Raw genomic sequence first — 230,686 nt, 5'->3', positions numbered from 1 at the left:
TTACGTACTGTACAGGAGCTATTAGGCCATGAGAATTTGTCGACGACACAAATTTATACGCATGTCTCTAAAGAAAGATTGCGTTCTGTTTACATGAAGCATCACCCGCGGGCATAAATTGCTTTAAAAGCTATAAAAACAAATAAAGGAGTTTTTTCTATGGGAAATTTCCACGCTACAACGATATTTGCAGTTCATCATAATGGAGAATGTGCAATGGCTGGAGATGGCCAAGTGACGATGGGAAATGCTGTTGTAATGAAACATACAGCTCGTAAAGTTCGTAAGCTTTTCCAAGGTAAAGTTTTAGCTGGTTTCGCAGGATCAGTTGCTGACGCATTTACTCTTTTTGAAATGTTTGAAGGGAAATTAGAAGAGTATAATGGCAACTTGCAACGTGCTGCTGTTGAAATGGCAAAACAATGGCGTGGCGATAAAATGTTACGTCAGCTAGAAGCGATGCTCATTGTCATGGATAAAACAACTATGCTCCTTGTTTCAGGTACAGGAGAAGTGATTGAACCGGATGATGGTATTTTAGCAATTGGATCTGGTGGGAATTATGCACTTTCTGCAGGTCGTGCTTTAAAGCAATATGCAAGTGAACACTTAACAGCGAAGCAAATTGCGAAAGCGAGTTTAGAGATTGCTGGCGATATTTGTGTTTATACGAATCACAACATAATTGTTGAAGAATTGTAGAATCGTAAGGGAGGCATTTTATATGCATTTACATTTTACTCCGCGCCAAATTGTGGAAAAATTAGATCAATACATCATCGGTCAAAAAGACGCAAAGAAAGCGGTTGCTGTAGCGTTGAGAAATCGATATCGTCGCAGTAAATTAGCTGAAAATTTACGTGACGAAATTGCACCTAAAAACATCTTAATGATTGGACCGACAGGTGTTGGGAAAACAGAGGTAGCACGACGAATGGCGAAACTCGTTGGAGCACCTTTTATTAAGGTTGAGGCTACAAAATTCACAGAAGTTGGATATGTGGGTAGAGATGTAGAGTCGATGGTACGTGACCTGGTGGAAACATCGGTTCGTATTGTAAAAGAAGAAATGGTAGTGAAAGTTCAAGATAAAGCAGAAGAGCAAGCGAATCAACGTCTTGTTGAAATTTTAGTGCCGAGTCCGGAGAAGCAATCTGGATTTAAAAATCCATTAGAGATGCTTTTTGGAGGCGCTCAAAATTCGAATCAAACGTCTGATACACAAGAAGATGTTGAAATCGAAAAGAAACGTCAAGATGTGGAGAGAAAGCTTGCTGCAGGGCTTCTTGAAGAAGAAATTGTATCGATTGAAGTGACTGAACAACAGTCTTCCATGTTTGATATGTTACAAGGAACTGGCATGGAACAAATGGGAATGAATTTCCAAGATGCGCTAGGAAGTTTTATGCCGAAAAAAACGAAAAAACGTAAACTTTCTGTAAAAGAAGCAAGAAAACTCTTGACAAATGAAGAGGCACAGCGCTTAATTGATATGGATGAAGTTACACAAGAGGCTGTTTATCGTGCTGAACAGCTCGGGATTATTTTTATTGATGAAATTGACAAAATTGCTGGTAAGCAGTCGAATAGCGTAGATGTATCACGTGAAGGTGTGCAACGTGACATTTTGCCAATTGTAGAAGGATCGAATGTTGCGACAAAATACGGATCAGTAAAAACGGATTATATTTTATTCGTTGCAGCTGGAGCGTTCCATATGTCTAAACCGTCGGATTTAATTCCGGAATTGCAAGGGAGATTTCCGATTCGAGTAGAATTAACAAAATTATCGACAGACGATTTTGTTAAAATATTAATCGAGCCTGACAATGCGTTAATTAAACAATATATGGCATTATTAGCGACTGAAGGTATAGAAATTGAATTTTCAGACGAAGCTATTCGTAAGATTGCTGAGATTGCTTATCAAGTTAATCAGGATACAGATAATATTGGAGCAAGAAGACTTCATACGATTATGGAGAAGCTCCTTGAAGATTTATCGTTTGAAGCATCTGAAATTACGTTAGAGAAAATAACGATAACACCTCAATACGTTGAGGAGAAATTAGCAACAATTGCTAAAAATAAAGATGTGAGCCAGTTTATTTTGTAATAGTGTCATCAGGTGACTCGCCCTAGTTTCCAAGTGATGAAAAAATATGTGAGTAACATGTAGGAGGAACTTTTGAAATGGAATTATTAGCAAAAACGAGAAAATTAAATGCGTTATTACAGAGCGCAGCAGGGAAGCCTGTAAACTTTAGAGAAATGTCTGACACAATGTGTGAAGTAATCGAAGCAAACGTATTCGTAGTTAGCCGTCGTGGTAAATTACTAGGTTATGCAATTCACCAACAAATCGAAAACGAACGCATGAAGCAAATGCTTGCAGAACGTCAATTCCCAGAAGAATATACACAAAGCTTATTCAACATTACAGAAACATCTTCAAACTTAGATGTGAACAGTGCTTACACAGCATTCCCAGTAGAAAACAGAGAATTATTTGGTCAAGGTTTAACTACAATCGTACCAATCGTTGGTGGCGGTGAGCGTCTAGGTACATTAGTATTAGCTCGTCTCGGTCAAGAGTTCTTAGATGATGATTTAATCCTTGCTGAGTACAGCTCAACTGTTGTAGGTATGGAAATCTTGCGTGAAAAAGCAGAAGAAATTGAAGAGGAAGCACGTAGTAAAGCTGTTGTTCAAATGGCGATCAGCTCATTATCTTACAGTGAGTTAGAAGCAATTGAGCACATCTTCGAAGAATTAAATGGAACAGAAGGTTTACTTGTTGCAAGTAAAATTGCTGATCGCGTAGGAATTACTCGTTCTGTAATCGTAAATGCACTACGTAAATTAGAAAGTGCTGGTGTTATTGAGTCTCGTTCTTTAGGTATGAAAGGAACATACATTAAAGTGCTAAACGACAAGTTTCTACAGGAACTTGCTAAATTAAAAACAAACTAATTTATAAAAAACTCTCCTCGATTGAGGAGAGTTTTTTTGTGCAATGTATAGATGGTGCTTGTGAAAAGTGTCATAAGCGTGTTTTCTGGGAAAACTATTAATTGTATTTACTTTTTTGCTTAAAAGAAATGAAGGTTGGTAATACTAGAATTCGAGTATGAACAAAGAAAGTTTTACATTGTTCGCATTTTCGACTTGATTGAAATATTTCAGTATGATATAGTAAGCAGTGGTGTCAGTACAAAGTACACACGTTTACTGATTTAAGTGTTGGTGCTACGTTTGTAGTTTCGCTTAGAGATGAAGTAAACGGAGGATATCAAAAACCATTTAGGAGGAACTATATTATGTCAGTAATTTCTATGAAGCAATTGCTTGAAGCTGGTGTTCATTTCGGACATCAAACTCGTCGTTGGAACCCAAAAATGAAGCGTTACATTTTCACAGAGCGTAACGGTATCTACATCATCGACTTACAAAAAACTGTGAAAAAAGTTGAGGAAGCTTACAGAACGATGCGCGACATCGCTGCTGAAGGCGGAGACATCTTATTCGTAGGTACTAAAAAACAAGCACAAGAAGCTATTAAAGAAGAAGCAACTCGTGCTGGTATGTACTTCGTTAACCAACGTTGGTTAGGCGGAACTTTAACAAACTTCCAAACAATCCAAAAGCGTATCAAGCGTCTTAAAGACATCGAAAGAATGCAAGAAGATGGTACTTTCGAAGTACTTCCTAAGAAAGAAGTTGTTCAACTTAAAAAAGAGTTAGAGCGTCTTGAGAAATTCTTAGGCGGTATTAAAGATATGAAAGGTCTTCCAAGTGCATTATTCGTAGTAGACCCTCGTAAAGAGCGTATTGCAGTTGCTGAAGCACGCAAATTACACATTCCAATCATCGGTATCGTTGATACAAACTGTGATCCAGACGAAATCGATCACGTTATCCCAGCAAACGATGATGCAATTCGTGCTGTAAAACTTCTTACATCTAAAATGGCAGACGCGATCCTTGAAGCAAAACAAGGTGAAGAAACTGTTACTGCGTAACAAAGTTGGAAAGGTGATAAGGGGTTCGGCCTTTTATCACCTTTTTTAAGGTATAAACACCTTTATAAAAGGTATAAATACATATTTTAGGAGGATGAAAAGTATGGCAATCACTGCTCAAATGGTAAAAGAATTACGTGAAAAAACTGGCGCAGGTATGATGGACTGCAAAAAAGCTTTAACAGAAACTAACGGCGACATGGAGAAGGCAATTGACTTCTTACGTGAAAAAGGTATTGCGAAAGCTGCTAAAAAAGCAGACCGCATTGCTGCTGAAGGTTTAACTTTCATCGAAACAAACGGTAATGACGCTTTAATCTTAGAATTAAACTCTGAAACTGATTTCGTTGCGAAAAACGAAGGTTTCCAAACACTAATTAAAGAATTAGCTGCTCACTTATTAACTAACAAACCAGCTAACGTTGAAGAAGCTATGGCTCAAACAATGGAAAACGGTAAAAAAGTTGAAGAGCACATCAACGAAGCAATCGCTAAAATTGGTGAAAAACTTACACTACGTCGTTTCGAAATCGTATCAAAAACTGATGCAGATGCATTCGGCGCTTACCTACACATGGGTGGACGTATTGGTGTATTAACAGTTCTTGAAGGTTCTACTGATGAAGCTGCTGCTAAAGATGTTGCAATGCACATCGCTGCAGTTAACCCTAAATACATCGACCGCGATGCTGTAACAGCTGAAGAAGTTGAGCATGAGCGTCAAGTATTAACACAACAAGCATTAAACGAAGGCAAGCCTGAGAAAATCGTTGCGAAAATGGTTGAAGGCCGTTTAGGCAAATTCTTCGAAGAGATTTGCTTACTTGACCAAGCATTCGTTAAAAACCCTGATATGAAAGTTCGTCAGTTCGTTGAGTCTAAAGGCGGAACATTAAAAGGATTCGTTCGCTACGCTGTTGGTGAAGGTATCGAAAAACGCGAAGACAACTTTGCTGAAGAAGTAATGAACCAAGTAAAAGGTAGTAACTAATACAGATTAGGGAACACATTGTGTTCCCTTTTTTAAAATAAAGATGTAAGCAATTGGAGGTTCATTATGAGTAAACCGAAATATAATCGTGTCGTTTTAAAGCTAAGTGGAGAAGCTTTAGCTGGAGAGCAAGGATTTGGAATTAACCCAACTGTTATTAAGTCAGTTGCGGAACAAGTAAAAGAAATTGCAGAACTTGATGTAGAGGTTGCTGTTGTTGTTGGTGGCGGTAACATTTGGCGTGGGAAAATTGGAAGTGAAATGGGCATGGATCGTGCAGGGGCAGATTACATGGGCATGTTAGCGACAGTTATGAATTCATTAGCTCTTCAAGATAGCTTGGAGAATATCGGAATTCAAACTCGTGTACAAACTTCAATTGAGATGCGTCAAGTTGCAGAACCTTACATTCGTCGTAAAGCAGTTCGTCACTTAGAGAAAAAACGTGTTGTTATCTTTGCAGCAGGTACAGGTAACCCATACTTCTCTACAGATACAACAGCAGCATTACGTGCGGCAGAAATTGAAGCAGATGTAATTTTAATGGCGAAAAACAATGTGGATGGTGTATATAATGCGGATCCATCTATTGATCCAACAGCTACGAAATACGAAACGCTTACTTACTTAGACGTATTAAAAGAAGGTTTAGGTGTAATGGATTCTACAGCTTCTTCTCTATGTATGGATAATGATATTCCATTAATTGTATTCTCAGTTATGGAAAAAGGTAATATTAAACGTGCCGTTTTAGGCGAAAATATCGGAACAGTGGTAAGGGGGAAATAAATATGGGACAACAAGTATTGAAGTCTTCAAATGAAAAAATGGAAAAAGCAGTTGCTGCTTATTCTCGTGAATTAGCAACAGTTCGTGCTGGCCGTGCAAACGCGTCTGTATTAGATAAGGTACAAGTTGATTACTATGGTGCACCAACACCAGTTGTGCAATTAGCGAACATTACAGTTCCAGAAGCGCGTTTACTAGTAATTCAACCTTATGATAAAACTTCTATCGGTGATATTGAAAAAGCAATTTTAAAAGCAGATTTAGGCTTAAACCCTTCTAATGATGGAACTGTAATTCGTATTGCATTCCCTGCATTAACAGAAGAGCGTCGTCGTGATCTTGTAAAAGTTGTGAAAAAATATGCTGAAGAAGCAAAAGTTGCTGTTCGTAACGTACGTCGTGACGGAAATGATGATCTTAAGAAGCTTGAAAAAGCTGGCGAGATTACAGAAGATGATTTAAGAGGATATACTGAAGATATCCAAAAAGAAACAGATAAATATATTGCAAAAGTTGACGAAATCGCAAAAAACAAAGAAAAAGAAATCATGGAAGTGTAATAGCGATAACTTCGCAAATATGACCCTCTTCTTAAGGGGGTCTTTTTACACTTTTAGGCATACGTCTGCTTGCTGGAGGGTATGAATGATGTTTAAAAACTTTCCTTTTTTTAAAGGTAAAAAGGACACATCGTTTGATCATCTCGTTGAAGAAGTGAAAAAAGGATATATCCCAGAACATATTGCCATCATTATGGATGGGAATGGAAGATGGGCAAAGAGGAGAGCAATGCCTCGTATTGCGGGACATCATGAAGGTATGCAAGTTGTAAAGAAAATTACAAAATTTGCAAGTAAACTTAATGTGAAAGTGTTAACTCTCTATGCTTTTTCAACTGAGAACTGGAAAAGACCGAAAAAGGAAGTTGATTATTTAATGAAGCTTCCAGAAGAATTTCTAGGTACATTTTTACCAGAATTGATTGAAGAAAACGTACAAGTCCGAGTAATAGGGCAAAAAGATCGTCTTCCTACGCATACACGCAGAGCGATGGAGAAAGCCATGGAAGATACGAAAGAGAATACGGGATTAATTCTTAATTTCGCGTTAAACTATGGGAGTCGAGATGAAATCGTTTCTGCTGTGCAACATATGATGAAAGATAATGAGGAAGGAAAAATTCGTTCTGAAGAGGTAAGTGAAGAAATGCTTTCCTCCTACTTAATGACGAGTTCTTTACCTGATCCAGAGTTGTTGATCCGAACAAGCGGAGAGCTACGTATTAGTAATTTCATGTTGTGGCAAATTGCATATTCGGAGTTTTGGTTTACAGACGTGTATTGGCCAGACTTCAAAGAAGAACATTTGCTAAATGCGATTACTGACTTTCAACATAGAGGGCGCAGATTCGGAGGCGTGTAGAAAGAGAGGGTTTGGTAGTGAAACAGAGAATTATTACTGGAGTGGTTGCTGCCGCGCTATTCATTCCCATCGTAATATACGGTGGCGTGCCTTTTACGGTTTTAGTGTATGCACTTGCTTCTATAGGTTTATATGAATTAATTCGTATGAATAAGCTTACGCTTATTTCAGTACCGACAGTTTTAGCTGCAGTATTATTGTGGATTCTTTTAATTCCAAGTAGTGCATCAGAACTGTTTACATGGATTGGATTAGGTAAATTGGAAATCACATTTGTGATTGTTTTATTACTTTTATCATATACAGTCCTTTCTAAGAATACATTTACTTTTGATAATGCTTCATTTTTACTGATGGCAACGACATATGTGGCAATGGGATTCTTATATTTAAATGAAACGAGAATATTAGGAATTAAATATGTATTTTGCGCATTATTTGTTATATGGGCTACTGATTCAGGCGCATATTTCGTAGGAAAAGCATTGGGCAAGAGAAAATTGTGGCCAGAAATTAGTCCAAATAAAACGATTGAAGGTTCATTAGGTGGCATCGTTTGTGGAATTATTGTGGCACTTGTTTACAATGTGTTCTTCCCAGTCGAATCGAATGTAGTAATTTTAATTGTGCTGACAATTATCATTTCTATTTTTGGACAAATTGGTGATTTGGTACAATCTGCATTTAAACGTCATTATGGCGTAAAAGATTCAGGTACAATTTTACCTGGGCATGGTGGTATATTAGACCGAACAGATAGTTGGTTATTCGTTTTACCAATTCTCTACTTCTTATTACAATACAATTAATAAATGAACGAGGGGTTGGAGTCATGAAAAACATTAGTTTATTAGGTGCAAGCGGATCAATTGGTACACAAACTTTAGATGTATTACGCTCGCACCCAGACCAATTCCGTCTCGTTGCTTTTTCTGTAGGGAAAAATATTGACTACGCAGTAAAGGTAATTCAAGAATTTTCTCCGCAAATCGTCTCTGTGCAAAGAGAGGAAGATGTTTTAAAATTACAATCTGTTTCTGGTAATACAAAAATTGTATATGGTAGTGAAGGACTTTTAGAAGTAGCATTACATCCAGATGCGGAGATTGTAGTAAATGCTGTTGTAGGTAGCGTAGGGTTGTTACCAACACTTCGTGCAATCGAGGCGAAAAAAACAATTGGAATTGCAAATAAAGAAACGTTAGTAACTGCAGGACATCTTGTAATGGAAGCAGCACGAAAACATAATGTTTCGTTACTTCCAGTAGATAGTGAACATTCGGCTATTTTTCAATGCTTGAATGGTGAAAATGAAAAAAGAATTTCTCGTCTTATTATAACGGCTTCTGGTGGAAGTTTCCGTGATAAAACGAGGGATGAATTGCATCATGTGACCGTAGAAGATGCGCTTCGACATCCAAACTGGTCAATGGGTTCGAAAATTACAATTGATTCTGCTACAATGATGAATAAGGGACTAGAAGTAATTGAAGCACATTGGCTTTTTGGTATCCCTTATGAGCAAATCGATGTTGTTTTACATAAAGAAAGTATTATCCATTCTATGGTTGAATTTGAAGATCGTAGTGTAATGGCGCAGCTTGGTTCACCTGATATGCGAGTACCAATTCAATACGCACTTACATATCCTGATAGATTGCCTCTTTCAGACACAAAACAGTTAAACTTATGGGAAATAGGGACGTTGCATTTTGAGAAAATGGACCAAGAACGATTCCGTTGTTTACGTTTTGCGTATGAAGCTGGAAAAGCAGGTGGAAGTATGCCAGCTGTAATGAACGCAGCGAATGAAGTAGCTGTTGAAGCCTTTTTACAAAAGAGAATTGGTTTCTTAACAGTGGAAGACCTCATTGAAAAAGCAATGAACCATCACAATGTCATTGCACGACCGAGCTTAGAGGAAATTTTGGAAATTGATGCGGCCACAAGACGGTTTGTGATGGAACAAATTTAGCAAAGGTGGTTATGGAATTGAATACAGCGATTGCCTTTATATTAATTTTCGGTGCACTCGTATTTTTCCATGAGCTAGGGCATCTATATTTCGCAAAAAGAGCAGGTATTTTATGCCGCGAGTTTGCGATTGGTTTTGGTCCGAAAATATTCTCATTTGAAAAGAATGAAACGGTGTATACGATTCGATTACTGCCCCTTGGTGGCTATGTAAGAATGGCTGGCGAGGATGCGGACACAGTTGAGTTAAAGCCTGGGAAAAAGGTTGGCCTTGTATTAAATGAAAAAGACGAAGTTGTGAAATTAGTTTTTGATGGATATGAAAAGTATCCAAATGTTCGTGTTATTGAAGTCGAACAAGCTGATTTGGAGCATAATTTAACAATTTCGGGCTATGAAGAGTACGAGGAAGAGCTTCAAACGTTCCGAGTGAATGAAAAGGCTCGTATTATTACTGCGGGGGAAGAAATTCAAATTGCTCCGTATAATAGACAATTTGGCTCGAAAAAACTAGGGCAACGCGCTTTAACAATCTTTGCGGGTCCTGCAATGAACTTCATTTTAGCATTTGTTATTTTTGTGATTCTTGGATTTGTACAAGGGGTTCCTATTGACAAACCAATGGTCGGAAAAGTGATGGATAACAGTGCAGCACAGCAAGCTGGATTGAAAGAGAATGATACAATTCAAGCTATTGATGGGAAAAACACAAGTACATGGAAAGATGTTGTTACTATTGTACGTGAAAACCCAAATAAAGAAATTACGTTACAAGTAAAGCGTGATAATGAACAGTTTAATGTGAAAGTAACGCCAACACTCGATAAAGAAGGAAAAGACGAAGTTGGTAGAATCGGTGTTTATTCTCCTGTAGAGAAAACAGTAATGGGTTCTATTAAATCAGGATTTGAACAAACGTACCAATGGACGAAACTAATTTTTGAATCTCTTGTTAAATTAGTAACTGGTCAATTTTCTATTAATGAGTTGTCAGGTCCAGTAGGAATTTATAATCTAACAGATCAAGTTGTAGATTATGGGTTTACGCGTGTACTAAGTTTAGCTGCAGTTCTAAGCATTAATCTTGGTTTATTTAATTTATTACCAGTTCCTGCTTTAGATGGTGGCCGTTTATTCTTCTTCTTAATTGAAGCGTTACGAGGGAAACCAATTGACCGCCAAAAAGAAGGAATGGTTCACTTTATTGGTTTTGCATTATTAATGTTACTTATGTTAGTTGTAACTTGGAATGACATTCGTAAGTTTTTCTTGTAAAATAAAGTGAAACTTATAATGAAATAGAGCTCGTAGAATAAAATCCCTCACCTAACTCGAGGTGAGGGGTTTTACTGCGTGTAAGAGTAAAATGAAGAGGTGCAAATAAATGAAACAAAGTATGGTATTCAGTCCTACATTACGTGAAGTTCCAGCTGATGCTGAAATTAAGAGTCATCAGCTATTACTTCGTGCAGGTTTTATGCGTCAAAATGCTTCAGGTATTTATAGCTTTCTACCATTTGGATTAAAAGTATTACACAAAGTAGAACGTATCGTTCGAGAAGAAATGGAGCGCGCAGGAGCTGTAGAATTATTAATGCCAGCTATGCAAGCTGCAGAATTATGGCAAGAATCAGGTCGCTGGTATTCTTACGGATCTGAATTAATGCGTATGAAAGATCGTAACGCTCGTGAATTCGCATTAGGAGCGACACATGAGGAAGTAATTACGGACCTTGTGCGTGATGAAGTGAAATCATATAAAAAATTACCGTTAACATTATACCAAATTCAAACAAAATTCCGTGATGAGCAAAGACCTCGTTTCGGCTTATTACGTGGAAGAGAGTTTCTAATGAAAGATGCATACTCTTTCCATGCTACACAAGAGAGCTTAGATGAAGTATACGATCGCTTATATAAAGCATACTCTAACATTTTTGCTCGCTGTGGCTTGAATTTCCGTGCAGTTATTGCCGATTCTGGAGCAATGGGCGGAAAAGATACACATGAATTTATGGTATTATCTGAAGTTGGTGAAGATACAATTGCATACTCTGACACATCTGATTATGCAGCAAACATCGAAATGGCTCCTGTTGTAGCTACGTATACGAAGAGTGACGAAGCCGAAAAAGCACTTAAAAAAGTAGCAACACCAGACCAAAAAGCAATTGAAGAAGTAGCTGCATTCTTAAACATTGCAGCTGACAAGTGCATTAAGTCTATGGTATTTAAAGTAGATGAGAAATTAGTAGTTGTACTTGTTCGTGGTGATCACGAAGTAAACGATGTGAAAGTGAAAAATGTATACGGCGCTTCAGTTGTTGAGCTTGCTTCTCATGAAGAAGTAAAAGCATTATTAAATTGTGAAGTTGGTTCATTAGGACCGATTAATGTAACAGGTGATATCGAAATTATTGCTGATCATGCTGTAGCATCAATTGTTAACGGATGTTCAGGAGCGAATGAAGAAGGATTCCATTATGTAAATGTAAATCCAGAACGTGACTTTAAAGTAAATCAATATACAGATTTACGCTTCATTCAAGAAGGAGACCAATCTCCAGATGGAAACGGAACAATTCTTTTCGCACGCGGAATTGAAGTTGGTCATGTATTCAAATTAGGAACTCGTTATAGTGAAGCAATGAACGCAACATTCCTAGATGAAAACGGAAAAACACAACCACTTATTATGGGTTGTTACGGTATCGGTGTATCTCGTACAGTTGCAGCAATTGCAGAGCAGTTTAACGATGAGAACGGCTTAGTTTGGCCAAAAGCTGTAGCACCGTTCCATGTGCATGTAATTCCAGTAAATATGAAATCTGATGCACAACGTGAAATGGGTGAAAATATCTACAACTCATTACAAGAACAAGGCTATGAAGTGTTATTAGACGATCGTGCAGAACGTGCAGGTGTTAAATTTGCAGATGCAGATTTATTCGGTCTTCCAGTTCGTGTTACAGTCGGTAAAAAAGCAGACGAAGGTATTGTAGAAGTGAAAGTACGTGCTACAGGTGAGTCTGAAGAAGTAAAAGTAGAAGAACTTCAAACATATATTGCAAATATTTTAAAATAAGAAGAGGTACCTCGTAATGGGGTACCTTCTCTTTCTTTGTAAACGTATTTTGTAAAAGAAGAAGTGAGAAATCTTTCTTTGTGGTACGTTTCAATTTATAATAGCAAATGGAAGGAGAGTGCTTATGTCTTTAACAAATGAACAACAAGAGCGATTTCAAATTTTGCTCCAGCAGTTGCAAATACCAGACGACCTTATAAATCAATATTTACAAGGCGGTGGTATTGAAAGGCTCGTTATTGATAAAGCGAATAAGAGTTGGCATTTTGATTTACAAGTGCCACGTATTTTGCCTACAGAATTATATGAATTGCTAGAAACAAAGCTTAAGCAATCATTTTCTCATATTGCAAGAACAACATTTGCATTAGAAACAGAGAATAAACAATTTACAGAAGAAGAAGTGAGGGCGTATTGGCCGCTTTGTACGGAACGAATTACATTTTCACCTATGTTCGCATACTTAAAGAAGCAGCTTCCACAGGTGAATGGAGTGAAGTTGCTAATAAATGTGAATAACGAGCTGGAGTCTACTGCTTTAAAGAAAAACGTTGCGAAACCAGTAGGGGATCAATACGAAGTTTTTGGATTCCCGCGTTTTCAGTTAGACACACATATACAGCAAAATACAGAAGAAATGCAAAAGTTTCGTGAACAAACGCAGCAAGAAGACCGCGAGCGTGTTATACAAGCTATGGAAGAAATGGCGAAGAAGCAAGCTGAAGAAAGCAGCGTTGTGTATGAAGGACCGATTACACTCGGGTATCTTATTAAGCCAGATGAAGAGATTACACCAATGCGAGAAATTCAAGATGAAGAAAGAAGAAAAACGGTTCAAGGATATGTCTTCCATGTAGAAACAAAAGAGCTTCGTAGTGGACGTACGTTATTAACTTTAAAAATAACGGATTATACGGATTCTATTATGATCAAAATGTTCTCGCGTGACAAAGAAGATATTCCAATGCTGCAATCCTTGAAAAAAGGAATGTGGGTGAAAGCGCGTGGTTCTGTTCAAAACGATACATTTGTTCGAGATTTAGTAATGATTGCAAATGATATTAATGAAATAACAGGACCGTCTCGTAAAGATAAAGCGCCAGAAGGCGAAAAACGAGTAGAGCTTCATCTCCATACTCCGATGAGTCAAATGGACGCTGTCACTCCAGTTTCTAAGCTTGTTGCTCAAGCTGGTAAATGGGGACATGAGGCTATTGCGGTGACAGACCATGCCGTGGCTCAGTCTTTCCCAGAGGCGTATTCTGCGGGGAAAAAGGCTGGAGTTAAAGTTATATATGGTGTAGAAGCAAATCTAGTTAATGATGGTGTACCGATAGCGTATAATGAAGCGCATCGTTTACTTGCAGAGGAAACGTATGTTGTTTTCGACGTTGAGACGACAGGTTTATCAGCTGTATACGATACAGTCATTGAGTTGGCTGCCGTAAAAGTAAAGGGTGGCGAAATTATTGATCGCTTTGAATCTTTCGCAAATCCACATCAACCATTATCAGCGACGATTATTGAATTGACAGGTATTACAGATGATATGTTAACTGATGCACCTGAAGTGGACGAAGTGTTTAAAAAGTTTGAGGAATGGATGGGCGATCATACACTTGTTGCCCATAACGCGAGCTTCGATATGGGCTTTATTAACGTAGGTTTTAAAAAGGCTGGGTTAGAAAAAACGAATAACCCCGTTATTGATACGTTAGAACTTGCACGATTCTTATTCCCAGAAATGAAAAATCATCGATTAAATACGATGTGTAAAAAACTTGATATTGAATTAACACAACATCACCGTGCGATTTATGATACAGAAGCGACGGGATATTTACTTGTGAAAATGTTGAAAGACGTAATTGAAAAGGGATTTGAATATCACGATCAATTAAATGATAGCATGGGACAAGGGGATGCGTATAAGCGTGGCCGTCCAAGTCATATGACGTTACTTGCCACATCAGATGTTGGATTGAAAAATTTATATAAACTTGTTTCATATTCTCACCTTAATTACTTTTACCGTGTACCACGTGTGCCGAGGTCACTATTAAAAAAATACCGTGAAGGAATTTTAGTAGGAACGGCTTGTGATAAAGGTGAAGTGTTCGAGGCAATGATGCAAAAGGCACCTGAAGAGGTAGAAGAAATTGCCCAGTTCTATGACTACATTGAAGTAATGCCTCCAGAGGTGTTACGTCATTTAGTAGAACGTGAGCTTGTTCGAGACGAAGGTCAATTAAAAACAATCATTTCTAACTTAGTAAAACTAGGTGAGACGTTAGATAAACCAGTTGTTGCTACAGGAAACGTGCATTATTTAGACCCTGAGGATGCAATGTATCGTAAAATTTTAGTCAGTTCGCAGGGCGGAGCCAATCCGTTAAATCGACATTCATTACCGCCAGTACATTTCCGTACAACTGATGAAATGTTAGAATGTTTTTCATTCTTAGGTGAAGACAAAGCGAAAGAAGTTGTTGTAACAAATACACAAAAGATTGCGTCATTAATTGGTGATGTGCATCCAGTAAAAGACGATCTATACACACCGAAAATTGAAGGTGCTGATGATGAAACGCGTGATATGAGTTATAAAATGGCGCGTAGCATTTATGGTGAAGAGCTACCGGAAATTGTAGAAGCACGTTTAGAAAAAGAATTAAAAAGTATTATTGGGCATGGATTCGCCGTAATTTATTTAATTTCACATAAGCTTGTGAAAAAATCGTTAGTAGACGGATATCTAGTAGGTTCGCGTGGATCGGTAGGGTCATCATTTGTTGCAACGATGATGGAAATTACAGAAGTAAACCCATTACCACCACACTATGTATGTCCGAAGTGTAAGCAATCAGAATTCTTTAATGATGGTTCTGTAGGTTCTGGTTTTGACTTACCAGATAAAGAATGTCCTGCTTGTAATATTCCGTATGTAAAAGATGGACATGACATTCCGTTCGAAACGTTCCTTGGATTTAAAGGAGATAAGGTACCCGATATCGATTTGAACTTCTCCGGGGAGTACCAACCACGTGCCCATAACTATACGAAAGTACTGTTCGGTGAAGACTATGTATATCGTGCAGGAACGATTGGTACAGTTGCGGAAAAAACTGCTTACGGATATGTAAAAGGTTATGCAAATGATCATAACTTAACGATTCGAAATGCAGAGATTGATCGCTTAGTAGCAGGATGTACCGGTGTAAAACGTACAACTGGACAGCATCCAGGCGGTATTATCGTTGTGCCAGATTACATGGATATCTTTGATTTCTCACCAATACAGTATCCAGCAGATTCAATTGGTGCTGAATGGAGAACAACGCATTTTGATTTCCACTCGATTCATGATAATTTATTGAAACTTGATATACTCGGACACGATGATCCGACCGTTATTCGTATGTTACAAGATTTAAGTGGTATTGATCCGAAAACAATCCCAACGGATGATCCAGAAGTAATGAAAATTTTCTCAGGTCCAGAATCGCTAGGCGTAACGGAAGAACAAATTAACTGTAAAACAGGTACACTTGGTATACCAGAATTCGGTACGAAATTCGTAAGACAGATGTTAGAAGAGACAAAACCAACGACATTCTCAGAGTTAGTCCAAATTTCTGGACTATCACATGGTACGGACGTATGGCTTGGTAATGCAAACGAGTTAATTTATAACGGTACATGTACGCTGAGCGAAGTTATCGGTTGTCGTGATGACATCATGGTATATTTAATCTATCAAGGTCTAGATCCATCATTAGCCTTCAAAATCATGGAGTCGGTACGTAAAGGTAAAGGTGTACCGGAAGAATGGGAAGACGACATGAAAAGTAATAATGTACCAGGTTGGTATATTGATTCATGTAAGAAAATCAAGTATATGTTCCCTAAAGCCCATGCGGCTGCTTACGTGCTTATGGCTGTACGTATCGCATACTTTAAAGTACATTTTGCACTGTTATTCTATGCGGCATATTTTACAGTTCGAGCAGATGACTTTGACGTAGAAGCAATGGCGAAAGGTTCAGCATCTATACGTGCAAGAATTGATGAAATTGCGCAAAAAGGTTTAGATGCAGCGCCGAAAGAGAAGAGTTTATTAACGGTATTAGAAATGACACTTGAAATGTGTGAGCGTGGATACTCATTCCAAAAGGTTGATTTGTATCGTTCGCATGCAACAGACTTTATTATTGATGGAGACTCATTAATCCCTCCATTTAATGCGGTACCTGGTCTTGGTACAAACGCAGCTTTAAGTATTGTAGAAGCACGCAAAAATGGAGACTTCTTATCAAAAGAGGACTTGCAGCAGCGTAGTAAGGTTTCGAAAACAATTATTGAGTATTTAGATAGTCAAGGTTGTTTAGGAGATTTACCGGATCAAAACCAGTTATCACTGTTCTAGTAGGTAGGAAAAGTCTTTGCAAATCAACATTTCCTATGATATACTATTAACCGAGATAACCATGTCATGTATATTGTGTAAAGAAAAGAGTGGGGAAACCCACTCTTTCGTGTTACTATCTATGTTTTCTCTACGTAGATAGGTAAAAGATTTCTGTCGTATATACATATTTTGTTACAAGTTTTACTTCTTAAATTTGGTAATACTAAGACAGATAATCCCTGCTGAACAGCAGGGGCTTTTGTTAGCTAACGAGAAAGAATAAGATAGACCGTTTTTAAAGTGGCGGGGTCTTCTTCTTTTAAATGGTACATGACGGCAGGAAGGAGGCTGTTTATGGATAAGAAAGTCACAGAAGTTGTAGAAGCATTTGCGCAGCCGATCGTTGAAGAGTTAAATCTTGAACTTGTAGATGTAGAGTATGTGAAAGAAGGACAAGACTGGTTCTTACGCGTATTTATCGATTCTGAAAAGGGAGTCGACATTGAAGAATGCGGTGCGGTAAGTGAACGTTTAAGCGAAGCTTTAGATAAAGAGGATCCAATTCCTCATCTTTACTTTTTGGATGTATCATCTCCTGGAGCGGAACGCCCATTAAAGAAAGAAAAAGACTTCCAGCAAGCGGTAGGAAAACAAGTGGCAATTAAAACATATGAGCCGATTGATGGTGAAAAGATGTTTGAAGGAAAACTGCTTTCTTACGATGGTACAACAATAACATTATTATTAACAATTAAAACACGTAAAAAAGAAATCCAAATTTCGATGGATAAAGTCGCAAATGCGCGACTTGCTGTTACGTTTTAGTTAGAAGGGGGATCTTCATGAGCACTGAGTTATTAGATGCTTTGCTCGTATTAGAATCTGAAAAAGGCATTAGCAAAGACATTATTATTGATGCGATTGAAGCAGCTTTAATCTCTGCTTATAAGCGCAATTTTAATCAAGCACAAAACGTTCGTGTGAGCTTTAACCCAGAAGTGGGAACAATTCAAGTTTTAGCACGTAAAGACGTAGTAGACAATGTGTTTGATCCACGTCTTGAAATTTCTGTAGAGGAAGCAAGACAAATTAATCCAAACTACCAAGATGGTGACGTACTAGAAATTGAAGTAACACCAAAAGACTTTGGTCGTATTGCAGCACAAACTGCAAAACAAGTTGTCACACAACGAGTGCGTGAAGCAGAGCGCGGTGTTATTTACTCTGAGTTTAGTGACCGTGAAGAAGATATTATGGTAGGTATTGTACAACGTCAAGATGCTCGTTTCATCTATGTAAGCTTAGGGAAAGTAGAAGCTTTATTACCTGTAAGTGAGCAAATGCCTAATGAGCAATACAAACCACATGATCGTATTCGCGTATTCATTACGAAAGTAGAAAAAACGACAAAAGGACCACAAATTTACGTATCACGTACACATCCTGGTCTTTTAAAACGTTTATTCGAAATGGAAGTTCCTGAAATCTATGATGGAACTGTAGAAATTCGTTCTGTAGCACGTGAAGCTGGCGATCGCTCTAAGATCTCTGTATATGCAGAGAACACTGATGTTGATCCAGTTGGTTCTTGTGTAGGACCAAAAGGGCAACGTGTACAACGCATTGTAGACGAATTAAAAGGTGAAAAAATTGACATCGTCCGCTGGTCAAATGATCCAGTTGAATATGTTGCAAATGCATTAAGCCCATCACAAGTTGTTAAAGTACTTGTAGATGAAGAAGAAAAAGCGACAACAGTAGTTGTTCCAGACCACCAATTATCATTAGCTATCGGTAAGCGTGGACAAAATGCACGTCTTGCAGCTAAATTAACAGGCTGGAAAATTGATATTAAGAGTGAGTCTGATGCGAAACAACTTGGTATTGTAACAGAAGAAGATAGCGTAATCGCATTTGGATTCGATTCAGTGGAAGACGAAATCGAATAGAGGTGATGAGTATGAGCAATCGAAAAGTTCCGTTACGAAAATGTGTTGCAACGCAAGAAATGAAATCAAAACGAGAGCTCGTTCGCATTGTTCGTTCCAAAGAGGGAGAAGTGTCCATTGATTTAACTGGGAAAAAATCAGGACGAGGTGCTTACTTGTCGAAGGACAAGGAGAGCATTCTTCAAGCTCAAAAGAAAAATGTTTTGGAACATCATCTAAAAGCGAAAATCGACGGTTCTTTATATGAAGAGCTTCTTGAGCTTGTTGAGAAGGAGTCGAAATAAGTGTCCGATTGGAAATCGTTTTTAGGACTAGCAAACCGGGCTCGGAAAATTATTTCGGGTGAAGAACTCGTTTTAAAAGAAGTACGAAGTGGCAAAGCAAAACTTGTATTGCTATCTGAAGATGCGTCAGTAAATACTACAAAACGCATCACAGATAAAACTACGTACTACAACGTACCAATGAGAAAGGTCGAAAATCGACAACAATTAGGGCATGCGATTGGGAGAGATGAGCGAGTCGTTGTAGCTGTGTTAGATGTAGGCTTTGCGAAAAAGCTGCGTAGCATGCTCGATACAAATTACCGGGGGTGAAGGTATGAGTAAAATTCGAGTGCATGAATATGCAAAAAAACATAATATCTCAAGTAAAGATCTTATGACAAAACTAAAAGAAATGAATATCGAGGTTTCGAATCATATGACAATGTTAGACGATGAAGTAGTAAATAAATTAGATAATGAATATCAAACTGAAAAACCTTCTGTTGCAGATGAGTTTGAAGTAGAAGAAAAAGTTGTTCGCAGTAAAAAGAACAGCAATAAGAAAAAGAAAAAAGGCAAAGGAAACGAAGACAAACGTCAAGAGAACTTTGCTGGTAGACAACAAACTCAAATTGTAGAAACACCAGATAAAATTACTTTCTCTGGAAGCCTTACAGTAGGAGATCTTGCTAAAAAATTAAGCAAAGAGCCATCTGAAATTATTAAGAAGCTCTTCATGCTTGGAATTATGGCAACAATTAACCAAGACTTGGATAAAGATACAATTGAGTTAATTGCTAACGACTACGGTATTGAAGTAGAAGAAGAAGTAATTGTAAGCGAGACTGAGTTTGAAACATTCATTGATGAGCAAGATGATGAAGAGAACTTAAAAGAACGTCCAGCTGTAGTTACAATCATGGGACACGTTGACCATGGTAAAACAACATTACTGGATTCTATTCGTAACTCAAAAGTAACTGCAGGCGAAGCGGGTGGAATTACTCAGCATATCGGTGCATATCAAGTTGAAGTAAACGATAAGAAGATTACATTCTTAGATACACCTGGTCACGCAGCATTTACAACGATGCGTGCTCGTGGGGCACAAGTAACGGATATTACAATCCTTGTTGTTGCAGCGGATGACGGTGTTATGCCACAAACGGTTGAAGCAATTAATCATGCGAAGGCAGCAGGAGTACCAATTATTGTTGCTGTGAATAAAATGGATAAACCAGCTGCAAACCCTGATCGCGTAATGCAAGAACTAACTGAATATGAATTAGTTCCAGAAGCTTGGGGCGGAGATACTATTTTCGTACCAATTTCTGCAATTCAAGGCGAAGGCATTGACAACTTACTAGAAATGATCCTTCTTGTAAGTGAAGTAGAAGAATATAAAGCAAATCCAAACCGCTATGCAACTGGTACAGTAATCGAAGCACAGCTTGATAAAGGTAAAGGAACTATCGCGACATTACTTGTTCAAAATGGTACGCTTCGAGTTGGAGATCCAATCGTTGTTGGAACTTCATTCGGACGTGTTCGTGCAATGGTAAGTGATATTGGTCGTCGTGTAAAAGTTGCTGGTCCATCAACTCCTGTTGAAATTACTGGTTTAAACGAAGTACCACAGGCTGGAGATCGTTTCATGGCATTTGCTGATGAGAAGAAAGCTCGTCAAATTGGTGAATCACGTGCACAAGAAGCGTTAGTTGCACAACGTGGTGAGAAATCTAAATTAAGCCTTGAAGATTTATTCCAACAAATCCAAGAGGGCGATGTAAAAGAAATTAACTTAATCGTAAAAGCAGACGTACAAGGTTCTGTTGAAGCGATGGCAGCATCACTTCGTAAAATTGATGTTGAAGGCGTAAAAGTTAAAATCATTCACACTGGTGTAGGTGCGATTACAGAATCTGATATCATTTTAGCTTCTGCATCTAATGCAATTGTAATTGGATTTAACGTACGTCCAGATGTGAACGCGAAGCGTACAGCTGAATTAGAGAACGTTGATATTCGTTTACACCGTATTATTTATAAAGTAATCGAAGAGATTGAAGCAGCTATGCAAGGTATGCTTGATCCAGAATTCGAAGAAAAAGTAATCGGTCAAGCAGAAGTTCGTCAAACGTTTAAAGTAACAAAAGTTGGAACAATCGCAGGTTGTTACGTAACAGACGGTAAAATTACGCGTGATAGTGGCGTACGTATTATCCGTGACGGCGTAGTAATTTTCGAAGGACAACTTGATACGTTAAAACGTTTCAAAGACGACGTAAAAGAAGTTGCACAAAACTATGAGTGTGGTATTACAATTGAGAGATATAATGATCTTAAAGAAGGGGACATCATTGAAGCGTACATTATGGAAGAAGTGAAGCGATGATTATCGCTTCACTCTCATTCGAGTGTATGATTTACGATGTGCATTCTTTAAAAGAGAAACGTGCAATTTTACAACGTGTGTTAACTCGTGTAAAACAGCGCTATAATGTAGCTGTTTCTGAAGTTGGGCACCAAGATGTATGGCAACGTACAGAAATTGCAATTGTTTCCGTATCCTCAAATCGTGTTATCTGTGAGAAAGAAATGAATCGTGTACTTGAGTACATCGATTCATTTCCTGAAATTGAACGTACAATAACACATTTGGAATGGTATTGAATGAGGTGAAGAGTTATGAAATTACGTGCGAACCGTGTGGGCGAGCAAATGAAAAAAGAATTAGGCGACATTATCAGTCGTAAAATTAAAGACCCACGTATTGGATTTGTTACAGTAACTGATGTACAAGTGAGTGGTGATTTACAAATTGCTAAAGTATATATTTCTGTTTTAGGTGATGAAGAACAGAAAGAAAATACTTTAAAAGGTTTAGCGAAGGCAAAAGGCTTTATTCGTTCAGAAATTGGCCAACGTATTCGTCTTCGTAAAACACCAGAAATTACCTTTGAGTTTGATGAGTCTATCGGATATGGTCATCGAATTGATACACTTTTACATGAAATTAATAAAGACGGTAAACGTGAAGAATAATGGATAGACATTTGTCTATCCATTTTTTCAATGCAAAATAAGTTTTGGATATTTACTACGAGAGAATTATGATGAGGTGAACATATATGGAAGGTGTAGTATTATTACATAAGCCAAAAGGCATGACATCACATGATTGTGTATTTAAATTAAGAAAGATATTGCGAGAAAAGAGAATTGGTCATACGGGAACATTAGACCCTGATGTAACAGGAGTATTACCAATTTGCGTTGGAAGAGCAACGAAAATTGCACAATTTTTAACAAGTGAAACGAAAACATATGAAGGTGAAGTAACATTAGGGTTTTCAACGACAACCGAAGATGCTTCTGGTGAGGTTGTTGAAACGAAAAATGTAGATCGTACTATTACTCGTAAGGAAGTAGAGAAAGTCCTTGCGGAATTAACAGGCACGATTGAACAAACGCCACCAATGTTCTCGGCTGTAAAAGTAAACGGGAAAAAATTATACGAATATGCAAGAGCAGGACAAGAGGTAGAACGTCCAGTTCGTACAATTACAATTCATGAATTCGTATTACTTGATGATCGTGAAGTTTTTGAAGGAGAAAATATTTCATTCCGTTTCCGTGTAACGTGTAGTAAAGGAACATATGTAAGAACGTTAGCTGTAATGATAGGGGAGAAACTTGGTTTCCCATCACATATGTCTCACCTTGTAAGAACGGCATCTGGTGAATTTTTATTAGAAGATTGCATATCATTTGAAGAAATTGAAGAAAACGTGCAAAATGGAACAGTAGAGTCTATCTTCATTTCAATTGATGAAGCATTAAGCAAGTTTCCAAAAATGGTTGTAGATGAAAAGCAAGCAGAGAAAATAAAGAATGGTATGTTCTTAAAGAATGAATTAGAAATAACAGCACCGTTTATTACAGTGTTTGATAAAAATGATCGTTGCTTAGCAATTTATGAACATCATCCGAAACATCCTGGCATGTTAAAGCCGATGAAAGTACTTGTGAATAATCAAGAACTAAAGCTATAATGAATTATTGGAAGGATTATTACAGAAAAAGGTGAATTCAAGCGTGAAACTTATTCATTTAACTCATCCACATGAACAAAATAAATTAGAATTACCACCTACTGTAATGGCATTAGGATTTTTTGATGGCATTCATTTAGGACATCAATGTGTAATTCGAACTGCGAAAAAAATAGCGGACGAACGAGGATATAAAAGTGCAGTTATGACATTTCATCCTCATCCATCTGTTGTTTTAGGGAAAAAGGATGCGCATGTGGAGTATATTACACCAATGCGCGATAAAGAAAAAATAGTCGAAAGCTTAGGAATCGATATATTATATGTGATTAAATTTGATGAATCATTTGCAGGGTTATTACCGCAACAATTTGTAGATGATTATATTATTGGTTTAAATGTAAAGCATGTAGTAGCAGGGTTTGATTATTCATATGGACGTTTAGGAAAAGGAAAGATGGAGACTTTACCATTTCATGCAAGAGGGGAGTTTACACAGACTGTGATTGAAAAAGTTGAATTTCAAGAAGAGAAAGTAAGTTCTACAGCATTACGAAAGTTAATTCGAAATGGCGAAATGGAGCAAATTCCATCTATTTTAGGTAGAGCCTATACTGTAGCGGGAACAGTTATACACGGCGACAAACGTGGGCGTCAAATTGGTTTCCCAACAGCTAATGTAGGTTTAAGTGATGAGTATTTATTGCCACCTGTAGGTGTTTATGCAGTGAGATTAAAAGTTCACGATGAATGGTACGATGGTGTATGTAATATTGGATATAAACCGACTTTTAAAGAAGATGAGCGTCAATTATCAATTGAAGTGCACTTATTTGAATTTAACAAAGATATATACGATCAAAATGTTACAGTAGAGTGGCATATGCGTATAAGAGCAGAAAAGAAATTCAACGGTATTGATGAGTTAGTTGAACAAATCGCAAAAGATAAGAAGACAGCACAAGAATATTTTATGAGCGAAAAGAATATACTTGCTTTTTCAAATGAAAAGTAGTATTCTATGTTATGTACTTTATGACAACCATTGCTTGGCATTGCGACTCACCGACGCTTGCTAGGTAATTGGGGGTTTAATTAATAGGAGGTGAAATAGGATGGCTTTAACACAAGAACGTAAAAATGAAATCATTGCACAATTTAGAACTCATGAGACTGATACTGGTTCTCCAGAGGTTCAAATTGCTGTCCTAACGGAGCAAATTAACACTCTAAACGAGCACTTACGTACTCACAAGAAAGATCATCATTCACGTCGTGGTCTATTAAAGATGGTTGGTAAACGTCGTAACTTACTAACTTACCTTCGTAATAGCGATATCACACGTTACCGTGAATTAATCACAAAGCTTGGCTTACGTCGATAGTCAAAGAAGCGGGAATATTCCCGCTTTTTTGTTAGGTAAAAATATATCTTCTACGCTTTATAGCTTACTTAATTTTAGGCAATACTAGAGGTAGAATATTGTGATATACTATCCATTTACATAGAAGAATTGAATACTTTAAATTGAGAGGGGTACTTAAATGAGTCAAGAAAAGCAAGTCTTCTCGATAGATTTAGCTGGTCGCCAGCTAACAGTTGAAACTGGTCAGCTTGCAAAACAAGCGAACGGAGCAGTATTAGTAAGATATGGCGATACAGCGGTTCTATCTACAGCAACTGCATCAAAAGAAGCAAAAAATGTAGATTTCTTCCCACTTACAGTAAACTATGAAGAGCGTTTATATGCAGTCGGAAAAATTCCTGGCGGTTTCATTAAACGTGAAGGTCGTCCAAGTGAAAAAGCAATTTTGGCAAGTCGTTTAATCGACCGTCCAATCCGTCCACTTTTCGCAGATGGTTTCCGTAACGAAGTACAAGTTGTCAGCATCGTAATGAGTGTTGATCAAGATTGTTCTTCTGAAATGGCAGCTATGCTTGGTTCTTCATTAGCGTTATCGATTTCAGATATTCCATTTGAAGGTCCAATCGCGGGTGCAACAGTTGGTCGTATTAACGGCGAATTCGTTATCAACCCAACAGTAGAACAGCAAGAACAAAGTGATATTCACCTTGTTGTAGCTGGTACGAAAGATGCAATTAACATGGTTGAAGCAGGAGCAGATCAAGTGCCTGAGGAAACAATGTTAGAAGCAATTATGTTTGGTCATGACGAAATTAAACGTCTAATTGCATTCCAAGAAGAGATTGTACAAGCTGTAGGTAAAGAGAAATCAGAAGTGAAACTTTATGAAGTTGACGCTGATCTTAACCAAGCTGTACGTGAAATGGCTGAAGAAGATATGCATTCAGCAATTCAAGTACATGAGAAACATGCACGTGAAGATGCAATTAACGAAGTGAAAAAGCGTGTTATTGAGCATTACGAAGCGCAGGAAGCTGACGCTGATACATTAGGACAAGTAAATGAGATTTTATATAAAATTGTAAAAGAAGAAGTACGTCGTCTTATTACAGTTGAAAAAATCCGCCCAGATGGCCGTAAAGGTGACGAAATCCGTCCATTAGCATCAGAGGTTGGCATTTTATCTCGTACACACGGTTCTGGTTTGTTCACTCGTGGACAAACACAAGCATTAAGTATTTGTACATTAGGTGCATTAGGCGATGTGCAAATTTTAGATGGTCTTGGTGTAGAAGAATCAAAACGCTTTATGCACCATTACAATTTCCCATCATTTAGTGTTGGTGAAACAAGACCAATGCGTGGACCAGGTCGTCGTGAAATCGGTCACGGTGCACTAGGAGAACGCGCACTTGAGCCTGTAATTCCATCTGAAAAAGATTTCCCATACACAGTACGTCTTGTATCTGAAGTTTTAGAATCAAATGGTTCTACTTCACAAGCAAGTATTTGTGGTAGTACTTTAGCAATGATGGATGCTGGTGTTCCACTTAAAGCTCCAGTTGCAGGTATTGCAATGGGTCTAGTTAAAACTGGTGAGCATTACACAATTTTATCTGATATTCAAGGTATGGAAGATCATTTAGGTGATATGGACTTTAAAGTAGCAGGTACAGCACAAGGTGTAACTGCACTACAAATGGACATTAAAATCGATGGTCTATCTCGTGAAATTTTAGAAGAGGCATTACAACAAGCGAAAGTTGGTCGTGTGCACATTCTAAATCATATGTTATCTGTTATTCCAGAGCCACGCACTGAATTATCAGCGTACGCTCCAAAGATTATTACAATGACAATTAATCCAGATAAAATCCGTGACGTTATCGGACCGAGCGGTAAACAAATCAATAAAATTATTGAAGAAACTGGCGTTAAAATTGACATCGAGCAAGATGGCACAGTATTCATTTCTTCAATAAACCAAGAAATGAACGACAAAGCTAAGAAAATTATCGAAGATATCGTTCGCGAAGTACAAGTAGGTGAAATCTACGAAGGAAAAGTGAAACGTGTTGAGAAATTCGGTGCTTTCGTTGAATTATTCAGCGGTAAAGATGGATTAGTTCACATTTCTGAACTTGCACTTGAGCGTGTAGGTAAAGTAGAAGACGTTGTAAAAATCGGTGACGTAATTACGGTTAAAGTTATCGAGATTGACAAGCAAGGTCGCGTAAATCTATCTAGAAAAGTATTGCTAAAAGAAGAGCAAGAAAAAGAAGCTGCTAAAGAAGAAAACAAACAAGAGCAGCAATAAGTAAAAGCCAGTTTAACTGGCTTTTTTTGTTATGTAAAAAACATGTTGTTCAATATATTTTTATGTCGGTATAGGTATAGTTTTCATTATAACGCTCAAATTAACAAAGATAAGAAGAAAATGTTTTTATATAGTTAATTTGGGAGGGTTTATATGAAAGTTCGTATATTGGCATACATATGTATATTTTCTTTATATGTCAGTTTAGGCTCTTATTCTGTTTTTGCACAGGATAACTTATATGAAGAAATTCAAAAGCATGCAAAACAGTATGAGATTGCACCTCAAAATGCGATGATTGATAAAATATGGAAGGCAACACCTGGATATAATGGAAGACAAGTGGATATTGAAGCATCGTATAATAATATGAAGAAGCTAAAGAAATTTGATCAAAAATATCTTGAATTCAAAGAAGTCTCACCAAGTGTTCATTTAGAAGATTTATCACCAGCTCCAATTTATAGAGGGCATCCAAATAAAAAGATGGTAGGATTAACAATAAATGTGGCATGGGGAAATGAGTATTTGCCTCGCATATTAGAGATATTGAAAAAGCATGATGTGAAGGCCACTTTCTTTTTAGAAGGACGTTGGGTGAAAGAAAATTTGCGGTTTGCAAAAATGATTGTCGATGCAAAACAAGAAGTTGGAAATCACTCGTACACACACCCTAATATGAAAGCGCTATTGTCTGATGAAATACGAGATCAGTTACAAAGAACAAATCGAATGATTGAAGCAGCTACGAATCAAAAGGTGAGATGGTTTGCACCGCCGAGTGGAAGTTTTCGAGATGAAGTCGTGAAAATTGCAGATGATTTCCAAATGGGAACGATCATGTGGACTGTTGATACAATCGATTGGAAGCGCCCTGAGCCAGATGTACTATTGCAGAGAGTAATGAGAAAAATACATCCTGGTGCTATCGTATTAATGCATCCTACTTCGTCAACAACAGAAGCATTAGATACAATGATTACAAAATTAAAGGAACAAGGATATAAAGTAGGGAATATAACAGAATTACTGGATGAAAAACGTGTGGATTAAATACATTTGCATGACATTCATCCTTAAACTTGTTATCATTAAATAATAGCACTTATTTAGAGAAACTGGCAGTAGGAGGAAAGTTTTTGATTAAAAAATATACTTGTAAAAATGGTGTAAGAATAGTTATGGAGAATATACCAACTGTAAGATCGGTTGCGATTGGTATTTGGATCCATGCAGGATCAAGAAATGAAAATGAAAAAAATAACGGGATTTCTCACTTTTTAGAGCATATGTTCTTTAAAGGGACGGAAACACGTAGTGCACGCGAAATTGCAGAATCATTTGATAGCATTGGTGGGCAAGTGAATGCTTTTACTTCAAAAGAATACACTTGTTACTATGCAAAAGTGCTAGATGAGCATGCTAAATATGCTTTAGATGTATTAGCAGACATGTTCTTTAATTCAACATTTGATGAAGAAGAACTGAAAAAAGAGAAGAATGTTGTATGTGAAGAAATTAAAATGTACGAAGATGCTCCAGATGATATTGTGCATGATATGTTAACGAAAGCAACATATGAAACGCATCCGCTTGGGTATCCTATTTTAGGAACAGAAGAAACGCTTAATACGTTTACAGGTGATACGTTACGCCAATATATTAAGGATCATTACACACCTGAAAATGTAGTTGTTTCAGTTGCAGGAAATATTGATGAAGCCTTCTTACAAACGGTAGAGCAATATTTCGGTAGTTATGAAGGAACAACAAACCGTGAACAAGTACATAGCCCAATTTTCCATTTTAATAAGGTAGCACGTAAAAAGGAAACAGAACAAGCTCATTTATGTTTAGGATATAAAGGCTTACAAATGGGACACGAAGATATTTATAACTTAATCGTATTAAATAACGTGTTAGGCGGTAGTATGAGTAGCCGTTTATTCCAAGAAGTACGTGAGCAACGTGGGTTAGCGTACTCAGTATTTTCTTACCATTCTTCTTATGAAGATACAGGTATGTTAACACTGTATGGTGGAACAGGTAGCCAACAATTAGATACACTGTATGAAACAATGCAAGAAACATTAGAAACATTGAAAAATACAGGTATTACAGAAAAAGAGCTTATTAATAGTAAAGAGCAACTAAAAGGAAACTTAATGTTAAGTTTAGAAAGTACGAATAGCCGTATGAGCCGTAACGGTAAAAATGAATTGCTTCTTCGTAAACATCGTTCACTTGATGAGATTATTGAAAGTGTAAACACTGTAACAAAAGAAAATGTGGACGGATTAATTCGCAATATGTTTACTGACGAGTTCTCTGCGGCACTTATTAGTCCAGACGGAAAACTTCCAAGAGGAATAAAACTATAATCAACTTTTACAATGTACCTGAAAATAACCTTCTCTCTTTTTAAAAGAGAGAAGGTTATTTTTTTTATACATATAGAATAGGTACTAATTATAGACAATGCAAATGAAAAATTCAGTAGGGGGAGTGGAGTGTGTATGCGATTAAGTGAATTAAGTGGTAAAGAGGTTGTAGATATAGAAAAAGCGGAAAAAATGGGAGTCTTAGGTTATATGGATTTAGAGATTAATGAGAAAGACGGGCAAATACAAACACTTATAATACCTGTAGGGAAGTGGGGAGGCTTTAAAAAGGAACCACAAGAAGTAAGGGTGGCATGGAGTCAAATAAAGAAAGTCGGACATGATATGCTTCTTTGTGATAGTATAGATCATTCAAATTCGGAGTGAAGGATGGCCATTTTGGTCATCTTTTTTTGTATCTACATAGAAACCTGATAAATCATATGTGCATTTGGATTTTCAATCACCATAAACTCGTACATTACATATGATGTGGAGGAAAAAGAAAAAGTAGGCACTTTTCTTATAAATGACAGAAAAAGAAGGTGAATTAGGGAATGTTGACTGAGATGCATATTGCTGTCATAGGAGGAGATGCAAGGCAGCTAGAAGTAATTCGTAAGCTAGTTGAATTGGATGCGAAACTTTCTTTGATAGGTTTTGATCAGTTAGATCATGGTTTCACAGGGGCAGCAAAAGAAAGTATACAAAATTTAGATTTCACTTCTGTAGACGCAATTATTTTGCCGGTTGCAGGTACAAATGCCAAAGGAGAAGTAGATACTATTTTTTCAAATGAAAAAGTTTCAATAACGAAAGAACAAATTGAAAATACACCAGAACACTTTACTATATATTCAGGTATTGGTACACCTTACTTGGAAAATCTCGTATCTACTACGAACCGAAAACTTGTTAAATTATTTGATCGTGATGATGTAGCAATATACAATTCTATTCCAACGGTAGAAGGTACATTAATGATGGTAATTCAACATACCGACTATACAATTCATGGGTCCAATGTAATGGTTCTAGGATTTGGTAGAACAGGAATGAGTGTTGCGAGAGCATTTCAATCATTAGGAGCCCATGTCAAAGTTGGAGCAAGACGATCTGAACATATTGCACGTATTACAGAAATGATGTTTTCTCCTTTTCATATGCAAGACATAGAGAAAGAAGTAGGAAATGTCGATATTGTAATTAATACGATTCCGCACCTCGTTGTAACAGCGAATGTTATTGCAAAAATGCCAGCTCATACGCTAGTGATTGATTTAGCTTCTAAACCAGGCGGTACCGACTTTAGATATGCGGAAAAAAGAGGAGTCAAAGCATTGCTAGCACCTGGATTACCAGGTATTGTTGCCCCAAAAACGGCTGGGCAAATTTTAGCAAATGTTCTTTCTCAGTTATTAGCAGCAGATGCAATCGCAAAGGAGGAGGAAAAGAAATGAGTTTGAAGGGGAAACGAATTGGTTTCGGATTTACAGGTTCACATTGTACGTACGAAGAAGTAATGCCTCATTTAGAAAAATTAATTGCTGAAGGAGCAGAAGTACGTCCTGTTGTTTCATACACTGTTCAATCAACAAATACTAGATTTGGAGAAGGAGCAGAGTGGATTAAGAAGATTGAAGAAATAACAGGTTTTAAAGCAATTAATTCAATTGTTGGAGCAGAGCCACTTGGACCTAAAATTCCATTAGACTGCATGGTAATCGCTCCTTTAACAGGAAATTCTATGAGTAAATTTGCAAATGCAATGACAGACTCTCCAGTACTAATGGCAGCAAAAGCGACGCTAAGAAATGGCAAGCCTGTCGTATTGGCAGTTTCGACGAATGATGCTTTAGGGCTTAATGGAGTAAATCTCATGCGCCTAATGGCAACAAAAAACATCTACTTCGTCCCATTCGGCCAAGATGCACCAGAGAAAAAACCGAACTCAATGGTAGCTCGCATGGAGCTGCTAGAAGATACAGTGTTAGAAGCGCTGCAAGGGAAGCAATTGCAACCGGTGGTCGTAGAAAAATTCAGATATATGAATTAAAAAACGAAAAAAAACGGACAATTTTTGATGAAACCATCATTCTTACTGTAGAATATGATAAAATTAACGTTATTAAGATTAGAAGGGGTATTGTATACTCCTTCTGATTCTAAGTTATAGAAGGATTGGTATCTAGAAAGGGGCATAGTGATGGAAAAGCAAAAAACTTTTCATGTCGCTGTAGTTGGAGCAACCGGCGCAGTTGGTGAACAAATGTTAAATACTTTAGAGAAACGAGAATTTCCAATCGGGAAATTAACGTTACTTTCATCTAAACGATCTGCAGGTAAGAAACTTGTATTTAAAGGCGAAGAATTTACGGTTCAAGAGGCAACTCCTGAAAGCTTTGAAGGAGTAGATATCGCACTATTTAGTGCTGGTGGATCTGTATCGAAACAATTAGCCCCAGAAGCAGCAAAACGCGGTGCGATTGTTGTTGATAATACAAGTGCATTCCGTATGACAGAAAACGTGCCACTTGTTGTACCTGAAGTAAATGAAAACGACTTAAAAGAACATAATGGTATTATTGCAAATCCAAACTGTTCTACAATTCAAATGGTAGTAGCTCTTGAGCCAGTTCGTCAGCAATATGGTTTAAAACGAGTAATCGTTTCCACATATCAAGCTGTATCAGGTGCTGGTGCGGCAGCTATTGAAGAACTGCATGAACAATCACAAGCAATCTTAAATGGCGAAGAAGTTAAGGCAAATGTTCTTCCTGTATCAGGTGATAAGAAGCATTTCCCAATTGCTTTTAATGCGATTCCACAGATTGATAAATTCCAAGATAATGGATTTACGTTTGAAGAAATGAAAATGATTAACGAAACGAAAAAAATTATGCATATGCCTGAATTAGAAGTAGCGGCAACATGTGTACGTTTACCAGTTGTATCAGGACACTCTGAGTCTGTTTACATCGAAGTAGAAAAAGAAGGCGTAACAGTAGCAGAATTAAAGAGCTTACTTGCAAATGCGGAAGGTATTGTTCTACAAGATAATCCAGAAGAGCAGCTATATCCAATGCCAGCTACTGCAGTAGGTAAAAACGAAGTATTCGTTGGAAGAATCCGTAAAGATTTAAATAACGATAAAGGATTCCATCTTTGGGTCGTATCTGATAACTTATTAAAAGGCGCTGCATGGAATTCTGTTCAAATTGCAGAGCGCTTAGTAAAATTACAATTAGTGTAAACGGCTAAGAGAAGGTGCAAAATATGAAAATAATTGTTCAAAAATTTGGTGGCACATCAGTACGTGATGACAATGGACGTAAGCATGCGCTTCATCATATAAAAAAATCATTAGCTGCTGGTTATAAAGTAGTTACTGTCGTATCTGCTATGGGCCGTAAAGGTGAACCATATGCAACGGATACGTTATTAAGTCTTGTAAATCAAGAGGAATCTACTATTTCTAAGCGTGAGCAAGATTTATTATTATCGTGTGGAGAGTTAATCTCTGCAATTGTTTTCTCTAATATGTTGAATGAGAACGGTATAAAAGCAGCAGCATTAAATGGTGCACAAGCTGGTTTTGTAACGAATGATGACTTTACGAATGCAAAGATTATTGAAATGAATTGCGATCGTATACATGAAGAGTTAGAAAATGTAGATGTAATCGTCGTTACAGGATTCCAGGGACAAACGAAAAAAGGTGATACGACAACACTTGGACGCGGAGGTAGCGATACTTCAGCTTCAGCATTAGGTGTTGCACTTCATGCTGAATACATCGATATATTCACTGATGTAGAAGGTGTTATGACTGCGGATCCTCGTATTGTAAAAGATGCACGTCATCTTCAAACTGTAACGTATAACGAAATTTGTAACATGGCTTATCAAGGTGCGAAAGTCGTTCATCCACGTGCAGTTGAAATTGCGATGCATGCAAAAGTGCCACTTCGTGTACGTTCTACGTATTCTGATAGTGAAGGTACGCTTATTTCAGCATATGACGGTGCTACAAGAGGTCGTGATGTAGAAGAACGTCCTGTTACAGGCATTGCCCACGTATCAAACGTAACGCAAATTAAAGTGCTTGCAAAAGAAACGGCATATGATTTGCAACAACATGTGTTTAAAGAGATGGCGAACGAAGGAATAAGTGTTGATTTAATTAATATTTCACCTACTGGCGTAGCATATACGGTGAGTGATAATGTATCAAGTCATGCAGTTAAATTATTACAGAACCTTGGATATGAGCCAATTGTGACAGAACATTGTGCGAAAGTATCTATCGTTGGGGCTGGAATGGCAGGATACCCAGGGGTTACTGCGAAAATCGTTACAGCTTTAGCGGAAAAAGGTATTCAAATCCTGCAATCGGCAGATAGTCATACAACAATTTGGGTTCTTGTAAAAGAAACTGATTTAGTGGAGGCTGTAAATGCATTACATAGTGCGTTTGAGCTTTCAAAAGAAAAGCAACTGGAACAATAAGGAGTGAGACCATGATAGATTTTGGGACAATTGCAACCGCGATGGTAACACCGTTTGATATAAACGGGAATATCGATTTTGCAAAGACAACGAAATTGGTAAATTATTTAATTGATAACGGTACAACAGCAATCGTGGTAGGAGGAACGACAGGAGAATCTCCTACATTAACTTCAGAAGAGAAAGTAGCGTTATATCGCCATGTCGTATCTGTTGTCGATAAAAGAGTGCCCGTAATCGCTGGAACAGGTAGCAATAATACGCATGCTTCTATTGACTTAACTAAAAAGGCAACAGAAGTTGGTGTGGATGCAGTAATGCTAGTAGCACCGTATTATAACAAACCGAGTCAAGAAGGAATGTATCAGCATTTTAAAGCAATTGCTGAAAGCACGCCGCTTCCGGTTATGCTATATAACGTTCCAGGACGATCTATTGTACAAATCTCCGTTGATACAGTTGTTCGTTTATCAGAAATAGAAAACATTGTTGCTATTAAAGATGCCGGCGGCGATGTGTTAACAATGACAGAAATCATTGAAAAAACAGCGGACGACTTTGCGGTATACAGCGGTGATGACGGTTTAACGTTACCAGCTATGGCAGTTGGAGCGAAAGGTATCGTTTCGGTAGCATCTCATGTTATCGGAAACGAAATGCAAGAAATGATTACAGCATTTCAAGCAGGAGAATTTAAGAAGGCACAAAAATTACATCAATTACTTGTAAGAGTAACTGATTCATTATTTATGGCGCCAAGTCCAACTCCAGTAAAAACAGCGTTACAAATGGTTGGATTAGATGTAGGTTCTGTACGTTTACCACTTCTTCCATTAACAGAAGAAGAAAGAGTAACGTTACAATCTGTAATGCAATCTATCCCTCGTTAATAAAAAATGACCTAGTGTAGAACTAGGTCATTTTTTATTATATGCAAATCTTTTCCTCTTTTTCTTACTTATATGTGTTCTTATAAGAATATTAATCGCTTCTTCATTATGTATATAAGAAAATAATCGTACTCCTTTAACCGAGTCAAAAAATGATAGATATTATGGAATAAACGTAATAAACTACGGTGTTTGTTTTTAGAGAAATCCCCTCAAATTTGACGTAATTCATAAAAAAACTCCATTTTGTAAGTGTTTTTGTTGGATTCTAGAAAAATAAATCTTGAAACTCCCTATTATGAAATGAATTTAGCGTATGTATGGCTAGTTCTTCAAAATAATATGGAGTATAAAATCGAAGTAAATATAAAGGAAATACCTTCGATACTTTTGTTGTCATTCCGTTCTTTTACTCTTTCTTTCGCACGATTTAACTTGTGTTCTATTTCTTGTATCAGGTATAATATGGCTAAGTAGCTTAGTACGGGTATGCTTAGCAAAATTGGGAAAAATTATAATTTAATTAAATTTTCATATCATATCGAATAAGATATTTGATTTATATAATGAAAGAGAGGTGAAACCTGGTTTAAAAAATAAACAAGGACATGATATCGCATAACGGTAAGGACATTCGTCTTGGACGGTGAAAATATGGTGGTTGTAGAGTTTCCCCTGGTGTCTCTGCAATTTTAGTGAAATCAGTGTTTGCAAGATTTTTAAACCAGGCAACAACATGAAGAGAAAAGAGAATGAGTCTGTTAAAGTATTTGCTCTTGGTGGAGTAGGTGAAATCGGGAAAAACATGTACTGTGTTGAAATTGATTCTGAAATCTTTATCGTAGATGCAGGGTTAATGTTCCCGGGAGATGAAATGTTTGGAATTGATATCGTTATTCCTGATATTACATATTTAGTGGAAAATCAAGAGCGAGTAAAAGGTTTATTTATTACTCACGGTCATGAAGATCATATTGGTGGAATTGTGTATGTACTTCGTAAATTATCTATTCCAGTCTATGCAACGAAATTAACAGTAGGACTTATACAAGAAAAACTTGGTGAAGCGGGCATGTTAGGCCGTGTAGACCTAAAAACAATCGATTCAAATTCAACAGTAGAATTTAACACTACAACGGTGTCATTCTTCGGAACGACACATAGTATTCCGGATTCTGTTGGCGTTTGTTTCCATACATCAAAAGGTGCAGTCGTATATACGGGAGACTTTAAATTCGATCAAACTCCAATTGGAAATAGTGGAGCAGACCTTGGGAAAATGGCGCAAATCGGAAATGAAGGCGTACTTTGCTTATTATCTGATAGTACAAACGCAGAGCGCCCAGGCTATACAGGTTCAGAAAAAGAAGTTGGTGTAGAAATCTCTAAAGTGTTCTACGGTGCAGAAGGTCGTATTATCGTTGCTTCATTTGCATCGAATGTACATCGTATTCAACAAGTATTTGATGCAGCTGCTGAAACAGGGCGAAAAGTAGCGGTAGTAGGACGTAGTATGGTGAAAGTAGTAGACATTGCAAGACGTCTTGGTTATTTAGATGTTCCAGAAGGTATGGTTATTTCATTACAAGAAGTAGACAACTTCCCAGAGAAAAAGGTAGCTATTTTAACGACAGGTAGTCAAGGTGAACCGATGGCTGCTCTATCTAGAATGGCAAAACAAGCACATAAGCAAATTTCAATTCGTAAAGGTGATACTGTTATCATTGCTGCTTCGCCAATTCCGGGTAATGAAATATCTGTATCAAAAATTATTGATTTGTTATTTAGAGCTGGAGCTGAAGTTGTTTATTACGGCGAACGAAAAGTTCACGTGTCAGGTCACGGTAGCCAAGAAGAATTAAAATTAATGTTAAATTTAATGAAACCAAAGTACTTTGTACCCGTACATGGTGAGTTCCGTATGCAAAAAGCACATGCATATTTAGCTGAAGATGTAGGTATTACAAGAGAAAATATCTTTATCGTAGAAAAAGGCGATGTAATTGCTTTTGGTGACGATGAAGCAAACTTAGTCGGTAAAGTACAAGCTGGTAATGTTTTAATTGATGGATTAGGTGTAGGTGACGTTGGTAATATCGTTCTTCGAGATAGAAAGATGTTATCTCAAGATGGAATACTAGTAGTTGTTGTAACGCTTGGTAAAGATGAAAAGAAAATTATCTCTGGTCCAGAAATCATTTCACGTGGTTTCGTATATGTTCGTGAATCAGAAGCGTTAATTGAACGATCTACAGAGATTGTACGTATGATTGTTGAGCAGTCAATTAAAGAATATTCAATTGAATGGTCAATGTTAAAACAAAATATTCGTGAATTATTAGGACAGTTCTTGTACGAAGAGACAAAGAGAAAACCTATGATTTTACCGATTATTATGGAAGTATAAAAAGATCACCCTTATGGGTGATCTTTTTTCTTTTTAACCCTATCGAATGAAATTTATAACTTAAGAAATAATAGTTATATACGAGTGAAAGGGGATGCGAAATGACAGAACGTGATCGATATACAAATGAAGAAAAAGAAGCTGAGCCAAAAGAAGCTGGAAAAGAGGCTTCAATAGTTGAAAAAATTCAACAGCTTGGACAGACAAATGTACCACAAATGAATGAATCACGTATTCATTGTTTAACGATTATCGGACAAGTGGAAGGTCATGTTCAATTACCACCGCAAAATAAAACAACAAAATATGAGCATATCATTCCGCAAATTGTTGCGATTGAACAAAATCCGAAAATTGAAGGTTTGCTTTTAATATTAAATACAGTTGGAGGTGACGTTGAAGCTGGGCTAGCAATTTCTGAAATGGTAGCTTCACTTTCAAAACCAACAGTGTCTCTAGTTTTAGGTGGGGGACATTCCATCGGTGTACCGATTGCTGTTTCTACTGACTATTCGTTTATTGCGGAAACTGCGACGATGACAATTCATCCAATTCGTTTAACAGGTCTTGTCATAGGTGTGCCACAAACATTTGAGTATTTGGATAAGATGCAAGAAAGAGTCATTCGTTTTGTGACGAAGCACTCGAAAGTAACAGAAGATCGTTTTAAAGAGCTTATGTTTGCGAAAGGGAATTTAACGCGAGATATTGGGACGAATGTAATTGGTGGGGATGCAGTAAAGTACGGTCTTATAGATGATGTAGGCGGTATTGGAAATGCTATTCGAAAATTAAACGAATTAATAGATGTTCGCGCTGAAGATAGTACAGAAGGGACAATGCTACAATGATTTTATATACAATTATGCCAGAGCAACTTGTGTATCCGGCCGATTATTCACAATGTGAAAGTCAAAAAGTCGTAAATATAAATGGTGTGGAATTAATGGTTTCTGAAGAGGAACATGGATTTTATTCTATTGTACGTGTGCTAAGTACGGACCCACTTCATTATTTAGAGTTTGAGCCCGGTCAGAAAATAACCTTTTAGCAAAAAGAAGGATTTTGTTTAGAAGCTATGGTATAATATAAAAAACAAGACGGTTGAGCAGCCATGAGTAGGCTGCTTTCTTCTGTTTATTTAGCATTTTACAAGAAGTGTAAAAATAGAAGATATAAAGACCTGAAAAATAGAGAAAACAGACATATAAATAGAGCATTTTGAGGGGAGCTTTACTTATATGTAGAACACGAGGTGAAGAAATGGCAAAACAAAAGCAAAGAGGGACGAAGTCAAAGGCAAGACGTACGATAAAGCCAACTTTGTATTATGAAATTGTCGGTTTAACTCTTTTTGCACTTTCAATCATTACGATTTTACAGCTAGGCGTTGTAGGGAAATCGTTTGTGTTATTTTTTCGCTTCTTCTTTGGTGAGTGGTACATAATTGGTGTGTTAGGTGTAATAGCTTTATCGGTTTCCTTTGTTATAAAACGCGGATGGCCGAACCTTTTAAATAAACGATTAATTGGATTTTATTTAATTGTATTGGCGATATTAATGTTTAGTCATATTACATTATTTAACCTTCTTACAAAAGATGGAGCAGTGCAAAATACTTCTGTTATTGTGAGTACGAAAGATAACTTCTTTCTTGAAATGAAAAAGGGGCCAGATAGTGTTCATTTAGGTGGTGGTATGTTTGGTGCGCTTATGTTCGCAACATGTTACTTCTTATTTGACGAAGTAGGAGCTTATATCATTGGTATTATTCTAGTTATTCTCGGTATACTTTGTATAACAAATAAGCATATTGGAGAAGTGTTAGCTCCAGTTGGTAGAATTCTTAGAAGTCAGTTTCAAGTGATGCAAGGGGATTATAAAGATTGGAGAGCTAAAAGAACGGCTGAACAAACAGAAAAGAAAAAAACAACAAGAAGCACAAGAAACACAAGAAGCAAACGTGCTGCAGAACAAGAAGAAATTATTGAGCCGATGGAAGAAATCTCAATTGATCCTCCGATTATTTCGAATTTCACTGAGAATTATCCTGTAAATGAAGAAGAGGATAAACGAATCGAAGTAGAGCAAGAAGATTTGATCACTTCACCGTTTATTGAAGAGACTCCGCCAATTGAAGAACCAAAGAAAAAGCGTGGAGAAAAAATTGTTGAATCGTTAGAGAGTGAAGCACAAGCACCTCCTATGCAATTTTCAAATGTAGAAAATAAAGATTACAAGCTTCCTTCACTTGATATATTAAAATTCCCAAAGAATAAGCAAGTTACAAATGAAAATGCGGAAATTTATGAGAATGCTCGTAAATTAGAGCGTACATTCCAAAGTTTCGGAGTGAAAGCGAAAGTAACAAAAGTACATAGAGGTCCGGCAGTTACAAAATATGAAGTGTATCCTGATATGGGGGTAAAGGTAAGCAAAATTGTCAGTTTAAGTGATGATTTAGCCCTTGCTTTAGCTGCAAAGGACATTCGTATTGAAGCGCCAATTCCCGGGAAATCAGCTGTAGGGATCGAAGTTCCGAACTCAGAAGTTTCGATGGTAACGCTGAGGGAAGTTCTTGATTCTAAGGCTAATAATCATCCGGAAGAGAAGTTGTTAATTGGTCTTGGCCGAGATATTACAGGTGAAGCTGTATTAGCCCGTCTAAATAAAATGCCTCATTTACTCGTAGCTGGTGCGACAGGTAGCGGGAAAAGTGTATGTATTAACGGTATTATTGTTAGTATTTTAATGCGTGCAAAACCGCATGAAGTAAAATTAATGATGATTGACCCGAAAATGGTAGAATTAAATGTATATAACGGTGTGCCTCATTTATTAACGCCAGTTGTAACTGATCCGAAAAAAGCATCGCAAGCATTGAAAAAAGTTGTGAGTGAAATGGAACGTCGTTATGAATTGTTTGCTCATAGTGGTACACGTAACATTGAAGGATACAACGATTATATAAAAGAGCATAATAGTCAATCAGAAGCGAAACAACCCGAATTACCTTATATTGTAGTAATTGTGGACGAGTTAGCAGATTTAATGATGGTTGCTTCGTCTGATGTAGAGGATGCGATTATGCGTCTAGCGCAAATGGCTCGTGCTGCTGGTATTCATTTAATTATTGCAACGCAACGTCCGTCAGTTGACGTTATTACGGGTGTTATTAAAGCAAATATTCCATCACGTATTGCATTCGCTGTATCTTCTCAAACAGATTCTCGTACAATTCTTGACGGTGGTGGTGCAGAGAAGCTACTAGGTCGTGGAGATATGCTGTTTATACCAATTGGTGCATCGAAACCTGTACGTGTACAAGGCGCATTTTTATCAGATGATGAAGTTGAGAGAGTTGTAGAATATGTTATTGGACAGCAAAAAGCACAATATCAAGAAGATATGATTCCGCAAGATGTTCCTGATACGAAGCAGGAAGTAGAAGATGAATTATATGATGAAGCGGTTCAACTTGTAGTGGAAATGCAAACAGCATCTGTTTCTATGTTACAACGTAGGTTTAGAGTAGGTTATACGCGAGCTGCTCGCCTAATTGATGCAATGGAAATGAATGGTGTAGTAGGTCCGTATGAAGGTAGTAAACCGAGAGAAGTGCTCATTAATGATGTACAAGAAAAAAGTTCTTAAAAAAAGCCTAATTGTTTTTACAATTAGGCTTTTTTATATAGTGTTTTTGTTATATACTATACTCAGCAATAAAGAAAGGGCTTACATTTAGAGGTGCTCTTTAGAATACGAATACTTTGAGTATGTTTTGTGTAAATGTTCGATATTTAATGCAGAAAAATGTTAGATTTTGTTGACACGTATGAGAGCAAGTGGTAAGATTACTTCGAAAAGAATCACTGCCTCATATAATCTTGGAGATAAGGTCCATAAGTTTCTACCTGGCAACCATGAATTGCTAGACTATGAGGGGAAAAGTGTGTAACAAAGGATGTAAAGGATCATTGTGCCGAACTTTTTCTCGAAATGAGGAATGTTTATGGTGCAAAGTTTTTTTTATGCAATAAAGAGTGAAAATTTTATTTAAAAAAATTATTATTATTTATTCGACAATTACGCTTATTTTGGTGTTTAGTCATTTGTACTATGTTGTAAGTTGAAAAAAGAGAAAAGAAGTCTTACATCAGAGGTCGAATAATTGAAATGCGGGGGAGTCTTATGTCAGTAAAATCCGATAGTCGTCACCTATATCTACGGGTGATTGATCACATCAAAGAAAAAATTAAAGATGGGGCTTATAAAGAACGACAAAAGTTACCATCAGAGTTTGATTTAGCGAAAGAACTTGGCGTAAGTAGAGCGACTTTAAGGGAAGCATTGCGTATTTTAGAAGAAGAAAATGTTGTCATTCGTAGACATGGTGTAGGGACATTTGTAAATGCAAAGCCATTATTTTCTTCTGGAATAGAACAACTTTCTAGTATTACAGATATGATTTCTAGTGTGGGGAAAACACCAGGAACAATCTTTTTATCATCATCTACTACAACTTTAACAGAAGAGGAAAAAGAGAAGTTTAATAGTGAAGATGGTTTTAATGCAGTGATGATTGAACGCGTGCGTACAGCAGATGGGGAACCTGTTGTGTATTGTATCGATAAACTTGCAAAAGAAATATTGCCAGATTTATCGGGTTACAATGAGGAATCATTATTAACGGTGATACATAATAACACGCATAAGCGCATAACATATGCGGTTGCTCACATTGAGCCAATTGGCTATCACCCTAAAATCTCACCGATTTTAGAATGTGAGCCTGAAACAGCGCTGCTTGTATTAAAACAAATGCACTACGATCAAAATGATGAGCCAATCTTATATTCTATCAATTACTTTAGAGCTGATAAATTTAGCTTCCACGTATTAAGAAAGCGTATGTAGGTAAATTCCTTTTTAGGGAGGTGACAGCAAGAAGTAAGGAACAGCAGCGTATAAAAAATAGACAAATCATTTCAGGAGGGGTTTCTAGTATGAAGAAAAAAACAGGTCTTTTATTATCATTAACATTAGCAGCAAGTACGGTGTTAGGTGCATGTGGTAACTCGGATAAGGCGAGCAGTGATAAGAAAGAAGATAAAGACTTCAAAGTTGGTATGGTAACGGATGTTGGGGGCGTTGATGATAAATCATTCAACCAATCTTCTTGGGAAGGTTTGAAAAAGTTTGGTAAAGATAATGGATTAAAGGAAAAGACAAATTATCGTTACCTACAGTCTGAAAAAGAAGCAGATTATATTCCAAACTTAAAGAAATTTTCAAAAGATAAGTATGATTTATCTTTCGGAATCGGTTATAAATTAGAAGGTGCAATTAAAGAAGTTGCAAAAGAATCTCCAAAACAACAATTCGCAATCGTTGATACTGTTGTAGATGCACCGAACGTAACAAGTATTACATTTAAAGATCATGAAGGATCATTCCTTGTAGGTGCGGTAGCAGCTATGTCAACAAAATCGAATAAAGTAGGATTTGTTGGTGGAATGAAAAGTGATTTAATTAGTAAATTCGAAAATGGATTTAAAGCTGGTGCAAAGGCAGTAAATCCAAACATTGAAATCGTATCTGAATATGCGGAAGCATTTGATAAACCTGAAAAAGGTACAGTTCTTGCATCAGCAATGTATGGTCAAGGTGTAGATGTAATTTATCATGCTGCTGGTGGTACAGGTAACGGTGTGTTCACTGAAGCGAAAAACCGTAAGAAAAAAGGTGAAAATGTTTGGGTAATCGGTGTTGACCGTGACCAACATCAAGAAGGTATGCCTGAAAATGTAACATTAACTTCAATGATTAAACGTGTGGATGTAGCTGTAGAAAAAGTAGCTAAAGAAGCAAAAGATGGAAAATTAAAAGGTGGAAAAATTGAAGCGTTTGGTTTAAAAGATGACGGTATTGGTATTTCAAAAACAACTGATAACGTGAAAAAGGTTAACCCTGAAATTTTAACAAAAGTAGAAGAGTTTGAAAAGAAAATTACAGATGGTGAAATTAAAGTACCGGCTACAGATAAAGAGTATAAAGAATATGAAGCTTCTCTAAAAAAATAAATAGAGAAATAGCAAAGGTTAGTTCATAGAACTAACCTTTGTATGTATAAAAATTCCAAATCGCTTAATAAGTTAATAGTGTAATAGGGAATGTTCCCTGTTAAAAGGAGGAACGAAATGGAATACGTAATTGAGATGAATAACATTACGAAAGTATTCCCAGGCATTGTAGCGAATGATGATATTACGCTGCAAGTAAAGCAAGGAGAAATACATGCTTTACTTGGAGAAAATGGTGCAGGGAAATCCACATTGATGAATGTACTATTTGGTTTGTACCAACCAGAGCAGGGTGAAATTAAAATTAAAGGTAAACCTGTAAAAATCACAAATCCGAATATAGCAAATGACCTTGGTATTGGAATGGTCCATCAACACTTTATGCTTGTTCATAATTTTACAGTTACAGAGAATATTATTCTCGGAAATGAACCGAAGAAAAAAGGGAAAATTGCTGTTGAGGAAGCTGCTAAAGAAATTCAAAAATTGTCTGAACAATACGGTTTAGCTGTAAATCCATATGCGAAAATACAGGATATTTCAGTGGGTATGCAACAGCGTGTTGAGATTTTGAAAACTCTTTACCGCGGTGCAGAAATTTTAATATTTGATGAACCGACAGCCGTGTTAACACCACAAGAAATTCATGAGCTAATTCAAATTATGAAAAAGCTTGTACAAGAAGGAAAATCTATTGTTCTTATTACACATAAGTTGAAAGAAATTATGGAAGTTTGCGATCGTTGTACGATTATTCGTAAAGGAAAAGGGATTGGAACGGTTGACGTTGCAAATACGGATGAAAATAAACTTGCAGAATTAATGGTCGGACGTCAAGTGAATTTTAAAACAGAAAAAATAGACGCGAAGCCAAAAGAAGAGGTACTTTCAATTGCAAACCTTGTTGTTCACGATGCACGTCAACTACCTGCTGTAAAAGGCCTTGACTTAACTGTTCGTGCGGGGGAAATTGTTGGGATTGCAGGGATTGATGGAAACGGACAAAGTGAATTAATAGAAGCAATTACTGGTTTACGAAAAGTTGAGTCAGGTTCTATTGCAATTAAAGGAAAAGAAATAACAAATTGGCCTGTTAGAAGAATAACAGAAGAAGGAATTGGTCATATTCCAGAAGATCGTCATAAACACGGACTCGTACTTGATTTTTCTGTTAGAGATAATATAGTTCTTCAAACGTACTATAAAAATCCATTTTCAAAGAAAGGGATTTTAAATTTCAGCAAAATTACAGAAAAAGCAAAGGCTCTTATTGAACAGTTTGATGTACGTACACCTAGTGAGCAAACGTTAGCACGCGCTCTATCTGGGGGGAATCAACAAAAAGCAATTATTGCACGTGAAGTAGACCGAGATCCAGATTTATTAATTGCGGCACAGCCAACACGTGGTTTAGATGTAGGAGCAATTGAATTTATTCATAAGAGATTAATAGAGCAAAGGGATAAAGGAAAAGGTGTATTACTTTTATCATTAGAGTTAGATGAAATCTTAAATGTTAGCGATCGAATTGCTGTTATTTATGAAGGGGAAATTGTAGCAATAGTTGATGCGAAAGAAACGAATGAACAACAGCTTGGATTGTTAATGGCTGGAGGAACAAAGAAGGAGCAGGTGGGTACAAATGGCTAAAAAGCTTTTAACAGAACGAACGATCAATATTTTAGTCCCAGTACTATCCGTTATTTTCGGCTTACTTGTAGGAGCGATTGTAATGCTAGTTAGTGGCTATGATCCAATTGTTGGTTATAGTGCACTTTGGACAGGAATGTTCGGCAGCGCAAGTGCGATTGGTGAAACTCTCCGTACAATGATACCGCTTATTCTTGCTGGCTTATCGGTGGCGTTTGCATTTCGTACAGGCTTATTTAATATCGGGGTAGAGGGTCAATTGTTAGTTGGTTGGCTTGCAGCAGTTTGGTTCGGTTATGCAGTTTCGCTACCAGCTGTTCTTCACATGCCGTTATCAATTTTATTTGCAGCATTAGTAGGTGGAATTTGGGGTTTCATCCCTGGATATTTAAAGGGGAAATTTCAAGTTAATGAAGTTATTGTAACAATTATGATGAACTATATTGCTTTATACGTAACATATGACATTATTAAGCGTTTCTTACACGAGGGTAATGATAAAACGTATGACATTAAAGAGAGTGCGTCACTATCTTCAGACTGGCTTGCTTCTATTACTGATGGTTCACGTCTACACTGGGGAATTATTGTAGCAATTTTAATCGCTATTTTAATGTGGTTCTTATTAGATCGAACAACTTTAGGTTACGAATTAAAGTCGGTAGGATTTAATCAGCATGCCTCTCAATATGCAGGTATGAAAGTTTCTCGTAATGTAGTATTCTCCATGACAATTGCTGGTGCATTTGCGGGGATTGGTGGAGCGATGGAAGGATTAGGGACATTCCAGAGTATGACAGCGATGTCTTCGTTTACAGGAGTAGGGTTTGATGGGATTGCCGTAGCATTACTTGGAGGGAACAATCCGTTTGGTATAATCCTTTCAGCTTTATTGTTTGGTGGTTTGAAAAGTGCTTCCCCTCAAATGAACTTTGAGGCAGATGTACCGTCAGAGCTTATTAATGTAATTATTGCATGTATCATCTTCTTTGTTGCATGTAGTTATGTGTTAAGATGGGCGCTTACACGCATGAGCAAGGAGGGGAAATAAATGAGCTTTTTAGATATATTAGCCATTCTTGTGACGGGTACGTTATATACATCGGCACCTATCATTTTCACAGCACTAGGTGGTGTATTTAGTGAACGATCAGGTGTTGTAAATATCGGATTAGAAGGACTAATGCTATTTGGTGCATTTATTGGAGTTGTTACAAACTTATTAATGGGTGATACTTGGGGCACGATGACTCCGTGGATTGCGTTATTATTTGCGGCAATTGGTAGTGGTTTGTTTGCATTACTTCATGCGGTAGCTTCTATTACATTCCGAGCAGATCAAGTTGTAAGTGGTGTAGCAATTAACTTCTTATCTCTTGGATTAACGGTATTTGCAATTAAGAAGATTTTTGATAAAGGACAGACTGACTTTATTCAGTACCGTATTGAAAAGATTGATATTCCAGGCCTTTCAGATATTCCGGTTTTAGGGAAAATATTCTTCTCTAACGTACCAATAACGTCGTATATTGCCATTATTTTAGCATTCGTTGTTTGGTATGTTATTTATAAAACACCGTTCGGTCTTCGTCTTCGTGCGGTTGGTGAGCATCCAATGGCAGCGGATACGATGGGGATTAACGTATATAAAATGCGCTATATTGGCGTTTGTATATCAGGGGTGTTTGCTGGAATTGGTGGAGCAATTTTTGCGATGTCAATTTCTAATAACTTCTCAGGGGCAACTATTACAGGACAAGGTTTCTTAGCATTAGCTGCTATGATTTTTGGAAAGTGGAATCCACTAGGTGCATTAGGTGCAGCGCTATTCTTTGGTTTTGCACAATCATTAAGTGTAACAGGTGGAACAATTCCTGTATTAGATCAAATTCCGAGTGTTTTATTAACAATATTACCGTATGTATTCACAATATTAGCACTCGTTGGTTTTGTAGGTCGTTCTGAAGCTCCGAAAGCATTAGGAACTCCTTATGAAAAAGGAAAACGATAAGTATAAAAAGCTCGCACATTAGTGCGGGCTTTTTTACATAGACTATATTTAATACGGAATTTTACTATGTTCCTTACATATTACAGTTTTTAGAAAGGGCCTTATGTAAGTATAGTGAGGAAGAAAAGTTGATTTTTCATTTCTAAAAACTGTATATTGAAGAGGAATATTCCTATATACGTAAAGGAGGGCTATAAATGAAACTAATGGAACAACAACTACATGAGTTAGGTGGTTTGCGCGTACATATTATTCCGACTGATAAATATAAAACGAATACCTTTGTATTTCGTTTTAAAGCGCCTTTAAATGAGGAGACGGTGACAGAGCGTGCCCTATTGCCATACGTATTGCAAAGTGCGACAGAAAAATTACCTTCTGTAATTCGTCTTCGTCAATATTTAGAAGAATTATACGGATCTTCTTTAGCGGTAGATGTAAGTAAAAAAGGGGAAGACCATATTATCTCCATTTATGTAGACATTGCAAATGAAGTTTATTTACATGATGCACCACCGTTATTTGAAAAAGCGCTTTCTATGTTGTCAGATATCGTGTTACATCCAGCAACGGAGGAGAAAGGTTTCCTATCTTCTATCGTAGAAAGTGAAAAAAGAGCACTGTTACAGAGAATTGAAGCTACTTATGATGATAAAATGCGTTATGCAAACGAGCGTTTAATTGAAGAAATGTGCAAAGTAGAACCGTATCGTTTAAGTGCAAATGGAAAAAAAGAGAGTGTTACGTCTATTACAAATGAAAGTCTGTATCAATATTATCAAAAGGTGCTAGCGGAAGATGAAATGGATTTATATATTATTGGTGATATTTCAGAAAACGCTGTTGATCTTGTAAGTAAGTATTTTTCTATTTCAGCTCGTCCAGTGAGAGAAAGAAATGTACTCCTTCATAGACGAAATAATGAAGAAAAAGAAGTTGTTGAAAAACAAGAATTAAAACAAAGTAAATTACACATCGGTTATCGTACATTTGTCACATATAAAGATGAAGATTATTTTGCATTGCAATTGTTCAATGGATTGTTTGGTGGCTTTTCTCATTCGAAGTTATTCGTAAATGTGCGTGAAAAAAATAGTTTAGCGTACTATGCAGCATCGCGCTTTGAAAGTCATAAAGGTTTATTATTTGTTATGTCAGGAATCGAAGCGAAAAATTATGAAAAAGCAGTTGAGATTATTAAAGAACAAATGCTTGCGATGCAAAATGGAGAGTTTTCTGAAGAAGAAATACATCAAACAAAAAGTGTCATCCAAAATCAAATATTAGAGGCAATTGATACACCACGTGGTTTTGTAGAAATGCTATATCATGGTATTATTTCAGATCGTACACGTCCAGTTGAAGAATGGCTTACCGGTATAGAAAGTGTGACAAAACAAGAAATTGTAAAAGTTGCTAAAAATATTGAACTAGATACAATTTACTTTTTACAAGGAACGGAGGGAGAGTAAATGGAGAAAATTGTTTATGAACAATTAAAAGAAACACTCTATTATGAAAAACTTCCTAATGGATTAGATGTATATGTTTTACCGAAACAAGGATTTAATAAAACATTTGCGACGTTTACGACGAAATATGGTTCTGTAGATAATACATTTATACCATTAGGGAAAGAAGAAATGATTCGTGTGCCTGATGGAATTGCACATTTTCTTGAGCATAAATTATTTGAAAAAGAAGATCACGATGCTTTCCAATTGTTTAGTAAACAAGGGGCATCCGCAAATGCTTTCACATCTTTCACAAGAACAGCTTACCTTTTCTCATGTACATCAAATGTAGAACAAAATTTAAATACATTGTTAAACTTTGTACAAGAGCCTTACTTCTCTGAAAAAACCGTTGAAAAAGAGAAGGGTATTATTGGGCAAGAAATTCAAATGTATCAAGATAATCCAGATTGGCGCTTATATTTTGGATTAATTGATAGCTTGTTTGTAAAGCACCCGATTAAAATTGATATTGCAGGGACGATTGAGTCTATTAGTAAAATTACAAAAGACCTACTATATGAATGTTATGAAACGTTTTATCATCCAAGCAATATGTTAATGTTTGTTGTAGGTGCAATTGATCCAGAAAAAACGATGGATTTGATACGTGAAAATCAAGCGAAGAAAGATTATAAAAACCAACCAGAAATAGTACGTTCATTCGAAGAAGAACCAGATGAGGTAAATGAAAAGAAGAAAATTATTTCAATGCCTGTACAAACTCCGAAATGTTTAGTTGGTATTAAAGCGACAAACTTAAAAGAAAAAGGGGAAGCTCTTTTAAAACAAGAAATTGCGCTTACGTTACTTTTAGATTATTTATTTGGGAAAAGCTCCGTTCATTACGAATCTTTATATAACGAAGGGCTCATTGATGATTCGTTCTCGTATGATTATACAGAAGAGAATAACTTCGGTTTTGCAATGGTTGGCGGCGATACGAAGCAACCTGATGAGCTGGAAGAGCGTTTGAAAGGTATTTTATTAAACACAAATTATGATCAATTAGATGAGGCGGCATTAGAACGAGTGAAGAAAAAGAAAATAGGTGGCTTTTTACGTTCCTTGAATTCACCGGAATATATTGCAAATCAATTTACACGATATGCGTTTAATGAATCGAGTCTGTTTGATGCATTGACTGTATTAGAAAGTCTAACGGTTCAAGATTTACAAGAAGTAGCTCAATTACTATTATCAGAAGAGAAAATGAGTGTTTGCCAAGTTTTACCTAAAAAATAAAAGGTTTCATAACAATACCCTCATCTTATCATTGATAAATTGTAAGATGAGGGTATTATTTATTTGTAGGGAAAAGATTTTTTTGAGATAAGAGAGGAATTGTATGAAAAAGTATGCATTAGTAACTGGAGGAAGCGGAGGGATTGGCTCTGCTATTTCGAAACAATTAATTCAAGATGGATATACAGTATATGTTCATTATAATAACAGTGAAGAGAAAGTGAATGAGTTGCAGAAAGAATGGGGTGAAGTAATTCCTGTTCAAGCGAATTTAGTTTCTACTGATGGGGCAGAGCAATTGTGGAAACAAATTGAACATCCTCTTGATGTTATCGTATATGCAGCTGGGAAGAGTATTTTTGGACTCGTAACAGATGTAACGAACGATGAATTGAATGATATGGTAGAACTTCAAGTGAAGAGTATCTATAAATTATTATCGATGGCATTGCCATCTATGATTCAACGGAGAGGCGGTAATATTGTACTTGTTTCGTCTATATGGGGACAAATTGGAGCGTCATGTGAAGTGCTTTACTCGATGGTAAAAGGTGCGCAAAATTCATATGTGAAAGCTTTAGCAAAAGAAGTTTCATTAAGTGGAATAAGAGTGAACGCGGTGGCGCCAGGTGCAATTGAAACGGAAATGTTAAATGTATTTTCAGAAGAGGATAAGAATGAAATTGCGGAAGAGATTCCGTTAGGACGATTAGGATTACCAGAAGAAGTAGCAAAAACTGTGTCATTTCTCGTATCATCAGGTGCATCTTATATAACAGGACAAATTATCGGAGTAAATGGCGGGTGGCATTGCTAAAAATTTCTTACATAAAAAATGAAAAACTGTACAAATTAAGCATGATTCTATTACTAAGTAGTGAGGTGCTTACACATGTCAGTTTTAGATAATTTTGATCAATGGAAGAGCTTTTTAGGAGAACGTTTAGAACAAGCGCAAGGAAAAGGTCTTGATGGTGGTGCTGTATCAGATATGGCATTTCGTGTTGGTGATTATTTAGCAAATGAAGTAGAAGCACGCAACGATCAAGAGAAATTATTAGCTGAACTTTGGAAAGTTGCTGACGAACAAGAGCAACATACAATCGCAAACTTAATGGTAAAGTTTGTACAACATAAGTGAAAAATAGAGAGGAGAATCTCCTCTCTATTTTTTTTGCATAATAATTGAAAGGGATAGATTATACATTTAGCTTCCCTATTAAGGTGAAATCATATAATATAGTACGTAGGTGTAAAGTAAGCAAGGGGAGTGATCTTGGATGATTGAATGGTATTTTGAATATGAAATACATAAAAACCGACCTGGCTTGCTTGGTGACGTTTCTTCGTTAATCGGTATGCTTGGCATTAATATTGTCACAATTAATGGTGTAGATAATGCACGACGTGGATTACTCCTTATGTGTGATAATCAAGAGCAAATCTCTAGACTTGAATCAATTTTAAATACGATGGATAACATAACGGTAACGAAATATCGTCCGCCAAAGCTAAGAGATAAGCTAGCGGTTAGACATGGTAGGTACATACAACGAGATGCAGATGATAAGAAGACATTTCGGTTTGTGCGTGATGAATTAGGGTTACTTGTAGACTTTATGGCTGAAATAATGAAAAAAGAAGGTCATAAACTAATTGGTATACGAGGAATGCCTCGTGTCGGAAAAACAGAATCCATTGTTGCTGCAAGTGTTTGTGCAAATAAAAGGTGGTTATTTGTATCATCTACTCTTATTAAGCAAACTGTTCGTAGTCAATTAATTGAAGATGAGTATAGCGATGACAATATTTTCATCCTAGATGGAATTGTGTCAACGAAGCGTGCTAACGAAAGACATTGGCAGCTCGTTCGTGAAATTATGAGATTGCCTGCAACGAAAGTTGTAGAACATCCTGATGTATTTGTGAGTCAGTCAGAATACACATTGGATGATTTTGATTATATTATCGAGTTGCGTAACGATTATGATGAAGAAATTCAATATAATTTAGTAGATGAAATTGAGCAAGGTACGCAAAATAATTTCTCTATGTTTGACTTTTAAAGAAATATTGAGGTGTTAGTAGTGACGGAATTGGGACAAAAGCTGAAAGAAGCAAGAGAAGCGAAAGGCTTGTCTATTGATCAGCTGCATGAGATTACAAAAATTCAAAAACGCCATTTAGTGGCAATTGAAGAAGGCAATTATGATGTATTGCCAGGAGCTTTTTATGCGCGTGCATTCATTAAACAATACGCAGATGCGGTTGGATTAAATGGAGAGGAACTGCTTGTAGAACATCAGAGTACGATACCACAATCTGAAAGGCGTGAAGTTCCACAAGTATCAACGGGACAAAAAACACAAGAAACAATGCAAAAATCTTCATCATGGCCAATTGCAGATCACATGCCGAAAATCTTAGTTGCGCTGTTAGTAATCGCAGTTGGAGTGGTAATCTGGTTTGTGTTTCAAGCGTTAACTGGAAAAGATGATGAAAAAGTTCCAAGCGCTCAAAGTGAGAAAATTGAAGTTCAAAAAGCGAAAGATTCTCCGTTAGATACGAAAAAAGATGAAGCGAAAGCGGAAGAGCCAAAAAAAGAGGAACCAAAAAAAGAAGAACCAAAGAAAGAAGAACCAAAGAAAGAGGAGCAACCAGCACAACCAACTGGACAGCAAGAAGTGAAAGTAGTTGGAACAACTGGAAAGGTATCTACTTTGGAAATTCATAATAATAAAACATTAGAACTGGAATTATCGGGTAAAGGTGCGAGTTATGTAGATGTTAAAGATGATGCTGGGAATGTGATTCTAAACGCTACAGTACAAGAGGGCCAAATAGAAAAACGTGATGTATCAACATTAAAAGAAGTGCGACTTAATATTGGAAATGCAACGAATGTTGAAGTTAAACTGAATGGCCAAGTGGTCGCTTATCCATTGGATCCAGAAAAAGAACTTCACCAAAGATTGGTGATAAAAAACCAAGGGATAGAGCAACCTGCACAATAACAGTCATCGCTTCGATGACTTTTTTTCGATGAACAAATGTTTTTGATATGATGGAGGAATAGCTGTGAATTTACCAAATAAAATTACAATATCTAGAATCTTCTTAATTCCAATTTTTATGGTAATTATGTTAGCACCCTTTGATTGGGGTTCATATAAAATTGGTGATGTTAATTTGCCAATTCAACATTTAGTGGGGGCGCTTATCTTTATCATTGCTTCAGCTACAGATTGGATTGATGGACATTATGCAAGAAAGTATAATCTTGTAACGAATTTAGGGAAGTTTCTTGACCCGTTAGCTGATAAATTACTTGTTTCGGCAGCACTTATTACATTGGTAGAGATGCAATATGTACCGGCTTGGATTGTTATTGTAATTATCAGTCGTGAGTTTGCAGTAACTGGTTTACGTCTTGTACTTGCTGGAACAGGGGAAGTAGTTGCAGCAAACCAGCTAGGGAAAATTAAGACATGGACACAAATTATTGCGATTGCAGCATATTTATTACACGATGTACCTTTAAATTTAATCCATATTCCAGTTGCGGATATCTTCATATGGATTGCATTAATCTTTACTGTTATTTCAGGATGGGATTATTTCTGGAAAAATAGAGCTGCTTTTGTAAACTCAAAATAGAAGTTTATGGGGGAATTGGGATGAATGCTGAGATTATTGCGGTTGGAACTGAATTATTACTTGGACAAATTGCAAATACAAACGCCCAGTTTTTATCTGAAAAGTTAGCTTCAATCGGAATTAACGTGTACTATCATACTGTTGTTGGTGATAATAATAAGCGACTGCAAAAGGCGATTGAAGCTGCGGAAGAACGTGCTGATATACTTATTTTTACAGGTGGATTAGGACCGACAAAAGATGATTTAACGAAAGAAACGATAGCTACTAGTTTAGATGAAGAGCTTGTGTATGATGAAAAGGCATTAGCCTTAATAAGTAATTACTTTAAGCGTACAGGCCGTGAATTTACGGAGAATAATAAAAAGCAAGCGCTCGTTTTAAATGGAGCAACAGTATTTGCAAATGACCACGGTATGGCGCCAGGTATGGGGGTAAATAAGAACGGAAAAGTTTATATTTTATTACCAGGGCCGCCAAAAGAAATGAAACCAATGTATGTAAGTTACGTAGAGCCTTTTTTACGTAATTTTACAACAGGAGAAAACATTTATTCTCGTGTGCTTCGTTTCTTTGGTATTGGGGAGTCCCAATTAGAGGTGAAAGTTCAAGATTTAATTGATGGACAAACAAACCCAACAATTGCCCCGTTAGCAAATGATGGAGAAGTGACATTACGTTTAACCGCTAAGCATCAAAATGTTAGCGAAGCGGAGAAACTAATTCAACATGTGGAAGATTTGATTTTAGAAAGAGTAGGAGAATTTTTCTACGGATATGACCAAGAATTTTTGCATTATAAGGCAATCGAGTTATTGAAGAGAAAAGGGTTAACTTTAGCGTGTGCAGAAAGTTTAACAGGTGGTTTTTTTGGAAATCAAGTAACTGAAAACGCTGGTGTTTCTTCTGTATTTAAAGGCGGTGTCATTTGTTATCATAATGATGTGAAGCAACATGTTTTACGTGTGCCTGAAGAAGTATTGCATACTGATGGTGCAGTTAGTAAAGAATGTGCTCGTTATCTTGCTGAAAATGTTAAGGATGTATTAAAAGCGGATATCGGAATTAGTTTCACTGGGGTAGCAGGGCCAGATGCTTCAGAACAGAAAGAACCAGGAACAGTATTTGTTGGGCTTTCGATTAAGGATGAACCAACTGTAGTCTTTCCTCTTAATTTAAGCGGAAGTCGTCAACAAATTAGAGAACGAACAGCAAAATATGGATTTTATCATTTATATAAAAAGCTAGAAGAGATATAAGTTTCTTCTAGCTTTTTTTACGTTTAAATTTAGATATTATTTGATAGAAAATAAAAAAATCGAATAAATGTTCGATTTTGTTGGCAAATTGAATTGAAAATAGGTATAATAAGATTAGCAATTCAGTTAAGGAGGAATTTTGAATGAGTGATCGTCAAGCAGCGTTAGATATGGCGTTAAAACAAATAGAGAAGCAATTCGGTAAAGGTTCAATTATGAAATTAGGAGAACAAGCAGAGCGTAGAGTTTCTACGGTTTCTAGTGGTTCTTTAGCACTTGATGTGGCACTAGGAGTAGGCGGATATCCACGTGGCCGTATTATCGAAATTTACGGACCTGAAAGTTCAGGTAAAACGACAGTTTCATTACATGCAATTGCAGAAGTACAACGTCAAGGTGGACAAGCAGCATTCATCGATGCGGAGCACGCAATGGATCCTGTATATGCACAAAAATTAGGCGTTAACATAGATGAATTACTATTATCACAGCCTGATACAGGGGAGCAAGGATTAGAAATCGCGGAAGCACTTGTACGAAGTGGTGCGGTTGACATTATCGTAATTGACTCTGTAGCAGCTCTTGTACCGAAAGCAGAGATTGAAGGCGACATGGGTGACTCACATGTAGGCTTACAAGCACGTTTAATGTCACAAGCACTGCGTAAGCTTTCAGGAGCAATCAACAAATCAAAAACAATTGCAATCTTTATTAACCAAATTCGTGAAAAAGTTGGGGTTATGTTCGGAAACCCAGAAACAACTCCAGGTGGTCGTGCGTTGAAATTCTATTCAACTGTACGTCTTGAAGTGCGTCGTGCGGAGCAATTAAAGCAAGGTAACGACATCGTTGGTAATAAAACAAAAGTAAAAGTAGTGAAAAATAAAGTAGCACCACCATTCCGTGTTGCGGAAGTTGATATTATGTACGGAGAAGGTATTTCAAGAGAAGGTGAAATCTTGGATATGGCTTCTGAGCTTGATATCGTTCAAAAGAGCGGTGCTTGGTATTCTTATAATGAAGAACGCCTAGGACAAGGTCGTGAAAATTCGAAGCAGTTCTTAAAAGAAAATACAGATTTAAGAGAAGAAATTGCCTTCTTTATTCGTGAGCATCACGGAATTAGTGAAGATTCTGGTGCTGAGGGCGCAGAAGATTCAACTCTTCTTGATTAAAAAATAAAAGACACGGCCTCGTGTCTTTTATTTTTTTATCTACTATTAAGGAGCATAATACTATTGATAAAAATATTTTTTTACTTCAAATGGGTTGTGTAAAGAGGGATATTTAAATATTTTAAGGAAAAGAATTGGGAATTACTAAGGTTTTCCAGTATAGTAGGCTCCTTACTTTTTAAATTTACATCACATTCAAGGCTGAAGGTAAAGAAAGTAAAAGTAGACAACGCTTGACAATGAAAATTACGATAGATACAATGAGAATGTATATTTTTTCTTATATACGATATACTCTTCTCAAGAAGAGAAGTAATATTCGGAGTAAGGTTTAAATCTTACCGAAATAATAATATGACATTTTAATTGTGAAATGAAGAAAGTCCCTTAAAAAAGCGGGACGACGGTCTTTGCTGTATGTTGTAATTTAATGTACATGCCGACAGTCTTTTTTCATTCATAGCAAGGGGAGGTGAAATCATGAGTAGTACAGTTTGGATACTCATCTCCATTTTGCTTGCAACAACAGTCGGTGCAGTTGTTGGCTTTTTTGTTCGAAAGTCTATTGCTGAAGCGAAGATTAATGGTGCGGCTAATGAAGCGAAACGTATTCTAGACGAAGCGAATCGTGAGGCTGAAGCACTTAAGAAAGAAGCGCTTTTAGAAGCAAAGGATGAAATTCATACACTTCGTACAGAAGCTGAATTAGAAATTCGTGACCGTAGAAGCGAATTACAAAAACAAGAAAATCGTTTAATGCAAAAAGAAGAGAACCTTGATCGTAAAGACGAAACGCTCGATAAACGCGAGCAGCAGTTAGAGAAGAAAGAGGATTCTCTTGTAGCGAGACAACAACAGATTGAAGAGTTGGAAAGCAAAGTGGGAGAGTTAGTTCAAAAGCAACAAACGGAATTAGAGCGCATTTCCAATCTGACACGCGAACAAGCGAAAGCAATTATTCTTGGTAAAGTAGAAAATGAAGTTTCTCATGAAATCGCTGTTATGGTAAAAGAAAGTGAAGTTCGCGCGAAAGAAGAAGCGGATAAGAAAGCAAAAGAGATTTTATCTCTTGCAATGCAAAGATGTGCAGCTGATCATGTTGCTGAAACAACCGTTTCGGTTGTAAATCTTCCAAATGACGAAATGAAGGGACGTATTATCGGGCGTGAAGGTCGTAATATTCGTACGTTAGAAACGTTAACGGGTATTGACTTAATTATCGATGATACACCAGAGGCGGTAATCCTTTCTGGATTCGACCCAATTCGTCGTGAAACAGCTCGTATCGCTCTTGATAAACTAGTACAGGACGGACGTATTCACCCAGCGCGTATTGAAGAGATGGTCGAAAAATCAAGACGTGAAGTGGACGAGTATATTCGCGAAGTCGGAGAGCAAACAACGTTTGAAGTGGGTGTTCACGGATTACATCCAGATTTAATTAAAATTTTAGGCCGTTTAAAATACCGTACAAGTTATGGTCAAAACGTCTTAAAACACTCTATGGAAGTTGCATATTTAACTGGACTTATGGCGGCAGAGCTTGGCGAGGATGAAAAACTAGCAAGACGTGCTGGTCTATTACATGATATCGGAAAAGCGATAGACCATGAAGTAGAAGGTAGCCACGTTGAAATTGGTGTTGAACTCGCAACGAAATACAAAGAGCATCCTGTAGTTATAAACAGTATCGCATCTCACCATGGTGACACAGAACCAACTTCTATCATTGCAGTTTTAGTTGCAGCAGCAGATGCTTTATCAGCTGCAAGACCGGGAGCTCGTAGTGAAACACTTGAAAACTATATTCGTCGTCTTGAAAAGTTAGAAGAGATTTCAGAGTCTTATGAAGGCGTTGAAAAATCATTTGCAATTCAAGCAGGACGTGAAGTTCGTATTTTGGTAAAACCAGATACAATCGATGACTTAGAAGCTCATCGTTTAGCTCGTGATATCCGAAAACGTATTGAAAATGAACTGGATTACCCAGGACATATTAAAGTAACTGTTATTCGTGAAACGCGTGCAGTGGAATACGCAAAATAAAGTGGTGAAACACCACTTTATTTTTTTGTGTTGGAATTGGATAAAATAAAGACAGTTAGTTATATAGCATAAAAGTGAAACAAACTTATAATAAAGATATTATAAGGAATTTACTTGATGCTATAGCAATAAAAAATGCAGTACATAGAAAGGGTAAGACATATGAGAATATTATTTGTTGGGGATGTAGTAGGATCTCCTGGTAGAGGTATGATTCAACAATACGTACCGGCATTAAAGAAAAAATATACACCTACAGTAACAATCATTAATGGAGAAAACGCAGCAGGTGGCCGTGGGATTACAGAAAAAATATATCGAAACTTTTTAGAGTGTGGGGCGCAGGCAGTTACACTTGGAAACCACGCTTGGGATAATCGTGAAGTATTTGAATTCATCGATGATGCAAAATATCTTGCAAGACCAGCAAACTTCCCAGAAGGAACTCCAGGAAAAGGACTTATCTTTGTGAACTGTAATGGAACAGAAGTTGCAGTTATTAACTTACAAGGACGTACTTTCCTTCCTCCAATTGATTGTCCATTCCGTAAAGTGGATGAATTAATTAATATTGCGAAAAAGCGTACGAATATTATATTTGTTGATTTCCATGCGGAGACTACAAGTGAAAAACAAGCGCTAGGTTGGTATGTAGATGGACGTGCTACAGCAGTAGTAGGTACGCATACGCATGTCCCTACAGCGGATAACCGTATTTTACCAAGCGGAACGGCATACATTACAGATGTTGGGATGACAGGGCCGTATGACGGAATATTAGGTATGGACAGAGAAGCAGTATTGAAGAAGTTTTTAACAAACTTACCAGTACGATTTGAAGTAACAAATGGTAGAACGCAATTAAGTGCAGTGTTAATTGATGTGGATCCAAATACAGGAAAAGCAAAGAAAATTGAACGTATTTTAATTAATGACGATCAACCATTTTTTGAGTAAATTTTCGTTAAATTTTAGATAAGTTATTATATTTTAATTTTTTAGAAAAATTACGAAAATTTAGCAGGAATACGCGCCATTCCTCGTGAATATAAGTTAAAGTGAAATAATTGCTAATACTTTTTAAAGAAACGAGGAGGAAACGCGGAATGGAAATATTAAAAGTTAAAGCAACGTCGGTCCCTAATTCTGTAGCTGGTGCACTTGCAGGTGTTATTCGCGAACGCGGAACAGCAGAAATTCAAGCTATTGGTGCAGGTGCATTGAACCAAGCTGTAAAGGCAGTAGCAATCGCAAGAGGATTTGTAGCGCCTAGTGGTTTGGACCTGATTTGTATCCCAGCGTTTACAGATATTATGATTGATGGCGAAGAGCGTACAGCAATAAAATTAATTGTAGAACCTCGTTAAGTTTAAACAACCTGTTTGCAGTATGCAAACAGGTTGTTTTTATAATGGAGGAATGAAAATGAAAATTTTTGATGCTCATTGTGACGTGCTTCTTCAGTTATGGAGTGCACAAGGGAAAAGGAATTTTAAAGATGATTCAAAATTACATATTACATTTGAACAGTTAAAGAGAAGAAAAGGAAGTATACAATGTTTTGCTATATATGTGCCAGAAACAGTGGCATATGAAAACCGATTTGAAGTAGCATTACAAATGGTGGATATTTTTTATAATGAAATTTTATCCCTACCAGGTGTAAAGTTTATTCAGACAAAAGATGATATTAACGGGTTAAAACAGGACGAGGTTGGAGCGATATTAACACTAGAAGGATGCGAAGCAATTGGAAAAGATGCAATGAAATTACGGTTGTTGTATCGCCTAGGAGTACGTTCTTTTGGACTGACATGGAACTATGCCAATTTCTTAGCTGATGGTGCGCTAGAGACGCGTGGGGCGGGTTTAACGACTTTTGGTAAACAAGTTGTACAAGAACTTAATACGTTACATGTATGGACTGATGTGTCTCATCTGAATGAAAGAAGCTTTTGGGATGTGATAGAAATTGTAAAAAATCCTATTGCCTCCCACTCAAATTGTATGAAACTTTGTGAGCACCCACGTAATTTGAATGATGAACAACTTAAAGCTCTTATAAAGAAAAATGGCATGATCGGTGTCACTTTTGTACCACAGTTCCTAACGAATGAAAATGAAGCAAATATAACAGATATAATAAAACATATCGAATATATTTGCTCGCTAGGTGGAGAAAACAATATAGGGTTTGGTTCAGATTTTGATGGGATTGTAGATACAGTTGTAAATGTATCAGCGTATCGAGATTATGAAAATGTAATGAACGAGCTTTGCAAACACTATGCTGCATCTACTGTAGAACGATTTTTATATGATAATTTTGTAGAACATATGAGTTTCTGAGTTTTGACTTAAAATTCAGAAAAATTAAAATTAATTCATTTGATTTTATTGCTTTTTTTAAGACCTAATACTAGAATGAAAAACAAAATAGCTTTATACTAAAGATTCAGGGAAATCAGAAGAGGCATAATTTGCGTCCGTTGTAGTTTATTTGCATAAAAAATGCTAAACTATTACTGTAAAAAAATACACTACAATGAATGCAGCCAAAAGGGGTGTAGGAGATGATTAGTCAACTTTCATGGAAAGTTGGAGGCCAACAAGGTGAAGGAATTGAAAGTACAGGAGAAATCTTCTGTATTGCATTAAACCGATTAGGATATTACCTATACGGTTACCGCCACTTCTCATCACGTATAAAAGGCGGCCATACAAATAATAAAATTCGTGTAAGTACAACAGAAGTACGAGCGATCTCAGATGATTTAGATATTTTAATTGCTTTTGACCAAGAAACAATTGATTTTAATTTCCACGAACTACGTCCAGGTGGAATTGTAGTTGCGGATGCGAAATTTAATCCAACAATACCTGACAATACAGATGTAAATCTATATGTGATACCGTTTACAGATATTGCTTCGGAATTAGGCACATCATTAATGAAAAACATGGTTGCTGTTGGAGCATCAAGTGCAGTATTAGGATTAGATGAAACAGCTTATTTAGATGTTGTTGAAGAAATCTTTGGTCGTAAAGGAGAGCAAGTCGTTCAAAAGAATATGGACGCAATTAAACGTGGCTCTCAATATATGAAAGAATTACTAGGTGAGAAAGTAAACATGATGCAGCTTGAAAAAGCTGATGGTAAAAAACGCATGTTTATGATTGGAAACGATGCAATTGCATTTGGTGCGGTAGCTGGTGGTGCTCGTTTTATGTCAGCATACCCAATCACACCTGCATCAGAAATTATGGAATATTTAATTAAAAAATTACCGAAAGTCGGCGGAACAGTAATCCAAACTGAGGATGAAATCGCAGCTTGTACAATGGCAATCGGTGCAAACTATGCTGGTGTTCGTACATTAACGGCATCTGCTGGTCCTGGTCTTTCATTAATGATGGAAGCAATCGGTTTAGCAGGTATTACAGAAACCCCATTAGTAATTGTTGATACACAACGTGGCGGCCCAAGTACAGGATTACCAACGAAGCAAGAACAGTCTGACTTAATGGCGATGATTTACGGTACGCATGGTGAAATTCCAAAAATCGTAATGGCGCCAAGTACAGTTGAAGAAGCTTTCTATGACATTGTAGAAGCATTTAACTTATCTGAAGAATATCAAGTTCCTGTTATTTTCTTAACAGATTTACAGCTTTCGTTAGGAAAACAAACAGTAGAACCACTTAAATTAGATAAAGTGGAAATTCGTCGTGGTAAGCTTGATTTAGAAGCAGAATTACCAGAACGTGAAAATAAAGCATACTTCAAGCGTTATGAAGTAACAGAAGACGGCGTTTCACCGCGTGTTTTACCTGGTATGAAAAATGGTGTTCACCATGTTACAGGTGTAGAACATGATGAAACTGGAAAACCATCGGAATCAGCAATAAACCGTAAAGATCAAATGGACAAACGTTTCCGTAAAATGGAGAACTTGAAGTTTAATACCCCTGTTTATAAAAATGTTAAGCATGAAGAAGCAGACGTATTGCTTGTTGGATTTAACTCAACTCGTGGTGCAATCGAAGAGGCAATGACGCGTTTAGAACAAGAGGGTATGAAAGTAAACCATGCTCATGTGCGTTTAATTCACCCGTTCCCAACAGCTGAAATCGATCCACTTGTGAAAAAGGCGAAGCGTGTTGTAGTAGTAGAAAACAATGCAACAGGTCAGCTTGCTAACATTATGAAAATGAATCTTGGTAATGGTGAGAAAATTTCTAGTCTTTTAAAATATGATGGAAACCCATTCTTGCCGAAAGAGATTTACAACGAATGCAAAAAAGGGGTTGTATTAAATGGCAACATTTAAGGACTTTCGTAACAGTGTAAAGCCAAACTGGTGCCCAGGTTGCGGAGACTTCTCAGTGCAAGCTGCAATTCAACGTGCAGCAGCTAACGTTGGCTTAAATCCAGATGAACTTGCTGTTATTTCTGGTATCGGCTGTTCAGGCCGTATTTCAGGTTATATTAATTCATATGGTGTGCATAGTATTCATGGTCGTGCCCTTCCGATTGCACAAGGTGTGAAAATGGCAAATCGTGATTTAACAGTTATCGCTTCAGGTGGTGACGGTGATGGATTTGCGATTGGTATGGGACATACAATCCATTCTATTCGTCGTAATATCGACATTACGTACATCGTAATGGATAACCAAATTTACGGATTAACAAAAGGGCAAACTTCACCACGTAGTGAAGCTGGATTTAAAACGAAAAGCACACCACAAGGTTCAATTGAACCATCACTAAATGTAATGGAAATGGCTTTAACAGCTGGTGCGACATTTGTGGCGCAAAGCTTTTCGAGTGATTTAAAAGAATTAACACAAATTATTGAAGCTGGTATTAACCATAAAGGATTCTCATTAATTAACGTATTTAGCCCATGTGTTACTTACAATAAAGTAAATACTTACGATTGGTTTAAAGAGAACTTAACGAAACTAAGCACGGTAGAGGGATATGATCCATCTAATCGTATGATGGCTATGCAAACGTTAATGGAAAATAACGGTTTAGTAACAGGTTTAATTTACCAAAATACTAAGCAACCATCATATCAAGAACTTGTTAAAGGCTATAGTGAAGAGCCTTTAGTGAAATCTGATTTAAATATGGATCAGAAAATGTTTGATGAGCTTGTTGCTGAATTTATGTAATGTAAGAAGAGGAGGTTGCCAATTTGGCAACCTTTTTTATGCGCAAAAATATAGGATAGTCTTGTTTACTTAGAAAATTCAGAATGGTAAAATAATATATAAATCGTTGTATGAAAATAGCAAGTTCATTGCTTATGAAATGTAAGATAATAAAGGACCTCTTTATTGTTAAAATTGGCGAAATACATCATACTATGGTAATGTTTATAGGGATAAAGCAATATGCTTTTGGGTAGGACAACAAGAAATGATAAAAAGGGAATGTCTATTTGCGTGGGGAAGACTTCATTCTTATGAATGATTAGATTGATTACTCAAGTTTCAAAGGACAAGTTATCTCTCAAGCTATCTAACCATTTTTGAGGTGAGTCTAGGCGCATTAAAATGGACTATAGAGTATGTATAGTTAAGGGTGAAAGGAGATTACCGATGAACGAGCAACAACGATTAGCAAGTCAACAAGCAAATTCCTCTACGAAAAAAGAAGAGAAAGATTATAGTAAATACTTTGAAAGTGTATATCAACCACCTTCCTTAAAGGATGCGAAAAAGCGGGGGAAAGAAGAAGTTAAAATTGAACGGGATTTTGGCTTACCTGAAGAGTTTCGCAATTTTGGTACAGGAAGAAAATTCTATATTCGTACATATGGTTGTCAAATGAATGAGCATGATACGGAAGTAATGGCAGGTATTTTCACAACGCTTGGATATGAACCAACTTTTTCAACTGAGGATGCAGATGTAGTTTTATTAAATACTTGTGCGATTCGTGAAAATGCTGAAAATAAAGTGTTTGGTGAACTAGGCCATTTAAAGTCACTCAAACGAAGAAATCCGGACCTTTTAATTGGTGTATGTGGTTGTATGTCTCAAGAAGAATCTGTTGTAAATAAAATTATGCAAAAAAATCAGCATGTAGATATGGTATTTGGAACGCATAATATTCATAGATTACCGTACATTCTAAAAGATGCGATGTTCTCGAAAGAGACGGTAGTTGAAGTATGGTCAAAAGAAGGTGACGTAATTGAAAACCTTCCGAAAGTACGTCGTGGTGACATTAAAGCTTGGGTAAATATTATGTATGGCTGTGATAAGTTCTGTACGTATTGTATTGTACCGTATACACGAGGAAAAGAGCGAAGCAGACGTCCAGAAGATATTATCCAAGAGATTCGTCATTTAGCTGCAAATGGTTATAAAGAAATTACGTTACTTGGACAAAACGTAAATGCATATGGTAAAGACTTTGAAGATATAGAATACGGTCTTGGCGATTTAATGGACGAGCTCCGTAAAGTTGATATTGCCCGTATTCGTTTTACAACGAGTCATCCACGTGATTTCGATGATCACTTAATTGAAGTGCTTGGCAAAGGTGGCAACCTAGTAGAACATATCCATTTACCAGTTCAATCTGGAAGTACAGATATGCTGAAAATTATGGCGCGTAAATATTCGCGTGAGCATTATTTAGAACTTGTAAGAAAAATTAAAGAAGCAATTCCAGATGCAGTATTAACAACAGATATTATCGTTGGTTTCCCAAATGAAACAGATGAGCAATTTGAAGAAACGATGTCGTTATATCGTGAAGTAGGATTTGATACTGCCTTTACATTTATTTATTCTCCTCGCGAAGGTACACCAGCTGCAAAAATGAAAGATAATGTACCGATGGAAGTGAAGAAAGAACGTCTTCAACGCTTAAATACACTAGTAAATACGTTGGCAATTGAAAAGAATAGTCGTTATAAAGGTCAAATTGTAGAAGTGTTAGTTGATGGGGAAAGTAAAAATAATCCGGAAGTACTTGCAGGTTATACTCGTACGAATAAACTTGTAAACTTCGTCGCTTCAAAATCTTTAATTGGTCAGCTTGTGAAAGTAAAAGTAACGGAAGCAAAAACTTGGTCTCTTAACGGGGAATTAGTTGAAGAGCCGATTGAGGTGAAATAATAGATGAAAGTATATTCGAAAGATGACATTGTTGAACAAGCGAAAGAATTAGCAAAAATGATTTCTGAAACAGAAGAAGTTGATTTTTTTAAGAAAGCAGAGGCGCAAATTCATAAAAATGAAAATGTAAAGCGCGCAATCGATGAAATTAAAGCACTGCAAAAACAAGCTGTAAACTTGCAACATTACGGGAAATGGGAAGCTTTAAAAAAGGTAGAAGCTGAAATTGATGCATTGCAAGATAAGTTAGACAGTATTCCAGTCGTACAACAATTTAAATCTTCACAAACATACGTAAATGACTTATTACAGTTAGTTGCTAGTACAATTTCTAACAACGTAACAGATGAAATATTAATTTCAACTGGTGGCGATGTACTAAAGGGTGAAACTGGCGCAGCGGTAGAAAGTAAAAAAGGAAATTGTGGTTGTTAAAGAGATGTCATATTGACATCTCTTTTTTTGTGGATTAAACGTAAGTTCTTCTCAAAAAAAGAATGACACATTCCGCTATTGTCACGCATATGATTAAGTGAATAGTGATTGAGGAGGGTTACGAATGTCCGAATTTAGAGAGATTATTACAAAAGCAGTGGTTGGAAAAGGACGTAAGTATACAAAGTCAACGCATACATGTGAATCGAATAATGAACCAACAAGTATTTTAGGGTGCTGGGTAATTAACCACTCGTACGAAGCAAGAAAGAATGGAAAGCATGTGGAAATTGAAGGTTTCTATGATGTGAACACTTGGTATTCATTTGATGGAAATACAAAGACTGAAGTTGTAACAGAACGTGTGAACTACACGGACGAAGTAAGTATTGGTTATCGTGATAAAAACTTTTCTGGTGACGATTTAGAAATTATTGCTCGTGTTATTCAGCCGCCAAATTGTTTAGAAGCACTTGTATCACCAAATGGTAATAAAATTGTTGTAACTGTAGAACGTGAATTTGTAACAGAAGTAGTTGGAGAAACGAAAATTTGTGTAAGTGTAAATCCTGAAGGCTGCGTAGAATCAGATGATGATTTCCAAATTGCTGATGATGAATTTGAAGAATTAGATCCAAACTTTATCGTTGATGCAGAAGAAGAGTAATAGAAAGCTAGGGAGAAGTTCTTCCTAGCTTTTTACTTTACATAAGTGGCGCTGAATGAACATGATTCTTTATGAAATATGTTATAATGAAGAAAGACTCCTGAAATAGGAGATAAGAGTGTCCGTGAAATGCGACATATATGAAAATAGATTATCATGTAAGAATTATGGAGGAAAAGTATGACTCAATATACGCCTATGATACAGCAATATTTAAAGGTTAAGGCAGATTATCAAGATGCCTTTTTATTTTTTCGCTTAGGCGATTTTTATGAAATGTTCTTTGAGGATGCTGTAAAAGCAGCTCATGAACTTGAAATTACATTAACGAGCCGAGATGGCGGTAGTAGTGAACGTATACCAATGTGCGGTGTACCGTATCATGCGGCTAAAAACTATATTGAACAACTTGTTGAAAAAGGATATAAAGTAGCTGTTTGTGAGCAAGTAGAAGATCCAAAAACAGCTAAAGGTGTAGTACGTCGTGAAGTAGTACAATTAATTACGCCAGGAACGATGATGGAAGGGCGTACAATTGATGAGAAAGAAAACAACTTCTTAGCTGCATTAACACATTTTGAAGATGGATCATATGCATTAGCTTGTAACGACTTAACGACTGGACAAAATACAGTAACGTTATTGACTGGTTCAGTAGAAGATATTTTATTAGAAGTGTATGCAACTGGTTCGAAAGAAATTGTTGTTGATTCTTCATTTTCTAAAGATGAACTAAACAAGTTAACTGAAACATTGAAAATGACGATTTCGTATGAAGATGCAACGGCAATTCCGGAAGGATTAGAACATCTTGTGAAAAATGTTTCACAAGCAAAATTAATTAAAGCAGTTGGACGTTTATTTAACTATGTAATAAGAACGCAAAAACGTTCTTTAGATCATTTGCAACCAGTAGAAATTTATTATACGAATCAATTTATGAAAATTGATGTACATTCAAAGCGAAATTTAGAACTGACAGAAACACTTCGAACGAAAGAAAAAACAGGATCACTATTATGGTTATTGGATAAGACGAAAACAGCTATGGGTGGTCGTATGTTAAAACAGTGGATGGAACGTCCACTTATACAGAAAGAAAGAATTGAAGAGCGTTTAGAAATGGTTGAAACGTTTGTAAATGATTACTTCTTACGTGAAGATTTAAAAGAAAAGTTAAAAGAAGTATATGATTTAGAACGTTTAGCAGGAAAAGTTGCATTTGGTAACGTAAATGCAAGAGACTTATTACAATTAAGACGTTCATTACTTCAAGTACCAGCTATTTTAGAAGCAATTAGTTTGTTAGATAACGCTTATGCATCGAGATTAATTCAAGGTGCAGATCCATGTGAAAGCTTAACAGAATTACTAGGAAGAAGTATTCAAGAAAACCCACCGCTTTCGATTAAAGATGGAGATATTATTAAAGATGGTTATAATGACAAGCTTGATCAATATCGTTACGTTAGTAAAAACGGGAAAACGTGGATTGCCGAGCTTGAAAAAAGAGAACGTGATATTACTGGAATTAAATCGTTAAAAATCGGATACAACCGTATTTTCGGTTACTACATTGAAGTAACGAAAGCGAATCTTGCAGCACTTCCAGAAGGCCGCTACGAACGAAAACAAACGCTTGCTAATGCTGAACGTTTCATTACAGATGAACTGAAAGAAAAAGAAACGTTAATTTTAGAAGCAGAAGAAAAAATTGTACAACTAGAATACGATTTATTTACAGCACTTCGTGAAGAAGTAAAAGTATTTATTCCGAAATTACAACATTTAGCAAAAGTAATTAGTGAATTAGACGTACTGCAAAGTTTCGCGACAGTTAGTGAAGAAGAACAGTTTGTAAAACCTGTACTAACAACGAAGCGTGAAATCTTTATTAAAGATGGTCGTCATCCTGTCGTTGAAAAAGTATTGAACGGAAAATTGTATGTACCGAATGATTGTATTATGCCAGAGAAGATGGATGTCTTTTTAATTACAGGACCGAACATGTCTGGTAAAAGTACGTATATGAGACAGTTAGCACTTGTAACGGTTATGTCACAAATTGGTTGTTTCGTACCAGCGACAGAAGCAGTATTACCTGTATTTGACCAAATCTTTACGAGAATTGGTGCAGCAGATGATTTGATTTCAGGTCAAAGTACATTTATGGTCGAAATGTTAGAAGCGAAAAATGCAATTGCAAACGCATCAGAAAGAAGTTTAATTTTATTTGATGAAATTGGACGAGGTACATCTACGTATGATGGCATGGCACTTGCACAGGCAATTATTGAACATATTCATGACCAAATTGGGGCAAAAACGTTATTTTCTACACATTATCATGAATTGACGGTGTTAGAAGAGAGTTTAGATCAACTGAAAAATGTACACGTTTCAGCAATTGAAGAGAATGGAAAAGTAGTATTCCTTCATAAAATTCAAGATGGAGCAGCTGATAAAAGTTACGGTATTCACGTTGCGCAACTTGCGGAGCTTCCAGATAGCTTAATCGCTCGTGCGAAAGAAGTGTTAGCACAGCTAGAAGGACAGGAAGAAATTATTATTCCAAAACGAGTAGAAGTGAAAGTACAAGAAGCTGCTCCAGAACCAGTAGTTGTAAAAGAGGAAATAGCAGAAATACAGGAAACGAAAGTAGAGACTGAAGAAGAATCGCAACTATCTTTCTTTGGAGGAGAACAGTCTTCGAAGAAACAAGAAAAGCCTCTGCTAGACCAAAAAGAAACAGCAGTACTGGCGCAAATTAAAAAAATCGATTTACTTGATATGACACCTTTAGAAGCGATGAACGAATTGTATCGCTTACAGAAAAAGTTAAAGAAAGGATGAGTAAGTAGATGGGGAAAATTCGCAAACTCGATGATCAACTCTCTAACCTAATTGCAGCAGGGGAAGTAGTAGAGCGCCCTGCTTCAGTCGTAAAAGAACTTGTGGAAAATTCTATCGATGCGAATAGTACATCTATTGAAATCCACTTAGAAGAAGCTGGGTTATCGAAAATTCGTATCATTGATAACGGTGATGGTATTGCAGAAGAAGACTGTATCGTCGCTTTTGAACGTCATGCAACGAGTAAAATTAAAGATGAAAACGATTTGTTCCGCATAAGAACACTCGGTTTCCGCGGTGAGGCATTGCCGAGTATTGCTTCAGTTAGTGAATTAGAATTAATTACTAGCACAGGTGATGCGCCTGGTACACACCTTATTATTAAAGGTGGAGACATTATAAAGCAAGAGAAGACTGCGAGCCGAAAAGGAACAGATATTACAGTACAAAACTTATTCTTTAATACTCCAGCACGTCTTAAATATATGAAAACCATTCATACAGAGCTCGGAAATATTACAGATATCGTGTATCGTATTGCAATGTCACATCCAGAAGTATCGTTAAAACTGTTTCATAATGAAAAGAAATTGCTTCATACGTCAGGTAACGGTGATGTAAGACAAGTACTTGCATCGATTTACAGTATTCAAGTTGCGAAGAAGCTTGTTCCAATTGAAGCCGAATCTTTAGACTTTACAATTAAAGGCTATGTAACATTACCAGAAGTAACGAGAGCATCTCGTAATTATATGTCAACGATTGTAAATGGTCGTTACGTTCGAAACTTTGTATTAATGAAAGCAATTCAGCAAGGGTACCATACATTACTGCCAGTTGGCCGGTATCCAATTGGCTTCTTATCGATTGAAATGGATCCAATGCTAGTTGATGTTAACGTACATCCAGCGAAATTAGAAGTTCGTTTTAGTAAAGAACAGGAATTACTAAAGCTGATCGAAGAAACATTGCAAGCTGCATTTAAAAAAATACAGCTTATTCCAGATGCAGGTGTAACAACAAAGAAAAAAGAAAAAGACGAAAGTGTGCAAGAACAGTTCCAGTTTGAGCATGCGAAGCCGAAAGAACCATCTATGCCGGACATCGTTTTACCGACTGGCATGGATGCAAAACAAGAAGAACCAGAGGCTGTAAAACAGCCAGCGCAGCTTTGGCAACCACCGAAGCAAGAATGGCAACCACCACAGTCACTCGTGAGAGAAGAACAAAGTTGGCAACCATCTACTAAACCGATAATGGAAGAACCGATTCGAGAAGAGAAATCGTGGGACAGTAACGAAGAGGATTTTGAATTAGAGGAATTAGAAGAAGAAGTTCGGGAAATAGAAGAGATTGAAATGAACGGGAATGACTTACCGCCACTTTATCCAATTGGACAAATGCATGGAACATATATTTTCGCTCAAAATGATAAAGGCTTATATATGATTGACCAACATGCCGCGCAGGAACGTATTAATTATGAATACTTCCGTGATAAAGTAGGAAGGGTAGCGCAAGAAGTACAAGAATTACTTGTACCGTACCGCATCGATTTATCTCTTACTGAATTTTTACGTGTCGAAGAGCAACTAGAAGAACTAAAAAAAGTTGGTCTATTCTTGGAGCAATTTGGCCATCAATCCTTTATCGTCCGCTCACATCCAACGTGGTTCCCGAAAGGACAAGAAACAGAAATTATCGATGAAATGATGGAGCAAGTTGTTAAACTAAAAAAAGTTGATATTAAGAAGTTACGTGAAGAAGCAGCTATCATGATGAGCTGTAAAGCATCCATTAAAGCGAATCAATATTTAACGAACGATCAAATATTTGCTTTACTGGAAGAACTACGTACAACAACAAACCCGTACACATGCCCGCACGGAAGACCAATTCTTGTGCATCATTCTACTTATGAGTTGGAGAAGATGTTTAAGAGGGTTATGTAGAGTGAATAAAATTATATATCAAAAGGGAGCAACATTTACTGTTGCTCCCTTTTGATATGTAGATTTAATTGTTAAACGAAAATATGGTGGAGTAATTTTACAGTTTATTTCTTGGTTGCGTTAGCTTAAATTTATCTATGTATAAAAAAGCGCTGTATACAGCACTTTTTAAAAGGTGCATGAATTGTCTAATAAAGATTTCTACATTACTAACCAAATAACTATGCATGGTTAAATGTTGCTTCTTATTTGGCTAATTGTTATAAGGGTCTATACAATTACTTATTTTTATTATTATTGATTTTTTCAGTGTATAGAACTTGCTCTTTATAATGCTTCTTAATTGGGAAAGTATGTGTACCAGAGCCGTTCTTGAATTTTTTATCAATGGGGTTCTTTAGAGGAACTGTTGTAGTTTCAGTAAATTCATATGGGTAGTTTATTTTAGATTTATCTTCAAACATGAAAATGCCTCCTTTTAGGATTTCCTAAATTCTTTACTATAACATGATATGCATATAGATTTTTTTTGGACTAGTTATTTATATAGGTTAATGGAATTTAATTACATAACTACTGAAACATTTTAAAGGAAAACAATTGGAGAAAGAAATGGTATGAATAGATGTTGGCTCCTATTGTTGTTTTTTTGTTTGACAGCACAGTGAATTATGCATATAAATTCGTTATAGATTGTTTTTATAATATTGTTTATATGGGGTTTTCCTGATAATATAATGTGGAATATTATAGTGTTATTAGGTTATTAGGAACATTTAATGCTGTTTCATAACTGAAAGGGAATTGAAAAAAAACTGAAATTTTTCTCATAAAAATTCAATCTAACTTGAAAAATGAAAGGAAAATGAAATTTTCCAAAAGATATTCTTTGTTAAGATAAAAAGCATACATACAAAAAGTACTGATATATCTTAAAAATGTATTTTCAAGATATAGTGGGGGAAAAGATGAGATTAGAAAAACAATTAATAAAAAAGATGTATTATGAGACATTCCTAATGGAGAATGAAACAAAGCCAACTCTTGACGTACTTGGACAAGCTTATGTAAACGAAGAAAAAAATGAGATTTCTGATGGGTCTTATATTCGTTTTGCGCAAGGTGAATTTTATTATCGTCATCAAGATTTTGAAGCAGCTATTTTTAAATGGGAGAAGGTTAGTAATGAATTAGCACCATGGGCACAAAAAAATATTGCGGATGCTTATTTTGAACTTAATCAGTTATCATTTGCTGAAAACATTTATACTTCTATTACTACTGATAATAAAATATTGATGACCGAAATTAGGCTACAATTACTTTCTCTTTACATTGAGCAAAATAATTTTGACTCAGCTTTCGGTGTTATTAAAGAAGCAGTTTCTTTAAATCCTGATTATCCGAACGTAACAAAAATTGCCCGTTCCTTTTATGAGGAACAACAAGATTTTGATAGTGCAGTAGAGCTTGCTGTGAATGAGTTAATTCGAATAGAATCGTATCCGTGGTTTGAGGTGTTAAAAGGATATATCGATAAAGGATTTACTAAACATATTTCACCAGATTATTTTTATGATGCATTAGTTACATTAAATAATGTAGATCAAGTACAATTTACGCAAATGGTTTCATCACTTTGGAACAGTTATAGAAATGAACAAAATTACTTATTATGGCTTAATACAATAAATGAATTTTTCTTACATATTGAAATACAATCGTCTGATATATGGAACAAAGTTTCTGCACTTTACGAAGAAACGTACTTTGCATTAATTCAAGGTCAATATACGCTTAGACAATTAAACGATATCATACCAAATCTGTTAGCAAACTGGTTAAAGGTAGTCAATCCATCTTATGCTGTATTTCCATCTGCAGCTGTATTGGCATGGGATGAGATTTTCCCTTCCAAAATAGATTCAGCAAATATAGAACATGCGGAAAACTTACTGTCACATTCTATTAATCATGTAAATGGCTTAGAGTACAGCTTACACCTTTTTGAATCTATTACACAGTGGGCACAAAAGCAGAATATAGAAATAGGTCACCGATTTAAATGGTTAGTTGACGAGCTCGCAGATTTAAGAACAAATCGTATTTTAGTAACAGGAACTTCAGGGAACGGAAAAACTACATTTATTAACTCTATATTAGGAGAAAATATATTAGAAAAATCAATTTCAAATGTAGTAGTTTTAAAAAATGATGCTCATACAGAAATTAATGCCATAACAGACTCTGCAATTACAACAACGGAAGATGTCTCTGATTACTATAATATGATGTCTCAACACCATCAAACATATAGAGATAGAGCATGTGTTGAATTTAAATTACCATGCCGATTTTTAAATGAAAATAAACTTACATTTGTAGTGACACCTGGCTTTAATAGGAATAACGACACTAGAGATGAAATATTCGAATATTTGAATTCTGTAGACGAATTACTATTCGTATTGAATGCGGATTCACCTTTTACTGACAAAGAACGTGACATTCTATTAAGCATTCAAGAACATACACCAAATTTACAAATTCATTTCTTATTAAATAAAATCGATAACATATACAGTGAAGCAGAAGTGAAAAGAGTATTATATGATACGCAAGCGAGAATAAACACATATTTCCCGCAAGCGAGAATTTTCCCTTACTCTTCGCTATATACAAGTAGTCAACAATTAAATGATTTAACTGAGTTTATTCATTTTAACTTTAATCATAAAAATATGGATGCAGAACGTACTGAAAAGCTATTGTTCTTCATTCGAAAAACAATTACATATCTTTTGGATAAACGCGTTGAGAAAGAAAATAATTTAGTGGATGCGATTAATTGGAATGAAGATATGCTAGTGAAACTAAACGGTAGCATTAATAACCTTACTACATTTGAGAGGGAAAAAATTCATTTCATTACACAATCATATCGTTCAATGAAGACTGAAATTACAAATGATCTTACCGAAAATATTCCGAAGATATTAAAGAGCTGTTCTAATTTAATTAGTGAAGAAAGTGATTTCGGACACATGGATACGGAACTAAATAAAGCAATGAATGAAAGAGTGCATAAATATTTAGAACAAACTGTATTACCTAATCTTGCTCTTTCTATGCAAAATTGGATTGCAACTTCTAATAATGAGCTTCTTCAAAGTCAAACGTATTTAGAAGAACTTAGTGAAGGGCTTAATTCACTATTTGGAGAAAATAAAATACAGTTAGAATGTGACTTTAAAGTGCTTGATGACTGGCGCAGAGATACTGACAGGATGACGACTAGAATACAAATGGATGAAGTAAATATTTTACGTCGATTTACGCCAGCACAATTTTTACTAAAAAGTGCCGGTAAATTATTTGGAGTTCTTCCTAAAAATAAATCTATGCTATATAACAAATATAAACAGTATGTAGAAAATGAAGATTATACTGAAGTAACGGCTTCTATTATGAAGAAATTTTTCTTGCAATTTGAGCTGTTTGAAAACACACAAGAGCGAGATATTAATATATTCTTTAGGAATCCATTTAACTCCTTAAAGCAAGCTGTAGAAAATACGCAATTAGAAATACAAGAAAAACAAGAGATGTTACATAAAATGAAATCAAATCCTGAAGTTTATCATGATTCTATCATGCTCTTTGAATTGAGATTGCGTCAATGTGAAGTAATTTTAAATATAGGTGATGATAATACCTATACAGATGTAGCTTTAGAAACAAGTGTAGAATAAAAGTAAAAGGGAGCAACTGTAATAAGTTGCTCTTTTTTCATATAGATTATTTTTCTGTTTCTTTAATTTTAGTTTGTACTTCGCCAGTTTTAATTTTATTGCTTTCTGAGAAACGTAATAAATCGCCTTCAATAATTTTGTCAGACATTCGTAATTCATTTTGTGCACGTTTAATGAGGGCTTGAGCTTCTTTTTTTGGTAAATCCACAATTTCACCCGTTATACGGTCGTAGAAAGTGTTGTTTTTGTATGCATACTTATCTGTAACGAAGCTACCATCACGTAAAACAACAAAGCCAGTATATTCATCTGAAAACATATCATGGCCAAAACGGATATCATTCGTAGAATCAACACCTAATAAATTTAGAATAGTAGGCTTCATATCGATTTGTCCCGTAGGCTTTGAAATAGTTTGACCTTCTGTTTGTCCAGGAATATGAATATATAAAGGTGTACGTTGTAAATTTAAAGTGTCAAATTCTGTTATTTGATCTTTTTCTAAAAACTGTGCCATTGCACGATTATGTTTTTCGGAAATGCCATAATGATCACCGTATAACACAATAATAGAATTATCGTAAAGCCCCTCGGCCTTTAGACGTTCAATAAATTTTTTAATGGATTCGTCTAAGTAACGTGCTGTTACGATGTAACGATCAAATACGCCATTACCAGAGTTGTATGGTTCAATGAATTTTGTATTTTCATCATACGTAAATGGATAATGGTTTGTTAAAGTAAGGAAACGAGCATAGAATGGTTGATTAACAGTTTTTAATATATCTACTGATTGATCAAAGTATTCGATATCTTTTAATCCCCAATTTAAATTTGTTTCTGGCGTGATTTTGTAATCAAGTTCATTATAGTAACGGTCATAACCAAGAGCGGAGTACATAATATTACGATTCCAAAATGTTGCGTTATTCGCATGAAATACAGAAGTGAAATAACCTTGCTGACGTAAAATTTCTGGAGTTGCAGTATAATCATTGTTACCGTGTGTAAAGAATACAGCTCCTCGATTTAATGGATACAACGACGTATCGATTAGAAATTCAGAATCAGATGTTTTCCCTTGACCAGTTTGATGGAAAAAGTTATCAAAGTAATAACTTTCATTTATGAATTCATTTAGGAATGGTGTAACTTCTTGCCCGTTCACTGATGCGCCTATTAAGAAGGTCTGCAAGGATTCAAGAGTGACGACAATAACGTTTTTTCCTTTCGCTGCACCAAACATATTAGGGTTTGGCTCGCTTTGGTTTGCTTTTACGTAGTTTTCAGTTTCTTGTAATTTACTACTATCAGCAAGTGCTTTTTGTGACCCAGCTTTTACTTGCAGTGTTAAGTCGTATACTTGGTGAGTATATAAGCCTAAATTTTTGACAAGCATGACTCGGTCGAATGATCTTGTTAATAATTCAGGGCGCTCTTTTTCTGCAAGATGTAGATTTGCAAAGAATACACCAATCGTTAAAAGAAAGTATAACAAGCGCGTAGAATGAGTTACACGTTCTGTTTTAAAGACCAATGATTTCTTTTTTAATAAAATAAAGAAGAAAACAATGTCTACGAATGCGAGTATAATTTTGTAGTTTAATATTTCTATAATACTGGCGCCTAATTGGCCAAAGTTTGAGGTTTGTCCAAGTACTGGTAATGTAACGAAATCACTATAAAAATCATAGAACATTACATTTCCAACAAGCACGATTGTTAATAAGAAATTAATACAGAGCGCTATATAATTTCGCTTTTCACCAGTTGCAAATAATGCTAATCCAATAAATGCTAATGATGCGGCTAGAGGGCTAATAAACAAAATGAGCTCTTGCGTTGAAGACTCGATTTTTAAATCAAAACTGAATCGCGTAATAAGATATGTTTTTAACCATACTGCTAAAGCCATTATTATAACAAAACTTATATTTTGCATTTGTAAATTTATTTTGTTATTCATTTTTACACCTTCTTTATATAATTTATTTAACTAAAGTTATATATTATGTTTTTATAACTATTAGAGTGTAATGAACCATTTAGACTTTGTTTTCTAAAGGGAATAATTTGAAGTATTCATATATATACAATGGGGATTTTTAAAGCGTAGTAGCATAAATATAACTCTTTTTGAGAAACGGGCAGAACAAGTCATAGTTGTAGTGAAATTGACTTATAGACATCCTACCATATTAAACACTATGATGATGTTACAAAATATCGAACAAATAAAGGTGAAAATGGATAGAGACTTTTAAAACTGTTGACATTCAATTTATTAGAATTGAATGCCAATCGTTTTAATTATACAGTTATATTACACATGTATTTTGTAAAATCCCGATTTTTTGTCGGTTAATCATTAGCTGGGAAGGATAGGGGGCTTATTAATATACTTTTACTATATGTAAGTAAAGTGTTTTGAAATTGAAAATATTTGACTGACATTTTAATGATAGAAATTAAATGTCAGATAAGTACTTTCCAACATACAGACCACTTGCAGCTGCTTGAGATAATGAATGCGTAACGCCTGAACAATCTCCAATTAAAAATAGCCCATGTATACTAGTTTCAAAATGATTATTAATTCTTATCGTAGGAGCATAGAACTTTCCATCAATTCCATATAGTAAAGTATGTTGATCGATAGGCTCTTGTATAAATTGTTCTAAACGGAATAAAAATTCTTTGAGCCCTTCAATATATAATTGAGGGATTTCTTGATTCAAATCTCCATAATCCCCCTGTAGTGTAGGCTGTATACGATTATGTTCCATGCTGTTTTCCACCGTAGGTTGTTTCTTTAGTAAGTCCTCTAAGCGCTGTATAACAATCCGATCTCGTCCTTGGTTAATGCCTTTAATAATTGAACTTGCGTATACATTTGCTTCTTTGAGAGTTGGAAAATAGCGAGGAATAAATAAAGTGAAATTTAGGTTAGAAGTGCCAGTTCCGTGTTCTCGAAAATTTTGACCGTCAGGCATAACTAAACCTTCTTCGTACTTTCGAATGATGCGTCCCTTTGGATTCATACAGTAAGTAGTTGCTGTGAAATGCTCACCTTGATAAGAAAGTTTTGTTTCAAAAGTATCTTTTAATATAGAACGTAATTGATGTTCTTTCATTTCTACTCTAATTCCTAAATCTACACGTGTTTGCTTCTGAGAAATATTTAGGGAACTGCACATTTCTTTTAACCAATCGGCCCCAGAGCGCCCAGTTGCAAATACTAGTTGCTTAGTTTGAACTGTTCCTTGATTTGTCTCTATTGTAAAATAATCTTCCTGTTTCAGAATATGTTGTACATCTATATGAAATTGGATCTTTATTTTCGTAAGTAAAAAGTCATAGAGCTGCTGAAAAATATTACTGGAAAGTGTAGTACCAAGATGTCTTACTTCTGTTGTTAGTATTTGTAAACCACACGCTTCAGCTCTCTTAGTGAGACTTGAATTTTCAGTAGAATATTTTGAAACCGAACTTCCACCAAACTGACATAGAATTTCATCTACTTCAGCCATGAGTTGTATAAAGCCCTCTTTACCGACTTTTTGCTCAAGTTCTCCGCCAAATCCGTTTGTATAATTAAATTTCCCTTCAGATTTTCCTAAACCACCAAACCCGAAATATTTATCACATGTAGTACAATTACACGCCTTTCCTTCGTCTAACGGACAATGGCGTTCTTCTAGCGTTTTACCTTTATCAAGAATTAAAACTTTTTTGTTACTTTTAGCTAGTGAATAAGCCATAAAAATGCTACTTACTCCAGCGCCGATAATCGTAACATCATACATATTCTTCCACCTGCTAACGAATAGTTTGTTTTTTATTTTTCTAGTGTATAACAATTTTATGAAGTTAAGAAATAGCTTTTATTAATAAAGTGAGAGTTTTTGAACTTGATGCTTTATTAATTTCTACGAGTGGTGGAGTAAATACAAAAATTTTTATTTGAAAGAAGAAACAGTTTAAAAAATAACTATGTCATATGATTAATAACATTTTACATAGAAAAAAACAGACCTTTTAAGTGAAGAGGTCTGTTAATGATTTTAAATCTTATTTAGCAAAAACATGGTTACCGATTACTGCTACTGTTTGACGTGTCGTAATCCACTTGTCTGTTGATGTTTTTGGATTGTAGAAATAAAGCCAGTCAGAATGTACTCCATTTGTGGAGATAGCCTCTTCTACAGCCATTTTTGCTTCTGCGCTTGCAGGCTGATTAATTCTTCCATCTGTAACAGGAGTAAATGCATATCCGTATTTAATAGGTTCATAAATAACGCCTGTTATTGTATTTGGAAAACCTTTTGCATTCACACGATTTAGTATAACTTTCGCTACTGCTACTTTTCCTTTATAGGATTCGCCACCTGCTTCAGCGGTAACTAAGCGTGCCATTAAGTCTTTTTCTTTTTGTGAAATGCTTGAGTTGATTTTTAAATGTTGTCCTGTATAAAGCTTATTTCCGACTGTATTGTTAATTTGTTTTATAGATTGGACAGTGACATTGTAACGCTTTGCTATCGATTCTAATGAATCTCCCGGTTGTACTTGATAAATAATTTGTCCAGAAATGTTCGCAGGCTTGGCGTTTTGAGGAACAGTGATTTCATTTGATTTCACGGACCCTGGAATATGTAACTGTTCGCCAATAAATGTTTGATCGTTTCCTTTATTATTAGCCTGTTTAATGGATTGTATTGAAACTCCGTATTGTTTGCTAATGCCCCAAAGTGTATCGTTCTTTTTTACTGTATGAATGGTAGAAGCTTCAGCTGTACTTTGACTACATACGAATGTAATTGCAGCCGCAGATAAAGGGATTATATGTTTGATTTTTAGTAATTTCATTGTAAATCCTCCTAAGAAAAAATTAAGGTGAAACTATTAAGTAATGTAGTTTGGAATGTATATATGCGTAATATATTAATGTAAGTATATTAGCACATATAAAATAAATAATCACTATAAGTTTCATATGCGTGTAGTGTAGAGTCCGAATATGAAATATTGCATATGAAAATACATTGAAGTTCATATTTCTGATTACTATAATCTATTTAGTAGAAAAGAAATACGTTACAGAAATAAAATCATTATATATTAATATAATGATTAATTATTATTAATAGGAGGATTAATGTAATGAAGATATTTCAAAAAGTGTGTGCGTCAACTGTAATCATTACAACACTTTTAGGAACAGGAGGTACTATCAATAGTGTACATGCTGATTCTATAGAACAGCAGATTAAATCAGGGATAGAACAAGAAACAGATAAGCAAATCATTGTGAAATTTAAAGCGGATTTGGATTTGCCATATGAAGATGGTATTGAAAAACAAATACAATCTCAAACGAATGATAAAGTAATAAAAGATCTTTTGACAGAATATCCAGATGTAACATTTACTCGTTTATTCACATCTGTAAGCCCGGAACAAATACAAAACCTTGAAGTGAAAGCACCTAATCATGTATCTACAAGTTTATTAAACTACTATATTCTTCAAAATCAAAATAGTGGGTATGAAGAAGAAATAGTAGATAAGTTAAAGGCATCTTCTTTAATAGAAGATGCGTATATGAAGAAACAAGAGAAAATAATGCCACCTGAAGTGCAATCATCAAGTGTAGCTCTTAATCCTAATAACAATCCTAGATTTAAAAAACAAGGTTATCTTGAAGCGGCCCCATACGGTATTAATGCGCCTTTCGCCTGGGGAATTCAAGGTGGTAATGGAAATGGTATCACTTTTGTTGATATGGAATACGGATGGTTATTAAATCATGAGGATTTATTACATCAAAAAATTGAATTAATGTCTGGAAGAAATATAGATCAGCATGTCGGTCATGGGACGTCTGTACTAGGAATTGTATCCTCTGAGGACAATGAAGTTGGGAATATTGGTATTGCGCCAAAAGCGAAAGCAAAGGTTATCTCTCAAATAAGAGATAACGGACAGTATAATACGGCTGATGGAATATTAAGCGCTGTAAATCAGTTAGAAGCTGGGGATGTTTTATTGTTAGAGGCGCAAGCATCTTTCGATGGATATGGTGATAAATATTTACCTGTTGAAGTACAGCCAGATATCTTTGATGCAATTCGTGCTGGTACAGATAAGGGAATTGTAATTATAGAGGCTGGAGCAAATGGGTGGAATGATTTAGACCAGTTCAAAGATAGAAAAGGTAAGCAAGTCTTAAATCGTAATAGTAAAGATTTTAAAGATTCGGGTGCAATTATGGTAGGAGCTGGCTCTTCATCTTTCCCTCATGAACGTATGTGGTTTTCGAATTATGGAAGCCGTATTGATGTGTACGGATGGGGAGAAAATGTAGATACAACTACAGCCGAGCAAAGTAGAAGTGCTGTAAATCTTTATACTTCAAGCTTTAGCGGAACATCTAGTGCTTCGCCAATTATTGCTGGGGCAGCGACTTTAGTACAAAGTATTGCTAAAGAAAATTTAGGACAACCATATAGACCTAGTGAACTAAGAGCAATATTAAGCAACCAGAGCACTGGAACAAAATCTAAAGATCCATATGCAGATAAAATTGGTGTTTTACCAGATTTGAAGTCTATACTAGTAAACTTAGGCTATGAACAAAGAAAACCAAACGGTGGGAATGAATTACAAGTAACAGAAAATGAACCAAATAATGAGCCTAGACAGGCAAATAAAGTTAACTTTCATACACCGGTGAAAGGAACGCTACATAATAGTGATAGAGTAGATGTTTTTACTTTCCAAATTGAATCGCCGGAAAATATTAATATTTCTCTACTAAATGAACAAAATATCGGAATGACATGGGTACTTCATCATGAATCAGATTTAAATAACTATGTAGCATATGGTGAAAATGAAGGAAATGTAGTTAAAGGAACTTATAATGCAAAGCCAGGTAAATATTATTTATACGTCTATAAATATGAGAATAAAGATGGTTCATACGTATTGAACATAAAATAAGTAAAAGGAACTTCAGATGAAGTTCCTTTAAATTTTTCTAATTTAGTATATGTGAATGATTTTTTAACTTTACTTCTATGCAATATTTCATATTGATGAAATGTTATTTATTTTTTATGAACTAGCTTATATTATATTCAATAAATTTGATATAAAAACAGAAAAAGAGAGGGATAATAATGAGCAATAAAAAGTTAATTTTGAAATTATTCATATGTAGTACAATATTTATCACATTTGTATTTGTTTTACATGATAAGAGAGTAGTTGCAGCTAGCTCTGTTAATGAGCTTGAAAATTGGTCAAAATGGATGCAACCTATACCTGATAATATCCCGTTATCACGAATTTCAATTCCAGGAACACACGATAGTGGAACGTTCAAGTTGCAAAATCCGATTAAGCAAGTATGGGGAATGACGCAAGAATATGATTTTCGCTATCAAATGGACCATGGAGCTCGCATTTTTGATATAAGAGGACGTTTAACAGATGATAATACGATAGTTCTTCATCATGGGCCATTATATCTTTATGTAACACTGCATGAATTCATAAACGAAGCGAAACAATTTTTAAAAGATAACCCGAGTGAAACGATTATTATGTCTTTAAAAAAAGAGTATGAGGATATGAAAGGGGCAGAAGGTCCATTTAGTAGTACGTTTGAAAAAAATTATTTTGTTGATCCTATCTTTTTAAAAACAGAAGGAAATATAAAACTTGGAGATGCTCGTGGGAAAATTGTACTACTAAAAAGATATAGTGGCAGTAATGAATCTGGAGGATATAATAATTTTTATTGGCCAGATAATGAGACGTTTACCACAACTGTAAACAAAAATGTAAATGTAACAGTACAAGATAAATATAAAGTGAGTTATGATGAGAAAGTAAAATCTATTAAAGATACAATCAATGAAACGATGAACAATAGCGAGGATTTAAATCATCTATATATTAATTTTACAAGCTTGTCTTCGGGTGGTACAGCATGGAACAGTCCATATTATTATGCGTCTTATATAAATCCCGAGATCGCGGCATATATTAAACAAGAGAATCCAAAAAGAGTTGGTTGGGTTATCCAAGATTATGTTAGTGATAAGTGGTCACCGATTCTCTATCAAGAAGTTATAAGAACTAATAAGTCGCTTTAATTTTTATCATAATTTCATAGAAACAATATAACTCTATTAAAAGTCTTGTGGGATTCCCATAAGACTTTTTAGTATTTGATAGTATGAGAATCAAGTTCTTCGAATATAATTATAAGATTAATAAAAAATGTCGATAAATGTCGATTGTTGTTGTAATATAAAACAAGTAAAATATAATATATAGATGGAGTGATTTTGTTGTCTTTTATTAAAAATAGTAAAATTGGAACGAAATTAAATGTGTTAGTCATTATATCGAGTTTAGCTTGTATTATGTTATCTTCACTCGGGTTTTTAGGGCTTCAAAAAGGTGAAAATGCATCTTCTAGTATGTATGAAGAAAGACTATTACCAATTGAATGGATAGGAATTGTAGAATCAAATTTTTACCATGTTAATATGAATTTTATGGAGATTATGATATCGAAAGATGAAAAAAGAATGAAAGAACTCATAATAGAAATGGATAAGACTAGAAAAGAAAATGATGAGCTGTTAAAACAATTTGAAACTAGAATTAGTTCTCATAAAGAAAAAGATTTGTATAATGCGTTTCAAAGTCAATTTAAAGATTTAAGAGTACAAATGAAAAAAGCACAGGATTTGGGACTGACTAATAATGAAGAAGCCTATAGCTATTATTTAAAAGAAATTGACCCTAATATGGAAAAAACAATTCAGTCTATTCGCGAACTTATTTTATATAATAATAATGCTGCTGAACAGCTACAAAAAGAGAATGTTAATAGTGTGAAAAATACAATCATAACATTTGTAATTATTTCATTTGTTGGAATCATAATAATCATTTTTATTGGTTTTATAACAAAAAATGCTATAAAAAAACCAATTGTATTATTACAAAAAGATATGGAACGAGTATCTGCTGGAGATTTAACAATTCGAACTTCTTATAAATCCGAGAACGAATTAGGCCATATTGTACAATCCTTTAATAGTATGTTAGATAACTTGCAACAATTAGTCGGTCAGGTGAAGGTTACGGCGAAAGAAGTGATTGTTTCAACTGAAAATATGCTACAAGAGACGAAAACGGCAGCACATATATCAAACGAGGTTGTTCGAACTACTTCTGAAATAAATAAAGAAATAGAGGGACAAGTGACTAGTATTCAAGAAAGTTCAACTTCAATGGAAGAAATTGCAACTGGTGTTCAAACAGTAGCTGAATCTTCAGCGATGGTTGCTGAAGTTGCTGTTGCAACAATAGACCAAGCAAATTCTGGTAGTGAAGTTATAAAACAATCTATTCATCAAATGAATAGCGTGAATGAAGTTGTCGAAGAAACTTCTAAGGTCATTGATAGACTTGTTACGCGTACACAACAAATTGAAGAAGCGTTAGATGTTATTACTAATATTGCGGAACAAACGAATTTACTTGCTTTAAATGCTGCAATTGAGGCAGCACGTGCTGGAGAAAATGGAAAAGGATTTGCAGTAGTTGCAGCTGAAGTAAGAGGTCTAGCTGAGAAATCTAAAACATCTGTAAATGATATAAATAATTTAATACGTTTTATACATCAAGATACAGAGGATACAGTTCATGTAATGAAAAAAGGTCAACAACAGGCTAGTGGTGGTAAAGAAGCAGCGCATAAGGCAGAACTCGCATTTTCATCTATTATGCAAGATATTAATAGAATAACGACCCAAATTCAAGAAGTGTCTGCTGCCACAGAAGAAATGTCTGCTGGGACAGAAGAAGTAAATGCCTCTTTGTCAATAGTTTCTGAAACTGCAACACAAGTCGCACAAGAAACGAATCGAACGGTACAATCAATTCAAGCACAAGCCACATTGATTCAAGAAATAACGACGAAATCTAATGAAATGAAAAAGAAAGTTGAAAATTTAGAAATGCTAATTTCACAATTCATTATTGAAGAATAAGTCTATTAACATTTATCCCGCTATTTGCCGGGCAGTAAGACCCCTACCTCAAAATTCAGAGGAAGCAAAGAAGTTAGGTAGGAGCCTGCTGCCCGTAAAAGCCCGATTGGTGAGGGCTGATTAAAGTTTCACTTTATCATTAGTATAAAATTTAAGATACTCAACATAGTGCTGTGTTGTACAATTCGAAAAAGGACCTTCATAGGTTCTTTTTTGTAAATGGTGTGAACGATACTTTTCATTATGAAAAAATCAAACTTTTAAATCGGATTAATTACAAGTGAAAAATGAATATAATTAACCTTGCGAAAAAGCAATTGGTCTTAAGTGATCAGTTGCTTTTTATTTTTAAAGTGGATGAGCAAAAAAACGCGAAAGTGGTTGGTCCGATTTTTACAAACATCTATTATGATAAGAGAAGAAAGGTAGTATGTTATCAACGTTTTAAAGAGGAAGGTTTTTATGTAAGTTCTTTAATTAAAATAGATGGGTCTTAGAGAGGTGAAAAGACAATGAGTTTTGCAATTTCACTAGTCGTTATTATTGTAATTGTATCGCTATTTGGGACTGTACTAGTTGCAAGAAACGTGGAGGATAATTATGGAAAGTCTACAAAGAGAAATGTGAAAAACTTATCTGCAATCTATATTCTTCTTCTTTTTGTTCTACTGGTTGGGGTAACATGGTATGTGGTAATGATTTGATAGTTTGTGAAAGAACTGAAATGAGAGTATGAAGTTGGAATTTCAGAAGCTATCGAGTAATCAGAAAGAGAACTATTTTGGATATATCCATTTACGGATAAGAAAATGTGACTAATTAATACTATTTTTACGGTGAATACTGTTAGTAAAAAATGAGGATAGTTCGTTTTGAAAGGAGGGAACTAGATGGAATGGAAACCAAATCGTGCAGATAAGACACCTGTATATAAACAAATTGCTGATTATATTGAAAGAGGCATTTCTTCAGGTGAATTTCCTTCTGATAGTAAGTTACCTTCTGAGCGTATGTTAGCAAAGGAATTACAGGTGAACCGGAGTACAATAGTAGCTGCGTATGAAGAATTAAAATCACTTGGAGTAGTAGAACGGCAAAAGGGAAGCGGAACACGGGTCAATACAGACATATGGGGTGTCTCACATAAACGAATACCGAACTGGGGTAGGTACGTGGAGGACGGATCATTCTTACCTAACGTACCACTCGTTCAACAAATTCGAACGGAAACACAAAAAGATGATTTAATTAATTTAGCAAGTGGTGAACTGTCACCAGAATTAATTCCAAGTGATAGATTTCGAACAATTTTGTCAGAGAAAACATTTATGGAAAACCTCGGTTATGACCATCCACTTGGAAATGAGATGTTGAGAAAAACAATTTCAGCACATGTTCAGCAATATAAACAAATTGAAGCAGATTCAAGCTCTATTCTTATTACGTCTGGAGCACAACAGGCGCTTAATCTTATCGTTCAATGTTTATTAAAACCTGGCGATGCGATCGCGATTGAAGATCCTTCGTATTGTTTTTCGCTTCCAATGTTTAAATCGGCCGGTTTAAACATATTTCATTTACCTGTTGATGAGCATGGAATGAATCCAGATGACTTAATCGATTTGCACAAAAAGCATCGCATTCGTATGGTGTTTTTGAATCCAGATTATCAAAATCCAACTGGAACTGTGCTTTCATTAGCGAGACGTAAAAAGATTTTAGAACTGTCTTCTGAATTTGGTATACCTATTGTAGAAGATGATCCGTATAGTTTAACTTCATTTAATGGAGAAGTGAATCCGACATTAAAATCAATGGATCAAAATGGGAATGTTCTTTATATAAGTTCATTATCAAAAATTGTTGCATCAGGATTACGTATTGGCTGGGTAATTGGTCCTACGCGCGTAATTGAGCGTTTAGCAGATGCAAAGCAACAAGTTGATTTTGGCCATAGTGTATTTACGCAGTGGGTAGCAAATCAGTTTTTAGAATCAAAGGATTTCCATACACACATTACGATACTTCGTGGACAATTGAAGCAAAGAAGAGATGAATTAATTGCAGAGCTTGAAGGAACATTGGGAGACCGAGTTGAATGTTTCGTGCCAGAGGGTGGAATACATGTATGGTGTAAAGTGAAAGGAAAGTTTGATGAATATAACTTATTAGGTAAATCTATACGGAATGGTGTCGCATTTGTTCCGGGCAGTGTTTTAGGTTCGAAAAATGAATATATACGATTTACGTTTGGTAGAGCGAATATAGAACAAATTCAAATTGGAATTAAACGGTTTGCCGACACGCTAAATGAGATTTCATAATATGGATATGTGATTGTAACTGGCATACTCATTAGTATACTAATACCGTATGGAACGAAATTTATTTTTTAAATGTAATGGAGATGATAACAATGACAACATGGTTTATAGTTACATTATTTGTTTTTGGAGCTATTAAAGTATTAGTTTCTAGCATGCCCACTTCTGTTGTAGAATCAATTATTAGTAAATTTGAATTGCATCAAAAGCTTGAGGCGGAAAATACTTCTATATCGATAGATGGAAAAAATATAGAGGGAGAAATGAAACTACAAGTTATTCATGAATTTAATGAGGCTTTGTTTTTAGATAAACATTATTTCCCACCGCACGGAGAAGGGATACCAATAGTCATTGATACGAAGAAAGGGAATAAAGAGATTAGATTTTCTCTATATAGCTATGAGGAACATGTTGATGTCATTAAGCAATATAAGAAGAAAGTCGTTGCCTATCGTTTACGCTCTAAAAGCCTTCAAACATTGGCACCATTAGCAATAACGGAAGAGTATGCTTAAGAAGGGACCTATAATGGTCTCTTTATTTTTTTATCCAATTATATACGTTCCAAATAAAAGAATGAAAAATCATATAACCAAATAAAGAATATGTATGGTTCCAATTCGCACTATGTACAAATAAACCTAAACTTTCAGCAATCTGCTCAAAAAGGCTAGCACAAATACCGATTGAAATAATAAATAAAATTCTAGAAACCTTAGATAATTTTTTTGAAATGTGTATAAAGATAACTGTTAAAATCGGCAGTACGAACAATGTAAAAGCTATATTAACCGAAAATGTGGATGAGAAGGGCCTAGCCGGAAAGGAATATATTTGTTTATTAACAAAAAAGGCATCTAAGCAAGTTCCAATAATAGAAGAGAGAAAGGTTGTAACTACTAATGCTAGAAACTCATTCTTCTTCTCGGAGGAGGACATTTTTCTTTGCGAGAATGGCGAGTTCAATTTTTTCGAGTGTTTTGCAGTAGTCTTCTGTAATTTGTCCATTTATATTTTCCTCCTTATCAACTAAGTAATTTACAACTTGCCAATCAGTAAACCAATCTTTATTGTCAACTTCTTCATGCTTCATATCTCGCCATGCATAGATGAGTGCAGGGCTGTATATGCGATAAGCATCATTTCGTAACTGGCATTTCTTTATTCGGCGCTTATAAAACTCACGGGAAAAAGATTCATTTACACTCGAAAATAAATGGGGCCAGTAATCTTTCCTAGATCCTGTATGCGGATGGTGTTGAGCCCAGCTTATTATTTGAGATAAAATATGTGTATCTCGAAATAATAATGAGTACAATCTTTTTCCAATTAATATCCGTTCATGTAAGGAAGTGAAATGTTTCATTGTATCACCAAATAGTAATACTTTTTGTTTCTTATCATTTTCGTAGAATGGGAAAAGGATATGATTAAACTGAAAGAAATCAAAGAGTTTAAATCCAATACTATTTAGTACAGTCTTTTTAAATTGTCCATTTTGAATCACTCTTTTTTCTAAGTAGTTTTGTTCATTAATAATAGTTGCAATCGCTAAAGTTTTTTTGTTACCTGTTTTCCAAAAATGGTTCCACATCGTTTCCATAAATGTAGAAACATTTAGGTGAGAAAGAAGGTGAAATAACTTTTGTGATCTCTTTACACTTTGTTCGTAAAGTAAAAATTGAGGATATACATCTTGGAAAATAAGCCAATTCCCTCTTTCTAAAAAAGAAAAAAATATGAATTGATCTTTTTCTGATAAAATTCTCGTATATAAATCGCCCTTTAAATCAGTCATATTCCAACCGCCGTTACGTGATACCATATGTCCAAGCAGTGCCCAATGTATTTCTGGATATTGAATGTAAAATTGGTAGTATGCGCGTGTTCTTGTAACATTATTTTTATTTAGTTGTTCTGTTTGTATTTTTATTTTGTTGATGATGAGTTGTTCTTCTTTCGTTAATTTATACATGGTGTCAGAAGGAATAAGCTTGCTTTTTTGTTTTAATTCATTTTTTACGTCGAATAGGGAGAGGGGCATTGCTTTGGAAGGTCCGTTATATGTATGATTTGAATTGCTTAGATCCATTCCGTTACCTCCCTTTTTCATAAATTTAAACATGATTATTGGCTATGAATCATTCTATTTATTTTATTACGAGTATAAGAAATAAATGAGCGGTGTTTTTTACAAGGAATTTATTTATCATGAAAACCGTATAAAAAATCTTACTGTTGTGAGATGAAATGAAAAACAGAAACTATGTTTAATAGTTTCTGTTTTTTTATTTTGTCAATTAAATGTAACAAACGACGATTATGATTTGAATCAATTGAAAATAATTCAATAAATATTATTTAAATTGAGATGTTTCGTAGGAGGAAAAAGAATGTTAAATAAAATAATTTTAATTACTGGTGGGACAGGTTCGTGGGGGCATGAACTTATAAAACAACTATTAGAAAAATCACCGAAAGAAATTAGAGTTTTTTCAAGAAATGAAACGGTTCAGTTTGAAATGCAGCAACAGTTTATAAATGATGATAGGTTAAAATTTATTATTGGAGATATTCGTGATAAAGATCAACTAGTCTATGCTTGCCAAGATGTACATTATGTGTTCCATCTTGCAGCTTTAAAACATGTTCCAGTATGTGAGTATTATCCTTATGAAGCTATAAAAACCAATATACATGGTACGCAAAATGTAATTGAAGCCTCTATACAGATGCAAGTTGAAAAAGTTATATATGTTTCAATGGATAAAGCAGCTGATCCATCAAATACGTATGGGATGACAAAAGCAATTGGTGAAAAATTAATGGTTCATGCGAATATACAAACGAAGAAAACAAAATTCATTTGTATTCGTGGTGGAAATGTTTTAGGAACGAGTGGAAGTGTAGTACCACTTTTTAAACAACAAATTAAAAAATCTTCACAAGTAGGGATTACCGATGCCAATATGACTAGATTTTTCTTAACAGTTGAAGATGCTGTTGGGTTGTTATTTAAAGCCGTATCTCAAGGTAGAGGCGGGGAAATCTTTGTTATGAAAATGCCGGCATGTAAAATAACAGATTTAGCAGAATTATTAATTGAAGATTCGGGAAAAGAAAACATTAAGGTAAAAGAGGTAGGGATAAGACCGGGTGAAAAATTAAGTGAAATGCTTCTATCTGAGGTAGAGAGTAAAACAAGTATAAGTTTTGATCAAAATTATTTTGTGGTACTACCGACTATTCCTATAGAAGGACTTCAAGAATATTATTCTAGCTATCCTCTAGTGGATGTGAAGAGTTTTAGTTCTCAACAAGAATTACTTGAAAAACATGAGGTGAAACAAATGCTATTAAAAGGAGGATTTTTGCGATGAAAAAAAATGCGAGCCTTTTGATAACTGGTGCAAATGGTTTCACAGGACGCCATGCTTGCCACTATTTTTTAGAGCAGGGCTTTCATGTAATTCCTATGTTTCAAAATCGTGCACATAGAGAAAAAATTAGAAATGGTATTACTTGTAATTTAACTAATAAGAGCGAAGTAATGAAGGTGATGAAACAAATAAAGCCAGACTACGTATTGCATTTAGCAGGAAGGAATTCGGTCATAGAATCTTGGACAGCTGCCCTTGAATATATAGAGATTAATGTAATAGGAACGTTATATTTATTAGAAGCAATTAAGCAAGAAGCCTCGCATTGTAGAACATTAGTTATAGGATCTGCTTTGCAAGCAAATAGTATGAACGAAATAAAAATTTCAAATCCATATAGTTTAAGTAAAACGATGCAAGTCATTATTGCAGAGGCTTGGGGAGGATTAATGGATTCAAATATTATCATTGCAAAGCCCTCAAATTTAATTGGTCCAGGAGTATCGAATGGTATTTGTTCGATTCTTGCAAAGAAAATGATAGAGATAGAATCAGGTACAAGTAAAGCTATTATCGAAGTAAACAGTTTGAAAGATAGTAGAGATTTTGTAGATGTACGTGATGCGGTCAAAGCGTATCATGTGTTATTACGAGATGGAATAAATGGAAAACAATATAATATCGGATCAGGAGTAAAACGGTCTTTATTAGATGTACTAGAACAATATAAAGAATTAACACAACTAAATTTTTTTATAGAGGAAACAGAGAAAAAAGGGAGCGACTCAAATGAGAGTTTAGCAATAGAGGAAATAAAAAAGTTAGGTTGGATCCCAGAAATTGAATTTCATCAATCATTAAAAGATGTACTTGAGTATGCGAAATGTAGTGACATCTACATGCAATGAAAAACAAAAAAGGATGTAAGAAATATATGAATGGTTATGAAGTAATAGATAATCAAAATACGCTATATCTTTCAATTGTTGATACGCAGGACTGGAGAGATGAAAAAGCGCATGTATTGCTTATTTATGAGGCAATACATAAATATCAAGCGTATGTAGAAGAAAAAAGGGTTAATCGAATAAAGTCAGCATTAGAGACGGAAACTAGGTATGTGATTCAAATCTTTGCTCAATACGAGTGTAGTGAGTATGGAAATGATTTTTATGAACTCATTAACGATCTTTTACAAGATATAGAGGTGGAGTTAAGGATTTATATAAAAAATAATAAGTTTATTTACATTTAAAAGGTAAAGAGAAAGCTAGATTTTTAATAATAAAGGTGGGTATAAGTTATGAGCAAAACGATTCTTTTTACTGGGGGCGGTACAGCCGGACACGTTATGATTAATATTGTATTAATTCCTAAATTTATAGAGAAAGGATGGAGAGTCGAGTATATTGGATCCAAAAATGGAATTGAAAAATCATTAGTGCAAAATGTTAAATACAATAGTGTTTCAACGGGCAAGCTTAGGAGATATTGGGATTGGGAGAATTTTAAAGATCCTTTTAAAATTATACGCGGTTGTTTACAAAGTTATAATTTAATTAAGAAAACAAAACCTGACGTTATCTTTTCAGCAGGAGGATTTGTTTCAGTTCCTGTAGCTATAGGAGCATGGTTAAATCGTGTGCCTATAATTATACGTGAACCAGATAGCACATTAGGGCTTGCCAACAAAATAGCATTACCTTTTGCTACAAAGCTATGCACAACATTTCCTCAGACAGGAGAAAATGTAAATAAGGAGAAGAAGGTTTATGTAGGACCAATTGTAAGGGAAGAAATTGAGAAGGGTAATGTATTACGAGGAAGAAGATATTGTGAATTTCAGCAAGATAAACCAGTATTATTAATTATGGGTGGGAGTCAAGGTGCTAAGTGGATAAATGATATGGTAAGGGAATGTTTAGATACAATACTATTAAACTTTAATATTATTCATATATGTGGTAAAGGGAAGATAGACCCATCTATTGGCACGGAGGGGTATATGCAATTTGAATATATAGGCGATGAGTTGCCGCATATACTAAATATGGCAAGTGTTGTAGTTTCAAGAGCGGGTTCTACTGCTATTTCTGAATTGTTATTTTTGAAGAAACCGATGTTGCTTATCCCGTTAACTAACAGTTCCAGTAGAGGAGATCAAGTTTTAAATGCTGAATATTTTTCACGGCAAGGATATGCGGAAGTTATACTCCAAGACAAAGTAAGTACGAATACATTTATACATGCAGTAAATAAGTTGTATACAAATAAGGATAAATATATTCAAAACATGAATGGATATAAGAAAACAAATGATGAGGGGATTCATCATTTAATAGATATAATAAATGAAGTGGTGAAGTAATAGAAATGTAAATAGGAAAACAAAAGGAAAGAAGGTATCTTCTTTCCTTTTTACTATATTTGTTCAAATTCATTATTATTTATTTCAATTGGCTATGTACTATGGGTGAATGCCGTTTTCTAATAGCTCAGTAAATGCATGAATATGAATAGGTTTACTGTAATAATAACCTTGAATAAACTGACATTTATTTTTTTGAAGGAAATTTACGTGCTCTTTCGTTTCTACACCTTCAGCAATGACAGACATTCCTAATGTATTTGCTAATGTGATGATTGTTTTAATAATTTCCATTCCATCATCACATGTTTCAGACATTGTAATAAATTCTCTCGGGATTTTTAACGTATCAATTGGATATAAAGGTAAGTAGGCTAGCGAAGAATAACCTGTACCAAAATCGTCAATTGAAATGTGAATCCCTAAACTTTTTAGTGTACGCAGTTTTATCAATGTTTCTCGCTCATCCATCATTGCAATTCGCTCTGTTAATTCAAGATCAAGAGAGCTTGCTGGTAAACCAGTATTTGTTAAAGTAGAAGAAATAGATTTTACAAAATCCTCTTGTTCAAATTCTTTAGCAGATAAATTTACACCTATTTTTAAATGTGAATATCCGAGTGCGTGCCAACGTTTCATTTGCTTACAAGCCTGCTCTAATGTCCATTTTCCTATTGAAATAATTTGTAGTGTTTCTTCTGCAATCGGAATAAATTCGTATGGAGAAATAATACCTAATTCAGGATGATTCCACCTAATTAAAGCTTCTGCACCGATAATTTTATTAGATTCACTATCAACTTGAGGTTGATACAAAAGGAACAATTCTTCATTTTGTAGAGCGTTTGGTAAATCTTTTTCTAATCGTAATCGTCTTTCAATTTTTTTAGCGATTACATCGTCATAAATAGAGACAGAGTTAAACTCTTTTGCTTTTGCATCATACATTGCAACATTAGCGTTTTTCAGAAGTGTAGCGGTATCGATTCCGGAATGTGGATAAATAGCGAGGCCGATACTCAGTGATAAAGTTAATTTATGCTCATGTATGATAAATGACTTTTTCATGCATTTAAATAATTGGTTACATAATTGGAATAAGTAATCTTCGTCAGTATAGTTTTCAATTATGATTGTAAATTCATCACCACCGATTCTTGAAAGATGAGCATGTGATGGAAGACATGATTCGAATCGCTTTGCTACTTCTTCTAATATGTAATCTCCTGACGAATGTCCAAGTGTATCGTTAATTGCTTTAAAGCGATCTAAATCTAAATATAATAATGCAAACTCGCTTTCTGTTATTTTAGCATTTTTTATAACTCTCTTTAATTTCTTATGGAAAAAGGCACGGTTCCCAATTTTCGTTACAGTGTCATGGAATGCTAAATATTTTATTTCTTCTTGCTGTTTTTTTAGTGCAGTAATATCTTTCATCATAATATAGCTTCCTGAAATTTGTCCGTCTATTATAATAGGAATGATTGTAACGTATAAAAAATAAGTAAAGCCATCTTTATATTGAGAACTAAGTTGTAAGAATGCCGATTCTTGTTGTTTCACTTTTTCTAATGCCAATGCTAGCTTATGCTTATCTTCATCTAAAATGATCGAAAAACAAGTTTCACCTAATAACTCATCCGTTGGTGCCCCAAGTAGTACACTCCCAGCCTTATTTACATTTAAGAATATTCCATTTAAATCAATGGTGAAGATAGGGTCAGGATGATATTCATATAATGATTTAAACTTTTGCTGTTTTTGAGAAAGAGCCTCTGATTTATGAACTAAATCAGACGTCCGTAAAGTAACTTTTTCTTCTAGTTGGGCATTAAATGCCTGCAAACGTTTTGTTAAGGAATTGTTTTGCATACGTACGATAGAATGACGAATGAGTACGAAAATAAAAGTAATACAATTTCCTGTAATGAGAGTTGAAGATGATGTTTGTTCTTTTAATGTAAACCCGATTAGTATTGCAACAGCAAGATAGGGAAATACAACTAAAGCTTTTTTTCCTATTATAGGGTTTACAAGGAAATAATTTTTATGGCTATTATGATCTTCTGAAATAGAGCCAGCTATTGCAATAAGTAATATAGGTATTCTATATAAAAGACGTAATAATATTATCGTTTCAGTTGATAAGTGGTTATTTAAGTAAAAATAAATATAGTTAAAAGTTGCAGAACTTATTAATACAAAAATAAAGATATAAATTTTCCGTTTGGAATTAAAAATTGTTGGACGGAAAAAGAGACTAACACCTAGCAGTAGAAATAATAAATCTGCAATTGGGTATAAAAATGAAAGGAAAACATCTCCTAGTGAAAGAGCGAATATATTTAAATTTGGTTGATTAAATAAATACCATTCTAATGTAAATATGGAAGTAAGCACTATGCATATATCACAAATAAAGAACGCTTTTTCCCATTTATTGCATTCCTTTAAGATTTTATAGCAGAAAGCGATAAGACAGAAAAGTAGAAAAAACATGTAAAATACATCAGAAACCGTAAAACGATGTATTGGAATTTCGAAGAAGCTATCTTGATATGTATATACTATTTTCCCTAATAAAAAACTACCAATTGCTATTGTAATACATATCCAAAACGGATTTGAACTGACTTTTTTAGAATATATAGAGTAAATCAGTGATACAAATGTAATGGCTTCAACGACAAGTGAAGCGAAGCGTACATCTGAATTTGAAAAATGAGTAGGGAACAGATAGAAAAACATAAAATAGATTGAATAGCATATTAATGTTCCGATTAATATACATAATTGTAAATTTTTATTTAATTTCAATGAAATCACCTTCTTTAATTATGCACTATGTTCGTTATATCTATACATAATAATATTATTTAAGAATTGTATCAGATTTCCTTATAAAAATCATGTTTATAAGGAAAGTGTTAAAGAGTGTAAGTATTCTTAAGGTTTAAAAAATATTGCGGTTGATAGTATAGACTGCATCAAGACTTTAAATAGAAATTGTATATTTAGTCATCCTTTGAATTGTAAAGTTTTTTTAGTGATTTGTAAGTGGAGATGCAAAATTGCATATAAAATGATGAGTATCTTTTTTTGGGGAGCTTTTTATTTTTAATCTGAAAATTAACATTTGTGAAAATGTTGAGAAAGGATATAAAATAAGAACGTGTATTCTTACAGAGTGGAATAGTATTACCACTAAATAGGGAGGTTTTTTATGATATATCGAATTAAAGATGCAGAAATATACTATGAAGTTGTGGGAGAGGGTAAACCGGTCATTATCATACATGGCTGCGCCCCTGACCATAGGTTAATGATGAAATGTATGGAATCAGTATTTCAGAAATATGAAGGTTATAAGCGAATATATATTGATTTACCTGGAATGGGAAAATCGAATGCTCCAAATTGGATAAATAGTTCAGATCGTATAATAGAAGTGCTTATCACATTTATTGAGGAAATCATTTCTACTGAAAAATTTTTATTGGTAGGAGAATCATATGGAGGCTATTTAGCCAAAGGTATACTTGCAAAGATGTTTGAGAGAGTTAGCGGATTACTATTAGTATGTCCTGTTGTTGTGGCGGAGCCAGAAAAAAGGATTCTTCCAGATAAACAGGTAATTGTACAAGATGAGGAATTTTTAAATACGCTCACTTCCACAGAAAGAGAGGAATTTTGTGAGTTAGCTGTAATAGCAAATGAATATACATATAAGCGATTTAAAGAAGAAATTAAGCCTGGGTTAGATGTTGCTAATGATGAATTTATTGAAAGGTTGCAAAAGAATTACTCTCTTACTATGGATTTTCAGCGTGAAAAATATGAAAATCCCGTTCTTTTACTGACTGGAAGACAAGATATATCAGTAGGTTATCAAAATATTATAGAAATTATTGAAGAATATCCAAGGGCAACATTAGCAGTGTTAGATATGGCAGGGCATAATTTGCAAATTGAGCAGCCTGAATTATTTGAGAGTTTAGTAGGAGAATGGATTAGACGAACAAATCAGCACAGTTTATAAAGTATTTTAGTATTACGCCTAAGTGTTGAAATGGGATAAATGAACGTGATTTATTAACTTATCTCGCTATTTTCCTGTAAAAGCCCGATTAGTGAGGGCTAATTAAAGTTTCACTTTATAAAAAATTTTAAGGAGAAATTATGAGCACATATATTTATATGGTTAGACATGGTGAGTCACCAAAACTAGAAGGAAATGAAAGAATGCGCGGGTTAACTGAGAGGGGACATATGGATGCCCGTAGAGTAACTGACATATTAAAAGCGGAGAGGATTGATACTTTTATTTCCAGTCCTTATAATCGGGCTATGTTAACGATAGAGGAGTCAGCTAATTTCCATGAAAAAGAAATAGTAGTATATGAAAATCTTAAAGAGTGTATGTTTTCAAGTGAGGATCAGGTTATATCAGACAAAGAGGTGTACCCACTTGTACAGAAGATGTTCTCTAATCCGGACTTTGCACGAATGGAAGGAGAGTCATATGCACATTGCCAGAGAAGAGTAGTGAAAGTATTAAAAGAAATCTTATTGGATTTTCAAGGACGCAAAATTGTAATTGGTACACATGGGCTTGTCATGACATTAATGATAAATTATTTTGATAAACAATATGGTTTTGAATTTTTAATGAATACGTCAAAACCAGATATATATAAGATGGAGTTTAAAGAAGAACAATTAATGAATGTGGAGAGATTATGGAAAGAGGAATAAAATTAGTTGCATGGATTTTGTTGTAAAAGTTACTTTATAGCAAAATCTTTTTTTGAATAGAAAGTATCTTTATCAACTATTTTTAGAATGTTAAATCAATAAGTAATTATTCAGTATTTGAATAAAGTATGAGGAAATTGATTTAGGGAAACAATTTTAAATGTGTCAAAACTCCAAACGTTGGATTTATATTCAATATGAGAAAAAGATGTAGAATTTTGTCTTACTGTCTCCGTTTACTTTTCATTTCATTACATATAGGCTTTGTGGTGTAAGGGGGACATCACCTTTACGCAAAATCTATAAGGAGGTCATTGTAATGAAACAGATTAAAAAGTTTGCGGGAGTTGCTTTAGCGGGGACGATTGGATTAAGTGGACTACTGTTTTTAGAACCAAGTGTAAGCGTTGCGGAAGCACAGCAAGTGAAAGAGGAGAATTTCAATGTAATTGATGTATCAATGAATCTAAATGAATTATATGTATTAAGTGGCAGAAGCATTGATGTTCTTTCTGGAGATAAAGAAGCAATTCAGCTAAATAAATACACAATTAGTTTTAGTAAACCCGGGAAGTACGTTATAAGGGTAAATGGCTGTATTTATGACGATGTATATACTTTTATTGTGAATGAGTAGTATATATTCTAAAATTATGAGATAAAAAAACACCTTATTTGCGGTGAGAATCGTAAATAGGGTGTTTGATTTGTATTAAGTTGTAATTTAAATATGTTTACTAACTTTATCTTTGTTTTGTAAAGTATGTAAAAGTGTTTGAAATACCTTAAATGATTGCTGAAAGATTGGACTTTGAATAAAAGTGTATAGAAAAGTTACGATAAAAACAGGGCCACCGAGCATAAATCCAATAACTAGTACAATACATTCTACTATGATTCTAGCACGGCTAATAGATAGTCCTGTTTTGTCGGAAATAGTAAGCATGAATCCATCACGAGGTCCAGCGCCAATTCCAGCAGCAACATACATACCTCCCCCAATACCCGTAATGGCGATACCAGAAAATAAAATGAGTAAGTTTAACCATAAATAATCACTAGCGTTTGGAAGAATATTTGATTGTAAGAAAAAGTCCATAATCGGACCGATAAGTAGTGCATTTAAAAATGTTCCCACATTTATATATTTTCGATCTACTAGTAAAGAAATGAGAACGAGACATAACCCACATATGACACTCCACGTACCAATCGTCCATCCAAACTTTTGGTAGAGAGCCATATTTAAAACTTCCCAAGGATGTAAACCGAGAAATTTTACTTTGACTGCAAGAGCATTTCCAAGGCCAAAGAAAATTAATCCTAAGAAAAAAAGAAAATAGCGAAAGAGAGTTAGCCTCATCTTTAAAACCTCCCATATTTTATAATTATGTATGTTACCTGTTACGGTTTTAATGTACAAATATTATGTCTTTTTATCATTCGTTTAAAAATGTTAACAATGTAAATTAAATATACATCTTCACAGTCAAAAAAGTTAAAATATTTCGTTTTAAGGATTATAATGGAGGGAGAAACATAAAAGGGAGTGAATGAACTTGAAACAAGAACTTATTGAAAGATTTACGAGATATGTAAAAATTGATACGCAATCAAATGAAGAAAGCCATACAGTACCAACAACACCAGGACAAATTGAGTTTGGTAAGTTATTAGTGGAAGAGCTAAAAGAAATTGGGTTAACAGAAGTAACGATGGACGATAACGGGTATGTAATGGCAACACTTCCGGCTAATACCGATAAGGATGTTCCTGTAATCGGCTTTTTAGCACATTTAGATACAGCAACAGATTTTACAGGGGAAAATGTAAAACCACAAATTCATGAAAACTTTGACGGAAACGCAATTACGTTAAATGAAGAGCTAAATGTTGTGTTAACACCAGAACAATTTCCAGAGTTACCATCTTATAAAGGCCATACAATTATTACAACTGATGGTACGACACTTCTTGGAGCAGATGATAAAGCTGGTCTTACAGAAATTATGGTTGCAATGAACCATTTAATACATAATCCGCAAATTAAGCACGGGAAAATAAGAGTAGCATTTACACCGGATGAAGAAATTGGTCGTGGGCCAGCGCATTTTGATGTAGAGGCGTTTGGTGCATCATTTGCTTATACGATGGATGGAGGCCCATTAGGTGGTTTAGAGTATGAAAGTTTTAATGCTGCAGGTGCTAAGTTAACGTTTAACGGAACGAATACACATCCTGGAACAGCGAAAAATAAAATGCGCAATGCTACTAAACTGGCTATGGAGTTTAACGGGTATTTACCAGTAGAAGAGGCGCCAGAATATACAGAAGGCTATGAAGGATTCTATCATTTACTTTCTTTAAGTGGTGATGTTGAGCAAAGTAAAGCGTATTATATTATTCGAGACTTTGATCGTGAAAATTTTGAGGCGCGTAAAAATAACGTTGAAAATATTGTGAAGACTATGCAAGAAAAGTATGGCGAAGATGCAGTCGTTTTAGAAATGAATGATCAATACTATAACATGCTTGAAAAAATTGAACCGGTAAGAGAAATTGTTGATATTGCATATGAAGCAATGAAAAGTTTAGACATTGAACCGAATATTCATCCGATTCGCGGAGGCACAGATGGATCACAATTATCATATATGGGATTACCGACGCCGAATATTTTCACTGGTGGTGAAAATTATCACGGTAAATTTGAGTATGTTTCGGTAGATACTATGGAAAAAGCCGTTCAAGTTATTGTGGAAATTGCAAGACGTTTTGAGGAGCAAGCTTAAAAAAGAACCAAGTAGTACGAATGTGCTACTTGGGTTCTTTTAATATAGTACTCGCCACAAATAAAAAGTCGCATAAGACTCCCAATTAGCCCAGTTTGCCGCGAAATCTTTTATTTCATTTTTAGTCGGTTTATTTTCGGAACCTGTTATAAATTTAATTGCATTATGCAGACCAACATCATCAATTGGAAAAGCTGAAGGAAATCTTAAACAACGCATTAAAACGTAGTTGGCAGTCCATGGGCCTATACCATGGATAGCAGTTAATTGTTTCTCAGCAACTTTTACATCTTGTGTTTGCAGTAAATCCTCTTTTGATAGTTTTCTCTCTGTAATAAGCTTCGCAATACCGATTAAATATTCACATTTTCTAGTCGTCAGTTTTAGTTGTTGAAGATCTTCTACATGTAGATTTGCAATTGTTTCAGGTGATGGGAATATCCAATGTTTTCTACCGTCCCATTCTACATAACTTCCAAATTGCTCAACTAATCTTCTTTTTAGCGTATAAGCATATGTTAGGTTAATTTGTTGACCGATAATTCCCCAGGAAAGTGCCTCAAATAAGTCTGGAATACCTAAAGTACGAAGGCCATAATATTGTTCAATTGGTCCTTGAAGGAGTAAATCATGTTTAGCTAATGTATAAAAGGGGGTTAAATCAGTAGTTAAATCAAACCATTCTTTTACATAGTTAGCTACAGCTTCACGTATCGATTTTTCAGATGTATATGATTCTTCTAAACAACGTATTTGAATATTTCCATCTGTATTCACACTAATTTCAACTAAAGGATTTACATCTTGAACAGGGATAACTTTATAAATTTTGTTATCTTCAATATGGAACATACATTCATTATTAGAACGTGATAGATAACGTAAATTTTCTTGGAAACAAAATTCTTTTGGAACTGCTATAGATAATGCGCTATTATATTCTGCTGTCATATGAATTCCACCTGAAACTTTTCTAATGTAAGCAATTTTTTCTTCATTTCTAATCCGCCCCTAAATCCGGTTAGTTTCCCATTCTTCCCAATAACGCGGTGACAAGGAATGGTAATAAGAAGAGGGTTAGCAGCAATAGCAGAAGCAACGGCGCGCACAGCTTTAGGTTTTTGAATTCTTTCAGCAATTTCTGTATAAGAATAGGTCTTTCCATAAGGAATTTCACGTACCGAATTCCAAACAGATAATTGAAAATTAGTTCCATAAGCATCGATAGGAAATGTAAAAGTTTCTCGCTTGTTTTCTAAATACTCGATAACTTCTTGTTTATATATTTGCAAGTAATCTGGAGTATGAATCAATATATGTTGGGGCATATTTTTTCTAGCCCATATATTTAATTCTTCAAAGTTTTCGTCTTGTGATCCAATGAAACATAGTCCATTTTCAGTTGCAGCAATATGAAATCGCCAATTTTTATGTGTAAGTAGCGTCCAATATATATAATTATTTTTGTAGGAATTCATTATCGTATCCCTCTTTCATTTCGTTCTTTTTTCGATATTCAGTAGGAGTAAATCCGGTTTTCTTTTTAAATAAAGTTGCGAAATACTCTGGGTTTTCTATCCCGACAGCAGTACTAATTTCTTTAATAGATTGATTTGTGTGTAAAAGGTATTCGGTTGCTTTAAGAACCCTGAATTGTTGTATATATTCTATAGGAGTTAGCCCTATTATTCTTTTGAAAGTACGCTGTAAATGAAAAGGGCTACCGTGACACATTTCCGCAAGCATGTCGAGAGTTAAGGATTCGTCATAATGCTTTTCGATATAGTCTTTAATTTGTTCTACCCACTCTTCATTAGGTAAAGTGATCCCATTTGGCTTACAACGTTTGCACGGGCGAAAGTTTTCACTTAATGCTTGCTCTGCATGATGAAAAATTCGTACATTGTTTCTATTCGGTATTCTTGATTTGCATGATGGTCTGCAAAAGATTCCAGTTGATTTCACAGCATAAAAGAATTTGCTATCATAGGAAGAATCATTATGAATAATTGCTTGCCAATACTCATTTGTTAATGTAACTCCTTCATTGTGCAAAGAACATCACCTCTGAAATTAGTATAACCTGAATAAAGTCCGTATGTATGTATTCATAAATGTAAGAGCAAGATTACAAAGATGAAAATATGATTGTTTTTCTATTTTGTGATAGCATGAAATTTGGAAATAAACATCAAGAGGAGGGCTAAAAGTGAAGTTAATTTCATGGAATGTAAATGGTTTGCGAGCAGTTATCGCAAAAGGTGGATTTTTGGAATATCTCGAGGAATCAAGTGCTGATATATTTTGTCTACAAGAGATTAAATTACAAGAAGGGCAAATTGATTTAAATCTAGAGGGATATTATACATACTGGAATTATGCTGTGAAAAAAGGATATTCAGGAACGGCTATTTTTTCGAAGAAAGAACCGCTTTCAGTTACATATGGTTTAGACATTGAAGAGCATGATCAAGAAGGGCGACTTATTACTTTAGAATTCGAAGATTTTTATATGATAACGTTATATACACCAAATTCAAAACGTGGATTAGAACGATTAGATTACAGAATGAAATGGGAAGATGATTTCAGGTCCTATATCAAACGATTAGATGAGAAAAAACCAGTTATTTTTTGTGGAGACTTAAATGTTGCTCATAAAGAAATCGATTTGAAAAATCCAAAAAGTAATCGTAAAAACCCTGGATTCTCTGATGAGGAACGAGAGAAATTTTCATGTATTTTAGAAGAAGGATTTATTGATACGTATCGTTACCTTTATCCTGATCAAGAAGATGCATACTCGTGGTGGTCGTATCGTATGGGCGCGAGAGCGAAAAATATAGGATGGCGTTTAGATTATTTTGTTGTTTCGGAAAGAATGAAAGACCAAATAACAGAAGCGAAAATTAATACTGAAGTAATGGGATCAGACCATTGTCCAGTTGAATTACATATCAATTTCTAAAAAAAGAAGTATCTCCCTAATATTAGGGGAATACTTCTTTTTTTAATTCAGTTTGTTAAAATTTTTCAAATCATTCTTGAAATAATTGCATATTAAATATATACTTAGTAACGATAATCATTATCAATGAAAAGCGTTATCAATGGATGAGGTATAAAAGAATTATAGCTTAGGGGAAGTGAACGAGAATGAGTTCTGGATAGAATTATTAATCTAATGAAATATATATGTAAGACAAGATTCATATAGTTGAATTTTATTGAGAATATAGTTTGAAAATTCGAGAGGAGACATATAAAGATGAACAAGAAATTATTTACTTTAGGGATGGTTACAGTTTTAAGTGTAGGTTTAGCGGCATGTAATAGTGCGGATAAAACTTCAGGTGAGCAAAAACAACAGACAAAAGCTACGGAAACGAAAAAAGATGAAAAACGAAAAATTACATATTTAGGTAAAGAGTATACAGTGCCAGCAAAAGTAGATAAAATTGCGACAGCTAGTTTAGAGTCAATGGAAGATGCGGCAGTACTTGGAATTAAACCAGTTGGTGCCATTACTGTAGGTGGTAAATTACCAAAATATCTTGAAAAAGAGTTAGAAGGTGCTAAATCTGTTGGTGAGAAAATGCAACCAAATTTCGAAACATTACTACAATTAAAACCAGATGTTATTACATCGAGTACGAAATTCCCAGCAGAAACAGCTGAAAAGTTTACAAAAGTAGCTCCTACATTCCCGGTATCACACGTTTCAACAAATTGGGAAGATAACTTAAAGTTAATGGGAGAATTAACTGGTAAAAAAGATAAAGCAGAAAAAATTATTAAGGATTACAATTCGGATGCTGAAAAAGCAAAAGCAAAACTAGGAGATAAGTTAAAAGATAAAAAAGTACTTGTCATAAGACTAAGAGCAAATGAATTATTCCTATATCCAGAAGGAGTATACTTCAACCCTGTAATTTATAAAGATCTTGGACTAACTGCTCCAGAACAATTGAAAACTGTAAAAGCACAAGAGAAAATTTCATTTGAAAAACTTGCTGAACTTAACCCGGATTATATTTTCTTACAATATGAGGCAAGTGAAAATAAAAACCCGAAAGTGTTAGAAGAAATTGAAAGCAATCCAATTTGGCAAAGTATGAATGCTGCGAAGGAAAAGAAAGTATTTGTAAATGTCGTAGATCCAATGGCACAAGGTGGTACTGCTTGGAGTAAAACAGCATTCTTAAAAGAAGCAGTGAAAAATTTATCTAAATAATACAATAAGTAAGGTGCGTTGAATGATATGCAGAAAACAAATGCAGTACCAGTAACTATATTATGTATAGCACCCATACTCATCATATTTACAGTTATACTTTCGATTTTGTATGGGGCGAAAAGTATTGATGCTGAAACAGTGTGGAACGCATTATTTCATTTTGATTCAAGTGATGTAAATCATAATATTATTATTACTTCACGTTTACCAAGGGTAGTTGCAGCTCTTTTAGTCGGAGCATTTCTAGCCATATCAGGAGCACTTATGCAGGGGATGACAAGAAACTATCTTGCATCCCCTTCTATTATGGGTGTGACGGATGGTGCTGCCTTTGTTATTACGCTTAGCATGATTTTTCTTCCGGGAATGTCATCAATTGGTATGGTTGTATGTTCAATGATTGGTTCTGCACTAGGAGCTGGTATCGTGTTTGGTTTTGGTTCGCTCCTTCAAAATGGCTTATCACCAGTTAGGTTAGCGATTATAGGAACAGTTATTGGAACATTTTTAAGCAGTGTATCGGCTGCCATGGCTTCGTATTTTCAAATTTCTCAAAATGTTAGTTTTTGGTTTAATGCAAAGTTAGATCAAGTAGATCCTAATATAATTAAAATCACGATACCGTTTGGGATAATTGGAATAATTTTAGCGTTGTTAATATCAAAATCTATTACCATTCTTTCATTAGGCGAAGAGGTTTCTATTAATTTAGGACAGCGTACAAAACTAGTTAAAGCGATGGCAATTTTATCAGTTATCTTTTTAACAGGAACAGCAGTTGCTTTAGTGGGGAAAGTTGGTTTTGTAGGTTTAATTATTCCGCACATTACCCGCTTTATAATTGGGGTAGATTATAAGTGGATTTTGCCATGTGCAGGCATTATTGGCGGCGTTTTCTTAGCTTTATGTGATGTTTTAAGTAGGTTTGTAAATTATCCATTTGAAACGCCAATTGGAGTCGTAACATCTTTAATTGGAATTCCTTTCTTCCTTTACTTAATTCGTACAAGAGGAGGAGAGAGACATGCTTAAAAGTTCAAGTCAACGTTTCGGGATGACGATGGGGATTATTGTATTTTTAATACTATGTGCCACTTACATTAGTTTAACGAATGGTACGTTTGATATTACGATTACAGATGTATTTAAAACACTTTTTAGAATTGAACCAGTACCAGAACATGATTTAGTTATTTTTGAGTTTCGTCTTCCGCGTATTGTAATTGCTGGATTAGTAGGATTAGGCCTTGGTGTTGCAGGTGCCGTTATTCAAGGGATTACGAGAAATGGATTGGCAGACCCAGGTATTTTAGGAGTAAATGCCGGAGCAGGAACAGCGATCGTCATTTTTATGTTTTTCTTTCAAGGGCAATTAAAAAGCACAGACTGGGTTTCTATTATGATGATGCCAATGTTTGGTTTAGTAGGCGGATTAGGTGCAGCTATCATCATTTATCTGTTTTCTTGGAAAAACGGTAAGTTGGATTCGCAGCGACTTTTATTAACAGGCATTGCAATTGGGACAGGATTTGGAGCCTTTTCTATGTACTTATCACTCAAAATGAAGTCAACTGATTTCGAGATGGCTGCAGTGTGGGTGTCTGGAAGCATATATAGTGCGAACTGGAAGTATATTGTAGCTATGTTACCGTGGCTTATTATCTTAATTCCACTGATACAAAAGAAAGCTTATTTATTAGATTTATTTCAATTGGAAGAAACGAGTATTACAAGTTTAGGTGTTTCAGTAGAACGAGAGAAATCAATTTTACTATTAAGTAGTATCGGACTTGTGAGTGCATGTGTTGCTGTTTCAGGGAGTATCGGTTTTATTGGTTTAATGGCACCGCATATAGCGAAAAGGCTTGTCGGTATTCAGCATAAGCATATCATTCCTACGTGCGGCGTAATCGGAATGTTTCTTGTAATTACTTCAGACTTTATTGCGAAAACAGTTTTCACACCTGTAGAGCTACCAGTTGGAATCGTTATTTCTATTGTCGGTGTACCGTATTTCTTATATTTACTTTATAAGGCGAAAGCGTAAGAGGAGGAATAAAATTGAGTATTTTAAGTGCAAAAAATTTAGAAACAAGTTATGAAAAGCTTACAGTGTTTCGCGATTTAAATGTGGAAATACAAGAAGGAAAAGTAACGACAATTATAGGTCCAAACGGTTGCGGTAAATCGACATTGTTAAAAACAATGGGAAGAATTTTAAAACAAAAAAGCGGAAAAGTATATTTGCAAGGACAAGATTTACATACAATTCCAACGAAAGAAATTGCGAAGCAGTTAGCTTTACTCCCGCAAACTCCAATTGCGCCAGGTGAACTTAAAGTGGAAGAATTAATTTCTTATGGACGCTATCCACATCGAAATAACGTAAATAAGTTAACGACAAAAGATAAAGAAATGATTGATTGGGCATTAAATATAACGAAAACTTCTGAATTTCGAACGAGACAAATTGCAAATTTATCAGGAGGCCAAAGACAAAAGGTATGGCTAGCGATGGCATTAGCACAAGAAACAGAAGTGTTGCTATTAGACGAGCCAACAACATACCTTGATATGTCTCATCAATTAGATGTATTACAAATTGTGGAGAGATTAAATAAAGAACATAATTGTACGGTCGTAATGGTACTACACGATATTAACCATGCAGCAAGGTTTTCAGATGAGATTATTGCAATGAAGGAAGGGGAAATCGTTACAACTGGTATCCCAGAAGAAATCATTACAAATGAAGTGTTAAAAGAAGTATTTCATATTGATGCGCGTGTCATGATTGATCCGTATAATGGGTCTCCTGTTTGTTTTGGGTACGATAGCGTTGGACTTAAAGAAGAGAAAGTTGAAATATATGTAACGAGTTAAAAAGGGGGGATATAAGATGAATACTACGATTGAAAAACAGCAGATTATAACATCTAATACGGAACAGTGGAAAATGTATTCGAAAATAGAAGGTAAGGAATATCAAATTCATATTTCAAAACCGAGGCAGCCAGCACCAGAGTCGGGCTATCCTGTTATATACGTATTAGATGGCAATGCCTTTTTTCAAACATTCCATGAAGCGGTTAAAATACAATCAGTTAGAGCAGAGAAAACAGGTGTTTCACCAGCCATTATAGTAGGTATTGGTTATCCGATTGAAGGGGCATTTTCAGGTGAAGAAAGATGCTATGATTTTACGCCTAGCGTAATTTCAAAAGATGCGCCTTTAAAACCAGACGGTAAACCGTGGCCAAAAACAGGAGGAGCACATAATTTCTTTACTTTTATCGAAGAAGAATTAAAGCCGCAGATTGAAAAGAATTACGAGATTGATAAAAGAAAACAAACGTTATTTGGGCATTCACTAGGTGGTTTATTTGCTTTACATATACTATTCACAAACGCAAATGCTTTTCAAAATTATTTTATTAGTAGTCCATCTATTTGGTGGAATAACCAATCTGTTCTTGAAAAAGAAGAGAATCTTATAAATGAATTAAACAGTGCCAAGTTTGAAACGGGAGTGTTCCTTACAGTTGGGTCACTAGAACGAGAGCATATGGTTGTAGGGGCAAACGAATTATCAGAGCGCCTTTTCCAAGTAAAACACGATCAGTTTAGATTTACGTTTTATGAAGCTGAAGGGGAGAATCACGCATCTGTTGTGCCGACTTCTTTAAGTAAAGGGTTAAGATTTATTAGTCACGTATAATTTGGAATGATTGTCTAATAAAATGCAAACGAAAGGCTATGGAGAAATTCTCCATAGCCTTTCGTTTGTTCAAGTAGAATTGTCCTTTTTGAAAGTTTTGTTTCAACTTTTCGTCTAAAGAGACAAAAAGTTGTCACAATTCGTTCACAATTAGCATAAACATAAAATAGACGAAATGAACTTATTTCCAAAAAGGCTTAGTTCATTCCATTTATGATTAGTGGAGCTAAAAGAACGGATTAAAAGTTCACTATATTCTCAAGGAGGTAGATCGTATGAAAACTATTCTTGCTATCGCTGGGCTTATTTGGGTTTTATCACATGGCATTCCAATTTATGAGGGAGAACAAATTCGCAGTGCTCTAAATAAAAATTTTAATGAATATCACGTTATTGATCGGCAAGGTAATGTTGTGACAGTTCGTGTAAATGACTGTTTTCATACGGTAACCGTTGAAGGAACTTCAATAGTGAATGATACAAAAGTATGTGATCAGCAATAATTATATATGGAAAGAAAAAATTTCTAGATTAAATAGCTGAAAATTAAGTTTTTAATATTATAGACGAAGGATAAGCGGGGGCGGGTAATCCCCGCTTATTCTTGTTTCATTTTATTGAATTTTGATGAGAGATATAATGATTTTTTTGACAAAAGGAAAGGGTATACTGAAAATTGAGATTAAGAAGCTAATGTGTTGTTAAGAATAATCATAAAGCGTAAATATACTCTTATGGGGTATCATGCGTAGATATTTAATGCTATAATTGGTATACTCATAAAAAACAATTGTTTTATTGGATGAAGAGAAACTTTAAGAAGGTGATAATATGGATCATAAAGAGCATGAAGCAGTAACATATAGATCAGAAAAAGAAAAAGAACAGATTATAAATAGATTAAAGAGAATTGAAGGACAGGTCCGCGGTATTCAAAACATGATTGAAAATGATCGTTATTGCGTAGATATTTTAGTGCAAATTTCAGCGATTAATGCAGCGATGAAAAAAGTAGGAATGGGCGTTCTCAAAAATCATACGAGTCATTGTGTTTCAGGAGCTATTAAAAATGGAAATGGTGACGAAGCAATTGAAGAATTAATGACAGTATTTGAACGTTTTTCAAAAGCGTAAAAACAAGCTAGGATTTAACTGGCTTGTTTTTTTCTTTATCCTTGTAGGGGTGTGAAAAAGTGTGTGTAAAATAAACTTTCAGAAAAAAATTGAAAAATCATGACAAAAAACCATTGATTACCTTAGGGGGGTATGGTAAGATGAGGTTGTGATTAACAAACAATGAATAAACAAGAGGAGGATTTTAAATGGAACAGTTAACATTACAAGTTGAAGGTATGTCTTGTGGACATTGTGTAAATGCTATCGAAAGCAGTGTGAAAGAGCTAAACGGTGTTGAACAAGTGAAAGTTCAACTAGCAGAAGGAACTGTTGAAGTTACTATCAACTCGTCTGCCGTAACATTAAAAGATATCGTTGCTGTAATCGAAGATCAAGGATACGATGTGCAATAATTATTTTTAGATATGGAAATAAATCGTACTTTAAATGAAGTACGATTTATTTTGCTAATAATTATACCTCATAAGGGTATATAGAGGTGAGAGACATGAATGAAAAAAAAGAGGCCAATCTTCAAATATCAGGAATGACATGTGCGGCATGTGCAAATAGAATTGAAAAAGGTCTAAAAAAAGTAGAAGGTGTCCATGAGGCAAATGTAAATTTTGCGCTTGAAAAAACAAAAATAATATACGATTCAACTAAAACAAATCCGCAACAGTTTAAAGAAAAAGTTGAATCGTTAGGATATGGAATTGTAAGTGATAAAGCCGAATTTACTGTTTCAGGAATGACATGTGCAGCATGTTCAAATAGAGTTGAAAAGCGTTTAAATAAGTTAGATGGTGTGAACAAAGCGACAGTAAATTTTGCTTTAGAATCAGCTACAGTAGACTTTAATCCTGATGAAGTTAATGTAAATGAAATGAAGAGCGCGATTACGAAGCTAGGATATAAATTAGAAGTGAAACCAGATGATCAAGATGCATCAACTGATCATCGATTACAAGAAATTGAAAGACAAAAGAAGAAGTTTATTATTTCGTTTATTTTATCTTTCCCGTTACTTTGGGCAATGGTTAGTCATTTCTCATTTACGTCGTTTATTTATTTACCAGATATGTTAATGAATCCTTGGGTGCAACTAGCACTTGCAACTCCTGTTCAATTTATCATTGGTGGACAGTTTTATGTTGGGGCTTATAAAGCGTTACGTAATAAAAGTGCGAATATGGATGTTCTCGTGGCGCTTGGAACGTCGGCCGCTTATTTTTATAGTGTATATGTAAGTATTCAATCTATTGGTTCTTCGGAACATATGACAGATTTATATTTTGAAACAAGTGCGGTACTTATTACATTAATTATTTTAGGTAAATTATTTGAAGCGAAAGCAAAAGGGCGCTCATCAGAAGCAATTAAAAAATTGATGGGTTTACAAGCGAAGACAGCTACAGTTGTGCGAGATGGAACAGAAATAAAAATTTTGATTGAAGAAGTAGTAGCTGGTGATATCGTCTATGTAAAGCCTGGTGAAAAAATACCAGTAGATGGTGAAATTGTAGAAGGAAAGTCAGCAATTGATGAATCGATGTTAACGGGTGAAAGTATTCCTGTTGATAAGTCAATTGGGGACGTAGTAATAGGTTCGACAATAAATAAAAATGGCTTTTTAAAAGTGAAAGCAACTAAGGTAGGAAGAGATACTGCATTAGCTCAAATTATTAAAGTAGTAGAAGAGGCACAAGGTTCAAAAGCTCCTATTCAAAGGGTAGCAGATCAAATTTCAGGTATTTTCGTACCGGTTGTAGTTGTGATTGCGATTATCACATTTGCAGTATGGATGATATTTGTTACACCTGGTGATTTTGGCGGAGCACTTGAGAAAATGATAGCAGTACTTGTTATCGCTTGTCCATGTGCATTAGGTCTTGCAACGCCTACATCTATTATGGCAGGATCAGGAAGATCAGCAGAGTATGGTATTTTATTTAAAGGTGGAGAGCATTTAGAAGCAACGCACCGATTAGATACGGTTATTTTAGATAAAACGGGTACAGTGACAAATGGGAAGCCGGTGTTAACAGATGTAATTGTAGCAGATGGATTCAATGAAAATGAATTGCTTAGATTAGTAGGGGCAGCAGAAAGAAATTCTGAACATCCACTTGCAGAAGCGATTGTAGAAGGAATTAAAGAAAAGAAAATTGATATCCCAAGTTCAGAAACGTTTGAAGCGATTCCGGGATTTGGTATCGAATCAGTTGTAGAAGGAAAACACTTATTAATTGGTACACGTCGATTAATGAAGAAATTCAATATTGATATTGAAGAAGTTTCTAAATCAATGGGAGCGCTAGAACGAGAAGGAAAAACAGCAATGCTTATTGCAATTGATAAAGAATATGTTGGTATAGTTGCGGTTGCGGATACGGTGAAAGATACTTCAAAAGCAGCTATCGCAAGACTGAAAAAAATGGGTCTAGACGTTGTGATGATTACAGGAGATAATACACAAACTGCTCAGGCAATTGCAAAGCAAGTTGGTATTGATTACGTAATTGCAGAAGTATTGCCAGAAGGAAAAGCAGAAGAAGTGAAAAAACTGCAAGCAAATGGTAAGAAAGTAGCGATGGTTGGAGACGGGATAAATGATGCTCCTGCTCTTGCTACAGCGAACATTGGTATGGCAATTGGAACGGGAACGGATGTAGCGATGGAAGCAGCGGATATAACGTTAATCCGCGGTGACTTAAATAGTATTGCTGATGCGATCTTTATGAGTAAAATGACGATAAGAAATATTAAACAAAATTTATTCTGGGCATTAGCTTATAACGCGTTAGGAATTCCAATTGCGGCATTAGGTTTCTTAGCCCCTTGGGTTGCTGGAGCAGCGATGGCATTTAGTTCTGTATCCGTTGTATTAAATGCGTTACGATTACAAAGAGTTAAATTAAAATCTTAAAAAGCTGCATTAAGTAATTGAATAGAATTAAAAAAACAATACTTTAAATAAGTATTGTTTTTTTGTTCGTATAGAAATTAAAACGATATAATAAAGAAGAAATATGGAATCGTATATAGTAGAAAAGTTAAGAGGTAGTTTGGTAAGGAGACTTATATATGTTAAAAGATATTATAATTAGGACATTTCAGAAAGAAGATTTAGATCAAGTATTACAAATGTTCTATGAGACAGTTCATACGGTTAATGCAAAAGATTATAATGATTTACAGCTACAGGTGTGGGCACCGGATCAACTAGATAGAGAAAGCTGGTTAAAGTCTTTAGAGAAGAATATTAGTTATGTAGCGGATCATAACGGTATAATATTGGGATTTGGGGATTACAACGATGAGCATTACGTAGATCGTTTATTTACACATAAAGATCATCAAGGGAAAAGAGTCGCTTCATACATACTACAGAAGTTAGAAAAAGAAGCTGTGAAATTGGGGCATAGGGAGATATATACAGAGGCGAGCATTACCGCAAAACCTTTTTTTGAAAGTAAAGGTTTTATTTGCATAAAAGAACAAAAGAAACAGCATAATGGTCAGATATTTATTAATTATGTTATGAAAAAAATATCCTTCTCATAAATGAGAAGGATATTTTTCATTATTTTACAGCTTCTTTTAGTTCTTTACCAGCTTTGAAAGCAGGTACTTTAGAAGCTGCGATTTGCATTTCTTCACCAGTTTGTGGGTTACGGCCTGTACGAGCAGCTCTTTCGCGAACTTCGAATGTACCGAATCCGATAAGTTGTACCTTTTCACCAGCAGCTAAAGTGTTAGTGATTGATTCTACTACAGTTTGTACAACTACAGTAGCTTCTTTTTGAGAAATCTCAGCATTTTGTGCTACGTTTTTAATTAATTCTGTTTTGTTCATGTTTTTCACCTCATATGTAAATAATGCTATTTAAGTTGTTATTATAACGTATAAAACATTCGAGAACAAGTGTACGTACATATATTCGCAAAAAAAATGAAATTTGTAATATTTTTTTAGGGCACTTTATTGACATTCCATTTAAGCGGACAGAGATTTGTTCTTCATTTCAGTCTTCTCTTGATAAGAAGGTAGTTCCTTATTATAAGATATGAAGTAAGGTAGTGCTACAAATAACATACCACCTACTAAATTTCCAAAGAAAACAAAAATAAAGTTTGGAAAATATTCAGCCCAAGTGAAATGACCGGCAAAAATCGCGGCTGGGATGACAAACATATTGGCTACAACGTGTTGAAATCCAATCGCAACAAAAGTCATAACCGGGAACCAAATGCCGATAATCTTTCCGATAAATTCTTTACTTCCCATACTGAGCCAAACAGCTAAACAAACGAGCCAGTTACATCCGATTGCAGAAATAAATGCTTGCAATGGTGTATCGTGTAGTTTCGCTTGAGCGATAGAAATAGTTTTCGCTAAAAAAGCTCCTTCAGTTAAGCCAACGATATGACCGAAAAAGTAGGCTACAAATACAGCCCCTATGAAATTGCTAAATGTAACAATAACTAAATTTCGTATGAAATAAAATAAAGTAATTTTCTTTTGAAGCCAGGCCATAGAAACTGTCATCATGTTACCAGTTACTAGTTCACCGCCTGCAAGAATAACGAGAATAAGACCAATAGGGAATACAGCAGCGCCTAGAAAACTAGAAAATGATCCCCAATATTTTGGCATTGTCCCAATAACATGAATATCGAGTAAATATCCTAATGCGATAAAAGCACCACCAAAAAAACCAAGAATTAGCATAGGGAGCAATGATAAATGAGCTTTTTTCCTTCCTGAATTCGCAGCAAGTTCCGTAATTTCTTCTGGTGTAAATACAGACATGAATAACCCCTCCGTAATAAAATGATGGAATGAATAGAGAAAATTTTAAAAATCTATGTATTATAAAAATATGTTATGATTTCTGTATAAAATTGTCAAAGTGAATAGGGAGGGAATTACATATTAAGAACATTATTCATGTTGTCACATTAATGTAACAATAAGGATTTAAAGTGTTTCTAGAGGTGAAAACATGAATACGAATCATGTAAAAAAAGAACGAAAAAAATCAATCATAAAGATATTTATTATTAGTTTTATAAGTATATTAATGATACCAGTAAGTTTGTATTATTATGCGACAGAAATAGAACGAAAACTAGTAACAGTTACATGGAATGAAATAGAAGATTCTGCAATTCCTAAAGAATTTAATAATAAAAAAATATTACAGTTTTCAGATGTACATTTAGGACCACAGTTTACACTGAAGCAACTTGAACATTTAGTGGAGAAGATGAATGAATTACATCCAGATATAGTAGTTTTTACCGGAGATTTAATAGATAAATTTGGGTCTTATAGTGCGGAAAAAGAAGAAGCGAAGGCTATTTTGCAGAAAATTTACGCTCCCTTAGGGAAATATGCTGTGTTTGGGAATCATGATAGGGGTGGGGGCGGTAGTTTATTTTACAAAGAATATATGGAGGAAGCTGGTTTTTCTGTATTAGTAAATGAAGTGCAGAAAATTAAAGTGGAAAACGGCAAATATATTACAATATCAGGTTTGGATGATTTTCTATTAGGGAAGCCGCAAATAGATTCAACTTTAAAAAACTTGAAACAAAATGATTTCAACATGTTATTAGTACATGAGCCGGATGTTGTAACCAAAATAAATCGTTACCCGGTTGATCTTCAACTGTCAGGACATAGTCACGGAGGACAAGTCCAAATTCCTTTTGTAGGTCCGTTAATTACTACCAAACTAGCTGAGAGCTATGTTGAAGGTATGTATGAAGTAGAGGGGAAGAGTAAGCCGTTATATTTATATGTAAATCGTGGCATTGGGACTACTAGGATGCCTGTTAGATTTTGGAGTGTACCTGAACTTTCAGTTTTTGTGTTGAAGCAAAATAGTGAATAGAATAGTAGGAGGACTTTTAGAGAAAGTTCTCTTTTTTTATTGATTAAACACTGAATATTATGTAAATTTTGTTTAAAGTGTTAAATAAAGAAAGGGGAATTTCTATGATAGAAACATGGCATAAAGAATTGGAAAGTTTATATAACCAAATAGTTTCATGGCGAAGAGATTTTCATCAATATCCAGAGCTATCGTTTCAAGAAATAGAAACGCCGAGAAAAATAGCTGAAACCTTAAAAAGTTTTCATATTGATGTGAAAACAAATATCGGGGGCAGAGGAGTAATCGGCGTAATTGAAGGTGGAAGACCTGGGAAGACGATAGCGCTACGTGCTGATTTCGATGCACTACCTATCCAAGATGAAAAGCAAGTTTCATATAAATCAAAGATTCCTGGTGTAATGCACGCTTGTGGGCATGATGGACATACAGCAACACTTTTAGGAGTTGCAAAAATATTAAGTGACCATAGAGATCAGCTTTCTGGAAAAATAGTTCTTATACATCAACATGCAGAAGAGAAAGAACCTGGTGGGGCAATTGCCATGATTGAGGATGGTTGTTTAGAGGGAGTAGATGTTGTATTTGGTACACATTTATCTTCTCAAATGCCATTAGGAATTGTTGGTGCAAGAGCTGGAGCAATGATGGCAGCAGCTGATTCTTTTGAAGTGAAGGTTCAAGGGCGAGGTGGTCATGGAGGTATGCCGCATCATACTGTAGATACTATTATCGTCGCAACGCAAGTTATTAATCAATTACAACTTTTAGTTAGTAGAAAAGTAGATCCGCTTCAATCTGCAGTATTAACAGTAGGCACATTTTATGCTGGTCAAGCAGATAATATTATTGCAGATACTGCTACATTTACAGGGACCATTCGAACGCTAGATCCTGAAGTGAGAGAATATATGGAGAAGGAATTTAAACGAGTTGTTGAAGGGATTTGTCAGTCTCTTCATGCTGAAGTTAATATTCAATATAAACGAGGCTATCCAATATTAATAAATCATGTAGATGAAACACGTCATTTTATGACGGTTGCGGAACGTGATCTTGGCAGAGAACGGGTCATGGAAGTACCACCTATTATGGGGGGAGAAGATTTTGCATACTACTTAGAACATGTTCCTGGAGCATTTTTCTTCACAGGTGCGGGGAATGAAGAAATAGGAGCGACATATCCACATCATCATCCTCAATTTGATTTTGATGAACAAGCGATGTTAATTGGTGGTAAATTACTTTTAAGTCTTGTGAATAGTTATGTAAGAGATGAAAAAGAATCTTTTCATCATGTAGAAGTGAAAAAGTAATTTACATAAATAAAAAACAACAACAATAGGCCCTATAACCTATTGTTGTTTTTTATTATTTATGCAAGGAAAGACCATCAAAATATGTTCTATAGTTACTAGAGAATTCAAAGTTGTTTTTTGCATCCCAATTAATAGACCAAGACATTAGGCCGCGGAATGCAGGATAGCCACTCTGGTTAGAAAGTTTATACTTTCCTCCGAACGGAACGCCTTTAATGATATAATTTAAAGCTTTTTTCATTTCAGTTGGCGAAATGTATCCACCACTTGGAGCTGCCGCCGGTGCTGCTGGAATCCCAATCATGACTTGATCTGAACGAAGAGCTGGGAAAATGTTATTTGGATTACCACCTACAGGAAAACCATGTAAGAGCATATCTGCCATAGCGACTTCGTAGTCTGCAGTACCTTGATTGTAGTTATTACCGTCCATTCCAATCCCGCTACCAGCATTGTAGTGTTGAACGTGAATGTATGTTAGTTTATCTTTCACTCCGTAAATAATCGGTAAATATGCACCCCAGATACTTCCGTATGCGCTATAACCGCCTTGAACATAAGCTGTTTCAGGAGCCATGCTTAATAGAAAATCTGGACCATAATGATCTGAGATTGTTCGAATAGCTGATATAAGATTTACGATTTGGGGAGTAGTTGGGTTTTTGAAATTAGTGTCATTTCCGTTTAAATAAATACCTGATTCAAGGTCAATATCTATTCCATCAAAACCGTATTTATCGATTAGAGATTGTATGGAATTAATAAAACGTTGCTTAGCGGCATTGTCAGGAAGTAAAACGACTCCATTTTGTCCACCTATTGAAAGAACTACTTTCTTTCCTTTACTTTTTAAATAAGAAATATCTGATTTGAAGTCTGCATCTGTACCATACACAGGAGAAAATTCAACAGTGGAACGATCACCACCAGTTTCACCAAAAGATACATTGATTACATCCCATTTTGGTGAAACGTCTTTTAATTTAATAATGCCAGTACCGTTATCAAAGTTATGCCAGTATCCAACGAGTAATTTTGAACCTAAATTGTTTGCTGCTTGTGCTTGGAAAGGGGATAGCGGTAGAAGTAAGAACATTACTAAAATACAACAAAAAAATTTGAACTTGTTTAACATATCAACACTCCTATACAAAAAGTTGTCTAGATGTATAATCTTGTTTATTTAATAATATCTGAAAGTTCTTTCTTTTGTAAGAGGACTATAATTTTCTCAACAATTGTGTATAGGAAAGTATTAAACCTAATGTAATAATTTTTGAAGGAGGTTGAATTGTAATTGTTAAATTCAGAATATTTTGATATATTTTAAAGTATAGGACAAAATCTTTCGCACAGTACTCTTACATAAATTTCAAAATTTAGTTTGGAAGGGGATGTACAAGATTTGGATAAAAATCTAAAGAAAGACCTCAAAATACGCCACATTACAATGATCTCAATTGGCGGCGTAATAGGGGCTGGTTTGTTTGTTGGAAGTGGTGCAGTTGTACATTCGGCAGGACCAGGTTCTATCGTTTCATATGCATTAGCAGGACTTCTAGTCATTTTCGTCATGAGAATGCTAGGAGAAATGGCAGCTGTTAATCCGACAAGTGGTTCATTTGCAACGTATGCAAGAGAAGCGATTGGTCCTTGGGCGGGTTATACAATAGGCTGGTTATACTGGTTTTTCTGGGTAATTGTTATTGCAATAGAAGCCACAGCAGGTGCTGGTATTATCCAATATTGGATTCCACAAATACCGCTTTGGTTATTAAGTTTAATATTAACAATTTTATTAACGCTGACGAACGTTTTTTCGGTAAAATCATTTGGAGAGTTTGAATATTGGTTTTCTTTTATTAAAGTAATAAGTATTGTTTTGTTCCTTTGTCTAGGTCTTGCTGTTATTTTAGGATTTGTTCCAGGAACAGAAGCACCCGGCACTTCGAATTTAATTGGACAAGGTGGATTTATGCCAAACGGTATAAGTTCGGTATTGCTTGGAATTACTGTCGTTATATTTTCATTTATGGGATCAGAGATTGTAGCAGTAGCAGCAGGTGAATCTGCAGAACCTGTAAAAGCAGTAAAAACAGCAACAAACAGTGTGATTTGGCGTATTCTTGTATTTTTTATTGGGTCTATAGCGGTAGTTGTTACACTACTGCCATGGAATTCAGCAAACATATTAAAAAGTCCATTTGTAGCTGTACTTGAACATATAGGAATACCAGCGGCAGCGCAAATTATGAATTTTATCGTTTTAACAGCTGTGCTTTCTTGCTTAAATTCAGGATTATATACAAATTCAAGAATGCTTTTTTCAATGGCAGAAAGAGGAGATGCTCCAAAGTCATTTTTAAAATTGAACAGTAGTGGTGTTCCAGTTCGGGCCGTTTTATTCGGAACGTTCTTCGCTTATATTGGAGTTGTGTTTAGTTACATTTCTCCAGATAAAGTCTTTTTGTTTTTAGTGAATGCATCTGGCGGGATTGCGCTACTAGTTTATCTCGTTATTGCAGTTTCGCATTTAAAGATGCGTAAAAAAATGGGGAAAGTAGAACAACAAAATTTGAAAGTGAAAATGTGGCTTTTTCCGTATGTAACGTATGTTACAATTGCTGCTATTATAGCAGTTTTAGTTGCGATGTTCGCAATTGATACTTTACGTTCACAAGCACTTTTAACAATGTTTGTTACAGTTCTTATAATACTTTCTTATTTTATTTTTAATAGAAATAAAAATAGCACAGTTTTGAATCCTAAAAGTAAGAATGAGGAATCTGTTCGATTCTAATTTTCTTATTTTCGAAGAGAGTTACACCCAATCATTGCTATAAAAGAATCATATATAATCATAGAAACAAGTAATTACTATTGTCATAGTGAATATAAACTTTTTTCTTGACTTTTTATACGAAGGCGAGCAAAATGGTAAAAAAGGAAGGGGGGGGATGATGATGGAAGAGTATGTATTAGAGCTGTATAACCTGTTATATACAACAGAATGGCAAGATATTGTTTCGTTTCTAGGAATCGTATTTTGCATGAAAATTGTAATTGTATATATGGAAGAGCAAGGTATGTTCTATTCCTTCTCATCTCCGTTCGATGTGCAGAGCGAGCCGTTGCTAAACTATGCCAATGTGAATTACGAACAATTTCCTTTTGTAGTTTTCTTTATGATTCGATTTATTACAGCAATTGTAAGGAAAAAGGAAAGTGACGATGAAGAGTGCCACTCAACTTGTAATATAGTGAATGTTTTTTAAGCTAAATACAAGGAGGAGATTTATATGTGGTTTCGATTTCTTATGATTGGTTTCTTTTCATTAACAGCAATTTCTTTAATGGGATATCAAGTGTCTGAAATTTTTCAAGCATATAGCGATACATTTTTTAACAAAAACTAATCGCATTGCTATTTGAATAATAAAGCGATAAAATCCTTCTTAAGAAGTTTTATTAAGAAGGATTTTTTTCTTTGTTTTGTCTTGCTGTGTCAAACTATTGTCACATTTACACTGTGAATAGTATGTTAAAATAGTGAGGTTACGTATACATATTTGAAGGAAGAGGGAGTGACCATTTTGGTGGATCAATCAACAAATCAGAAAAGCTATGCTCCTATTGTGATAACGCTTTCTGTAATTGTAAATGCGATTATATTATTTTTGTTCTTTGGACCTGTTGGCTATGAAGGAGAAGTACATTTTGATGTAACGATTTTACCAATGTTAAACGCGATTTTTAATAGCTTTACGTTCGTATTTTTATTAGCAGCGTTATTCTCTATTATTAAAAAGAATGTGAAAATGCATCGTGGTTTCATCCTTGCAGCATTTACAACAACTTTACTATTTTGTGTGTCGTATTTATCGTATCATTACTTAGCACCGGCAACACATTTTGGCGGAGAAGGATTCATTAAATATGTGTATTTCATCATTTTAATTACACATATTATCCTAGCAGCAATTATCGTACCACTTGCATTGTTTGCGCTTGTATTTGGTTTTACAAATCAATTAACACGTCACCGTAAAATTGTACGTTGGACGATGCCGATTTGGTTATATGTAAGTTTATCTGGTGTTATTGTTTACTTAATGATCTCACCTTATTACCAATAAAAAAATCTCAGCCTGTAGGCTGGGATTTTTTTATTAAGCAAATATTTTTGTGAAATGAAAAAAATATGGTATACAAAAGTATAGTTGCTTTTCATATAGAAGGGATGGTAAAGAAATATGCAAAACTTTGTATTTCGTAATCCAACGAAACTTATTTTCGGTAAAGGTCAATTAGAGCAGTTAAAAACTGAAATTCCACAGTTCGGTAAAAAAGTTCTTCTCGTATACGGGGGAGGCAGCATTAAAAGAAACGGTATTTATGATAATGTAATTTCTATTTTAAAGGATATAAATGCAGAAGTATTTGAATTGACAGGTGTTGAACCGAATCCACGTGTATCAACTGTAAAGAAAGGGATTCAAATTTGTAAAGAGAATGGTGTTGAATTTATTTTAGCAGTTGGTGGAGGAAGTGTGATCGACTGTACGAAGGCAATTGCAGCTGGTAGTAAGTACGATGGAGATGTATGGGATATTGTAACGAAAAAAACATTTGCTAATGAGGCATTACCATTTGGTACTGTACTTACTCTTGCAGCAACAGGATCTGAAATGAATGCAGGCTCGGTAATTACAAACTGGGAAACGAATGAAAAGTATGGATGGGGAAGCCCAGTTACATTCCCGCAGTTTTCAATTTTAGATCCAGTTCATACTGCATCTGTACCGAGAGATCAAACGATTTATGGTATGGTAGATATTATGTCACATGTATTAGAACAATATTTCCATCATGGAACGAATACAGAACTACAAGATTGTTATTGTGAATCTGTTTTAAGAACAGTCATTGAAACAGCACCTAAGCTTTTAAGTGATTTAGAAAATTATGAGCATAGGGAAACAATTTTATATTGCGGAACGATGGCGTTAAATGGCATTTTAGCGATGGGAGTAAGAGGTGACTGGGCAACTCATAATATTGAACATGCAGTTTCTGCTGTTCATGATATACCGCATGGAGGTGGCCTTGCGATTTTATTCCCGAACTGGATGAAACATGTTGTAGAGGAAAATGTAAGTCGTTTTAAACAGTTCGCTATTCGTGTATTTGATATAGAAACAGATGGCAAAACAGATAAAGAAGTGGCATTAGAAGGAATTGAGGCATTGCGTCAATTTTGGACTTCAATTGAGGCACCAGTAACATTGTCTGATTACGCTATTGGAGAAAGTGAAATTGATATAATGGCTAATAAAGCGATGGCGTATGGTGAATTTGGTAACTTTAAAAAATTAAATAAAGATGATGTTCTAAGTATATATAAAGCTTCTTTATAAGTGAATTTAGAAAAGAAACCTATTTGATTGTTTGATCGAATAGGTTTCTTTTTTGATGTTTATAAACGTTTGTGGATGTTTTTGATTATTTTTGATTGTTTATGGTTGATTTTTGTGACCGTTTTCATTATACTGTAATCAAAGAAGAGGTGAATAAAATGTTAACTCCTGAACGTCATCAAATGATATTACAACTTGTAAAAGAACAGAAAGTTGTAAAATTACAGCAATTAGTTGAAAGAACAGAAAGCTCTGAGTCGACAATTCGCCGTGATTTAGCACAATTGGAAAAGCAAAGGTTATTAAAAAGAGTTCATGGTGGTGCTGCTGTTTTAACAGGAAAAGGGAAAGAACCAACGATGGTTGAAAAATCATCCAAAAACATTCAAATAAAACAACAAATTGCTAATTATGCGGCTAGCGTTGTTGACCAAGGTGATTGTATTTATTTAGATGCAGGAAGTACAACATTTGAAATGATTCCATTTTTAATAAATAAAGATGTTACTGTCGTTACGAATGGACTTATGCATATTGAAGCTTTAGTTGAAAATAATATTCGTGCGTATTTACTAGGCGGAATGATGAAGAGTAGGACGAAAGCTTTAATCGGTGCTATGGCACAGGAAAGTATGCAGAAGTATCGTTTTGATAAATGTTTTTTAGGTGCAAATGGTGTACATGAACAGCTTGGCTTTACAACGCCAGATCCAGAAGAAGCGCTCTTAAAACAAATGGCATTAACATTAGCAAACGAAGGATATTTCTTAATTGATGAAAGTAAGTTTTCAGAAGTTGCATTTGCGAAAATTGCAAATGTTGAAGATGCAAATATTATTACAAACCATTTAGAAATTGATTTAGAAAAATATAAAAGACAAACCAATGTAATTGAGGCTGATAAAAAATGATCTATACAGTTACTTTAAACCCATCTATTGATTATGTAGTGCAAGTTTCTTCTTTTGATTTAGGAACAATAAATCGAGCGGAGAAAGATATGAAGTTTCCTGGAGGAAAAGGCATTAATGTTTCTCGTGTTCTTCAGCGTTTAGGTGTTAAAAATATAGCACTTGGATTTACTGGTGGATTTACTGGTCAATTTATTAAAGAGGTATTACAGACGGAAGGTGTAACAACAAACTTCGTCCAAGTAGATGAAGATACTCGCATTAATGTGAAAATAAAAGGGGAAGAAGAAACAGAATTAAATGGCCAAGGTCCTATTGTAACAAAAGAGCAGTTCGAACAGTTAATGAAAAAAATTGAGAGTATGCAACCTGGAGATTGTGTTGTACTTGCTGGGAGTGTACCAGTTTCTATTCCAAGTACCTTTTACGAATCAATTGCTGCGTTTGGAGCTGAAAAAGGTATTCGTGTAGTAGTAGATGCAAGTGGAAGTGCACTGCAACATGTAATTAAAAATAAGCCATTTTTAATTAAGCCAAACCACCATGAACTTGGTGAGTTGTTTGGAGTGGAGCTTTCAACAGTAGAGGACGTTTTACCTTATGGAAGAAAATTAATTAAACAAGGTGTAAAACACGTTATCGTATCGATGGCTGGAGAGGGAGCTTTATTATTTACGGCAGAAGGTATATATGAAGCGACTGTTCCAAAAGGTGTTGTAATTAATTCAGTTGGGGCCGGAGATTCTCTTGTTGCAGGGTTTGTAGGCAAATATGAACAGACAAAAGATATTGAAAAGGCATTTCAATACGGCGTTGCAACAGGGAGTGCAACAGCATTTTCAGCTGATTTATGTAAGAAGGAAAAAGTAGAAGAATTATTGTCGCAAGTAATTGTAGCTAAGCGATAGGGGGAAGCAGCATATGAAAATTACAGAGCTATTAAAAAGGGATACAGTCATTATGGATTTGACAGCTTCAAATAAAGAAGCTGTCATAGATGAATTAGTTGAGAAATTAAACGGGGCAAATCGTTTAAATAGTAAAATGGAATTTAAAGAAGCTATTTTAAAGCGGGAGTCCCAAAGTACGACGGGAATAGGGGAAGGTATTGCAATACCTCATGCGAAGACAAAGGCTGTTAAACAACCATCGATTTGTTTTGGCAGAAGTGTAAGCGGTATCAATTATGAGTCGCTTGACGGACAGCCAGCACACTTATTCTTTATGATTGCTGCAAGTGAAGGAGCGAATAATACTCATTTAGAAACGTTGTCTCGTTTATCGACATTATTAATGGATGAAGGGTTTCGCAAGCAACTATTAGAAGCGAAGGATGAAAGTGAGCTTCTTCAACTATTTGATGAAAAAGAGAATGAAAAAGAAGAAGAGATTGAAGTTGCAAAACCAGAAGGAAATGAACCGTACGTACTTGCTGTTACAGCTTGTCCAACTGGAATCGCTCACACATATATGGCAGCGGATAGCTTAAAAGCAAAAGCGACAGAGTTAGGAATAGCGATTAAAGTTGAAACAAATGGATCAACGGGTATTAAAAACGGTTTAACGAAAGAGGATATTGAACGTGCAACAGCTATTATTGTTGCGGCGGATAAACAAGTAGAAATGAATCGTTTTGCTGGTAAACATGTCATTCAAGTGCCAGTTGCTGATGGGATTCGAAAAACGGAAAATCTGCTTAAACGAGCTGTCAAACAAGATGCACCAATCTTTAAAGGTGTAAAAGAGGACGGGAAGTCAGAAAGTATTGAGGGAGAAAAGGGATTAGGAATTTATAAGCATTTAATGAGCGGTGTAAGTAATATGCTTCCATTCGTTGTTGGTGGCGGGATTTTAATAGCGCTAGCGTTTTCGTTTGGTGGTATAAAGGCGGAAGGTCCTTTAGCTGAATTGTTCATGTCAATTGGTGGAGGAAAAACAGGTGCGTTTTTATTCCTTGTACCAATTTTAGCTGGATTTATTGCAAGTTCTATTGCTGATCGTCCTGGTTTTATGCCTGGTGTTGTAGGTGGATTTTTAGCGGCGAATGCGAATGCGGGATTTTTAGGTGGATTAATTGCTGGTTTCTTAGCTGGATATGTTGTTTTAGGGTTGAAAAGATTATTTTCAGGACTACCAGTACAATTAGAAGGAATTAAACCTGTATTGTTATATCCAGTCTTTGGATTATTGATTACAGGAGTTGTAATGCAAAAAGTAGTAATTCCGCCTGTAGTAGCATTAAATGAAATGTTGACAGGGTGGTTAAATGGTTTAAACGGTACGAATGCTATATTACTAGGTCTTATTTTAGGTGGTATGATGGCAATTGATATGGGGGGTCCAATTAATAAAGCGGCATTTACGTTTGGTATTGCTGCAATAGAAGCGCAGAATTTTGGAGTGCACTCAGCAGTTATGGCTGGTGGTATGGTACCGCCACTTACGATTGCATTCGCAACTACATTCTTTAAATCAAAGTTTACAGAAGCGGAACGTAAGTCTGGTTTAACAAATTATATTATGGGAGCATCATTCATTACAGAAGGTGCGATTCCGTTTGCAGCTGCAGATCCGGTTCGAGTAATCGTAAGTTGTGTTGTTGGTTCAAGTATTGCAGGGGCGTTATCTATGTTATTCCAAATTACATTACCGGCACCGCATGGTGGATTATTTGTAATAGCGTTAGTAAATAAACCGTTACTATATATTTTCTCTATATTAATTGGAACAATTGTCTCGGCTATTATGCTAGGTGTTTGGAAAAAGAAAGTTCAATAACAAATGAAAATAGAGCAGTTTTTAGTAGCTGCTCTCTTTTTATTACAAAAAAATAGGTTAACAATTGAATATTGATGTTTTTTAGTAAAAGATGTAATGAATCGTGAATTTTTTGTAACAAAAAAGTAACACTGTAATTTTTTCTGGAAAAAGTTCTTGCGCTCGTATATGAAAAATATATGAACACCATTGGAAATTGTATTAGAAATACATTTTATTAATATGGGAATTTATGTTACAACTCGTTAATCGTATATTACGAATGCTTTGTAATTGTGTGATTTCCGAAAATTCTAAAAATCTGTTGCTATAATAAAAATACGAAAACAAAGCAAATGGAGGCTATTCATGAAAAAATTATTAGGTATAGCAACAGCAGCAGTTTTTGGTCTTGGGATTTTTGCGGGTTCTGCTAAAGCGGAAACAATTGTAACAACAGACGTATTAAATGTTAGAGAAAACCCAAATGTAGAGTCAAAGCTTGTAGGTAAAGTGTTAAGTGGGAATACACTAGATGTTATAAATACAGAAAATGGATGGACAAAAATTAAGTTGAACGGTAAGGAAGCGTTTGTAAGTGCTGAGTTTACAAAGAGCACATATTATGTAACGGCGGGTGTATTAAATGTTCGTGCTGGAGCGAATACTGATTCTGAAATTTTAGGTAAACTTAATAAAGATGATGTGATTGAAACGACGAATCATGTTCAAAATGAATGGTTACAATTCGACTACAATGGAAAAGTCGGATATGTTCACGTGCCATTTTTAACAGGAACGGCACCTGTAATTGAAAAGAAAGAGGTTGTAGCTCAAGAAGAAGCGCCAGCTAGAACAAATACGCCGGTTAAAAATAATACAGTAGTTAAGAATAAAGAGTCTATTAAGAAGGTAGAATCAAGTAAACCTGTGGTAAAAGAAAAACCGGCTGCAAAACCAGTTGTAAAATCTACTGAAACAAGTGCGCCTGCTGGTGGTCGTGAAATTACGGTAGAAGCGACGGCATATACAGCAGATCCGAGTGAGAATGGTTCGTATGGTGGTCGTGTATTAACTGCAATGGGGCATGATTTAACAGCAAATCCAAATATGAAAGTAATTGCTGTTGATCCGAAAGTAATTCCGCTTGGATCAAAAGTATGGGTAGAAGGGTATGGAGAAGCGATTGCTGGAGACACTGGTGGTGCGATTAAAGGAAATCGTATTGATGTATTGGTCGGTTCAGATGGTAGTGCTAATAGCTGGGGGCGCAAATCTGTAAAAGTGAAAGTTATACAATAGGTTATCGATATTAATATAAAAAGCGGTTGCTTGAATTTATGTAAGCAACCGCTTTTTATGGGTTATTGAAAAGGATAAATAGTTTTACCTGTAATAATTTTATATGCACTGCAAAATTGCGTTTGTATATATTCTGTATTTTCATTTTCTGGATGTAATGTTGTTTCATGGAGAGTAGAATGAAAAGCCCGTAGTAAACAATTTAGGGCGAAGTATAACTCCTCTTGTGAACAATTTTGTTCTTTTGTAGAAGTAGCTAAAATGAGGTCTTTTGTCAAAGATGAAAAATTGATGGTGGATTGTTTCATAGTTAACTCATCCTCTCGAAACTATTTTTATCATGTATATGCAGAATTGGACAAACTATGTTCTTTTTATATATAATTTCATGTACCAAAATGAAAGAACTTGCAATCATGCCGTTAAAATTGGTAAGATTGGGTATAATCAATAGATGGAGTATATTACATAAAGAGAGTTGAATGATATGGGAGAAGTGCAACGTGAAAAAGTTGCTGTCATCATTGGACCAACTGCTGTTGGAAAGACAAAGTTAAGTATCGATCTTGCTAAAGCGTTGAACGGTGAAATTATTAGTGGTGATTCCATGCAGATCTATCGAACGATGGATATTGGAACTGCAAAGGTAACAAAAGCAGAGATGGACGGAATTCCACATTATATGGTCGATATAAAAAATCCGGAAGATTCATTTTCTGTCGCGGAATTTCAAGAACGTGTTCGCAAGCATATTCGAGAAATTACAGAACGTGGTAAATTACCAATTATAGTTGGTGGGACCGGTCTTTATATACAATCTGTTTTATTCGATTATCAGTTTACAGATGATGCTGGTGATGTGATATACCGAGAGCAAATGGAAAAGTTAGCTTTAGAACGCGGTGTGGAATATGTACATAAAAAATTGCAAGAAGTAGATCCAGAAAGTGCGGAGCGTATTCATGCAAATAATGCACGACGTGTCATTCGGGCGTTAGAAATTTTCCACACGACGGGTGAAAAAATGAGTGACCAAATTGAGAAACAAGAAAAAGAGTTACTCTATGATGTTTCATTAATTGGCTTGACAATGGATCGAGAAATGCTATACGATCGCATTAACTTACGAGTGGATTTGATGATGGAACAAGGCCTATTAGAGGAAGTAGAAGGGCTGTATAATAGAGGGATACGAGATTGTCAATCTATTCAAGCGATTGGATATAAAGAAATCTATGATTATTTTGAGAATCGAGCCTCTTTAGAAGATGCGGTATCACAATTAAAGACGAATTCGCGTCGTTATGCAAAACGTCAATTAACGTGGTTCCGTAATAAAATGGACGTCACGTGGTTTGATGTTACAGACGGTGAAAAAACGTCAGAAATTTTACGATACATAGAAGGAAAGTTACAAGTAAAGTCGAATAATAGTAAGTAGAGAAAAAGAGGAGGATTCGACATGAAGCAATCAATCAATATTCAAGATCAGTTTTTAAATCAACTCCGTAAAGAAAATACGTTTGTTACGCTGTACTTATTAAATGGTTTCCAGCTTCGTGGACTAATTAAAGGATTTGATAATTTTACAGTCCTGCTGGAAACAGAAGGTAAGCAACAGCTTATTTATAAACATGCAATTTCTACATTTGTACCACAAAAAAATGTTTCAATTGAATTAGAATAGTAATGAATTATTGTACATAACAAAAAAGAGCGAGTTTTGAAGTGACCCCTAAAAGTTAGACACGGTTATTTCATTAGGCAGCTTGATAAAAATGAGTTCGGTATTGTACCGGACTCATTTTTAATTTTGCCTTAATCCGTTTCGTATTATAATAATCTATATATTTTTCTAATTCTATTTTAAAGTGCTCTACATTTTCAAATTCTTTTATGTAGAGGAACTCCGACTTCATAATCCCAAAGAAATTTTCTATTACTGCGTTGTCGTAACAGTTTCCTTTTCGAGACATACTCTGTACGATACCCCTTGATTCAAGTGTGCGGACGTATTGACTCATTTGATAATGCCATCCTTGATCCGAATGCATTAGTAGCTGGTGGTTTTCAGGTAAACGTTCTAATGCTTTCTCTAACATCTCTGAAACAAGTGAATACGTCGGTCTAGAACCAATTGTATAGGTAATAATTTCACCATTATACAAGTCTAATACAGGTGATACATACAGTTTCTCTCCAAACAATTTAAACTCTGTGATGTCCGTTACCCATTTTTGATTCGGGGCATCTGTATAAAAATTACGCTCTAAAATATTAGGTGCAATTTTACCGACTTTCCCTTTATAGGATTTCTATTTCTTCATACGCACAACACACTTTAATCCAAGCTCTTTCATAATGCGCTGAACCTTTTTGTGATTCACTTTCTGATCACGATTCGTTAACTCATCACGAATGCGACGGTAGCCATAACGACCTTCATTTTCCTCATAAATCGCTTTAATTTCAGCTTTCAAATCGGCATCTTGATCCGGACGATTCATTTTCTTTACTAAATCATAATACGTACTCCGTGGAATACCAGCTAGCTCCACGAGTGCCTTCACCGAATATTTATGCCTTAATTCATAGACTACTTGCGCCTTGTCTTGCTTCGTGATTTTTCCTTGTTTTGAACTAAGGCATTCAACTTTTTTAAGTACTCATTTTCCATTTCAAGCTGTTTAATACGTGCTTCAAGTGCTTCGACTGACCCGTCAGCTAAAGTTTGTTTTAATTGTTTATTTGAATCTTTTTTCATGGATGGACGCCCCTTTTTTTTAGATTGAAGGGCATCAATTCCTTGTGTTTCGAGCTGTTTTTTCCAAACAGAAATCGTTGAAGGGGCAGGAATGTTAAAGATAGCTGCCGTCTCAAATAAGGACATACCGTTTTCAATCATAAAGTTTAGTACGTCTAGTTTAAATTGTTGTGTGTAATTTGTACATCGTTTTAGAAAAGCTTCTATACCATTTTGTTTATATTGGTTTACCCAATTCAAAATAATTGTGTCACTTATACCAATCGATTTACCCATTTCTCGATAACTTTCATTTCCGTTCAAATAACGTAGAACGATTTGTATTTTTTCATCAGCTGTAAATTTAGCCATAGAAAAACTGCACCCCAATTGTTAGACTGTGTCTAACAATTGGGGTGCAGTTCACTTTTGGTTGCTCTTTTTTATATGAACATGGTTTATTCATATGTATTGATCGTGTAAAAAAAGCATATATATGAAAAATGAATATACAAAGTATATAACAATATCTGATGAATTGGTCATTTTGAGAAAATAAGGAGTGGGATGCGGATGGATAGCTCTTCTAATAGTACTTTATCAAATGGGAAAGAAGAAGTAGAGAAGATTGAATACATTAAAATGGATTTAAAAAAACGTATTTAATGTGATGATCAAGGGAAGATCGGCTAAAAAAGTTAAAGGAATTTCTCAACGACAGAACGCTTCTTTTTTAGTTTATTAAAAAGAAGGACGGATGTATGGATATTGAAGAACCTGTATAGGAGATTTGAAACAGTTGGAGGGGAATGGGGGAATGAAAATGGAACTAACAAAGCTTGAGAAAGCTATGGTTATTAGTACATTCATTACAGCGTTGGGCAGAGAGGAATTGGAGATGTGTATAGATGAATATTCACTAGAACAGCTGGAGGAGGAACTAGAAGAGATATTGTATGAATCAACCTTAAAACAAATGATGGTGGCTGGGAGAAGTGGAATTAACAAAATTATTCAAGAGTTATTAGGAGATAGTTGATAAATACCAATGAATTTATATAAAACGAAACAATAAAAGTATAAACTCTACGACAGTGGTGAGTAGAGGAGACTCCATGAGCAAGTAAAGAATTGTTCCAACTATGAGCGGCGGTGTAAGAAGATACAGCGCGTTGTCCATCATAGAATAAAACTAGAACATCATCCGGAATTTGCATTAAAAATAGAAAGTCTTAAAACAGTTTGTGTGGATTTTCATAATAAAGAATACGATTGAATATTCAAAAAGAAATTTAACAAATGGGAACATGATGAAAAATGGTGAAAAAGAATCGGCAATAACAATACCCTTCTTAAAATATTTTATCAAAAAATGATTTAAGAGGTACCAGAGGAGGCAGGCAACTGTCAGGTTATTTTCGAAATTACGCACGTAGGTGGCATTTAACCGTATATATGAATATTGTTGAGTTTTAAAAATGGTATTAACAACTGTTTAGTTTCTATCATAGGGTATTAAGGACCAAATTATAATTTGGTGTAAACAAGGATAAAAAACTGTAAAGAAAAAGGGAGGATAACCTATGTCACAGCCTAATATGCCAAACATTACCCCAAATATATCTTTAACACGAGATGACGTGGTGAATTTATTGCTGGCTTCTATTGCACTGGAAGAGATGGGGTTATCACATATTATTAATGCGGAAGGATAAAAAATTCAATTCGCTTTAGGAACTTTGCCAGGGCAGACGAGGCCTGGGGGGACTTTGCAAGATATTTTAGCGGTCAATCAGAGTGTACAAAGCATGATGGAGACGCTGTTTAAAAAAGAAATGATATTGATGCCCTAGTACAGGTAAATGCTTCTATTCCATTTGATAATGTTGATATTGTAGGATTAGATATTATGTATCCGGCAAATGATGGCATAATAATGTTAAGTGGAAACCAAAGTTATTTAGTATTATATGCTTTACAAACAGCTTTAACTACATAGCCAGTTGCAGGGGCGCTTTATCTTGATACAGTGGAAATACCAGATAGTAAAACTGTCATAAGTTCATCCACACTTGTAAATCAAACCATTATCCGTACAGGTCCTGGTACACACCAACTTGAACTAAGGATTACGCAAAGTACTAATAATCCAGCGAGTGTTGAAAAGGATATAACTAGTTTACAAGTAATAAGGCTTTCTTGATATTTCAACGAATAAACTTGCAAATTATCCAAAGAAAATAATATGTTTATTTATTATCAATTCGCAACTTGTTATACAATGATTAAATAACCTGAGAAAGAGTTGGAACTTACTTTACAATCAATGGTATTAGATGTTCCTTATCCGGCGTTTAGCTGTCGAATGTGGGAACATTTTTTTCGAAAGGGACATATAGAAACAGCTATTTTTTGGTATGAGCGGCTTAAACAAAAATATTATCTAATTGATATGCTTAGTCGGTGGTAAATCAGGCATACTACAAATGGGGTCCTTATCAAAAATTGACTATGCATTATTAATTTTTAGATAATAAGAAAAAAGCGTATTTTCATGAACAGCAGGTGCAATTTTACCAAAATAGAGTGGAAAAATAGAGCGAGCCCTTTTATTTTGATAGTGTTTTGTAAAATACTGGATTGATGGGAAGTTTGTTTAAATGAATAATAATACAATTCTGCCAATTTTACGAATAAGGCCGTATATTTCTTAATTAGAATTACATATAGACAAAGAAATGTTTAAACCCCTAAAAGTGCGGTGTTAATCTATTCTATATAGACTGTTGAATCTTATCTGTTTTTTGCATGGAAATAATATGTTTCTGGATCTTCATAATTGTGAACGTATTTCATAAGGATTCTCCTTTTATTTAAGTGCGTACCTTGGTAATGTAAATTCTTTTTTTATATGGATCGGGAGTTCAACTACTACTAATATTATAGATTTTGCACATTTTATATACTATATGCTGTTCCAATTAGCGATTGTTTAGTTTAGTAAGGTGTTTTTTTCACCCTTTATTGTGTTGTTTATCCAGTTAGAACCGTAATTTTTCTTCGGTTCTTCTATATCTTTTCTATATGGTTCAAAGTCTCTTGATTTTTGAATTTGTCTGGGGCTTGTATTATGTGAAAAGATACATTGAAATGTTAGTTCGTTTTCCTGTATTTCTTCATGTCCTTCAGGAGGAATGAAAATTCTATTAGCAATCATAAAATGATTCTATATAGTTTTAGGATGGAATGGCTATTCTAGAATAAATGAAGTAAGATTTTATCCCGCATTCAGGAGCAGTAAGATTCCTAATTCAGAATTCAGGGAAACAAAGAAATTAGATATGGGGGAAGAATCCCTCCAGGATTAAAGGTATACCTTATTATAGATAATTTAGGCATTGCAACCATTTTTGTTGTGTGTAAAACAAGTAGAAGCATAAATGTAAACAAAGACAAAACGGTACAAGTTAACCCGCTTTATCTTTGTTTTATATGGAGTTAAGTAATAATTAATGAAAACAATCCCGATATTAGTTATGTTTAGAAAATCAAGATAAAGATGAAAAGGATATTTGTGTGATGGAATTGTTATTCGTATTATATGTAAAATGAAGTGCTCGTATACAAAAAATGGTTATCAAAACCATTTTAAGTGTAAGTATGATAAAATGTAGGTGATATGTGTTGGTAAGTATTCTAATTTGGTTTTCTTGCCGAATTAAAATTTTTCTTTTAGTAGAAAAAAGATAAACCATAGCAAGGACTACTAATTAATTTAATTCTTGACTCCAGGAAAACAAGAGAGTGCTTGTATCCGTGTAATTCACCTTTATTTTGAATAGAAATATAATTCTATCTATAGTGCTTAAAACTTTCACAAATTCTGACATAAATAGTCCATTTGAAAAGGAGATAAAGGAAAGGTTAAATCAACAGGTGTTTTGCGAAAGATTAATCATTTAGGTCGAATTGTGATACCGAAAGAAGCAAGAATTCCATTTGGCCATTCACGAAAAAGGTTTATTAGAAATCTTTTTAGAAGGTGAAAAGATTATCCTAGAGAAATATAAAGGATACGATGCATGTCCTATTAGTGGAGAAGTGTCTATAAAAAACATTAAACTAGCGGATGGAAAGCTGACGTTGGGTCCAGAGGGAGTAAAATAAATCTTGGGAGAGTTAGAACAGTATTTGGAAAAACTCTGAGGGGGGAAAACAAATGTTAGATAGAAAAGTACAGACGATTAAAAAGGAAATGATCAGACATACCGTAGCGCTCCAGGAGCGATTGTTACAAGAAGCGATGCCAAAAAAGGGTGTCATTACGTTAATTTTAGTTAACGGCTTTCATATTAAAGGAACGTTAAAAGGATATGATAGGTATGCCGTGTGGATAGAAGCTGATAACAAAAGTCAACTGGTTTATAAACATGCAATTTCTACGATTCGATTCTAACAGAAAAAGAAGCATGAATACCTAGGGTTCCATGCTTCTTTTAATTGTTTTTCTGTTTTATAGGCAGGTACTTTCCCTGCAGGGATTGTTGAATGGGTTTTAATAGTGTATCAACAGTCAGACTTGTTTGTGGTCGTTTTAGTCCTGTTTCGATAGCTACTTTGTAGTATATTTACCTACAATTTCGTATTATTTAAATGTTAACCTTTTATAATTTGAATATCTTTGCTAAGTTTTGTTGGTTTCCTACCGATTTGATATTTGGCCAGAAACCCTATATATTACCTCTCTGAAAATCGATATAATTAAATATAAAAGCAGCTATAACGAAGGGGGCTAGGCTGTTATATGAAATAGGAAGCACTTTGATTGTTGATAGCTATTTTTTATAATTTTCTTTGCTATTAGGACTAGGTTTAGGAATTATCTTGAGTGTAATCATCATGTGGTTAAATGACCTGGTCAAGAAAAACTGGAACATGAAATAGATTATGCAATTGATTTTGAATACTGATACGGAGTCATTCCATTTAATGATGAGTGCGGACGAATGGAATGGTAATACATATAAATAAATTCAGCTACTAACTGAGTTACTTGAGCGAGAGAAATCAGTTTTTCTCCATGCAAACATTCACGTTTAAAGATGCTAAAAAATGATTCGATCACAGCGTTATCCCAACAGTTCCCCTTGCGGGACATACTTTGTTGAATCTTTTGTTGCTTACAAAAATCAGTAACTGTATAACTGGCAAACTGGGATCCTTGATCACTATGAAATAAAATCTTTTTGTGACTTCCATAAACATTTTTAACTTGCTGAATTGTGTCCTTTACTAATTGCGCATCTTGGTGAGTATCCAAAGAGTAACCAAGCACCCGCCGGGTGCTAATGTCTAATGCAGCACAAAAATACACTTTCAATCCATTTACTAAACGAAATTCTGTAATATCACATACAACTGTTGGAACGTCTTTCTTACCAGGTTTAAAGGAGCGCTCTAGTACATTTGGGAATGTATAATGGTCTTGCTTTCTTTTTTTATAATACGTGACAACTTTTGACTTTAATCCAGCTCGACATAAAGCTTGTCTTACTTGAGATAAGCTCACCATAACATCTCTATTTATAAGATAACGGTACAGTTTTCGATACCCCATTCTACCTTTTAAACGTTTAAATTGCATGACAATATAAGCCGCTGTCTTTTTACGTTGTTTCTGACCTTCAGTGGCTTTACGATGAAAATAGTCGTAAAAACCACTCGCAGACACTTGTAATCGATAGCAAAGCCAGCGCACTCCAAATATGTGGTGATATTGTTTGATAAACTGAAAACGTGTTAGTTTTGGTTTTTGGCAAAGAAGGTTGCCGCCTTTTTTAAAAATTCATTTTCCTTTTTTAATGCCTGGATTTCTCTTCGTAAAGAACGTAGTTCTGCCATATCAGTTCCCTTACTATCTAAAAGTGGAGAAGAATATTTTTTTATCCATGAATTAAGAGTCCCATGTCCTAGATCAAATTCTCTTTGAATACTGGAAATTGTACGCCCTTCTTTGATTACCAATTCAACACATTGTTTTTTAAATGTTTCATCATACTGTTTTTTCATCTGAAACACCTCTTATATAGAATAATTTATCTCTATACTGTGTTCCAGTTTTACTGTACCACCTCAAAATGAATAAAAGTAACGAACAGAAAAAGGGCGCTCATAAGAGCGTTTTTTCTGTTTGTAGAATTCTAAACATATTTTATTTTTCAATATACATAGAAAGTATAATTGTACATGTATATGGGTGTCCTGTTTTATTTATTCCTTTCACATCAATTATAAGATTGTATATATCCGATTGCTCTATATGCTGTAACGTAGCAGATAAAATATTTGTATCTACTTGTCGAAATCCATCAGATTATGAACTCAGTGTAGCTGTCCAATGAACAACGCGAATCATAATAGAGACCACCTCCGCTTCAACAGTTTTTTATCAAAAGATGGGATTTTTAATTTTGCTTTATTAGCGGGTATTTTCAAATGGAAAGGTGCTTATTGTTGATACCGTACCATCATTAAATAGGCATCTTTACCTTCCGTGTTCATACGTATCTGCCAGTCTCCCACTTTCATACTTTTTAGTTGAAACATATGAATGAAAACCCCTTTAAAAAGATATTATGACCCTTTGTTACTAATGTATCTTGTTTATTATAAACCTTCCCTGATGAGGAAATAAGTTGTATCTCTACCTGTTTACTCGTTATTAAAATTAATACGGTTCCTGTTTTTAACGTATCTACAGAAAACATTGTGCCATTTTCTTAATGGGGAATCAGTTCTACACCTAAAATCGTTTGGTTTTCTGTCGTTCCTAACTCTGTATAGGGCTCACTCATAGAAGGAAAGGAAGATGTTGACTGCACTTCCTTTCCGAATGGAATCATGGTCTAATGTAACATCAGAAAAAAGGTGGATAGCGTACGGCATAAGTAAAAAGCAAAAGCTTGATAGCCATTATTAATGTTTTTGAGGTTTTACCTAATATTGAAATCATTCAAGCCAATGGACACGATTCACAGTTTACACATAGTGATTATAATCCTATGAGTACTGTGTTTACGGGGATTCAAATCCATTGGAATTACATTAAAGGCTCAAACGAATCAATTGGAAAAAATGAGGTTTGTAGCAGTTGTTGATTCAGGTGTTCAGAGCACACATCCTAATTTAAAGATAAGATAAACCTCGGTTATGATTATGTACGAAATAATATGGTTGATGTTTAAATAATGTAATTCCTTTTACGTCGAAAAAGAGAAGTCTGGAATGTAAATTTCCCCTTTTTTGGCTCACATATACACATACTTTTACTTTTTGAACAATTTTGTCAGACTACGGAAAACATTGTAGTTTTTTATATAAAGAAAATAACAGGAATAAACAGAGTATTTCACGTATATCTTAAAATGGTGATAACAACCCAAAAAATTCCATTTACACAAAAAAATATGTTTATAATACCAATAAAACATATAAAGTTCTGAGTTTCTTCACCGTCTCGAAAAGAGAGTATGCTATATCAAATCCATTTTTATAGGGGGGTATTTTATGAATTCATTACAAGAACAATCCATTATTCCTTATAATGTACTGGTAAGCCCGCCAAGGGGCACTGCAGGGAGTCAATTTGGTGATTTTGAGGACCTTATTACTTCCCTAAAAGAAGCATGGGTGGAATTTCAAAAAACAGGTAGTGACAAATTATTAACAACGGTTCTACAGAACGGATTCTCAGCAGCGAGTGGGGGAAGCTTCAATTATCTAGCAGTTTTACAAGCTGGTATAGGAATATTAGGAACAGTTTTAGGCGCTGAAATTCCTGGCGTTGCTGTTGCAGCACCAATTCTCAGCATGGTGATTGGTTGGTTGTGGCCACACAGTAGTAAAGATGATACTCAACAATTGATTAATTTGATTGATGCAGAAATTCAAAAACAGTTGAATCAAGCCTTATCTAATCAGGATAAAAATAATTGGCAGGGGTATTTGAATGCTATTTTTACATTAGCGAGCGAGGCAGCGGACACCGTAGTCGATGCGCAGTTTACTGGCGTACAAGGAGATCAAAACAGACAACCAAGACAACCAAGCCCTTCAGATTATGTAAATGTTTATAATGAACTTGTTGCGGCTAATTCCGCTTTTATTATCGCCCTAAGTCAAATGGTCACTGGAAATTTTGACACGCTTGCGATACCTTTCTTTGTTATAGGAGCAACTGTACAATTATCAACGTATCAATCTTTTATCCAGTTTGCAAATAAATGGATTAATGTAGTGTACCCAGATCAAACACAAGGTGATGGGCTTACACAAAAACAAAATCTAGTTAGAATAAAAGGAATCATGCGGACAGCTATTCATGACAACACACAAAAAGTGTTTGATGCTTTTAAATCGGGGATGCCTTCATTAGGATCTGATAAAGCTTCGATCAATGCCTACAATGTATATATTCGAGGAATGTTGTTAAACGGCTTAGATATGGTTGCAACATGGCCTTCCATGTATCCTGATGATTATACTTCTCAAACAGAATTAGAACAAACACGTGTTATTTTTTCAGATCTAGTAGGGCAAGATCAATCTCGTAATGGAAATGTAACGATTCGAAATATTCTCGACAATACAACTAGCTATCAACATGGGACAATAGATTTTAACTCTATTTTTTATTTCCCTGATGAATTACAGAAGGTGCAAACCAGAGTCTATAGTTATAATCACGGTTCCTATTGTGGTGATTGTTACTGCTGGCCATATGGAGTTATTCTAAACTATCCAAGTAACACGTATAGATATGGTGATAATGATCCAGGTACCTCAGGTGATCATTGGCAAAACGCTCCTATAACAAACATTAATGCTGCAACTCAACATACGACATATGTTGATGGGGAGAACATGTGGGGAGATGTTAGTAGTTTTTCAGGTTGTAATCTACCTGGATACTGTTCTGGAGACTGCTCACCAGGAGGCAGTTGTCCGAGTAATAATGGCTATTTTCAAAGTTGTAATAGTCAGCTACCAAATCAAAAAATAAATGCGCTATACCCTTTTACACAAACAAATGTGTCGGGAGCATCTGGGAAATTAGGAGTAATGGCGAGTTTCGTTCCCTATGGTCTAAGTCCAAACAATGTTTTTGGTACAATCGATCCTGATACACTAAATATCGTTGGAAAAGGGTTTCCGGCAGAAAAGGGATTTCTTACGAATGGGAACCGTCCTGTAGTGGTAAGAGAATGGGTGAATGGTGCGAATGCTGTAAACCTTACTCCGGGAAATACTTTGTTGATAACAGCAACAAACTTAACAGCGGGAAAATATAAAGTTCGTGTACGTTATGCAAACGCTGGTACAACTACTGCATCTTTAACGCAAAGTGTAGTAGCAAATGGTGGCCAGATTCAAGGTGGTGGATGGGGATTTAAAAGTACTACAAATGCCAATATACAAGCAAACTTCCCAAATCAAGTATATGTATCGGGACAACAAGGAAATTATGTAGTCCAAGACATCTCATGGCCTGCAGGTGGCGGATCTGGTGATCCTCTTACTTTACCTTCAGGAAATGTGGTAGTAGCACTTACCTTACAGCCACAGGAAACAAACACACAAGTATTTATCGATCGCATTGAGTTGATTCCTATGCCTTATAATGCTGAAAACCTTAATTATACGATTACATCCCCAGTCCCTGGCGGCGCGAGTAATAATATGGACATTTACCCGACGATATGGACGGCACAATCAGGAGAACGTGGCGTTACTGCTACTATAACTATAGCTGGACTTAATGATGGTTGGCTGCGTGCGGCCCTTCTAGCTAAAACTGGTCAGGGATCTGACTCAGACCCAAATAATTGGGATTATATGTGTCCAGTCGGTTATCAAACAACTACGTCTCTAAGTAATGGCACATACAATTTTGACTTTCAACGTCCTTCTCAAGACTCTCAAGGGGTCTGTGCTGATAAGTCTTTTACAGCAATAAAATTGTCATCTTCCGGGTATGATACTAACCAAACTCTCAACACTGGAACATTTACTGGTACAGTTAATACAGAGAAAATTTAATGTTTTCTAAATTATAAGAAGAACCTCTTCTAATAAACAATTTAAAGGAGTGGTGATATGGCAGCAAATATGAATCAAGTAGCATCGGCCTTAACCACATCTAACGATATGGTTCTTTTGCAAAAATAGTGGGTTTATGAAAAATGAACAAAAGATTCCTAACGGAATTGAAATTTATGCTGTTAAACCAAAGATTTCATCGATAAGATACATTTGCTTTTGAACAGACTTCTCCCCTTGGAGCGTTTGTCCTTTTTTGATCAATATGCATAGCTTCCATTCCAGCGATCATTTTTGTAGCCGTTCGCAAGGATTTCAATCCAAGCATATTCCGAATCCGTTTTTTGATAAATCGATAATCTTGCTCAATGATATTGTTTAAATATTTTTTTACACGAAGTGGTATAACATGCGGTATACATTTCTCTTCCTTTAGTTCACGTATTGCAACAAGATAGGCCTTATCTCCATCAGTAATTATTGAACGAGGCTTTGTGGCATGACAAGAAGCCAGGGCTTTCTTTAGAAAACACTTGGCAGCCTTCGCATCTCGTTTCCGACTTAAATAAAAATCGATCGTATTTCCTTCGGAATCGATTGCGCGATATAAGTACATCTTGTCTCCTTTGATGTATGTTTCATCCACTCGCCAAGAATTATTGATTAATTTCAAATGTGCTCGAATCCACTCATTTAATTCTGGTCCATATTGATGAATTCAACGGATAATAATTGTATGGGATAAGGAGAATCCTCGTTCTTCCATCATTCCACTAAATCATGAAGGCTTAAGTTTTACCGTAGGTACCAACGTACTGTTAGCAAAATAATATCTGATTGGTAATGTTTCCATTTGAATATATTTTCTTGTTCCATACTGGTCACACACCTTTTTAAGTAGTAGTATAATCTAGTTTGAAAGAATACTTTCAAACCATTTCGATTTTTTGCACCAGAACCTAGAAAATATCTCCAAAGATGTATCGTGTATTCATTACTTGGGGCCATTTTTTAACTTCGCAGCAAAGTCAATTTATTCGCTAGCTTCCATCACTTCAAAAGGTGTTTGCTTATCATCTAATGGTAGCGTGAATCTGCCATTACCAGGATTAGATACATACTGAAAACTCCCCGATTTCATCCAAGCTTTTTTCTCATTACCTCCTTTATATTCCAAAAAATTATAAAACATCTTACCTGTATTTGGATCTAATCCAGTCATAAAACTTCCTAGACCTATAGAATTATCTTCTGATGATCCATAAATTATATGGTCTATCGTATTGTCATAATTTAAATAAATGGAATCAAACAATGCATCACGTGCCCAATATTGTACGCCAGGTTCATTCGCTTTAGTTGATTTTATTCTAATCTCATCATTAGATTCGATGAACCCATCTGCTCCATCTTTATTCTCAAAAATAATAGGAGTTCCATTATCCGTCGAAGACTCAGCAAAAAGAACAAAATCATCTAAGCCCCAATGTTCAAATGTGACGCCACCTTTATCAGGTAAATTCTTATCTTTTAAATAGTATGGTGTATTATATTTCAATCTTTCTCCATTTTTTGTTACAGGGGCAGAATTATCTGCAGCTAATGCTGTTACTGGCAATGAGGCTGCAGCAATTGTTAAAGCTAGTACACTGGTTATCTTTTTTTTCATTTTTCACACGTTCCTTCCTTTTTTGCTGCCATAGGTGCATATCCTAGTATGTATGGAGCACCTACTGAATTTTGATGGTTTTCAAATCCACAATTACGATTTTGGGTTCTGATGCTAATATAGGTTCCATTTGAAATCTGTTATTTTTTCACACTGAATCTCCATCCGTTGTACATAGGATGGAGATTCAGTGTGAACATAGTTGTATTGTATTTTTTGCACCAGAACCCTTGAAATGAATCACTAATATAAAGGTGGTTCTATGCCTGTAAGAAAAATCATCGTCTTTTTCCTCTCCTTAAAATAGCATACACTAAAACATTCGCAGTGAACTTCCCATATCCTTCCAGGGATTTTGTACGTTTAGGTACATTCCCATCATAATTCCCTATAAGAATAATAGTAAATTTAATATTATACGTATCTTATATATGGATGAAAGGTGAAATAGGGTTTCAAAACATTAGTCTAACGTTGTAAGTAAATTGAAAAACTTCTTAAAGAATACCATTTCCTCATCTGTAAACTGATACATAGATTGAATAGTAGCCAAATCATGTTTGAGACCAACGACTTTTGAATTAGAGGCATATTCCAGCTCATCTAAGGCACCACTATTAGATAGTTTAATCATAAAATCTAGCATAGGTTTACTGGGAGCACCTATATTTGTATCCAAACTATATTGATATTTTGGTAAATTTAGTTTTGGACCATCTAAGGTATCCGCAAAAGCTTGCTGGGAAACAAGTGTACCATTCAACAATACCATACCGCCTACCAGTAAATTGGGTATACTTTTTTTCATAAATCAATCTCCTCACTTGATTTAATTAATAGAACATTTACTACTATATCATCTTTTTATTGATGAAAAGATAACTCAAAAACTTTGTGAGGTCCTTAACAAGAGTAGTGCTATTTCTTATTAGTTTAAAGTTTGCAATAACTCTAATACTGTAGCAAGTTCAGGAAAATGTAGGACAAAATCACCTGATTTCATTATGTTACCTCTATTACTATTTGTTTTTTAATAACTCATTCCATTTAATATGTAAAAACAATGGCTTTTACACTCATTTCCCTCCTTTATTCAAATGTTTCCTATAATATGTAGTAGGAATCACATTATTTAATACAGAATTTATTTTACCTTATATAAGGATTTTCAGCTTTATAATGTTTGTCTTTTACCAAAAGACAATATATTTCGTGTGAATATTAGGCAAGCAGTTGATATTTATCGTTTTTTAACAGAATACTCCTCCCTCACGCGTGTGAAGGGCACTAGCCTAATGGTAGGTGGGAGATGAATGTCAGTAGGCGTAAGCCTACATTTTTAGTATAACTATAGGCCATTTACAGCAATTTAGATGTATGTCGCGTGATGATATTATGGATTTTCATTTTGGGTGTTTTTGCCCACCCCCCCGAAAAGGGGGAATAAGGACAGTCATACTTCATTTTTCCAAGGAGTCTTCTCGTGTTAAGCTGGTTAGAATATCGTCTTTATTGATACTCGCAAGAATTTCCTCTATATTTACTACCGTTGAGGATTTACTAAATTCATAACTACCATAAAAATTGATATGTTGCCATGCAATTGGTGAAATATGCTGTAATATTTTCATCACAATCCCTGTATCTTTGGATTTTATTAATAAATTAGATAATATACTCGCATTGTAATAAACAATACAGTTGCTGAGCAGTCTACTACATTCATTCCAAATGTGCGGATCTTGTTCAGTCTTGAAGCGGAGTTTCCCAAAGTTTGCACGTGATACGGATCGACGTAATTTATGATAACTTTCTCCACGATTTAGTGATTTTTGAACATTTTGACGTAATGATAATGAATCAATATATTCTAAAAAATATAGACTTTTAATGATGTTATCATACTCCCATAATGCTCGCTTGGTTTGATTTTTTCGTGCATAAGAACTTAATTTTCGTACAATAACGTTTTGAGTCGTCGTCTTTAAAGCAAGAGATACCATAATTCGTTTTATATTGTCCCATTCTTTTACAATGAGATCTGTATTAATTTTACGCACAGGTTTAATCAGTAATTCTTCATAATGACTTGGATGTTGAAAACCATATAAATTTCGAGATATAGTTGCTTGAATATCTTTATATCTAGGTGCAAATTGGTAACCAAACAAATCTAAAACAGCAAAATTAACTTCATTCGTTCCATGTGTATCCATAGAATGGATAGTAGGCTTTATGTTGGTTGTATTATTGTATAAAATATCAAATACATAATGGCTTTCATGCTCATTTGCACCAATAATTCTTGCTTGAATTGGAATGTGGTTAGCCACCATTGTATAAGAAGTGATTCCTTTATTCATTCCAAAATATTTAGAGGAATGACGGGATTGTAGTGTATGAATCTGTGTTTCGTATTTTTGACCATCACTACTTGAATGGATGAAATCATCAATGTTAAAATACGGGAAAATAGGAAGTTGACTTGTGGCATTACTGATACAATCATTTGCATCTTTTAATGTTTCTAATCGAATAAAATTAGCTGATGTAGTAGCTAATTTTGAAAAATTCATAGCAGAGACTTCTCCCATTCTATATAACACCATATTTGTTTCCCAAGCTATTAAAACATGGAATGAGAGTATAATCATTTGCTTTTTGATTGGCATAGCGTCCCAGAATATGGTCAAAGTTATCTAGAAAATTGCATTGCTGATTTACAAAATACAGGATACTTCTTATATCACCTTGTGGTAATACATCGAAAAAAGAATGATTAATAAGAGCTGAAGCTCGAGTATAGGGAAGTGTCCAAGAATGATGATTTTTATGTTTTTTCACTTGAACATGTTTGTTTTTTCCAGAAGTAATCCTTTTATTAATAGAGATGATACGAGCTTCCAATTTGTTTTCAAGTTCTTTTAAATGTTTTTCGATGGGCTGTTGTAGCTTAGTTAAATTGAAATCTTGAATCATACTCTCTTTATGTACCCACGTATCTTCATCGACTAAATCATCTTCAAAACTTCTATACTGTATGCTATCTCTACAAAAAATATCTCCTGATTGTAAGCGATGCCAAAAAGAATGATAAATTAAAAATTCAAATCGATCTATTAGTAAACGTTTTGAATGCGCATCATCTTTCGTGTAAAGGTAACGTTTGGCCCCTTTTTGTATAAAGGTTTTTGGAATATCTTCGATATCATATTTAAGTAAAGTTTTTCATTTCATCAAAACTTCTTTTAAAAAATGTATTGCATCCATAAGAGGATCTTCAATATCTGTTGTAACAAAATCAATCGTCATAAAAATAGGACGAATTTGTCTTTTGAATTGTAAAGCTAATATATCAATACGTTCCCAACGGAACGCTTTTTCATCTATCTTCGAAGTATTCAGGATTCGATTTGCTAGCTCAGTTAATTTAGGACGGTCTAGGATAGAAAATACACGTCTTTGTATGTCTTTAAATACTGTATAGTCGGAAATGTTTTCATCTATTATAACTTGTAAAACATTTCCGACTTTCTTGAAATCCTCTTGGTTTTCTGTGTAATAGTTATATACTTCGTCTTTTGCAAAGGATACGATATCATCATTGTATTTTCTCATTTTATAAATTAAACTATTAATCAAATTATCATTCATTCTTTGGTATCGATAAAAAATAAAGCAAAATAAATAAAGATTTATAAGGGATTCATTAAATCTTTTTAATTTATATACGGAATAATATTCTACTAAAGAAGCGTAATATTTAATACTTTTATTAGAAATTTTTAGTTGTGGCAAAATTGAATTGGTCAGTTGAAAAAGAGGATACATTTCTTTCCCATATTCAATTTCCCGTTTAATTTCATTCATACTAAAGTCTTTAGGTTCCTGTTTGATTCGAGTAATCTTATATAAACCAGCAGGATTATATAATAATTCTTTTAAATGCTGTTTATCCGTCTCGGATAGCTGTTTTTGTATAATCCTTATAAGGCGTTTTTGTTCATATGTAATAGCATTTCCTATAACCTCTTGTATAAAGCTATAACCAGGAATAATAATTCGTTTAGTAGTTAAATAATTTATAAGCTCGCGAAAAATAAAAATCGGTTTCTCACTTATAGCTGCAGCTCTACGAGCTTGTTCTTTTAAATCTAGTCGAGATTGTGAATCACAAAGACAATAGTTAAATCGCTTGAGAATAAGTTGTTGTTGATTTAGCCTAGTTTTCTTATCAATAAGATCCCAAATCTGAGAACTCAGCATTATTGAAATGGACTTTAAGAATATATTGAACATCCTCTTTCACTTCACATAGGTTAAATTGAAAAAATAAGTGCTTTGACTTAAAGTATCCAAGTTGAAGAATAAAATAAATTTTAGATTTTATTGAGCGTAAAGTATATAACAATTCAGTTTCCATTTGAGAAAGAGCAAAATATTGTACGCGCTCTTTAGTTGTAAAAAGAGGTCTACTATAAAGTTGATTTATTTCATCTGTAGTTAAAATAGTTAATCTTTTTTGAATATTCATGTTTAATCGTTTTCTACATCTTCTTATGGGTTAGAGTTATAATAGATTACACCGTGTCAAAAAGTATACTGTTTGACACGGTGCGTTTAAAGGGGGGTTAATATTTCATAATTATAACTTATAACCATCAAATTTTTTTTATTATAGATTGTACGCAGAATGTGAAATAGGGGAAGGAATACATAATGAGGAAATTTTTCTATATTAGGGTAAGTAGTAAAGATCAATCCATTGAGAGACAACTCGCAACCGCAGCAGAAATAAGTATTCCTGAAGAATACATCTTTATTGAAAGAGCAAGTGGAAAAGATTTTAAACGTCCTGAATATCAACTTATGAAACGTATGTTGAGAAACGGCGATGTTTTATATATTCAATCACTAGATCGTTTGGGAAGAAATAAACAAATGATTTTAGACGAATGACAAGAATTAATTAAAGAAAAAAAGATTGATATCGTTGTGTTAGATATGCCACTTCTTAATACCATGAATATAAAGATTTAAATGGAATTGAAACTCTTATTTCAGATTTAATTTTACAGTTATTAAGTTATATGGCTGAAGATGAAAGAAAAAGAATCCGCGAACGACAAAAAGAGGGAATTACAATTGCACTTCAAAAAGGAGTTAAATTTGGCCGCAAAAAAGTTGAAATAGATGATAATTTTAAAGAAACTTATCAAGAATAGAAAGATCATAAAATTACTGCTGTAGAAGCCATGCAAAGAGTAGGAATGAAGAGCAATACATTTTATAGAATAGTCAAAGAATACGAATATAGCTTAGAAAAAAGCAAGCTCTCTTAAAAGAAAGACTTGCTTTTTTCTTATTCCCCCTTTTCGAGGGGATGGGCAAAAACACCCAAATACGGATCAATTAAAAGAGGGCTGAACATATTCATCCCAACTAATACGTGAACAATACCCACAAGTGCTGGGACTAAGAATACAAAGAATAACTCTTTATAAATCGATTGTGTTAATAACTCTCGGCGAACACCGATTTTACGAAGCATTTGATAACGTGTACAATCTTTGGATGCACCAGACAAAACTTTAAACATCAGACAGCTTGCCATCATTGCTAAGAACGCAATTCCAACGAAGAATCCCATAAACATGAGTCCGCTAGAAAAGCTTTGATTCCCCTTATAGTTTTGATACTTACTACTCAGTTCTTCTGCTTTCACATTTTTATATTTAACTATCTGTAATTCATCAAGTTTTTTCCATTCTTTTACGTATGCACCAAAATTATTTGTTTTCCCAATAAACACGGTATTTTCTGTACCTTTGATATTATCATATATGTTTTGATTGACAATTTTCACTTCATGATTCGGATACATATACTCTGGTTGAATTGTTTGGAAAACATCGCTCCATTGTCTTGACAACGCAAACGCATTCATGGGGATTTCCTCTGAAACTTTCATTGTCTTCTCATTTTTTCTATCTTTGACTAAAGGACGATGATTCTCTAGCTCTTCTTTTGTATAATACACATACGTATCATCCACCTTGTAGTGATATTCAAGCTTCTCTTTGAATGGAATGCGGTCTAACAATTTCTTTTCTTCCACTGTTGGATTATGAACTATCGAATCATAAATCGTTCCTTTATCAGTCTGTTTTATGACATCGTTTTTAAATGCCATACCACACGCAATTCCACCAGCTCCAAGAGCTACTAAGATTGCTACCGTTGCCAGTAGGTTTGTTAGACTGTTCATACGGAAGTTTAATTGCGCAAAAGTAAAAGCATTCAGCCTTTTTTCCCTACGTTTTTTATTACTCTGTACCTTTTTCATCATAACGGGGAGAAGGGATCCAAATAGCGTGTACGTACCAATTGTAGCTGTGATTAATCCAATAGCCATGAATGTAGGAACGCTTAGTATATCTTTTCCTTGTAGCTGTGATATATAGATCAGTGATGTATAACCAATGCCTAGTAAAAGCAAACCAAGGAATGCAACTACAGCTGTCATTTTCCCTTTTACCGCGACACGCTCTGTTTGTGCATCTGCATGTACAAGTTGCAAAACAGAAATACGTGACAATTTCATACTATTCAGGATGGCTGATAGTACAAATAAGACAAAAAAGAAGAGGCAAGTAACAGTCATAGATGGAATATAAAATGCTTTATAACCTTCTCTAGAAAAATCCAACTGTTTCATTAATAACTGACCGATACCTTCTGCAAGTCCTACACCAACTGCAATTCCGATTGCAAGAGATGCGGTACCTACTATGATTGTTTCGATAAACATAAGTAAGGTAACTTTATGTTTTTTGCTCCTAACATCATGTACATGCCGAACTCTTTTTGGCGAAGAAATAATAAGAAAGAGTTTGCATATAAAATGTAGAAAAACGTTACAATCGCTAATAAAACGGAACCGATTTGGAATGCTATTGCAACTATCTCAGCATGTGGATTTGATTCAAGGAACGTTTTATTTAGTGATAACGTTTGAAACATATAGCAAGTTGAAATAGATACGATAAGACCAGCAAGTAAGACAATATAATCTTGTAATTTACTTTTTAGCCCGGACATGGAAAGTTTAAATAACATGCTTGCACCTTCTTTCTTATGCTTTTTGTGTGCCTAAGTCTGCAAGCACGTCTAAAATTTCTTTATAGAATTTGTCACGTGTACCACCGCGATGAATTTCTTTATATAGCTCTCCATCTTGAATGAATAAAATACGTTGACAGTAACTTGCACTATATGGATCATGCGTAACCATCATAATCGATACACCTTGTTCTGTATGTAAGCTTGTCATGGCATCCAGTAAACTCGTTGCGTTTTTAGAATCAAGAGCTCCTGTAGGCTCGTCCCCCAAAATAATGGCCGGTTCATGCACTAACGCACGTGCGGCTGCTGAACGTTGTTTCTGTCCACCAGATACTTCAGATGGATATTTTTGTAGAATTGCTGAAATTCCTAACATATCGGCTACCTTTTCTACCTTCGGTCCAATCCTATGTGATGAAACACCTTGAAGTGAAAGTGGAAGTGCGATGTTTTCATAAATAGATAAGTTTTCTAATAAATTAAAGTCTTGGAAGATGAATCCTAACTTTTGTGAACGGAAATCTGAAAGCTCACCTTGCTTCATTTTTGTAATATCTGTACCCGCAATTTCAACAACGCCGCCTGTTGCTTTATCAAGCGTTGAAATTACATTTAATAATGTCGTTTTACCAGAACCAGATGGTCCCATAATTCCAATAAACTCACCCTCTTGAATTGAGAATGATACACCTTTTAATGCGTGCGATTGATTCTCCCCTTTTTTACCGTACACTTTTTGAACGTTTTTCACGTCTACAACTGGTTTCGTCATATATATTCTCCTACAATTGTTATTCTCTTGCTTATTTTGCTCTTTTGGAAGATGAATCGCTATTGATTAATATAACAGTAACCTTACATTTTTGTAAGGGGATGTTTCTTCCACTTGAAAACAGCTACTTTAGTATGGGAAGAATACAAAAAATACCAACTGATGATTGGATTGTTACAATGAAGGGGGCATGGTTTAAATGACATCAAATATAGACTTTTACAAACGATATTACTTATTTAGTTTTAATATAAGGATTTTGTAATGTGAGGAGTATACAATATTCATTTGCTTATTCCCCCATTTCGAGGAGATGGGCAAAAACACCCAATACGCTTTTTGATAAACCGGTGGTCTTGTTCAATGATATTGTTTAAATATTTTTTCACACGAAGTGGTATACAGTGTGGTATACACTTTTCTTCTTTTAGTTCACGGATTGCAACAGGATAGGCTTTATCTCCATCGGCAGTTATCGAGCGAGGTTTTGTGGCATGACAAGAAGCCAAGGCTTTTTTTAGAAAACACTTGGCAGCCTTCGCATCTCGTTTACGACTTAAATAAAAATCAATTGTATTTCCTTCGGAATCGACCGCACGATATAAATACATTTTCTCCCCTTTAATCTTGATGTATGTTTCATCTACTCTCCAAGAATCGTTCGTGGCTTTCAAATGTTTTCGAATCCGTTCATTTAATTCTGGTCCATATTGATGAACCCAACGCATAATGGTTGTATGAGCCAAAGATAATCCTCGTTCCTCCATCATTTCTACCAAATCACGAAAACTTAAGTTGTACCGTAGGTACCAACGTACTGTTAATAAAATAATATCTGGTTGATAATGTTTCCACTTAAATAAGTTTTCTGGTCCCATACTGATCACACACCTTTTTTAAGTATTAGTACCAGTATGGCCAAGTTTGATAAGCCCTTTTCAAGCATTTTGGAATTTTTGCACCAGAACCAAATAACATCGTAGAGTAAGACCCTCAGTGTATTAAAAACATACAGGTTTTATGTTCGGAAATTTAGAAATTTTTATTTAGATTGAACCTTTTTTTCTATTAATTCATCAAGATATTTGTTTATATTCTCTTTTTGCTGTTCTTTTATATAAATAGAATAAGGTATAGTTACTGATGGTTTAGATTTGTCATCAGGTATAAATTCAAGCTTTGCATTTTCTTGAAATCCGGCTTGTCCATTGAAAGTCATTGTTTCTCCTGGTTCTTTAATAATTACACTTTTGGTAGCATCATCTAATTCCATATAGGAAGGAATTGGTTGGTTCGAATATTTAAAAGCATTATATAAAAAGTGATTTTCTTCTCCAGGCGAGGCTGTTAAAAAACCTGTTTCATAGTTATCTGCATTTTTCACCTGAACTTTTACATCTGTAGGTTCTATAACTCGAACAGGACCTGTGTATGTTCCAGAAAATGTTGCTTGTTTTACAGATTGTATAAATTTTGTTGTTCCATGAGGTACACATTTAACTGGTTGTGATTTAAATGTATACGTTGTTGTATTTGAAGACGTATTTGAAGATGTATGATTATAAGTAAACTCTGCACTTAAGGTCGTTGTTTCTTCCCCTTCTGCTACTAATGGAACTCCAGCTGTAGCCTTTATAGATTCAGTGATTCCTAGTTTAACTCCCTCTTGATTTGTATAGGTCATTGAATCCGTAGTACTATATTGTTTTTCAACCGTATTATATGTTTGCTCAGCATCTCCACCATTATGATAATTTAACAATTCTAGATTTGCTAAATTTGTAGTATCACCGTCCTGAGCGCCAGTAATATTAATATTACCATTAATACCATAAAATTCTAATTGTTTATTTTCCATTCCTAAAAGTGGATGCTCATGATTATAGAAATCGTTTACGAGATTTTTGTCAAATTGATTCTTAATTTGATCGATAGGTGTAGTAAAATGATAGACACCTGGTTCAAAATTATCTGATGTTATATATCCAAATACATGAGGATGATTTTTTATCGCAGATTGTAAAGCTGTCACAGTATCCCTTGAGAGTTGTGTATACACATCAGCGGATGCCATCTTTATCGGCATCTTATAAATTGATTTTTCAGATACATTGTTTTTGGGGATATCTGATCCTTCAGCATATGTTGGATTTCCTACACTCACTAAAAAACCTGTACTTAACATACAAATTGGTGCAACTTTAACGATTTTTTTCCAGTACTTCATTTTATTATTTTCATGCATTTTTCTCACTCCTTATTTAATGTGTAAATCACTGCTTGCTTATATTTTATATCCTATTTGTTATATAAAACAGTGTAAAAATGTCTTTGATTTTGAAAAAAATCTACATTGTATCTTGTTGTGTATTTTCAAAATTAATTGATAACCCTTGTACAATAACAGTTTTTACGTGAAAAAATCCGGTTCTGTTAACTAAACAAGTTTACTATATTTATTTAGTTCTTTAATAAATGGAACTAAAAAATAAGGATGTGTGTTTTTACAAATAACACACAAAATTAATCTATTTTAACCTTATTATTAAACGGGTAGAAAAATGAGAGAAAATATGGTTCTGATGCAAAAAATCAGGTTAATTGCAAGTAATCTTCTAATTTTGGACATACTGATACGATTACTCTACAAAAGGGATGGGATCAGTATGAAAAGACAATTTGTTTAAATGGAAGCATTACCCACCAGATTTAATTTTATTAACTGTACGCTGGTACCTATGGTACCAGCTAAGTTTTCGAGATTTGGTGGAAATGATGGAGGAAAGAGGCTTATCTTTAGCTCATACAACGATTATGGGTTCTGTTGCAAAGTTTTTGGAGCTGAGCTAGACTGTAGAAAAAATAAGATGAGGAGCATAACATAAGGGATATTTTAAAGGAAAACAATTCGAGAGAGACATTATCTTGGTAGCCGTCGGCTATTATTGTCGTTTTTCTTTAAGCTATCGTGATGTTTCTGAAATCTTGAAAGAACGTAGCATATCCGTTCACCCTACAACCATCATGCGTTGGGTTCATGAATATGGCAATTTGATTTATCAAATCTGGAAAAAGAAAAACAAAACGACACACCCTGTTTGGCATTTAGATGAGACTTACATCAAAGTTAAAGGAGAGTGGCACTATCTTTATCGTGCAATTGATGGAGATGGACATACTTTGGATATTCAACTTCGTACAACTCGTGATCATCAAGCGGCTTATATGTTTATGAAGCGACTCGTCAAAGCTTTTGGAGAACCATCGGTTCTTACGACAGACAAGGCCTCAGCTTTGGTTTGTGCATTCAAAAAATGGAAGAAAGACGATTATTATACACCTACCAAACACTGTACCATCAAATATCGTAATAATCTTATTGAACAAGATCATCGACATGTAAAACGACGCTTTGCCAAATCTTCTGGATTCCAAAGTATCCGTCATGCTTCTCGTACTATAAAAGGGATTGAAACGATTCAGGCTATATATAAACAGAGACGAAGTCTTAAATTAGACTCCGTGTTTTCGGCGTACAATGAACTCCAAAAATTAGTAGCGGTTGCTTAAACCCAAACGCCACTTTATAATCCGTTCTCTATTTTTTTAAACTTTGCAACAGAACCCCATTTCATCATATTTGGAGCTAATAGGAGCATTAATTTGTTGTGAAAAATCAGTTGCGAACGATTCCCGACAAATCATATGTAAACCAGGAGAATTTGGTGCAACGATAAGAAAATGAGCTAAAGAACTCTGTTCACTTTTTAACAAATTCCCCGAAAGAATTCTCCTTCCTCAAGCGTGTGAAGGGCGTAGCCCAAACGGTAGGTGGGAGATGAATTTCGGTTTGGCATAGCCAAAAACTTTTGATAAACTAGCTATATGAAGCTCTTTGATCACTTGATATATGAGGTTGCAGGAAGAAAATAGAGTGCGATAACCAAGCCATTCGGTTCCTGCGTAAAATATCAACCGTACCAAAAGAGCGTCCAAGCGTTGGACATCTAGGGATGGAACATCCCGAAGTAACGCTCAGGGAGACGAAAGGTTACTTTCGTCGTGGAACTGAGAAGCTCCAACTTCAAGCTTTGCTAAGTGGCGAGTAGTTCACTCTTGTTACAGGATAAATAAGTAAATCATTTGAGTATGGCGATGCGGTTCCAATCATTTTAGCACCACTTAAAAATATTCCATCCGCCGTTTTTTTGTCATTCTTAATAATCCTATTTCATCTATATCGACTGCATGTTGAATGGACCGATTTATTTGTGGGTCGCGTTGAATCACACTGATGAAACGGTGTTGATCTCTGACTTCTTCATAGTAACTCGCTATTTTATCAGGAAATTGAGGATCAAGTCCTCTATATGATTCACGAGCTGCATACCATCCTGTTAACCGGGATCGAGCATAATCGGACAAACGACTCATAACCCCATCTGTCATCTTGCTCCATGTCTCAAAGGCTGTTCGCCTTTTTAATATATCTTCGTAAGATTTTGGTACTAAAAATGCTGTATGAACCCATGTATTGGTTTGGGGACTTAGATAGCCAACTAATTGCTGATGTGTAGGATTTGTAAACAAGTCATATAGCTGAGTAATAGTAGCTAACGTACCTTGAAAACTTGCATTCTTTGTGACATCAATTTGTTTGCCTTTTAGCCAAACACTTCGCCCATCTTGCAGACTTTGTATGAAACGATCTTTAAATTGATCCATAATAACTCCTTTCGAAATAAACAAGTTAAAGGAAAAGAAGCAACTTCTATTACACTTTATTAAGAAGTATGGATTTTTACGTTTTTCAATGGTGGCGAATATACATGGAAGGTAATAGCTGGTAAGTTCGAGCTATTCTGCATCATATGAATGGTATTGTTATTAACAGTAAAGAGATGTCCTTGCGTAAATTGTTGCGTTTGATGATAGGTTGGTGTAGTCTCGGAGGATTCAAAAGTATATAGGATATTTTGTAAGCTACCTTGTACAATATAAATACAGCCTGTTGATGTACCGTGATTATGAATAGGCGTTTTCGCCAAGCTAGGAAAATAAAGTACCATGACTTCTAGGTTTTTTGTATGATAAATGATATTTCGTCCGTATTCCAAGTGTTTTGGAGCTTTGATATAAGGAATTACATTTTCAGGTGACAAATCTAATGTTTGGACAATCTGTATAAGCTCTTGTTGACTATATATTTGTAAAGAATTAAAGCTATGCTGTATAATTTCAAGAAATTTCATTATACGTACTCCTTTTTTATAAAAAATTACGTTCCTTCGATATGGAATAGTGAACAACCTCTTACAATATATATCTATTCAACTTTCTGAAATACTTTCATCGAAACATTGAGAAATAAGAAAAAATAAGGAAACAATATTTTCATTCAATTTAAAAGACAATTATTTGAATTTATGCATTCTTAACATTCTCTAATTCTCTATTGAAATCCGAATGTGGAAATTTAGCTGTAACAAAAACGTCCATTTTTGTGATAGTTGGGATTGTAAGTATTTTGTATAAAAAATAAGAATGAATCCCAAACATGTTCGGATTCATCCTTTAATAATACATAATTAAATTTATACGACACACCGGTTGGGATTGAATTGGGATATTTTGTATTATTCCCCTTTTTCGTGGGATGGGCAAAGAAAACCCAATTGCAATCGCATTCTTAACATTTATTGGGGGAATTGCTCCGTTAGTAGCGCAATTATTAAAAGCAGTGATGTAGTTCACCGGTTTATAAAGGTAGTAAAGGACTCGTAGGTTTTCAACACGTCCGAGATGAATCGTCCCATTCGATCTAATTGGTAACTTTTTCTATGATGGTGGTACATTCTGTATCATGAATACTTCATCAATTGTAAGTAAGATATAGGGAATTTGTTCATTTGAGGTTATTTCATTGTATTCATCAATATGACCCAATTCATACTCTTCCATCAATTTTCTTCTATACAGTACTTCTTTCCATAGCTTTTTCAACATTGCTGTTATTTCCATTTCTTCCATACAAACATCTTTTACATGTTTCACTCTTCGTAAAAAGAGGAAATCTGAATTCTTTAAATCCCCTAATATGATAACTCTAAAACCTAGCAGTACATCATGCAATCTTTTTAGGATATAAAATGATTTTTAGATAAATACTCTATAATGAAAAATCTTTAAAGGAATAGTTATATGTAAATCTAACAAGGGGAACAAGTGAGGGATTGTAAATGACAATAGAAGATTTACTAACATACAGCAAAGAGTCGGATGATTTTATTCAATTTTGTCATCCTCATGCAGGAGGCGAATTTTGGATTTCTTATTTTACATCGCTCGTTGATTCTAAATTTATATATGAACAAATTCTTCCATATATGAAACGTGGTACTTATCTCTCTTTAAAAGAATTACAAGCTGTGATTCCCATGGAGCTTATCGTACTTACAAATGATATAGAACAAATTCAATCCAACCTCATGCTAGGTCATATCATGATTCAATATCATCCAACGGATGAAACTTGTTTACTCATTTCAGCAAGTATGAATCAAGCTCGAGATGTAGCGATACCCGAAGAAGAATTTAGTGTAGTTGGTCCTAAAGAATCGTTTGTCGAATCCATACAAGCAAATTTAAATTTAATTCGTAAGCGCTTACCTTGTGTGCAACTACAAATCAAAGAATATGTAGTTGGTACCCTATCTAAAACAAAAATTGCCATTCTCTATATGAAGGATATTGCCAATGAAGAAGATGTACACACAGTCATGCAAAGGGTTCAAGAGATTGAGTATCATCAAATTTTAGACAGCTCCTATATCTCAGAAATGATTTCAGATAATAATTACTCGGTCTTTCCACAACTTATTGATACGGAAAGACCGGATCGAGTGGCTGACGTTTTAGGAGAAGGGAAAATTGTAATTTTGGTGGATGGATCACCCCATGCATTAATTGGACCTACTACGTTAATAGAATTTTTTTCGGCATCTGAGGATTATTTCATTCATTGGCAAATCGCTTCTTTTTTTAGAGTCATTCGCCTTGTGGGTGTCATGTTTTCTATTTTAGCTACGCCGCTTTATGTGGCAGTGCTCAATTATCATTATGTATTGATTCCGAAAGATTTGATAAGTACGATAGTTATTTCGAGAAGCCCGATACCGCTCCCACCCATTTTGGAAGCTGTCATTTTAGAATTAACAATTGAGTTACTTAGGGAGGCTGGAGCCAGGTTACCCACAAAGGTTGGACAAACAATAGGCATTGTAGGTGGTATTGTTATTGGAACAGCTTCTGTTGAGGCGGGGTTAACGAGTAATGTGTTATTAATTATTGTAGCCCTATCTGCTCTAGCCTCTTTTACCACACCTATTTATAAAATGGGAAATGCGATTCGGCTTATTCGCTTCCCCTTTTTGTTATTTGCCGAATTGTGGGGTGTAATAGGCGTTGCAATATCTGCTATGTTTATCCTGGTCCATTTATTAAAGTTAACTTCTCTGGGAAGACCGTATTTAGAACCTATCTATCCTTTTCGCCTTTCAGACTTTAAAGATTCTTTTATTCGTCTACCATTGTCTAAACAATCCAAACGCCCTATGGATACGCAGTCAAAGGATAAAATCCGATTTTCTAAAAAATCTATCCGACAAAACAAAGACATGGATGAATAATTATAAAGGGGAATCACATTGAAAACAGGTATAAAAACACAATTTCTTGTCTCTTCTTTCTTTACTTTCTTTTTGATAAATACAATGCAAACAGGGGTTGGAGCTTTCAGCTTTCAGCGCGAGATAGCTCAGCGTGCGGGGCATGATGCCTGGATAATCGTTATTTTAACAGGGTTAGTTGGACATATTTTAATTTGGATGATGTATACCCTATTAAATAAGGAAAAACAAAGTATCATCCCTATTCATCGTAAAGTATGGGGAATGTGGCTAGGCGGCATTTGCAGTTTTATCATATGCCTTTATATCTTCTCCTATAGCTTCGTATATCTTCAATCTACACTGGAAATTATTCGCGTTTGGATTTTTCCTAGTCTCAATAAATGGACTTTTGCTGCTGTCTATCTTATTCTTGTGTATTTTATTGTAGTTGGTGGTTTTCGAACTGTAGTAGGTGTTAGTGTATGTAGTATTTTACTTCCCCTATTTTTGTGGCTTACTTTTCTCAGTCCTTTAGAATTTGCAAATTATCGAAATCTGTTGCCTATTGGGGACCATTCTATCAAAGAGTTATTCATATCTATGAAGGCGATGTCTTTTAGTTTTTTTGGTCTCGAACTTTTATTCTTATACTATCCTTTCTTGCAAGACCCAGAAAAATCTCAAAAATGGGCTCATTTCGGTCATTTATATACGATATGTATTTATTTAGGCCTTACTTTGGTAACCACGGTTTATTTTAGTCCAGAACACTTGAGTCGTACCGTTTGGCCTACTTTAAGTATGTGGAAAATCGTTCGCCTTCCCTTTATAGAAAGATTTGAATTTATTGGAATTACAACGTGGATCATCATTCTTTTACCGAATATATGTCTTAGTTGCTGGGCTGCGAGTCGGGGATTAAAAGAATTATTTGGTGGTTTACGGCAAAAATCCATGATTCCTTGGCTTTTAAGTATCCTCTTTTTGGTGATATGTTTTATATCTGATCGGGATGCGATAGAGTCTTTAAGCCGAATTATTTCAAATATTGGTTTTTACATTGTTGTTGTTTATATACCCATATTGTTTGTTGTCTACCATATTCGAAATCGAATGGGGAAATGAGGATGAAAATAAAGTTTATTATCTTTCTATGCATTATGATGTTGTTAGTATTTATTTTCGGTCGTGTTCCCAAAGAAGTACTGGATGATATTCGGCTTGCAAAAGGAGTTGGTTATGATGCATCCAGTTCCAGAAATCAAATGCAAGTCTCAGGGGTGTATGCTGTCTACCAACCTGATAAAACAATTATCAATAAGGTTTTGACCACAACATCCTCATTGAGTAAAGAAAGCCTGGAAAAGCAGAATGAACAATCTGATGAACCGATTGCAAATGGGAAATTGGAAGTGGCTTTATTTGGACATGAGCTTTCTAAAAAAGAAATTTCTACAATCATTGATACATTTCATCGGGATGCCAATGTTAGTTCACGTTTATTACTAGCAATTGTAGATGGCAAAGCAAAAAATGTGCTAGAAAAGAAATATGGAAATAAGGATACAGGTAGCTTTCTAGCCAATTTATTAGAACATAACATGGCATATGGACTATTACCCAAGAATAACCTTCACATATTTTTAACTTCCTATTTTTCAAAAATGAAAGATCCTGTTTTACCTCTACTAAAATTAGAAGGAAAACATATACGCATTGAAGGGATTGCTCTATTCAAGAAAGATCGATATGTAAAAAAAATTCATCGAGACAATCTATTCATTTTCAAAGTGTTACGAGAAAGAGCAAAATTAGGGCATGTAAAAGTAAAAATAAGCAAGAATGTAGACGTTTCTGTACAAAGTGTGGTTACTCACCGAAAATTTCTTATACGAACTTCTACACCGGATCCACAAATCACCATTCGCTTAAAAGTAAAGGGAGTTGTACGTGAATTTCAAGGGAAAAGAATCTCACAAGATATTATACAGATAACAGAAAAAGCAATGAAACACTCGCTAGAAAAACAAGGAGATGCAATCATTAAGGAATGTCAAAAACTTCATATTGATCCTGTTGGGATTGGAGATGAAGCACGGAGTCGTATCAGACATTTTAATATAAAAAGATGGGAGAGGCAGTATCCCAAATTAAAAATAAAAGTAATAGTAGAGCCAAACATAACAGAATTTGGTGTTGTAAATGGTGACACGAGTAGGCCTGGTATCGGGCATGAATAGAAACATAGTTCTGCTGCAAAGTTTTTTCATGGAGCGAAACGGTAGGAACAATGTAATATTGATTAAATTTGTATAAAGCAACGAATCCATTTTTACAGGAATCTCGAATTTCTTTAGCATTAAAGTATATTTACTTCCAACGAGCAAAAAAACTTCGTGAATTGGAGTGATTTTCAGAAAAAAACTTCTTGAAATCTCATTTACTTTAGTTCATTATATTTTATGTAAGTAACTTATAAATACATAGGGAGAAAGAATAGCATCATATAAGAGATAATTACACGGCTATTCTGAAAGAAACGGTAGGTTTAGTTCTTAACTGTTATTGTAGAGAGTTTTATCACTAGTGAAGATACTGGTAAGAGTAAGAAGAATACCGAAAAAGCTGCTGATACTCATATGAAAAATATAAAAACATTACAGTCTGATTCTGTCGTGAATAATTATACAAATGAATTGGTACACATAGAAAGAGAAAGAAAATATAGATGCGAATGCTAATCAATAATAAGAGTAAAAGGCAATCCCATTTTGTCTTAAAATAAGGGGATAGTAAAATGAGTTTGGATACATTAGAGGTTAGAATCGTGTTCAAAACAGAAATAAAAAAAATATACAACGGAAAGATTAAAAGCATAATTCCATTAGATGTACAGTTAAAAGAGAGTTTCATTTCAATACAGATATACGGGATTTGGAAACATATTTCTACTGAAACAATTAGTGCCATGTGGATGGTAAAAAACTAAGGACAGCTAAATGTTGTTCTTTCTATTTTATATTTGGAAAAAGGTTCTGTTGCAAAGTTTAAAAAAATAGAGAACGGATTATAAAGTGGCGTTTGGGTTTAAGCAACCGCTACTAATTTTTGGAGTTCATTGTACGCCGAAAAGACGGAGTCTAATTTAAGACTTCGTCTCTGTTTATATATAGCCTGAATCGTTTCAATCCCTTTTATGGTACGAGAAGCATGACGGATACTTTGGAATCTAGAAGATTTGGCGAAGCGTCGTTTTACATGTCGATGATCTTGTTCAATAAGATTATTACGATATTTGATAGTACAGTATTTGGTATGGGTATAACAATCGTCTTTTTTCCATTTTTTGAATGCACAAAGCAAAGCCGGGGCCTTGTCTATCGTAAGAACCGATGGTTCTCCAAAAGCTCGGACGAGTCGCTTCATAAACATATACGCCACTTGATGATCACGTTTTTTACGAAGTTGAATATCCAAAGTATATTTTACGTTGTAATGAACTAACTCGTTCCTTACAACCTGATGATGAATTTAATACCATTGGAAAAATTAATAAAAAATAACACCTAAGTTTGCATGCATCATATGTTGCGAAGCCAAAACCTAAGCTTAGGTTTTGGCTTCGTTTGGCTAGAATACGGCTTATGTTCATCGTATTGAAACAAATTTACTTCCTTCCATACATACTAGGGTTCTGTTGCAAAGTTTCTTAAGAAATAAAAAGGTGAAATTGAGTATATCTGAATCTTATGCAATTGTGAGTAATTGTTGTAATTCATTGTACATTGAAAAACCGAAGTCTGAGCCAAGACTTCGGTTTCTTTTATATAAAGCATGAACGGTTTCAATGCCTTTCAAGGTACGTGAAGCATGTCGAAGGTTTTGAAATCCTGCGGATTTAACAAAACGTCTTTTAACATGCCTATGGTCCTGTTCTATAAGATTATTCAGATGTTTGATAGTGCAATGAGTTGTATGTTTATAAAAACCTTGTTCTTTTAATTTGTTAAATGCACATAGTAACGCTGGGGCTTTATCTGTTGTGAGAACCGTTGGTTCTCCAAAAGCCTTTACCAATCTTTTCATAAAGGCATATGCCGCCTGATGATCTCGTGTTTTTCGAAGCTGAATATCTAATGTGTATCCATCTTTATCAATCACACGATATAAATAAACCCATTTTCCTTTTATATAAGTCTCGTCTAATTTCCACGATGATCGTACCTGCTTGTTTTTCTTCTTCCAGATTTGATAAATCAAATTCCCATATTCATGGACCCAACGCATGATAGTTGTTGGATGAACCGATATTCCACGCTCTCTCAAAAGTTCAGATACATCGCGATAACTTAAAGAAAAACGGCTACTAAAATAATATCTTTTTTGAATTGCTTTCCTTTAAAATATCTCATGTTTCATTCTCCTCAGCACATTTTCCCTACAGTTTAGCTGCATTTAAAAAACTTTGCAACAGAACCATATAACATATAGCGATTAGATGTTGAATAGGTGTCGCATGGATAGAACATGTTTATAATATGTTTTCTGCCACTTCGATGCCAAGTAACGAGCGTACATGTTCTATATGATTGGCGATTGTAACTGAGGAGGAACCAGCAAATAGCAAGCCAATGGCAACGCCATCATTTGTCGTGATTAAAGAGCCAGAATCTCCTCCGGAAGAAAGGTTTGTTGTGACAATTTGATCTCGAAACCGTGCAACCCTACCACTTCCGTAATTTACATCGACGGTTGCGTTTACTGCAGTAATGACGCCATGTGTATGATTTGTTGTCCGTCCCGTTTTCATGACACGTGTACCGACGGTAACATTTTGTTGTCGTCGCCAGCCTTGCATAGAACCAATCCAATGAATCGAACGATCGATTTGATGAAATGGTGCTTCTGCAATCGCAGCATCAACGAGATTGCTTTGATTTTCAAGTGGTACTTGCGAAGAAAAGGTAATTGGGACAAACCTTGATAAAGTTGCAATCCGATCCGTTGGATCGCTTCCCCCATCAATTGGACCAGGTTGTAAAATAGGATCGCCTATGTTCGCATTATTACTATTCGCTAATACATGATTGTTACTTAGTATATAATATCGACTTGGGATACCATATCCATGTGCGGGCGGATTGGTAGAACCATTTGGTAATATATCATATACGCAAGTCGCAATCGTACCTGCCGTCACATTTCGATGAGCAACGCTATATCCTCCTTTGGCTGGACGAATTCGAGTGGAAAGTGCCTGTGTATCAACTTGTAATGTTTGTTGATTCCCAGCAAGTAGATACCCTGTTTGAATGACGTCAGTTTTGATGCCGTTTATTTCTTTTGGAATGACTTGATTGGTTTCTAATGTTTCCACAGGTAGTTTTTGGTCTACAAATACAAGCAAAGAGGGTGTGCCTGTCATAACCCCGTTTACCTGTTGAATACCAGCTCCAATACCTGTTACATTCCGAAACTGTAAGAAATCCTCCTCTACACTTTGCTGTACCTTTTGAATGTCTTGTTGTTCCTGAATCGTCAACACTTTTATATTTGAATGTGTTCCCATAACACTCGCCCCCTTACCCCGTGTAATGATTTGTAATGGTCCCCACTTCTATAATGTTCGTGGGGTATGCTTCTAATTGTGTAGGTATTTGTTCCACTGCTTTTAATTGAGAACGTGGTACTTTTTTTGAAACAAATACTTGAATCACTTCTTTTCCTTGTACACATCCCATTCCTACTCCTACAACATAAGGTAAACGTAATAAATCTGTTTCATATTTGCGCACAACTTGTTCTAATTCCATCGGACCGCTCCTTCTTCCTTTAGATGATACATTCGGTTTGTCTTCGATGGGTTTAAAAAATGGTGTATGACACCACTATAAGTATTTAACTGTGCTTCTGCATTTTCCTTCTTGAAGCATACAGAAGAAAGAAAAAAGAGGACCTTTTATAGAAATGTCCTCTAAAACATAGGTCTTTTGTGAACAAACGAACATACAGCAGATATACTTATCACGTTACTTCATGATTTACATGTTGATTTCCAAGGGAGAACGTTTCTTATCTGATTCTGCAGATTGTCCAGAAAGTGTTGTACATTCTTGAAACGCAAATTGTTTACAGCCTTTACATTTAGATATCTCCAATTCTTGTAGTGCAAAATGCAATGCTACTCCTGTACGTGTGAAAAAGTGTGGTTCGCCAATTCTTTCGTATAATCCTGTTTGATGGCATATTTCTTTCGGTTGATGCTGGATACCGGAAATCAAAAGGGTTCCTTGTTTTTCTAGCATTTTCTTTCGAATGTGTTCTACTGCTGACTCTGCCGAAGTATCCATAAAAGAAACGTTTCCCATACGTAGGAGAAGAATGTGTGCGTTAGACTGTAGGGATGACTCTATAGATGTTTCGAATTCTTTTATGGTGCCGAAGAATAAAGGACCTTCTACAGTAAAGATACTGATTTGCGGACAATTTTTCCCATTTGCGACGATGTCTGACTTGACATAGGAATCTACTGGATCTGGCAATACTTTTCGAACACGTAAAGATTTGCTCATTTTTCCAATAAACAGAAGAAACGCAAGGAGTAACCCCACACTGACTCCGGTTGTAAGATCTGCGAAAACGGTTAATAGGAACGTCAAAATCAATACCAGGGTATCTCCTGTTTTTGTTTTTAGGATATGAATAAACTCATGCTTTTCACTCATATTCCAAGCAACGACCATTAAAATCGGTGCCATACTAGCTAGTGGAATATGAAAGGCAAGCGGAGATAGAAATAATAAAACCAGTAATACTACCATTCCATGTACCATGCCTGATACTGGCGAAGTCGCTCCATTTTTAATATTTGTTGCGGTCCGAGCGATAGCACCGGTCGCAGGAATGCCGCCAAATAATGGTACCACCATATTAGCAATTCCTTGTCCCACCAGTTCTTTATTACTATTATGTTTGCTGTTTGCCATGTTATCTGCCACCATGGCAGACAACAATGATTCAATCCCACCTAATGCCGCAATGATACAGGCTGCTGGAAGTAACATAAGGACAGTATCCCATGTAAATTCAGGCATTTGGAAGTCCGGTATTTGATGCGGGATATCGCCGTATGTAGTCCCAATCGTTTCAATTTGATTCGGAAATAGCAGGGTTGCGATCAAACTGGAAACGACCAAACCCAATAATGCGCCTGGAATGCGAGGTAACCATTTTGTAGCTGCAACCACAATTCCTAAGCAAAGAAAAGCGGTAAGAATACTGTACGGATTCAATTCGGCGATATTTGTCCCAATTTCTTTCATATTATAAAAAAAGGTTTCTTGCTTTTCCAGGTGATGAAGCCCTAAAAAATTTGCAATTTGTCCGGAGAAGATGATGACCGCAATACCAGTCGTAAAACCAATCATGACAGGTCGCGGAATAAAGGTGATAAACCTTCCTAGTTTGCATACGCCCATGATAATAAGTAAAATTCCTGCCATAAAACCAGCAATTAATAAGTTTTCATAGCCATATTGCATCACAATCCCAAGTAAGATGGGTACAAATGCGCCTGTTGGTCCTGCAATCTGATATTTTGATCCACCAAATATGGATACGAGAATTCCTGCGATAATTGTCGTATAAATACCATATTCAGGTCGTACACCGCAAGCAATGGCAAATGCCATTGCAAGCGGAATCGCTACAATCCCTACAACCAATCCTGCCAGCATATCTTTTTGTAAGTTCGCAAGGTTATATCCTGCATATCTGCCTGAAAATCTCATCGTTTTTCCTCCTTTTCCTGCATGTATTTAAGGACTTGTTGTATGTGCGTAGGAATATCCCTCTACAACGACTTCTAAATTTCCTGTTTTGGGATGAATGACAAGTCCATGCACAGGTACATAAGATGGTAATAAGGGGTGTTGGCGTATGATTTCTACACTATGTTGGACACTTTCTTGTACATTGCGGAAACCGGTTAACCATGTAGATAGATCGATTCCTGCATGTTGTAAGGTACGAATGCAAGTGGAATCAATGCCTTGTTGTTTTACCTTTTCTAATAGCGGCTTTGCTTGCAAACCCGCCATGCCACAATCTTCATGACCAATTACACAAATTTCCTCCACTTGTAATTCATAAATGCCCAGTATGATACTCCGCATCATACTACCAAAAGGATGTGAAATCACAGCGCCTGCGTTCTTTATGACTTTGGCATCCCCATTTTGTAAGCCCAATGCTTGTGGTAATAATGTTAACAGTCTGGTATCCATACAGGTTACAATCAATAACTTTTTATTTGGAAATTTGGTCGTAGAAAAAGGTTCGTACTCTTGTTTTTGTACAAACGTTTCATTATGCGTCAATATATTTTCTAGCAATGTCAATTGATAACGCCTCCCTTATTAAGTACGATCACATGAACAGGCTGAAATAAAAAAAGCTTGCCAATTTTTAAGATTGGTAAGCTTTTGATGCGAATTCGGACGTGATCTTATGTTTAGTCTAGAGAGGATAAAATTTGGTGTCAATAACCTAAAACATGAGAAATATATTCTTATATTCTGTAGATTTCTTATAAAATATGAAATTCTTTTTTCTGATTCTTACCTGTATCTCATGTTAAGAACATATATAGGAAAAATAAGTATCATAAAATCACCATACATCTACGTTGTTTCGATTTTTCACTGTTCTACACAGGGAGACATTTTTTTCTGATTCGTAATATGCGTAGGTTGAGAAATACAGATAGTACCTTGTATGTTATATGAAATCCATTTACAATGTAACTAAAGTATCGTTAATGATTCATTTAAGTTTCGTTAACATGAGAATTACCTATATATAATTGATTCATGGTGAAATAGAAAAGAATGAAAGCTGAATCTATCATCATGATAGATGTTTTATGTAAAACTTGGAATTGTTACGAGGGAGACAAATTGAGAACAATGGATGTTTATTAGGAACAATCCATTTCATATATGAAGGAGGAAATAGAATGAACAAAACTGTAAAATATGCAATTCGATTTCTAGCTGTACCCTTTGTAATAGGTGCAGTTCTGTTTAATACAGCGGCAACGCAAAATGTAAAAGCAGCTAGTGAACCATCACTACAAATACAAAAAAATGAAGTGGGAACATTAGAAATTACATTGACAGCTATGGAATGGAAATATGATCATAGTGAGCCTGGGGGATTTAAGTATTATCCTGGAAATAATTTAGCAGATGTAGAATTTACAATCTATAATAAAAAAGACAATACAGAGTATGCAAAGAAACGAACAGATAAAAATGGAAAAGTTTCGTTTCAACTTCCTTTGAATCTTTATTTTTCCTGTAAACAAACATCCGCATATCCAGAAACAAATGGGGGAAGATATGTCCCTGAGACAAGAACGTTTTCTGGATCTTTTAAAACAAACGGAGAAATCTATCAGCATACGGTGTACAATATGTTCACATTATATTAAAAACAAAACCCTTTGAAAAACGATTTCAGTTTTTCAAAGGGTTTTAAGGTACTAACGATTATGTAAATATTTTAGTATGAATCCATTTATGAGCTCCAAATTTGCTGTACCCATTCAGGATGATCAATAAATGGGTTCCGATTCTGTTGGTACTTTGTATAAATAAGCTCATTACGCCTTCGTTCAAAATGATCCACGGGATCCTGTTTATGCCATTGTAATAAGACCGATATTCGTCCCATATAAGGAGAGGTATTGTTGTTTACTCTATCATTTAATTCCAGATCAATTTCTCCATTGTCCCCTTCATACCGAACAGCCATATAAAATAACATTCTAGCAATATCTCCTTTTACATTATCAAGAGGTTCCCAAGAATCACTATCATATTTACAATCTGTTGCTTCTAAATGAGGAGTGCCCCCATTATCAAAATCTAAATTACCACGTGAACTGTTTACAGATACATCGGTTGCTCTTATATGATGAAGATCCGTTCCAGGTCCTGGAGATGTCCCGAAATTACCATGTGATTTTGCCCACACGTGCTCTCGATTCCAGTCATCTACATGAGATCCATTCGTATTTTTCCCCTGTGAGCGCCCTGTATAGAACAGAATAACATTATTTCTATTATTTTGGTCTTCATCTGTATCACGTAGTGCTTCCCATAGCGCATTGTAGGATAGCTTTTTATGATTATCAATAATATTATGAAGTTCTTTCTTTAGCATTACACCGGTTTTTCCAAATGCATTCCGATAATAACTTTCTGTAATTTCCTTTTTATCATAAGTATAAAAAGAATATTCAAATAATTTAAGGCGTTCATGTGTTGTCCCTAGGTTTTCTGCAAATGACTTAGAGGGGACAAACAATATACAGGACAAGAAAATCAAAATAGCTATTTTTCGAATAATCATAGACAAACCTCTCATTTATATCTGTATTTTTTCAAACATTATCAATAGACTGTTTCTATTGATAATGGACTATCTTTTCTTGAAGTTGTTCTAAATAATCCTTTTGAAACATACACATTCGGATTGCGTTGTGGTACTGGCCATCTACAAAAAATTCACCCTGTAATTCCCCTTCTATAGAAAAACCCACCTTTTTATAAATATGAATCGCTTTTTCATTGGTTGTGTTTACAACTAAATACAGCTTGTGCAAATTGAGTACAGAAAAAGCATAATGCATAGCTAAACAGGTGGTCTCCCTTGCATAGCCATTGCCTTGATAGTGGGGATCAATCATAATTTGAAATTCTGCTCGTCTATGAATGTAATCAATCTCTACTAATTCAACCAATCCAATCATGACTGTATTTTTCTCCACAATAAAACGGCGTTCACTTTGATCATGAATATGTTTATCATACAAATCTTGTAATTCAACAAATGCTTCATACGGTTCTTCAAACCAATAAGACATAATATTCGCATTGTTCGTGAGGGTATGTACAAATTTTAAGTCTTCCCGTTCCAATGGTCGTAGCTTAAAACCATTTTTCATTTACAATACTCCTTCCTACTTTTCTCGATTTCAGGATTTTTTTGACCTACTTTTTATACAACAGATTTTCATAAGTGTAGCACATCCTCTCTAATAAAAGATAGACTAGGCAATGTTCAGATGATAACGAATTGTAGCGAATCCACATTGATTTCGTCTGAAGGACGCCGAATCAAACGTTTGTTTAAAAGTAAAGATAAGTAAAGAAGCCCGATATAGTTGCTATATAAATATCCCACTATCAAGGGAATCCCCTTGACGAGTATGGGGTACTCGCTACATTTTGCAATCTCATCCACGCGGATGTCGATGGACGGATAGAGAGTATGAAAAAAGATTGAGCGAATGCGCTCAATCTTCCAAATAACAGCTGACCACAGCCTATAAAATATAATAGTAAACATCCCTCTAGTTGACCTAAGAGGGACCGCTATTTTGCATCTTCAAATACACGCAATGCATCTTTGCGGAGTTGGTCTTTTTCAGCATCTGATTTTTTGAAGTCATATTGATATAAAGCGGATTCCCAATCCCCATACATCGGATTCGGGAATACAATAAACTTTTCTCCAAATGCTTCGTGCATCTCTTCGACAGCTTGATTTCTATCTTGTACAGATTTCTCATCAAATCCCGTAAAATCAGATAAATTATCTCCAAAGAATAGAACAATATCATGTTCTGTCGTCACTTTTTTTCTTCGCTCTTCTTTTCCTTTTTCCCCTTGTCCTTGCAATAAAACATGCTCCTTATCAGCTTGCGGAATATTCAATTTCTGTAAGTTTTGTAACGTAGCATCTCACTGATCTTGTTTGCGATTGGAAATGTAGTAAATCGCTACACCCTTTTCATTTGCATATTGTAAAAAGGAATCAGCGCCAGGGAGGGCATCTGCCTTTGCTTGTTGAATCCATTTCTCCCATTTATAAGGGAACCTTTTCTTCTCTTTTACTATCATGGCTTGATATGAACTATTATCCACGACTGTTTCATCTAAATCTAAAACGATGGCAGTTTTTTTCTCGGTACCTTTGGCAAGTGCCATGTCTAATTTCATCTTTCCTATATTATACCCTTGATGATAGAGCGCTTTGACTTCTCCAGCCGTTTGATACCAAGCGTTTGCCATAACTTGTTGTTCCATTAGTGAAGATGTTTGTTTTGATTGTGTTTCTAGCGACTAGCACCCCACGAGAGAAAGAGAGAACAGCGTTAGAGCTATACTTGTTTTCAAAATTGGTTTCATTATGTATCACACTCCTGGATGTAGGTTTTGTATAGTATAGGCTTACCATACAGAAGTTATCTTCAAAATACAATCCTCTTTTATTAGAAACAACTTTAATTTTATCCTTTTTAAAGGGGGAAAAGTGAGTTTTAAATTTTTATGATATAAAAATTATTTATAATCATTTTAAGAGTGAGTATAAGGGCACTGTTCCTATTAATTCATTAAGGCATTTTCATATTATATATAAATTCAAAGCGTTTGTAGATGAACCTGAATGGGTTGTTCAAGATAGAATCGGCTATATATGGTTTATTAAACCATTATTATGTCATCTATTGGTTTTACAGACACAACTAAAACTGTGATCCGCACAAATGTATAGTAAAAAATCTGTTATTACGTGTATGATAAAACGAAGATACAAGGAACAGAGAATTCAAATAAGGAGATAAATTAAGATAGAAGTTGCATTCATTGTATGATATAAAATTCATCAAACATTTTTATTCGTTTAAATTTATTTACCCATCGAATTTTTTATAAACGAGAAGCACCACAACTCCGTTTGCAGTATTTCGGAGAAAGTCATATAAAAATTTAAAAAAGAACAAACAAACCATGAAAAGTCGGTTTGTTCTTGTCTTTCACTTGATTTATGCGATATTACTATCTATCCAAGGATAGCAATAAATGCACTTCCTTCATATTCGCCACGACCTGGTCTGCCATGTCCGTCTCGATCACACTCTAATTCTACATAATAATCTCCTCTTTGAAATCTTTCATCAAATATTTTTGTTGCCTTCCTATCAACTGTATCCCGTTCAATTACCACGGCTCTATTAGGGCTTCTACCGTTGTTTTCCATTTTATATAATTTTTACACTAAATTACTGAACCTTGACTCATTCATGATTTTAAATTGCACATGATTTCTTCTTTCGTCCAAATTAAAAATAGGTGACTGACTAGAACTTTGGCCACGCTGTAATTTTACCATGTAATCAAAGCGGTCCGGACGTTACCAGTTTTGTGACATTTCCTCTTGAGTTGCCACCTCAGTTTGTACAGTAGTGGAAGCTTGTGCATCAATCGTAGGCACAAGTAATCCTCCCGTTACGAATACCGTTGAAATTATACCCATCAGGCGTTTCAAACTCATCACTCCTATAAATAGAATATGTACGAATACATTGTATAGTGGATTTCTCTTGATAATAAGCGCTTCATTTATTTCTCAATAGGAACTCTTTTGACTAATAAGTTGCTGAACCTAAATGTTTTATGCTGCAAATGAAGCGATCTAACTTTTTTCTTCTTAATTTGTAATCCCTCAGTCTAGTTCGAAAACATGAAAAAGAACAAATGTTAATAAGAGAGGACATTCTCTTATGAAGCAATGATATTCCAAAGACCTGTTCCGGTTGTTATGAAATAGTTCATGCCTTGTCATACAAATTGCTTTTGTTTACTCATCGCGCTACAGGGAACCGATACTTTCTGGCTAATCAAGTTTACCGTGTATTGGGAACAGCCAAACTCCTTCGTAAAGTGTTGTTTGGTCTATTTCAGTTTCCTTTCGTTACTTGCGGGCTTTATAAGAACACATCATTGAGAAATAAATGAAGGGCTTACTATGGGAATCTTTCCATTGTACAATGCGTTATAAGGAGTGATGAGTTTGAAACGTATTATGTGTGTAGTTTCTACCACTTTATTAACTGGAACAATGATATTTAGTGTATCTAATACATCGGCGGCAACCTTATCAGGTTGCAACACCAGGTGAAGGAAATGAAAAAGCTACAATATTGGGCTTCGATAATAAAATAGAGTTTAAATCTTATGTAAAGGAACATCCCATTGCACCTAATTTTTTGAAAGCATTACAACTCTGTTGACAAATTTATTCTACCTTTTATCATGACATCAATTTAATGTAAATACAGATAGAAATCCCAGTCACCTTAACCAATTTTAATGCGGTTAGTAATGATAAAGTGTCTTCCATACGTACACATAAGTTCGGTGATTATACAATAATTTATGAGCATAGGAATGCACAAGGTCGTGCATTGACAAGAGCGAAAAATAGGGATTTTCTGAACTTAATGGATTATAGCATGGGCGATGGTGCAAGAACATGGAATGATCAGGCCTCGTCTGCTATTGTAAATATCATTCAATTTCAGCTGTATGTTTCGTTGTTCCTTGTGCTTCATATTCTTTTACTAGGCCTAACCATACATGCCCATCAACTTAAGGGCTTTTACTACCCCCAAGTACAAAAAAACGTTATTCTTTCTTACATAATATAAATGAGAAAGGGTGACGTTTTTTTATGAATCTCTCGATTCAAGAGGAGTTACAACCATTTGCAGAAGAATTACAGCGCTATATCACACCTGAATTTTTGGAAGAACTAACAAGAGAGATGAGGTTTGTAAAGAGAAAACGCAAATTTTCGGGATCAGATTTAGCTACCATTTGTATTTGGATTAGTCAAAGGGTGGCCAGTGATCCTTTAGTACGATTATGTAGTAGACTTCACGCTGTTACAGGTACTGTACTTAGCCCGGAGGGCTTAAATAAACGATTTAATGAAAAATCAGTGTTATTTTTAAAACATATCTTTTCTTTGTTGTTACAACAAAAAATCTGTGAGCAAACTCGCCTTTCTAATCAACTTTTTCCCCATTTTCAACGCATTCGCATCATGGATGCTACCTTGTTTCAGGTACCTAACACTTTGGAACATATATATCCTGGTTCAAGTGGGACCTGGCAAAAACAATGATAAAACATTTGGAACAGAATGCTTAGATACGTTACGGCCAGGCGATTTATGTATTCGTGATTTAGGATATTTTTCATTAGAGGATTTAGATCAAATGGATCAACGGGGGACGTATTATATTTCGCGGTTAAAGTTAAATACAAACGTATATGTAAGAAACCCAGATCCGGAATATTTTAAAAATGGTTCCATTAAAAAACAATCAGAATACATAAAAATCAATTTCATACAGATTTTGAATCAACTTCAACCAGGGGAAACAATAGAATATCAGCAAGCTTATATTGGAAATAAAGAGCAGTTATTTTCACGTCTCGTTTTTCATCGTTTAACAGCGGCACAATTACAAAAACGCCTAGAGAAAATTGCAGAAAAAGAAAAGTCAAAACACAGAACCTATTCAGAGAAAAGTAAATTAGTAGCGGGATTAAATGTATATGCGACAAATGCACCTTGGGAGTGGGTTCCGATGGAACAAGTCCATGAGCTATACTCATTACGCTGGCAGATAGAAATTGCTTTTAAAACGTGGAAATCATTATTTGATATAGATCATTGTCGCACTGTTAAACAAGAAAGAATAGAGTGCCATTTATACGGAAAACTGATTGCTATTTTCTTATGTTCTTCTACCATGTTTAAAATGCGTCAACTTTTATTACAGAAGAAGCAAAAAGAATTAAGTGAATATAAGGAAATTGGAATGATTCAAGATCATCTATTTCTCCTCTATCAATCCATACAAAACACCCAAGAGATAACAAAGCTTCTAACCCGACTGTTCCACCTTCTAGAGAAAAACGGACGGAAATCTCATCGATATGAGAAGAAAACGGTCTTTGATATCATGGGTGTTCATTATGAGTATAGTATAGCTAGGGAACAAAAGAAAACTCGTTAGAGTTTATTTAGCATGCGAATTTTTAAGAATAATCCATCTGTTGAACAGTTTGTAACCCTTTGGAAAGGAATTTCATTCTATTTGTTCTCTTAAGTTGATGGGCATGTGTATCACGTAACAAATGTAGAATTTTAATACACATATACCACTTGAAATAAAGAAGTTTACTTTTAAAATTCGCTTAGCGAATACTAATTTAAAATCGCTTTAATAATCTCCTGTCATACTGTTTGATGGGAGGTTATTACTTTTCAGAGAATAAAATTAAATAAATCAATACTTGAATGAATACAATCATCAATGTTAAAATACGGGAAAATAGGAAGCTGACTTGTGGCATTACTGATGTAATCATTTTTATTTTTTAATGTTTCTAATTTTAAAAAATATATCGAGTGTTTTGTCAATAGGTTTAGCTTTATTTCCATTTTATCTTATAACGGAAAAATGTAACGTACCATAAAAAAATGAATCCTCGGTTTAAGGATTTATAACCGAAAGATACAGATATAAATGAATAAAAAGAATTAACTATATCAATACAACCGAAATAATAGGGGTCACCATATCCAAAAAAGAAAATTGTACGTTTAAACACAAAATTGCGGATAAGAAGAACGCTTTAATAATGAATAGAATAATAATTGGAATCAATGCTGTCACTTTGCTTAATCTAGCTGTAATATGTAATCCAAGCCAAATTAAGACTAAATTTCATACATAGAACACTTCAATGGTATTACCAATTCCATATGCAAATGTACCTTCCGTAAATAATAACCCTAAACTCGTATATTGAGTCATTCCAGTACCAAAGATTAGACTTAAAATTGTATTAATAAGTCCACTTATAATAAGAACAATATTTGTATAAACTACAATGTTCAATAGGGTTTTATAAGGGGTATCATTCCCCAAAACCATTATAAACATCTATACTAATCAAAGAATATGTCCTCTTTAAAACCTATTAAAGCAAGAATGATAGACCCTTCTTACGCATTTCATTAAAAAATTACTATTTCAATCGATCAATAATCCATAGGTGGCTCTATACCCGTAATAATAATCATCGTATCTCCCTTTCTTGTATGTAGTGGAATCGCTCGTTTTAAAAATAAGAAAAGCTCCAAAGTCTTCTCAGTAGGATTGTAGTAAGTATGTTTCCCACTTTAGAGAATACCAGACAGCACGACCTGGGGGCATTCATGTGTCCCTTTCCAACTTTTTATTGCTCGTAACAATCAGCACCATCCCAACACTCAGAAAAATCATAAAACGTATAAATCATATAAGCGCCTCCCTTGTGATAAGATTTAGATTTAAAAAACAACGCATATTGCCTCATTGAACGGGCATGTATAGCCATTACTTATATATACAAATCAATTATATTTGTATTATCTTGTGTATTGATAGGGTTTAAGATAGGGTCAAACATATGGGACACCTCCTATACGAGCTAGAATGCATAAATCTATCTTATCCTTTATTAAGATGTTTTTATAATATCAATTTGCCTTTTGTAAACAGACCAAAACAAGATGGTGGAGGTTTTGTTGTAAAGTTTTTTAAATGAAGCTAAACTGTAGAAAAAATATGCGTAGGAAAATGATACATGCGATATTTTAAAGGAAAACAGTTCAAGAAGGATATTATTATAGTAGACGTTGACTACTATTGTCGTTTTTTTTAGTTATCGTGATGTATCTGAAATCCTGAAAGAACGTGGCATTTCCGTTCATCCAACAACTCTCATGTGTTGGGTGCATGAATATAGAAATCTGATCTATCAAATGTGGAAGAAGAAAAAGAAATCAGTACCCCATACTTTGCATTTGGATGAGACGTATATCAAAGTCAACGGAGAATGGTGTTATTTATATCGCGCCATTGATAGTGATGGACATACACTGGATTTTCAACTTCGAAAAACACGTAATCATCAGGCCGCTTATGTCTTTATGAAAAGATTGGTAAAACATTTTTGAGAACCCTCGGTTCTTACGACAGACAAGGCCTCAGCTTTTCTCTGTGCATCTAAAAAATTACAAAAAGATGATTTATATACATATTAAATATTGTACCGTCAAACATGTCAATAATCTTATTGAACAAGATCATCGACATGTAAAACGACGTTTTGTCAAATCCGCAGGATTTCAAAATCTTCGTCACGTATCACAAACCTTAAAAGGTATTGAAACTGTTCATGCTTTATATAAAAAAAACCGAAATCTGGGTACTGATTTCGGTTTTTCGACGTGTAATGAATTGTAAAATTTATTAATAAGTTCATAAAATAAAAAACTTCTATCTGGATTTCTCTATTCTTTATTCAACTTTGCAATAGAACCGTTCAAATTCTATCCAAAATCAAATCTTTAGTTTCAACGTTTAAAGTCAGGTTCCAGTAGAAACTTTTTTCTATTCTTCATTTTCATATAAGTTCTGTAATTGCTCCACATATTCTTTAAGATCTTGCCATTCTTTTTTTGCAATCATAAGATCGGCTTTCATCAATTCAAGTACTTCAGGATCCATATCATCTATAGATTTCAATAAACTTGTACATTTCGTTTGAACAATATCCCATTGTTGTTTTATTTCTTGAAGAGCCTTTATGGCTAGGGTAATTACTTCTATTATATTATTCATATTGTTTTGGGTATCTATTAAAGTAGAAACATCAGATTGTATCCCAGACAAACTTGCTTTCAATCTTTGTATATCGGTTTCTGTGGTTGCAATCTTTTTCTTTACATCAGCAAGATTGTTTGTGTTGGCACGACCAGAAGATATTAAATCCCACAGAATGTCTTTATTTTTTTTGATAACCTCATAATTCGCATTAATTTGGTTTTGTAAACCTGAAATATATCCTATCTCATTATCTATAATCGGCATTAAAATATTCACATCTTTTTTAAAATTTCTTACATCTTCTTCTATGTTGAATTGAAATTCTTGGAGCATACCTGCCATTTGTTCAGATTTATTTTTATTTTGCGAAACAAGATCCAATAAATTTTTTATATTATATTGTAATTTCTCGGATTGTTTCTCTTGAAGAGCCATAAATAAATGTTGGTACTGTAATTGAATTTGAGTATTAAATTCAATAATACTTTGATTGGTTTTCAAAATATTATTTTTCACTTTCTCCCATTTGATAGCATTTTCTTTTGCTATTTTTTGATGGTATATAATATCTGAACGTAGGTCATCATCTATAATTTGAATATTTTCTAAAAATATTTCTGGTTGCTTTTGTATATTTTTAACGTACGATTGCATGATAATCATACTAGCATCGGTTTGTGCAAGTGCACTTTTAAACTCAGTAGGACACGAAAAATACATTTCTTGCTGTCCAATAATTGGGGTACTTTGTGCCGCTTCCAAAAGAGTTGGGAATACGTTAATACTTAGAGTCCCAATCGTTAGTATTGCAATCATTTTTTTTTTGTAAAATAATATATTCATATTTTCACCTACATAATTCAGTAGTTTTATATGTCATTTTATAAAAGAGAATCCACCTCTTACAACATTGGTGATTTTTCTTTTATATTTGTAGGTCTTAACTGTATAACATCTATTGAATACCTAACTTAAAATCTTCTGTAGAAATATTCCTTATCTAAAGTTGTCTACATGTGAATTACAATAATTTATTACATAGTGTAAAAGCAATATGTGGATGTCGAAAATATAAATTAAGATCTACCTTCCATCATACGGAATCCGAGCCGCGGATTGGCTTGTTGTTGGGATAGTAACCGCGGATATTTGTTTTTGAATCTCTTCTGCCCACTTTCTTAAATCCGCCCAACTATTTTTGCCAACCTCTAAATCGTCTTTAATAAATTCTAATTCTTCTGGGCTCATTTCATCTATATCTTTTAATAACGTATTATACTTTGCATATGTAATTCCCCATTGGGTAGATATATGGCCTAAAGTGTTACGCGCTTCGCGGATCGTTTTGTGCAAATTACCTACAGCAGATTGTGCTTCTGTTAAGGTTATAAGTGCGGATCGAGCCGTTGATAGCTGCTGTGTGGCATTTTCCAGTCCTTCTTTAGCATTGTTCATTGAATCATAGTTTGTATATGCTTCATATCCACCACCTGCTATAATTGCTAGAGCCCCTACTCCTAAAATAACAGGAATTAATATTCCTCCAGAGAAAGCAATTAGTCCAATCGCTAATCCACCTGCCCCAAGGCCAACGCCCATTGCTAATGCGCCTCCAACTAGATATTTTAAGTTTTGATCAATTGTAGTATTATAAATTAAGATTTGTTTTTCCAGCTCGTCTATAAGAGAATCTTCTCCAGCTAAAATTGATACTAATCGTCTTCCATCTTCTTCAAATGCTTGATTATCATTCATTAATTTATCGTCAAACTTCTCGAAGTTGTTAATTAGATCATTAACAGTCTCTTGTTGTTCTTTTGCATTTTTCATGAGCCTTTTTGTAATCATGGTTTTTATTGCCTCTTTATCTTCTTCGGCAATCGCTGTTTCCAGGCTTTTGCTATATTGCTGAAATTGATTATCATAACTAATAATTCCTTGATTAACACCAATTATTTTTTTCCTTAAATCACCATCCCAATATTTTGCATTTTCTCGTGCAGCTTCTTGGTGAGCAGACAATTCTTTTTTTAACGTGCTATTCTTAGAATCTAAATCTACGGATTCTAAATTAATATCAGCCTGCCCTGTGATCATTTGTGAGTAGACTTGCATTGCGACATAATAATTGTTCATGCTCATAAGTTGTTGCTGTAACTCTACTTTAGGTGGATTCAATTGTGATTTTTGATATTGTGTTCTTATAGCCTGATTTTGCGTAAGCGCTTGTATCGGTGGTATTAAATTTACATTCACCATTGTTAATACAGAAGCAATAGCCAAAATTTTATATGGATATTTTCGCATATTAACCTCTCCTCACCTATTTATTATTTCAACACATTATTAAAGCTTTTGATTTGATCTTCTAATTGTTTACATAATTTCCTTAATGTTTTCAAATCCGCAGTCGTTGGCTTTTGGGGTAAATCTGTTATAGCCTGTTCAATAATATTCCAGTCTTTCTGATGTTTTTTCAAAAGGAAAATTTCCGCATCAATTTGTTCAGCAAACATATCTACTTTGCTTTCAATAAAAAGAATGTGCATGGATTGAATTTCAGTTGCTTTTAGATTTTGAGTTAATGTAAATAGCTGATGGTTCCTTTCTGCTAAACTTAAAATAGCATCTCTCTGTTTTAAGAGAGCAGCGTTACCTGCAGCTTCCGCGTCTACAATTTTTTTTATTTGATCTATATCAATTTTATCCATAAAATCATATTTTTTCGCTTCAAGCGCTAATCCTTCTGGACTCTTAGCAAAATTATCTTCCACTTCTTTGATAATTCTTTCAGTTTCTATATTTTCTATCCCATCTTTTTTAGCCTTATCTATAGCAGTTTTTTTTGCGTCCTCTAATTTTTTATTTGCTGTCGCAAGATAACTTAAAGCTGATTGAGTCCCTCCCTTAGCCACTGGATAAAGTAATTTCCATACTGCACTACCTATAATCGTTCCAGAGTTAACTAATATCCCAGGTACAGAACTAATTGCCTCTAGATCACTTTGTAGACCAACATTGATTATTTGAATATCTTTTTTCAATTCAGCAATTCGTCCCGATCCCCCATTTAAAAAATTATCAGATTCTTGAACACGCCTTGTAAAACTATTTTGATGTTTATTTAATACATCTTTAAAATCTTCTAACTCATTAATAGTTTGTTGAAGAGCAACTTGTTGCTCTATTTTTCTACTGTTTAACTTTTTTTGAATTCCCTCTAGATTCCCCTGTTCTACATATGTGTTAAAAATATTAATAAAACTACGATTATTTTCATTTAAGTCTAATAAATGTCTATGGAAAATTCTTTGGCGCCATTCTTTCGTATCTGCTTGAATTAATTGTTGTATATCTTGTAGCGCAGGGACCCGTGGGAGATAGAGAGCAGGTTGATCTTCTATTATAAATGTATATGCTTGTAATAATGTGGCTTGTTCTCCTAATTTTCGTAAAGAACTAGAGAATGAACCGATATCCATATTTTCCATAGATAATATTTGCTCGGGATTAGTCATTGGCGCAGCTAATACATTTGCTGTTCCTAAACTGCTCGTAATAACTGTTGCAGTTAACAAGCTTGTATATATTTTTCTGGTCATATATCTGACTCCTATTCTTATCTATTGTTTGTACAAACTCTTATGATAAACTGTACCTATGTAAGGGCAAACAACAATTTTTTGATGAAATCACAAGATTAATAATGCCTTTGTTATGCGGATATTTATTTGTCATCCAATTATTAATCCGGCTAAATAGTCAGCCCTTCTTTGTATGAATATACGCAATATCTATCATCTATAAAAATGTATTGCACATTCATTATTTCATTATATTTTTATCTCTGTAGCAAAACAGTCTTATTCACTAACTTCAATCACTTCAAAAGGGGTTTGTAGATTATTCAAAGATAATATGAATCTATTTTCATTGGAATCATATGAATATGGATAATTTATTGACCCCATCCAAGCTTTTTCTACATTGTCTCCGTGATATTCATTAAAATCAAACAATTCTAATCCTATACTACTCTCATTTATTTCTTTTTGAATACTCCCAATACCTATAGAATTATCTTCAGATGATCCATAAATAATATGATCTGTCGTATTGTCATAACTTAAATAAATAGAATCAAGTAATGTATCACGTGCCCAATAGTGTAAACCCGATTTACTTGATTGAGTTGATTTTATTCTTATTTCATCGGTAGATTCAATGAATCCATCTGCTCCATCTTTATTCTCAAAAATAATAGGCGTTCCATTATCCGTTACTGTATTGGCAAAAAGAACAAAATCATCTAAGCCCCAATGTTCGAATGTGACGCCACCTTTATCAGGTAAATTTTTATCCTTTAGATAATACGATGTATTATATTTCAATCTTTCTCCATTTTTTGTGACAGGATCAGAATGATCTGCAGCTAACGCTGTTACTGGCAGAGAGGCTGCTGCAATTGTTACAGTAAGTATGCTAGTTAAAGTTTTTTTCATATTTCACACATTCTTTCTTTTTTAATACACCTAAGGTTAAAACCGTAAACTTATGCTCCTGGTTTCTAGAAAACGCTGGTTTAAAGTCTTTTCAAATACAAGAATCATTTATTTTACAATTAAAAGGGGGGATAGAAATTTTCCAACTAAGCAAATCTATTCCCCATTTAGCTTGTTCATCCCAACTTACATCCTGGTTTGAACAAACTAATTTGATATTGTTCCATTCTTTTGATAACTAAGTTCCATCAGTATTTAATCTATTATTTTTACTTACATTAAAAACCATAGAACCGAACGATAAGATCAAAAATGCACATGTTGAGGTTTTAAAAGTGATTTTTAAATTCATTAATTTTTCTCCTTTACTTAGTTTTTTACTACGTAATACAGGTAGCTTATTATTTTATCCATAATTTATTTTATCGCATATAGAGATTAAGTAACATTCAATATTTGTATGTTAACAAAAGACAATATGTTTTTCAGAGGAAGTTAATATGTATATTGAAAATATTTTAAAAGTATTAATCAATATTAAGTTACCCTTGTTTTAAATACAAAAGTAATGTAAATTTTACATACTATATTTGTTCTATAAAACAAAACTCTATAATAAGATCTATTTTACCATTCATTCCTTTTTCTCTAACTAAGTACGTTATACTTTCTTTATAAATTTCTCGGTTTTAATAAGTACCCCCAAATTTCAAATAAATTTATATTTTCATTTTTTCTTTATAATTAATCTTGACTAATAATTTTTTTAGATTTTTATCATGTGGGAATGTTTAAGGAATACGGCTGGAAGTTTCTTTGAGGTGGTACAGTAAAACTGGAACACAGTATAGAGATAAATTATTCTATATAAGAGGTGTTTCAGATGAAAAAACAGTATGATGAAACGTTTAAAAAACAATGTGTTGAATTGGTAATCAAAGAAGGGCGTACAATTTCCAGTATTCAAAGAGAATTTGATCTAGGACATGGGACTCTTAATTCATGGATAAAAAAATATTCTTCTCCACTTTTAGATAGTAAGGGAACTGATATGGCAGAACTACGTTCTTTACGAAGAGAAATCCAGGCATTAAAAAAGGAAAATGAATTTTTAAAAAAGGCGGCAACCTTCTTTGCCAAAAACCAAAACTAACACGTTTTCAGTTTATCAAACAATATCACCACATATTTGGAGTGCGCTGGCTTTGCTATCGATTACAAGTGTCTGCGAGTGGTTTTTACGACTATTTTCATCGTAAAGCCACTGAAGGTCAGAAAAAACGTAAAAAGACAGCGGCTTATATTGTCATGCAATTTAAACGTTTAAAAGGTAGAATGGGATATCGAAAACTGTACCGTTATCTTATAAATAGAGATGTTATGGTGAGCTTATCTCAAGTAAGACAAGCTTTATGTCGAGCTGGATTAAAGTCAAAAGTTGTCACGTATTATAAAAAAAGAAAGCAAGACCATTATACATTCCCAAATGTACTAGAGCGCTCCTTTAAACCTGGTAAGAAAGACGTTCCAACAGTTGTATGTGATATTACAGAATTTCGTTTAGTAAATGGATTGAAAGTGTATTTTTGTGCTGCATTAGACATTAGCACCCGGCGGGTGCTTGGTTACTCTTTGGATACTCACCAAGATGCGCAATTAGTAAAGGACACAATTCAGCAAGTTAAAAATGTTTATGGAAGTCACAAAAAGATTTTATTTCATAGTGATCAAGGATCCCAGTTTGCCAGTTATACAGTTACTGATTTTTGTAAGCAACAAAAGATTCAACAAAGTATGTCCCGCAAGGGGAACTGTTGGGATAACGCTGTGATCGAATCATTTTTTAGCATCTTTAAACGTGAATGTTTGCATGGAGAAAAACTGATTTCTCTCGCTCAAGTAACTCAGTTAGTAGCTGAATTTATTTATATGTATTACCATTCCATTCGTCCGCACTCATCATTAAATGGAATGACTCCGTATCAGTATTCAAAATCAATTGCATAATCTATTTCATGTTCCAGTTTTTCTTGACCAGGTCACTTTGATAATACTCGTTGTGCCTTTGTTAATCGTTCTAACATGTTACGATAGAAATTAGGATAATTGGCTTTCTCATCCTCAGAACTAACGTATAATCCATCCATCGTAAAGTCTAACCTCACAACTGTTTCTACTTCTTTTTGTATAATTTCTTTTTCATATTCAGTCAAGATAGACACATAGTATTTACCCGTAGGAGTCATAGAAATCGTACATGATTGGATTCTATAATCTTGTAGCATTTCTCTATGTTGTTTGATACGTACCATTTTCAGTTTTGGCAATTTGATATGACCATTCAGCAACATAATATTTCCGTTTACTGCATTCGTTGTATAAGACTTTCTGTCTTTTACTTTTGCATGTTAGGAAGTCATTTTGACCACTAAAGAAATTCTTATAGGCAGTTTGCAAGTTTAGTTGAGCATTTGCCAAAGCTAATGAATCCACTTCTTTTAATCACTCAAATTCTGCTTTATATTTCGCGGGAGTTGGAGGCTTTTGTTTCTTTAGTTGTTCCTTATCATCTTTATATTTTTCGTACGCTTCTTTTCGTTCAGCTAACATTCTATTATACACGAAACGTACACAACCGAAGGTTTTACGCATAAGATATGCTTGTTCTTCTGTTGGATACAAACGGAATGTATATGCTTTATTGTGCTTTGTCATATCATTTCACCTCACCTTTCACCTTGATTTTCAATATATTTCTTTACTACGTCTATTGGAGAAGCGCCAGTAGTTAATAAGCAAAAACTTCTTGACCAAAACATCTCTTTCCAAAGTTTCGTTTTCACTCGTGGAAAATCTCTCTTGATGAGTCGAGAACTTGCACTTTTATAAGCATTAATAAATTTTGTCATTTCTGTATTCGGATGAGCCTTGAACAAAATATGAACATGATCTACATCATGATGCCACTCTACCAATGTTATGTTGTAATTCTCAGATAATCTGACAAACATGTCTTTTGCATAGTCTGATATATCATCATTGAACACATTTCTTCTGAATTTTACAACCAATACAAGGTGATACTATAGCAAGAACACCGAATGATTATTATTATCTAATTTCATTGATATACTAATATTTATTCTTTATAAGACTGACTCTGTCAGAGGAAAAATAAAAAGCAAAGCCTTTTGGCTACGCCCTTCACACGCTTGAGGAAGAAGAATTCTTTCGGGGAATACGTTAAAATATTTTGGTATTAGTATATCAGCACATCTTCATTAATAGTTATGTCGTTTGTCAAACCCCTTTTTAATTATATAAGGATATTAAATTTCATGCCATAATAATCGTATCATTCAAATGTGCACGAATTTATTTGGATGATACATAAAAGAATAGATTATTTCAAAGTAGGGAGATGCTAAATGATTATTATCTTTAATGAACCACAAGGAAATTTTCCAACAGATTTTCAGTACTAAGAGTCGTTTTAATTTATTTTTGATGAAAGAAAGTTGGAATTGGGAAAGTCTCAACACGATAAAAAGGAAGAGACATTTAGGTTTTATCGAATTACCTATACATTCATCTGTAAATGTTAAAGCGATTATTTATACAGATTAATATAAAAGTATGTTTATTGAGGAAAGTGGAGAAGAGAAAATCTCGCAAACCATTTTTCAAGAGTAATATGTTTTTATGGATGTAATTTAAAGGAAATGAATGATTTTTAGGATGTCTCTGGGTGCTTGAATGACTATAAACAATAAAGTACCTTATGACCTACTTATACTGTGAGGTGAATTAATTATGATTATTCAAGATCTTGGTGAGTTACTAGATTTATTACATTAATGTTAGCAGAGTACGTAGAAAGGGGGTAGAAACAATGATTATTATTACAGGAATAGAACCACCTATGGATTATTGAGTCGTATTGACCTGGTCAAGAAAAACTGGAACATGAAATAGATTATGCAATTGATTTTGAATACTGATACGGAGTCATTCCATTTAATGATGAGTGCGGACGAATGGAATGGTAATACATATAAATAAATTCAGCTACTAACTGAGTTACTTGAGCGAGAGAAATCAGTTTTTCTCCATGCAAACATTCACGTTTAAAGATGCTAAAAAATGATTCGATCACAGCGTTATCCCAACAGTTCCCCTTGCGGGACATACTTTGTTGAATCTTTTGTTGCTTACAAAAATCAGTAACTGTATAACTGGCAAACTGGGATCCTTGATCACTATGAAATAAAATCTTTTTGTGACTTCCATAAACATTTTTAACTTGCTGAATTGTGTCCTTTACTAATTGCGCATCTTGGTGAGTATCCAAAGAGTAACCAAGCACCCGCCGGGTGCTAATGTCTAATGCAGCACAAAAATACACTTTCAATCCATTTACTAAACGAAATTCTGTAATATCACATACAACTGTTGGAACGTCTTTCTTACCAGGTTTAAAGGAGCGCTCTAGTACATTTGGGAATGTATAATGGTCTTGCTTTCTTTTTTTATAATACGTGACAACTTTTGACTTTAATCCAGCTCGACATAAAGCTTGTCTTACTTGAGATAAGCTCACCATAACATCTCTATTTATAAGATAACGGTACAGTTTTCGATATCCCATTCTACCTTTTAAACGTTTAAATTGCATGACAATATAAGCCGCTGTCTTTTTACGTTTTTTCTGACCTTCAGTGGCTTTACGATGAAAATAGTCGTAAAAACCACTCGCAGACACTTGTAATCGATAGCAAAGCCAGCGCACTCCAAATATGTGGTGATATTGTTTGATAAACTGAAAACGTGTTAGTTTTGGTTTTTGGCAAAGAAGGTTGCCGCCTTTTTTAAAAATTCATTTTCCTTTTTTAATGCCTGGATTTCTCTTCGTAAAGAACGTAGTTCTGCCATATCAGTTCCCTTACTATCTAAAAGTGGAGAAGAATATTTTTTTATCCATGAATTAAGAGTCCCATGTCCTAGATCAAATTCTCTTTGAATACTGGAAATTGTACGCCCTTCTTTGATTACCAATTCAACACATTGTTTTTTAAACGTTTCATCATACTGTTTTTTTATCTGAAACACCTCTTATATAGAATAATTTATCTCTATACTGTGTTCCAGTTTTACTGTACCACCTCATTTGGAATTATAGGTACTTGTAGTGTAGTGTTATTGTTCTTTGTCCCAAGTGGTATACTTAGTTCGACAACAAGTTTGTTCTTCTTAAGTTTGTTTGCTTGTACGATGCTTATTATTATGTTTTTAATGAAGCGAAGTAAACCAATCTTCTATTTTAGCATGATTGTTATGGCAATTATTGTTCTCCAAATTATTACCCTTGTAATATACCCCACAATTATAAAAGCTTTCCATTAATGATAAATCCTCTGCGTTTGTTGCTGGGGATTTTTATTTGTACAATTTTAATTTTTAGTAGAGATTTATTTGTATTGGAATGTAAAAATTAAATATTTTTATATTTCAAACAAATAGTTTTGGGATGTTGTGTTCTCATTACGCATTTGATATATTTACTTTGAACATAATTAAAATCAAGAAAAAGAGGCGGACGTATGGATAAAAAAGAAAATACGGTCGTATTGTTTCCACAACTATCAGAGCGCTATATTGATGAAGGTTTTTTAGCGCTGAAAGAGCGGAAATTCGAAGATGCATTGCGCTGCTTTGAAATATTACGTCAGTATAATGCGGAAACGGAACAAACGGAATTAGCTTCAGTTATTTGTTTACTCGAATTAAAACGTATGGAAGAAGCGAAAGACAAATGTGAACAGTTGCTTAAAACAGGAGTTGTCTTATTTGGTGATATTCTTGAAACGTACGTGACTATTTTAGTTCAAACAAATGATTATGAAGGTGTTATTGAAACTGTTGAAAAGGTTTTACAAACGAAAGATATAATGCCTGATCAAAAGGAAAAATTAGCGCAGCTTGCTTTATTTGCAGAAGGTATGCTAAATGAAGGAGACGCATCGCTAGTGGATTCGAATTTTGAATTGGATGAGTTTACTAATGAAATTTTTGGAGAAAACTTTGGACAGAAGCTAAGAGCGATTCAGCGACTTTCTTTAAAAGACTTAGATCTTGCATTACCTGTTTTAAAGAAATTTTTAATAGACGAAGAGCAACACCCCTATTTGAAAACTTCTATTTTGTATAAAATGATAGAAAGTCAGGTAGAAGAGGAAATAGAGGTAGAAAAGTTTGGGAATACGATTAAGGTAATTCCAGCATTTACAGGTCATAATGAGGAGCAATCCAATAACATTATACATAAATTATCAAGTCGATTAGAGCAAAATTATCCCGATATATTTGAAGCGATGGTTACATATTGGAAAGAATTGCAAATTAGCGTTTTCCCATTCGCTCTATTAATGGATAAAGAGGAGATTTGGTCAGCTGTTTTAGAGAGAATTGGAAGAAAGCGTTTCGGATTGGCTATTGATGAAGAAGAGCTTATGGCAGCATACAATATCGAATTGGAAGAGTTTCATATTGCCTATCAATGGTTATTACGTGTTGAAAGAGAAGGATATTTGCCCGTATAATTATGAAAAAGAATCGTTCAGTTCTTGAAACGAGCATATTCTATGTTATAATGTAAGGGTTGCAAAAGGCAGAAAACTGCCTGTTTGTAAGAGAAGAGAAGTGTAATTCTCTTACTTAATATGTTTCATATTATTCTCGAACAAAATATACCGTAGTTGTCTTCTGGGCAATTAGTAGATTGGAACATTATATCTGAAAGCTTTTGCTAGAGGATTATTTGTGTATTTGTTATTTCAAAAAAGAGATAATGAAGATCTTAATCTATAGAGGTATGTGCATACATTATTATAGTTGGAGGGAAAGAATAAATGTCTACAAAATGGGAAAAATTAGAAGGTAACGTTGGCGTTTTAACAATCGAAGTTGATGCTAAAGAAGTAAACAACTCTATCGACGCTGCGTTCAAAAAAGTAGTAAAAACAATTAACGTACCAGGTTTCCGTAAAGGAAAAATGCCTCGTCCATTATTCGAACAACGCTTTGGTATTGAATCTTTATACCAAGATGCTTTAGATATCATTTTACCAAAAGCATACGGTGAAGCGATTGAAGAAGCTGGTATCTTCCCAGTTGATCATCCTGAAATCGACATCGAGAAGTTCGAAAAAAATGCTAACCTTATCTTCACTGCAAAAGTTACAGTGAAACCTGAAGTTAAATTAGGTGAGTACAAAGGTTTAGCAGTAGAAAAAGTTGAAACAACTGTAACTGACGAAGATGTAGAGAACGAATTAAAATCTTTACAAGAGCGTCAAGCTGAGCTAGTTGTTAAAGAAGAAGGAACTGTTGAAAACGGTGATACAGCTGTAATCGACTTCGAAGGTTTCGTTGATGGCGAAGCATTTGAAGGCGGAAAAGGCGAAAACTACTCTCTAGCAATCGGTTCTGGTACATTCATCCCAGGTTTCGAAGAGCAAGTAATCGGTCTTAAATCTGGTGAGTCTAAAGACGTTGAAGTATCATTCCCAGAAGAGTACCATGCTGCTGAATTAGCTGGCAAACCAGCAACATTCAAAGTAACAATTCATGAAATCAAAACAAAAGAACTTCCTGAGTTAAACGACGAGTTCGCTAAAGAAGCAGACGAAGCGGTTGCAACTCTTGATGAATTAAAAGCAAAACTTCGCACAAACTTAGAAGAAGGCAAAAAGCACGAAGCTGAGCACAAAGTACGTGACGAAGTAGTAGAATTAGCTGCTGCTAACGCTGAAATCGAAATTCCAGAAGCTATGATCAACACTGAGTTAGATCGTATGGTTCGTGAATTCGAGCAACGTTTAAGCCAACAAGGTATGAACCTTGAGCTTTACTACCAATTCACAGGTACTGACGCTGACAAATTAAAAGAGCAAATGAAAGAAGATGCACAAAAACGTGTAAGAATCAATCTTGTTCTTGAAGCTATCATTGAAGCTGAAAACATCGAAGTTACTGAAGAAGAAGTAACTGCAGAAGTTGAAAAAATGGCTGAAATGTACGGTATGCCAGTAGACGCTATCAAGCAAGCTCTTGGAAGCGTAGACGCTTTAGCTGAAGATCTTAAAGTGCGTAAAGCTGTAGACTTCTTAGTAGAAAACGCTGCATAATAAAATAACAAGGCACGATTAAAATCGTGCCTTGTTTTATAAATATAGAAATATATTTATAAAACTTTTCGATGGAGAAGGAAAAGTTCCTTTACAAGTCGAATATACATATTTCAAAAGTTTTAAAAATTTTTTATTTGTACATAACTAGTCATATTATTTGTATTTCTCGCCACGTAGTGACATAATATGTATTTACATACGATACATTTATCGTGTACATACGAAGGCAAGAGGTTAGCACTTTGTAAGGGGTGTGAAAATATGTTTAAATTTAATGATGAAAAAGGGCAATTAAAATGTTCTTTCTGTGGTAAAACACAAACGCAAGTTCGAAAGTTAGTGGCAGGTCCAGGTGTTTACATTTGTGACGAGTGTATCGAACTTTGTACTGAAATTGTACAAGAGGAGCTTGCGAAGGACGAAGAAGTAGAATTCAAAGATGTACCGAAACCGGTAGAAATTCGTGAAATCTTAGATGAGTATGTCATCGGGCAAGATAGCGCGAAAAAAGCACTAGCAGTAGCGGTATATAACCATTACAAACGCATTAATTCTAACAGCAAAATTGATGATGTAGAATTAGCGAAGAGTAATATCGCACTTATCGGGCCAACAGGTAGTGGTAAAACATTACTTGCACAAACGTTAGCGCGTATTCTAAATGTTCCATTTGCAATCGCGGACGCAACATCTTTAACAGAAGCTGGATATGTTGGGGAAGATGTAGAAAATATCTTACTAAAATTAATTCAAGCAGCTGATTATGATGTAGAGAAAGCGGAAAAAGGAATCATTTATATTGATGAGATTGATAAAGTGGCACGTAAGTCCGAAAATCCATCAATTACACGTGATGTATCTGGTGAAGGTGTGCAGCAGGCACTTCTGAAAATTTTAGAAGGTACTGTAGCAAGCGTTCCACCTCAAGGTGGTCGTAAGCATCCGCACCAAGAGTTTATTCAAATTGATACAACGAACATCTTATTCATTTGTGGTGGAGCGTTTGATGGCATTGAGCCGATTATTAAACGTCGCCTTGGTGAAAAAGTAATTGGATTTGGTTCTGAGAAGAAAAATGCTGATGTAAATGAGAAGCATGTTTTATCTCACGTATTACCAGAGGATCTTTTAAGATTTGGTTTAATTCCAGAGTTTATCGGTCGTCTTCCAGTTATTGCGAACCTAGAGCCACTTGATGAAGATGCTCTTGTTGATATTTTAACGAAACCGAAAAATGCACTTGTTAAGCAATTCCAAAAACTATTGGAGCTTGACGATGTTGAGTTAGAGTTTGAAGAAGGTGCACTAATCGAAATTGCGAAAAAAGCAATTGAACGTAAAACGGGTGCTCGTGGACTTCGTTCTATTATTGAAGGCTTAATGCTTGATGTAATGTTCGAACTTCCATCTCGTAAAGATATCGAGAAGTGTATTCTTACAAAAGAAACAGTAGCTGATAATGAGCCGCCAAAATTGGTGTTACAAGACGGTACTGTACTTGATACAAAAACATCTGCATAATGCGAAAGGGAAACAGCAATTTTTATAATTGCTGTTTTTCTTTATGTTTAGCTACGTTCCTCCGCGGAAATACTAAGAGATAAAATATTGCGGGAGGAAATAAATAATGAGCTGGACAAATATATTTTTAGTTGTTCAACTTGTTTTTGGTGTAATTGTCGGATTGTATTTCTGGCATTTACTTCGAAATCAACGAACACAAAAAGTTTCAATTGATCGAGAATCGAAAAAAGAATTAGAACAGCTTCGTAAAATGCGTGAGATTTCTTTAACAGAGCCGCTAGCAGAAAAGGTGCGTCCTACAACCTTTTTAGATATTGTAGGGCAAGAGGACGGGATTAAGTCGTTAAAAGCGGCTCTTTGTGGTCCGAATCCGCAACATGTAATCATATATGGCCCGCCAGGTGTTGGGAAAACAGCGGCAGCACGTCTTGTATTAGAAGAAGCGAAACGAAATCCTAAATCTCCATTTCGTACGAATGCAACATTTATTGAACTTGATGCGACAACAGCTCGGTTTGATGAACGTGGTATCGCAGACCCTTTAATTGGTTCGGTGCATGATCCGATTTATCAAGGTGCTGGGGCGATGGGGCAAGCAGGTATTCCGCAACCGAAAAAAGGTGCTGTAACAGATGCACATGGTGGTATTTTGTTTATTGATGAGATTGGCGAGCTCCATCCGATTCAAATGAACAAAATGTTAAAGGTGTTAGAAGATCGAAAAGTATTTTTAGAAAGTGCGTACTATAGTGAAGAAAATACGATGATCCCAACATATATACATGATATTTTCCAAAAAGGCTTACCGGCAGATTTTCGTTTAGTTGGAGCAACGACACGTTCGCCAGAGGAAATTCCTCCTGCTATTCGGTCACGTTGCTTAGAAGTATTTTTCCGTGAATTAGATACGGAAGAAATTCAAAAAGTAGCGAAAAATGCCGCGGAAAAAGTGGAAATGCAAATAGGTGAAAATGGTATTGAAATGATTGGGATGTATGCAAGGAATGGACGAGAAGCGATTAATCTCGTACAAATCTCTGCTGGTATGGCGATAAATGAAGAACGTTCTTTCATTAAGGATGAAGATATAGAGTGGGTTGTTCACTCGAGTCAGCTTACACCGAAATATGAAAAGCGCATTTATCCGATTCCAAGGATTGGTCTTGTAAATGGTCTTGCTGTATACGGACCAAATACAGGTGCGTTATTAGAAATTGAAGTAACAGCAATTCCGGCGAAAGATAAAGGATCGGTAAATGTTACCGGAATTGTGGAAGAAGAAAGTATTGGTAGTCAAACGAAATCGATTCGTCGTAAAAGTATGGCGAAAGGCTCTGTTGATAATGTATTAACAGTACTTCGTTCTTTAGATGTGTTGCCAGAAGGATATGATATACATATTAATTTTCCAGGTGGTATCCCAATTGATGGACCTTCTGCAGGAATCGCTATGGCAACAGGTGTATATTCTGCGGTGCACCGCACGTATGTAAATAATGAAGTAGCGATGACAGGGGAAATAAGTATACACGGAGAGGTAAAGCCTATTGGTGGCGTGTACGCAAAAATAAAAGCTGCGAAAAAAGCGGGAGCTAAGAAAGTCATTATTCCTGCTGAAAATATGCAACCATTTTTGTATACGATCAAGGGAATTGAAATTATTCCTGTTCGTAAGTTAAAAGAAGTATTTGAGTTAACGTTTATGCAAGAAAATATGCATAGAGAGCTAGATGTACATACTCACGTAGACGAAACAGATGCACAATCTATGTAAAAATAAACAATAATAAAATTTGCCAGACTTCGTTTAAGTTTGTATGCTTAATCGGAGTCTTTTTTCTTTTCGTGAGGTAGAAAAACAAGCTATTTACAATTGCGCGGAATCTCAGCAATTGCATCTAGGTGTATTGTAATATAAAATAGTTGAACAGGAGTTTAATTTATTATGGAGGTGCTATGTCTAGTATGAATACGAACGAAAGAATCGTGCCCCTCCTACCATTAAGAGGCGTTCTCGTATATCCAACGATGGTTTTGCATCTTGATGTAGGACGTGATAAATCGATACAAGCACTAGAGCAGGCGGCAATGGATGAAAATATCATCTTTTTAGCAATGCAAAAAGAAATGAATATCGATGATCCGAAAGAAGATGACATATATAGTGTAGGTACGGTGGCGAAAGTGAAGCAAATGTTAAAATTGCCGAACGGTACGCTTCGTGTCCTTGTGGAAGGTTTACATAGAGCAGAAGTAATAGAGTTTATCGAAGAAGAAAATGTAGTACAAGTGTCTATTAAAACGGTAACTGAAGAAGTAGAAGATGATTTAGAAGAGAAAGCTTTTATGCGTACGTTACTGGAGCATTTCGAACAATATATTAAAGTTTCGAAAAAAGTTTCAAATGAAACATTTGCAACGGTAGCTGATGTGGAAGAACCAGGGAGATTAGCTGATCTAATTGCTTCTCACTTGCCAATTAAAACGAAGCAGAAACAAGAGATTCTAGAGATTGTATCTGTAAAAGAACGATTACAAACACTTATTTCAATTATTCAAGATGAACAAGAGTTACTTAGCCTAGAAAAGAAAATTGGGCAAAAAGTGAAACGTTCCATGGAGCGCACGCAAAAAGAATATTTCTTACGTGAGCAAATGAAGGCGATTCAAACTGAACTTGGCGACAAAGAAGGCAAGGGCGGAGAAGTAGAAGAACTTCGTGAGAAAATTGAACAGTCAGGAATGCCGGAAGAAACAATGAAGGCTGCGCTGAAAGAATTAGATCGTTATGAAAAGTTACCAGCAAGTTCTGCGGAGAGTGGTGTTATTCGCAATTATATTGATTGGTTATTAGCGCTTCCGTGGACAGAGGCAACAGAAGATATAATTGACCTTGCTCATTCGGAAGAGATTTTAAATAACGATCATTACGGTCTTGAAAAAGTGAAAGAGCGTGTACTTGAATATTTAGCTGTACAGAAGTTAACGAATTCATTAAAAGGACCTATCCTTTGTTTAGTAGGCCCTCCTGGGGTCGGCAAAACTTCGTTAGCGCGTTCAATTGCAACATCATTGAATCGTAACTTCGTCCGTGTATCTCTTGGTGGTGTGCGTGATGAATCTGAAATTCGTGGTCACCGCCGTACATATGTTGGAGCAATGCCAGGACGCATTATTCAAGGTATGAAAAAGGCGAAAACAGTTAATCCAGTCTTCTTATTAGATGAGATTGATAAAATGTCTAACGATTTCCGTGGAGATCCATCAGCGGCATTACTTGAAGTATTAGATCCAGAACAAAACCATAACTTCAGTGATCATTACATTGAAGAACCATATGATCTATCAAAAGTTATGTTTGTAGCAACTGCTAATACACTTTCAAGTATTCCAGGTCCATTACTTGACCGTATGGAAATCATTTCGATTGCTGGCTATACAGAACTTGAAAAAGTACACATTGCTCGTGAGCATTTATTGCCGAAACAATTAAAAGAACATGGCTTACGAAAAGGTAATTTACAAGTGCGTGATGAAGCGCTGCTTGAGATTATTCGTTATTATACACGTGAGGCTGGTGTTCGTACGCTAGAGCGCCAAATTGCAAAAGTTTGCCGTAAAGTAGCGAAGATTATCGTTACAGCAGAACGTAAACGTATCGTTGTGACAGAGAAAAAGATTGTTGATTTACTTGGTAAACACATATTCCGTTATGGGCAAGCTGAAAAAACAGACCAAGTTGGTATGGCAACAGGTCTAGCTTACACAGCAGCAGGCGGCGATACACTTGCCATTGAAGTTTCTGTAGCGCCAGGAAAAGGGAAACTAATTTTAACAGGGAAACTTGGGGATGTTATGAAAGAATCAGCACAAGCTGCGTTTAGTTATATACGTTCTCGTGCAGAAGAGCTTCAGATTGATCCGAATTTCCATGAGAAAAATGATATTCATATTCACGTTCCAGAAGGAGCAGTTCCAAAAGACGGACCGTCAGCAGGTATTACGATGGCAACGGCACTTATTTCTGCGCTAACAGGTATTCCTGTAAGTAAAGAAGTGGGTATGACAGGTGAAATTACACTTCGTGGTCGTGTATTACCAATTGGTGGTTTAAAAGAAAAAACATTAAGTGCTCACCGCGCAGGCTTAACAAAAATTATTTTGCCAGCAGAAAACGAGAAAGATTTAGATGATATTCCAGAGAGCGTAAAAGAAAACCTTACGTTTGTGCTTGCATCTCATTTAGATGAAGTATTGGAGCACGCATTAGTAGGAGTGAAACAATGAAAGTAACAAAAGCAGATATTGTAATTAGTGCTGTTAAACCAGAACAATATCCAGACAGTGATTTACCAGAAATTGCATTAGCAGGTCGTTCAAATGTGGGGAAGTCTTCCTTTATTAATAAAATTTTAAATCGTAAAAAGTTAGTGCGTATTTCTTCTAAACCAGGAAAAACGCAAACGCTGAACTTTTTCTTAATCAATGAGATGATGCACTTTGTTGATGTTCCAGGTTACGGATATGCAAAAGTATCTAAATCGGAGCGCGCTGCATGGGGGAAAATGATTGAAACGTACTTTACAACTCGTGAGCAATTAGACGCAGCTGTATTAGTAGTTGATTTACGTCACCAACCAACAAGTGATGACGTGATGATGTATGATTTCTTAAAGCATTATGAAATCCCAACAATTATTATTGCGACGAAAGCCGATAAAATTCCGAAAGGGAAATGGCAAAAGCATTTAAAAGTTGTAAAAGAAACGCTTGCTGTTGAAATTGGCGATGAAATTGTTCTATTCTCTTCTGAAACAGGACTTGGAAAAGAAGAAGCGTGGAAAGCAATTCATAAATTTACAAAAACAAAAAACGCGTGACGAATGTCGCGCGTTTTTGTTTTGCTAAATTTTTTAGCGTACGTTTAATGTAACTTCAATATTTCCTCGTGTTGCTTTCGAGTAAGGACATACACCGTGAGCCGCTTCTACAAGTTCTTGTGCTTCGCTATGTGAAACGCCAGCCACATGTACATCAAGTACAGCAGATAGACCGAAACCACCATCTGTATCTTTTCCGATAGAAACGTGAGCAGTTACTTCTGTACTTTCTACTTTTATACGTTTTGTACGAATGACAAGTTGTAATGCACTATCGAAACAAGCTGCATAACCAGCTGCAAATAGTTGTTCTGGATTTGTTGCTTCTCCGCCTGCACCACCTAGTGCTTTCGGCATTTTTACATCAAGATTTAATATGCCATCATCTGAAACTACTTTCCCATTTCTTCCACCTGTTGCTGTTACTGAAGCAGTATATAATTTATCCATATTTATTCCCCTTTTCCATCATTAATTGTTTTCATTGTGTCAATTAGTTTATTTAGTTGAATTAATAAAGAGAGATATTCTTGCTCTGTAATTCCTAAGTTTGTAGCCATCGTTGTCGGTAATGAACAAGCCTTTTCCTTTAAATCTTTGCCTTGTTCTGTTAATTCAATACAAACTTTTCGCTCGTCTTCTTTGGAACGAACACGTTTTACAAGTTTTAATGATTCCATTCGTTTTAACATAGGTGTTAACGTACCAGAATCTAAAAATAGACGTTCTCCAATTTCTTTTACTGTTAGTCCATCTTGCTCCCATAGTACGAGTAAAGTAATGTACTGGGGATACGTAATACCCATTTCTTCTAAATAAGGTCGATAAAAACGAGTAACCTCTCTAGAGCAGGCGTAAATAGAAAAACAAAGTTGGTTATCTAGATGCAAAGAGTTTTCTGTCATAAATAACTCCCTTCTAATTAAGTTGTGCACAATTTAATTTTGTAAAACTAATATAACGAAAAAGAAATACAATGTCAAATACATTGTATTGAGAAAGTCTTTGTTACATTTTGGAACAATCATACATATTTTCCTTCATGATGAAAGAAGATAGGGAAGATGATGTTATAATTTATATGGAATAGTTTCCATCACTTGATTATGAGGGCTTTTTTTGGTAACGTACAAATAGAGTTATTAATTTATAATCATTATAAAGTAGAGGTTTTTTTATTAGTGTTACTGAATCTCCTTTATTACATACGGAGAATAATTAAAAAATAATCGGTTGTTCACACGATTGTCAGATTCATAAGAGGAAAGTTGTATTATGATAGTAGATAAAGTGATAAAACGGGTGAAGGGGGACATGCTGCGTGCATATTCTTGTTGTTAGTGTAAATTATCGAACAGCCCCTGTAGAATTTCGTGAGAAACTCACATTTCAGGCAGCAGAACTAGAGCGAGCGATGACTACATTACAAAATCAAAAGAGCGTGTTAGAGAATGTCATTGTATCAACTTGTAATCGCACTGAGATTTATGCTGTTGTCGATCAATTACACACGGGACGGTATTATATTAAGAAGTTTTTAGCTGATTGGTTTCAGCTTGAAATAGAAGAAGTTGCGCCATATTTAACTATTTTTGAACAAGATGGTGCAATAGATCATTTATTCCGCGTAACGTGCGGTTTAGATTCAATGGTAGTCGGAGAAACGCAGATTTTAGGTCAAATAAAAGATAGCTTCTTAGAAGCGCAACAAGTTAAAGCAACAGGCACAATTTTTAATGAATTGTTTAAGCAAGTCATTACATTAGCAAAACGTGCCCACTCAGAAACAACAATCGGGGAAAGTGCGATGTCTGTTAGTTATGCTGCTGTTGAGCTTGGAAAGAAAATATTTGGCGAGTTAACAGATTGTCATGTGCTTATTCTTGGTGCTGGTAAAATGGGCGAACTTGCACTGCAAAACTTATATGGAAGTGGTGCTCGTAAAGTAACAGTTATGAATAGGACGCTTTCGAAAGCAGAAGTAATGGCTGAGAAATATATGGGACATGCAAAATCGTTAAGCGAATTACAATGTGCATTATTAGAAGCAGATATTTTAATTAGTTCAACTGGTGCATCTGAGTATGTCATTACGAAAGAGATGATGACAAAGGTGGAGAAAATGCGCTCTGGTCGCCCTTTATTTATGGTTGATATTGCAGTACCACGTGATATTGATCCAGCGATTGATGAGTTAGAAGGTTCTTTCTTGTATGACATTGATGATCTGCAAGGAGTAGTGGAGGCAAACCGTGCTGAGCGTTTAAAAGAAGCAGAGAAAATTCAATTTATGATTGAAGAGGAAATTGTTCTATTTAAAACGTGGTTAAGTACACTTGGTGTTGTTCCATTAATATCAGCTCTTCGTGATAAGGCACTTGCAATCCAAAGTGAAACGATGGTAAGCCTAGAGCGAAAAATACCAAACCTTAGTGATCGTGAGAAAAAAGTTATTAGTAAGCATACGAAAAGTATTATTAATCAATTATTAAAAGACCCAATTTTAGTAGCGAAAGAAATAGCTGCTGAAGAGGGAGCGAGCGAAAAATTAGCGTTATTTGCGAAGATTTTCGATTTAGAAACGGAAGAAGTAGAGAGTCGTGCGGAAGAAGTAGAACATAAAAGAGTGTGGACACCATCCGTTCCATCTTTATAATTTGGAAGGATGATCGGATGAGTTTTTTAAATAACAGTATTATTTATCATATTGCAATTATTTTATATGCTTGTAGCATTAGTTTATATTTTATAGATTATTTCCAAAGTAACCGAAAGGCGAACCGATTTGCTTTTTGGTTACTTTCGATTGTATGGGTATTGCAGTCTATTTTTATGTTGCTTAGGGCGACAGATTCAGAAACGAACCCCATTTTAACTTTATTATCAGGGATTTATTTTTATGTTTGGTTATTGATTACGATGTCATTAGTCATAAATCGATTTATGCGCGTTGACTTTTTAGTCTTCTTTACAAATGTTGTTGCATTTGGCGTAAGCGCTTTTTCTATTTTTACACCGCTCGGAAAGATGTCGCCAGTACTTGCAGAGCAATTAGTTTCAGAACTTGTATACGTGCATGTTGGAATGGCGATTATTTCTTATGCAACGTTTACGGTATCGTTTATTTTTTCTATTATGTATTTACTGCAATATCGCCTATTAAAAAAGAAAAAGTGGAATGCGAGATTAAGAAGGTTAGGGAATTTACCGAAGCTTGAATCTACGTCTTACGGATTAAATTTATTTTCTGTTCCATTTTTCTTACTAGCAATTTTATTAGGATGTATATGGGGATATACAAAATTAGATAATTTTCATTGGTATGATACGAAAGTAATTGGTTCGTTTGTCGTTCTATTTGTATACTGTGCGGGCTTGTATTTAAGAGCGGCAGATGTGTTGCAAGGGAAGAAAATTGTACTGTGGAATGTAGGGGCCTTTCTCGTAATGCTAGTTAACATTTTTTTATTAAGTAGTTTATCTAATTTCCACTTTTGGTATTTATAATGAGGAGAGAGAATTATGCGCAAAATTATTGTAGGGTCACGAAAGAGTAAGCTAGCATTAACACAAACAAACTGGTTTATTGATCAGTTAAAAGCACTTGGTTTACCATATGAATTTGAAGTGAAAGAAATTGTCACTAAAGGTGATGTGATTTTAGATGTTACTCTTTCAAAAGTAGGCGGAAAAGGTTTGTTCGTTAAAGAAATTGAGCATGCGTTACTTACGAAAGAAATCGATATGGCTGTACATAGTATGAAAGATATGCCAGCCGTACTTCCAGAAGGATTGATGATTGGCTGTACACCAAAGCGTGTTGACCCTCGTGATGCTTTTATCTCAAAAAATGGAGCATCGTTTAAAGAGTTAGCGGAAGGTGCTATTTTAGGTACGAGTAGTTTAAGACGTAGTGCACAGCTACTCGCTGCGAGACCAGATTTACAAGTGAAGTGGATTCGCGGAAATATCGATACACGTTTACGTAAATTAAAAGAAGAGGATTACGATGCGATTATTTTAGCGACAGCTGGATTACAAAGAATGGGCTGGGATGATGAAGTTATTACAGAACATTTAGATGAAACGTTATGTGTACCTGCTGTAGGACAAGGTGCATTAGCGATTGAATGTCGTGAGGACGATAAGGATTTATTGCAGCTGTTAGCGCATATTAATGATGCGATAACAGAAAGAACAGTGGCAGCGGAGCGAGTATTTCTTCATAAACTTGAAGGTGGATGCCAAGTTCCAATCGCTGGATATGCAACCCTTACAAAAAATGATGCAATCGAATTAACAGCTCTTGTCGGCTCTATGGATGGCTCTGTTTTATTAAAAGAGACAGTAGTGGGTACTAATCCTGAGGAAGTAGGATTAGAGGCCGCAGACCGTTTAATTAAGCGAGGCGCCAAAGAACTCATTCTTGCTGCAAATAAGGAGCAACAATAAATATGAACGCTCTCGCTGGAAAAACGGTATTGATTACACGTACCCAGCATCAAGCGAAACAAATGAGTGTAGCAGTGAAAGAAAAGAGCGGAATTCCATTGGAAATTCCGCTTTTGCGTATGGAAGGTATGTCTCATAGGCAAATTCAACATATCAAAGAGCAGCTACATTCATACGACTGGGTTATTTTTACGAGCAGAAATGGTGTAGCTTTTTTTCTAGATAGTTTAAAAAAGAAACTACCACTAACCATTAAAATCGCTGCAGTAGGTGTGAAAACAAAATTAGAGTTAGAAAAAAGGGGCTATCAAGTTCATTTTGTTCCGACTTCATTTGTTGCAGAAGCATTTGCAGAAGAGTTTCTAAAAGAATTAAGTGGAAACGAACGTATTTTATTTCCGAAAGGGAATTTAGCAAGAGAGGTAATTCCGGTTGAACTTCGGGAAATTGGTGTTTCTCTAGATGAGCTAATCGTATACGGTACGAAAGTGAATATAGAAAAAAAGCAAGAGCTTATAGCGGCATTGAAGTTAGGGAAAGTAGACATCATTACATTTACGAGTCCTTCAACTGTTACTAGTTTTGTTCGTTTACTTGAGGGTACAAACTGGAGAGAATGGACAAAAAAATGTACAATTGCTTGTATAGGACCTATTACGGAAAAAGAGGCAAGTCTTTATTTTCCGTCTGTTATTGTGCCGAAAGAGTATACTGTAGAAGCATTACTACAATATGTTTGTGAATCTATAAAATGAAAGAATGGGGATAGAAATCTATGAACTCTTTACAATTTAATCGTCATCGTCGTTTAAGACAAAGCGGGGGCATGCGTGCGCTTGTGCGTGAAACGTTTTTACATACGGAAGATTTTATTTACCCTATTTTTGTATTAGAAGGTGAAAATGTTCGTAATGAAGTTCCTTCTATGCCAGGCGTATATCAAATGTCTTTAGATTTATTGCAAGCTGAAATGCAAGAAGTTGTTGATTTAGGTATTCGTTCTGTTATTGTATTTGGTTTACCTGCTGAAAAGGATGAAGTTGGATCATCAGCATATTGTGATCATGGAATTGTACAACGTGCTATTCAGCAAATTAAAGGTGATTTCCCTGAGCTAGTAGTAGTTGCAGACACATGTTTATGTCAATTTACAAGCCATGGTCATTGCGGTGTAATTGAAGATGGTATTATTTTAAATGACGAGTCTCTTGCGGTTCTTGCGAAAACAGCTGTAAGTCAAGCGAAAGCAGGAGCGGACATTATTGCGCCATCAAACATGATGGACGGCTTCGTAACAGCAATTCGCCAAGCATTAGACGAAAATGGTTTTGAACACGTGCCAGTTATGTCGTACGCTGTGAAATATTCATCAGCATTTTATGGACCATTCCGTGATGCTGCGCATGGTGCACCACAATTTGGTGACCGTAAAACATATCAAATGGATCCGGCAAACCGTATGGAAGCATTCCGTGAAGCAGAATCAGATGTAATGGAAGGTGCAGATTTCTTAATCGTAAAACCAGCTCTTTCTTACTTAGATATCGTTCGTGATGTGAAAAATAACTTTAATTTACCAGTTGTCGCTTATAATGTAAGTGGTGAATATTCGATGATTAAAGCGGCAGCGCAAAATGGTTGGATTAATGAAAAAGAAGTTGTTCTTGAAAAATTAATTAGTATGAAACGTGCAGGGGCAGATTTAATTATTACGTATCATGCAAAAGATGCAGCAAGATGGTTACAAGAAGGAGGCACTAAATAATGAAAAAGTTTGATAAGTCAATTGCAGCGTTTGAAGAGGCGCAAGACTTAATGCCTGGTGGCGTAAATAGCCCGGTTCGTGCCTTTAAGTCTGTTGGGATGAATCCGTTGTTTATGGAGCGTGGAAAAGGTTCTAAAGTATATGATATCGATGGGAATGAATACATCGATTACGTATTATCATGGGGTCCTTTAATTCATGGTCATGCAAATGATCGTGTTGTAGAAGCGTTAAAATCTGTCGCTGAAAGAGGTACAAGCTTCGGTGCACCAACAGAAATTGAAAATAAATTAGCAAAACTTGTTATTGAGCGCGTGCCATCAATTGAGATTGTGCGTATGGTTAACTCTGGAACGGAAGCAACAATGAGTGCACTACGTTTAGCTCGTGGTTATACAGGTCGTAATAAAATCTTGAAATTTATTGGTTGTTACCACGGTCATGGTGATTCGTTATTAATTAAAGCTGGTTCTGGTGTGGCGACTTTAGGTTTACCAGATAGTCCTGGTGTACCAGAAGGTGTAGCGAAAAATACGATTACAGTAGCTTATAACGATTTAGAAAGCGTAAAATACGCGTTTGAACAATTCGGTGATGATATTGCTTGTGTAATTGTAGAACCAGTAGCAGGAAATATGGGGGTTGTTCCTCCGCAGCCTGGATTTTTAGAAGGGCTTCGTGAAGTAACAGAACAAAACGGTGCATTGCTTATTTTTGATGAAGTAATGACAGGGTTCCGAGTAGCTTATAATTGTGGTCAAGGTTATTATGGCGTAACACCTGATTTAACATGCTTAGGTAAAGTAATCGGTGGTGGTTTACCGGTAGGAGCATACGGTGGTAAAGCAGAAATTATGCGCCAAGTTGCGCCAAGCGGACCGATTTACCAAGCTGGTACTTTATCAGGTAACCCACTTGCAATGGCGGCAGGTTATGAAACGTTAATACAGTTAACGCCAGAATCATATGTAGAATTTGAGCGTAAAGCTGAAATGTTAGAAGATGGATTACGTAAAGCAGCTGAAAAACATGGCATTCCGCATCATATTAACCGTGCAGGCTCTATGATTGGTATTTTCTTTACAGATGAACCTGTTATTAATTACGATGCAGCAAAATCTTCAAATTTAGAATTCTTTGCGGCTTACTATCGTGAAATGGTAGAACAAGGTGTATTCTTACCACCATCTCAATTCGAAGGTTTATTCTTATCGACAGCACATAGTGATGCAGATATTGAAGCGACGATTGCAGCAGCTGAAATTGCAATGTCAAAATTAAAAGCGTAATGTATTAGAGAAAATCGCTCTCCATAAGGGGAGCGATTTTTTTTATTCATAAAGTAAGCTTTCTGCACATAAATCTGTAATGACATATAGTTTGGGAGGGGGAAAAGAAGTGGCTGCAGATCATTCATTACGATTTTCATTAAAAGAATCTGTGTGGTTCCAAAAAGGACAGGAAGTCGAAGAACTTTTGTCAATTTCGTTAGATCCAGACGTTGAGATAGAAGAGCTTGATCATGAAGTAATCGTGAGAGGACAATTAGATTTAACGGGAGAGTATGTTGCACGAAAAGATGATTCGGCGTATTCATTAAGAGAACTATCGCCAGCAAAGTCAATTGATTATGTAGAAACAAGAGAAGATGGGGTTAATGAACTTGTTCATTCCTTTCCACTTGAAATATCAATTCCGAGAAATCGAGTGAAAGTAATTGAAGAGCTATATGTATCAATCGAGGAATTTGATTATGAATTAAAGGAAAATGGTTGCTTACAATTATTAGCGGATATATCTATTACCGGTTTGTGTGATGAAGAGAGAGGCGAGGATGAAGTTGAAGAGGAAGAAACGGTGTATGCTGAGTTAGAAGAAGATTCAGCGCAAGAGGATGAAAATAGACCGGCGCCGCATGTAGAAGAACCAGCATATAAGGAGTCAGATAAGTGGGAAGATTACGCATTTGAACCGTTCCAATTAGAGGAAAGAAAAGAGCAGGAATTTGAAGAAGAGAAAATAGAAGAACATGAATTTGTGGAACGTGAAGAGGAGCAAGAAACAACGCCGCAATTTGAACTGTTCGGACGAAAAGATTTCAAGAAAGAAAAAGCGAAAAAGCAGGAAGAACAAGAAGAAGAGTACTCACAGCGAGATGAAAATGCGCTTTATTTAACAAAACTATTTACGAAAGAACCGGAAGAAGAATTTACAAAGTTAAGAATGTATTTCGTGCAAGAAGGAGATACAATTGAATCTATTGCAGACCGTTATGAAACGTCTGTACAAAATTTATACCGTGTTAATCAAACAGAAGATATATTTTTAAATATGGGGCAAATTATTTATATTCCCGTTTCAAGGGTAAAGACGAAATAAGGAAGTGAGTGTTTTCACTCACTTCCTTTCTTAGAGGCTATGTTTTGAATAGAAAGGGTTATTCGTATGGATATTGAGTTGCGAAATCACTATGAACCTATCGTGAGGCAATATAGATTGGATACGCAGCATATGGAAGAGCACGGAAATGTAATGAAAATTTATACGAATCAAGGTCCATATGCACTCAAGAAAATAGAAGGCAGAAAGTTAGAGCGGAATAACTTTCTGCATCATATTCAATATTTGAAGGAGAAAGGTTTTTCAAATTATGTACCTATATATCATGCGACGGATGGAAGTTATATTTTAAGTGACGGGACGTATAATTATTATTTAATGCCTTGGTTAGAACGTGCAGAAGGAAACGGTGAGGACAATGATCAATACCATAAAATGTTTCAGACACTTGGAACGTTGCATCAAAAAACTGTGAAGGAAGAAACGTATACGGAAGAAGATTTAGAAAAACATTATACAAGTATATCCGATCGTTGGGAAAATGATGGTGAGATGTTAGAAGAGTTTCTCGTAGAATCTGAATCAAAATGGTATATGTCCCCGTTTGAATTGCAATATTGTACGTACTATCATCATGTAATGAGAGCGCGTGAATTTGCAACGAAGCAATTAAATGAGTGGAACGATGCGATGAAAGAAAAAGAGAAAACGCGTATTACTTTTGTGCATGGTAATGTGTCACTTAATCATTTTTTATTTGACTATGAGCGGAATGGCTATTTTATTAGTTTAGAAAAATCGAAGTTTGCAACGCCTGTGCAAGATATAGTAGGTTTTTATTCACGGTCTTTAAACACATATCCAATCGCAAGAAGTGATCGATTTGAATGGTTTCAAATGTATCAAAAAAATTTCCCTTTTACGAAAGAAGAGCAACTACTTATGTTTGCGTATATGACGTATCCATCGCAATTTATTCGGCAAATCCAGTCCTATAAGAAAAGAAGAGATAATCGCAACGAGGAAAATGAACTGCGCGGAGTAAAGAGTTTGCAACAATCGCATTGGCTCGTTAGCAATATAGAATATTTCCTGTCACAATTACAAGCTGCCCAGCAAGGGAACGGATAAAGAAGATAAGTAGAGGGTACTACTTATCTTCTTTTTTTCATTCCAAAAGCTATAGTCTTAAATTTATCTTGACGAATAAGGTTTCGTTTTTTACACTATTGTATATAATAATTAACAATCATATAAATGCCTTGAAGGGGAAGAGTATAACATGAAACGTCTTCAGAGAGGAGAATCATTAGCTGGGAGATTCTCTAGATAGTTATGTTAGAAGGTAGCCCTGGAGCATCTTTTCTGAACGGAATAGTTCTTATTAGGAAAAGACGGATTTATCCGTTATCAAATTAAGAGTATAAGCAAATTCTGAATTTGTTTGTAAATAAAGGTGGTACCGCGATGTCCCTCGCCCTTTTTTGGATGAGGGGCATTTTTTATTTTAAGGAGGGAAAATAATGTCAAACACGGAAAAGAATTTACCAACTAAATATGATCATATGTCCGTTGAAGAAGGCCTTTATCAATGGTGGCTTGAAGGCAAATATTTTGAAGCAACAGGAGACGAGAAGAAACAACCGTATACAATTGTAATTCCACCTCCGAACGTAACTGGTAAGTTACACCTAGGTCATGCTTGGGATACAACTCTTCAAGATATTTTAACTCGTACGAAGCGTATGCAAGGATACGATGTACTATGGCTTCCAGGAATGGACCATGCTGGTATTGCAACACAAGCGAAAGTAGAAGGAAAACTTCGTGAAGAAGGTATTTCACGTTACGATCTTGGCCGTGAAAAATTCCTTGAAAAAGCTTGGGAGTGGAAAGAAGAGTATGCTTCTCACATTCGTCAACAATGGGGGAAAGTTGGTTTAGGACTAGACTATTCTCGTGAACGCTTCACATTAGACAAAGGTTTATCAGATGCGGTTAATAAAGTATTCGTTCAATTATACGAAAAAGGCTTAATTTACCGTGGTGAATATATCATCAACTGGGATCCAGCAACACGTACAGCTCTTTCTGATATTGAAGTAATTCATAAAGAAGTTCAAGGTGCATTCTACCATATGAACTATCCGTTAACAGATGGTTCTGGTCATATTCGTCTTGCGACAACTCGTCCAGAAACGATGCTTGGTGATACAGCAGTAGCAGTTCATCCCGAAGACGATCGTTACAAACATTTAATCGGAAAAACAGTTACACTTCCAATCGTAGGCCGTGAGATTCCGATTATTGCTGATGAGTACGTAGAAAAAGATTTCGGAACGGGCGTTGTAAAAATTACACCAGCTCATGACCCGAATGACTTTGAAGTAGGTAACCGTCATGACTTACCACGCATTTTAGTAATGAACGAAGATGGAACAATGAACGAAAAAGCTGGTAAGTATAACGGTATGGATCGTTTCGAATGCCGTAAAGAATTAGTGAAAGACTTACAAGAAGCTGGCGTATTAGTAGAAATCGAGCCACATATGCATTCAGTAGGTCATAGTGAGCGTAGCGGTGCAGTTGTTGAGCCTTACTTATCAACACAATGGTTCGTAAAAATGGCTCCACTTGCTGAAAAAGCAGTAGCGCTTCAACAAAAAGAAGAAGAAAAAGTAACGTTCGTACCAGAGCGTTTTGAAAACACATATTTACGATGGATGGAAAATATTCATGACTGGTGTATTTCTCGTCAATTATGGTGGGGACACCGTATTCCAGCTTGGTACCATAAAGAAACTGGTGAAGTATACGTAGGTACAGAAGCACCAGCAGATATTGAAAACTGGAATCAAGATAACGACGTACTTGATACATGGTTCAGTTCAGCATTATGGCCATTCTCAACACTTGGTTGGCCAAATGAAGATTCAGCAGACTTCAAACGTTACTATTCAACAGATGCACTAGTAACGGGTTATGACATCATCTTCTTCTGGGTATCTCGTATGATTTTCCAAGGTTTAGAGTTTACAGGCGAGCGTCCATTTAAAGATGTATTAATTCACGGTTTAGTTCGTGATGAGCAAGGTCGTAAGATGAGTAAATCTCTTGGTAACGGTATTGACCCAATGGATGTTATCGAGAAGTACGGTGCAGATGCAATGCGTTTCTTCTTATCAACAGGAAGTGCACCAGGTCAAGATTTACGTTTCAGCATGGAAAAAGTAGAATCTACTTGGAACTTCATTAATAAAATTTGGAACGCATCACGTTTCGTATTAATGAACATGGATGACATGAAGTATGAAGAAATCGATTTAACTGGTGAAAAATCAGTTGCAGATAAGTGGATCTTAACTCGCTTAAACGAAACAATCGAAAGTGTAACACGTAACATGGATAAATATGAGTTCGGTGAAGCTGGACGTTCATTATACAACTTCATTTGGGACGATTTCTGTGACTGGTACATTGAAATGGCGAAGCTTCCACTATACGGTGAAGATGAAGCAGCTAAGAAAACAACTCGTTCAATTTTAGCTTACGTATTAGATCAAACAATGCGTCTATTACACCCATTCATGCCATTCGTAACAGAGAAGATTTGGCAACATTTACCGCATGAAGGTGAATCTATTACAGTAGCTGCGTGGCCAACAGTTCGCGAAGATTTACAAGATACGGAAGCTGCGGCAGAAATGCACCTTCTAGTTGATATCATTCGCTCTGTTCGTAACATCCGTGCAGAAGTAAATACACCAATGAGCAAAAAAGTTCAAATGCAAATTAAAGCAAAAGATGAGGCTGTACTTGCTCAACTTACGAAAAATAGCTCTTACATTGAGCGTTTCTGTAACCCAAGCGAATTAACAATTCAAACGGACTTACAAGCGCCAGAAAAAGCAATGACTGCAATCGTAACAGGTGCAGAGTTATTCTTACCGTTAGCTGATCTTATCAATCTTGATGAAGAGAGAGCTCGTCTTGAGAAAGAACTTGAGAAGTTCGATAAAGAAGTAGAACGTGTACAGAAGAAACTTTCTAACCAAGGTTTCGTAGCGAAAGCTCCTGCAGCAGTTATTGACGGAGAGCGTGCGAAAGAGCAAGACTACCTAGAAAAACGCGAAGCAATTCGTCAACGTCTAGCTGCTCTTGAAAAATAAGGTTATAGTTTAAGCAGTTCTAAATAATTTCTGTAATTCATTGTACGTCGAAAAAGAGAAGTCTGGAATCTGACTTCTCTTTTGTTTGTATATAGCATGAATCGTCTCGATTCCTTTTAATGTACGTGAAGCATGGCGGAGATTTTGAAATCCTGCGGATGTAACAAAACGTCTCTTGATATGTCTATGATCTTGTTCGATGAGGTTATTGAGATGCTTAACGGTGCAATGTTTCGTATGCACATAAAAACCGTTCTTTTTCAGTTTTTTGAACGCACAAAGTAAGGCTGGAGCCTTGTCTGTTGTAAGAACTGTTGGTTCTCCAAAAGCTTTCACTAACCTTTTCATAAACATATAAGCGGCTTGATGATCCCTTGTTTTACGAAGTTGAATATCCAAGGTGTATCCTTCTCGATCAATCGCACGATAAAGATACCACCACTCTCCTTTGATTTTGATGTAGGTTTCATCTAAATGCCACGCTCTTATCGTACAAGTCGCTCAAACAAATCTGCGAAACTCATCCCGACATTATTCTTTCGTTTCATGTGCTTCTCAAGATAGATTTTCGTCGTTTGAACCTGTTCATGGCCAAGTGTCTGCATTAAATGGTATAAATCAGCGTTTCCTTGTTCCACAGCCATAATCGCAAACGCATGACGGAATGTATGCGCTGTTACAGGGTTTTCGCGATATTGTAGAAATTCTAAATTTGTCTTTTTTATCATATCTGTTACCTGGTTTGATAACGTTTTGGGATTATAAAAGTTTCCTCTTTGATTAATAAATACAGGACTTTCATCTCCCTGGTCCAATACAGTTTGCAATCCTCTTCTCCGTCTCATCTCACATATACATTGGAATAAATGTTCAGAAATGAAAAGTTCACGTACTTTATCCCCTTTTCCTGTGACTTTTAACCAATACTTTCCGTCATAATGTAAGTCTTTCACTCTCGCGGTGCACAATTCTTGCATTCTTGCACCGGTACTTGCTAGAGCTAGTAAAATGGTATAGTTTACTACATGCCCTTGTTCTTTATAAAACCCTAAAATTTTCATCACTTCATCATAGGATAGGTCTCGATTTGGCCGATCCTGTTCATTTACATTCGCGCGCTGCAGTTCTTCATGAAGAGGCTTTTCGATGTAAGAAAATACATGAAGATGTTTTAGAAAAGAACGAATGAGCACTGTTTTCTTTGCAAGTGTTGCAACCGCGTACGTATCCCCATTTCTACCGTTCTCTACCTGCTTCAACCAAGCATTATATTTACGAATATGCCAAGGTTGTAATGTTTTTAATAAAGAATCCTTTTTCTGTACCTCTTCCCCATTCAATTCGAATTCTTCTGCATGCTGCACCATGCACTGACAAAATGATAAGATTTCGGAAACATAACTCTTTTTCGTATCCTCTTTTCTATTCTTCTTCTCATCCATATCTTTTTGTAAATGTACGAAATGATAAATGACTTCCAGATCACTTAAATACGTATATTTACTCTTCCCCTCTTTTTCTGCAACCTCCATCTTCTCTTCTAATTTATCTACATAACGACTATCATGCAGAAATAGAACCATATCTCTTATATTTTCTACATATGTATCTATATCTTCACTTTGATTCATTGTTATAGTTAAGTTCTCTTTTTTATTTTGTTTATCCATACTTGGCATTCACCTTTCCTATTGATGATTATGAATATAACACTCTTTATTATCCTTATTTATCATTTTATTTTACTTCTATACATTATACAAATGATAATTCATATTCTTTCTGTAAGAATCCTACATTCTTCTTTATTTACTTATAATTATATTTTTTTATAATTTATTAACAAATAGATATTATTTAATAGTTAATTATTTAAAATTAATAGTGATTTTATAATAAAAATCACTATTAATTTTAATTTATATATAAATTAAATGAAAAAGGTTTTCAAACCATAATAATGAATACGATATTTAATAAAATCTATTTCTTATTTTAAATATAAATCAGATTCTGATATGATATATACATACCTAAAATATTAACAAACTATAGTTATGGAGGTGTCCTTTCATGACACAAGATTTATTGTTCATTACAAAACCTACTGTAAAGACAAAAGAAGCAGCCGACTTATTAGGAGTAACGGTACAAACAATTTTAAAAAAAGAAAAAGATGGATTAATAGAATGTGTATATAAAGATAACTGGAAGCAATTCGGTAGTAAGATTTTCTATTTAGAGGATATTGAACGTTTAAAAAATAAAAATGAGGTTAAAGGCCTTAGCACGAAAGAAGTAGCTGAAATTTTGAATGTTGCACCATCTACTATCTTTACATATATCAAATCTGGAAAATTACCTGCAACAATGGTAGAAAAAAGAGGAAAACAAGTATATCTTATCGATGAGGAAGAACTAGAGATTTTTATGCTTGATTATGAAAAAACCAAAACAAAAGAGCGAAAAACATTTATTACGAAGATTCAAGATGAAGATATATATTTATATCAATTATTAAAACATCTACACATTGGAAAAACCGCTAGGGTAATAGAGATTAATGGAGAAGACGGCAAGATTCTTACAGAGGACGAAGAAATTTTCCCTCTATCCACTTATAAGGAACATGATTACTCCTTTGAACCTTTCAATAAAAAAGCGGTAATTACTAAACGAGGGTATTTATCTTTTTCATTTAAAAAACCTCAATTATTTCATTCCATCACTTATAATCTCATAAACTTATTTTATAAAGAACTAGGTGTCACAAATATGCGATTAGATATTTCATCAGATACTATCAAATTAGAAATTAAGCCTTTCGTATTACAAGTAGATCCACTGCAATTTCAAGAAGAGGTTAAATACTTACATTCTCATATGAAATCCGGCACGATACTTCCTCATGTAGAAGGTATTTACTTTAAAAGTAATGTAGAGCCATTAACTTTTCATGCCGATCATGAATTCAAGCAAAGAGTCGTACAAATGGCAGCAGATGCGGGGCTAGGACAAGAGGAGTTTCTCTTGCAAGCTGTTCAATCTTATATAGAAGAGCGGGAACAGACGGACAATAGAACCCCATTTTCACCTATACAACAAAATAGTTTTATTCACTAGCTTCCATTACTTCAAACGGTGTTTGTTTATCATCCAACGGTAGCCTAAATCTACCATTACCGCGATCATATACATACCGATAATTTATTGACTCTATCCAAGCCTTTTCTTCATTTTTTCCTTTATATTCATCAAAAAAGCACTTCATCCAATTTAGATTACTTAGATCTAACACATTTCTAAACATTCCAATGCCTATGGAATTATCTTCAGAGGATCCATAGATGACATGATCTGCGCGGTTACTATAATTCAAATAAATAGAATTTAACAAAGGATCATAAGCCCAATAGTTCATACCAGGTTTAGTGGCATTAGTGAATTTTATTCTTATTTCATCGGTAGATTCGATGCACCCGTCTTTTCCATCTCTATGCTCAAAAATAATAGATGTTCCATTATCCATTACAGAATCCGCAAACAGAACGAAATCACCCAAGAAGCCCCAAGGTTCGAATGTGACACCACCTTTACCTGATAAATTTTTATCCTTTACATAATACGGTGTATTATATTTCAATCGTTCTCCATTTTTTGTGACAGGATCGGAATTATCTGCAGCTAACGCTGTTACTGGCAGGGAGGCTGCAGCGATTACTACAGCAAGTACACCCGTTAAACAGTTTTTCATTTTTTTACACGTTCCTTTCGTTTTTTACTCCTAAGCACTCTTACGGCTAAAATCGTAAGCTGACTAACTTTTTATTTACTACACATATATTTTTACGCAAGAATTACAGGAACATTTGGCGGATTATACATACTAGCAAACATCTGCAGAACTTTTTTTACTTTACTAAACATTCCCCTATACAGCAGAACACTTTTATTCATTAGCTTCCATTACTTCAAACGGTGTTTGTTTGTCATCTAAAGGTAGCTTAAAGTTCTCCTTATCTTGGTCATATACATGCCGAAAACTTGTAGACTCCATCCAAGATTTTTCCGCATGTTTCCCGTTGTATTCACTAAAATCAAACACTGCCGCAGCTCTCTCATTTATTACAGTCATTCCTTTTTTAAAGCTTCCTAGACCTATAGAATTATCTTCGGATGATCCATAAACAATATGGTCTGTCGTATTGTCATAATTTAAATAAACAGAGTCTAACAATTTATCACGAGCCCAATAGTGTACGCCGGGCTCATTCGATTTCGTTGATTTTATTCGTATCTTATCCATAGATTCGATGAACCCCTCTGATCCATCTCTATTCTCAAAAATAATTGGTGTTCCATTATCCGTTGCAGAATCAGCAAAAAGAACAAAATCATCTAGACCCCAACCTTCAAATGTGACACCACCTTTATCTGATAAATTTTTATCTTTTACATAATACGGTGTATTATATTTCAATCGTTCTCCATTTTTTGTGACAGGATCAGAATGATCTGCAGCTAACGCTGTTACTGGCAGAGAGGCTGCTGCAATTGTTACAATAAGTATGCTAGTTAAAGTTTTTTTCATATTTCCACACATTCTTTCTTATATATCTAAGCATAAAATAATAAACTTATACCTCTTGTTAAAAAAACTCTAGTGTAAAGTCCTCTCAAATACAAGAATCATTTATTTCACAATTAAAAGAGGGAGAAGAAATTTTGCCACTAAGCAAATCAATTCCCCTTTTAGCTTGTTCATCCCAACTTACATCAGAAACCATGAAACCGAACGATAAGGTTAAAAATGCACATATTGAAACTGTAGTAGTGACTTTTAAACGCATTAATTTGTCTCCTTTATTCTTTTTTACTACGTAACACAGGTAATTTATTATTTTATCCATAATTTATTTTATCGCATATAAAGATTAACTGTTGCGCAATATTTGTATGTTGACAAAAGACAATATACATTTTGAAATTATAAATAACCGTTGAGTTACCCTCGTTCTAATGTAAATAAAGGATATACTCTAAAAGACAATGAGGATTCCTAGCGGCATCGTTTTTTCTTTCTTTGAATTTGTGATAGCAATTGGATAAGACGGATTTTTATCAACTGTAATTACAAGAGACTTTGAAACATGAAAAGACTGCAAAGCCTTCTTGAAGAATTGCTCTTATCCCTGTCAAGCGAACAGATTCCGAGCCATATTTAGCACGTCTGCAAGAACAAATTAATAAATTTGGCTTTCAAGTAGAAGCGGTTGTTTTAGATGTAGGGGATTTTACCAATTACATTTGTAAAAAGCTAACGGAACAACGGATTTTTATGGTGATGGGCTATCGACGTTTCAGAAAATCCAAACAAGAAGTACCTAGAAGTTTTTTTCAATATGTCAAACAAATCGATAAATTTGTTTGACCAATGGGGTGTATCCTCACATATTGTACAACGGATTGTAAAGGGCAAAGGTAATACAAATCAAATCCAGCAGTCTGTTCAATTCGTTCAGGTTGTTTTTCAGCAAATCAAACATGTCGAAGAATCAATCGATATGTTTGGGAAGAATACAAAGAAATCGCTCTTGTGAATAAACGAACGAGTGCTGGAACACGTTTATATAAATTACGCAGTTCAACCATTGAACGAAGCTTTGCGGATGCTACAGAACTACATGGTTACCGGTATGCTCATTTTCGAGGGCGGGAGTCTGTCCAAATGCAGGCGTATCTTTACAGCAGCTTGCTAAAATAGGAAAAAATTGCTCTTCACCTAGCTAAAAAGAACTGGGTAAAGAGCGATTTTTTTGATATTAAATTCATACATGTAATATTTTGTCATGCATCCTATAAAAAATCATGTGTTCAGGTTTTTTTCAATACTCTGTGTACCTTAGGTACCAACGTACTGTTAGTAAAATGATATCTGGCTGGTAATGCTTCCATTTGAACATATTTTTTTATACTGATCAAGCACCTTTTATAAAGTAATCATATCAATATGTCCGAAATTTTAAGATTCATTGCACAAGTTTTATAGTTTTTGCATCAGAACCAATCTACTCAAATTAACTGTTATAGTTTTGTTAATTGTCTTCTCATATCTTTTATCACCAATTTTTTCATCGTATCTAAAATAGGAAGACTTAAGATCTATTTTCGCAAACTTAGCAATAACATTTCGAATATGCGCTTCATATCGTGAGCTATTTTCTCTTTTAAACTAATAGGTCTTTTAATTGACTGTTTATATTTTTCAACACTAACTCAATATATTGTCTGTAATTAGTATAAGGGAATAGTGGTTTCACATGATCTTCCCAACCTAAGTAAGCTAAATAGATATTTTCTCCATGCAATAATTCTTTGTGAAATATACGATTGTACATATAAACTTCCTTTTTTATGAAGCTAACCAATTGTAAAATGGGACTTTCCCTGTATATTCATGTTCGGAAAGTGTACGAGTAATTATATTTCGATCTAGCTTGTCTTTTTGTAACTGTTTTTTTGCATTCTCTTTTATTCTACGAAGCTCTAAATCTTCGATTTTATTAACTAATGCCGTAATCAAATAATCCCTAAAATTAGAGATTTTTCTTTGGTTGTATTTATCCATTACTTTTTTTAATACAGATTTAAAGCTACGATCTGTTAACTCGTCTTTTGTTGCGTCCCGAAGAGTATTTACAATTATATTTAATTGTTCTTCATTTAGGGAAAGAGAAGAGAAGCTTCGCTTATCATCATCAATTTTCGCTATATTATTTATATATATTTTGGTATTTTCTTTTTTGATATTTTTTCTTTGGTTATTTATATTGTACTGAATTTCCGAATCTTCGGAAACCATTTCCTGATTTTTAGAAATTGGTTTACCGAATTCGACCCGAACTAAATATCCTTCTGAAATTTGCTCCTGAATTGTTTCCTCTAACATCGCGGCAACATCTTCTTTAACTTGTCCGTAAATGTAAATCTGTTGTATGAACTTACCTTTTTCCAATACTTTTATACGCGCTGCATATTTGTTATATATTAATTCTTTAAGTGCGTTATAGTGTGCGTCACGTCCGTTTTTAGAACGTTGAATAATATCAGGCATGTTAACCTTCCAGGCTCCGTCACGATGTGAACAGAACTGAATTAAAAGATATTTCGCCATCCCTGTAAGATTACAATCATCAAGTAGAGTGTTCTCTACAACACTATGCCCACGTTTCCGAGCATGTTTAAAAACATCGTTAGCCATAATAAAAAATCCTCCATTTATTGCCCCGACAAAATTTAGGTACAGCGAATAGAGGATTTGTAGTTTACGTTTTTTAAAAATTATGATACTATTTAGGTATCAACTTAATTGACGTATATACAAAACCTCTGTTTCGGGTTTTTAAATGGTGTCTTGGCGACCAACCTTTCGACCATCTAAAAACTTCTGTCTGTCGGGGGTTTTTTATTTTATATAAAAGTTAGTTATTTAACAATCTATGTATCTACTCTCCATCTTAGCAGAATATTGAAGAAAATAGAAGAGTAATCGGGAATCTTAACGATTCTCGTCATAATTTAATGGTTCACAAGTGCAAAATCACATATAGCCCACTTACGGAAATAGGTAGACTATCAAAAAGACACCATAAGATGTCTTCCTCCGGCTTGAACTACTTTAATTTTAATAATATATATTAGACTCCCATCCAAATATTATTTTATCTTGTTAAATAATGTTGGTCATTAGGAAGACAACAGCTTAATAGATTGTGGAACAATGCACAATAGTGTGGTGGAGGCTATGTTAATGCGCGATGTTCCTTTATTTAACAACGGGATAGTAAAATTTCACGTATCTTATGTAACAGTAAATAGACAAATTTAGAAATAGGGAAATTCCTTCATGGCTCGATAGTTATCTTTATTATCAGCTATCGATAGGGAGACAGAAAAACAAGTTCAGAAAGAAGTAGTGAAAATACGGTTCTGTTGCAAAGTTAAAAAATCATTCGAATTTATGAATGAATCGTACAATTTTGTGTAAATCACTGAGCATGTATTCTGAATGAGTGCATGTTAATTCGTATTTTTTAAGAAATTAAAACTTTGCAACAGAACCTATTTTGTATATGGTAGCTACCTATGTATGATCTCTATCATACACAATTTGTACAATAAATAAGGACAAATTATCACTATCTAAATATAACGATAAAAGTTAAAATAGCTTTACAGATCATCTACAGGAGATAACGTACACATTTTTCTTTTGTGGTGCAGTTAAATTTCAGATTAATCTATCTAGTAGATATGCTAGTGATTTTGAGATCGTATGATAGGGAGGTGAATGACCATGAAAACAGGTGATTTTGTCCGGCATTTTCCAGAACTTGCTGAAGTCATTATTATATTACAGCAAGGGTGCTGAGTACATATGGCTAGGCGGTTCTGTAATTTTAGTATAGGCTGTACCAACCCGAAAGGAATGATTTGGAATTTTCCTCTTTCGCTCATCCATCCATATATAATCCGCTCTTTTTTTACAACGTATTCTTGTTTATGCAATACAGGCTACCCTTGTTTTTATACAGTTTGAAGGAGTCTTCTTGTTAGGAAAAAGATGCGTGTAGACGTAAGAGCCAGCAGTCACCGGTTGTAGCCATGAGAATGTCCAAAATAAAGAAAGGACAATATAAAATATGAAAAAATCTTTAGCAAGCATACTTAGTTTAGCAATTGCTGCAGATCATTCCAATCCTGTTACAAAAAATGGAGAACGATTGAAATATAATACGCCATACTATATAAAAGATAAAAATTTGCCTGATAAAGGTGGCGTCACATTCGAACGTTGGGGCTTAGATGATTTCTTACTTTTTGCGAATGCTGCAACGGATAATGGAACGCCTATTATTTTTGAACATAAATATGGAATAGATGGGTTCATCGAATCTACTAATGAAGTAAGAATAAAATCAGCTAAAGCCAATAAACCAGGTTTATACTATTGGGCTTATGATCCTTTATTCAATTCTATTTATTTGAATTATAGCAACAGCGCAGATCATGTCATTTATGGATCATCCGAAGATAATTCTATAGGTCTAGGAAGCGCTGTGAAAGGAGTCCATGAGAGTGCTACGGGGTGGTCTGATTTTAATGGATATTACGGAAACAATGTGGAAAAAGCTTGGATGGAGTCAACAAATTATCCGCATTCATACGACCCTGGTAAGGACAGATTCGCGTTACGTTTGAGTGAGTTACAAACACCTTTTGAAGTGATAGAAGCTAGCGAACAAAACGCTTCTGCCGAAAAGTTGCTGAATAAAAATCTAGTAAACAAAATGGAGTCTGTGAGGAGAACATTGGTACGATGAACAAATTTAAATATCTATTCTTAGTATTTCCTTTGGTAGGTGGGTTCAGTATGGGTACAATCTCAGCTACCACATCGTTTGCTGATTCTTACCAATCAAAAAAGAGGGTATCATCAGAGAATCCGTTTCAAGGATACCTTGTAAAAAATGGGGGCAAAACGCTTCTTCCCGAGGAACAAAATAACGTAGCCATGAACCAGGAGCAAATTCCCGTTCCTCAGCTTTCCGCTAATCCCTATGACCCTATTCCTAAGCAGGGAACGACAGTCAATGAATTTGGAAATATAGGTGATGTGCTGTATTTTAATGATGGTACCTATATGGAAAAAAGTGAGCATGGTCTCATTATCATCGGAAAATATTCTCAGACAAACACCTATAGAATGTTAGATTTAGGGAAAACTATTTCTTTCACGGCGAAATGCAATCAGGATCCAGAATTTGCGAAGCAAGTGCAATCCTTTTGGACAGAAACAAAAGTAAAACGGGCGACAAAATTTAAGCGTGTGGTATACAGTACGCAACCTGTTACAACTCTATATACTTTTAACCAAGCAGTTCAATCTGGATTATCCATAGAGAATGCCTTACATTTTGCGTTCACAATGGGGTGGAAAACTGACATGAAAGCGCTTCTCGACGGAGCGATAGCTACGTTGAGTGAATTATTGACTGCAACGTATCATCATCCCATTACTGTAACAGAAGAGGTTAGCCATACACAAAACATCCCGATAGGAGTAGATAATTCATCCTATGGGTATACAGAATATACAGCCGCAGTCTATCAAATACATTCTGTGTATACAGTAGAACCAGGTGCGGCACTTCAAAAATATTTACAAGATAATCATCTAGCTTTACAACAAACACAGTTCGAATATTTGAATTCATCTATTTTGATTATCCAGACACCAGGAAGCTATAAAACGGATTCTTGAGTTTGTAGTAGTATCGCAGTGCCGTATGTACAGAGAAAGACATTGAAATGATTCCAGTTTTTACATAAACAAAAGAGAAGTCATATTCCAGACTTCTCCTTTTCGCGTACAAGGAATGAACAATGATTCAAGGTTCCTTACGCGCCAACTATATGTTGAAAACAAAGTTGTGTATTTTAAACTTTGCAATCTACTCCATTCAAGCACTTTTAACGCATTTCCCGAAAGAATTCTCCTTCCTCAAGGGTGTGAAGGGCGTAGCCAAACGGTTTTCCTGTTTATTTTGCCTCTGATATAATCAGTCTTATAAATTATAAAGTCTGATATATAAATGAAATATGTTTGGTCGACTATCTAAAAATTATAACATCACATGAGTTGACCATATTCATATTTTGTTCAAGGCACACCCTAATACAGAAATGAAAACATTCATCAATGCTTATAAAAGTGCAAGTTCTCGACTGATTAAAGAGACTTTCCACAAGTGAAAAAGAAACTTTGGAAAGAGATGTTTTGGTCCAGAAGTTTTTGCTTGCTAACTACTGGTGGTTCGCCAATAGACGTAGTAAAAACATATATTGAAAATCAAGGTGAAATGATATGGCAAAGCAGAATAAAGCATATACATTCCGTTTGTATCCAACAGAAGACCAAGCACATCTTATGCGTAAAACCTTCGGTTTTGTACGTTTCGTGGGTTCTGTTGCAAAGTTTTTTAAATGCAGCTAAACTGTAGGGAAAATGTGCTAAGGAGAATGAAACATGAGATATTTTAAAGAAAAGCAATTCAAAAAAGATATTATTTTAGTAGCCGTTTTTCTTTAAGTTATCGCGATGTATCTGAACTTTTGAGAGAGCATGGAATATTGGTTCATCCAACAACTATCATGCGTTGGGTCCATGAATATGGGAATTTGATTTATCAAATCTGGAAGAAGAAAAACAAGCAGGTACGATCATCGTGGAAATTAGACGAGACTTATATAAAAGGAAAAGGAAAATGGGTTTATTTATATCGTGCGATTGATAAAGATGGATACACATTAGATATTCAGCTTCGAAAAACACGAGATCATCAGGCGGCATATGCCTTTATGGAAAGATTGGTAAAGCCCCAGCGTTACTATGTGCATTTAACAAATTAAAAGAACAAGGTTTTTATAAACATACAACTCATTGCACTATCAAACATCTGAATAATCTTATAGAACAGGACCGTAGGCATGTTAAAAGACGTTTTGTTAAATCCGCAGGATTTCAAAACCTTCGACATGCTTCTCGTACCTTGAAAGGCATTGAAACCGTTCATGCTTTATATAAAAGAAACCGAAGTCTTGGCTCAGACTTCGGTTTTTCAATGTACAATGAATTACAACAATTACTCACAATTGCATAAGATTCAGATATACTCAATTTCACCTTTTTATTTCTTAAGAAACTTTGCAACAGAACCTTTCACCTAATATTGGAATCATTCAAGCCAATGGACACGATTCACAGTTTACACATAGTGATTATAATCCTATGAGTACTGTGTTTACGGGGATTCAAATCCATTGGAATTACATTAAAGGCTCAAACGAATCAATTGGAAAAAATGAGGTTTGTAGCAGTTGTTGATTCAGGTGTTCAGAGCACACATCCTAATTTAAAGATAAGATAAACCTCGGTTATGATTATGTACGAAATAATATGGTTGATGTTTAAATAATGTAATTCCTTTTACGTCGAAAAAGAGAAGTCTGGAATGTAAATTTCCCCTTTTTTGGCTCACATATACACATACTTTTACTTTTTGAACAATTTTGTCAGACTACGGAAAACATTGTAGTTTTTTATATAAAGAAAATAACAGGAATAAACAGAGTATTTCACGTATATCTTAAAATGGTGATAACAACCCAAAAAATTCCATTTACACAAAAAAATATGTTTATAATACCAATAAAACATATAAAGTTCTGAGTTTCTTCACCGTCTCGAAAAGAGAGTATGCTATATCAAATCCATTTTTATAGGGGGGTATTTTATGAATTCATTACAAGAACAATCCATTATTCCTTATAATGTACTGGTAAGCCCGCCAAGGGGCACTGCAGGGAGTCAATTTGGTGATTTTGAGGACCTTATTACTTCCCTAAAAGAAGCATGGGTGGAATTTCAAAAAACAGGTAGTGACAAATTATTAACAACGGTTCTACAGAACGGATTCTCAGCAGCGAGTGGGGGAAGCTTCAATTATCTAGCAGTTTTACAAGCTGGTATAGGAATATTAGGAACAGTTTTAGGCGCTGAAATTCCTGGCGTTGCTGTTGCAGCACCAATTCTCAGCATGGTGATTGGTTGGTTGTGGCCACACAGTAGTAAAGATGATACTCAACAATTGATTAATTTGATTGATGCAGAAATTCAAAAACAGTTGAATCAAGCCTTATCTAATCAGGATAAAAATAATTGGCAGGGGTATTTGAATGCTATTTTTACATTAGCGAGCGAGGCAGCGGACACCGTAGTCGATGCGCAGTTTACTGGCGTACAAGGAGATCAAAACAGACAACCAAGACAACCAAGCCCTTCAGATTATGTAAATGTTTATAATGAACTTGTTGCGGCTAATTCCGCTTTTATTATCGCCCTAAGTCAAATGGTCACTGGAAATTTTGACACGCTTGCGATACCTTTCTTTGTTATAGGAGCAACTGTACAATTATCAACGTATCAATCTTTTATCCAGTTTGCAAATAAATGGATTAATGTAGTGTACCCAGATCAAACACAAGGTGATGGGCTTACACAAAAACAAAATCTAGTTAGAATAAAAGGAATCATGCGGACAGCTATTCATGACAACACACAAAAAGTGTTTGATGCTTTTAAATCGGGGATGCCTTCATTAGGATCTGATAAAGCTTCGATCAATGCCTACAATGTATATATTCGAGGAATGTTGTTAAACGGCTTAGATATGGTTGCAACATGGCCTTCCATGTATCCTGATGATTATACTTCTCAAACAGAATTAGAACAAACACGTGTTATTTTTTCAGATATGGTTGGACAGGATCAAATCAATAATGGGACTACGACTATTCATAATATTTTTGATAGCAATGGTTATCAACATCAACCCATCAACCTGAATGATATCTCGTATTTTCCAGGAGAATTACAGTACATTCGAACGAAAACATACAACCCTAATAATGCTTGTTACCCCTATGGACTTTATTTAGATTATACAAATAATAAGACGTACCGCTACGGGGATAATGATCCGGGAAATAACACCAGCTGGGATCATCGTGCGATTGCCCCTGTCCAGACAATTAATGCGATTACTCAAAATACTCGTTATGTAGATGCGGAAAGCTTATCGACAGAAAATGCTGACTTAGCAGGTTGTGCTACACCTGGTTATTGTAATGCTGCGACGTGTACACCGGGAAGCTATTGTGTAAATGGAAGTTCTGGATATGCAGCGAGTTGTAATACTCCGTTACCGAATCAAAAAATAAATGCACTATACCCTTTTACACAAACAAATGTGTCGGGAGCATCTGGGAAATTAGGAGTAATGGCGAGTTTCGTTCCCTATGGTCTAAGTCCAAACAATGTTTTTGGTACAATCGATCCTGATACACTAAATATCGTTGGAAAAGGGTTTCCGGCAGAAAAGGGATTTCTTACGAATGGGAACCGTCCTGTAGTGGTAAGAGAATGGGTGAATGGTGCGAATGCTGTAAACCTTACTCCGGGAAATACTTTGTTGATAACAGCAACAAACTTAACAGCGGGAAAATATAAAGTTCGTGTACGTTATGCAAACGCTGGTACAACTACTGCATCTTTAACGCAAAGTGTAGTAGCAAATGGTGGCCAGATTCAAGGTGGTGGATGGGGATTTAAAAGTACTACAGATGCCAATATACAAGCAAACTTCCCAAATCAAGTATATGTATCGGGACAACAAGGAAATTATGTAGTCCAAGACATCTCATGGCCTACAGGTGGCGGATCTGGTGATCCTCTTACTTTACCTTCAGGAAATGTGGTAGTAGCACTTACCTTACAGCCACAGGAAACAAACACACAAGTATTTATCGATCGCATTGAGTTGATTCCATTTTTGGATCCGGATGCATTTACTCTTAGTCCTTTACAAACTAAAACTATTTGGAGCGGAGAGTTACAGTATAAATCATATGTAGCCGGTAGTTCTTCTACGGATCAGATACCTCCTGAAATACAGCCACTACAAGTGTGGTATGTAAGACAAGGGCAATGGATAGCAAATCGAGTATTGAACCAGGGATACGCAGACCCATCAGGATTTGATGCAATCATATTATATAATAATCCTCATGATTATAGTTTAACAATAACAGGTAGTGCAAAAGCCTATTTAGGTACGGACCAGCCACCTACTAACTAATGTTTCAGACTTTGAATTTCGACATTCCTAGCAAATGATATTTGGGTGATTTTCAATTTTTTACACACTCTCGAAAGCAGCGTGCTAATATTATATCTATTTAATAGATTCAAAATAAGTATAGAGGAGTGATGATATGGTGGTAAATATGAATCAAGTTGCTTCGTCGATCGTAACTACATCTAACGATGTGGCCCAAGTTCGTACAATGACACAAAGTCTTTTTTCGACCGATAATCCGAATCAACTAGCTCCCGGTGTGACCGATTACTGGATTGATTATGTGCATCAACAAGTTCAATCTCTACCAAATAGTTATGCAATAGAAAAACGGGAATTAAATACACAAGTGAATCAGGCAAAACGTCTGAGTAAATCACAAAATGTATTGCGCAGTGGGAGTTTTACAGGTGAAGGGTGGCAACTTGGACGCAAGGTGTTCATCTCATCAGGAGACTCACAATACGCGGGGCAGCAACTGGTGTTACCTCCTTCTTCCCTTGTATATCCATCTTATGCCTATCAGACTGTACCGGAATCAGTATTAAAACCGTATACACGTTATTATCTATCCGTTTTTGTCTTACAAGCGGATTCTCTACAAATTATGGCTTCCCGCTATGGAAATGAAGTCAATCAAGTCGTGAATGTAGCCTATTCTACGTCTCTGCCAACTTCTGTAGAAGGTGTTAACAGTAGTCCAAACTTCTTTCAATATCCAATTGATGTAGGTGCATTACATCCAGAAGCGAATATAGGCATTACAGTTGGTTTTACCGTACCGTCGAATGGATTCGCAAAAATAAGTCAAGTTTCCTTGACAGAGGGACGCCCACTAACTGCGGCAGAAATAAGAAAAGCACAAAACCAAGAGGAACAATGGCTACAACCCTATTTGGCGCAACAGGCACAAATCACTGCGGGTTTACAGCAGGCTACAAATCAATTAAATGCCATGTACGATTCATCCAATTGGAGCGGAACGATCGGACCAAACGTAAGTTATACCGATATAGAGAACTTAACAGCACTTCAAAACAGTGCTCCTCAAGAAGGATCTATGCCAGGTATACCAATGCAAGATCGATATGCACAACAAAAAGCAGCAATCTATCAAGCCGCTCTTCGCGCTTGGAATCAACTACAAGCACGGAATATTGTTCAAAATGGTTTGTTTCTTCAACAAGCACAAAACTGGAATATAGCCGGTACAGTGAGTTTCCCACAAGACAGTAATCGGAAACCTGTCTTGACATTATCGAATTGGGATAGCACAGTTACTCAAATCATTACCTTACCAAGTGAGGGCGGCAACACAGAGTATCGTGTTCGCGTTCGTGCCAAAGGACAAGGAACGATTTCCATTGTGCCACCAGGAAATCAAAGACATATGTTATTCTTCACCCAACCTACTTTTATGACCCAAGAATTCTATTTCTATCCAGATGCGAATACGAGCCAAGTGGATTTGATTATTCAATCAGAGGGTGCAGAGTTTACGGTAGATTGGGTAGAAGTACAAGAAATGATATATGAAGAAATCACACCACATAGTGTTTCAGGTGGAGATACAGTAATAAATACCATTGGGGTTGCTACTCCACTCGCACAACCAGGAGCATCTATAATGGCATCACATTCACAAATCAAGCTGTCGACAAATCAACCTGCTAGTAATTGTCAGTGCAAGCCAACAAGTCATGCACCTTTCAGCTGTCAATGTAATCAAAAATAAGGATGTCGGTTCGCTAAACGCTATTCATGAGAATGTATCAGAACGTAAAAGAAAGAGACAGAACCTAGGAGTACCTTCTCTCAACCTAGATTTTGTCTCTTTTTTATGGCGTTACAACACACATATGCAATCATACAATATAGAATTATCCCAAAATGTATAACGAATGCTTTCATTTTGACAGGCACTACATTATTTCGAGAAGAAAATAATACTAAACTCCTTTAATATTATTAGATACTATTCGAGGTTCTGTTGCAAAGTTTTTTAAATGCAGCTAAACTGTAGGGAAAATGTGCTAAGGAGAATGAAACATGAGATATTTTAAAGAAAAGCAATTCAAAAAAGATATTATTTTAGTAGCCGTTTTTCTTTAAGTTATCGCGATGTATCTGAACTTTTGAGAGAGCATGGAATATTGGTTCATCCAACAACTATCATGCGTTGGGTCCATGAATATGGGAATTTGATTTATCAAATCTGGAAGAAGAAAAACAAGCAGGTACGATCATCGTGGAAATTAGACGAGACTTATATAAAAGGAAAAGGAAAATGGGTTTATTTATATCGTGCGATTGATAAAGATGGATACACATTAGATATTCAGCTTCGAAAAACACGAGATCATCAGGCGGCATATGCCTTTATGGAAAGATTGGTAAAGCCCCAGCGTTACTATGTGCATTTAACAAATTAAAAGAACAAGGTTTTTATAAACATACAACTCATTGCACTATCAAACATCTGAATAATCTTATAGAACAGGACCATAGGCATGTTAAAAGACGTTTTGTTAAATCCGCAGGATTTCAAAACCTTCGACATGCTTCACGTACCTTGAAAGGCATTGAAACCGTTCATGCTTTATATAAAAGAAACCGAAGTCTTGGCTCAGACTTCGGTTTTTCAACGTACAATGAATTACAACAATTACTCACAATTGCATAAGATTCAGATATAATCAATTTCACCTTTTTATTTCTTAAGAAACTTTGCAACAGAACCGTTTTAGTTATGTCTGCAAAACCAATCAATGACGGAATGATGGTTTCGCAAACCAAATATAGCCACTTCCATCTTGAACAACTCATTCAGATTCGTCTACAAACACTTTGAATTTATATATAATAAAAACACCTTAATGAGTGAATATGGAATAGTGCCCTTATAATCACTCTTAAAATGATTGTAGATAATTTTTATATCGTAAAAATTAAAAACTCCCTTTTTCCCCTTTAAAAAGGATAAAATCAAAGTTGTTTCTAATAAAAGAGGATTGTATTTTGAATATAACTCCTGTATGGTAAGCCCATACAAAACATACATTCAGGAGCGTAATACATAATGAAACTCATTTTGAAAACAAGTATAGCTCTAACACTGTTTTCTTTTTCTCTTATGGGATATCAGTCACCACAAACACAGCCGAAACAAACATCTTCATTAACCGAACAACAGTTATGGCCGATGCTTGGTATCAAACGGCTGGAGAAGTTAAAACACTCTATCATCAAGGATATACTATCGGAAAGATGAAATTAGACATGGCACTTGCCAAAGGTACCGAGAAAAAACCTGCCATCGTTTTAGATTTAGATGAAACAGTGGTGGATAATAGTCCGTATCAAGCCATGACCGTGAAAACAGGAAAAGGATATCCATTATAAATGGGACGAATGGATTCAACAAGCGAAAGCAGATTCTCTTCCTGGCTACGTTTCCTTTTTACAACATGCCAATGAAAAAAGTGTGGCGATCTACTACATCTCAAATCGCAAACAGAGTTAATTAGATGCGACTTTACAAAACTTACAGAAACTGAATATCCCGCAAGCTGATCAGGAGCATGTCTTATTGCAAAGAAAAGATAAAAAAGGAAAGGAAGAGCGAAGAAAAAATATTGCGATAGATAGAAATCAAGCGGTCGAAGAGATGCACGAAGCACTTGGAGAAAAGTTTATTGTGTTTCCGAATCCGATGTATGGGGATTGGGAATCCGCTTTATATCAATATGACTTCAAAAAGTCAGATGCTGAAAAAGACAAATTCCGTAAAGATGCATTGCGTGTATTTAAAGATGGAAAATAACGGAAACTATGGGGCGACTTTTAAGCATAACAGTCGTTGATTTATTAATAACAAATAAGCTCCAAAAGATTATCTGGGACTTCTTTTTCTTCTATTGTTTTTTTATGTATCTATAAATACTATTCATAACAATTTCTTCGTTTTTCTTCCAACACTCTTCCGCTTCCTCTAATGTACAAATTTTTACCAATTCATTAATAGCAGTATCTTTTACTAAGAATGTGGCTACAGCCCTTGTAGATTTTGAGTATTTGGCTATTACTGCATCTATAATATTATCTATTTCCAAAGAAAAACTTCCTTGAATATCTTGTTTAAGCATTGGGGCTTCGGATAGTTCTTTTAATCGAGAATTAAGCATATATTCTACATAACCCATTTGCGAATCTATATCTACACGGAAGCGGATATCATCAATAATTTCTAAAACCAATTCCTCATGTTTTTTCCATTTTTCTAATACTGTAGGATATACTTTCCCTTTACATTGCTCTTCAAAACGTTTAATTTTCTGTTCAAATGTATTTGGCAGCTGAAATTCATCTAATTTTTTTCAAAATGAGCTAAATCCGTATCCTTTCTTTTTTGACTACGTATGATAAATTTAATTTTTTGTACCTTCCTACCTAACTTAATTTCTTCAAATTCAAAAGATATATCAGTTTTTTGATTTAATTCTTTTTGGGAAGGTTTCAATACACGCTGTTTAAAATTTGCATAATTAGGATATACATCAATCGCATCTAAGTAATACCTTAGATTCTCAAGGCTAATTGTCCGCTCTTTTATATGTTCATATTGTTTCCCTTTTTCGGGGGATGAGCAAAATCGAATATAAAAAATGGAGGAAATCTATGGGTAACGTTCAAAATTATGAAGAACAAGATACATATTTTTCTATGATACAAATGCATCTGATTTTGCAAACCTCTATTGTTATCGAGTACGCTCTCCTTTAGTTGAGGATTGCATTAAAGGTGGCATAATAAATGATATAGAAATTATACCTTTTACCCTGGACAATGAACGATATAATTTCACTAGATATTATCTAACATTTTTAATTAAAAAGTTGAATCAAAATAATGGACACTTGGACATTGCTACTAAACAATATACAAGTCATTATAGGTATATAAATGATGCTACATATTATTTAATGATGGATGCTCAATTTTGACAAATCAATTAAAACAATAAATTAACTCCCCATTACTTTAAAAGATGGGGAGTTAATTTATACACGCTCTCTATTATTATAAATATGGCAACCGAGATGTGCTTGTTTGCGACTTTTATATCGATAAGGTATTTCAAATGCATCTATCACTTTATCACAGTGAATGCAAATATCTATTTTTCCAAACATACTTTGTAGTTTATTCACGAGATGTATAATTTCATTTTTGTTTAAAGTAATTTGAACATGAGTTAAACCTTTGGAATTTACATTAGACTGACTGATTTCAACTAAATCATTTTTTATATGTGCCAATGTGTCATCTCTAATTAAAATGGTCTTCACCAATCCCAATCACCTTCCTTATTTTATATTCTGCTCAGGAAGTTTTAGGATTAAACTATTCAGGTGAAGTCTTTTAACATGTATTATCAATCATTGGATACAGCTTGCAATCAGGCAGTACTAACAGAGGATTTTAGAATTAGACATCTTACACCAAAAGAAACTTGGCGACTTCAAGGGTTTTCAGATTCGGCTTTGAACGAGCAAGTAAAGTAAATTCAGATATACAGCTGTATCGACCGACAAGCGGGTAATTCTGTTAGTGTTCCTGTTATTTTTGCGATTGTAAAACGTTTGAAATGACGGAATTTTTAATTATTTAATGATGTTTTACTCTGATACGCTGTGCTAGTATGAAGATATAATTTAAAAAGGGAGGAAATCACAATGAATTACATACTTTTTAGAACTGCAGATGGGAATACAGGTTATATGAGTCAACATGGGAATGGTGGCGGACATCATCGTGAGCCAGGGGGCATTCAAGGGGTTAGTGTAAAACGTATGTATTTTCACCACAAGTTAAGGTATACTGTGAAATGAAGAGCAATCTGTAAGGATTAGTTGCTAGATATAGTGAGTTTACGCAGAGAAGAGATACAGTCACGGATTATGATCGTGGCTGTATCTCTTTTTTGAAGCGTGTTCACAACACACTCTATACATATAGGCTTTTCTTTTGTATGGTAGAAGCTATTTTGATATGATATATACGTTACAAAAACTTGCAAAATCACAAACACAACAAAGACAGTCTGGCATAACTGTCTTTGTTGTGTTTTTTCGTAAAAAGAGGCGGTCCAAAGACCGCCTCTTTTATGCCTGCTCTATGATTTTCTTTACTTCTTCAATCGTGAGTTCACTGGCTTGTGCAATGGTTTCCATTGGGACTTGTAATCTATGCATACCGAGAATCATTTGACGTTTTCCTTCTTGAAGCCCTTGTTCTCATCCTTTATTTAACGCATGTGCAATGCCTGCCGCTTCATCCATCAAAATCTTTTCGCGTGCTTCGTAAGGTTGACGGAACGAAGCATCTTGACTCATATGTTCCCATTTATCCATTGCTTTCTGTAAAATTGGGTCCTGATTCATCGCAATCGCCTCCAGAGTATGTGTTAAATGCTCATCTTCATTGGCTGGTAATAGTAATAACCACCGAACAAAGGAATCTTCCCATGGATTTACTTTTTCCTCTCGCCACTGCTGTTGCAATTTTGGAATTTCCACGACATGAATTTCGATATCATCGCTTAAGAGTTGCTGCTGTTGCATATTCCACAATTTCCCCGTCGTATGAAATGCTTCATAGTCTTTAAACATGACAAAGTTCAATAAGTTGATTGTAATGGTTTTATGCAATGAGCTGTAGGGCATTCCCTTTTTTAATTGAGATGCATAGAGCTTGCTCCAATAATAAAGGGATCGCTTTAAAAGGTCATGATTATTATTCAACTGGATCTCAATATTAATTTTGGTTCCTGTGTCTAATGTGGCCGATACGTCTAGAATTGATAATTTATCCTCTTCATGTTCTCAATGTAAATGTGGATCTTCGAATTGCAGGGATCGAATAGGAGATTCCAATGAATCAGCTAACATTGCATTTAGAAATGTTAACAAGATATCTTCGCTTCCGGATGTCCCGAATAATTGTTTAAAGGCAAAATCAATACGTAAATTGACCAATTTTAATTGGACATGAGCTTCCTCTCCCTGTCTGATAAGATCTCTTTTTTCTTATTGTACATAAAAACAAATTGAACATGCAAACAGGCTCTTATGATTAACATAAGAGCCTCACTGCAGATACATACAATAGATTAGATAACGGCCATGACCTGACTTGAAAAACACCTGAAAATTTTCACAAAAGAAATCATATTTAGTATACATCTAATTAGAAATATATACAAAGAATGGTGAAACACATCGCTTTTTCACCATTGATTTATGATATGATATACTTGCGGATTCGGTTTGTGCAACAAGCTATTTAGGGATAATATACATTTCACAATCAGCACATTTTCTAAAAGTAGCATGTCTTACTACTCATAAGGCATGCTATGTTAATAATATCCAAATAAAAAACGTCTTTTATGTGCTGATAAAAGACGTTTTTTTATGCCTAAAACCGCATAATATAGTTCTTGCTTGAGCTTCTTTAGTATACAACAAATTAGCCATGAGTGCTTTATTTTTCTACGTATGTATAAAGCTTTTCTAACACGTACTTTCATTGAACTACTCACCACTCATCAAACCTTTTAATTGTGCTTCTGCTGATCTCCGATCCATGATTGTGGTACAAAGTTCAGTAATAAGTTTTCCATGATCAAAGATAATTTGTTTCTTAGTATATAGATCAATGTATTCTCCTAAACATTTACTGAGTGTAACCTCCGCTTCCCCATTTTCGTGAATGACACCTGAAAAGATGGTTTTCTTTTTGTTATAGACTTTATAGTATTCAAGTATTGAGCATAAAGATTTCACTAAATCACGGAGCATTTCTTCCAAATCAGGATACATATCTTTTGCTATTTCTTCATTTAGAATAAAATCCATTCCCTTGTCTGTCACATCAAATCGAAATAAAAAAATCATTACTTTCACCTCACTGATTCATTGATTTTTCTATCATAACAGAAATTCTACTCCCTTCCGAACACACTTCCAACCACTTGAATGATCCATTTCATCATATAATCTAGCCATTTCAATCAGCAGAAGCACAATTTTCTTATGTTTTGTATCTAAAATAGATTTTTCATACTCCATAACTTTGAAAATCTCTCCATCTGTCACATAGACTTAAGTACATATATCTGGATCATAAAAAAATACTGTCATTTCAGCATTTCTCAGCGATTTCTCCCCAAAAAAACAAAAGATTTTACGCCTCTCAAAACCGCAACTTAATACCCTTTTACAATAGGAATTTCCATGTAAAAACAGCCCCACAAAATAACAAAAAAGTCTTGCTGTAAAAACAAGACTTTTCGATTTATTACTTTCAATAAGGAAGAGGGCTTACTTCTTCATTTTCATGTCGATGATCGCATTTCTTGCAAAAAAGAATCCAATTTGGATGTTCGTCATACATGGGGATCATTTCAAATTCCCTTTCTTCTCTTTTGATACATACTGGACATAACATATTAATTTCCTCCTTTTTATATACGATATTGATTTTCACTTTTGTAAGACTGTATATTGAACTTCCTCTGAAACAAATAAACTTGCGGAATTCACTTTTATACTACATTTTCCTAATCACCACTTTACTTCCAATTGCAATTTTTCACTTGCTTCCTCTAAAGATTGTGCTGGAATAATCGTAGATTGTGAATCTGTTACCTTGCCGCTATACATCACTGAGAAAATTAATTCATATTGATGTATCAAGATTTCTCCACTCCTTTTCTCCTGGATTC

At 35.1% G+C, this 230,686-nt stretch carries 179 protein-coding genes, 33 pseudogenes, 1 riboswitch and 1 other annotated feature (1 of these 214 running past the window's edge); of the genes and pseudogenes, 147 read left to right on the top strand and 65 right to left on the bottom strand.

The window, feature by feature from the left end:
* The 62 genes from xerC to mutL all read left to right on the top strand — a co-directional run.
* Positions 1–117, top strand: the 3' portion of a protein-coding gene (gene xerC, locus F3I02_RS10400; RefSeq protein WP_001101242.1) for a tyrosine recombinase XerC. It extends 783 nt beyond the left edge of the window; only the last 117 of its 900 coding nucleotides appear in the window; the start codon falls outside the window, past its left edge; it ends in the stop codon at positions 115–117.
* Positions 118–159: 42 nt separating this feature from the next.
* A complete protein-coding gene (gene hslV / locus F3I02_RS10395; RefSeq protein ID WP_000526272.1) occupies positions 160–702 on the top strand; it encodes an ATP-dependent protease proteolytic subunit HslV in 543 nt (180 codons plus the stop codon).
* 22 nt (positions 703–724) lie between these two features.
* Positions 725–2,116: an ATP-dependent protease ATPase subunit HslU gene (hslU, locus tag F3I02_RS10390; protein ID WP_000550078.1), complete on the top strand. Its 1,392-nt coding sequence runs from the start codon at positions 725–727 to the stop codon at positions 2,114–2,116.
* A 77-nt stretch (positions 2,117–2,193) separates the two neighbouring features.
* Positions 2,194–2,973 (top strand): GTP-sensing pleiotropic transcriptional regulator CodY, encoded by a 780-nt coding sequence (codY, locus tag F3I02_RS10385; RefSeq protein WP_000421290.1) that lies wholly within the window; start codon positions 2,194–2,196, stop codon positions 2,971–2,973.
* Between the two features lie 347 nt (positions 2,974–3,320).
* Positions 3,321–4,022 carry a 30S ribosomal protein S2 gene (rpsB, locus tag F3I02_RS10380; RefSeq protein ID WP_000111485.1) on the top strand — a complete coding sequence of 234 codons (702 nt, stop codon included), beginning with the start codon at positions 3,321–3,323 and terminating at the stop codon, positions 4,020–4,022.
* Between the two features lie 103 nt (positions 4,023–4,125).
* The gene (gene tsf, locus F3I02_RS10375; protein WP_001018578.1) at positions 4,126–5,013 is read left to right on the top strand and encodes a translation elongation factor Ts; all 888 of its coding nucleotides are present in this window, start codon (positions 4,126–4,128) and stop codon (positions 5,011–5,013) included.
* A 66-nt stretch (positions 5,014–5,079) separates the two neighbouring features.
* Positions 5,080–5,802, top strand: coding sequence for a UMP kinase (pyrH, locus tag F3I02_RS10370; RefSeq protein ID WP_000042668.1), 723 nt, complete (start codon positions 5,080–5,082; stop codon positions 5,800–5,802).
* Positions 5,803–5,804: 2 nt separating this feature from the next.
* On the top strand, positions 5,805–6,362 hold the full coding sequence (frr, locus tag F3I02_RS10365) for a ribosome recycling factor (RefSeq protein WP_000531501.1): 558 nt from the start codon (positions 5,805–5,807) through the stop codon (positions 6,360–6,362).
* An 85-nt stretch (positions 6,363–6,447) separates the two neighbouring features.
* On the top strand, positions 6,448–7,224 hold the full coding sequence (uppS, locus tag F3I02_RS10360; protein ID WP_000971296.1) for an undecaprenyl pyrophosphate synthase: 777 nt from the start codon (positions 6,448–6,450) through the stop codon (positions 7,222–7,224).
* Between the two features lie 17 nt (positions 7,225–7,241).
* Positions 7,242–8,033: a phosphatidate cytidylyltransferase gene (gene cdsA / locus F3I02_RS10355; RefSeq protein ID WP_000813592.1), complete on the top strand. Its 792-nt coding sequence runs from the start codon at positions 7,242–7,244 to the stop codon at positions 8,031–8,033.
* A gap of 23 nt (positions 8,034–8,056) precedes the next feature.
* A complete protein-coding gene (dxr, locus tag F3I02_RS10350) occupies positions 8,057–9,199 on the top strand; it encodes a 1-deoxy-D-xylulose-5-phosphate reductoisomerase (protein ID WP_000790373.1) in 1,143 nt (380 codons plus the stop codon).
* Between the two features lie 17 nt (positions 9,200–9,216).
* A complete protein-coding gene (rseP, locus tag F3I02_RS10345; protein ID WP_001090243.1) occupies positions 9,217–10,473 on the top strand; it encodes an RIP metalloprotease RseP in 1,257 nt (418 codons plus the stop codon).
* A gap of 109 nt (positions 10,474–10,582) precedes the next feature.
* Positions 10,583–12,283: a proline--tRNA ligase gene (locus F3I02_RS10340; protein ID WP_046946444.1), complete on the top strand. Its 1,701-nt coding sequence runs from the start codon at positions 10,583–10,585 to the stop codon at positions 12,281–12,283.
* A 124-nt stretch (positions 12,284–12,407) separates the two neighbouring features.
* Positions 12,408–16,709, top strand: coding sequence for a PolC-type DNA polymerase III (locus tag F3I02_RS10335; RefSeq protein ID WP_000060003.1), 4,302 nt, complete (start codon positions 12,408–12,410; stop codon positions 16,707–16,709).
* A 336-nt stretch (positions 16,710–17,045) separates the two neighbouring features.
* Positions 17,046–17,516, top strand: a complete 471-nt coding sequence (gene rimP / locus F3I02_RS10330) for a ribosome maturation factor RimP (protein ID WP_000359096.1) — start codon at positions 17,046–17,048, stop codon at positions 17,514–17,516.
* A gap of 17 nt (positions 17,517–17,533) precedes the next feature.
* The gene (gene nusA / locus F3I02_RS10325) at positions 17,534–18,640 is read left to right on the top strand and encodes a transcription termination factor NusA (RefSeq protein ID WP_000102604.1); all 1,107 of its coding nucleotides are present in this window, start codon (positions 17,534–17,536) and stop codon (positions 18,638–18,640) included.
* Positions 18,641–18,651: 11 nt separating this feature from the next.
* Positions 18,652–18,924 carry an RNase P modulator RnpM gene (gene rnpM / locus F3I02_RS10320; RefSeq protein WP_000071127.1) on the top strand — a complete coding sequence of 91 codons (273 nt, stop codon included), beginning with the start codon at positions 18,652–18,654 and terminating at the stop codon, positions 18,922–18,924.
* A complete protein-coding gene (locus tag F3I02_RS10315) occupies positions 18,925–19,236 on the top strand; it encodes a YlxQ family RNA-binding protein (RefSeq protein WP_001286524.1) in 312 nt (103 codons plus the stop codon).
* Positions 19,237–19,240: 4 nt separating this feature from the next.
* Positions 19,241–21,301, top strand: a complete 2,061-nt coding sequence (gene infB / locus F3I02_RS10310; RefSeq protein ID WP_000036343.1) for a translation initiation factor IF-2 — start codon at positions 19,241–19,243, stop codon at positions 21,299–21,301.
* Complete coding sequence (locus tag F3I02_RS10305) at positions 21,298–21,579, top strand: DUF503 domain-containing protein (RefSeq protein WP_000582363.1); 282 nt, start codon at positions 21,298–21,300, stop codon at positions 21,577–21,579. Before infB ends, F3I02_RS10305 begins: the two co-directional genes overlap by 4 nt.
* A 15-nt stretch (positions 21,580–21,594) precedes the next feature.
* Positions 21,595–21,951: a 30S ribosome-binding factor RbfA gene (gene rbfA / locus F3I02_RS10300; protein WP_000776437.1), complete on the top strand. Its 357-nt coding sequence runs from the start codon at positions 21,595–21,597 to the stop codon at positions 21,949–21,951.
* A gap of 86 nt (positions 21,952–22,037) precedes the next feature.
* The gene (truB, locus tag F3I02_RS10295; RefSeq protein WP_196477918.1) at positions 22,038–22,961 is read left to right on the top strand and encodes a tRNA pseudouridine(55) synthase TruB; all 924 of its coding nucleotides are present in this window, start codon (positions 22,038–22,040) and stop codon (positions 22,959–22,961) included.
* Between the two features lie 43 nt (positions 22,962–23,004).
* The gene (gene ribF / locus F3I02_RS10290) at positions 23,005–23,976 is read left to right on the top strand and encodes a bifunctional riboflavin kinase/FAD synthetase (RefSeq protein ID WP_000766706.1); all 972 of its coding nucleotides are present in this window, start codon (positions 23,005–23,007) and stop codon (positions 23,974–23,976) included.
* A gap of 100 nt (positions 23,977–24,076) precedes the next feature.
* The gene (gene rpsO / locus F3I02_RS10285; protein ID WP_001229392.1) at positions 24,077–24,346 is read left to right on the top strand and encodes a 30S ribosomal protein S15; all 270 of its coding nucleotides are present in this window, start codon (positions 24,077–24,079) and stop codon (positions 24,344–24,346) included.
* 160 nt (positions 24,347–24,506) lie between these two features.
* A complete protein-coding gene (gene pnp / locus F3I02_RS10280) occupies positions 24,507–26,645 on the top strand; it encodes a polyribonucleotide nucleotidyltransferase (RefSeq protein WP_000076737.1) in 2,139 nt (712 codons plus the stop codon).
* Positions 26,646–26,798: 153 nt separating this feature from the next.
* Positions 26,799–27,698 carry a polysaccharide deacetylase family protein gene (locus F3I02_RS10275; protein ID WP_196477917.1) on the top strand — a complete coding sequence of 300 codons (900 nt, stop codon included), beginning with the start codon at positions 26,799–26,801 and terminating at the stop codon, positions 27,696–27,698.
* Positions 27,699–27,784: 86 nt separating this feature from the next.
* On the top strand, positions 27,785–29,026 hold the full coding sequence (locus F3I02_RS10270) for a M16 family metallopeptidase (protein WP_000593000.1): 1,242 nt from the start codon (positions 27,785–27,787) through the stop codon (positions 29,024–29,026).
* Positions 29,027–29,161: 135 nt separating this feature from the next.
* Positions 29,162–29,413, top strand: coding sequence for a YlmC/YmxH family sporulation protein (locus tag F3I02_RS10265; protein ID WP_001239758.1), 252 nt, complete (start codon positions 29,162–29,164; stop codon positions 29,411–29,413).
* A 170-nt stretch (positions 29,414–29,583) separates the two neighbouring features.
* Positions 29,584–30,486: a dipicolinic acid synthetase subunit A gene (gene dpaA, locus F3I02_RS10260; protein ID WP_000954738.1), complete on the top strand. Its 903-nt coding sequence runs from the start codon at positions 29,584–29,586 to the stop codon at positions 30,484–30,486.
* Complete coding sequence (dpaB, locus tag F3I02_RS10255) at positions 30,483–31,082, top strand: dipicolinate synthase subunit B (RefSeq protein ID WP_000053596.1); 600 nt, start codon at positions 30,483–30,485, stop codon at positions 31,080–31,082. The genes dpaA and dpaB overlap by 4 nt, the downstream gene beginning before the upstream one ends.
* Positions 31,083–31,232: 150 nt before the next feature.
* The gene (asd, locus tag F3I02_RS10250; RefSeq protein ID WP_000414846.1) at positions 31,233–32,279 is read left to right on the top strand and encodes an aspartate-semialdehyde dehydrogenase; all 1,047 of its coding nucleotides are present in this window, start codon (positions 31,233–31,235) and stop codon (positions 32,277–32,279) included.
* A gap of 23 nt (positions 32,280–32,302) precedes the next feature.
* Positions 32,303–33,535 (top strand): aspartate kinase, encoded by a 1,233-nt coding sequence (dapG, locus tag F3I02_RS10245; RefSeq protein ID WP_000692451.1) that lies wholly within the window; start codon positions 32,303–32,305, stop codon positions 33,533–33,535.
* An 11-nt stretch (positions 33,536–33,546) separates the two neighbouring features.
* On the top strand, positions 33,547–34,425 hold the full coding sequence (gene dapA, locus F3I02_RS10240; protein ID WP_000564763.1) for a 4-hydroxy-tetrahydrodipicolinate synthase: 879 nt from the start codon (positions 33,547–33,549) through the stop codon (positions 34,423–34,425).
* Positions 34,426–35,161: 736 nt separating this feature from the next.
* A complete protein-coding gene (locus tag F3I02_RS10235) occupies positions 35,162–36,832 on the top strand; it encodes a ribonuclease J (RefSeq protein ID WP_000823096.1) in 1,671 nt (556 codons plus the stop codon).
* 101 nt (positions 36,833–36,933) lie between these two features.
* The gene (gene tepA / locus F3I02_RS10230) at positions 36,934–37,683 is read left to right on the top strand and encodes a translocation-enhancing protein TepA (RefSeq protein ID WP_000139806.1); all 750 of its coding nucleotides are present in this window, start codon (positions 36,934–36,936) and stop codon (positions 37,681–37,683) included.
* Complete coding sequence (locus F3I02_RS10225; RefSeq protein WP_000605023.1) at positions 37,680–37,883, top strand: YlzJ-like family protein; 204 nt, start codon at positions 37,680–37,682, stop codon at positions 37,881–37,883. Before tepA ends, F3I02_RS10225 begins: the two co-directional genes overlap by 4 nt.
* Positions 37,884–38,095: 212 nt before the next feature.
* Positions 38,096–40,486, top strand: coding sequence for a DNA translocase FtsK (locus F3I02_RS10220; RefSeq protein WP_196477916.1), 2,391 nt, complete (start codon positions 38,096–38,098; stop codon positions 40,484–40,486).
* A gap of 203 nt (positions 40,487–40,689) precedes the next feature.
* Positions 40,690–40,791: riboswitch (purine riboswitch) on the top strand.
* A gap of 232 nt (positions 40,792–41,023) precedes the next feature.
* Positions 41,024–41,749, top strand: a complete 726-nt coding sequence (locus F3I02_RS10215; protein ID WP_000114182.1) for a GntR family transcriptional regulator — start codon at positions 41,024–41,026, stop codon at positions 41,747–41,749.
* An 89-nt stretch (positions 41,750–41,838) separates the two neighbouring features.
* Positions 41,839–42,915 carry a BMP family lipoprotein gene (locus F3I02_RS10210; RefSeq protein WP_000730604.1) on the top strand — a complete coding sequence of 359 codons (1,077 nt, stop codon included), beginning with the start codon at positions 41,839–41,841 and terminating at the stop codon, positions 42,913–42,915.
* 117 nt (positions 42,916–43,032) lie between these two features.
* On the top strand, positions 43,033–44,565 hold the full coding sequence (locus F3I02_RS10205) for an ABC transporter ATP-binding protein (protein WP_000456911.1): 1,533 nt from the start codon (positions 43,033–43,035) through the stop codon (positions 44,563–44,565).
* Positions 44,558–45,616 carry an ABC transporter permease gene (locus F3I02_RS10200; RefSeq protein WP_001085260.1) on the top strand — a complete coding sequence of 353 codons (1,059 nt, stop codon included), beginning with the start codon at positions 44,558–44,560 and terminating at the stop codon, positions 45,614–45,616. Before F3I02_RS10205 ends, F3I02_RS10200 begins: the two co-directional genes overlap by 8 nt.
* The gene (locus tag F3I02_RS10195) at positions 45,617–46,576 is read left to right on the top strand and encodes an ABC transporter permease (RefSeq protein ID WP_000008857.1); all 960 of its coding nucleotides are present in this window, start codon (positions 45,617–45,619) and stop codon (positions 46,574–46,576) included.
* Between the two features lie 197 nt (positions 46,577–46,773).
* The gene (gene yfmF, locus F3I02_RS10190; RefSeq protein ID WP_151521877.1) at positions 46,774–48,048 is read left to right on the top strand and encodes an EF-P 5-aminopentanol modification-associated protein YfmF; all 1,275 of its coding nucleotides are present in this window, start codon (positions 46,774–46,776) and stop codon (positions 48,046–48,048) included.
* Positions 48,049–49,335 (top strand): EF-P 5-aminopentanol modification-associated protein YfmH, encoded by a 1,287-nt coding sequence (gene yfmH, locus F3I02_RS10185; protein WP_000411968.1) that lies wholly within the window; start codon positions 48,049–48,051, stop codon positions 49,333–49,335.
* Between the two features lie 103 nt (positions 49,336–49,438).
* The gene (ymfI, locus tag F3I02_RS10180) at positions 49,439–50,152 is read left to right on the top strand and encodes an elongation factor P 5-aminopentanone reductase (protein WP_000759623.1); all 714 of its coding nucleotides are present in this window, start codon (positions 49,439–49,441) and stop codon (positions 50,150–50,152) included.
* Positions 50,153–50,227: 75 nt separating this feature from the next.
* Entirely contained in the window at positions 50,228–50,476 is a 249-nt protein-coding gene (locus F3I02_RS10175; protein ID WP_000114454.1) for a DUF3243 domain-containing protein, read from the top strand.
* Positions 50,477–50,615: 139 nt separating this feature from the next.
* Complete coding sequence (locus F3I02_RS10170) at positions 50,616–51,401, top strand: DUF3388 domain-containing protein (protein WP_000574107.1); 786 nt, start codon at positions 50,616–50,618, stop codon at positions 51,399–51,401.
* A gap of 21 nt (positions 51,402–51,422) precedes the next feature.
* Positions 51,423–52,349, top strand: coding sequence for a helix-turn-helix domain-containing protein (locus tag F3I02_RS10165; protein ID WP_089149561.1), 927 nt, complete (start codon positions 51,423–51,425; stop codon positions 52,347–52,349).
* 64 nt (positions 52,350–52,413) lie between these two features.
* On the top strand, positions 52,414–52,992 hold the full coding sequence (pgsA, locus tag F3I02_RS10160) for a CDP-diacylglycerol--glycerol-3-phosphate 3-phosphatidyltransferase (protein ID WP_001052968.1): 579 nt from the start codon (positions 52,414–52,416) through the stop codon (positions 52,990–52,992).
* A gap of 20 nt (positions 52,993–53,012) precedes the next feature.
* Positions 53,013–54,251 carry a competence/damage-inducible protein CinA gene (gene cinA / locus F3I02_RS10155; protein WP_000990698.1) on the top strand — a complete coding sequence of 413 codons (1,239 nt, stop codon included), beginning with the start codon at positions 53,013–53,015 and terminating at the stop codon, positions 54,249–54,251.
* Between the two features lie 143 nt (positions 54,252–54,394).
* Positions 54,395–55,426 carry a recombinase RecA gene (gene recA / locus F3I02_RS10150; protein WP_001283860.1) on the top strand — a complete coding sequence of 344 codons (1,032 nt, stop codon included), beginning with the start codon at positions 54,395–54,397 and terminating at the stop codon, positions 55,424–55,426.
* Positions 55,427–55,906: 480 nt separating this feature from the next.
* Entirely contained in the window at positions 55,907–57,472 is a 1,566-nt protein-coding gene (rny, locus tag F3I02_RS10145) for a ribonuclease Y (RefSeq protein ID WP_000099769.1), read from the top strand.
* A gap of 162 nt (positions 57,473–57,634) precedes the next feature.
* Positions 57,635–58,429: a TIGR00282 family metallophosphoesterase gene (locus F3I02_RS10140; protein ID WP_001221095.1), complete on the top strand. Its 795-nt coding sequence runs from the start codon at positions 57,635–57,637 to the stop codon at positions 58,427–58,429.
* Between the two features lie 149 nt (positions 58,430–58,578).
* Complete coding sequence (gene spoVS, locus F3I02_RS10135; RefSeq protein ID WP_000404341.1) at positions 58,579–58,839, top strand: stage V sporulation protein SpoVS; 261 nt, start codon at positions 58,579–58,581, stop codon at positions 58,837–58,839.
* 58 nt (positions 58,840–58,897) lie between these two features.
* Complete coding sequence (locus F3I02_RS10130) at positions 58,898–59,821, top strand: dipeptidase (RefSeq protein ID WP_000688039.1); 924 nt, start codon at positions 58,898–58,900, stop codon at positions 59,819–59,821.
* 224 nt (positions 59,822–60,045) lie between these two features.
* Positions 60,046–61,803 (top strand): 2-oxoacid:acceptor oxidoreductase subunit alpha, encoded by a 1,758-nt coding sequence (locus tag F3I02_RS10125; RefSeq protein WP_000625417.1) that lies wholly within the window; start codon positions 60,046–60,048, stop codon positions 61,801–61,803.
* Entirely contained in the window at positions 61,790–62,656 is an 867-nt protein-coding gene (locus F3I02_RS10120; protein WP_000190155.1) for a 2-oxoacid:ferredoxin oxidoreductase subunit beta, read from the top strand. The genes F3I02_RS10125 and F3I02_RS10120 overlap by 14 nt, the downstream gene beginning before the upstream one ends.
* 429 nt (positions 62,657–63,085) lie before the next feature.
* Positions 63,086–64,615: a tRNA (N6-isopentenyl adenosine(37)-C2)-methylthiotransferase MiaB gene (gene miaB, locus F3I02_RS10115; RefSeq protein ID WP_001005391.1), complete on the top strand. Its 1,530-nt coding sequence runs from the start codon at positions 63,086–63,088 to the stop codon at positions 64,613–64,615.
* A gap of 3 nt (positions 64,616–64,618) precedes the next feature.
* A complete protein-coding gene (locus F3I02_RS10110) occupies positions 64,619–65,050 on the top strand; it encodes a YlbF/YmcA family competence regulator (RefSeq protein WP_000870461.1) in 432 nt (143 codons plus the stop codon).
* Positions 65,051–65,174: 124 nt separating this feature from the next.
* Positions 65,175–65,717: an outer spore coat protein CotE gene (cotE, locus tag F3I02_RS10105; RefSeq protein ID WP_001288799.1), complete on the top strand. Its 543-nt coding sequence runs from the start codon at positions 65,175–65,177 to the stop codon at positions 65,715–65,717.
* A gap of 180 nt (positions 65,718–65,897) precedes the next feature.
* Entirely contained in the window at positions 65,898–68,570 is a 2,673-nt protein-coding gene (gene mutS / locus F3I02_RS10100) for a DNA mismatch repair protein MutS (protein ID WP_196477915.1), read from the top strand.
* A gap of 8 nt (positions 68,571–68,578) precedes the next feature.
* Positions 68,579–70,522 (top strand): DNA mismatch repair endonuclease MutL, encoded by a 1,944-nt coding sequence (gene mutL / locus F3I02_RS10095; protein ID WP_074593597.1) that lies wholly within the window; start codon positions 68,579–68,581, stop codon positions 70,520–70,522.
* A 278-nt stretch (positions 70,523–70,800) separates the two neighbouring features.
* On the opposite strand, the gene F3I02_RS10090 is transcribed toward mutL, so the two are convergent.
* Positions 70,801–70,986 carry a hypothetical protein gene (locus tag F3I02_RS10090; RefSeq protein ID WP_000461135.1) on the bottom strand — a complete coding sequence of 62 codons (186 nt, stop codon included), beginning with the start codon at positions 70,984–70,986 and terminating at the stop codon, positions 70,801–70,803.
* Between the two features lie 504 nt (positions 70,987–71,490).
* Here F3I02_RS10090 and F3I02_RS10085 point away from each other — a divergent pair.
* Positions 71,491–74,274, top strand: coding sequence for a dynamin family protein (locus tag F3I02_RS10085; RefSeq protein ID WP_074593598.1), 2,784 nt, complete (start codon positions 71,491–71,493; stop codon positions 74,272–74,274).
* Positions 74,275–74,320: 46 nt separating this feature from the next.
* Here the strand turns inward: F3I02_RS10085 and F3I02_RS10080 are convergent, their stop codons facing one another.
* From F3I02_RS10080 to F3I02_RS10070, 3 genes are all read right to left on the bottom strand, one after another.
* A complete protein-coding gene (locus F3I02_RS10080; RefSeq protein ID WP_196477914.1) occupies positions 74,321–76,240 on the bottom strand; it encodes an LTA synthase family protein in 1,920 nt (639 codons plus the stop codon).
* A 502-nt stretch (positions 76,241–76,742) separates the two neighbouring features.
* A complete protein-coding gene (locus tag F3I02_RS10075; RefSeq protein ID WP_196477913.1) occupies positions 76,743–78,080 on the bottom strand; it encodes an NAD(P)/FAD-dependent oxidoreductase in 1,338 nt (445 codons plus the stop codon).
* 265 nt (positions 78,081–78,345) lie between these two features.
* Positions 78,346–79,143 carry a cell wall hydrolase gene (locus tag F3I02_RS10070; protein WP_000771012.1) on the bottom strand — a complete coding sequence of 266 codons (798 nt, stop codon included), beginning with the start codon at positions 79,141–79,143 and terminating at the stop codon, positions 78,346–78,348.
* A gap of 294 nt (positions 79,144–79,437) precedes the next feature.
* On the opposite strand from F3I02_RS10070, the gene F3I02_RS10065 reads away from it, so the two are divergent.
* From F3I02_RS10065 to F3I02_RS10040, 6 genes are all read left to right on the top strand, one after another.
* The gene (locus F3I02_RS10065) at positions 79,438–81,279 is read left to right on the top strand and encodes a S8 family peptidase (RefSeq protein ID WP_000689215.1); all 1,842 of its coding nucleotides are present in this window, start codon (positions 79,438–79,440) and stop codon (positions 81,277–81,279) included.
* A gap of 179 nt (positions 81,280–81,458) precedes the next feature.
* Positions 81,459–82,439: a phosphatidylinositol diacylglycerol-lyase gene (gene plcA, locus F3I02_RS10060; RefSeq protein WP_196477912.1), complete on the top strand. Its 981-nt coding sequence runs from the start codon at positions 81,459–81,461 to the stop codon at positions 82,437–82,439.
* 198 nt (positions 82,440–82,637) lie between these two features.
* A complete protein-coding gene (locus F3I02_RS10055) occupies positions 82,638–84,353 on the top strand; it encodes a methyl-accepting chemotaxis protein (RefSeq protein ID WP_000008148.1) in 1,716 nt (571 codons plus the stop codon).
* A gap of 512 nt (positions 84,354–84,865) precedes the next feature.
* Positions 84,866–85,057, top strand: coding sequence for a hypothetical protein (locus tag F3I02_RS10050; protein WP_000006453.1), 192 nt, complete (start codon positions 84,866–84,868; stop codon positions 85,055–85,057).
* A gap of 186 nt (positions 85,058–85,243) precedes the next feature.
* Positions 85,244–86,677, top strand: a complete 1,434-nt coding sequence (pdxR, locus tag F3I02_RS10045) for a MocR-like pyridoxine biosynthesis transcription factor PdxR (protein WP_074593601.1) — start codon at positions 85,244–85,246, stop codon at positions 86,675–86,677.
* A gap of 92 nt (positions 86,678–86,769) precedes the next feature.
* Entirely contained in the window at positions 86,770–87,195 is a 426-nt protein-coding gene (locus F3I02_RS10040) for a YfmQ family protein (RefSeq protein ID WP_000214631.1), read from the top strand.
* Positions 87,196–87,217: 22 nt separating this feature from the next.
* Here the strand turns inward: F3I02_RS10040 and F3I02_RS10035 are convergent, their stop codons facing one another.
* Both F3I02_RS10035 and F3I02_RS10030 read right to left on the bottom strand, forming a co-directional pair.
* Positions 87,218–87,619 carry a CBO0543 family protein gene (locus F3I02_RS10035; RefSeq protein WP_033672769.1) on the bottom strand — a complete coding sequence of 134 codons (402 nt, stop codon included), beginning with the start codon at positions 87,617–87,619 and terminating at the stop codon, positions 87,218–87,220.
* Positions 87,594–88,772: a DUF2515 domain-containing protein gene (locus tag F3I02_RS10030; RefSeq protein WP_196477911.1), complete on the bottom strand. Its 1,179-nt coding sequence runs from the start codon at positions 88,770–88,772 to the stop codon at positions 87,594–87,596. The genes F3I02_RS10035 and F3I02_RS10030 overlap by 26 nt, the downstream gene beginning before the upstream one ends.
* A 301-nt stretch (positions 88,773–89,073) precedes the next feature.
* Between F3I02_RS10030 and F3I02_RS10025 the strand changes: the two genes are divergently transcribed.
* From F3I02_RS10025 to F3I02_RS10010, 4 genes are read left to right on the top strand one after another with little or no spacing between them, the layout of a single operon-like run.
* Positions 89,074–90,060 carry a UDP-N-acetylglucosamine 4,6-dehydratase family protein gene (locus F3I02_RS10025; RefSeq protein ID WP_196477910.1) on the top strand — a complete coding sequence of 329 codons (987 nt, stop codon included), beginning with the start codon at positions 89,074–89,076 and terminating at the stop codon, positions 90,058–90,060.
* A complete protein-coding gene (locus F3I02_RS10020; RefSeq protein ID WP_000739081.1) occupies positions 90,057–90,968 on the top strand; it encodes an SDR family oxidoreductase in 912 nt (303 codons plus the stop codon). Before F3I02_RS10025 ends, F3I02_RS10020 begins: the two co-directional genes overlap by 4 nt.
* The gene (locus F3I02_RS10015) at positions 90,965–91,315 is read left to right on the top strand and encodes a DUF6572 domain-containing protein (RefSeq protein ID WP_074593605.1); all 351 of its coding nucleotides are present in this window, start codon (positions 90,965–90,967) and stop codon (positions 91,313–91,315) included. Before F3I02_RS10020 ends, F3I02_RS10015 begins: the two co-directional genes overlap by 4 nt.
* A gap of 48 nt (positions 91,316–91,363) precedes the next feature.
* The gene (locus F3I02_RS10010) at positions 91,364–92,428 is read left to right on the top strand and encodes an undecaprenyldiphospho-muramoylpentapeptide beta-N-acetylglucosaminyltransferase (protein WP_061884506.1); all 1,065 of its coding nucleotides are present in this window, start codon (positions 91,364–91,366) and stop codon (positions 92,426–92,428) included.
* Positions 92,429–92,527: 99 nt separating this feature from the next.
* Here the strand turns inward: F3I02_RS10010 and F3I02_RS10005 are convergent, their stop codons facing one another.
* Positions 92,528–95,248 carry a sensor domain-containing protein gene (locus tag F3I02_RS10005; RefSeq protein WP_061884505.1) on the bottom strand — a complete coding sequence of 907 codons (2,721 nt, stop codon included), beginning with the start codon at positions 95,246–95,248 and terminating at the stop codon, positions 92,528–92,530.
* 406 nt (positions 95,249–95,654) lie between these two features.
* On the opposite strand from F3I02_RS10005, the gene F3I02_RS10000 reads away from it, so the two are divergent.
* From F3I02_RS10000 to F3I02_RS09990, 3 genes are all read left to right on the top strand, one after another.
* Complete coding sequence (locus F3I02_RS10000; protein ID WP_000640344.1) at positions 95,655–96,470, top strand: alpha/beta fold hydrolase; 816 nt, start codon at positions 95,655–95,657, stop codon at positions 96,468–96,470.
* Between the two features lie 140 nt (positions 96,471–96,610).
* The gene (locus tag F3I02_RS09995) at positions 96,611–97,186 is read left to right on the top strand and encodes a histidine phosphatase family protein (protein ID WP_061884504.1); all 576 of its coding nucleotides are present in this window, start codon (positions 96,611–96,613) and stop codon (positions 97,184–97,186) included.
* Between the two features lie 319 nt (positions 97,187–97,505).
* Positions 97,506–97,823: a hypothetical protein gene (locus tag F3I02_RS09990; protein WP_000809491.1), complete on the top strand. Its 318-nt coding sequence runs from the start codon at positions 97,506–97,508 to the stop codon at positions 97,821–97,823.
* Between the two features lie 87 nt (positions 97,824–97,910).
* Here F3I02_RS09990 and F3I02_RS09985 read toward each other — a convergent pair whose 3' ends face one another.
* Positions 97,911–98,549, bottom strand: a complete 639-nt coding sequence (locus tag F3I02_RS09985; RefSeq protein ID WP_001241254.1) for a YczE/YyaS/YitT family protein — start codon at positions 98,547–98,549, stop codon at positions 97,911–97,913.
* A gap of 196 nt (positions 98,550–98,745) precedes the next feature.
* Here F3I02_RS09985 and pepT point away from each other — a divergent pair, with 196 nt between their 5' ends.
* Positions 98,746–99,978 (top strand): peptidase T, encoded by a 1,233-nt coding sequence (gene pepT, locus F3I02_RS09980; RefSeq protein WP_000807004.1) that lies wholly within the window; start codon positions 98,746–98,748, stop codon positions 99,976–99,978.
* Between the two features lie 39 nt (positions 99,979–100,017).
* Here pepT and F3I02_RS09975 read toward each other — a convergent pair whose 3' ends face one another.
* From F3I02_RS09975 to F3I02_RS09965, 3 genes are read right to left on the bottom strand one after another with little or no spacing between them, the layout of a single operon-like run.
* Positions 100,018–100,929: a DNA glycosylase gene (locus tag F3I02_RS09975; RefSeq protein WP_000123508.1), complete on the bottom strand. Its 912-nt coding sequence runs from the start codon at positions 100,927–100,929 to the stop codon at positions 100,018–100,020.
* A complete protein-coding gene (locus F3I02_RS09970) occupies positions 100,926–101,456 on the bottom strand; it encodes a methylated-DNA--[protein]-cysteine S-methyltransferase (RefSeq protein WP_196477909.1) in 531 nt (176 codons plus the stop codon). The genes F3I02_RS09975 and F3I02_RS09970 overlap by 4 nt, the downstream gene beginning before the upstream one ends.
* Positions 101,437–102,033 carry a bifunctional transcriptional activator/DNA repair enzyme AdaA gene (locus F3I02_RS09965; RefSeq protein ID WP_000551322.1) on the bottom strand — a complete coding sequence of 199 codons (597 nt, stop codon included), beginning with the start codon at positions 102,031–102,033 and terminating at the stop codon, positions 101,437–101,439. The genes F3I02_RS09970 and F3I02_RS09965 overlap by 20 nt, the downstream gene beginning before the upstream one ends.
* Positions 102,034–102,187: 154 nt before the next feature.
* Here F3I02_RS09965 and F3I02_RS09960 point away from each other — a divergent pair, with 154 nt between their 5' ends.
* The 11 genes from F3I02_RS09960 (at position 102,188) to F3I02_RS09910 (ending at position 112,616) form a co-directional block, all read left to right on the top strand.
* A complete protein-coding gene (locus tag F3I02_RS09960; protein ID WP_000767616.1) occupies positions 102,188–102,946 on the top strand; it encodes an exodeoxyribonuclease III in 759 nt (252 codons plus the stop codon).
* Positions 102,947–103,246: 300 nt separating this feature from the next.
* Complete coding sequence (locus F3I02_RS09955) at positions 103,247–104,212, top strand: iron-hydroxamate ABC transporter substrate-binding protein (RefSeq protein ID WP_001035506.1); 966 nt, start codon at positions 103,247–103,249, stop codon at positions 104,210–104,212.
* 27 nt (positions 104,213–104,239) lie between these two features.
* Complete coding sequence (locus F3I02_RS09950; RefSeq protein WP_061884502.1) at positions 104,240–105,247, top strand: FecCD family ABC transporter permease; 1,008 nt, start codon at positions 104,240–104,242, stop codon at positions 105,245–105,247.
* Positions 105,240–106,262 (top strand): FecCD family ABC transporter permease, encoded by a 1,023-nt coding sequence (locus F3I02_RS09945; protein ID WP_196477908.1) that lies wholly within the window; start codon positions 105,240–105,242, stop codon positions 106,260–106,262. Before F3I02_RS09950 ends, F3I02_RS09945 begins: the two co-directional genes overlap by 8 nt.
* Before the next feature lie 14 nt (positions 106,263–106,276).
* Positions 106,277–107,098: an ABC transporter ATP-binding protein gene (locus F3I02_RS09940; RefSeq protein WP_000025767.1), complete on the top strand. Its 822-nt coding sequence runs from the start codon at positions 106,277–106,279 to the stop codon at positions 107,096–107,098.
* 16 nt (positions 107,099–107,114) lie between these two features.
* Positions 107,115–107,933 (top strand): alpha/beta hydrolase, encoded by an 819-nt coding sequence (locus F3I02_RS09935; RefSeq protein ID WP_001098316.1) that lies wholly within the window; start codon positions 107,115–107,117, stop codon positions 107,931–107,933.
* A 275-nt stretch (positions 107,934–108,208) separates the two neighbouring features.
* Complete coding sequence (locus F3I02_RS09930; protein ID WP_196477907.1) at positions 108,209–108,436, top strand: hypothetical protein; 228 nt, start codon at positions 108,209–108,211, stop codon at positions 108,434–108,436.
* 328 nt (positions 108,437–108,764) lie between these two features.
* The gene (locus F3I02_RS09925) at positions 108,765–109,067 is read left to right on the top strand and encodes a metal-sensing transcriptional repressor (protein WP_000349639.1); all 303 of its coding nucleotides are present in this window, start codon (positions 108,765–108,767) and stop codon (positions 109,065–109,067) included.
* Between the two features lie 188 nt (positions 109,068–109,255).
* Entirely contained in the window at positions 109,256–109,462 is a 207-nt protein-coding gene (copZ, locus tag F3I02_RS09920) for a copper chaperone CopZ (protein ID WP_000436977.1), read from the top strand.
* A gap of 95 nt (positions 109,463–109,557) precedes the next feature.
* Positions 109,558–111,978, top strand: coding sequence for a heavy metal translocating P-type ATPase (locus F3I02_RS09915; RefSeq protein WP_001003172.1), 2,421 nt, complete (start codon positions 109,558–109,560; stop codon positions 111,976–111,978).
* Positions 111,979–112,136: 158 nt separating this feature from the next.
* Entirely contained in the window at positions 112,137–112,616 is a 480-nt protein-coding gene (locus tag F3I02_RS09910; RefSeq protein ID WP_196477906.1) for a GNAT family N-acetyltransferase, read from the top strand.
* 19 nt (positions 112,617–112,635) lie between these two features.
* On the opposite strand, the gene F3I02_RS09905 is transcribed toward F3I02_RS09910, so the two are convergent.
* Together F3I02_RS09905 and F3I02_RS09900 are read right to left on the bottom strand one after the other, a co-directional pair.
* Entirely contained in the window at positions 112,636–112,908 is a 273-nt protein-coding gene (locus F3I02_RS09905; protein WP_001043904.1) for an HU family DNA-binding protein, read from the bottom strand.
* A 141-nt stretch (positions 112,909–113,049) separates the two neighbouring features.
* Positions 113,050–113,865, bottom strand: coding sequence for a formate/nitrite transporter family protein (locus tag F3I02_RS09900; protein ID WP_000110536.1), 816 nt, complete (start codon positions 113,863–113,865; stop codon positions 113,050–113,052).
* 193 nt (positions 113,866–114,058) lie between these two features.
* Here F3I02_RS09900 and F3I02_RS09895 point away from each other — a divergent pair, with 193 nt between their 5' ends.
* The gene (locus F3I02_RS09895; protein WP_001095331.1) at positions 114,059–114,952 is read left to right on the top strand and encodes a metallophosphoesterase; all 894 of its coding nucleotides are present in this window, start codon (positions 114,059–114,061) and stop codon (positions 114,950–114,952) included.
* Between the two features lie 104 nt (positions 114,953–115,056).
* Complete coding sequence (locus F3I02_RS09890; RefSeq protein ID WP_000573496.1) at positions 115,057–116,268, top strand: M20 metallopeptidase family protein; 1,212 nt, start codon at positions 115,057–115,059, stop codon at positions 116,266–116,268.
* 55 nt (positions 116,269–116,323) lie between these two features.
* Here F3I02_RS09890 and F3I02_RS09885 read toward each other — a convergent pair whose 3' ends face one another.
* Positions 116,324–117,406, bottom strand: a complete 1,083-nt coding sequence (locus F3I02_RS09885) for a chitinase (RefSeq protein WP_196477905.1) — start codon at positions 117,404–117,406, stop codon at positions 116,324–116,326.
* A 270-nt stretch (positions 117,407–117,676) separates the two neighbouring features.
* Here F3I02_RS09885 and gabP point away from each other — a divergent pair, with 270 nt between their 5' ends.
* The 8 genes from gabP to entD all read left to right on the top strand — a co-directional run bounded on the left by gabP (position 117,677) and on the right by entD (position 126,658).
* A complete protein-coding gene (gene gabP, locus F3I02_RS09880) occupies positions 117,677–119,071 on the top strand; it encodes a GABA permease (protein WP_000360113.1) in 1,395 nt (464 codons plus the stop codon).
* 160 nt (positions 119,072–119,231) lie between these two features.
* Positions 119,232–119,546, top strand: a complete 315-nt coding sequence (locus tag F3I02_RS09875) for a hypothetical protein (RefSeq protein WP_196477904.1) — start codon at positions 119,232–119,234, stop codon at positions 119,544–119,546.
* Between the two features lie 318 nt (positions 119,547–119,864).
* On the top strand, positions 119,865–120,407 hold the full coding sequence (locus tag F3I02_RS09870; RefSeq protein WP_000228315.1) for a DUF420 domain-containing protein: 543 nt from the start codon (positions 119,865–119,867) through the stop codon (positions 120,405–120,407).
* A 117-nt stretch (positions 120,408–120,524) separates the two neighbouring features.
* Complete coding sequence (locus F3I02_RS09865; RefSeq protein ID WP_196477903.1) at positions 120,525–121,688, top strand: iron-containing alcohol dehydrogenase; 1,164 nt, start codon at positions 120,525–120,527, stop codon at positions 121,686–121,688.
* Between the two features lie 158 nt (positions 121,689–121,846).
* Positions 121,847–122,599 (top strand): DeoR/GlpR family DNA-binding transcription regulator, encoded by a 753-nt coding sequence (locus F3I02_RS09860; protein WP_000957273.1) that lies wholly within the window; start codon positions 121,847–121,849, stop codon positions 122,597–122,599.
* Positions 122,596–123,507: a 1-phosphofructokinase gene (gene pfkB, locus F3I02_RS09855; protein WP_000640861.1), complete on the top strand. Its 912-nt coding sequence runs from the start codon at positions 122,596–122,598 to the stop codon at positions 123,505–123,507. The genes F3I02_RS09860 and pfkB overlap by 4 nt, the downstream gene beginning before the upstream one ends.
* A gap of 13 nt (positions 123,508–123,520) precedes the next feature.
* Positions 123,521–125,377 (top strand): PTS fructose transporter subunit IIABC, encoded by a 1,857-nt coding sequence (locus F3I02_RS09850; RefSeq protein WP_000704596.1) that lies wholly within the window; start codon positions 123,521–123,523, stop codon positions 125,375–125,377.
* Between the two features lie 348 nt (positions 125,378–125,725).
* Entirely contained in the window at positions 125,726–126,658 is a 933-nt protein-coding gene (entD, locus tag F3I02_RS09845) for a cell wall-binding protein EntD (protein WP_196477902.1), read from the top strand.
* A 62-nt stretch (positions 126,659–126,720) separates the two neighbouring features.
* Here entD and F3I02_RS09840 read toward each other — a convergent pair whose 3' ends face one another.
* The gene (locus F3I02_RS09840) at positions 126,721–126,966 is read right to left on the bottom strand and encodes a hypothetical protein (RefSeq protein ID WP_000814428.1); all 246 of its coding nucleotides are present in this window, start codon (positions 126,964–126,966) and stop codon (positions 126,721–126,723) included.
* Between the two features lie 179 nt (positions 126,967–127,145).
* Here F3I02_RS09840 and miaA point away from each other — a divergent pair, with 179 nt between their 5' ends.
* Positions 127,146–128,099: a tRNA (adenosine(37)-N6)-dimethylallyltransferase MiaA gene (gene miaA / locus F3I02_RS09835; protein ID WP_000504932.1), complete on the top strand. Its 954-nt coding sequence runs from the start codon at positions 127,146–127,148 to the stop codon at positions 128,097–128,099.
* A gap of 21 nt (positions 128,100–128,120) precedes the next feature.
* Entirely contained in the window at positions 128,121–128,345 is a 225-nt protein-coding gene (hfq, locus tag F3I02_RS09830; RefSeq protein WP_000813896.1) for an RNA chaperone Hfq, read from the top strand.
* Between the two features lie 73 nt (positions 128,346–128,418).
* Here the strand turns inward: hfq (F3I02_RS09830) and F3I02_RS09825 are convergent.
* Positions 128,419–129,773 (bottom strand): annotated as a pseudogene (locus F3I02_RS09825) (IS3 family transposase).
* Positions 129,774–130,218: 445 nt separating this feature from the next.
* Here F3I02_RS09825 and F3I02_RS09820 point away from each other — a divergent pair.
* The 5 genes and pseudogenes from F3I02_RS09820 (at position 130,219) to hfq (F3I02_RS09800) (ending at position 133,857) form a co-directional block, all read left to right on the top strand.
* Complete coding sequence (locus F3I02_RS09820) at positions 130,219–130,440, top strand: hypothetical protein (RefSeq protein WP_196477901.1); 222 nt, start codon at positions 130,219–130,221, stop codon at positions 130,438–130,440.
* Between the two features lie 9 nt (positions 130,441–130,449).
* Positions 130,450–130,677: pseudogene (locus F3I02_RS09815) on the top strand (hypothetical protein).
* A 307-nt stretch (positions 130,678–130,984) separates the two neighbouring features.
* Positions 130,985–131,254, top strand: a pseudogene (locus F3I02_RS35105) (alpha-helical endospore appendage domain-containing protein).
* Between the two features lie 2,088 nt (positions 131,255–133,342).
* Positions 133,343–133,568: pseudogene (locus tag F3I02_RS09805) on the top strand (AbrB/MazE/SpoVT family DNA-binding domain-containing protein).
* Between the two features lie 52 nt (positions 133,569–133,620).
* Positions 133,621–133,857, top strand: coding sequence for an RNA chaperone Hfq (gene hfq, locus F3I02_RS09800; RefSeq protein WP_196477900.1), 237 nt, complete (start codon positions 133,621–133,623; stop codon positions 133,855–133,857).
* A gap of 489 nt (positions 133,858–134,346) precedes the next feature.
* On the opposite strand, the gene F3I02_RS09795 is transcribed toward hfq (F3I02_RS09800), so the two are convergent.
* The 3 genes from F3I02_RS09795 to F3I02_RS34385 form a co-directional block, all read right to left on the bottom strand.
* The gene (locus F3I02_RS09795; RefSeq protein WP_196477923.1) at positions 134,347–135,246 is read right to left on the bottom strand and encodes an IS3 family transposase; all 900 of its coding nucleotides are present in this window, start codon (positions 135,244–135,246) and stop codon (positions 134,347–134,349) included.
* Positions 135,201–135,470 carry a transposase gene (locus tag F3I02_RS09790; RefSeq protein WP_230876755.1) on the bottom strand — a complete coding sequence of 90 codons (270 nt, stop codon included), beginning with the start codon at positions 135,468–135,470 and terminating at the stop codon, positions 135,201–135,203. The genes F3I02_RS09795 and F3I02_RS09790 overlap by 46 nt, the downstream gene beginning before the upstream one ends.
* 710 nt (positions 135,471–136,180) lie before the next feature.
* Complete coding sequence (locus F3I02_RS34385) at positions 136,181–136,303, bottom strand: hypothetical protein (RefSeq protein ID WP_269061754.1); 123 nt, start codon at positions 136,301–136,303, stop codon at positions 136,181–136,183.
* Positions 136,304–136,967: 664 nt separating this feature from the next.
* Here F3I02_RS34385 and F3I02_RS09785 point away from each other — a divergent pair.
* On the top strand, positions 136,968–139,499 hold the full coding sequence (locus F3I02_RS09785; RefSeq protein ID WP_196477899.1) for an insecticidal delta-endotoxin Cry8Ea1 family protein: 2,532 nt from the start codon (positions 136,968–136,970) through the stop codon (positions 139,497–139,499).
* 174 nt (positions 139,500–139,673) lie between these two features.
* Here F3I02_RS09785 and F3I02_RS09780 read toward each other — a convergent pair.
* The 4 genes and pseudogenes from F3I02_RS09780 to F3I02_RS09765 form a co-directional block, all read right to left on the bottom strand.
* Positions 139,674–140,375 (bottom strand): annotated as a pseudogene (locus tag F3I02_RS09780) (IS6 family transposase).
* 157 nt (positions 140,376–140,532) lie between these two features.
* Positions 140,533–141,168, bottom strand: coding sequence for a hypothetical protein (locus F3I02_RS09775; RefSeq protein ID WP_196477898.1), 636 nt, complete (start codon positions 141,166–141,168; stop codon positions 140,533–140,535).
* 463 nt (positions 141,169–141,631) lie between these two features.
* Positions 141,632–141,976: a hypothetical protein gene (locus tag F3I02_RS09770; RefSeq protein WP_196477897.1), complete on the bottom strand. Its 345-nt coding sequence runs from the start codon at positions 141,974–141,976 to the stop codon at positions 141,632–141,634.
* Between the two features lie 652 nt (positions 141,977–142,628).
* Positions 142,629–145,702, bottom strand: a pseudogene (locus F3I02_RS09765) (Tn3 family transposase).
* 185 nt (positions 145,703–145,887) lie between these two features.
* Between F3I02_RS09765 and F3I02_RS09760 the strand changes: the two are divergent.
* Positions 145,888–146,510, top strand: a pseudogene (locus F3I02_RS09760) (recombinase family protein).
* Positions 146,511–146,557: 47 nt separating this feature from the next.
* Here the strand turns inward: F3I02_RS09760 and F3I02_RS09755 are convergent.
* From F3I02_RS09755 to F3I02_RS09740, 4 genes and pseudogenes are all read right to left on the bottom strand, one after another.
* Positions 146,558–148,287 (bottom strand): annotated as a pseudogene (locus F3I02_RS09755) (FtsX-like permease family protein); the annotation flags it as partial.
* Between the two features lie 16 nt (positions 148,288–148,303).
* Positions 148,304–149,065: an ABC transporter ATP-binding protein gene (locus F3I02_RS09750; protein WP_196477896.1), complete on the bottom strand. Its 762-nt coding sequence runs from the start codon at positions 149,063–149,065 to the stop codon at positions 148,304–148,306.
* A 329-nt stretch (positions 149,066–149,394) separates the two neighbouring features.
* A pseudogene (locus F3I02_RS09745) lies at positions 149,395–149,943 on the bottom strand (IS6 family transposase); the annotation flags it as partial.
* Positions 149,944–150,107: 164 nt separating this feature from the next.
* Complete coding sequence (locus F3I02_RS09740) at positions 150,108–151,310, bottom strand: ETX/MTX2 family pore-forming toxin (RefSeq protein WP_196477895.1); 1,203 nt, start codon at positions 151,308–151,310, stop codon at positions 150,108–150,110.
* A 434-nt stretch (positions 151,311–151,744) separates the two neighbouring features.
* On the opposite strand from F3I02_RS09740, the pseudogene F3I02_RS09735 reads away from it, so the two are divergent.
* Both F3I02_RS09735 and F3I02_RS09730 read left to right on the top strand, forming a co-directional pair.
* Positions 151,745–151,900 (top strand): annotated as a pseudogene (locus tag F3I02_RS09735) (IS6 family transposase); the annotation flags it as partial.
* Between the two features lie 84 nt (positions 151,901–151,984).
* Entirely contained in the window at positions 151,985–152,635 is a 651-nt protein-coding gene (locus tag F3I02_RS09730; protein ID WP_196477932.1) for an IS6 family transposase, read from the top strand.
* A 541-nt stretch (positions 152,636–153,176) separates the two neighbouring features.
* Here F3I02_RS09730 and F3I02_RS09725 read toward each other — a convergent pair.
* From F3I02_RS09725 to F3I02_RS09715, 3 genes and pseudogenes are all read right to left on the bottom strand, one after another.
* Positions 153,177–153,790, bottom strand: a pseudogene (locus F3I02_RS09725) (4-hydroxyphenylacetate 3-hydroxylase N-terminal domain-containing protein); the annotation flags it as partial.
* Between the two features lie 59 nt (positions 153,791–153,849).
* A complete protein-coding gene (locus F3I02_RS09720) occupies positions 153,850–154,317 on the bottom strand; it encodes a cysteine dioxygenase (protein WP_196477894.1) in 468 nt (155 codons plus the stop codon).
* 601 nt (positions 154,318–154,918) lie between these two features.
* Positions 154,919–155,167 (bottom strand): annotated as a pseudogene (locus F3I02_RS09715) (FtsK/SpoIIIE domain-containing protein); the annotation flags it as partial.
* A gap of 137 nt (positions 155,168–155,304) precedes the next feature.
* Between F3I02_RS09715 and F3I02_RS09710 the strand changes: the two are divergent.
* From F3I02_RS09710 to F3I02_RS09695, 4 genes are all read left to right on the top strand, one after another.
* A complete protein-coding gene (locus tag F3I02_RS09710; protein ID WP_196477893.1) occupies positions 155,305–156,753 on the top strand; it encodes a spore germination protein in 1,449 nt (482 codons plus the stop codon).
* 18 nt (positions 156,754–156,771) lie between these two features.
* Positions 156,772–157,860, top strand: coding sequence for a GerAB/ArcD/ProY family transporter (locus tag F3I02_RS09705; protein WP_196477892.1), 1,089 nt, complete (start codon positions 156,772–156,774; stop codon positions 157,858–157,860).
* A 2-nt stretch (positions 157,861–157,862) separates the two neighbouring features.
* A complete protein-coding gene (locus F3I02_RS09700; RefSeq protein WP_196477891.1) occupies positions 157,863–158,975 on the top strand; it encodes a Ger(x)C family spore germination protein in 1,113 nt (370 codons plus the stop codon).
* Between the two features lie 557 nt (positions 158,976–159,532).
* On the top strand, positions 159,533–159,724 hold the full coding sequence (locus F3I02_RS09695) for a hypothetical protein (RefSeq protein ID WP_196477890.1): 192 nt from the start codon (positions 159,533–159,535) through the stop codon (positions 159,722–159,724).
* A 98-nt stretch (positions 159,725–159,822) separates the two neighbouring features.
* Here the strand turns inward: F3I02_RS09695 and F3I02_RS09690 are convergent.
* The 6 genes and pseudogenes from F3I02_RS09690 to F3I02_RS09665 form a co-directional block, all read right to left on the bottom strand.
* Positions 159,823–160,218: pseudogene (locus F3I02_RS09690) on the bottom strand (DDE-type integrase/transposase/recombinase); the annotation flags it as partial.
* A gap of 264 nt (positions 160,219–160,482) precedes the next feature.
* Positions 160,483–161,147 (bottom strand): annotated as a pseudogene (locus F3I02_RS09685) (IS6 family transposase).
* A gap of 119 nt (positions 161,148–161,266) precedes the next feature.
* A complete protein-coding gene (locus tag F3I02_RS09680) occupies positions 161,267–162,304 on the bottom strand; it encodes a chymotrypsin family serine protease (RefSeq protein WP_196477889.1) in 1,038 nt (345 codons plus the stop codon).
* 13 nt (positions 162,305–162,317) lie between these two features.
* The gene (locus F3I02_RS09675; RefSeq protein WP_196477572.1) at positions 162,318–162,548 is read right to left on the bottom strand and encodes a hypothetical protein; all 231 of its coding nucleotides are present in this window, start codon (positions 162,546–162,548) and stop codon (positions 162,318–162,320) included.
* A gap of 228 nt (positions 162,549–162,776) precedes the next feature.
* Entirely contained in the window at positions 162,777–164,525 is a 1,749-nt protein-coding gene (locus tag F3I02_RS09670; RefSeq protein ID WP_196477573.1) for a SulP family inorganic anion transporter, read from the bottom strand.
* A 27-nt stretch (positions 164,526–164,552) separates the two neighbouring features.
* A complete protein-coding gene (locus tag F3I02_RS09665; RefSeq protein WP_196477574.1) occupies positions 164,553–165,134 on the bottom strand; it encodes a beta-class carbonic anhydrase in 582 nt (193 codons plus the stop codon).
* A gap of 617 nt (positions 165,135–165,751) precedes the next feature.
* Here F3I02_RS09665 and F3I02_RS09660 point away from each other — a divergent pair.
* The gene (locus F3I02_RS09660; RefSeq protein ID WP_196477575.1) at positions 165,752–166,228 is read left to right on the top strand and encodes a SpaA isopeptide-forming pilin-related protein; all 477 of its coding nucleotides are present in this window, start codon (positions 165,752–165,754) and stop codon (positions 166,226–166,228) included.
* A gap of 86 nt (positions 166,229–166,314) precedes the next feature.
* On the opposite strand, the pseudogene F3I02_RS09655 reads toward F3I02_RS09660, so the two are convergent.
* From F3I02_RS09655 to F3I02_RS34380, 5 genes and pseudogenes are all read right to left on the bottom strand, one after another.
* Positions 166,315–166,995 (bottom strand): annotated as a pseudogene (locus F3I02_RS09655) (endonuclease I family protein); the annotation flags it as partial.
* 211 nt (positions 166,996–167,206) lie between these two features.
* Positions 167,207–167,746 (bottom strand): spermidine N1-acetyltransferase, encoded by a 540-nt coding sequence (gene speG, locus F3I02_RS09650; RefSeq protein WP_196477577.1) that lies wholly within the window; start codon positions 167,744–167,746, stop codon positions 167,207–167,209.
* A 430-nt stretch (positions 167,747–168,176) separates the two neighbouring features.
* Positions 168,177–168,893 (bottom strand): annotated as a pseudogene (locus F3I02_RS09645) (5'-nucleotidase, lipoprotein e(P4) family); the annotation flags it as partial.
* Between the two features lie 754 nt (positions 168,894–169,647).
* Positions 169,648–169,812, bottom strand: a complete 165-nt coding sequence (locus F3I02_RS09640; RefSeq protein WP_196477578.1) for a hypothetical protein — start codon at positions 169,810–169,812, stop codon at positions 169,648–169,650.
* Between the two features lie 186 nt (positions 169,813–169,998).
* Positions 169,999–170,133, bottom strand: coding sequence for a hypothetical protein (locus F3I02_RS34380; RefSeq protein WP_269061757.1), 135 nt, complete (start codon positions 170,131–170,133; stop codon positions 169,999–170,001).
* A gap of 1,185 nt (positions 170,134–171,318) precedes the next feature.
* On the opposite strand from F3I02_RS34380, the pseudogene F3I02_RS09635 reads away from it, so the two are divergent.
* Positions 171,319–172,675, top strand: a pseudogene (locus F3I02_RS09635) (IS4 family transposase).
* A gap of 531 nt (positions 172,676–173,206) precedes the next feature.
* On the opposite strand, the pseudogene F3I02_RS33830 reads toward F3I02_RS09635, so the two are convergent.
* Positions 173,207–173,608 (bottom strand): annotated as a pseudogene (locus F3I02_RS33830) (YIP1 family protein); the annotation flags it as partial.
* 685 nt (positions 173,609–174,293) lie between these two features.
* Between F3I02_RS33830 and F3I02_RS09630 the strand changes: the two are divergent.
* A pseudogene (locus F3I02_RS09630) lies at positions 174,294–174,955 on the top strand (IS6 family transposase).
* Positions 174,956–175,102: 147 nt separating this feature from the next.
* Here F3I02_RS09630 and F3I02_RS09625 read toward each other — a convergent pair.
* The 4 genes from F3I02_RS09625 to F3I02_RS09610 form a co-directional block, all read right to left on the bottom strand.
* Positions 175,103–176,161 carry a ClyA family alpha-helical pore-forming toxin gene (locus tag F3I02_RS09625; protein WP_196477888.1) on the bottom strand — a complete coding sequence of 353 codons (1,059 nt, stop codon included), beginning with the start codon at positions 176,159–176,161 and terminating at the stop codon, positions 175,103–175,105.
* A 240-nt stretch (positions 176,162–176,401) separates the two neighbouring features.
* Positions 176,402–177,625, bottom strand: coding sequence for a ClyA family alpha-helical pore-forming toxin (locus F3I02_RS09620; RefSeq protein ID WP_196477887.1), 1,224 nt, complete (start codon positions 177,623–177,625; stop codon positions 176,402–176,404).
* Between the two features lie 23 nt (positions 177,626–177,648).
* Positions 177,649–178,920, bottom strand: a complete 1,272-nt coding sequence (locus F3I02_RS09615; RefSeq protein WP_196477886.1) for an HBL/NHE enterotoxin family protein — start codon at positions 178,918–178,920, stop codon at positions 177,649–177,651.
* Between the two features lie 261 nt (positions 178,921–179,181).
* Positions 179,182–179,820 (bottom strand): hypothetical protein, encoded by a 639-nt coding sequence (locus F3I02_RS09610; protein WP_196477885.1) that lies wholly within the window; start codon positions 179,818–179,820, stop codon positions 179,182–179,184.
* 883 nt (positions 179,821–180,703) lie between these two features.
* Between F3I02_RS09610 and F3I02_RS09605 the strand changes: the two genes are divergently transcribed.
* Both F3I02_RS09605 and F3I02_RS09600 read left to right on the top strand, forming a co-directional pair.
* Entirely contained in the window at positions 180,704–180,973 is a 270-nt protein-coding gene (locus F3I02_RS09605; RefSeq protein WP_230876755.1) for a transposase, read from the top strand.
* Complete coding sequence (locus tag F3I02_RS09600; protein ID WP_196477931.1) at positions 180,928–181,827, top strand: IS3 family transposase; 900 nt, start codon at positions 180,928–180,930, stop codon at positions 181,825–181,827. The genes F3I02_RS09605 and F3I02_RS09600 overlap by 46 nt, the downstream gene beginning before the upstream one ends.
* Positions 181,828–181,862: 35 nt before the next feature.
* On the opposite strand, the pseudogene F3I02_RS09595 reads toward F3I02_RS09600, so the two are convergent.
* From F3I02_RS09595 to F3I02_RS09580, 4 genes and pseudogenes are all read right to left on the bottom strand, one after another.
* Positions 181,863–182,535, bottom strand: a pseudogene (locus F3I02_RS09595) (RNA-guided endonuclease TnpB family protein); the annotation flags it as partial.
* A gap of 11 nt (positions 182,536–182,546) precedes the next feature.
* Positions 182,547–182,891, bottom strand: coding sequence for an IS200/IS605 family transposase (gene tnpA, locus F3I02_RS09590; RefSeq protein WP_230876788.1), 345 nt, complete (start codon positions 182,889–182,891; stop codon positions 182,547–182,549).
* 905 nt (positions 182,892–183,796) lie between these two features.
* Complete coding sequence (locus F3I02_RS09585) at positions 183,797–184,696, bottom strand: IS3 family transposase (protein ID WP_196477931.1); 900 nt, start codon at positions 184,694–184,696, stop codon at positions 183,797–183,799.
* On the bottom strand, positions 184,651–184,929 hold the full coding sequence (locus F3I02_RS09580; protein WP_308018475.1) for a transposase: 279 nt from the start codon (positions 184,927–184,929) through the stop codon (positions 184,651–184,653). Before F3I02_RS09580 ends, F3I02_RS09585 begins: the two co-directional genes overlap by 46 nt.
* Before the next feature lie 30 nt (positions 184,930–184,959).
* Between F3I02_RS09580 and F3I02_RS09575 the strand changes: the two genes are divergently transcribed.
* The 7 genes from F3I02_RS09575 (at position 184,960) to ysxC (ending at position 194,413) form a co-directional block, all read left to right on the top strand.
* The gene (locus F3I02_RS09575) at positions 184,960–185,223 is read left to right on the top strand and encodes a hypothetical protein (RefSeq protein ID WP_196477884.1); all 264 of its coding nucleotides are present in this window, start codon (positions 184,960–184,962) and stop codon (positions 185,221–185,223) included.
* 197 nt (positions 185,224–185,420) lie between these two features.
* The gene (locus F3I02_RS09570; RefSeq protein ID WP_000358275.1) at positions 185,421–186,419 is read left to right on the top strand and encodes a hypothetical protein; all 999 of its coding nucleotides are present in this window, start codon (positions 185,421–185,423) and stop codon (positions 186,417–186,419) included.
* Positions 186,420–186,728: 309 nt separating this feature from the next.
* The gene (tig, locus tag F3I02_RS09565) at positions 186,729–188,006 is read left to right on the top strand and encodes a trigger factor (protein WP_000105215.1); all 1,278 of its coding nucleotides are present in this window, start codon (positions 186,729–186,731) and stop codon (positions 188,004–188,006) included.
* Positions 188,007–188,270: 264 nt separating this feature from the next.
* On the top strand, positions 188,271–189,530 hold the full coding sequence (clpX, locus tag F3I02_RS09560; RefSeq protein WP_000472289.1) for an ATP-dependent protease ATP-binding subunit ClpX: 1,260 nt from the start codon (positions 188,271–188,273) through the stop codon (positions 189,528–189,530).
* A 106-nt stretch (positions 189,531–189,636) separates the two neighbouring features.
* Positions 189,637–191,307: an ATP-dependent protease LonB gene (gene lonB / locus F3I02_RS09555; RefSeq protein ID WP_000119179.1), complete on the top strand. Its 1,671-nt coding sequence runs from the start codon at positions 189,637–189,639 to the stop codon at positions 191,305–191,307.
* A gap of 182 nt (positions 191,308–191,489) precedes the next feature.
* Complete coding sequence (gene lon / locus F3I02_RS09550; protein ID WP_000097285.1) at positions 191,490–193,820, top strand: endopeptidase La; 2,331 nt, start codon at positions 191,490–191,492, stop codon at positions 193,818–193,820.
* On the top strand, positions 193,817–194,413 hold the full coding sequence (ysxC, locus tag F3I02_RS09545; protein WP_000869116.1) for a ribosome biogenesis GTP-binding protein YsxC: 597 nt from the start codon (positions 193,817–193,819) through the stop codon (positions 194,411–194,413). Before lon ends, ysxC begins: the two co-directional genes overlap by 4 nt.
* A gap of 33 nt (positions 194,414–194,446) precedes the next feature.
* Here the strand turns inward: ysxC and F3I02_RS09540 are convergent, their stop codons facing one another.
* Together F3I02_RS09540 and F3I02_RS09535 are read right to left on the bottom strand one after the other, a co-directional pair.
* Positions 194,447–194,863: an organic hydroperoxide resistance protein gene (locus F3I02_RS09540; protein ID WP_000359772.1), complete on the bottom strand. Its 417-nt coding sequence runs from the start codon at positions 194,861–194,863 to the stop codon at positions 194,447–194,449.
* A gap of 2 nt (positions 194,864–194,865) precedes the next feature.
* Positions 194,866–195,318, bottom strand: coding sequence for a MarR family winged helix-turn-helix transcriptional regulator (locus F3I02_RS09535; protein ID WP_000138546.1), 453 nt, complete (start codon positions 195,316–195,318; stop codon positions 194,866–194,868).
* A gap of 416 nt (positions 195,319–195,734) precedes the next feature.
* Here F3I02_RS09535 and hemA point away from each other — a divergent pair, with 416 nt between their 5' ends.
* From hemA to F3I02_RS09490, 9 genes are all read left to right on the top strand, one after another.
* Positions 195,735–197,069 carry a glutamyl-tRNA reductase gene (hemA, locus tag F3I02_RS09530; protein ID WP_000547868.1) on the top strand — a complete coding sequence of 445 codons (1,335 nt, stop codon included), beginning with the start codon at positions 195,735–195,737 and terminating at the stop codon, positions 197,067–197,069.
* 17 nt (positions 197,070–197,086) lie between these two features.
* A complete protein-coding gene (locus F3I02_RS09525; RefSeq protein WP_000009002.1) occupies positions 197,087–197,920 on the top strand; it encodes a cytochrome c biogenesis protein in 834 nt (277 codons plus the stop codon).
* Between the two features lie 15 nt (positions 197,921–197,935).
* The gene (hemC, locus tag F3I02_RS09520) at positions 197,936–198,865 is read left to right on the top strand and encodes a hydroxymethylbilane synthase (RefSeq protein ID WP_001226400.1); all 930 of its coding nucleotides are present in this window, start codon (positions 197,936–197,938) and stop codon (positions 198,863–198,865) included.
* A gap of 2 nt (positions 198,866–198,867) precedes the next feature.
* On the top strand, positions 198,868–199,620 hold the full coding sequence (gene hemD, locus F3I02_RS09515) for a uroporphyrinogen-III synthase (RefSeq protein WP_196477883.1): 753 nt from the start codon (positions 198,868–198,870) through the stop codon (positions 199,618–199,620).
* Between the two features lie 20 nt (positions 199,621–199,640).
* Positions 199,641–200,630 (top strand): porphobilinogen synthase, encoded by a 990-nt coding sequence (hemB, locus tag F3I02_RS09510; RefSeq protein ID WP_001087067.1) that lies wholly within the window; start codon positions 199,641–199,643, stop codon positions 200,628–200,630.
* Complete coding sequence (hemL, locus tag F3I02_RS09505) at positions 200,630–201,919, top strand: glutamate-1-semialdehyde 2,1-aminomutase (protein WP_000712940.1); 1,290 nt, start codon at positions 200,630–200,632, stop codon at positions 201,917–201,919. Before hemB ends, hemL begins: the two co-directional genes overlap by 1 nt.
* 79 nt (positions 201,920–201,998) lie before the next feature.
* Positions 201,999–203,009 (top strand): stage VI sporulation protein D, encoded by a 1,011-nt coding sequence (spoVID, locus tag F3I02_RS09500; protein WP_196477882.1) that lies wholly within the window; start codon positions 201,999–202,001, stop codon positions 203,007–203,009.
* A gap of 66 nt (positions 203,010–203,075) precedes the next feature.
* The gene (gene ysxE, locus F3I02_RS09495; RefSeq protein WP_000350658.1) at positions 203,076–204,101 is read left to right on the top strand and encodes a spore coat protein YsxE; all 1,026 of its coding nucleotides are present in this window, start codon (positions 203,076–203,078) and stop codon (positions 204,099–204,101) included.
* Positions 204,102–204,223: 122 nt separating this feature from the next.
* Positions 204,224–204,455: a binding site (T-box leader), on the top strand.
* Positions 204,456–204,493: 38 nt separating this feature from the next.
* Positions 204,494–207,139: a valine--tRNA ligase gene (locus F3I02_RS09490; RefSeq protein ID WP_196477881.1), complete on the top strand. Its 2,646-nt coding sequence runs from the start codon at positions 204,494–204,496 to the stop codon at positions 207,137–207,139.
* Positions 207,140–207,148: 9 nt separating this feature from the next.
* Here the strand turns inward: F3I02_RS09490 and F3I02_RS09485 are convergent.
* Positions 207,149–207,622: pseudogene (locus tag F3I02_RS09485) on the bottom strand (IS6 family transposase); the annotation flags it as partial.
* A 2-nt stretch (positions 207,623–207,624) separates the two neighbouring features.
* On the bottom strand, positions 207,625–208,809 hold the full coding sequence (locus F3I02_RS09480) for a tyrosine-type recombinase/integrase (RefSeq protein ID WP_196477880.1): 1,185 nt from the start codon (positions 208,807–208,809) through the stop codon (positions 207,625–207,627).
* Between the two features lie 403 nt (positions 208,810–209,212).
* On the opposite strand from F3I02_RS09480, the gene F3I02_RS09475 reads away from it, so the two are divergent.
* Entirely contained in the window at positions 209,213–210,262 is a 1,050-nt protein-coding gene (locus F3I02_RS09475) for a helix-turn-helix domain-containing protein (RefSeq protein ID WP_196477879.1), read from the top strand.
* Here F3I02_RS09475 and F3I02_RS09470 read toward each other — a convergent pair.
* The 4 genes and pseudogenes from F3I02_RS09470 to F3I02_RS09455 all read right to left on the bottom strand — a co-directional run.
* The gene (locus F3I02_RS09470; protein ID WP_196477878.1) at positions 210,252–210,893 is read right to left on the bottom strand and encodes a hypothetical protein; all 642 of its coding nucleotides are present in this window, start codon (positions 210,891–210,893) and stop codon (positions 210,252–210,254) included. The genes F3I02_RS09475 and F3I02_RS09470 overlap by 11 nt on opposite strands.
* A gap of 195 nt (positions 210,894–211,088) precedes the next feature.
* Complete coding sequence (locus tag F3I02_RS09465; protein WP_196477877.1) at positions 211,089–211,730, bottom strand: hypothetical protein; 642 nt, start codon at positions 211,728–211,730, stop codon at positions 211,089–211,091.
* An 85-nt stretch (positions 211,731–211,815) separates the two neighbouring features.
* On the bottom strand, positions 211,816–211,989 hold the full coding sequence (locus F3I02_RS09460) for a hypothetical protein (protein ID WP_196477876.1): 174 nt from the start codon (positions 211,987–211,989) through the stop codon (positions 211,816–211,818).
* A gap of 204 nt (positions 211,990–212,193) precedes the next feature.
* Positions 212,194–212,325: pseudogene (locus F3I02_RS09455) on the bottom strand (IS6 family transposase); the annotation flags it as partial.
* 20 nt (positions 212,326–212,345) lie between these two features.
* Here F3I02_RS09455 and F3I02_RS33825 point away from each other — a divergent pair.
* Positions 212,346–212,903: pseudogene (locus F3I02_RS33825) on the top strand (transposase); the annotation flags it as partial.
* Between the two features lie 133 nt (positions 212,904–213,036).
* Here the strand turns inward: F3I02_RS33825 and F3I02_RS09445 are convergent.
* Together F3I02_RS09445 and F3I02_RS09440 are read right to left on the bottom strand one after the other, a co-directional pair.
* Positions 213,037–213,102: pseudogene (locus F3I02_RS09445) on the bottom strand (IS6 family transposase); the annotation flags it as partial.
* 449 nt (positions 213,103–213,551) lie between these two features.
* On the bottom strand, positions 213,552–214,400 hold the full coding sequence (locus tag F3I02_RS09440) for a hypothetical protein (protein WP_196477875.1): 849 nt from the start codon (positions 214,398–214,400) through the stop codon (positions 213,552–213,554).
* Between the two features lie 1,441 nt (positions 214,401–215,841).
* Between F3I02_RS09440 and F3I02_RS09435 the strand changes: the two genes are divergently transcribed.
* The 9 genes and pseudogenes from F3I02_RS09435 to F3I02_RS34830 all read left to right on the top strand — a co-directional run bounded on the left by F3I02_RS09435 (position 215,842) and on the right by F3I02_RS34830 (position 225,721).
* Entirely contained in the window at positions 215,842–216,522 is a 681-nt protein-coding gene (locus tag F3I02_RS09435) for a hypothetical protein (RefSeq protein WP_196477874.1), read from the top strand.
* Between the two features lie 50 nt (positions 216,523–216,572).
* A complete protein-coding gene (locus F3I02_RS09430) occupies positions 216,573–217,463 on the top strand; it encodes a hypothetical protein (RefSeq protein WP_196477873.1) in 891 nt (296 codons plus the stop codon).
* Positions 217,464–217,801: 338 nt separating this feature from the next.
* Positions 217,802–218,061 (top strand): annotated as a pseudogene (gene tnpA, locus F3I02_RS09425) (IS200/IS605 family transposase); the annotation flags it as partial.
* Between the two features lie 5 nt (positions 218,062–218,066).
* A pseudogene (locus F3I02_RS09420) lies at positions 218,067–218,162 on the top strand (helix-turn-helix domain-containing protein); the annotation flags it as partial.
* 66 nt (positions 218,163–218,228) lie between these two features.
* Positions 218,229–218,862 (top strand): annotated as a pseudogene (locus F3I02_RS09415) (IS6 family transposase).
* 633 nt (positions 218,863–219,495) lie between these two features.
* The gene (locus F3I02_RS09410) at positions 219,496–221,898 is read left to right on the top strand and encodes an insecticidal delta-endotoxin Cry8Ea1 family protein (RefSeq protein ID WP_196477517.1); all 2,403 of its coding nucleotides are present in this window, start codon (positions 219,496–219,498) and stop codon (positions 221,896–221,898) included.
* Positions 221,899–222,034: 136 nt separating this feature from the next.
* A complete protein-coding gene (locus tag F3I02_RS09405) occupies positions 222,035–223,633 on the top strand; it encodes a hypothetical protein (RefSeq protein WP_196477872.1) in 1,599 nt (532 codons plus the stop codon).
* A 314-nt stretch (positions 223,634–223,947) separates the two neighbouring features.
* Positions 223,948–224,581, top strand: a pseudogene (locus F3I02_RS09400) (IS6 family transposase).
* A 389-nt stretch (positions 224,582–224,970) separates the two neighbouring features.
* Positions 224,971–225,721, top strand: a pseudogene (locus tag F3I02_RS34830) (5'-nucleotidase, lipoprotein e(P4) family).
* Between the two features lie 69 nt (positions 225,722–225,790).
* On the opposite strand, the pseudogene F3I02_RS09390 reads toward F3I02_RS34830, so the two are convergent.
* Together F3I02_RS09390 and F3I02_RS09385 are read right to left on the bottom strand one after the other, a co-directional pair.
* Positions 225,791–226,525 (bottom strand): annotated as a pseudogene (locus F3I02_RS09390) (replication initiation protein); the annotation flags it as partial.
* A gap of 433 nt (positions 226,526–226,958) precedes the next feature.
* Positions 226,959–227,246, bottom strand: a complete 288-nt coding sequence (locus tag F3I02_RS09385) for a hypothetical protein (protein ID WP_308018165.1) — start codon at positions 227,244–227,246, stop codon at positions 226,959–226,961.
* Between the two features lie 87 nt (positions 227,247–227,333).
* Between F3I02_RS09385 and F3I02_RS33810 the strand changes: the two are divergent.
* Both F3I02_RS33810 and F3I02_RS09380 read left to right on the top strand, forming a co-directional pair.
* A pseudogene (locus F3I02_RS33810) lies at positions 227,334–227,549 on the top strand (DNA cytosine methyltransferase); the annotation flags it as partial.
* 84 nt (positions 227,550–227,633) lie between these two features.
* Entirely contained in the window at positions 227,634–227,789 is a 156-nt protein-coding gene (locus F3I02_RS09380; protein WP_196477488.1) for a hypothetical protein, read from the top strand.
* Positions 227,790–228,062: 273 nt separating this feature from the next.
* On the opposite strand, the pseudogene F3I02_RS09375 reads toward F3I02_RS09380, so the two are convergent.
* From F3I02_RS09375 to F3I02_RS09365, 3 genes and pseudogenes are all read right to left on the bottom strand, one after another.
* A pseudogene (locus tag F3I02_RS09375) lies at positions 228,063–228,971 on the bottom strand (Rpn family recombination-promoting nuclease/putative transposase).
* A 522-nt stretch (positions 228,972–229,493) separates the two neighbouring features.
* Positions 229,494–229,856: a hypothetical protein gene (locus tag F3I02_RS09370; RefSeq protein ID WP_196477487.1), complete on the bottom strand. Its 363-nt coding sequence runs from the start codon at positions 229,854–229,856 to the stop codon at positions 229,494–229,496.
* Positions 229,857–230,444: 588 nt separating this feature from the next.
* A pseudogene (locus tag F3I02_RS09365) lies at positions 230,445–230,657 on the bottom strand (hypothetical protein).
* Between the last annotated feature and the right edge of the window lie 29 nt (positions 230,658–230,686).

This window comes from Bacillus sp. SRB3LM, from assembly GCF_015712745.1.
Taxonomy (GTDB): Bacteria; Bacillota; Bacilli; order Bacillales; family Bacillaceae_G; genus Bacillus_A; species Bacillus_A thuringiensis_K.
This window is presented reverse-complemented; position numbering and strand designations above follow the sequence as displayed.

What these genes read in the sequence shown, in the direction of transcription:
- F3I02_RS10080 (WP_196477914.1), bottom strand. Translation starts at nt 76,240, where the DNA reads ATGAATAACAAAATAAATTTACAAATGCAAAATATAAGTTTTGTTATA.
- F3I02_RS09945 (WP_196477908.1), top strand. Translation starts at nt 105,240, where the DNA reads ATGCTTAAAAGTTCAAGTCAACGTTTCGGGATGACGATGGGGATTATT.
- F3I02_RS09410 (WP_196477517.1), top strand. Translation starts at nt 219,496, where the DNA reads ATGAATTCATTACAAGAACAATCCATTATTCCTTATAATGTACTGGTA.
- F3I02_RS10275 (WP_196477917.1), top strand. Translation starts at nt 26,799, where the DNA reads ATGAAAGTTCGTATATTGGCATACATATGTATATTTTCTTTATATGTC.
- copZ (WP_000436977.1), top strand. Translation starts at nt 109,256, where the DNA reads ATGGAACAGTTAACATTACAAGTTGAAGGTATGTCTTGTGGACATTGT.
- F3I02_RS09875 (WP_196477904.1), top strand. Translation starts at nt 119,232, where the DNA reads ATGATGGAAGAGTATGTATTAGAGCTGTATAACCTGTTATATACAACA.
- rpsO (WP_001229392.1), top strand. Translation starts at nt 24,077, where the DNA reads ATGGCTTTAACACAAGAACGTAAAAATGAAATCATTGCACAATTTAGA.
- rpsB (WP_000111485.1), top strand. Translation starts at nt 3,321, where the DNA reads ATGTCAGTAATTTCTATGAAGCAATTGCTTGAAGCTGGTGTTCATTTC.
- uppS (WP_000971296.1), top strand. Translation starts at nt 6,448, where the DNA reads ATGATGTTTAAAAACTTTCCTTTTTTTAAAGGTAAAAAGGACACATCG.
- tsf (WP_001018578.1), top strand. Translation starts at nt 4,126, where the DNA reads ATGGCAATCACTGCTCAAATGGTAAAAGAATTACGTGAAAAAACTGGC.
- miaB (WP_001005391.1), top strand. Translation starts at nt 63,086, where the DNA reads ATGAACGAGCAACAACGATTAGCAAGTCAACAAGCAAATTCCTCTACG.
- F3I02_RS09950 (WP_061884502.1), top strand. Translation starts at nt 104,240, where the DNA reads ATGCAGAAAACAAATGCAGTACCAGTAACTATATTATGTATAGCACCC.
- F3I02_RS09895 (WP_001095331.1), top strand. Translation starts at nt 114,059, where the DNA reads ATGAATACGAATCATGTAAAAAAAGAACGAAAAAAATCAATCATAAAG.
- F3I02_RS09740 (WP_196477895.1), bottom strand. Translation starts at nt 151,310, where the DNA reads ATGCATGAAAATAATAAAATGAAGTACTGGAAAAAAATCGTTAAAGTT.
- hfq (WP_000813896.1), top strand. Translation starts at nt 128,121, where the DNA reads ATGAAGCAATCAATCAATATTCAAGATCAGTTTTTAAATCAACTCCGT.
- F3I02_RS34385 (WP_269061754.1), bottom strand. Translation starts at nt 136,303, where the DNA reads ATGATTCCATTCGGAAAGGAAGTGCAGTCAACATCTTCCTTTCCTTCT.
- F3I02_RS09370 (WP_196477487.1), bottom strand. Translation starts at nt 229,856, where the DNA reads ATGATTTTTTTATTTCGATTTGATGTGACAGACAAGGGAATGGATTTT.
- F3I02_RS10085 (WP_074593598.1), top strand. Translation starts at nt 71,491, where the DNA reads ATGAGATTAGAAAAACAATTAATAAAAAAGATGTATTATGAGACATTC.
- F3I02_RS09975 (WP_000123508.1), bottom strand. Translation starts at nt 100,929, where the DNA reads ATGACAGCAGAATATAATAGCGCATTATCTATAGCAGTTCCAAAAGAA.
- lonB (WP_000119179.1), top strand. Translation starts at nt 189,637, where the DNA reads ATGAGCTGGACAAATATATTTTTAGTTGTTCAACTTGTTTTTGGTGTA.
- infB (WP_000036343.1), top strand. Translation starts at nt 19,241, where the DNA reads ATGAGTAAAATTCGAGTGCATGAATATGCAAAAAAACATAATATCTCA.
- F3I02_RS09490 (WP_196477881.1), top strand. Translation starts at nt 204,494, where the DNA reads ATGTCAAACACGGAAAAGAATTTACCAACTAAATATGATCATATGTCC.
- F3I02_RS10340 (WP_046946444.1), top strand. Translation starts at nt 10,583, where the DNA reads ATGAAACAAAGTATGGTATTCAGTCCTACATTACGTGAAGTTCCAGCT.
- F3I02_RS10040 (WP_000214631.1), top strand. Translation starts at nt 86,770, where the DNA reads ATGACAACATGGTTTATAGTTACATTATTTGTTTTTGGAGCTATTAAA.
- F3I02_RS10210 (WP_000730604.1), top strand. Translation starts at nt 41,839, where the DNA reads ATGAAGAAAAAAACAGGTCTTTTATTATCATTAACATTAGCAGCAAGT.
- spoVS (WP_000404341.1), top strand. Translation starts at nt 58,579, where the DNA reads ATGGAAATATTAAAAGTTAAAGCAACGTCGGTCCCTAATTCTGTAGCT.
- F3I02_RS10335 (WP_000060003.1), top strand. Translation starts at nt 12,408, where the DNA reads ATGTCTTTAACAAATGAACAACAAGAGCGATTTCAAATTTTGCTCCAG.
- recA (WP_001283860.1), top strand. Translation starts at nt 54,395, where the DNA reads ATGAGTGATCGTCAAGCAGCGTTAGATATGGCGTTAAAACAAATAGAG.
- F3I02_RS09440 (WP_196477875.1), bottom strand. Translation starts at nt 214,400, where the DNA reads ATGGCTAACGATGTTTTTAAACATGCTCGGAAACGTGGGCATAGTGTT.
- F3I02_RS09720 (WP_196477894.1), bottom strand. Translation starts at nt 154,317, where the DNA reads ATGAAATTTCTTGAAATTATACAGCATAGCTTTAATTCTTTACAAATA.
- F3I02_RS09910 (WP_196477906.1), top strand. Translation starts at nt 112,137, where the DNA reads ATGTTAAAAGATATTATAATTAGGACATTTCAGAAAGAAGATTTAGAT.
- ysxC (WP_000869116.1), top strand. Translation starts at nt 193,817, where the DNA reads ATGAAAGTAACAAAAGCAGATATTGTAATTAGTGCTGTTAAACCAGAA.
- F3I02_RS09860 (WP_000957273.1), top strand. Translation starts at nt 121,847, where the DNA reads ATGTTAACTCCTGAACGTCATCAAATGATATTACAACTTGTAAAAGAA.
- F3I02_RS09750 (WP_196477896.1), bottom strand. Translation starts at nt 149,065, where the DNA reads ATGACGAAACCAGTTGTAGACGTGAAAAACGTTCAAAAAGTGTACGGT.
- F3I02_RS10020 (WP_000739081.1), top strand. Translation starts at nt 90,057, where the DNA reads ATGAAAAAAAATGCGAGCCTTTTGATAACTGGTGCAAATGGTTTCACA.
- speG (WP_196477577.1), bottom strand. Translation starts at nt 167,746, where the DNA reads ATGAAAAATGGTTTTAAGCTACGACCATTGGAACGGGAAGACTTAAAA.
- frr (WP_000531501.1), top strand. Translation starts at nt 5,805, where the DNA reads ATGGGACAACAAGTATTGAAGTCTTCAAATGAAAAAATGGAAAAAGCA.
- F3I02_RS10235 (WP_000823096.1), top strand. Translation starts at nt 35,162, where the DNA reads ATGAAGAGAAAAGAGAATGAGTCTGTTAAAGTATTTGCTCTTGGTGGA.
- pyrH (WP_000042668.1), top strand. Translation starts at nt 5,080, where the DNA reads ATGAGTAAACCGAAATATAATCGTGTCGTTTTAAAGCTAAGTGGAGAA.
- F3I02_RS09785 (WP_196477899.1), top strand. Translation starts at nt 136,968, where the DNA reads ATGAATTCATTACAAGAACAATCCATTATTCCTTATAATGTACTGGTA.
- F3I02_RS10220 (WP_196477916.1), top strand. Translation starts at nt 38,096, where the DNA reads ATGGCAAAACAAAAGCAAAGAGGGACGAAGTCAAAGGCAAGACGTACG.
- F3I02_RS09435 (WP_196477874.1), top strand. Translation starts at nt 215,842, where the DNA reads ATGAAAAAATCTTTAGCAAGCATACTTAGTTTAGCAATTGCTGCAGAT.
- miaA (WP_000504932.1), top strand. Translation starts at nt 127,146, where the DNA reads ATGGGAGAAGTGCAACGTGAAAAAGTTGCTGTCATCATTGGACCAACT.
- rimP (WP_000359096.1), top strand. Translation starts at nt 17,046, where the DNA reads ATGGATAAGAAAGTCACAGAAGTTGTAGAAGCATTTGCGCAGCCGATC.
- F3I02_RS09710 (WP_196477893.1), top strand. Translation starts at nt 155,305, where the DNA reads ATGACAATAGAAGATTTACTAACATACAGCAAAGAGTCGGATGATTTT.
- cinA (WP_000990698.1), top strand. Translation starts at nt 53,013, where the DNA reads ATGAATGCTGAGATTATTGCGGTTGGAACTGAATTATTACTTGGACAA.
- yfmH (WP_000411968.1), top strand. Translation starts at nt 48,049, where the DNA reads ATGGAGAAAATTGTTTATGAACAATTAAAAGAAACACTCTATTATGAA.
- F3I02_RS09620 (WP_196477887.1), bottom strand. Translation starts at nt 177,625, where the DNA reads ATGCGAAAATATCCATATAAAATTTTGGCTATTGCTTCTGTATTAACA.
- F3I02_RS10200 (WP_001085260.1), top strand. Translation starts at nt 44,558, where the DNA reads ATGGCTAAAAAGCTTTTAACAGAACGAACGATCAATATTTTAGTCCCA.
- mutL (WP_074593597.1), top strand. Translation starts at nt 68,579, where the DNA reads ATGGGGAAAATTCGCAAACTCGATGATCAACTCTCTAACCTAATTGCA.
- F3I02_RS10075 (WP_196477913.1), bottom strand. Translation starts at nt 78,080, where the DNA reads ATGTATGATGTTACGATTATCGGCGCTGGAGTAAGTAGCATTTTTATG.
- dpaA (WP_000954738.1), top strand. Translation starts at nt 29,584, where the DNA reads ATGTTGACTGAGATGCATATTGCTGTCATAGGAGGAGATGCAAGGCAG.
- F3I02_RS09670 (WP_196477573.1), bottom strand. Translation starts at nt 164,525, where the DNA reads ATGAGATTTTCAGGCAGATATGCAGGATATAACCTTGCGAACTTACAA.
- tepA (WP_000139806.1), top strand. Translation starts at nt 36,934, where the DNA reads ATGACAGAACGTGATCGATATACAAATGAAGAAAAAGAAGCTGAGCCA.
- F3I02_RS09935 (WP_001098316.1), top strand. Translation starts at nt 107,115, where the DNA reads ATGAATACTACGATTGAAAAACAGCAGATTATAACATCTAATACGGAA.
- pnp (WP_000076737.1), top strand. Translation starts at nt 24,507, where the DNA reads ATGAGTCAAGAAAAGCAAGTCTTCTCGATAGATTTAGCTGGTCGCCAG.
- spoVID (WP_196477882.1), top strand. Translation starts at nt 201,999, where the DNA reads ATGACATATAGTTTGGGAGGGGGAAAAGAAGTGGCTGCAGATCATTCA.
- ysxE (WP_000350658.1), top strand. Translation starts at nt 203,076, where the DNA reads ATGGATATTGAGTTGCGAAATCACTATGAACCTATCGTGAGGCAATAT.
- hfq (WP_196477900.1), top strand. Translation starts at nt 133,621, where the DNA reads ATGTTAGATAGAAAAGTACAGACGATTAAAAAGGAAATGATCAGACAT.
- F3I02_RS09465 (WP_196477877.1), bottom strand. Translation starts at nt 211,730, where the DNA reads ATGAAAAAAACTTTAACTAGCATACTTATTGTAACAATTGCAGCAGCC.
- F3I02_RS10000 (WP_000640344.1), top strand. Translation starts at nt 95,655, where the DNA reads ATGATATATCGAATTAAAGATGCAGAAATATACTATGAAGTTGTGGGA.
- F3I02_RS10090 (WP_000461135.1), bottom strand. Translation starts at nt 70,986, where the DNA reads ATGTTTGAAGATAAATCTAAAATAAACTACCCATATGAATTTACTGAA.
- F3I02_RS09695 (WP_196477890.1), top strand. Translation starts at nt 159,533, where the DNA reads ATGAGTTTGGATACATTAGAGGTTAGAATCGTGTTCAAAACAGAAATA.
- F3I02_RS09380 (WP_196477488.1), top strand. Translation starts at nt 227,634, where the DNA reads ATGAATTACATACTTTTTAGAACTGCAGATGGGAATACAGGTTATATG.
- F3I02_RS09990 (WP_000809491.1), top strand. Translation starts at nt 97,506, where the DNA reads ATGAAACAGATTAAAAAGTTTGCGGGAGTTGCTTTAGCGGGGACGATT.
- F3I02_RS10265 (WP_001239758.1), top strand. Translation starts at nt 29,162, where the DNA reads ATGCGATTAAGTGAATTAAGTGGTAAAGAGGTTGTAGATATAGAAAAA.
- F3I02_RS09475 (WP_196477879.1), top strand. Translation starts at nt 209,213, where the DNA reads ATGACACAAGATTTATTGTTCATTACAAAACCTACTGTAAAGACAAAA.
- F3I02_RS09790 (WP_230876755.1), bottom strand. Translation starts at nt 135,470, where the DNA reads ATGAAAAAACAGTATGATGAAACATTTAAAAAACAATGTGTTGAATTG.
- F3I02_RS09570 (WP_000358275.1), top strand. Translation starts at nt 185,421, where the DNA reads ATGGATAAAAAAGAAAATACGGTCGTATTGTTTCCACAACTATCAGAG.
- F3I02_RS09905 (WP_001043904.1), bottom strand. Translation starts at nt 112,908, where the DNA reads ATGAACAAAACAGAATTAATTAAAAACGTAGCACAAAATGCTGAGATT.
- hemC (WP_001226400.1), top strand. Translation starts at nt 197,936, where the DNA reads ATGCGCAAAATTATTGTAGGGTCACGAAAGAGTAAGCTAGCATTAACA.
- F3I02_RS09675 (WP_196477572.1), bottom strand. Translation starts at nt 162,548, where the DNA reads ATGGAATTAGAACAAGTTGTGCGCAAATATGAAACAGATTTATTACGT.
- pdxR (WP_074593601.1), top strand. Translation starts at nt 85,244, where the DNA reads ATGGAATGGAAACCAAATCGTGCAGATAAGACACCTGTATATAAACAA.
- tig (WP_000105215.1), top strand. Translation starts at nt 186,729, where the DNA reads ATGTCTACAAAATGGGAAAAATTAGAAGGTAACGTTGGCGTTTTAACA.
- F3I02_RS10305 (WP_000582363.1), top strand. Translation starts at nt 21,298, where the DNA reads ATGATTATCGCTTCACTCTCATTCGAGTGTATGATTTACGATGTGCAT.
- F3I02_RS10050 (WP_000006453.1), top strand. Translation starts at nt 84,866, where the DNA reads ATGAGTTTTGCAATTTCACTAGTCGTTATTATTGTAATTGTATCGCTA.
- F3I02_RS10120 (WP_000190155.1), top strand. Translation starts at nt 61,790, where the DNA reads ATGGCAACATTTAAGGACTTTCGTAACAGTGTAAAGCCAAACTGGTGC.
- dapA (WP_000564763.1), top strand. Translation starts at nt 33,547, where the DNA reads ATGATAGATTTTGGGACAATTGCAACCGCGATGGTAACACCGTTTGAT.
- F3I02_RS09700 (WP_196477891.1), top strand. Translation starts at nt 157,863, where the DNA reads ATGAAAATAAAGTTTATTATCTTTCTATGCATTATGATGTTGTTAGTA.
- F3I02_RS09680 (WP_196477889.1), bottom strand. Translation starts at nt 162,304, where the DNA reads ATGGGAACACATTCAAATATAAAAGTGTTGACGATTCAGGAACAACAA.
- F3I02_RS09850 (WP_000704596.1), top strand. Translation starts at nt 123,521, where the DNA reads ATGAAAATTACAGAGCTATTAAAAAGGGATACAGTCATTATGGATTTG.
- F3I02_RS09930 (WP_196477907.1), top strand. Translation starts at nt 108,209, where the DNA reads ATGAAAACTATTCTTGCTATCGCTGGGCTTATTTGGGTTTTATCACAT.
- F3I02_RS09470 (WP_196477878.1), bottom strand. Translation starts at nt 210,893, where the DNA reads ATGAAAAACTGTTTAACGGGTGTACTTGCTGTAGTAATCGCTGCAGCC.
- rbfA (WP_000776437.1), top strand. Translation starts at nt 21,595, where the DNA reads ATGAAATTACGTGCGAACCGTGTGGGCGAGCAAATGAAAAAAGAATTA.
- F3I02_RS10015 (WP_074593605.1), top strand. Translation starts at nt 90,965, where the DNA reads ATGAAAAACAAAAAAGGATGTAAGAAATATATGAATGGTTATGAAGTA.
- hslU (WP_000550078.1), top strand. Translation starts at nt 725, where the DNA reads ATGCATTTACATTTTACTCCGCGCCAAATTGTGGAAAAATTAGATCAA.
- F3I02_RS09955 (WP_001035506.1), top strand. Translation starts at nt 103,247, where the DNA reads ATGAACAAGAAATTATTTACTTTAGGGATGGTTACAGTTTTAAGTGTA.
- F3I02_RS09460 (WP_196477876.1), bottom strand. Translation starts at nt 211,989, where the DNA reads ATGCGTTTAAAAGTCACTACTACAGTTTCAATATGTGCATTTTTAACC.
- F3I02_RS09915 (WP_001003172.1), top strand. Translation starts at nt 109,558, where the DNA reads ATGAATGAAAAAAAAGAGGCCAATCTTCAAATATCAGGAATGACATGT.
- plcA (WP_196477912.1), top strand. Translation starts at nt 81,459, where the DNA reads ATGAGCAATAAAAAGTTAATTTTGAAATTATTCATATGTAGTACAATA.
- F3I02_RS10125 (WP_000625417.1), top strand. Translation starts at nt 60,046, where the DNA reads ATGATTAGTCAACTTTCATGGAAAGTTGGAGGCCAACAAGGTGAAGGA.
- dxr (WP_000790373.1), top strand. Translation starts at nt 8,057, where the DNA reads ATGAAAAACATTAGTTTATTAGGTGCAAGCGGATCAATTGGTACACAA.
- F3I02_RS10195 (WP_000008857.1), top strand. Translation starts at nt 45,617, where the DNA reads ATGAGCTTTTTAGATATATTAGCCATTCTTGTGACGGGTACGTTATAT.
- F3I02_RS10070 (WP_000771012.1), bottom strand. Translation starts at nt 79,143, where the DNA reads ATGAAATTACTAAAAATCAAACATATAATCCCTTTATCTGCGGCTGCA.
- hslV (WP_000526272.1), top strand. Translation starts at nt 160, where the DNA reads ATGGGAAATTTCCACGCTACAACGATATTTGCAGTTCATCATAATGGA.
- F3I02_RS09660 (WP_196477575.1), top strand. Translation starts at nt 165,752, where the DNA reads ATGAACAAAACTGTAAAATATGCAATTCGATTTCTAGCTGTACCCTTT.
- F3I02_RS09430 (WP_196477873.1), top strand. Translation starts at nt 216,573, where the DNA reads ATGGGTACAATCTCAGCTACCACATCGTTTGCTGATTCTTACCAATCA.
- F3I02_RS09890 (WP_000573496.1), top strand. Translation starts at nt 115,057, where the DNA reads ATGATAGAAACATGGCATAAAGAATTGGAAAGTTTATATAACCAAATA.
- lon (WP_000097285.1), top strand. Translation starts at nt 191,490, where the DNA reads ATGTCTAGTATGAATACGAACGAAAGAATCGTGCCCCTCCTACCATTA.
- F3I02_RS10025 (WP_196477910.1), top strand. Translation starts at nt 89,074, where the DNA reads ATGTTAAATAAAATAATTTTAATTACTGGTGGGACAGGTTCGTGGGGG.
- F3I02_RS10065 (WP_000689215.1), top strand. Translation starts at nt 79,438, where the DNA reads ATGAAGATATTTCAAAAAGTGTGTGCGTCAACTGTAATCATTACAACA.
- F3I02_RS10035 (WP_033672769.1), bottom strand. Translation starts at nt 87,619, where the DNA reads ATGTCCTCCTCCGAGAAGAAGAATGAGTTTCTAGCATTAGTAGTTACA.
- yfmF (WP_151521877.1), top strand. Translation starts at nt 46,774, where the DNA reads ATGAAACTAATGGAACAACAACTACATGAGTTAGGTGGTTTGCGCGTA.
- nusA (WP_000102604.1), top strand. Translation starts at nt 17,534, where the DNA reads ATGAGCACTGAGTTATTAGATGCTTTGCTCGTATTAGAATCTGAAAAA.
- truB (WP_196477918.1), top strand. Translation starts at nt 22,038, where the DNA reads ATGGAAGGTGTAGTATTATTACATAAGCCAAAAGGCATGACATCACAT.
- mutS (WP_196477915.1), top strand. Translation starts at nt 65,898, where the DNA reads ATGACTCAATATACGCCTATGATACAGCAATATTTAAAGGTTAAGGCA.
- F3I02_RS09625 (WP_196477888.1), bottom strand. Translation starts at nt 176,161, where the DNA reads ATGAATATATTATTTTACAAAAAAAAAATGATTGCAATACTAACGATT.
- F3I02_RS09970 (WP_196477909.1), bottom strand. Translation starts at nt 101,456, where the DNA reads ATGAATTCCTACAAAAATAATTATATATATTGGACGCTACTTACACAT.
- F3I02_RS10205 (WP_000456911.1), top strand. Translation starts at nt 43,033, where the DNA reads ATGGAATACGTAATTGAGATGAATAACATTACGAAAGTATTCCCAGGC.
- F3I02_RS10225 (WP_000605023.1), top strand. Translation starts at nt 37,680, where the DNA reads ATGATTTTATATACAATTATGCCAGAGCAACTTGTGTATCCGGCCGAT.
- F3I02_RS10110 (WP_000870461.1), top strand. Translation starts at nt 64,619, where the DNA reads ATGAAAGTATATTCGAAAGATGACATTGTTGAACAAGCGAAAGAATTA.
- hemD (WP_196477883.1), top strand. Translation starts at nt 198,868, where the DNA reads ATGAACGCTCTCGCTGGAAAAACGGTATTGATTACACGTACCCAGCAT.
- F3I02_RS09865 (WP_196477903.1), top strand. Translation starts at nt 120,525, where the DNA reads ATGCAAAACTTTGTATTTCGTAATCCAACGAAACTTATTTTCGGTAAA.
- F3I02_RS09535 (WP_000138546.1), bottom strand. Translation starts at nt 195,318, where the DNA reads ATGACAGAAAACTCTTTGCATCTAGATAACCAACTTTGTTTTTCTATT.
- F3I02_RS09480 (WP_196477880.1), bottom strand. Translation starts at nt 208,809, where the DNA reads ATGGATAAACAAAATAAAAAAGAGAACTTAACTATAACAATGAATCAA.
- dapG (WP_000692451.1), top strand. Translation starts at nt 32,303, where the DNA reads ATGAAAATAATTGTTCAAAAATTTGGTGGCACATCAGTACGTGATGAC.
- F3I02_RS09770 (WP_196477897.1), bottom strand. Translation starts at nt 141,976, where the DNA reads ATGAAAAAAAGTATACCCAATTTACTGGTAGGCGGTATGGTATTGTTG.
- F3I02_RS10170 (WP_000574107.1), top strand. Translation starts at nt 50,616, where the DNA reads ATGATTGAATGGTATTTTGAATATGAAATACATAAAAACCGACCTGGC.
- F3I02_RS10030 (WP_196477911.1), bottom strand. Translation starts at nt 88,772, where the DNA reads ATGGATCTAAGCAATTCAAATCATACATATAACGGACCTTCCAAAGCA.
- entD (WP_196477902.1), top strand. Translation starts at nt 125,726, where the DNA reads ATGAAAAAATTATTAGGTATAGCAACAGCAGCAGTTTTTGGTCTTGGG.
- F3I02_RS09995 (WP_061884504.1), top strand. Translation starts at nt 96,611, where the DNA reads ATGAGCACATATATTTATATGGTTAGACATGGTGAGTCACCAAAACTA.
- F3I02_RS09820 (WP_196477901.1), top strand. Translation starts at nt 130,219, where the DNA reads ATGAAAATGGAACTAACAAAGCTTGAGAAAGCTATGGTTATTAGTACA.
- F3I02_RS09775 (WP_196477898.1), bottom strand. Translation starts at nt 141,168, where the DNA reads ATGAAAAAAAAGATAACCAGTGTACTAGCTTTAACAATTGCTGCAGCC.
- hemL (WP_000712940.1), top strand. Translation starts at nt 200,630, where the DNA reads ATGAAAAAGTTTGATAAGTCAATTGCAGCGTTTGAAGAGGCGCAAGAC.
- F3I02_RS09540 (WP_000359772.1), bottom strand. Translation starts at nt 194,863, where the DNA reads ATGGATAAATTATATACTGCTTCAGTAACAGCAACAGGTGGAAGAAAT.
- codY (WP_000421290.1), top strand. Translation starts at nt 2,194, where the DNA reads ATGGAATTATTAGCAAAAACGAGAAAATTAAATGCGTTATTACAGAGC.
- ymfI (WP_000759623.1), top strand. Translation starts at nt 49,439, where the DNA reads ATGAAAAAGTATGCATTAGTAACTGGAGGAAGCGGAGGGATTGGCTCT.
- asd (WP_000414846.1), top strand. Translation starts at nt 31,233, where the DNA reads ATGGAAAAGCAAAAAACTTTTCATGTCGCTGTAGTTGGAGCAACCGGC.
- rnpM (WP_000071127.1), top strand. Translation starts at nt 18,652, where the DNA reads ATGAGCAATCGAAAAGTTCCGTTACGAAAATGTGTTGCAACGCAAGAA.
- F3I02_RS10130 (WP_000688039.1), top strand. Translation starts at nt 58,898, where the DNA reads ATGAAAATTTTTGATGCTCATTGTGACGTGCTTCTTCAGTTATGGAGT.
- F3I02_RS09405 (WP_196477872.1), top strand. Translation starts at nt 222,035, where the DNA reads ATGGTGGTAAATATGAATCAAGTTGCTTCGTCGATCGTAACTACATCT.
- F3I02_RS09985 (WP_001241254.1), bottom strand. Translation starts at nt 98,549, where the DNA reads ATGAGGCTAACTCTCTTTCGCTATTTTCTTTTTTTCTTAGGATTAATT.
- hemB (WP_001087067.1), top strand. Translation starts at nt 199,641, where the DNA reads ATGAACTCTTTACAATTTAATCGTCATCGTCGTTTAAGACAAAGCGGG.
- F3I02_RS10140 (WP_001221095.1), top strand. Translation starts at nt 57,635, where the DNA reads ATGAGAATATTATTTGTTGGGGATGTAGTAGGATCTCCTGGTAGAGGT.
- F3I02_RS09525 (WP_000009002.1), top strand. Translation starts at nt 197,087, where the DNA reads ATGAGTTTTTTAAATAACAGTATTATTTATCATATTGCAATTATTTTA.
- F3I02_RS09610 (WP_196477885.1), bottom strand. Translation starts at nt 179,820, where the DNA reads ATGAAAAAAACTTTAACTAGCATACTTACTGTAACAATTGCAGCAGCC.
- F3I02_RS09885 (WP_196477905.1), bottom strand. Translation starts at nt 117,406, where the DNA reads ATGTTAAACAAGTTCAAATTTTTTTGTTGTATTTTAGTAATGTTCTTA.
- cotE (WP_001288799.1), top strand. Translation starts at nt 65,175, where the DNA reads ATGTCCGAATTTAGAGAGATTATTACAAAAGCAGTGGTTGGAAAAGGA.
- clpX (WP_000472289.1), top strand. Translation starts at nt 188,271, where the DNA reads ATGTTTAAATTTAATGATGAAAAAGGGCAATTAAAATGTTCTTTCTGT.
- F3I02_RS09925 (WP_000349639.1), top strand. Translation starts at nt 108,765, where the DNA reads ATGGATCATAAAGAGCATGAAGCAGTAACATATAGATCAGAAAAAGAA.
- F3I02_RS09615 (WP_196477886.1), bottom strand. Translation starts at nt 178,920, where the DNA reads ATGACCAGAAAAATATATACAAGCTTGTTAACTGCAACAGTTATTACG.
- F3I02_RS09840 (WP_000814428.1), bottom strand. Translation starts at nt 126,966, where the DNA reads ATGAAACAATCCACCATCAATTTTTCATCTTTGACAAAAGACCTCATT.
- F3I02_RS10010 (WP_061884506.1), top strand. Translation starts at nt 91,364, where the DNA reads ATGAGCAAAACGATTCTTTTTACTGGGGGCGGTACAGCCGGACACGTT.
- F3I02_RS10215 (WP_000114182.1), top strand. Translation starts at nt 41,024, where the DNA reads ATGTCAGTAAAATCCGATAGTCGTCACCTATATCTACGGGTGATTGAT.
- dpaB (WP_000053596.1), top strand. Translation starts at nt 30,483, where the DNA reads ATGAGTTTGAAGGGGAAACGAATTGGTTTCGGATTTACAGGTTCACAT.
- F3I02_RS09900 (WP_000110536.1), bottom strand. Translation starts at nt 113,865, where the DNA reads ATGTCTGTATTTACACCAGAAGAAATTACGGAACTTGCTGCGAATTCA.
- F3I02_RS09605 (WP_230876755.1), top strand. Translation starts at nt 180,704, where the DNA reads ATGAAAAAACAGTATGATGAAACGTTTAAAAAACAATGTGTTGAATTG.
- rny (WP_000099769.1), top strand. Translation starts at nt 55,907, where the DNA reads ATGAGTAGTACAGTTTGGATACTCATCTCCATTTTGCTTGCAACAACA.
- F3I02_RS10175 (WP_000114454.1), top strand. Translation starts at nt 50,228, where the DNA reads ATGTCAGTTTTAGATAATTTTGATCAATGGAAGAGCTTTTTAGGAGAA.
- pfkB (WP_000640861.1), top strand. Translation starts at nt 122,596, where the DNA reads ATGATCTATACAGTTACTTTAAACCCATCTATTGATTATGTAGTGCAA.